This window comes from Streptomyces sp. HUAS TT11 (assembly GCF_051553595.1).
Lineage (GTDB): Bacteria > Actinomycetota > Actinomycetes > Streptomycetales > Streptomycetaceae > Streptomyces.
The window spans coordinates 7123030-7348478 of record NZ_CP196184.1; the positions used below are offsets into that span (position 1 = coordinate 7123030).

209 protein-coding genes, 8 tRNA genes and 3 pseudogenes (2 of these 220 only partly in view) are annotated in these 225449 nt (G+C 71.4%); 143 read left to right on the top strand and 77 right to left on the bottom strand.

Going from position 1 to position 225449, the window contains the following annotated elements; all coding sequences use genetic code 11:
* A protein-coding gene (locus ACSHXN_RS31820) for a MaoC family dehydratase (protein WP_355132545.1) crosses the window boundary here: on the bottom strand, positions 1-361 show its 5' portion. 101 nt of this gene lie to the left of the window's left edge; 361 of the gene's 462 nt are visible here — the first part of the coding sequence; its start codon is at positions 359-361; its stop codon lies off the left edge, out of view.
* Between the two features lie 110 nt (positions 362-471).
* Here ACSHXN_RS31820 and soxR point away from each other — a divergent pair, with 110 nt between their 5' ends.
* A complete protein-coding gene (gene soxR / locus ACSHXN_RS31825) occupies positions 472-978 on the top strand; it encodes a redox-sensitive transcriptional activator SoxR (protein WP_355132546.1) in 507 nt (168 codons plus the stop codon).
* Positions 979-1022: 44 nt separating this feature from the next.
* Here the strand turns inward: soxR and ACSHXN_RS31830 are convergent, their stop codons facing one another.
* Positions 1023-1751 carry a 3-keto-5-aminohexanoate cleavage protein gene (locus ACSHXN_RS31830; RefSeq protein WP_356291212.1) on the bottom strand — a complete coding sequence of 243 codons (729 nt, stop codon included), beginning with the start codon at positions 1749-1751 and terminating at the stop codon, positions 1023-1025.
* Positions 1752-1827: 76 nt separating this feature from the next.
* Positions 1828-2430 (bottom strand): hypothetical protein, encoded by a 603-nt coding sequence (locus ACSHXN_RS31835; protein ID WP_438304584.1) that lies wholly within the window; start codon positions 2428-2430, stop codon positions 1828-1830.
* 263 nt (positions 2431-2693) lie between these two features.
* Here ACSHXN_RS31835 and ACSHXN_RS31840 point away from each other — a divergent pair, with 263 nt between their 5' ends.
* The gene (locus ACSHXN_RS31840; RefSeq protein ID WP_355132548.1) at positions 2694-5483 is read left to right on the top strand and encodes a penicillin acylase family protein; all 2790 of its coding nucleotides are present in this window, start codon (positions 2694-2696) and stop codon (positions 5481-5483) included.
* An 18-nt stretch (positions 5484-5501) separates the two neighbouring features.
* On the opposite strand, the gene ACSHXN_RS31845 is transcribed toward ACSHXN_RS31840, so the two are convergent.
* Both ACSHXN_RS31845 and ACSHXN_RS31850 read right to left on the bottom strand, forming a co-directional pair.
* A complete protein-coding gene (locus tag ACSHXN_RS31845) occupies positions 5502-6866 on the bottom strand; it encodes a serine-threonine protein kinase (RefSeq protein WP_438304587.1) in 1365 nt (454 codons plus the stop codon).
* A 79-nt stretch (positions 6867-6945) separates the two neighbouring features.
* Positions 6946-8190, bottom strand: a complete 1245-nt coding sequence (locus ACSHXN_RS31850; protein WP_438304589.1) for an exo-beta-N-acetylmuramidase NamZ family protein — start codon at positions 8188-8190, stop codon at positions 6946-6948.
* Positions 8191-8377: 187 nt separating this feature from the next.
* On the opposite strand from ACSHXN_RS31850, the gene ACSHXN_RS31855 reads away from it, so the two are divergent.
* The 3 genes from ACSHXN_RS31855 to ACSHXN_RS31865 are packed head-to-tail and all read left to right on the top strand — an operon-like array spanning position 8378 to position 11417.
* A complete protein-coding gene (locus ACSHXN_RS31855) occupies positions 8378-9142 on the top strand; it encodes an SDR family oxidoreductase (protein WP_355132551.1) in 765 nt (254 codons plus the stop codon).
* Entirely contained in the window at positions 9139-10782 is a 1644-nt protein-coding gene (locus tag ACSHXN_RS31860) for a class I adenylate-forming enzyme family protein (protein ID WP_438304592.1), read from the top strand. Before ACSHXN_RS31855 ends, ACSHXN_RS31860 begins: the two co-directional genes overlap by 4 nt.
* 41 nt (positions 10783-10823) lie before the next feature.
* Positions 10824-11417 (top strand): TetR/AcrR family transcriptional regulator, encoded by a 594-nt coding sequence (locus ACSHXN_RS31865; RefSeq protein WP_220294685.1) that lies wholly within the window; start codon positions 10824-10826, stop codon positions 11415-11417.
* Positions 11418-11472: 55 nt separating this feature from the next.
* On the opposite strand, the gene ACSHXN_RS31870 is transcribed toward ACSHXN_RS31865, so the two are convergent.
* From ACSHXN_RS31870 to ACSHXN_RS31900, 7 genes are all read right to left on the bottom strand, one after another.
* Positions 11473-12687, bottom strand: a complete 1215-nt coding sequence (locus tag ACSHXN_RS31870) for an acyl-CoA dehydrogenase family protein (protein WP_438304596.1) — start codon at positions 12685-12687, stop codon at positions 11473-11475.
* A gap of 6 nt (positions 12688-12693) precedes the next feature.
* Positions 12694-13716: a phosphotransferase family protein gene (locus ACSHXN_RS31875; RefSeq protein WP_355801124.1), complete on the bottom strand. Its 1023-nt coding sequence runs from the start codon at positions 13714-13716 to the stop codon at positions 12694-12696.
* Positions 13717-13884: 168 nt separating this feature from the next.
* Positions 13885-14184, bottom strand: coding sequence for a hypothetical protein (locus ACSHXN_RS31880; protein WP_355132555.1), 300 nt, complete (start codon positions 14182-14184; stop codon positions 13885-13887).
* 111 nt (positions 14185-14295) lie between these two features.
* A complete protein-coding gene (locus tag ACSHXN_RS31885) occupies positions 14296-14619 on the bottom strand; it encodes a DUF202 domain-containing protein (protein WP_356110636.1) in 324 nt (107 codons plus the stop codon).
* Complete coding sequence (locus ACSHXN_RS31890) at positions 14616-15008, bottom strand: YidH family protein (RefSeq protein WP_355132557.1); 393 nt, start codon at positions 15006-15008, stop codon at positions 14616-14618. Before ACSHXN_RS31890 ends, ACSHXN_RS31885 begins: the two co-directional genes overlap by 4 nt.
* 61 nt (positions 15009-15069) lie before the next feature.
* A complete protein-coding gene (locus ACSHXN_RS31895; protein WP_355132558.1) occupies positions 15070-15588 on the bottom strand; it encodes an NUDIX hydrolase in 519 nt (172 codons plus the stop codon).
* Between the two features lie 72 nt (positions 15589-15660).
* The gene (locus ACSHXN_RS31900; RefSeq protein WP_355132559.1) at positions 15661-16554 is read right to left on the bottom strand and encodes a DMT family transporter; all 894 of its coding nucleotides are present in this window, start codon (positions 16552-16554) and stop codon (positions 15661-15663) included.
* 239 nt (positions 16555-16793) lie between these two features.
* On the opposite strand from ACSHXN_RS31900, the gene ACSHXN_RS31905 reads away from it, so the two are divergent.
* The 5 genes from ACSHXN_RS31905 to ACSHXN_RS31925 all read left to right on the top strand — a co-directional run bounded on the left by ACSHXN_RS31905 (position 16794) and on the right by ACSHXN_RS31925 (position 22714).
* A complete protein-coding gene (locus ACSHXN_RS31905) occupies positions 16794-18449 on the top strand; it encodes an FAD-binding dehydrogenase (protein WP_355132560.1) in 1656 nt (551 codons plus the stop codon).
* 209 nt (positions 18450-18658) lie between these two features.
* Positions 18659-19612, top strand: a complete 954-nt coding sequence (locus ACSHXN_RS31910) for a hypothetical protein (RefSeq protein ID WP_355801114.1) — start codon at positions 18659-18661, stop codon at positions 19610-19612.
* A 61-nt stretch (positions 19613-19673) separates the two neighbouring features.
* Positions 19674-21218: an APC family permease gene (locus ACSHXN_RS31915; protein ID WP_355132562.1), complete on the top strand. Its 1545-nt coding sequence runs from the start codon at positions 19674-19676 to the stop codon at positions 21216-21218.
* 115 nt (positions 21219-21333) lie between these two features.
* Positions 21334-22107, top strand: a complete 774-nt coding sequence (locus ACSHXN_RS31920; RefSeq protein WP_355132563.1) for a molybdopterin-dependent oxidoreductase — start codon at positions 21334-21336, stop codon at positions 22105-22107.
* Positions 22091-22714: a cytochrome b/b6 domain-containing protein gene (locus ACSHXN_RS31925; RefSeq protein WP_355801110.1), complete on the top strand. Its 624-nt coding sequence runs from the start codon at positions 22091-22093 to the stop codon at positions 22712-22714. The genes ACSHXN_RS31920 and ACSHXN_RS31925 overlap by 17 nt, the downstream gene beginning before the upstream one ends.
* A gap of 18 nt (positions 22715-22732) precedes the next feature.
* Here ACSHXN_RS31925 and ACSHXN_RS31930 read toward each other — a convergent pair whose 3' ends face one another.
* From ACSHXN_RS31930 to ACSHXN_RS31945, 4 genes are all read right to left on the bottom strand, one after another.
* Complete coding sequence (locus ACSHXN_RS31930; protein ID WP_438304601.1) at positions 22733-23758, bottom strand: L-idonate 5-dehydrogenase; 1026 nt, start codon at positions 23756-23758, stop codon at positions 22733-22735.
* Between the two features lie 14 nt (positions 23759-23772).
* Positions 23773-24534 carry an SDR family oxidoreductase gene (locus ACSHXN_RS31935; protein WP_438304603.1) on the bottom strand — a complete coding sequence of 254 codons (762 nt, stop codon included), beginning with the start codon at positions 24532-24534 and terminating at the stop codon, positions 23773-23775.
* A 10-nt stretch (positions 24535-24544) separates the two neighbouring features.
* A complete protein-coding gene (locus ACSHXN_RS31940) occupies positions 24545-25942 on the bottom strand; it encodes a GntP family permease (RefSeq protein WP_356110631.1) in 1398 nt (465 codons plus the stop codon).
* Between the two features lie 119 nt (positions 25943-26061).
* Positions 26062-26586 carry a gluconokinase gene (locus tag ACSHXN_RS31945; RefSeq protein WP_355132568.1) on the bottom strand — a complete coding sequence of 175 codons (525 nt, stop codon included), beginning with the start codon at positions 26584-26586 and terminating at the stop codon, positions 26062-26064.
* A gap of 127 nt (positions 26587-26713) precedes the next feature.
* On the opposite strand from ACSHXN_RS31945, the gene ACSHXN_RS31950 reads away from it, so the two are divergent.
* Positions 26714-27415, top strand: coding sequence for a FadR/GntR family transcriptional regulator (locus tag ACSHXN_RS31950; protein ID WP_059125724.1), 702 nt, complete (start codon positions 26714-26716; stop codon positions 27413-27415).
* A 47-nt stretch (positions 27416-27462) separates the two neighbouring features.
* Here the strand turns inward: ACSHXN_RS31950 and ACSHXN_RS31955 are convergent, their stop codons facing one another.
* Positions 27463-27837 (bottom strand): YchJ family protein, encoded by a 375-nt coding sequence (locus tag ACSHXN_RS31955; protein WP_359461179.1) that lies wholly within the window; start codon positions 27835-27837, stop codon positions 27463-27465.
* Between the two features lie 142 nt (positions 27838-27979).
* On the opposite strand from ACSHXN_RS31955, the gene ACSHXN_RS31960 reads away from it, so the two are divergent.
* Genes ACSHXN_RS31960 through ACSHXN_RS31970 form a run of 3 tightly spaced genes read left to right on the top strand, consistent with a single transcriptional unit; the run spans position 27980 to position 30799 of the window.
* Complete coding sequence (locus ACSHXN_RS31960) at positions 27980-28291, top strand: dsRBD fold-containing protein (protein WP_355132570.1); 312 nt, start codon at positions 27980-27982, stop codon at positions 28289-28291.
* 13 nt (positions 28292-28304) lie between these two features.
* Entirely contained in the window at positions 28305-29615 is a 1311-nt protein-coding gene (locus ACSHXN_RS31965; protein ID WP_355132571.1) for a phosphoribosyltransferase family protein, read from the top strand.
* Between the two features lie 53 nt (positions 29616-29668).
* Positions 29669-30799: a CapA family protein gene (locus tag ACSHXN_RS31970; RefSeq protein WP_355132572.1), complete on the top strand. Its 1131-nt coding sequence runs from the start codon at positions 29669-29671 to the stop codon at positions 30797-30799.
* 51 nt (positions 30800-30850) lie between these two features.
* On the opposite strand, the gene polX is transcribed toward ACSHXN_RS31970, so the two are convergent.
* Together polX and ACSHXN_RS31980 are read right to left on the bottom strand one after the other, a co-directional pair.
* Entirely contained in the window at positions 30851-32578 is a 1728-nt protein-coding gene (polX, locus tag ACSHXN_RS31975; RefSeq protein ID WP_438304608.1) for a DNA polymerase/3'-5' exonuclease PolX, read from the bottom strand.
* A gap of 114 nt (positions 32579-32692) precedes the next feature.
* Positions 32693-32777, bottom strand: a tRNA-Leu gene (locus tag ACSHXN_RS31980).
* Positions 32778-32963: 186 nt separating this feature from the next.
* Here ACSHXN_RS31980 and ACSHXN_RS31985 point away from each other — a divergent pair.
* From ACSHXN_RS31985 to ACSHXN_RS31995, 3 genes are all read left to right on the top strand, one after another.
* Positions 32964-34289, top strand: coding sequence for a M20/M25/M40 family metallo-hydrolase (locus tag ACSHXN_RS31985; RefSeq protein WP_355132574.1), 1326 nt, complete (start codon positions 32964-32966; stop codon positions 34287-34289).
* A 187-nt stretch (positions 34290-34476) separates the two neighbouring features.
* Complete coding sequence (gene chpH, locus ACSHXN_RS31990) at positions 34477-34710, top strand: chaplin ChpH (protein WP_059125718.1); 234 nt, start codon at positions 34477-34479, stop codon at positions 34708-34710.
* A gap of 169 nt (positions 34711-34879) precedes the next feature.
* A complete protein-coding gene (locus tag ACSHXN_RS31995; RefSeq protein WP_355801094.1) occupies positions 34880-35581 on the top strand; it encodes a chaplin in 702 nt (233 codons plus the stop codon).
* A gap of 232 nt (positions 35582-35813) precedes the next feature.
* On the opposite strand, the gene ACSHXN_RS32000 is transcribed toward ACSHXN_RS31995, so the two are convergent.
* Positions 35814-36002 carry a DUF5703 family protein gene (locus ACSHXN_RS32000; RefSeq protein ID WP_005485166.1) on the bottom strand — a complete coding sequence of 63 codons (189 nt, stop codon included), beginning with the start codon at positions 36000-36002 and terminating at the stop codon, positions 35814-35816.
* 47 nt (positions 36003-36049) lie between these two features.
* Here ACSHXN_RS32000 and ACSHXN_RS32005 point away from each other — a divergent pair, with 47 nt between their 5' ends.
* Positions 36050-36739 (top strand): hypothetical protein, encoded by a 690-nt coding sequence (locus ACSHXN_RS32005; protein WP_355132576.1) that lies wholly within the window; start codon positions 36050-36052, stop codon positions 36737-36739.
* 117 nt (positions 36740-36856) lie between these two features.
* Here ACSHXN_RS32005 and ACSHXN_RS32010 read toward each other — a convergent pair whose 3' ends face one another.
* Both ACSHXN_RS32010 and ACSHXN_RS32015 read right to left on the bottom strand, forming a co-directional pair.
* The gene (locus ACSHXN_RS32010; RefSeq protein ID WP_438306515.1) at positions 36857-39070 is read right to left on the bottom strand and encodes a helix-hairpin-helix domain-containing protein; all 2214 of its coding nucleotides are present in this window, start codon (positions 39068-39070) and stop codon (positions 36857-36859) included.
* The gene (locus tag ACSHXN_RS32015) at positions 39055-40038 is read right to left on the bottom strand and encodes an aldo/keto reductase (protein WP_355132578.1); all 984 of its coding nucleotides are present in this window, start codon (positions 40036-40038) and stop codon (positions 39055-39057) included. Before ACSHXN_RS32015 ends, ACSHXN_RS32010 begins: the two co-directional genes overlap by 16 nt.
* A 160-nt stretch (positions 40039-40198) precedes the next feature.
* On the opposite strand from ACSHXN_RS32015, the gene ACSHXN_RS32020 reads away from it, so the two are divergent.
* Entirely contained in the window at positions 40199-41254 is a 1056-nt protein-coding gene (locus tag ACSHXN_RS32020; RefSeq protein ID WP_355132579.1) for an LLM class F420-dependent oxidoreductase, read from the top strand.
* A 215-nt stretch (positions 41255-41469) separates the two neighbouring features.
* Complete coding sequence (locus ACSHXN_RS32025; RefSeq protein WP_355801085.1) at positions 41470-42258, top strand: ferritin-like domain-containing protein; 789 nt, start codon at positions 41470-41472, stop codon at positions 42256-42258.
* Between the two features lie 40 nt (positions 42259-42298).
* Here the strand turns inward: ACSHXN_RS32025 and corA are convergent, their stop codons facing one another.
* Positions 42299-43297, bottom strand: a complete 999-nt coding sequence (gene corA / locus ACSHXN_RS32030; protein WP_355132581.1) for a magnesium/cobalt transporter CorA — start codon at positions 43295-43297, stop codon at positions 42299-42301.
* Positions 43298-43470: 173 nt separating this feature from the next.
* On the opposite strand from corA, the gene ACSHXN_RS32035 reads away from it, so the two are divergent.
* The 4 genes from ACSHXN_RS32035 to mshC all read left to right on the top strand — a co-directional run bounded on the left by ACSHXN_RS32035 (position 43471) and on the right by mshC (position 47001).
* The gene (locus ACSHXN_RS32035; protein ID WP_356110621.1) at positions 43471-44157 is read left to right on the top strand and encodes a histidine phosphatase family protein; all 687 of its coding nucleotides are present in this window, start codon (positions 43471-43473) and stop codon (positions 44155-44157) included.
* 122 nt (positions 44158-44279) lie between these two features.
* Positions 44280-44870 (top strand): DUF3090 domain-containing protein, encoded by a 591-nt coding sequence (locus tag ACSHXN_RS32040; protein ID WP_355132583.1) that lies wholly within the window; start codon positions 44280-44282, stop codon positions 44868-44870.
* The gene (locus ACSHXN_RS32045) at positions 44834-45652 is read left to right on the top strand and encodes an SCO1664 family protein (RefSeq protein WP_355132584.1); all 819 of its coding nucleotides are present in this window, start codon (positions 44834-44836) and stop codon (positions 45650-45652) included. The genes ACSHXN_RS32040 and ACSHXN_RS32045 overlap by 37 nt, the downstream gene beginning before the upstream one ends.
* 119 nt (positions 45653-45771) lie before the next feature.
* A complete protein-coding gene (gene mshC / locus ACSHXN_RS32050) occupies positions 45772-47001 on the top strand; it encodes a cysteine--1-D-myo-inosityl 2-amino-2-deoxy-alpha-D-glucopyranoside ligase (protein WP_355132585.1) in 1230 nt (409 codons plus the stop codon).
* 588 nt (positions 47002-47589) lie between these two features.
* Here mshC and ACSHXN_RS32055 read toward each other — a convergent pair.
* The 8 genes from ACSHXN_RS32055 to ACSHXN_RS32090 form a co-directional block, all read right to left on the bottom strand.
* The gene (locus ACSHXN_RS32055) at positions 47590-48561 is read right to left on the bottom strand and encodes a PAC2 family protein (protein WP_355132586.1); all 972 of its coding nucleotides are present in this window, start codon (positions 48559-48561) and stop codon (positions 47590-47592) included.
* Between the two features lie 185 nt (positions 48562-48746).
* Positions 48747-49418 (bottom strand): FadR/GntR family transcriptional regulator, encoded by a 672-nt coding sequence (locus ACSHXN_RS32060; protein ID WP_355132587.1) that lies wholly within the window; start codon positions 49416-49418, stop codon positions 48747-48749.
* Positions 49419-49557: 139 nt separating this feature from the next.
* Complete coding sequence (locus tag ACSHXN_RS32065; protein ID WP_355132588.1) at positions 49558-50859, bottom strand: amidohydrolase; 1302 nt, start codon at positions 50857-50859, stop codon at positions 49558-49560.
* A complete protein-coding gene (locus tag ACSHXN_RS32070; protein WP_355132589.1) occupies positions 50856-51617 on the bottom strand; it encodes a nucleoside phosphorylase in 762 nt (253 codons plus the stop codon). Before ACSHXN_RS32070 ends, ACSHXN_RS32065 begins: the two co-directional genes overlap by 4 nt.
* A gap of 144 nt (positions 51618-51761) precedes the next feature.
* Positions 51762-53369 carry a glycerol-3-phosphate dehydrogenase/oxidase gene (locus ACSHXN_RS32075; RefSeq protein ID WP_356291148.1) on the bottom strand — a complete coding sequence of 536 codons (1608 nt, stop codon included), beginning with the start codon at positions 53367-53369 and terminating at the stop codon, positions 51762-51764.
* Positions 53370-53375: 6 nt separating this feature from the next.
* A complete protein-coding gene (gene glpK, locus ACSHXN_RS32080; protein WP_355132591.1) occupies positions 53376-54914 on the bottom strand; it encodes a glycerol kinase GlpK in 1539 nt (512 codons plus the stop codon).
* A gap of 88 nt (positions 54915-55002) precedes the next feature.
* Positions 55003-55791, bottom strand: a complete 789-nt coding sequence (locus ACSHXN_RS32085) for an MIP/aquaporin family protein (protein WP_355132592.1) — start codon at positions 55789-55791, stop codon at positions 55003-55005.
* Positions 55792-56178: 387 nt separating this feature from the next.
* The gene (locus tag ACSHXN_RS32090; protein ID WP_059125699.1) at positions 56179-56943 is read right to left on the bottom strand and encodes an IclR family transcriptional regulator; all 765 of its coding nucleotides are present in this window, start codon (positions 56941-56943) and stop codon (positions 56179-56181) included.
* Positions 56944-57213: 270 nt separating this feature from the next.
* On the opposite strand from ACSHXN_RS32090, the gene metH reads away from it, so the two are divergent.
* The 3 genes from metH to ACSHXN_RS32105 all read left to right on the top strand — a co-directional run bounded on the left by metH (position 57214) and on the right by ACSHXN_RS32105 (position 63908).
* Entirely contained in the window at positions 57214-60738 is a 3525-nt protein-coding gene (gene metH / locus ACSHXN_RS32095) for a methionine synthase (protein WP_355132593.1), read from the top strand.
* A 443-nt stretch (positions 60739-61181) separates the two neighbouring features.
* Complete coding sequence (locus ACSHXN_RS32100; RefSeq protein WP_355132594.1) at positions 61182-61883, top strand: HAD family hydrolase; 702 nt, start codon at positions 61182-61184, stop codon at positions 61881-61883.
* 420 nt (positions 61884-62303) lie between these two features.
* Positions 62304-63908 carry an ABC transporter substrate-binding protein gene (locus ACSHXN_RS32105; RefSeq protein WP_355132595.1) on the top strand — a complete coding sequence of 535 codons (1605 nt, stop codon included), beginning with the start codon at positions 62304-62306 and terminating at the stop codon, positions 63906-63908.
* A gap of 246 nt (positions 63909-64154) precedes the next feature.
* Here ACSHXN_RS32105 and ACSHXN_RS32110 read toward each other — a convergent pair whose 3' ends face one another.
* Together ACSHXN_RS32110 and ACSHXN_RS32115 are read right to left on the bottom strand one after the other, a co-directional pair.
* Entirely contained in the window at positions 64155-64826 is a 672-nt protein-coding gene (locus tag ACSHXN_RS32110) for a response regulator (RefSeq protein WP_220294710.1), read from the bottom strand.
* A 14-nt stretch (positions 64827-64840) separates the two neighbouring features.
* Positions 64841-65806 carry a RecB family exonuclease gene (locus ACSHXN_RS32115; RefSeq protein ID WP_355132596.1) on the bottom strand — a complete coding sequence of 322 codons (966 nt, stop codon included), beginning with the start codon at positions 65804-65806 and terminating at the stop codon, positions 64841-64843.
* A 258-nt stretch (positions 65807-66064) separates the two neighbouring features.
* Between ACSHXN_RS32115 and ACSHXN_RS32120 the strand changes: the two genes are divergently transcribed.
* The 3 genes from ACSHXN_RS32120 (at position 66065) to ACSHXN_RS32130 (ending at position 69569) form a co-directional block, all read left to right on the top strand.
* On the top strand, positions 66065-67786 hold the full coding sequence (locus tag ACSHXN_RS32120) for a site-2 protease family protein (protein ID WP_356291144.1): 1722 nt from the start codon (positions 66065-66067) through the stop codon (positions 67784-67786).
* Positions 67787-67876: 90 nt separating this feature from the next.
* Positions 67877-68779: a tRNA (adenine-N1)-methyltransferase gene (locus ACSHXN_RS32125; RefSeq protein WP_355132598.1), complete on the top strand. Its 903-nt coding sequence runs from the start codon at positions 67877-67879 to the stop codon at positions 68777-68779.
* Between the two features lie 214 nt (positions 68780-68993).
* The gene (locus ACSHXN_RS32130) at positions 68994-69569 is read left to right on the top strand and encodes a hypothetical protein (protein WP_355132599.1); all 576 of its coding nucleotides are present in this window, start codon (positions 68994-68996) and stop codon (positions 69567-69569) included.
* Positions 69570-69688: 119 nt separating this feature from the next.
* Here ACSHXN_RS32130 and ACSHXN_RS32135 read toward each other — a convergent pair whose 3' ends face one another.
* Positions 69689-69991: a ferredoxin gene (locus ACSHXN_RS32135; RefSeq protein ID WP_355132600.1), complete on the bottom strand. Its 303-nt coding sequence runs from the start codon at positions 69989-69991 to the stop codon at positions 69689-69691.
* 247 nt (positions 69992-70238) lie between these two features.
* Between ACSHXN_RS32135 and arc the strand changes: the two genes are divergently transcribed.
* The 6 genes from arc to prcA all read left to right on the top strand — a co-directional run bounded on the left by arc (position 70239) and on the right by prcA (position 76416).
* On the top strand, positions 70239-72005 hold the full coding sequence (gene arc, locus ACSHXN_RS32140) for a proteasome ATPase (protein ID WP_059125690.1): 1767 nt from the start codon (positions 70239-70241) through the stop codon (positions 72003-72005).
* 233 nt (positions 72006-72238) lie between these two features.
* Positions 72239-73750, top strand: coding sequence for a depupylase/deamidase Dop (gene dop / locus ACSHXN_RS32145; RefSeq protein ID WP_355132601.1), 1512 nt, complete (start codon positions 72239-72241; stop codon positions 73748-73750).
* Between the two features lie 183 nt (positions 73751-73933).
* Complete coding sequence (locus ACSHXN_RS32150; protein WP_058079921.1) at positions 73934-74152, top strand: ubiquitin-like protein Pup; 219 nt, start codon at positions 73934-73936, stop codon at positions 74150-74152.
* Between the two features lie 473 nt (positions 74153-74625).
* Entirely contained in the window at positions 74626-74802 is a 177-nt protein-coding gene (locus ACSHXN_RS32155; RefSeq protein ID WP_355132602.1) for an endonuclease domain-containing protein, read from the top strand.
* The gene (prcB, locus tag ACSHXN_RS32160; protein WP_355132604.1) at positions 74754-75599 is read left to right on the top strand and encodes a proteasome subunit beta; all 846 of its coding nucleotides are present in this window, start codon (positions 74754-74756) and stop codon (positions 75597-75599) included. The genes ACSHXN_RS32155 and prcB overlap by 49 nt, the downstream gene beginning before the upstream one ends.
* 61 nt (positions 75600-75660) lie before the next feature.
* Complete coding sequence (prcA, locus tag ACSHXN_RS32165; RefSeq protein ID WP_355132606.1) at positions 75661-76416, top strand: proteasome subunit alpha; 756 nt, start codon at positions 75661-75663, stop codon at positions 76414-76416.
* A gap of 89 nt (positions 76417-76505) precedes the next feature.
* Here prcA and ACSHXN_RS32170 read toward each other — a convergent pair whose 3' ends face one another.
* Complete coding sequence (locus tag ACSHXN_RS32170) at positions 76506-77519, bottom strand: LacI family DNA-binding transcriptional regulator (protein ID WP_355132608.1); 1014 nt, start codon at positions 77517-77519, stop codon at positions 76506-76508.
* A gap of 129 nt (positions 77520-77648) precedes the next feature.
* Between ACSHXN_RS32170 and ACSHXN_RS32175 the strand changes: the two genes are divergently transcribed.
* The 16 genes from ACSHXN_RS32175 (at position 77649) to ACSHXN_RS32250 (ending at position 94548) form a co-directional block, all read left to right on the top strand.
* Positions 77649-78908: an MFS transporter gene (locus ACSHXN_RS32175; RefSeq protein ID WP_356110609.1), complete on the top strand. Its 1260-nt coding sequence runs from the start codon at positions 77649-77651 to the stop codon at positions 78906-78908.
* 9 nt (positions 78909-78917) lie between these two features.
* Positions 78918-80279, top strand: a complete 1362-nt coding sequence (gene pafA / locus ACSHXN_RS32180) for a Pup--protein ligase (RefSeq protein ID WP_093722625.1) — start codon at positions 78918-78920, stop codon at positions 80277-80279.
* A 126-nt stretch (positions 80280-80405) separates the two neighbouring features.
* Positions 80406-81410: an FKBP-type peptidyl-prolyl cis-trans isomerase gene (locus ACSHXN_RS32185; protein ID WP_356291140.1), complete on the top strand. Its 1005-nt coding sequence runs from the start codon at positions 80406-80408 to the stop codon at positions 81408-81410.
* 70 nt (positions 81411-81480) lie between these two features.
* Complete coding sequence (locus tag ACSHXN_RS32190; protein WP_331267929.1) at positions 81481-81852, top strand: FKBP-type peptidyl-prolyl cis-trans isomerase; 372 nt, start codon at positions 81481-81483, stop codon at positions 81850-81852.
* A 389-nt stretch (positions 81853-82241) separates the two neighbouring features.
* Positions 82242-83219 (top strand): helix-turn-helix transcriptional regulator, encoded by a 978-nt coding sequence (locus ACSHXN_RS32195; protein WP_355132614.1) that lies wholly within the window; start codon positions 82242-82244, stop codon positions 83217-83219.
* Between the two features lie 17 nt (positions 83220-83236).
* On the top strand, positions 83237-84265 hold the full coding sequence (locus tag ACSHXN_RS32200; protein WP_355132616.1) for a helix-turn-helix transcriptional regulator: 1029 nt from the start codon (positions 83237-83239) through the stop codon (positions 84263-84265).
* An 80-nt stretch (positions 84266-84345) separates the two neighbouring features.
* Entirely contained in the window at positions 84346-84606 is a 261-nt protein-coding gene (locus tag ACSHXN_RS32205; protein WP_355801189.1) for a hypothetical protein, read from the top strand.
* A 10-nt stretch (positions 84607-84616) separates the two neighbouring features.
* Positions 84617-84811: a hypothetical protein gene (locus ACSHXN_RS32210; RefSeq protein ID WP_059125679.1), complete on the top strand. Its 195-nt coding sequence runs from the start codon at positions 84617-84619 to the stop codon at positions 84809-84811.
* 338 nt (positions 84812-85149) lie between these two features.
* Positions 85150-85428, top strand: a complete 279-nt coding sequence (gene tatA, locus ACSHXN_RS32215) for a Sec-independent protein translocase subunit TatA (RefSeq protein ID WP_355132618.1) — start codon at positions 85150-85152, stop codon at positions 85426-85428.
* A gap of 47 nt (positions 85429-85475) precedes the next feature.
* The gene (tatC, locus tag ACSHXN_RS32220; RefSeq protein WP_355132620.1) at positions 85476-86420 is read left to right on the top strand and encodes a twin-arginine translocase subunit TatC; all 945 of its coding nucleotides are present in this window, start codon (positions 85476-85478) and stop codon (positions 86418-86420) included.
* A gap of 108 nt (positions 86421-86528) precedes the next feature.
* The gene (locus tag ACSHXN_RS32225) at positions 86529-89381 is read left to right on the top strand and encodes a DEAD/DEAH box helicase (protein WP_355132622.1); all 2853 of its coding nucleotides are present in this window, start codon (positions 86529-86531) and stop codon (positions 89379-89381) included.
* 541 nt (positions 89382-89922) lie between these two features.
* Complete coding sequence (locus ACSHXN_RS32230) at positions 89923-91542, top strand: ATP-binding protein (protein ID WP_438304626.1); 1620 nt, start codon at positions 89923-89925, stop codon at positions 91540-91542.
* The gene (locus tag ACSHXN_RS32235; protein ID WP_355135543.1) at positions 91539-91946 is read left to right on the top strand and encodes a roadblock/LC7 domain-containing protein; all 408 of its coding nucleotides are present in this window, start codon (positions 91539-91541) and stop codon (positions 91944-91946) included. Before ACSHXN_RS32230 ends, ACSHXN_RS32235 begins: the two co-directional genes overlap by 4 nt.
* A complete protein-coding gene (locus ACSHXN_RS32240; RefSeq protein WP_355135541.1) occupies positions 91943-92362 on the top strand; it encodes a DUF742 domain-containing protein in 420 nt (139 codons plus the stop codon). The genes ACSHXN_RS32235 and ACSHXN_RS32240 overlap by 4 nt, the downstream gene beginning before the upstream one ends.
* Positions 92343-92963 carry a GTP-binding protein gene (locus tag ACSHXN_RS32245; RefSeq protein ID WP_356112954.1) on the top strand — a complete coding sequence of 207 codons (621 nt, stop codon included), beginning with the start codon at positions 92343-92345 and terminating at the stop codon, positions 92961-92963. The genes ACSHXN_RS32240 and ACSHXN_RS32245 overlap by 20 nt, the downstream gene beginning before the upstream one ends.
* Before the next feature lie 91 nt (positions 92964-93054).
* Complete coding sequence (locus ACSHXN_RS32250) at positions 93055-94548, top strand: cytochrome P450 (protein WP_355135537.1); 1494 nt, start codon at positions 93055-93057, stop codon at positions 94546-94548.
* Positions 94549-94565: 17 nt separating this feature from the next.
* On the opposite strand, the gene ACSHXN_RS32255 is transcribed toward ACSHXN_RS32250, so the two are convergent.
* Positions 94566-95552: an RluA family pseudouridine synthase gene (locus tag ACSHXN_RS32255; protein ID WP_356112952.1), complete on the bottom strand. Its 987-nt coding sequence runs from the start codon at positions 95550-95552 to the stop codon at positions 94566-94568.
* A gap of 136 nt (positions 95553-95688) precedes the next feature.
* Here ACSHXN_RS32255 and ACSHXN_RS32260 point away from each other — a divergent pair.
* From ACSHXN_RS32260 to ACSHXN_RS32275, 4 genes and pseudogenes are all read left to right on the top strand, one after another.
* A pseudogene (locus ACSHXN_RS32260) lies at positions 95689-96261 on the top strand (GNAT family N-acetyltransferase); the annotation flags it as partial.
* Positions 96262-96476: 215 nt separating this feature from the next.
* On the top strand, positions 96477-97127 hold the full coding sequence (locus ACSHXN_RS32265) for a PadR family transcriptional regulator (protein ID WP_356112950.1): 651 nt from the start codon (positions 96477-96479) through the stop codon (positions 97125-97127).
* 228 nt (positions 97128-97355) lie between these two features.
* Positions 97356-98369, top strand: coding sequence for an ATP-binding cassette domain-containing protein (locus ACSHXN_RS32270; RefSeq protein ID WP_438304629.1), 1014 nt, complete (start codon positions 97356-97358; stop codon positions 98367-98369).
* Entirely contained in the window at positions 98366-99142 is a 777-nt protein-coding gene (locus tag ACSHXN_RS32275) for an ABC transporter permease (protein ID WP_355135529.1), read from the top strand. Before ACSHXN_RS32270 ends, ACSHXN_RS32275 begins: the two co-directional genes overlap by 4 nt.
* A gap of 52 nt (positions 99143-99194) precedes the next feature.
* Here the strand turns inward: ACSHXN_RS32275 and ACSHXN_RS32280 are convergent, their stop codons facing one another.
* Together ACSHXN_RS32280 and ACSHXN_RS32285 are read right to left on the bottom strand one after the other, a co-directional pair.
* Positions 99195-100052 carry a siderophore-interacting protein gene (locus ACSHXN_RS32280; protein ID WP_355135527.1) on the bottom strand — a complete coding sequence of 286 codons (858 nt, stop codon included), beginning with the start codon at positions 100050-100052 and terminating at the stop codon, positions 99195-99197.
* A gap of 233 nt (positions 100053-100285) precedes the next feature.
* Entirely contained in the window at positions 100286-101230 is a 945-nt protein-coding gene (locus tag ACSHXN_RS32285; protein WP_355135553.1) for a 5'-3' exonuclease, read from the bottom strand.
* A 178-nt stretch (positions 101231-101408) separates the two neighbouring features.
* On the opposite strand from ACSHXN_RS32285, the gene ACSHXN_RS32290 reads away from it, so the two are divergent.
* The 4 genes from ACSHXN_RS32290 to ACSHXN_RS32305 all read left to right on the top strand — a co-directional run bounded on the left by ACSHXN_RS32290 (position 101409) and on the right by ACSHXN_RS32305 (position 107031).
* Positions 101409-102494, top strand: coding sequence for a quaternary amine ABC transporter ATP-binding protein (locus ACSHXN_RS32290; RefSeq protein WP_355135525.1), 1086 nt, complete (start codon positions 101409-101411; stop codon positions 102492-102494).
* Complete coding sequence (locus ACSHXN_RS32295) at positions 102487-105102, top strand: ABC transporter permease/substrate binding protein (protein ID WP_438304633.1); 2616 nt, start codon at positions 102487-102489, stop codon at positions 105100-105102. The genes ACSHXN_RS32290 and ACSHXN_RS32295 overlap by 8 nt, the downstream gene beginning before the upstream one ends.
* A 511-nt stretch (positions 105103-105613) precedes the next feature.
* On the top strand, positions 105614-106189 hold the full coding sequence (locus ACSHXN_RS32300) for a helix-turn-helix domain-containing protein (protein WP_355135521.1): 576 nt from the start codon (positions 105614-105616) through the stop codon (positions 106187-106189).
* Positions 106190-106302: 113 nt separating this feature from the next.
* A complete protein-coding gene (locus ACSHXN_RS32305) occupies positions 106303-107031 on the top strand; it encodes a helical backbone metal receptor (protein WP_438304636.1) in 729 nt (242 codons plus the stop codon).
* Here ACSHXN_RS32305 and ACSHXN_RS32310 read toward each other — a convergent pair.
* Entirely contained in the window at positions 107000-108118 is a 1119-nt protein-coding gene (locus tag ACSHXN_RS32310) for a TDT family transporter (RefSeq protein WP_438304638.1), read from the bottom strand. The genes ACSHXN_RS32305 and ACSHXN_RS32310 overlap by 32 nt on opposite strands.
* 70 nt (positions 108119-108188) lie before the next feature.
* Here ACSHXN_RS32310 and ACSHXN_RS32315 point away from each other — a divergent pair, with 70 nt between their 5' ends.
* Complete coding sequence (locus ACSHXN_RS32315; protein ID WP_355135515.1) at positions 108189-109106, top strand: LysR family transcriptional regulator; 918 nt, start codon at positions 108189-108191, stop codon at positions 109104-109106.
* Here the strand turns inward: ACSHXN_RS32315 and ACSHXN_RS32320 are convergent.
* Both ACSHXN_RS32320 and ACSHXN_RS32325 read right to left on the bottom strand, forming a co-directional pair.
* Entirely contained in the window at positions 109103-109852 is a 750-nt protein-coding gene (locus ACSHXN_RS32320) for a gamma-glutamyl-gamma-aminobutyrate hydrolase family protein (RefSeq protein WP_438304640.1), read from the bottom strand. The genes ACSHXN_RS32315 and ACSHXN_RS32320 overlap by 4 nt on opposite strands.
* A 20-nt stretch (positions 109853-109872) precedes the next feature.
* Positions 109873-110613, bottom strand: coding sequence for a FadR/GntR family transcriptional regulator (locus tag ACSHXN_RS32325; RefSeq protein ID WP_355135511.1), 741 nt, complete (start codon positions 110611-110613; stop codon positions 109873-109875).
* 75 nt (positions 110614-110688) lie between these two features.
* Between ACSHXN_RS32325 and ACSHXN_RS32330 the strand changes: the two genes are divergently transcribed.
* From ACSHXN_RS32330 to ACSHXN_RS32350, 5 genes are read left to right on the top strand one after another with little or no spacing between them, the layout of a single operon-like run.
* On the top strand, positions 110689-112059 hold the full coding sequence (locus tag ACSHXN_RS32330; RefSeq protein WP_355135509.1) for a glutamine synthetase family protein: 1371 nt from the start codon (positions 110689-110691) through the stop codon (positions 112057-112059).
* A gap of 11 nt (positions 112060-112070) precedes the next feature.
* Complete coding sequence (locus ACSHXN_RS32335; protein WP_356291126.1) at positions 112071-113450, top strand: aldehyde dehydrogenase family protein; 1380 nt, start codon at positions 112071-112073, stop codon at positions 113448-113450.
* Positions 113447-114238: a 3-oxoacyl-ACP reductase gene (locus ACSHXN_RS32340; protein WP_355135505.1), complete on the top strand. Its 792-nt coding sequence runs from the start codon at positions 113447-113449 to the stop codon at positions 114236-114238. Before ACSHXN_RS32335 ends, ACSHXN_RS32340 begins: the two co-directional genes overlap by 4 nt.
* A gap of 25 nt (positions 114239-114263) precedes the next feature.
* Positions 114264-115517, top strand: a complete 1254-nt coding sequence (locus ACSHXN_RS32345) for a haloacid dehalogenase-like hydrolase (protein ID WP_438304643.1) — start codon at positions 114264-114266, stop codon at positions 115515-115517.
* Between the two features lie 55 nt (positions 115518-115572).
* Positions 115573-116487: a DUF2510 domain-containing protein gene (locus ACSHXN_RS32350; RefSeq protein WP_438304645.1), complete on the top strand. Its 915-nt coding sequence runs from the start codon at positions 115573-115575 to the stop codon at positions 116485-116487.
* A gap of 13 nt (positions 116488-116500) precedes the next feature.
* On the opposite strand, the gene ACSHXN_RS32355 is transcribed toward ACSHXN_RS32350, so the two are convergent.
* Positions 116501-117703: an amino acid deaminase/aldolase gene (locus tag ACSHXN_RS32355; protein WP_355135499.1), complete on the bottom strand. Its 1203-nt coding sequence runs from the start codon at positions 117701-117703 to the stop codon at positions 116501-116503.
* 293 nt (positions 117704-117996) lie between these two features.
* Between ACSHXN_RS32355 and ACSHXN_RS32360 the strand changes: the two genes are divergently transcribed.
* Both ACSHXN_RS32360 and mycP read left to right on the top strand, forming a co-directional pair.
* A complete protein-coding gene (locus ACSHXN_RS32360; protein WP_355135497.1) occupies positions 117997-119547 on the top strand; it encodes a hypothetical protein in 1551 nt (516 codons plus the stop codon).
* Entirely contained in the window at positions 119544-120716 is a 1173-nt protein-coding gene (gene mycP / locus ACSHXN_RS32365) for a type VII secretion-associated serine protease mycosin (protein ID WP_438304648.1), read from the top strand. Before ACSHXN_RS32360 ends, mycP begins: the two co-directional genes overlap by 4 nt.
* Before the next feature lie 13 nt (positions 120717-120729).
* Here the strand turns inward: mycP and ACSHXN_RS32370 are convergent, their stop codons facing one another.
* The gene (locus ACSHXN_RS32370; protein WP_438304650.1) at positions 120730-121674 is read right to left on the bottom strand and encodes a serine hydrolase; all 945 of its coding nucleotides are present in this window, start codon (positions 121672-121674) and stop codon (positions 120730-120732) included.
* Between the two features lie 148 nt (positions 121675-121822).
* On the opposite strand from ACSHXN_RS32370, the gene ACSHXN_RS32375 reads away from it, so the two are divergent.
* Positions 121823-122569: an SseB family protein gene (locus ACSHXN_RS32375; protein WP_438304652.1), complete on the top strand. Its 747-nt coding sequence runs from the start codon at positions 121823-121825 to the stop codon at positions 122567-122569.
* A gap of 50 nt (positions 122570-122619) precedes the next feature.
* On the opposite strand, the gene ACSHXN_RS32380 is transcribed toward ACSHXN_RS32375, so the two are convergent.
* Positions 122620-123015, bottom strand: coding sequence for a DUF1844 domain-containing protein (locus ACSHXN_RS32380; RefSeq protein WP_059125649.1), 396 nt, complete (start codon positions 123013-123015; stop codon positions 122620-122622).
* A gap of 366 nt (positions 123016-123381) precedes the next feature.
* Here ACSHXN_RS32380 and infC point away from each other — a divergent pair, with 366 nt between their 5' ends.
* From infC to ACSHXN_RS32430, 10 genes are all read left to right on the top strand, one after another.
* Positions 123382-124092 carry a translation initiation factor IF-3 gene (gene infC, locus ACSHXN_RS32385; RefSeq protein WP_355135489.1) on the top strand — a complete coding sequence of 237 codons (711 nt, stop codon included), beginning with the start codon at positions 123382-123384 and terminating at the stop codon, positions 124090-124092.
* A gap of 108 nt (positions 124093-124200) precedes the next feature.
* Positions 124201-124395 (top strand): 50S ribosomal protein L35, encoded by a 195-nt coding sequence (rpmI, locus tag ACSHXN_RS32390; RefSeq protein WP_059125647.1) that lies wholly within the window; start codon positions 124201-124203, stop codon positions 124393-124395.
* 111 nt (positions 124396-124506) lie between these two features.
* Positions 124507-124890 (top strand): 50S ribosomal protein L20, encoded by a 384-nt coding sequence (gene rplT / locus ACSHXN_RS32395; protein WP_059125646.1) that lies wholly within the window; start codon positions 124507-124509, stop codon positions 124888-124890.
* A gap of 200 nt (positions 124891-125090) precedes the next feature.
* On the top strand, positions 125091-125948 hold the full coding sequence (locus ACSHXN_RS32400) for a TrmH family RNA methyltransferase (protein ID WP_355135486.1): 858 nt from the start codon (positions 125091-125093) through the stop codon (positions 125946-125948).
* A 78-nt stretch (positions 125949-126026) separates the two neighbouring features.
* The gene (locus ACSHXN_RS32405) at positions 126027-127160 is read left to right on the top strand and encodes a sensor histidine kinase (RefSeq protein WP_355135484.1); all 1134 of its coding nucleotides are present in this window, start codon (positions 126027-126029) and stop codon (positions 127158-127160) included.
* A gap of 289 nt (positions 127161-127449) precedes the next feature.
* Complete coding sequence (gene pheS, locus ACSHXN_RS32410; protein WP_355135482.1) at positions 127450-128574, top strand: phenylalanine--tRNA ligase subunit alpha; 1125 nt, start codon at positions 127450-127452, stop codon at positions 128572-128574.
* Positions 128574-131084 carry a phenylalanine--tRNA ligase subunit beta gene (gene pheT / locus ACSHXN_RS32415; protein WP_355135480.1) on the top strand — a complete coding sequence of 837 codons (2511 nt, stop codon included), beginning with the start codon at positions 128574-128576 and terminating at the stop codon, positions 131082-131084. The genes pheS and pheT overlap by 1 nt, the downstream gene beginning before the upstream one ends.
* Positions 131085-131338: 254 nt before the next feature.
* On the top strand, positions 131339-132397 hold the full coding sequence (locus ACSHXN_RS32420; protein ID WP_355135478.1) for a PP2C family protein-serine/threonine phosphatase: 1059 nt from the start codon (positions 131339-131341) through the stop codon (positions 132395-132397).
* Positions 132398-132693: 296 nt separating this feature from the next.
* On the top strand, positions 132694-134034 hold the full coding sequence (locus ACSHXN_RS32425) for a transcriptional regulator (RefSeq protein ID WP_355135476.1): 1341 nt from the start codon (positions 132694-132696) through the stop codon (positions 134032-134034).
* 151 nt (positions 134035-134185) lie between these two features.
* Complete coding sequence (locus ACSHXN_RS32430; RefSeq protein WP_355135474.1) at positions 134186-134716, top strand: NUDIX hydrolase; 531 nt, start codon at positions 134186-134188, stop codon at positions 134714-134716.
* A gap of 28 nt (positions 134717-134744) precedes the next feature.
* On the opposite strand, the gene ACSHXN_RS32435 is transcribed toward ACSHXN_RS32430, so the two are convergent.
* Positions 134745-135002: a hypothetical protein gene (locus ACSHXN_RS32435; protein ID WP_355135472.1), complete on the bottom strand. Its 258-nt coding sequence runs from the start codon at positions 135000-135002 to the stop codon at positions 134745-134747.
* A 217-nt stretch (positions 135003-135219) separates the two neighbouring features.
* Complete coding sequence (locus tag ACSHXN_RS32440) at positions 135220-136080, bottom strand: 3-hydroxybutyryl-CoA dehydrogenase (RefSeq protein WP_355800950.1); 861 nt, start codon at positions 136078-136080, stop codon at positions 135220-135222.
* 172 nt (positions 136081-136252) lie between these two features.
* On the opposite strand from ACSHXN_RS32440, the gene ACSHXN_RS32445 reads away from it, so the two are divergent.
* A complete protein-coding gene (locus ACSHXN_RS32445; protein ID WP_355135466.1) occupies positions 136253-137476 on the top strand; it encodes a glycoside hydrolase family 10 protein in 1224 nt (407 codons plus the stop codon).
* Between the two features lie 13 nt (positions 137477-137489).
* Here the strand turns inward: ACSHXN_RS32445 and ACSHXN_RS32450 are convergent, their stop codons facing one another.
* Complete coding sequence (locus ACSHXN_RS32450; RefSeq protein ID WP_329509897.1) at positions 137490-137696, bottom strand: DUF1918 domain-containing protein; 207 nt, start codon at positions 137694-137696, stop codon at positions 137490-137492.
* A gap of 98 nt (positions 137697-137794) precedes the next feature.
* A complete protein-coding gene (locus ACSHXN_RS32455) occupies positions 137795-138769 on the bottom strand; it encodes a DMT family transporter (protein ID WP_355135464.1) in 975 nt (324 codons plus the stop codon).
* Here ACSHXN_RS32455 and ACSHXN_RS32460 point away from each other — a divergent pair.
* The 3 genes from ACSHXN_RS32460 (at position 138768) to ACSHXN_RS32470 (ending at position 141434) form a co-directional block, all read left to right on the top strand.
* On the top strand, positions 138768-140234 hold the full coding sequence (locus ACSHXN_RS32460) for a PLP-dependent aminotransferase family protein (RefSeq protein ID WP_438304660.1): 1467 nt from the start codon (positions 138768-138770) through the stop codon (positions 140232-140234). The two genes, ACSHXN_RS32455 and ACSHXN_RS32460, sit on opposite strands and share 2 nt — an antisense overlap.
* An 81-nt stretch (positions 140235-140315) precedes the next feature.
* On the top strand, positions 140316-140801 hold the full coding sequence (locus ACSHXN_RS32465) for a GNAT family N-acetyltransferase (RefSeq protein WP_355135460.1): 486 nt from the start codon (positions 140316-140318) through the stop codon (positions 140799-140801).
* Between the two features lie 45 nt (positions 140802-140846).
* Positions 140847-141434, top strand: a complete 588-nt coding sequence (locus ACSHXN_RS32470) for a histidine phosphatase family protein (RefSeq protein ID WP_356112925.1) — start codon at positions 140847-140849, stop codon at positions 141432-141434.
* On the opposite strand, the gene ACSHXN_RS32475 is transcribed toward ACSHXN_RS32470, so the two are convergent.
* From ACSHXN_RS32475 to ACSHXN_RS32490, 4 genes are all read right to left on the bottom strand, one after another.
* On the bottom strand, positions 141417-141893 hold the full coding sequence (locus tag ACSHXN_RS32475) for a DUF6314 family protein (protein ID WP_355800958.1): 477 nt from the start codon (positions 141891-141893) through the stop codon (positions 141417-141419). The two genes, ACSHXN_RS32470 and ACSHXN_RS32475, sit on opposite strands and share 18 nt — an antisense overlap.
* A gap of 79 nt (positions 141894-141972) precedes the next feature.
* On the bottom strand, positions 141973-142416 hold the full coding sequence (locus ACSHXN_RS32480; RefSeq protein ID WP_355135454.1) for a carboxymuconolactone decarboxylase family protein: 444 nt from the start codon (positions 142414-142416) through the stop codon (positions 141973-141975).
* A complete protein-coding gene (locus ACSHXN_RS32485) occupies positions 142413-142835 on the bottom strand; it encodes a MerR family transcriptional regulator (RefSeq protein ID WP_355135452.1) in 423 nt (140 codons plus the stop codon). Before ACSHXN_RS32485 ends, ACSHXN_RS32480 begins: the two co-directional genes overlap by 4 nt.
* 51 nt (positions 142836-142886) lie before the next feature.
* On the bottom strand, positions 142887-144119 hold the full coding sequence (locus ACSHXN_RS32490) for a cysteine desulfurase (RefSeq protein ID WP_438304663.1): 1233 nt from the start codon (positions 144117-144119) through the stop codon (positions 142887-142889).
* 89 nt (positions 144120-144208) lie between these two features.
* Here ACSHXN_RS32490 and ACSHXN_RS32495 point away from each other — a divergent pair, with 89 nt between their 5' ends.
* From ACSHXN_RS32495 to ACSHXN_RS32525, 7 genes are all read left to right on the top strand, one after another.
* Positions 144209-144796 carry an ABATE domain-containing protein gene (locus tag ACSHXN_RS32495; protein ID WP_355135448.1) on the top strand — a complete coding sequence of 196 codons (588 nt, stop codon included), beginning with the start codon at positions 144209-144211 and terminating at the stop codon, positions 144794-144796.
* Between the two features lie 417 nt (positions 144797-145213).
* Positions 145214-147871, top strand: a complete 2658-nt coding sequence (locus tag ACSHXN_RS32500; RefSeq protein WP_438304665.1) for a YfhO family protein — start codon at positions 145214-145216, stop codon at positions 147869-147871.
* A 388-nt stretch (positions 147872-148259) separates the two neighbouring features.
* Entirely contained in the window at positions 148260-149288 is a 1029-nt protein-coding gene (gene argC / locus ACSHXN_RS32505) for an N-acetyl-gamma-glutamyl-phosphate reductase (protein WP_355135446.1), read from the top strand.
* On the top strand, positions 149285-150436 hold the full coding sequence (gene argJ / locus ACSHXN_RS32510) for a bifunctional glutamate N-acetyltransferase/amino-acid acetyltransferase ArgJ (RefSeq protein ID WP_438304667.1): 1152 nt from the start codon (positions 149285-149287) through the stop codon (positions 150434-150436). Before argC ends, argJ begins: the two co-directional genes overlap by 4 nt.
* Positions 150433-151347, top strand: coding sequence for an acetylglutamate kinase (argB, locus tag ACSHXN_RS32515; RefSeq protein WP_355135442.1), 915 nt, complete (start codon positions 150433-150435; stop codon positions 151345-151347). Before argJ ends, argB begins: the two co-directional genes overlap by 4 nt.
* Positions 151344-152552, top strand: a complete 1209-nt coding sequence (locus tag ACSHXN_RS32520; RefSeq protein WP_355135440.1) for an acetylornithine transaminase — start codon at positions 151344-151346, stop codon at positions 152550-152552. The genes argB and ACSHXN_RS32520 overlap by 4 nt, the downstream gene beginning before the upstream one ends.
* A 7-nt stretch (positions 152553-152559) precedes the next feature.
* A complete protein-coding gene (locus tag ACSHXN_RS32525; protein WP_059125623.1) occupies positions 152560-153096 on the top strand; it encodes an arginine repressor in 537 nt (178 codons plus the stop codon).
* A gap of 54 nt (positions 153097-153150) precedes the next feature.
* Here the strand turns inward: ACSHXN_RS32525 and ACSHXN_RS32530 are convergent, their stop codons facing one another.
* The 5 genes and pseudogenes from ACSHXN_RS32530 to ACSHXN_RS32550 all read right to left on the bottom strand — a co-directional run bounded on the left by ACSHXN_RS32530 (position 153151) and on the right by ACSHXN_RS32550 (position 157755).
* Positions 153151-153939: an FAD:protein FMN transferase gene (locus ACSHXN_RS32530; protein WP_356291113.1), complete on the bottom strand. Its 789-nt coding sequence runs from the start codon at positions 153937-153939 to the stop codon at positions 153151-153153.
* A 21-nt stretch (positions 153940-153960) separates the two neighbouring features.
* Positions 153961-154413, bottom strand: a pseudogene (locus tag ACSHXN_RS32535) (FMN-binding protein); the annotation flags it as partial.
* A 28-nt stretch (positions 154414-154441) separates the two neighbouring features.
* Positions 154442-155779, bottom strand: a complete 1338-nt coding sequence (locus ACSHXN_RS32540; RefSeq protein ID WP_355135549.1) for a ferredoxin reductase family protein — start codon at positions 155777-155779, stop codon at positions 154442-154444.
* Between the two features lie 124 nt (positions 155780-155903).
* On the bottom strand, positions 155904-156398 hold the full coding sequence (locus ACSHXN_RS32545; protein WP_356112918.1) for an FMN-binding protein: 495 nt from the start codon (positions 156396-156398) through the stop codon (positions 155904-155906).
* Between the two features lie 7 nt (positions 156399-156405).
* Positions 156406-157755: a ferredoxin reductase family protein gene (locus ACSHXN_RS32550; RefSeq protein WP_355135432.1), complete on the bottom strand. Its 1350-nt coding sequence runs from the start codon at positions 157753-157755 to the stop codon at positions 156406-156408.
* A gap of 203 nt (positions 157756-157958) precedes the next feature.
* On the opposite strand from ACSHXN_RS32550, the gene ACSHXN_RS32555 reads away from it, so the two are divergent.
* Both ACSHXN_RS32555 and ACSHXN_RS32560 read left to right on the top strand, forming a co-directional pair.
* On the top strand, positions 157959-158699 hold the full coding sequence (locus ACSHXN_RS32555) for a response regulator transcription factor (RefSeq protein ID WP_355135430.1): 741 nt from the start codon (positions 157959-157961) through the stop codon (positions 158697-158699).
* On the top strand, positions 158696-160258 hold the full coding sequence (locus ACSHXN_RS32560) for a HAMP domain-containing sensor histidine kinase (protein WP_356112915.1): 1563 nt from the start codon (positions 158696-158698) through the stop codon (positions 160256-160258). The genes ACSHXN_RS32555 and ACSHXN_RS32560 overlap by 4 nt, the downstream gene beginning before the upstream one ends.
* On the opposite strand, the gene ACSHXN_RS32565 is transcribed toward ACSHXN_RS32560, so the two are convergent.
* Positions 160255-160956 carry a L,D-transpeptidase family protein gene (locus ACSHXN_RS32565; protein WP_355135426.1) on the bottom strand — a complete coding sequence of 234 codons (702 nt, stop codon included), beginning with the start codon at positions 160954-160956 and terminating at the stop codon, positions 160255-160257. The genes ACSHXN_RS32560 and ACSHXN_RS32565 overlap by 4 nt on opposite strands.
* Positions 160957-160959: 3 nt before the next feature.
* On the bottom strand, positions 160960-161547 hold the full coding sequence (locus ACSHXN_RS32570; protein WP_355135424.1) for a pyridoxamine 5'-phosphate oxidase family protein: 588 nt from the start codon (positions 161545-161547) through the stop codon (positions 160960-160962).
* 378 nt (positions 161548-161925) lie between these two features.
* On the opposite strand from ACSHXN_RS32570, the gene ACSHXN_RS32575 reads away from it, so the two are divergent.
* The 5 genes from ACSHXN_RS32575 (at position 161926) to ACSHXN_RS32595 (ending at position 167917) form a co-directional block, all read left to right on the top strand.
* The gene (locus ACSHXN_RS32575) at positions 161926-163128 is read left to right on the top strand and encodes an argininosuccinate synthase (RefSeq protein WP_355135422.1); all 1203 of its coding nucleotides are present in this window, start codon (positions 161926-161928) and stop codon (positions 163126-163128) included.
* Positions 163129-163243: 115 nt separating this feature from the next.
* Positions 163244-164677: an argininosuccinate lyase gene (gene argH / locus ACSHXN_RS32580; protein ID WP_355135420.1), complete on the top strand. Its 1434-nt coding sequence runs from the start codon at positions 163244-163246 to the stop codon at positions 164675-164677.
* A 74-nt stretch (positions 164678-164751) separates the two neighbouring features.
* On the top strand, positions 164752-165723 hold the full coding sequence (locus ACSHXN_RS32585) for an aldo/keto reductase (RefSeq protein ID WP_355135419.1): 972 nt from the start codon (positions 164752-164754) through the stop codon (positions 165721-165723).
* 80 nt (positions 165724-165803) lie between these two features.
* Complete coding sequence (locus ACSHXN_RS32590) at positions 165804-166355, top strand: TetR/AcrR family transcriptional regulator (protein ID WP_355135418.1); 552 nt, start codon at positions 165804-165806, stop codon at positions 166353-166355.
* Positions 166352-167917, top strand: a complete 1566-nt coding sequence (locus ACSHXN_RS32595; RefSeq protein WP_355135417.1) for an MFS transporter — start codon at positions 166352-166354, stop codon at positions 167915-167917. The genes ACSHXN_RS32590 and ACSHXN_RS32595 overlap by 4 nt, the downstream gene beginning before the upstream one ends.
* Positions 167918-168011: 94 nt before the next feature.
* On the opposite strand, the gene ACSHXN_RS32600 is transcribed toward ACSHXN_RS32595, so the two are convergent.
* A complete protein-coding gene (locus ACSHXN_RS32600) occupies positions 168012-168701 on the bottom strand; it encodes a lysophospholipid acyltransferase family protein (RefSeq protein WP_220294761.1) in 690 nt (229 codons plus the stop codon).
* A gap of 323 nt (positions 168702-169024) precedes the next feature.
* Between ACSHXN_RS32600 and ACSHXN_RS32605 the strand changes: the two genes are divergently transcribed.
* From ACSHXN_RS32605 to ACSHXN_RS32615, 3 genes are all read left to right on the top strand, one after another.
* Entirely contained in the window at positions 169025-170185 is a 1161-nt protein-coding gene (locus ACSHXN_RS32605; RefSeq protein ID WP_438304678.1) for a glycerophosphodiester phosphodiesterase, read from the top strand.
* A 99-nt stretch (positions 170186-170284) separates the two neighbouring features.
* Positions 170285-170791 (top strand): RNA polymerase sigma factor, encoded by a 507-nt coding sequence (locus tag ACSHXN_RS32610; protein WP_355135415.1) that lies wholly within the window; start codon positions 170285-170287, stop codon positions 170789-170791.
* 45 nt (positions 170792-170836) lie between these two features.
* A complete protein-coding gene (locus ACSHXN_RS32615; RefSeq protein WP_438304681.1) occupies positions 170837-171340 on the top strand; it encodes a GNAT family N-acetyltransferase in 504 nt (167 codons plus the stop codon).
* Positions 171341-171409: 69 nt separating this feature from the next.
* On the opposite strand, the gene ACSHXN_RS32620 is transcribed toward ACSHXN_RS32615, so the two are convergent.
* Entirely contained in the window at positions 171410-171850 is a 441-nt protein-coding gene (locus ACSHXN_RS32620) for a hypothetical protein (protein WP_355135411.1), read from the bottom strand.
* 1 nt (position 171851) lies between these two features.
* The gene (locus ACSHXN_RS32625) at positions 171852-172211 is read right to left on the bottom strand and encodes a hypothetical protein (RefSeq protein WP_059125607.1); all 360 of its coding nucleotides are present in this window, start codon (positions 172209-172211) and stop codon (positions 171852-171854) included.
* Between the two features lie 70 nt (positions 172212-172281).
* Here ACSHXN_RS32625 and ACSHXN_RS32630 point away from each other — a divergent pair, with 70 nt between their 5' ends.
* The 10 genes from ACSHXN_RS32630 (at position 172282) to ACSHXN_RS32675 (ending at position 184884) form a co-directional block, all read left to right on the top strand.
* A complete protein-coding gene (locus ACSHXN_RS32630; RefSeq protein WP_438304683.1) occupies positions 172282-172932 on the top strand; it encodes an HAD-IA family hydrolase in 651 nt (216 codons plus the stop codon).
* 398 nt (positions 172933-173330) lie between these two features.
* Positions 173331-174371 (top strand): methionine ABC transporter ATP-binding protein, encoded by a 1041-nt coding sequence (locus ACSHXN_RS32635; protein ID WP_383354585.1) that lies wholly within the window; start codon positions 173331-173333, stop codon positions 174369-174371.
* A complete protein-coding gene (locus tag ACSHXN_RS32640; RefSeq protein ID WP_355135405.1) occupies positions 174368-175117 on the top strand; it encodes a methionine ABC transporter permease in 750 nt (249 codons plus the stop codon). Before ACSHXN_RS32635 ends, ACSHXN_RS32640 begins: the two co-directional genes overlap by 4 nt.
* 66 nt (positions 175118-175183) lie before the next feature.
* Positions 175184-176017: a MetQ/NlpA family ABC transporter substrate-binding protein gene (locus ACSHXN_RS32645; protein WP_355135403.1), complete on the top strand. Its 834-nt coding sequence runs from the start codon at positions 175184-175186 to the stop codon at positions 176015-176017.
* Positions 176018-176172: 155 nt separating this feature from the next.
* Positions 176173-176811, top strand: a complete 639-nt coding sequence (locus tag ACSHXN_RS32650) for a GNAT family N-acetyltransferase (RefSeq protein WP_355135401.1) — start codon at positions 176173-176175, stop codon at positions 176809-176811.
* A gap of 128 nt (positions 176812-176939) precedes the next feature.
* Positions 176940-178151: a precorrin-6y C5,15-methyltransferase (decarboxylating) subunit CbiE gene (cbiE, locus tag ACSHXN_RS32655; protein WP_355135399.1), complete on the top strand. Its 1212-nt coding sequence runs from the start codon at positions 176940-176942 to the stop codon at positions 178149-178151.
* A 345-nt stretch (positions 178152-178496) separates the two neighbouring features.
* Entirely contained in the window at positions 178497-182189 is a 3693-nt protein-coding gene (gene cobT / locus ACSHXN_RS32660) for a nicotinate-nucleotide--dimethylbenzimidazole phosphoribosyltransferase (protein ID WP_438304688.1), read from the top strand.
* 176 nt (positions 182190-182365) lie between these two features.
* Positions 182366-183598 (top strand): uroporphyrinogen-III C-methyltransferase, encoded by a 1233-nt coding sequence (gene cobA / locus ACSHXN_RS32665; RefSeq protein ID WP_355135395.1) that lies wholly within the window; start codon positions 182366-182368, stop codon positions 183596-183598.
* Positions 183599-183661: 63 nt separating this feature from the next.
* Positions 183662-184480 carry a TrmH family RNA methyltransferase gene (locus ACSHXN_RS32670; protein ID WP_355135393.1) on the top strand — a complete coding sequence of 273 codons (819 nt, stop codon included), beginning with the start codon at positions 183662-183664 and terminating at the stop codon, positions 184478-184480.
* A gap of 11 nt (positions 184481-184491) precedes the next feature.
* Complete coding sequence (locus ACSHXN_RS32675; protein ID WP_355135391.1) at positions 184492-184884, top strand: NUDIX hydrolase; 393 nt, start codon at positions 184492-184494, stop codon at positions 184882-184884.
* Positions 184885-184947: 63 nt separating this feature from the next.
* Here ACSHXN_RS32675 and ACSHXN_RS32680 read toward each other — a convergent pair whose 3' ends face one another.
* On the bottom strand, positions 184948-186255 hold the full coding sequence (locus ACSHXN_RS32680; RefSeq protein ID WP_355135547.1) for a serine/threonine-protein kinase: 1308 nt from the start codon (positions 186253-186255) through the stop codon (positions 184948-184950).
* Positions 186256-186451: 196 nt separating this feature from the next.
* On the opposite strand from ACSHXN_RS32680, the gene ACSHXN_RS32685 reads away from it, so the two are divergent.
* From ACSHXN_RS32685 to ACSHXN_RS32700, 4 genes are all read left to right on the top strand, one after another.
* A complete protein-coding gene (locus ACSHXN_RS32685; RefSeq protein WP_059125595.1) occupies positions 186452-186727 on the top strand; it encodes a hypothetical protein in 276 nt (91 codons plus the stop codon).
* Between the two features lie 199 nt (positions 186728-186926).
* Complete coding sequence (locus ACSHXN_RS32690) at positions 186927-187136, top strand: hypothetical protein (RefSeq protein ID WP_355135389.1); 210 nt, start codon at positions 186927-186929, stop codon at positions 187134-187136.
* Positions 187137-187310: 174 nt separating this feature from the next.
* Positions 187311-188228 carry a phosphotransferase family protein gene (locus ACSHXN_RS32695; RefSeq protein WP_438304692.1) on the top strand — a complete coding sequence of 306 codons (918 nt, stop codon included), beginning with the start codon at positions 187311-187313 and terminating at the stop codon, positions 188226-188228.
* 98 nt (positions 188229-188326) lie between these two features.
* The gene (locus tag ACSHXN_RS32700; protein WP_079050101.1) at positions 188327-188611 is read left to right on the top strand and encodes a zf-TFIIB domain-containing protein; all 285 of its coding nucleotides are present in this window, start codon (positions 188327-188329) and stop codon (positions 188609-188611) included.
* Between the two features lie 128 nt (positions 188612-188739).
* Here ACSHXN_RS32700 and ACSHXN_RS32705 read toward each other — a convergent pair.
* The 5 genes from ACSHXN_RS32705 to ACSHXN_RS32725 form a co-directional block, all read right to left on the bottom strand.
* Positions 188740-188811: transfer RNA gene (locus tag ACSHXN_RS32705), tRNA-Val, on the bottom strand.
* A gap of 42 nt (positions 188812-188853) precedes the next feature.
* Positions 188854-188925 (bottom strand) — tRNA-Val (locus ACSHXN_RS32710).
* Positions 188926-188944: 19 nt separating this feature from the next.
* A tRNA-Val gene (locus ACSHXN_RS32715) sits at positions 188945-189016 on the bottom strand.
* A gap of 1 nt (position 189017) precedes the next feature.
* Positions 189018-189091: transfer RNA gene (locus ACSHXN_RS32720), tRNA-Cys, on the bottom strand.
* A 39-nt stretch (positions 189092-189130) separates the two neighbouring features.
* Positions 189131-189203: transfer RNA gene (locus ACSHXN_RS32725), tRNA-Gly, on the bottom strand.
* Positions 189204-189379: 176 nt separating this feature from the next.
* Here ACSHXN_RS32725 and ACSHXN_RS32730 point away from each other — a divergent pair.
* Genes ACSHXN_RS32730 through ACSHXN_RS32740 form a run of 3 tightly spaced genes read left to right on the top strand, consistent with a single transcriptional unit; the run spans position 189380 to position 192127 of the window.
* Positions 189380-190432: a chorismate-binding protein gene (locus ACSHXN_RS32730; protein WP_355800999.1), complete on the top strand. Its 1053-nt coding sequence runs from the start codon at positions 189380-189382 to the stop codon at positions 190430-190432.
* Positions 190429-191250, top strand: a complete 822-nt coding sequence (locus ACSHXN_RS32735; RefSeq protein WP_355135383.1) for an aminotransferase class IV — start codon at positions 190429-190431, stop codon at positions 191248-191250. Before ACSHXN_RS32730 ends, ACSHXN_RS32735 begins: the two co-directional genes overlap by 4 nt.
* Positions 191251-191302: 52 nt before the next feature.
* Complete coding sequence (locus ACSHXN_RS32740) at positions 191303-192127, top strand: GNAT family N-acetyltransferase (protein WP_355135381.1); 825 nt, start codon at positions 191303-191305, stop codon at positions 192125-192127.
* Between the two features lie 3 nt (positions 192128-192130).
* Here ACSHXN_RS32740 and ACSHXN_RS32745 read toward each other — a convergent pair whose 3' ends face one another.
* Positions 192131-192652: a DsbA family protein gene (locus tag ACSHXN_RS32745; RefSeq protein ID WP_355135379.1), complete on the bottom strand. Its 522-nt coding sequence runs from the start codon at positions 192650-192652 to the stop codon at positions 192131-192133.
* A 233-nt stretch (positions 192653-192885) separates the two neighbouring features.
* Here ACSHXN_RS32745 and ACSHXN_RS32750 point away from each other — a divergent pair, with 233 nt between their 5' ends.
* Entirely contained in the window at positions 192886-193329 is a 444-nt protein-coding gene (locus tag ACSHXN_RS32750; protein WP_355135377.1) for a hypothetical protein, read from the top strand.
* 189 nt (positions 193330-193518) lie between these two features.
* Positions 193519-193671, top strand: a complete 153-nt coding sequence (locus ACSHXN_RS32755; protein ID WP_252423638.1) for a hypothetical protein — start codon at positions 193519-193521, stop codon at positions 193669-193671.
* 99 nt (positions 193672-193770) lie between these two features.
* Here ACSHXN_RS32755 and ACSHXN_RS32760 read toward each other — a convergent pair whose 3' ends face one another.
* Positions 193771-194328, bottom strand: coding sequence for a CGNR zinc finger domain-containing protein (locus ACSHXN_RS32760; protein ID WP_383354718.1), 558 nt, complete (start codon positions 194326-194328; stop codon positions 193771-193773).
* A gap of 307 nt (positions 194329-194635) precedes the next feature.
* Positions 194636-195049: an SsgA family sporulation/cell division regulator gene (locus ACSHXN_RS32765; protein ID WP_003959770.1), complete on the bottom strand. Its 414-nt coding sequence runs from the start codon at positions 195047-195049 to the stop codon at positions 194636-194638.
* Between the two features lie 191 nt (positions 195050-195240).
* On the opposite strand from ACSHXN_RS32765, the gene ACSHXN_RS32770 reads away from it, so the two are divergent.
* From ACSHXN_RS32770 to ACSHXN_RS32785, 4 genes are all read left to right on the top strand, one after another.
* Positions 195241-195675, top strand: coding sequence for a TIGR02611 family protein (locus tag ACSHXN_RS32770; RefSeq protein ID WP_355135373.1), 435 nt, complete (start codon positions 195241-195243; stop codon positions 195673-195675).
* Between the two features lie 65 nt (positions 195676-195740).
* Positions 195741-195812, top strand: a tRNA-Val gene (locus ACSHXN_RS32775).
* A 615-nt stretch (positions 195813-196427) separates the two neighbouring features.
* Positions 196428-196874, top strand: a complete 447-nt coding sequence (locus ACSHXN_RS32780; protein ID WP_356112890.1) for an SRPBCC family protein — start codon at positions 196428-196430, stop codon at positions 196872-196874.
* Between the two features lie 39 nt (positions 196875-196913).
* Positions 196914-196985: transfer RNA gene (locus ACSHXN_RS32785), tRNA-Val, on the top strand.
* A gap of 46 nt (positions 196986-197031) precedes the next feature.
* Here the strand turns inward: ACSHXN_RS32785 and ACSHXN_RS32790 are convergent.
* Complete coding sequence (locus ACSHXN_RS32790; protein WP_355135369.1) at positions 197032-197757, bottom strand: 3'-5' exonuclease; 726 nt, start codon at positions 197755-197757, stop codon at positions 197032-197034.
* A 169-nt stretch (positions 197758-197926) separates the two neighbouring features.
* Between ACSHXN_RS32790 and ACSHXN_RS32795 the strand changes: the two genes are divergently transcribed.
* From ACSHXN_RS32795 to thrS, 3 genes are all read left to right on the top strand, one after another.
* A complete protein-coding gene (locus ACSHXN_RS32795; RefSeq protein ID WP_059125583.1) occupies positions 197927-198496 on the top strand; it encodes a DUF4365 domain-containing protein in 570 nt (189 codons plus the stop codon).
* Entirely contained in the window at positions 198493-199710 is a 1218-nt protein-coding gene (locus ACSHXN_RS32800; protein WP_355135367.1) for a hypothetical protein, read from the top strand. Before ACSHXN_RS32795 ends, ACSHXN_RS32800 begins: the two co-directional genes overlap by 4 nt.
* A gap of 100 nt (positions 199711-199810) precedes the next feature.
* Entirely contained in the window at positions 199811-201787 is a 1977-nt protein-coding gene (gene thrS / locus ACSHXN_RS32805; protein WP_355135365.1) for a threonine--tRNA ligase, read from the top strand.
* 194 nt (positions 201788-201981) lie between these two features.
* Here thrS and ACSHXN_RS32810 read toward each other — a convergent pair.
* Positions 201982-202185: pseudogene (locus tag ACSHXN_RS32810) on the bottom strand (hypothetical protein); the annotation flags it as partial.
* Here ACSHXN_RS32810 and ACSHXN_RS32815 point away from each other — a divergent pair.
* Positions 202109-202417 (top strand): hypothetical protein, encoded by a 309-nt coding sequence (locus tag ACSHXN_RS32815; protein ID WP_438304700.1) that lies wholly within the window; start codon positions 202109-202111, stop codon positions 202415-202417. The pseudogene ACSHXN_RS32810 and the gene ACSHXN_RS32815 sit on opposite strands and share 77 nt — an antisense overlap.
* 128 nt (positions 202418-202545) lie before the next feature.
* The gene (locus ACSHXN_RS32820; RefSeq protein ID WP_220294785.1) at positions 202546-203124 is read left to right on the top strand and encodes an HIT family protein; all 579 of its coding nucleotides are present in this window, start codon (positions 202546-202548) and stop codon (positions 203122-203124) included.
* 66 nt (positions 203125-203190) lie between these two features.
* Here the strand turns inward: ACSHXN_RS32820 and ACSHXN_RS32825 are convergent, their stop codons facing one another.
* Positions 203191-204849, bottom strand: a complete 1659-nt coding sequence (locus ACSHXN_RS32825) for a hypothetical protein (RefSeq protein WP_355135363.1) — start codon at positions 204847-204849, stop codon at positions 203191-203193.
* Positions 204850-205134: 285 nt separating this feature from the next.
* On the bottom strand, positions 205135-207333 hold the full coding sequence (locus ACSHXN_RS32830; RefSeq protein ID WP_355135361.1) for an elongation factor G-like protein EF-G2: 2199 nt from the start codon (positions 207331-207333) through the stop codon (positions 205135-205137).
* A 303-nt stretch (positions 207334-207636) separates the two neighbouring features.
* On the opposite strand from ACSHXN_RS32830, the gene pgsA reads away from it, so the two are divergent.
* From pgsA to ACSHXN_RS32905, 15 genes are all read left to right on the top strand, one after another.
* Positions 207637-208323 (top strand): phosphatidylinositol phosphate synthase, encoded by a 687-nt coding sequence (gene pgsA / locus ACSHXN_RS32835; protein WP_059125577.1) that lies wholly within the window; start codon positions 207637-207639, stop codon positions 208321-208323.
* 37 nt (positions 208324-208360) lie between these two features.
* Positions 208361-209293: a phosphatidylinositol mannoside acyltransferase gene (locus tag ACSHXN_RS32840; protein ID WP_355135359.1), complete on the top strand. Its 933-nt coding sequence runs from the start codon at positions 208361-208363 to the stop codon at positions 209291-209293.
* Complete coding sequence (locus tag ACSHXN_RS32845) at positions 209290-210450, top strand: glycosyltransferase family 4 protein (RefSeq protein WP_355135357.1); 1161 nt, start codon at positions 209290-209292, stop codon at positions 210448-210450. Before ACSHXN_RS32840 ends, ACSHXN_RS32845 begins: the two co-directional genes overlap by 4 nt.
* A 1053-nt stretch (positions 210451-211503) precedes the next feature.
* A complete protein-coding gene (locus ACSHXN_RS32850) occupies positions 211504-212049 on the top strand; it encodes a hypothetical protein (protein WP_355135355.1) in 546 nt (181 codons plus the stop codon).
* A gap of 153 nt (positions 212050-212202) precedes the next feature.
* Complete coding sequence (pdxS, locus tag ACSHXN_RS32855) at positions 212203-213114, top strand: pyridoxal 5'-phosphate synthase lyase subunit PdxS (RefSeq protein WP_220294787.1); 912 nt, start codon at positions 212203-212205, stop codon at positions 213112-213114.
* Between the two features lie 37 nt (positions 213115-213151).
* A complete protein-coding gene (gene pdxT, locus ACSHXN_RS32860; RefSeq protein ID WP_438304705.1) occupies positions 213152-213760 on the top strand; it encodes a pyridoxal 5'-phosphate synthase glutaminase subunit PdxT in 609 nt (202 codons plus the stop codon).
* Positions 213761-213808: 48 nt separating this feature from the next.
* Positions 213809-214561 (top strand): YebC/PmpR family DNA-binding transcriptional regulator, encoded by a 753-nt coding sequence (locus tag ACSHXN_RS32865; protein WP_355135351.1) that lies wholly within the window; start codon positions 213809-213811, stop codon positions 214559-214561.
* 141 nt (positions 214562-214702) lie between these two features.
* On the top strand, positions 214703-215233 hold the full coding sequence (ruvC, locus tag ACSHXN_RS32870) for a crossover junction endodeoxyribonuclease RuvC (protein WP_438304707.1): 531 nt from the start codon (positions 214703-214705) through the stop codon (positions 215231-215233).
* Positions 215230-215835, top strand: a complete 606-nt coding sequence (ruvA, locus tag ACSHXN_RS32875) for a Holliday junction branch migration protein RuvA (RefSeq protein WP_356113482.1) — start codon at positions 215230-215232, stop codon at positions 215833-215835. The genes ruvC and ruvA overlap by 4 nt, the downstream gene beginning before the upstream one ends.
* A gap of 37 nt (positions 215836-215872) precedes the next feature.
* Positions 215873-216943: a Holliday junction branch migration DNA helicase RuvB gene (gene ruvB, locus ACSHXN_RS32880; RefSeq protein WP_355135345.1), complete on the top strand. Its 1071-nt coding sequence runs from the start codon at positions 215873-215875 to the stop codon at positions 216941-216943.
* Between the two features lie 173 nt (positions 216944-217116).
* Positions 217117-217605, top strand: a complete 489-nt coding sequence (gene yajC, locus ACSHXN_RS32885) for a preprotein translocase subunit YajC (protein ID WP_355135343.1) — start codon at positions 217117-217119, stop codon at positions 217603-217605.
* Positions 217606-217738: 133 nt separating this feature from the next.
* The gene (gene secD, locus ACSHXN_RS32890) at positions 217739-219505 is read left to right on the top strand and encodes a protein translocase subunit SecD (RefSeq protein WP_383354605.1); all 1767 of its coding nucleotides are present in this window, start codon (positions 217739-217741) and stop codon (positions 219503-219505) included.
* Between the two features lie 3 nt (positions 219506-219508).
* A complete protein-coding gene (gene secF / locus ACSHXN_RS32895) occupies positions 219509-220624 on the top strand; it encodes a protein translocase subunit SecF (protein ID WP_355135339.1) in 1116 nt (371 codons plus the stop codon).
* On the top strand, positions 220621-221160 hold the full coding sequence (locus ACSHXN_RS32900) for an adenine phosphoribosyltransferase (RefSeq protein ID WP_438304710.1): 540 nt from the start codon (positions 220621-220623) through the stop codon (positions 221158-221160). Before secF ends, ACSHXN_RS32900 begins: the two co-directional genes overlap by 4 nt.
* 204 nt (positions 221161-221364) lie before the next feature.
* Positions 221365-223884 carry a RelA/SpoT family protein gene (locus tag ACSHXN_RS32905; RefSeq protein ID WP_355135335.1) on the top strand — a complete coding sequence of 840 codons (2520 nt, stop codon included), beginning with the start codon at positions 221365-221367 and terminating at the stop codon, positions 223882-223884.
* A 90-nt stretch (positions 223885-223974) separates the two neighbouring features.
* Here the strand turns inward: ACSHXN_RS32905 and ACSHXN_RS32910 are convergent, their stop codons facing one another.
* Together ACSHXN_RS32910 and ACSHXN_RS32915 are read right to left on the bottom strand one after the other, a co-directional pair.
* A complete protein-coding gene (locus tag ACSHXN_RS32910; protein WP_355138181.1) occupies positions 223975-225204 on the bottom strand; it encodes a DUF349 domain-containing protein in 1230 nt (409 codons plus the stop codon).
* A 133-nt stretch (positions 225205-225337) separates the two neighbouring features.
* A protein-coding gene (locus tag ACSHXN_RS32915) for a peptidylprolyl isomerase (RefSeq protein WP_355138179.1) crosses the window boundary here: on the bottom strand, positions 225338-225449 show its end. The gene runs 710 nt beyond the window's last position; the window shows 112 of its 822 coding nt (coding positions 711-822); the start codon falls outside the window, past its right edge; it ends in the stop codon at positions 225338-225340.

The following is a 225449-nucleotide window of genomic DNA, read 5'->3' on the forward strand; positions in this document are numbered from 1 at the left end:
CGTCCTCCACACCGCTGATCGTCGCGGTGGCGCGCAGTCGCGACCCGACCGGGACGGGGGCGGGGAAGCGGACCTTGTTCGTCCCGTAGTTCACCCCCATCTTCACGCCCTCGACGCCGATCAGCTGGGGCCCGAAGAGGGGGAGCAGCGACAGGGTGAGATAGCCGTGCGCGATGGTCGTCCCGAAGGGGCCCGCGGCCGCCTTCTCGGGGTCGACATGGATCCACTGGTGGTCGCCCGTGGCGTCCGCGAACAGATCGATCCGCTTCTGGTCGACCTCCAGCCAGTCGGTGTAACCCAGTTGCTCGCCCACCGCCGCCTTCAGCTCGTCGGCGGACGTGAAGGTCCTCGGTTCTGCCATGTTCCCGGCCTCTCGCCTCACGAAGTCACTCTAAGCAACTGCTTAGCATGGTCGGCTCCCGTAGTCATGTCAACGGACCCGGCTGCGCGACCGTGGGTAGGGTCTGAGGGGTGCCCCAGATCCCCGAGAAGATCCACGAGCTGACCGTCGGCCAGCTGGCCGCGCGCAGCGGCGCCGCCGTCTCCGCCCTGCACTTCTACGAGTCCAAGGGCCTGATCAGCAGCCGCCGCACAGCGGGCAACCAGCGGCGCTATCAGCGCGACGCACTGCGCCGCGTCGCCTTCGTGCGCGCCGCCCAGCGCGTCGGCATCCCCCTGGCCACCATCCGCGACGCCCTCGCCGAACTGCCCGAGGAACGCACTCCCACCCGCGAGGACTGGGCCAGGCTCTCCCGGGCCTGGCGCTCGGAACTCGACGAGCGCATCAGCCAGCTGAGCCGGCTCCGCGACCACCTCACCGACTGCATCGGCTGCGGCTGCCTCTCCCTGGAGACGTGTGTCCTGTCCAACCCGGACGACGTCTTCGGCGAACGGCACTCCGGCTCGCGTCTGATGGTCGAACGCGGCACCGCCCGGCAGCGGCGCGGACAGGGGGAGGAGCCGGAGGCCTGCCGCTGACCGGCGGGCCTTCGGCCGGCGGGTGCAGGGCCGTACGCCACTTCTCAGGAGCGGCGCCGATACCGCCCGTACTGGGCCAGTCCCTGCGTGACCAACTCGGCGTTGGACCGCGCGGGTCGACCGTCCGGCAGGAGCAGTGTGTCCTCCAGGCCGATGCGGGTCGCGAGGCCGAGGCGGGCGGCGAGACGCAGCACCGGCCAGGCTCCGCCGTCCTCGCCGTGCAGCAGCACGGGGCGGCCGTGGGCCGGCCCGAGGCCCAGGAGGAGGGCGTGGGCGGTGTCCTCGGCGGTGTCCGGGGAGGGGTCCGTGACTTCCGCGAGCACCCGCAGCACGCTCGGACCCAGCCGGGACGCGGCGAAAAGCGCCGCGCCGTCGGTGCCGGACCACAGGCCCGCCTCCACCCCGACGCCTCGCTCGATCAGTGCCACCGCGACCTCCTCGGCGCCCGGCTCGTGCCAGTTGACCGAGGCGTGGTCGGGCAGCACCGTCCACGAGCGGATGCGCGCCACCCGCGCGTCCGGGTCGGGCTCGGTCCAAGCGCCGGTGGTCACGCCCACGGGGACGGCGACGCGTGCCCGTATCGCTTCGAGCGTCGCCGCGACCACCCTCGCCGACAACGTGTCCTGGCCGCAGGGCGTCCTGGGATGGACATGGACGTCCGAGGCCCCGGCCGCCACGGCGGCCGCCGCCGCTTCGGCCAGTGCCGCCGGCGACAAGGGGACGGCCGCGCCGTCACCCGCTGCCCGGGCTCCGTTCAGACAGACCTGCACCATGTCGTCGATGGTGCCGTATGCCGCTGACAGCGGGGGGTGCGGCATCGGCGCACCCCCGCGCCCCCACGCTCACGCGTCACGCCGACACGAGCAGTCGCGCGCGCCTGGACTCGGCCAGGGCTTCGGTCGTCAGCAGGGGCCTCGGTACGACGACACCGCAGTCCGTGCAGACCGGACCCGACGAAGGCTCGTGGGCCAGGTCGTACGTCCATACGAGTCGCGCACCGGCGCAGACCGGGCAGGCCGAGCCCGGCTCACGCTCCAGCGAGGCGATGAGCCGGCGCAGTACCTCGGCGAGTGGTTCACGGGGGTGGACCCGCGGATCGTCGCACCAGGCGACGCCGAAACCGCCCCAGGTCAGCCGGTGCCAGTCGTCCACACTGCCGGGCCTGCGCAGTCCGTCGTGCTTCTCCCTCCTGCGGCGTTCCGTGAACTCGGCCTCGTAGGCGAGCCAGACCGAGCGGGCCTCCTCCAGCTCCTCCAGTGCGGCCACGAGCCGCGCCGGGTCGGGAGAACGGTCCTCGGGGCCGAACCCGGCCCGGGAGCAGAGATGGTCCCAGGTCGCCCGATGCCCGTAGGGGGCGAACTTCTCAAGGCACTTGCGCAGTGAGTAGCGGCGTAGTGCCAGATCGCACCTCGGATCGCGAACCTGTCTCGCCAGACTCCTGAAACCGGCCATCGCCCTGCACCTCCGTCACACCTGCACCTGTACTCCGGTCACTTCGGCGTCGTTGTACGGACGTCGCCGAATAGACGTGTCGACAGGCGATTCGGCTCCATCCGATTTTTCCCGACCTCCAAAAACCACCTGACGACCAGTTGAAAAGTGACGCATGTTCACCTTCAATCGCGGGGGTACCGGCGGTAACGTCTGCCCACCCCCTCCCGCGCTCCCGGTTCCGCTCGAGCAGAGGGAGGACCCCATCGTCGGGAGGAGCTGCCATGCCACGGCGCACCCCACGCAACGTCCTCGACAGACTGAGAACTCCTCGCAGATTTCCGAAGTTCCTCAAGACCGCCGCGATATGCATTCTCGTGGGCGGTCTTTTCTCGCCGATCTCCCAGGCGGCCGCGGCCGACAGCGCGGCGGCGGCCGTCGCCGACCACTGCGGCGGTCAGTGCTCGGACATCCTCCCGCCGGGTGAGAACGGCAACGCGACGCTCGCCCAGATCCTGCTCAACCAGGCCTTCGGTATCCAGCCCAGTCACGCCGAGGACCAACTCGGCCCCTATGCGGGCCTGGCCACCGGCCGTTCCACGCTGACCGACGCGAAGATCAACTCGTTCTTCAACGACGCGTCGTTCGGCGTGCCCTCCGATCAGGTCGCCTCCAGCGAGAAGCCCGCGGGCCGCGGCGATGTGACGATCGTCCGGGACAAGAAGACGGGCGTGCCGCACATCACCGGTACCACTCGATACGGCACCGAGTTCGGTGCCGGTTATGCCGCCGCCGAGGACCGGCTGTGGCTGATGGACGTCTTCCGGCACGTCGGACGCGGACAGCTGACCTCGTTCGCGGGCGGCGCCGCCGCCAACCAGGGCCTGGAGCAGGAGTTCTGGCGCAACGCGCCCTACACCGAGGCAGACCTGCAGGCCCAGATCGACCACGCGGTGGCCTCCGCCGGCGACCGCGGCCGGCAGGCCCTCGCCGACGTGGGCGCCTACCTGGACGGGATCAACGCCTACATCGACGCCTCCGACAGCGGTCGCTACTTCCCCGGTGAGTACGTCCTGACCGGGCACAAGGACTCCATCACCAACGCCGGCACCATCGACCACTTCAAGGTCACCGACATGGTCGCGCTCGCCTCCGTCGTCGGCTCGCTCTTCGGCTCGGGAGGCGGGGGCGAGGTCAGCAACGCGATCTCCCTGCTGGCCGCCCAGTCCAAGTACGGAGTGGAGCAGGGCACCGAGGTCTGGGAGTCCTTCCGCGAGCGCAACGATCCCGAGGCCGTGCTCACCGTGCACAACGGTGAGAGCTTCCCCTACGCGTCGAAGCCCGACGACCCGCAGGGCGAGGCACTGCCCGACGCCGGTTCGGTGGCCGAGGAGCCGCTCGTCCACGACCGCACGGGCAGCGCCGCCACCTCCGGTGCCGCCCGAGCCTCGAAGACCGCGGCCGCCACCGCACTGACCTCCGCCAAACGCGGCATGTCCAACGCGCTCGTGGTCAGCGGCAAGTACACCGCGAGCGGTCACCCCGTCGCCGTGTTCGGGCCGCAGACCGGCTACTTCGCGCCCCAGCTGCTCATGCTCCAGGAGATCCAGGGCCCGGGCATCAGCGCCCGCGGCGCCTCCTTCGCGGGCCTGAGCATGTACGTCGAACTGGGCCGCGGCCAGGACTACTCGTGGAGCGCAACGACCTCGGGCCAGGACATCATCGACACCTACGCGGTCGAGCTGTGCCAGGACGACTACCACTACCTGTACCACGGCACCTGCACGGCCATGGACAAGGTCGAGCAGAAGAACGCGTGGTCACCGACCGTCGCCGACGGAACCGCGGCCGGCTCCTACACGATGCGGGTCTGGCGCACGAAGTACGGGCCGGTGCAGTACCGCGCCACGGTCGGCGGCAAGAAGGTCGCGTACACCACCCTGCGCTCGTCCTATCTGCACGAGGCCGACTCGATCATCGGCTTCCAGATGCTCAACGACCCCGACTACGTCAAGGGACCGGAGGACTTCCAGAGCGCGGCGCAGCACATCAACTTCACCTTCAACTGGTTCTACGCCGACTCCCGGCACACCGCGTACTACAACAGCGGTGACAACCCGGTGCGGGCGGCCGGCGTCGACGCCGAGTTCCCGGTGTGGGCGCAGCCGGCGTACGAGTGGCGGAACTGGGATCCGGCGACGAACACGGCCGCCTACACGCCGCCCGCCCAGCACCCCGAATCCATCGACCAGGACTACTACATCTCCTGGAACAACAAGCAGGCCAAGGACTACACGACCGCTCCCTGGGGCGACGGCTCGGTCCATCGCGGCAATCTGCTGGAGGACCGGGTGAAGAAGCTCGTCGCGGCGGGCGGCGTGACCCGGTCGTCCCTGGTCAAGGCGATGGCGGACGCCGCTCTGGCGGATCTGCGCGCCGAGGACGTGCTGCCCGATCTGCTGAAGGTCGTGAACAGTTCGACGGTGACCGACCCGACGACCGCGGCGGCGGTGGGCAAGCTGTCCGCATGGGTGTCCGCGGGCGCGAGGCGCACCGAGACCTCGGCCGGTTCGAAGAAGTACGCGGACGCCGACGCGATCCGCATCCTGGACGCCTGGTGGCCGCTGCTGGTGAAGGCCGAGTTCGAGCCGGGGCTCGGCAGCGACCTGTACACGGCCTTCACCGCCAACCTGCCGGTCGACGAGTCGCCGTCGGCCGCGCACGGCCCGACCGGATCGCACGCCGGAAGCTCCTTCCAGTACGGCTGGTGGAGTTATGTCGACAAGGACATCCGGGCGGTGCTCGGTGAGCCGGTCCAGGGCCCGTTGACGCAGAAGTACTGCGGCGGCGGCGACCTCGGGGCCTGCCGCGACGTCCTGACCGGCACGCTGAAGCAGGCCGCCGGGACGACCGCGTCACAGGTGTACCCCGGTGACGACCAGTGCTCGGCGGGTGACCAGTGGTGCGCCGACTCGATCGTCCAGCGCGCCCTCGGCGGCATCAAGCACGGCAGCATCAGCTGGCAGAACCGGCCGACGTACCAGCAAGTGGTGGAGTTCACGTCGCACCGGTAGGTGAACCAGGGCGGCGGGTCAGCTCACCCGGCCCGCCGCCAGCACCACCTGGGCCAGTTCCCGGTGGACGATGTCGCTGTGGGCGCCGGAGGGCGGGCCGCCGTGGCAGACGACGGCGGACACGTCGACGTTGACACAGCCGGAGGCCGGCAGCCTCCTCCCCAGCGCCTCGGCGAGCGTGAACCCCGGGGTACCGTCCACCGCCTGCACCCCGTCGTGCCCCATCGCCCCCCATTTCGCCCCCAGTACGCGGCCGATGCCGAACCCCTCGGCGGCCCCCGGGGCCCCGCGGGTCAGCGAGCGGTCGTCGCCGGCCATCCGCGACGCCAGCGGATACAGCGTGCCGAGCGCCGAGTCGAAGCGGGAGTGACAGCACACCAGGGGACCGTCGATGCGGTGCTGCCGCCCGCTGAGGGCGCCCTCGGTGTGCGGGGCGTCGGGCAGCCGCGCTGCGAAGGCGTAGTGGGAGAAGGCCCCTTGGAGGAGCGTCACGGATTTCACCGTGCGCACGCCCTCCGGCAGTCCGCGCAAGGCGAAGGAGACCAGCCGCCCGCCGAAGCTGTGCCCCACCAGATGCACGCGCACATCCGGCGCGGCCCGGGCCAGCCGTCCGAGCACCGGTCCGAGGCCGTGCTCCCCGACCGCGCCCGCGCGCCGTTTCATCGCGTAGTACGTGGCCTGCCGCAGCAGTTCGTGCGCCCCGTCCCACAGACCCTTCGGTGTGAACGAGAACGCCGCGGTCCCGGGAGCCTCCCCCTCGCCCGACTCCACCCGTTCCAGCGCCCGCGCGAAGTCCCGGCACACCTGCGCCGTGTCCAGGGTCAGCATCCCCGGCTCGGCATCGGACGCCTGCGCCACCAGCAGGTCCGCCGCGCACGACGCCTGAGGGCCCTGCGACCGCACCTCCACGAGCAGCCGTACCAGTCGCCCGAACTCCTCGAGCGCGGGGCCGTCGTCCGGGTGCTGCTCCAGCAGCCGCGCGAGCTGCTCCACCACGGTCGCGCGGCCGGGGAACACCTCCAGCAGGGCGCGCCTGCTGTTCTTGTCCAATCGGGGCCGCGGGGGAACCGGCACGGCGGCGGCCGCCGACGGCGGGAAGTCCGGGACCGGTTCGTCCGCGAACATCATCGACGGCCAGATCACGCCCACGTATCCGAGGCGTGCCTTCGGCGCGAGCGAGGGCACCGGCGCGAAGAAGCGGCCGTAGAGCCGCGTGGCGCCGGTGCGCTCGTTGTTCCAGCCGTGCGCGAAGACCAGCAGGTCCCGCACGTCGCCCCGGGACACGTCCGCGAGCAGCCGGTTCTGCTCCGGCTCGTCCCCGTCACCGTCCGCGTCGAAGGTCAGCTCCCAGTAGGGGCTCACGCCGATCACCGGTGCCGCCATGAAGGGCCCCCTCCCCGAGGTCGAGTGCGCTGTGGGCGCATCGTCCTGCCGGCGGGGGAGGTTGGCCAGAGGCCGCGCCTCAGCGGTACACGAGATACCCCTTGCGGACCCGCCGGAACGCGGCCAGCTCGTCCTGCCAGGCGGCCACCACCTCGTCGGCCGTCGCTCCCGCGTCGATCATCGTGCGCACCCGGGTGGATCCGGTCAGCGTGTCGATCCAGTTGTCGGGCCGCCAGGCGAAGCCGCTCCACACCTTCTTCGCGGTCACGAGCAGTGCGACGCCGGTGCGGACGGGGTCGTACGCGGTCCGGTCGTGGACATGGATCTGCAGCCCTCCCACGGTCTTCCCCTGGAACTTGGAGAAGGTGGGGGCGAAGTACGCCTCCCGGAAGTGCACACCGGGCAGATCCAGTCGCTCCGCCTCGGCCGCCCACTGCCCGTCGATCCCCTCGGCGCCGAGGAGTTCGAAGGGACGGGTGCTGCCGCGCCCCTCGGACAGGTTCGTGCCCTCGAAGAGGCAGGTCCCCGAGTAGACCAGCGCGGTGTCGGGGGTCGGCATGTTCGGGCTGGGCGGCACCCAGGGCAGGCCGGAGGCGTCGAAGAAGTCCGACCGCTTCCAGCCCGTCATCAGGACGGTCTCCAGTGCGACCGGGGTGGCGAGGAACTCCCCGTTGAACAGCCGCGCCAGCTCCGCCACCGTCATGCCGTGCGCCTGGGAGATCGGCTGCCGTCCCACGAACGTGGCGAACTCCTTGTGCAGGACCGGTCCCTGGGCGGACCGCCCGGTCACCGGGTTCGGCCGGTCCAGGACCACGAACCGCTTGCCCGCGAGCTGCGCCGCCTCCATGCAGTCGTACAGCGTCCAGATGTAGGTGTAGAAGCGGGCACCCGCGTCCTGGATGTCGAAGACGATCGTGTCCACGCCGGACGCGGTGAAGATGTCCGCCAGCGCCTTGCCGCTCTTGAGGTACGTGTCGTAGACGGGCAGTCCGGTCGCCGGGTCGTCGTAACGCCCCTCCGAGCCACCCGCCTGCGCGGTGCCGCGGAAACCGTGTTCGGGTCCGAAGACCGCCACCAGGTTCACCCGGGGGTCGGCGTGCATCACGTCGACGATGTGACGCACGTCTCTGGTCACCCCGGTGGGGTTGGTGACGATTCCGACCCGCCGGCCGTCCAGCAACGCGTAGCCGTCCGCCTCGAGGCGTTCGAAGCCGGTACGGGTCCGCCGCCCGCCCCCGGTGGCGGTCGCGGCGGACGCGGCGGGCGCGGGGAGCGCCACGGCCGCCGCGGTCGCGGCCAGCAGCCCTCGTCTGGACAGCCTCATGCGGTGACCTCCGTGATCGACGGAATTCCCATGGTCACACAAGCTAATGCGCCATCCGGGGCCGCGGAAGGAAACGGACCGGCCGGATCCGTGACCCGGGGCATAGCCTGCGCCTCTTCCCGCATTACATACCGACTGGTTAGTCTGGCGTTCGCAGAGCCGATTCGCGTCGTGTCGAAGGAGACCGATGGTGGAAGCCGTGCAGGATGCGGGAGTGGTCGTCACCGGAGCGGGAGGTGGCATCGGGGCGGCGCTGGCCCGCCGGTTCGCCGCCGAGGGTGCCCGCGTCGTCGTCAACGACCTGGACGCCGACCGGGCGAAGGCCGTCGCCGACGAGATCGGCGGCACCGCGGTCCCCGGCGACGCATCCGCGATCGTGGCCGCGGCACGGGACGCCCTCGGCGGCACGGTGGACGTCTACTGCGCCAACGCGGGCGCCGGCTCCGGCGGCACCGAGGCCGCCGACGAGGAGGTGTGGGCGCAGGCCTGGGACCTCAACGTCATGGCCCATGTCCGTGCCGCCCGCGCCCTGCTGCCCGACTGGCTGGAGCGGGGCGAGGGCCGGTTCGTCTCCACCGTCTCGGCCGCCGGACTGCTCACCATGATCGGCGCCGCGCCGTACAGCGTCACCAAGCACGGGGCGTACGCTTTCGCCGAGTGGCTCTCGCTGACCTACCGGCACCGCGGCGTCAAGGTCCACGCGATCTGTCCCCAGGGTGTCCGCACCGACATGCTGACCGCCTCAGGCAGCGCCGGTGAGCTGGTGCTCACCCCGACCGCGATCGACCCCGAGGACGTCGCCGACGCACTCTTCGAGGGCATCGAGAACAACCGGTTCCTGATCCTCCCGCACCCCGAGGTGGCCGGGTACTACCGGGCGCGCGCCGCCGAGCCGGACCGTTGGCTGGCGGGTATGAACCACATCCAGCAGAAGTGGGAGGCCGCCCGATGAGCACGTCCCGATACGCCGCCAAGCCCTGGCTCGACCTGCTCGACGAGGCCCAGCGAGCGCCTGTCCGCCCCGCCGACTCCCTGCTGCACGCGCTGCGCGGTGCCCCCGCCGACCGCACCGCCCTGTCCTACTTCGACGGGCGCATCACCTACGCCGAACTGGAAGCGCTCTCCGACTCCGTCGCCGGGCACCTCGCCGCCCGGGGCCTGGAGCGCGGCGACCGGGTCGCGATCCTGCTGCAGAACTCCCCGCACTTCGTGCTCGCCCTGCTCGGCGCCTGGAAGGCGGGCGCGATCGTCGTGCCCGTCAACCCGATGTACAAGTCGGGCGAGGTCACCCACGTCCTGAGGGACTCGGAGGCGGTCGCCCTGGTGTGCTCCGACCGCGCCTGGGAGTCGTATCTGCGCGAGACGGCCGTCGGCTCGTCCGTCCGGATCGTGCTCACCGCCTGCGAGCTGGATCTGCAGACCCGCTGCGACGCGCGTGTGCTGACCTTCGAACGGCTGGAGCCGGCCGCCGACGCCGACGACCTGGTCACCGTCGCCGGGCAGGGCGCGAAGGCCCCCGAAGGCCGCGCCCCGGGCCCGTCGGACATCGCGCTGATCAGCTACACCTCGGGCACCAGCGGCACCCCCAAGGGCGCCACCAACACGCACGGCAACATCATGTACAACGCCGAGCGGCAGCGGACGGGCCTGGGGCTGCCCGAGGCGCCGGTCTACTTCGCGCTGGCACCCCTGTTCCACATCACGGGCATGGTCTGCGAACTGGTCGCCTGTCTCACCAGCGGGGGCACGCTCGTCCTCGCCTACCGCTTCGAGCCGGGCGTCGTCCTGGACGCGTTCGCCGAGCACCGGCCCCACTACACCGTCGGTCCGTCGACCGCCTTCATGGCTCTGACCGCGCACCCGGCCGTGACGCCGGACCACTTCTCCTCGTTCCAGGTCATCTCCTCGGGCGGGGCCCCGCTGCCGCCGGCCCTGGTGGAGAAGTTCCGCGCCGGCTTCGGGCCGTACATCCGCAACGGCTACGGCCTCACCGAGTGCACCGCCCCCTGCGCCTCCGTGCCGCCCGGCCGGGAGGCACCCGTGGACCCGGTCTCCGGGACGCTCGCCGTGGGCGTGCCCGGTCCCGACACGGTCGTGCGCATCCTCGACGACCGGGGAGAGGAGTTGCCGTTCGGCGAGCAGGGCGAGATCGTCGTACGAGGGCCGCAGGTCGTGCCCGGCTACTGGCGACGCGGCGAGGCCACCGCCGAGACGTTCCCGGAGGGCGAGCTGCGCACCGGCGACATCGGATTCATGGACGAGCAGGGCTGGCTGTACGTCGTCGACCGCAAGAAGGACATGATCAACGCCTCCGGGTTCAAGGTGTGGCCGCGCGAGGTCGAGGACGTCCTGTACACGCATCCGGCGGTGCGCGAGGCGGCCGTCGTCGGGGTGCCGGACGGGTACCGCGGGGAGACCGTCAAGGCCTACATCAGCCTCAGGCCGGGCTCCGAGGCGGACCCGGATGCGCTCGCGGCCTACTGCAAGGAGAGACTGGCCGCTTACAAATATCCGCGTCAGGTGGAGATCCTGCCCGAGCTGCCGAAGACGGCGAGTGGGAAGATCCTCCGTCGGGAACTGCGTTCCCGCTAGCGAACGAGCCGGCGGACATCACGGAAAGGCAGGTGGCCGCAGTGCCCAGAACGACGGACGGGGACGGCACACCCGTCCCGCAGCGGCTCCTGGCCGCCGCCACCCGGCTTTTCGCCGGCCAGGGGTACGACCGCACGTCCGTGCAGGAGATCGTCGAGGCGGCCGGTGTCACCAAGGGGGCGCTGTACCACTACTTCGGGTCCAAGGACGATCTGCTGCACGAGGTGTACGCACGCGTGCTGCGCGTCCAGCAGGAGCGCCTGGACGCCTTCGCGGACGCCGACGAGCCGGTCGAGAAGCGCCTTCGGGACGCCGCCGCCGACGTCGTCGTCACCACGATCGAGAACCTCGACGACGCGATGATCTTCTTCCGGTCCATGCACCATCTGAGCCCGGAGAAGAACAAGCAGGTGCGCGCCGAGCGGCGGCGCTACCACGAGCGCTTCCGTGCGCTGATCGAGGAGGGCCAGAAGGAGGGCGTGTTCTCCGACGCGACGCCCGCCGACCTGGTCGTCGACTACCACTTCGGCTCGGTGCACCACCTGTCGACGTGGTACCGGCCGAACGGCCCGCTCAGCCCCCAGCAGGTCGCCGACCATCTGGCGGACCTGCTGCTGCGGGCGCTGCGGCCGTAGCCGACGGCGCACATGGCTGGGGGCGGACGCCGCGGCGTCCGCCCCCAGCCATGCCTCACAGGTACTTCTTCAGCTCCCGGCGCGCCAGCGACCGCTGATGCACCTCGTCCGGGCCGTCCGCGATCATCAGGGTGCGTGCGCCCGCGTACAGCTCGGCCAGCGGGAAGTCCTGGCTCACACCGCCCGCGCCGTGCAGCTGTATCGCTTTGTCGATGATACCGACGACGGTGCGCGGGGTGGCGATCTTGATGGCCTGGATCTCGGTGTGGGCGCCCCTGTTGCCGACCGTGTCCATCATCCAGGCCGTCTTCAGGACGAGCAGCCGCATCTGCTCGACGGCCACGCGCGCGTCCGCGATCCAGTTGTGCACCACGCCCTGCTGGGCCAGCGCCTTGCCGAACGCCGCGCGGGAGACGGCGCGCCTGCACATCAGCTCGATCGCCCGCTCGGCCATGCCGATCAGCCGCATGCAGTGGTGGATACGGCCCGGACCGAGGCGGGCCTGGGCGATGGCGAAGCCGCCGCCCTCCTCGCCGATCAGGTTCGAGGCCGGCACACGCGCGTGGTCGAAGACCACTTCGGCGTGCCCGCCGTGGTAGTGGTCCTCGTAGCCGAAGACCTGCATCGCCCGCTTGACCGTGACGCCCGGGGTGTCGCGCGGGACCAGCACCATGGACTGCTGACGGCGGATGTCGGGTCCGTCAGGGTTCGTCTTGCCCATCACGATGAAGATCCTGCAGTCCGGGTTCATCGCCCCGGAGATGTACCACTTGCGGCCCGTGATGACGTACTCGTTGCCGTCCCGCTCGATGTGCGTGGTGATGTTCGTGGCGTCCGAGGAGGCCACCTCGGGCTCGGTCATCGCGAACGCCGAGCGGATCTCACCGGCGAGGAGGGGCTCGAGCCACTGCTTCTTCTGCCGCTCGTCGGCGAACTGCGCGAGCACCTCCATGTTGCCCGTGTCGGGCGCCGCGCAGTTCAGCGCGGTGGGCGCCAGCTGCGGGGAGCGGCCGGTGATCTCGGCGAGCGGGGCGTACTGGAGGTTGGTGAGCCCGGCGCCGTACTCGGAGTCGGGCAGGAACAGGTTCCACAGCCCCCGCCTGCGGGCCTCCGCCTTGAGCTCCTCCACGATCGCGGGGGTGTCCCACGGCGAGGCCAGCCGCTCGCGCTGCTCGTGGGCGACGGCCTCCGCCGGGTAGACGTACTCGTCCATGAAGGCGAGCAGCCTGGCCCGCAGCTCCTCGGTGCGGGCGTCGAATGCGAAGTCCATGGCGGATCAGCCTTCCTGAAGAGTGGTCAGGCCGTGCTCGATGAAGACGGGCACCAGTCCGCCGATGCGGTCGAAGCCCGGCCCGACCGTCTGGCCGAGGGTGTAGCGGTAGTGGATGCCCTCGAGGATCACCGCGAGCTTGAACCAGGCGAACGCCGTGTACCAGGAGACGGCGGCGAGGTCCCGCCCCGAGAGCCGGGCGTACCGCTCGATCAGCTCCGCCGGCTCGGGATGACCGGCGGCCTCGGCGGTGGTGGAGACGGGGGAGTGGGGTGTGCCGAGGGGCACGCTGTACATCACCAGCAGGCCCACGTCGGTCAGCGGGTCGCCGAGCGTCGACATCTCCCAGTCCAGGACGGCGGTGATCCGGTCGTCGTCGCCGAGCAGCACGTTGTCCAGCCGGTAGTCGCCGTGGATCACCGTGGCCGCGGGGGAGACGGGCAGTTCACGGCCGAGTGCCGCGTGCAGCTCGTCGATGCCGGGCAGCTCGCGGTTGCGGGAGGCGTCCAGCTGCTTCCCCCAGCGCCGCAGCTGACGGTCCAGGAACCCTTCCGGGCGGCCGAAGTCCGCGAGGCCCACCCCGGCCGGGTCCACGGCGTGCAGCTCGACCAGTGTGTCCACCAGACCCAGGACCGCCTCCCGGGTGCGCTGCGGGCCGAGCGGCACCAGTTGCCCCGCGGTGCGGTACGGGGTGCCCTCGACGAAGTCCATCACGTAGAAGGGGGCGCCCAGTACCGACTCGTCCTCGCACAGCAGGACGGTGCGGGGCACCGGCACGGCGGTCGGGTGCAGCGCGCTGATCACCCGGTGCTCGCGCTTCATGTCGTGCGCCGTGGCCAGGACGTGCCCGAGCGGGGGGCGCCGTACGACCCACCGGGAGGTACCGTCCGAGACGGCATAGGTGAGGTTCGACCGCCCGCCCTCGATCAGCCGCCCCGTCAGCGGGCCGGTGACCAGGCCGGGCCGCTCGGCGTCGAGCAGGCCGCTCAGCCGGTCGAGATCGAGACCCGGCGGGTGGTCTGGACTCATCGTTGCTCCTCCAGTGCGCGGCAAACAGGACCTGAATCATGATGCCGACCGGTCGGTATGTCGTCCAGTGCGCGGAGCGAACGTGATCGGCGCCACGGTGTCATGGTGGCGCCGGAGGGTTCCCGCTGTCACGGCCGCCCGCCGCGGCCGGTATACGACGGGGCGGGGTCAGTGGTCGTCCCAGTGCCCCTCGTGCCCGGCGTGCCGGTGGCCGTCGTGCAGGTAGTCGACGTGGTCGCCGTGCTGGACCGCGCGATGGCCGCAGCCCTCGCCGTGCCGGTGCTCGTGGTCGCCGGCGTGGGTGACATGCCCGCCCGGCTCGCACTCGTCCCAGTGGCCGCCGTGCTCGCGGTGCAGATGGCCGTCGTGTGCGTAGTCGACGTGGTCACCGTGCGGCACGGCCTCGTGGCCGCAGGCCGGGCCGTGGCCGTGGTCGTGTCCGGAGTGTTCCCGGTGGAGGGTGCTCATGGTGCTCGCCTTCGCAGGGAGGGTGTTGTGCAGTGACGGCTCAGGCTAACCGGACAAAGCGGTGCAATTCCGGGACATTCGCGATGTTTGTGTCATGGTGCCCCGAGCGCGTCAGAACAGCAGTGCCAGCGCGCACACCGCGAGGGCGATCGTGCAGAGGGTCGCGCCGGCGGCGTGGCGCGCCGTGAGACGCGGCGGCCGCCCCGGGGCCGCCGTCGCCAGGGTGTGAATGCGCAGGTGGGCAAGGGCCAGGAAGCCCAGCCAGAGCAGACTGCTGACGGCGACGGCGGCGAGGCCGGCCCCTTTCCCGGTGTGCAGCGCCGCCTTCGCGGCGAGTACGGCGGCCACGGTGCCCGACAGGGTGGTGCGCCGCCAGGCGAGCCGGGTCCGCTCCGGCTGGAGGCCCGGGTCGCGGTCCCCGGCCGGGGTGCTCATCCTTCCCAGCCGACGAGGACGACCACGACCATCACCACGGCGACCACGGCGATCACGATGCTCAGCAGGGCCGGGAAACGGGACGTGGGAAGGTCCTCGCCGCGCCGCATCGCCCGCTCGCAGCGCACCCAGTGGTTGATGGCGCGCAGGGAGCACAGGACCCCCGCGGCCAGCAGCGCGAGGGCGAGCCCGACGCGCCAGGCCCAGCGCAGATCCGGCAGGAACTGGTCCACGGCGAAGCCCCCGCCGATGAGCGCCAGGGCGGTGCGCAGCCAGGCGAGAAAGGTGCGCTCGTTGGCCAGCGAGAATCGATAGTCGGGCGTACGGCCTTCCTCCCGGACCTCCTGAGGCGCGAACCACAGCCGGACGTTCCGTACGAATTCGCTCACGTGGAGGACCCTACCGGGCTGTGCGCGGACCTCGCGCAGGGCCCGGGGGCGGGACGGCGGATCAGTGCTCGGTGTGCCGGTGCGCCCTGAGCCGTTCGTAGGCGGCGAGCCCGTCCGGGACCCACTTCCATTCGGACAGGCGGCGCTCCACCTCGTCCTCGGGGAGGAAGGCGTGCCAGGCGACCTCCTCGACCTGCGGGCTGACGGGCAGGTCGCAGCGGACCCGGTAGACCGACGACCACCAGGACCGGCCGGCGCCGCCGTCGTACAGGAACCTCAGGACCGGTTCGGGCCGGGGCAGACCGCTGACGCCGAGTTCCTCCTCCGCCTCGCGCAGGGCGGCGTCGTCGTAGCTCTCTCCCGCGCCGACGACCCCGCCGACGAACATGTCGTACAGGGACGGGAACACCAGTTTGGTGGAGGTGCGGCGGTGCACGAAGAGGCGGCCCTCGGCGTCCCGGGCCTGGATGAACACGCACCGGTGACGCAGTCCCCGCGCATACGCCTCCCCGCGCGGCGACTGCCCGACGACCCGGTCGTTCTCGTCCACGATGTCGAGGAGTTCGTCAGCGGCACTCATGGGCCCATCCAAGCAGCACCGGCCCTGTGGGGCACCGCCGGCCGCGGGTCGCCGGACCTGCGCCCCGCCCGCTCACCGCGGCTGCAGGTCCTTCTCCCGCTCCGGCTCTCCCAGTCCCCGCGGCAGGGCCGGGTGAAGGCCGAGCAGCACGATGCCGAAGACGATCGCCCCGAGCCCGGCCGCCTCCCAGGCCAGTGCCCCCGTGTCCGTGTGCAGCCGGTCTCCGAGGAAGCCCACCCCGCACAGGATCCCGGCCAGCGGCTGAGCGGCGGTGAGCGCCGGCAGCGACATCCGCAGCGGCGCCGTCTCGAACGCGCTCTGCACCAGGATCAGCCCCGTCACCCCGAGCACCAGCACGCCGTACGGCTGCCAGCCCGTGATGAACTCGGTCCAGCCGCCCTCGGTGAGCCGCTGCCCGCTGACCCGGGTGAGCGCGTCCTGCACCCCGTAGAGCAGTCCGGCCGCGAGTCCCAGCAGTACGGGCCCGATGATCAGCCGCGACTTCTTCGCGTACGTCGTCAGGACGAGCGCGACGCCCACCACCACACCGATGATCAGCCAGTGCCGCAGGGGATCCGTGACCGCGTTGCCCGCCTTGGGCTGACCGGCCACGATGAACGCGGAGACACCGCCGGCCAGCAGCAGGAGGCCGGACCAGCCCTGGCGGCCGAGGGGCTGCTTGGTCTGCCGCCGGGACTCGGCGAGGGCGAACAGCAGGTTCGTGGCCACCAGCGGCTCGACCAGAGAGATCTCCCCGTGGGCCAGTGCGACGGCGCTGAGGATCATGCCGGCCACCATCAGACCGATGCCGCCGAGCCAGCGCGGCATCCTCATCAGGTCCAGCAGCAGCCGCGGCGAGAGGAAGTCGCTCAACGGTGCCTGCTGGGCGGCGCTCTGCTGCAGCACGAACCCGGTGCCCAGGCAGAACGCTGCGCTCACGGCGAGAGCCAGAACCAGTACCGACACGCTTTACCTCGATGATTCGGCGGAGTCACGGGAGGCGTATCACGCCGACTGTAGCGCTCGCCGCTGTGCCCTGCCCGCGCTTGGCCACTTCTCCTTGTCGGGCCCCGTCCGCGAAGCGGCCGGTCGGGGCGGCATCGAGTACCCGTCGTCACCCGGTTGACTCACTCACCCATCTGGCCAAGGATCTGGCCCGTCAGCAACAACGTACCGACCGGTAGTCACCGTGAGAGGACGGGCGCATGGCCTACGACGCTGATGTCATCGTGATCGGGGCAGGCCTCGCCGGGCTGGCGGCCACCGCGGAACTGGTGGACGCCGGCCGGAAGGTGATCCTCCTCGACCAGGAGCCGGAGCAGTCGATGGGCGGCCAGGCGTTCTGGTCGTTCGGCGGTCTCTTCTTCGTCGACTCCCCGGAGCAGCGCCGCCTGAGGATCAGGGACAGCCACGCCCTCGCCCTCCAGGACTGGATGGGCACGGCCGCCTTCGACCGCCCCGAGGACCACTGGCCACGCAAGTGGGCGGAGGCGTACGTCGACTTCGCGGCCGGTGAGAAGCGGGCCTGGCTGCACGGCCAGGGCATGCGCTTCTTCCCGGTCGTCGGCTGGGCCGAACGCGGCGGCTACGACGCCACCGGGCACGGCAACTCCGTGCCCCGCTTCCACATCACCTGGGGGACGGGCCCGGGTGTGATCGAACCGTTCGTGCGGCGGGTACGGGCGGGGGTCGCGCGCGGGCTGGTCGAACTGAAGTTCCGGCACCGTGTCACCGGCCTCGCGCGCAGCGCGGGTGCCGTCGACACCGTCACCGGCGAGGTTCTGGAGCCGTCGGACGTGGAGCGGGGCAAGGCCAGCACCCGCACCGTCACCGGCGCCTTCGAGTACCGCGCCCAGGCCGTGATCGTCACCAGTGGCGGCATCGGCGGCAACCACGAGCTGGTGCGTGCCAACTGGCCGGAGCGCCTTGGCACCCCGCCGGAGCGCATGGTCGCCGGCGTGCCCGCGCACGTCGACGGGAAGCTGCTCGGCATCGCGGAGAAGGCCGGTGCCCGGCTGATCAACCGCGACCGCATGTGGCACTACACCGAGGGACTGCACAACTGGAACCCCGTCTGGGACAACCACGGCATCCGCATCCTGCCGGGCCCCTCCTCCCTCTGGCTCGACGCCCGCGGCCGGCGTCTGCCGGTACCGCTCTTCCCCGGTTTCGACACCCTGGGCACGCTCGAGCACATCATGAGGACCGGGTACGACCACACATGGTTCGTGCTCGACCAGAAGATCATCGGCAAGGAGTTCGCGCTCTCCGGCTCCGAGCAGAACCCCGATCTCACCGGCAAGTCGGTCAGGGACGTGATCGGGCGGGCCCGCGCGGACGTGCCGGGGCCGGTCAAGGCGTTCATGGACAACGGCGCCGACTTCGTCGTCGAGAAGGACCTGGGGGCGCTGGTGCGCGGCATGAACGCGCTGGCCGGGGAACCGCTCATCGACGAGGGCGCACTGCGCCGCGAGATCGTCGCGCGCGACCGGGAGATCGTGAACCCCTTCACCAAGGACCTGCAGGTGACGGCGATACGCGGCGCCCGCAGGTTCATCGGCGACCGGCTGATCCGTACGGCCGCGCCGCACCGCATCCTCGACCCCAAGGCGGGCCCGTTGATCGCGGTGCGTCTGAACATCCTGACCCGCAAGACGCTCGGCGGCCTGGAGACCGATCTCTCCTCGCGGGTGCTGACCGAGGGCGGTGACGCGCTGGCGGGTGTGTACGCGGCCGGGGAGGCGGCCGGCTTCGGCGGTGGCGGGGTGCACGGTTACCGCTCCCTCGAGGGCACGTTCCTCGGCGGCTGCCTGTTCTCGGGCCGTACCGCCGGCCGTGCGGCGGCCAAGGCGGTCGGATAGCTCGGACGTCGGCCGCCTTCGCGGCGAGGCCGGAGGCGGCGCCCGGCGCGGTGCCGCCTCCGCCGGCCGCCCGGCCGTCAACCCGCTTGGCCTTTCGGTCAGTTGGTGTCCGGATCGGTGTCGATTCGCCCTTGACGCAAACCGTTGGCGCGGGGTTTACTGCGCGTGATTAAGCCTTGACGAGCCGCGTTCTGTGAGGAATTCCCGCGGTGCCACCCCCACCTCCACCGTCGTTCGGTCGCGGCCGGAAGCGCGCGGCCCATGCCTTCGACGCCGCGCTCGACGACACCGAGCTCGTCACCGCGCGGGCCTCCCTCGTACGGGGGCGTTGGGCCGCGGTCCGCTCCCTGCTCGCCGTCACCGGCGACGACTGGGACCGTCGCGGTCATCGCGTCACCGTGCTCGCGCAGGAGTCCACCGCCCTCGGCTGGGCGCGCGAGTGGCAACTCGCCGAACCGGACTCCTCCTGCGCGTCCGTCCTCGCCGCCCATGCCCTGGTGTACCGGGCGCTGGACGGCAGGGATCGCCCCGACGCGGCACGCGAGGCCTGTCTGGCGGCGGCCGCGCTGGCCCCCGAGGACCCCACGCCCTGGCTCGGCCGGCTGATCCTCGAGCGGTCGCTCGGCACCGAGGAGGAGGTGGTCCGCCTCTTCGACGAGGTCCGCGCGCGCTACCCCGACCACCATCACGCGCATCATCTGATGATCGCCCGGCTCGCCGAGCGCCGGGCCGACGCCGGCCAGGACCCGCTGCACGAGGTGTACGACTTCGCCAACTGGGCCGCCGAACAGGCCCCCGCCGACTCGCCGCTCGCCATCCTCCCGGTCGTCGCGCACGCCGAGCGGTACCGCGTGCTCGCCGCCGCCGGCATCGAGTCCGCCGATCCCGCCGCCTCGGGGCACTGGGTGGGGCGGCGGGCCCGGCAGGTGATGAAGGCCGCGTTCGACTGGTGGCTGGAGTGGGAGCGCGAGGACCACCCGCGTCGTCATGTCGACCTCAACTTCCTGGCGCACGCAAAGTACTGCGAGGGACGTGGCGCCGAGGCCGCGGCCCTCTTCCACCGCATCGGACCGTATGCGACCCCCGCGCCGTGGTCGTACCCGGACCGCGACCCCTACCCGGCCTTCCGTACCGCGTGCGCCTGGGCGCTCGGTGCGGTGTGACGGCCCCCCGCCGGAACGATCCGAAAGTCCCGCTCACCCGACCCGAAAGGACAACCGCGAGATGACGACCGGCAGTTCGAGCAGACCGGCCGCCGCCGACGGCGGCGCCATCAGCACCTTCAAGGGGCAGGAGCGCGCGCTGCGCGCCGACCGGCTCGGCACGGCGGGACTGCTGCTGTCCGTGCTGGCCGCGACCGCACCCCTCATGGTGGTCGCGGGTGTCATGCCCACCACATTCGGGGTGATGGGCATCGTCGGCCTGCCGCTGCTCTTCGTGATCCTCGGCGTGGTGCTGGCGCTGTTCTCCTTCGGGTACGCGGAGATGAGCCGTCACGTCCACAACGCGGGCGCCTTCTACGCCTACATCTCCCGCGGACTCGGCGGCACGGCGGGCGCGGCCGCGGCGGTGGTCGCGCTCGTCGCCTACAGCACCCTGCAGTTCGGGATCTACGGCATCTTCGGCTTCGAGGTCTCCGGCCTGTTCGGCACCTATCTGCATGTCCAGGTCGCCTGGTGGATACCGGCGCTGGCCGCCGTTCTCGTCGTCGGTGCGCTGGGCTGGCTGAAGATCGACGTCAACGCGCGTGTGCTCGGCGTGCTGCTGCTGATCGAGGTCGCACTCGTCGTCATCTTCGACGTGGCGGCGGTGGGCGACCCCGCCAAGGAAGGGCTGTCGCTGCATGCCTTCAACCCGGACACGCTCACCGGCGCCGGCGTGGGTACCGCGCTGTGCTTCTGCATCGCCGCCTTCACCGGCTTCGAACAGGCGCCTGTCTACGCCGAGGAGACCAGCCGCCCGCACGTCCTGGTGCCCCGAGTGATGTTCTTCGCGATCGGCTTCGTCTCCGTCTTCTTCGCCGTCAGCTCCTGGGCGCTGACGATCGCCGCGGGGCCCTCCGCGATCGTCCCGGCCGCACAGAAGCAGAGCGCGGGCCTGCTGTTCTGGCTGACCGAGTCCCTCCTCGGCCACTCCTTCACCGATGTGCTGCATGTGCTGTTCGTGACCGGCATGTTCGCCGCGCTGCTCAGCTTCCACAACGTCGTCGCCCGGTACGCCTTCGCGATGGGCCGCGAGGGACTGCTGCCGGCCGTCTTCGGGCGCACGACGGGCACAAGCGGGGCCCCGGGCACGGGGTCGCTGCTGCAGAGCGTGGTGTCCGCGGTGGCCGTGATCGCCTTCGCGGCGGCCGACGACAAGCCGACCGGCGATCCGACCGCGCCCGTGCTGCGCCTGTTCACCTGGTTCGGCAGCGTCGGCGCGCTCGGTGTCACCCTGCTGATGGTGGGAGCCTCCGCCTCGGTGATCGTCTTCTTCGCGCGCCGCGGGTCCGCGGGCGCACAGGCCTGGCGGCTCGTCACCTCCGCGGTGGCCGGTCTGGCGCTGCTGGTCATCGTCGGCTACACGGTCAAGGACTTCGACGTCCTGGTCGGCAGCGGCCCGGACTCCGTGCTCGCCTGGCTGCTGCCGTCGATCATCGGCGTGGCCCTGGTGGTCGGCCTCGTCCAGGGCCTGCTGATGCGCTCCCGCAGACCGCAGGCGCACGCCCGCATCGGCCTCGGCAACGAGGCGTTCCAGCTGGACAAGGCGGCGGAGTCGGCGACCTGACCCGGACCCGAGCGAGGACCCGGTTCATGAGAAGCGGGTAAGAAGAGATGACGGAATTCTGACGGGCACCCGGCACCCCTGGCCTGAAGGGGGTGCGGGGTGCTCGAATCGTTGTGTGAACTCTGAACGACCCGAAGAGAGGGACACCCCCGAGCCGGCGGAGCCGACGGCGCCGGACGACCGGGCGGACGGCAGTCCCGTCGGCCGCCGGGTCCTGCTGGGCACCCTGGGGCTCGGCGCGCTCGGCGTGGTCGCCGCGCCCACGCTCCAGCGCGGCCTCGAGGCCTTCCTCGGCGGCGTCTCCGGAAAGGACCCGACGGGCCTGACCGGGCTGCTGCCCAACGGCGGCGGCTTCCGCTACTACTCGGTGACGGCCTCCGTCCCCCGCAAGGACGACACGAACTACCGGCTCACTCTCGACGGCATGGTCGACCGTCCGGCGACGTACACGCTCGCCGACCTGCGCGCCCTGCCGCAGACCCGGCTTGTGCACGACGTCCAGTGCGTCACGGGCTGGCGGGTGCCGAAGACACCCTTCGAGGGGGTACGGCTGTCCACGCTGCTGGACGCCGCGGGCGTCGATCCGTCCGCCGGCGCGGTCCGCTTCACCTGCTTCGACGGGGCGTACACCGAGAGCCTCACCCTCGACCAGGCACGCCGGAGCGATGTCCTGGTCGCCCTGAAGATGCAGGACAAACCGGTCGGCCACAACCACGGCGGCCCGGTGCGCCTGTATGTCGCGCCCATGTACTTCTACAAATCGGCCAAATGGCTCTCCGGCATCACCGTGACCCGCGGAGTGCGCCCCGGCTACTGGGAGGAGCGCGGGTACGACGTGGACGCGTGGGTCGGCCGGTCGAACGGACGTGACGATGCACCCACCGGTTGAGGCCCCGGCCCGGTCCACGCGGGTGCGCCGCTTCAGCCGCGGCGAGAAATGGGTGCACCGCGCGGCGGCCGCGCTGATGGGCGTATGTGTGGCCACGGCGGCCTGTCTGTACATCCCTGCGCTCGCGGAGCTGGTGGGCCGCCGCGAACTGGTGGTGAGGATCCACGAGTGGGCGGGCCTGCTGCTCCCGGTCCCGGTCCTGGCGGGCCTCGTCTCCCGGTCCTTCCGCAAGGATCTCGGCCATCTCAACCGCTGGGGTCCGCACGACCGGATCTGGCTGCGCGCGGTGCTGCGCCGGGACCACCGCCGTGCATCGCGTCCCGCGGCCAAGTTCAACGCGGGGCAGAAGACGTACGCGGCCTGGATCGCGGGCGCGACACTGGTGATGCTCGGCACGGGCCTGCTCATGTGGTTCACCCGCCTCACCCCGCTGATGTGGCGCACCTCCGCGACCTTCGTCCACGACTGGCTCGCCCTGACGATCGGCGTGGTCCTCGCCGGGCACATCGGTATGGCCCTCGGCGACCCCGAGGCGCGCAGGGGGCTGAGAACGGGGGAGGTCAGCCGGGAGTGGGTGGAGCGGGAGCACCCCCTGTGGCGGCCGTGACCGGCATGGCTGCCGGGGTCAGGAGCCGAAGTCCAGCAGCACCTTGCAGGACCGGCTCCGGTCGGCCGCCAGGGCGAACGCCGACTCGGCCTCGGTGGCCGGCACCACCGCGCTGACCAGGGCGTCGAAGGCCGGTTCCGTCACCAGCAGTTCGAGCGCGCGGTCGAACTCCGTATCGAAGCGGAACGCCCCGCGCAGCTCGAGCTCCCGGCTCACCACCAGGTTCCCCGCGAACGGGCTCGGTCCGGACGGCAGCATGCCGAGCTGCACCACGACCCCGCCCCGCCGCACCAGCCGCAGACAGGTGCCGAGCCCGGCGGCGACCCCGGAGGCCTCGACGGCCACGTCGACTTCGGCGGGCCACCCGGGGTCGCCGGGGTCGTCCGCCCGTACGAGCGTTCCGGCGCCCGCAGCCGCGGCGAACCGCAGTGCCCGGGGCAGCAGGTCGGTGGCCGTGACCTCCGCCGCGCCCGCCGCCTTCGCGGCGGCCACCACCAGGCAGCCGATCGGTCCGGCTCCCGTGACCAGCACATGCCGTCCCGCCACCGGACCGGCCCGCCGTACCGCGTGCATCGCCACGGCCAGCGGTTCGGCGAGTGCCGCCCGGCGCAGTCCGAGGCCCGCCGGAACCTGTCTCAACTGGCCGGCGGGCACGGCCACCCGGGCCGCGAACCCGCCCTGGACGTGCGGGAAACGGGCCGCGCTGCCGAGATAGCGGGTGTCCCGGCACACGTTGCTGCGGCCGTCCGCGCACTCCGGGCACACTCCGCAGGGCGTGGCCGGATGCACCGCGATGGCGCTGCCGACGGCCGGGCCCGACGCCCCCGGGCCGTAGGAGACGACCGTGCCCACCACCTCGTGCCCGAGCAGCATCGGCTCCCTGAGCCGGAAGTCGCCGACCCCGCCGTGCCGCCAGTAGTGCAGGTCCGAACCGCACACACCGCCGAAGCGGACGGCCACCAGCGCCTGCCCCGGGCCGGGCTCCGGAACCGGCAGCTCGTCCACGCGGAGGTCGCCCCGACCGTGGATCACACAACCGAGCATCTCCCGGCCCTCCTTCACAGCACGCTCGTCATACCGCCGTCGACGTACAGCACCTGTCCGCCGATGAAGTCCGCCGCCGCAGAGGCGAGGAACAGCACACCGCCCACCAGGTCCTCCGTGCGCCCCCAGCGGCCGGCCGGGGTGCGCCGCCGCACCCAGGCGCTGAACTCCTCGTCCTCGACCAGCGGCCGGGTCAGCTCGGTCTCGATGTACCCGGGGCCGAGTCCGTTGACGTGCACGCCGTGCGGTCCCCAGTCCGCGCACATGCCCTTGGTGAGCATCTTCAGCGCGCCCTTGGTCGCCGCGTACGGTGCGATGCCGGGGCGGACCACCTCGCTCTGCAACGAGCAGATGTTGATGATCTTGCCGTGGCCGCGTCGTGTCATCCGCCGGGCGGCTTCACGGCCGACCAGGAACGCGCTGGTGAGATTGGTGTCCAGGATCCGGTGCCAGTCGGAGTCGGTGAACTCCAGCAGGGGCGCCCGCAGTTGCATGCCCGCATTGTTGACCAGGATGTCGAGCGGGCCCACCCGCTCCTCGACGTCCGCGACACCGGCGGCCACCGAGGCGCCGTCGGTGACGTCGAACACGGCCGTGTGGACGTCACCGGGCAGTGCCGCCGCCGCCTCGGCGAGGCGCCCGGCGTCCCGTCCGTTCAGGACGACCGTGCAGCCCGCCTCGGCGAGGCCGCGGGCCAGGGCGAGACCGATGCCGCGGCTGGAACCGGTCACCAGCGCCGTACGGCCGCCGATGTCGAAGAGGGGGTGAGCCGTCATCGCCCTGCTCCTAGATCACCAGGGACAACAGCAGGACCAGACCGCCCGCGACCACCGAGATGATCGTCTCCATCACGGACCAGGTCTTGATCGTCTGTCCCACGCTCAGCCCGAAGTACTCCTTGACCAGCCAGAATCCGGCGTCGTTGACGTGGCTGAAGAACAGCGAGCCGGCGCCGATCGCCAGCACGAGCAGGGCCGCGTGGGTGGTCGACATGTCGGCCGCCAGTGGTGCGACCAGACCGGCGGCCGAGACAGTCGCGACGGTCGCCGAACCGGTCGCGAGCCGGATGGCCACCGCGATCAGCCAGGCCAGCAGCAGCGCCGGGATCGACCAGTCCTTGGATATGTCGAGGATCATCTGACCCACGCCGCAGTCGATCAGCGTCTGCTTGAAGCCGCCGCCGGCACCGACGATGAGCAGGATGCCCGCGATGGGCATGAGCCCCTTCTCGACGGTCTGCGAGATCCGCTGTTTGCTGAACCCGGCCGGGCGGCCCAGTGTGAAGATGCCGACGACGACCGCGGCGAGCAGCGCGATCAGCGGAGATCCGATCACGTCGAAGACGCGCTGCACCGTCTTCGCCGGGTCGTCCACGACGATGTCGACCAGGGCCTTGGACAGCATCAGGACGACCGGCAGCAGCACGGTGGCCAGCGTGGGGCCGAAGCCGGGGCGCCGCTGAAGTTCCTCGGACGGACGCGGCTGGATCATGCGGTCCGGGACCGGGACGTCCACCCAGCGGGCGGCGACCTTCGAGAACAGCGGACCCGCGATGACCACCGTGGGGACGGCCACCAGGACACCGAGCGCCAGCGTCACGCCGAGGTTCGCCTTGACGGCGTCGATGGCGACCAGCGGGCCGGGGTGCGGGGGGATCAGGCCGTGCATCACGGACAGGCCCGCGAGCGCCGGGATGCCGATGCGCATCAGCGAGTAGTTGCCGCGCTTGGCCACCATCAGCACGACCGGGATCAGCAGCACGATGCCGACCTCGAAGAACAGCGGCAGACCGATCACCGAGGCGATCAGGACCATCGCCCAGGGCATCGCACGGCCCTTCGCCCTGGCGAGGATCGTGTCGACGATCTGGTCCGCCCCGCCGGAGTCGGCGAGCAGTTTGCCGAGGATCGCGCCCAGCGCGATCAGGACTCCCACGCCGGCGACGGTCGAGCCGAGCCCGGTGGTGAAACTGGTGATCGCCTTGTCGAGCGGCGCTCCGGCGACCGCGCCGAGCGCGAGCGAGCCGATGGTCAGGGCCAGGAAGGCGTGGAGTTTGAACGTGGTGATGAGCAGCACGATGACGGCGATGCCCGCCAGTACCGCGATGCCCAGCTGAGCGTGGCCCGCCGATGTGATCGGCTCGACGGTGTCCGCTGCCAGCATCTCGACGCTGAGTCTGGTCACGGGGGGTCCCTTGGGTGAGGAGAGAAGCTCTCGGTTTCGGGTGAGGGGGACCCTCGGCACGGCGACCCGGGGGAGAGGGCCGCGGCAGTGGGGCCGAGGGGTGCTGCGGGGAAGAGGAGCTACTGCGCGGCGGAGGACCGCTCCCGGTCGCGCAGAGCGGCGACGGCACGGTCGGTGATCTCCTCGGGGCTGCCCGAGACGTCCACCGCCACTCCCGGCTCGTCCGGCTCCAGCGGCTGGAGCGTGGCGAACTGGGAGTCCAGCAGTGCTGTGGGCATGAAGTGCCCCTGCCGGTGCGCCATCCGGTCCTCGATGAGCGAGCGGTCGCCCGTGAGGTGCACGAAGACGATGCCGGGAGCCGCGGCCCGGAGCCGGTCGCGGTACGCCCGCTTCAGCGCCGAGCTGCTGACCACGCCGCCGAGCCCCGCCCGTCCGTGGGCCCAGGCCCCGATGGCGTCAAGCCAGGGCCAGCGGTCCTCGTCGTCGAGCGGGACCCCGGCCGACATCTTGGCGATGTTGGCCGGGGGGTGGAAGTCGTCGCCCTCGGCGTACGGAACGCCGAGCCGGGAGGCGAGCAGGGGACCGATCGTGGTCTTGCCCGTGCCCGCGACACCCATGACCACGACGACGTGGGGGGTACTCATCGCTTCCTCGCTGTCTTCGTCGACTGCTGTCGACGTCACTGAAACCGATTAGGTACGACGAATTCAAGAGTCTGTGACATTTAAGTCTGACTTTTTCTTGTCGTGACCTGCCTCGTACTCTGAGTGCATGAGCACACCGGGCCGGGGGCTGCACGGCCGAGTACTGGACACCCTCGGGCCCGCGATCACCGCGGGCGAGTACCCGCCGGGCAGTGTTCTGCGCACCGATGAACTCGCCCAGCACTTCGAGGTGTCGCGTTCCGTGATGCGCGAGGCCGTGCGTGTCCTCGAGTCGATGCACCTGGTGGAGTCACGGCGCCGGGTCGGCGTCACCGTCCGCCCGGAGTCCGAGTGGAACGTCTACGACCCCCAGGTCATCCGGTGGCGGCTGACCGGCGCCGACCGCCCCCGGCAGCTGCGCTCGCTGACCGTGCTGCGCTCGGCGATCGAGCCGGTCGCCGCGGGACTGGCCGCCCGGTACGCCACGGCCGAGCAGTGCGCCGAGCTCACCCGGTGCGCCCTGGGCATGGTCGCCACCTCACGCGGCCATCAGCTGGAGGGCTATCTGGTGCACGACGTGGCCTTCCACCGGGTGGTCCTCGAGGCGTCGGGCAACGAGATGTTCGCGCGCCTCGGCGACGTCGTCGCCGAGGTCCTGTCGGGCCGGACCCACCACGACGTCATGTTCGAGGACCCCGATCCGGCCGCGGTCACTTTGCATGTGCAGCTGGCGGAGGCGGTGCGGGAGGGCGACCCGGTGCGTGCGGAGCAGCTGACCCGCGAGATCACGGTCGGCGCGCTCCACGAACTGGACATCCTCGCTCCGTAGCCGGAGCTCCGGCCACGGAGCGTCCGCATGGCCGCTTCCGCGCTCCGTCAGTCGAGGAAATCCCCGTCGACGTACACCCAGGCGCCGTCGAGCCGTTCGAACCGGCTGCGCTCCTGCAGGCTGCCGCCCCGGTAGGAGGCGCGGAAGGTCACGGTGCCCGTGGTGTGGAAGGCGGACCCGGCGCTCGTCTCCAGGACCTCCAGACCCGTCCAGCGCGTCCCCGGGTCGAGGTCGAGGCGCTCGGGCCGGGTGCCCGGATGCCAGGTCCGCAGCAGATAGCCCGCGTCGCCCTTCACGAACGCGCTGTACCGCGACCGCATGAGCGCCTCGGCGGTCGGCGCGGCCGCGGCGCCCGCGTGGAAACGGCCGCAGCACCCCTCGTACGGTCCGGGCAGCCCGCACGGGCAGGAACGCGTGGTCATGACCGCCATTCTGCCCGCTCCGGCGCGGTGCCCCGCGGGCGCCATGCGTCACGCCGCCATCGGGGTCACAGTGGAGGTAAGCCGCTCGCCCCGGTGTCCTGCTGCCTCGTACGGGTACGAGCAGGCGTGAGGAGGACGGAAGATGACTCGAGCCACAGGCAACCGGCCTCCGTCCGCCAAGGAGTGGAGGCTCAACCTGTACCTGTCCGAACGCGACCCCGCCACCAGGGCCCGGGTCGTCCTGGACACCGGTGACAACGTCATGGAGAGCTGTGCCGAGGCCCACCGCAACCCGTACGACACGGCGGTGCCCGAGATCGGCGACGAACTCGCCGCCGGACGGGCGCTGATCTCGATGGGCCGGCAACTGCTGCGTGCCGCCGCGGGGGACATCACGGAGGCCGGGGCCCCGGAGGAGGCCCCGCCCACTCCACTGTGGTCTCCCGAGGAGTGAGGAGGCGGTCATCGTGGTCTTCACGGATCGTCTCGAGGCCGGTCGGCAGCTGGGCGAACGCCTGCGGCACCTCAGGGGGGAGGACGTCGTGGTGCTGGGGCTGCCCAGGGGAGGCGTGCCGGTCGCGGCGGAGGTCGCCCGCGTGCTCGACGGCCCGCTGGACGTGTGCCTGGTCCGCAAGCTCGGTGTGCCCTTCCAGCCGGAGCTGGGGATGGGGGCGATCGGTGAGGACGGCGTACGCGTGATCAACGACGCGGTGGTCCGCGAGGCGCGCGTCACACCGTTCGAACTGGCCCAGGTCGAGGAGCACGAACGCGAGGTGCTGGAGCGGCGCGGCCTGCGCTACCGGGGCGGACGCCCACCCGTCGGCGTCGAGGGGCGGACCGCAGTGATCGTCGACGACGGCGTGGCCACCGGATCGACCGCCCGGGCCGCCTGCCGGATCGCCCGCGCCCGAAGAGCGGCACGGATCGTGCTCGCGGTGCCCGTGGCACCGCAGGACTGGACCGCGCGACTCGGTGGGGAGGCCGACGAACTGGTCGCCCTGGACACGCCGGTGGACTTTTTCGCGGTCGGCCAGTTCTACATCGACTTCGGCCAGGTCGGCGACGAGGAGGTGGCGGCCTGCCTGGAGCGGATGGCGGCCCGGCCCCGTGGTCTCGCGGCCGGGCCCACGGACCGGGAGGTCGAGGCGGCGGCCGGTACCGTCCGGCTGCGCGGCCGGATGACCGTGCCCGAGGGCGCGAACGGGATGGTGCTGTTCGCGCACGGCAGCGGCAGCAGCCGGCACAGCCCGCGCAACCAGTTCGTCGCCACGGGGCTGAACCGGGCCGGGCTCGGCACACTGCTGTTCGACCTGCTCACCGAGGAGGAGGAGCGGGACCGGGCGAACGTGTTCGACACGGGCCTGCTGGCGGAACGGCTGACCGACACCACCGACTGGCTGCGCGGACAGCCGGAGACCGAGGGGCTCGCCCTCGGCTACTTCGGCGCCAGCACCGGCGCGGCCGCCGCCCTGTGGGCCTCCGCCGAGCCGCGGGCGGGCATCGCGGCCGTCGTCTCCCGCGGTGGCCGGCCCGACCTCGCGGGGCCGCGGCTTCCCGCCGTCGGCGCACCCACGCTGCTCATCGTCGGCAGCGCCGATCTGACGGTGCTCGACCTCAACCGGCAGGCGCAGACCCGGCTGCGCTGCGAGAACCACCTCGCGATCGTGCCCGGGGCCACGCACCTGTTCGAGGAGCCCGGCGCGCTGGAGGCGGTGACCGAGCTGGCCCGCGACTGGTTCACGGACCACATGGCCCCCGCCCACGCCCGGCGTCCTTGAGCGACGGCGCCGGTCGCTCGCGCCGCGCCCCCCGGCCGACTTAGCTTGGGAGGGTGCCCGGTGACGCCGTCACCGTGTTCCTCGGCGGTGACGTGATGCTCGGCCGGGGCGTCGACCAGATCCTTCCGCACCCCGGAGATCCGGCGCTGCGGGAGTCGTACGTGCGCGACGCCCGGGCCTATGTCGGCCTGGCCGAGGACGCGAACGGGCTCATTCCCCGGCCGGTCCCCTTCCGATGGCCCTGGGGCGTGGCGCTGCCCGAACTGGACGCGGCCGCCCCCGACGTGCGGGTGATCAACCTGGAGACCTCCGTCACCCGGGACGGGGACTTCGCGCCCGGCAAGGGCGTCCACTACCGGATGAGCCCGGGCAACCTGCCGTGCCTGGCCGCCGCGCGCCCGGACGTCTGCGCCCTCGCCAACAATCACGTCCTCGACTTCGGCCGGCGTGGACTCGAGGAGACGCTCGACTGTCTCGCGGGAGCCGCACTGCGGACCGCGGGGGCGGGCCGGGACACCGTCGCGGCGGGGCGCCCGGCGGTCGTCCCCCTGCCGGCGGGCGGCCGGGTGCTGGTGTTCTCCCTGGGGATGGCGACCAGCGGGATCCCGGAGGACTGGGCCGCCACCGACGACCGTTCCGGCGTCGCCTTCGTCGAGGAGCCGTCGGCGGCGGCCGCGGCCGCGTTCGCCCGCCGGCTGCGGCAGTCGAAGCGCCCGGGCGACATCGCGGTGGTCTCCGTCCACTGGGGTGCCAACTGGGGCTACGGCGTCGACCGCGCCGAGACCGCCTTCGCCCATGCGCTCGTCGACGCGGGCGTCGACATCGTGCACGGGCACTCCTCGCACCATCCGCGTCCGCTGGAGACGTACCGGGGCCGGCTCGTCCTGTACGGCTGCGGAGACCTGGTCGACGACTACGAAGGCATCGGCGGCAACGAGCGCTACCGCGACGACCTGCGACTGCTGTACCTGGTGTCGGTGGAGCGGGACTCGGGCCGGCTCACCGGAGTGCGCATGGTGCCTCTCCAGGCGCGCAGGATGCGGCTGGAGCACGCCACGACCGAGGACACGCGGTGGCTGTGCGACGTACTCGACCGGCACGGAAGGGAGTTCGGCTCCCGCATCGACGCCGGGCCCGACGGCACGCTCGCGCTCCGCCCCCTGCGCGCGGCGTGGCCCGTGTGACCGGCGACCGCGGCAGGGCCCGCGTCCGGCCGTGGTGGTACCGCGGGCCGTTCACGCGGACGCGCCCTTGCGCAGGAACCTGCGCAGGCTGCGCAGCGGCCAGGTGTTGATCACATCGTCGGGGGTGAGCCCGCCGCGTTGCGCGGTACCGATGCCGTAGCGCAGGTGGGAGAGGTGGAGAACGGAGTGGGCGTCGGTGTTCACGGCGAACTTCGCGCCGTGCTCCTTGGCACGCAGGATGTCCTCGTCGCACAGGTCGAGCCGGTCGGGCTGGGCGTTGATCTCCAGCGCGGTCCCCGTGCGGGCGCAGACCGCGAACACCTCGTCCCAGTCGGCGTCGACCCCCTTCCGTTTGCCGATCAGCCGCGTGGTCGGGTGGCCGAGGATGTTGACATGGGGGTTCTCGCAGGCCCGTACGAGCCGCGCGGTCATCGCCCTGCGGCCCAGATCGAAGTGCGAGTGCAGGGAGGCCACGCAGAGGTCGAAGCCCGCGAGGAACTCCTCCGGCCAGTCCACGTCGCCGTCGGGACCGATGTTGAGCTCGGTACCGTGCAGCAGCCGCATTCTGCGCAGGGAGCCGTCCAGCGCCCGTATCCGCTCGCGCTGGGCGAGGATCTTCGCGTCGGTCATGCGCTGCATGTACAGGTTGGGTGCGTGGTCCGTGACCGCGTAGTACGCGTAGCCGCGTTCGGCTGCGGCCGCCACCATCTCCTCCAGCGGCGCGAGACCGTCGGTGAGGTCCGTGTGGGTGTGCAGATCGCCGCGGATGCCGCGTTCGGTCACGACGTCCGGCAACTCGCCGCGCAGCGCGGCCTCGATCTCCCCCCGGTCCTCCCGCAGCGTGGGCGGTATCCAGGGCAGCCCGAGCCTGGCGTACACCTCCTCCTCGGACCGGGAGGCGAGCGACTCCCCGCTCTCCACGTCGAACAGGCCGTACTCCGAGAGCTTGAGCCCCTGGCGGACGGCGAGGGTGCGGGTGCGGATGTTGTGGGCCTTGGACCCGGTGAAGTACTGAAGTCCGGCGCCCCACGAGTCGGGTGGCAGGACCCGCAGATCCACCTGGACGCCCTTGGCGGTGCGGATCGACGTCTTCTTCCTGCCGTGCGCGATCACCTCCGCGGTGGACGGGAGCGCGGTCAGCGCGTCCATGAACGGCCCCGACCGCTGCGCGGCCACCAGGACGTCGATGTCGCCGACGGTCTCCTTCATCCGGCGCAGGGACCCCGCGTAGGCGCAGCGCCTGCAGCCGGTCGTCCCGGAGAGCGCGGCGACGATCTCCTCGGCGGTCTCGAGCGCGAGGTGCAACGGGATGCGCCCGGCTGCCTGTTGCATCAGTGCGATGCCGTGCTGGATGTTCTCCTGCGTCTTCTCGCCGAAGCCCTTCAGATCGTGCAGTGCGTCCGCCTCGATGGCCGCGGCAAGTTCGCCCACCGACGAGATGTGCAGGTCCTCGTAGAGCCGCAGCGCCTTCTTCGGGCCCAGGGTGGGGATGGTGATGAGCTCCCGCACGCCGGCGGGGATCTTCGCCCGGCGTTCCTCGACCGCCGAGACCCTGCCGGTGCGCAGGTACTCCAGCACCTTCTCGGCGATGGACCTGCCCACGTTCGGTATGTCCCGCAGCCCGTCGGCGTCCAGACGCGAGACGTCGGCGGGATGGCCGCCGATCGCGCGCGCCGCCTTCTCGTAGGCGCGCACCTTGAACGCGTCGCCTCCCGTGATCGCGACGAGGTCCGCGTACTCCTGGAGGAGCGCCTCGACCTCTTCGTTGGGCCGGGCCACACCTCCGAGTCTAGGAAGGGGCGTGCTCGGCGGGCCAGCGGAGGCCGCATCCACGCACAGGGCAAAACACACAGGGTGCCGACCGGAAACGGTCGGCACCCTGTGTGATGAGAGTGTCCGAGGGGGGACTTGAACCCCCACGCCCGATAAAGGGCACTAGCACCTCAAGCTAGCGCGTCTGCCATTCCGCCACCCGGACAAGGTGTCTGTCGTGCGGGCTTCCCCCGCAGCGACGAAGGAAACATTACCAGGCTTTCGGGGGCGTTCGATCACACCCGGTTCCGGCGTGAACGGCACGTGACGGAGCCGGCACGGTCTTGGGGCGGAGCGGGGGTCGGAGAGAGGATGTGGGGTACCACCAGCAGTGACACCGGGAGGAAGCAGCGTGACCGACAAGGACACGGCCAGGAGCGTCACCGGCGAGGACGAGGTCGTGGACCTCTGCCGCGAGCTGATCCGGATCGACACCAGCAACTACGGCGACCACTCGGGACCCGGCGAGCGCGCGGCCGCCGAGTACGTCGCCGAGAAGCTTGCGGAGGTCGGGCTCGAACCGCAGATCTTCGAGTCCCACCAGGGGCGTGCCTCCACGGTCGCCCGCATCGAGGGCGAGGATCCCTCGCGCCCCGCCCTGTTGATCCACGGCCACACCGACGTCGTACCGGCCAACGCGGACGACTGGACGCACCACCCGTTCTCCGGCGAGATCGCCGACGGGTGCGTGTGGGGCCGGGGCGCGGTCGACATGAAGGACATGGACGCCATGACGCTGGCGGTCGTCCGCGACCGGCTGCGCAGCGGTCGCAGGCCTCCGCGGGACATCGTCCTCGCCTTCCTCGCGGACGAGGAGGCGGGCGGGACCTACGGCGCCCGGTACCTCGTCGACAAGCACCCGCATCTCTTCGACGGCGTGACCGAGGCGATCAGCGAGGTGGGCGGGTTCTCGTTCACCGTGAACGAGCAGCGGAGGCTCTATCTGATCCAGACGGCCGAGAAGGGCATGCACTGGATGAAGCTGACCGTGGCCGGCACGGCGGGGCACGGTTCCATGATCCACCGGGACAACGCGATCACCGAGCTGTCCGAGGCGGTCGCGCGGCTCGGGCGGCACGAGTTCCCGGTGCGGGTCACCAAGACCACCCGGGCCTTCCTCGACGAACTCGGCGACGCGCTCGGCATCGAGCTCGACGCGGACGACATGGAGGCGACCCTCGCCAGGCTCGGAGGTATCGCCAAGCTCATCGGCGCGACCCTGCGCAACACGGCCAACCCCACACAGCTGGGCGCCGGTTACAAGGTCAACGTCATTCCGGGCGAGGCCACCGCCCATGTCGACGGCCGTTTCCTGCCCGGGTTCGAGGACGAGTTCCTCGCGGACCTCGACACCATCCTCGGGCCCACGGTCAGGCGTGAGGACGTGCACTCCGACAAGGCCGTCGAGACGACCTTCGACGGGGCGCTCGTCGAGGCGATGCAGTCGGCCCTGCTCGCCGAGGACCCCGCCGCGAAGGCCATTCCGTACATGCTCTCGGGCGGCACGGACGCCAAGTCCTTCGACGAGCTCGGCATCCGCGGCTTCGGGTTCGCGCCGCTGAAGCTGCCGCCGGAGCTCGACTTCGCGGGCATGTTCCACGGCGTCGACGAGCGGGTCCCGGTGGACGCGCTCAAGTTCGGCGTGCGGGTCCTCGACCGATTCCTCGACTCCGCCTGATGCCCGACCGGCTTCCTCGGCCCCGTCCCGGTTTGCACGCCGAAACGCGGCCCCAGTATTCGCCAGCACGTACGGAGATCGACCAGGACGAGTGAATGCGACCATAAGCTCGTAGCTCCATTACTCCCTCCTCGTTACAGGTGATGTGGTCCGAGGCTTGGATCGCTTTTGCCAACAAGGAGGAAGAATGATCAAGAAGGTCGTCGCTGCTGCGGCTGCCACCGGTGGTCTGGTTCTCGCGGGTGCGGGTCTGGCCGTCGCCGATTCGGGTGCCCAGGGTGCCGCCTTGAACTCCCCGGGTGTCGTGTCCGGCAATGTCGTCCAGGTCCCGGTGCACGTCCCGGTGAACGTCTGCGGCAACACGATCTCGGTGATCGGGCTGCTGAACCCCGCCTTCGGCAACACGTGCATCAACAACTGACGTTGTGCCCCATCCCATGAGGGGCCTCACCCCGTGAGGGGCTGAGTGAGTCGGCCCCGGAGTGCGTGCCATGCGCTCCGGGGCCCGACCGGTTGCCCTCGCGGCCGTGCCCTCAGCGCGCGGCCGCGTTCCAGAAGGTCCACGCAAGGTCGAAGACAGGGAATCAGCAATGCGACAGGTCACCCGTAAGGGCCTGATGACGGTTGCGGCGGCGACCGGCGTCCTCGCCGTCACCGGCGGCTATGCGCACGCGGACTCGGGTGCGCACGGATCGGCCACCAACTCGCCCGGCGTGCTGTCGGGCAACTCGGTGCAAGTACCCGTACACATCCCGGTGAACGTCTGCGGCAACACCGTGAACGTGATCGGGCTGCTCAACCCGGCGGCGGGCAACATGTGCGCCAACGCCGGCGGCAGCCGTACCGGCGGCTCCCACGCCGGCGGGCACACCAGCGGCTCGCCCGGTGTCGGCTCCGGCAACCATGTGCAGGTCCCGGTGGACATCCCGGTGAACGCCTGCGGCAACAGCGTGAACGTGGTCGGTGTCGGCAACCCGGCCACCGGTAACCACTGCGGCAACATCCCGGGCGGCGGTCACTCCACCAACCCGCCCGGCGGCGGTGGCGGCACCACGCCTCCCGGTGGCGGCGGTGGCGGGACCACGCCTCCCGGCGGCGGCAGTGTCACGCCTCCCGGCGGCGGCGGCTCGACCCAGGTCAACCAGCCCGGTACGCAGTCCCTCACCCCTGCCGGCAGCTCGCAGCTCGCCGAGACCGGTAGCGACCTCCCGGTCGGCGTCATGGTGCCGGCGAGTGCGGCTGCGCTGCTCGGTGGCGTGCTGCTCTACCGCCGGGCGCGCACGAGCAGGTGAGCCATGGGCCCGCGGTCACGGCCACCGCGCGACGCGTCACCCTTCGGGGCTCGCCTCGCGCGGTGGCGGACGCGGGGCCCGTCGGCCGATCGACACCCTCGATGAGCACACCCGGGTGTACGGAGCACCACACCGCACCCTATGGACCGCAGTGCCACATCCTTCCCCGGTGGCCTGGAGAACGGATCGGGCCCCGCTCCGGCGGGGCCCGATCCGATTCAGCCTCCTTCGCTCACCACGTCGCGCGCACCTGGCGGATGATCCGCCGGCGCAGCCGCACCCTGCGGCTGCCGTCACGCAGCAGGCTCAGGCGGTCCAACTCCCAGTGTCCGTACTCGGCATGATCCGTGAGAAGGCGTGTGGCGTCCTTGCGGGACACCCCGCGCGGTACGTACACGTCGACAAATTCGTATTCCGGCATCGCATCTATTGTGCGGGCTGGGGCCCGGTACGGATAGCGTCTGCTCTATGTCTGATGCTGCGCAGCCCACAGCTGCCGAGGTACGCGCCGCCGTAGAGGCGGTCAAGACCGCGCTCGACCGCCACCTGGCGGCGATCGAGCGCAGGACGGGTGACGACGACCCGGCCGTCTACGAGGCGTTCAACGAGCTGGCCGCGGCGGCCGAGGAGTACGACGAACTGTTGTACGACCGGTATGACGAGGTCACACCCTTCGAGATTCCCGGTGTGGAGGACGCGCTCCCTCCGTACACCGGCCCCGAGGAACCGAACGCGCTCAGTGTGCTGATCCGCCGCGACTACGCCGTGGCGGAGCCTGAGCGGCTGCTGGCGCAGGCACGGCGTGTGGAGGCCGCGGACGAGGAGGGTGTGCGGGGATCGTCGGCCGGCACCGTCCACGGCGCGGTCGGTGTCCTCTTCGGAGAGTTCGAACCGGACGAGATCGCCTCCCGGCACAAGGAGTTCGGGCTGGAGGAGGGCGACTCCACGCTGTGGGTGACGGCCGCGGACGAACCCGCGGAACCGGGTGACTGGCTGGAGGCGCCCTTCGAGCAGGTCGATCCGCAGGGTGTGGTGTGCCGCTTCGACGTCAGCACGGTCTTCGACGACGAACCGGACGACGATCTCGAGGACGACTTCGGGCCCGTATCGGAGCTGGAGGACGACGAGGACCTGGAACCGCTGGAGGTCGACCGCTAGCCCGCGCGGGCCGGGCGGGGAGCTTCCGGGCACTGCGCCGCCCGGCCGGGGGAGGTGCCCAGCGGCATCTCCCCCCATCGCTTCAAGACCCCGCAGGCCGGGAGCCGGGCGCTCGGATCAGCCCGCCGTCGGGAGCTGGCCCCGCAGCAGCAGGGGCAGGCGGGTGGTCCGCGGCTTGGCCGGGGTCTCGGCCACGGCGCGCGGCAGCGCCTGCTCCACTCCATGGACGACGGACAGATGGCGGTCCGCCCTGCCGAAGGCCGTGTACACCCAGGGTCTGCTCAGCGCCTGGGCGGCATCACCGGGGAGCACCACGACCACCGCGGGCCACCGCTGCCCCACCGCCTGGTGCGCGGTGATCGCCCAGCCGTGCCGCACGGCCTGATCCACCCGCTCCTTCGGTACGACGACGGGTTCGCCGGAGCACTCCAGATGCAGCCCCGCCGCGTCCGCTGTCACCACATGCCCCTGGACCGTACGGCCCGGGGCGGGGGAGTAGGCGATCCGATCGCCGGCGTCGAAGCCCCCGAAACGGCCGGGGCCCGGGTTGAGCCGCTCCTTGAGCGCCGCGTTCAGCACACGGGTCCCCGCCGCTCCGCCATGGCCGGGCGTGATCACCTGTGTCTCCTGCGAGGGGATCCCGATCGCACGCGGCACGGAGTCCACGACCAGCTGCACGGTGCGGTGCACCGCCTCCCGGGCGTCCCGCACCGGCACGATCACGACCTCCTTGCCGGGCGCGTCGACCTGCGGGAGCTCGCCGATGCCGACCGAGGAGACGAGCTCTCCGATCGGGCCGGGGTCGGGGGTCCGCGAGGCGATCTGCGGGCACGCACGGGCGGTGAGCAGATCGGCGAACACCCGCCCTGGTCCGGCCGACCACAGCACTCCCGGGTCGCCGCTCAGCACCAGGCGGGCGCCGTCCGGCAGCGACTCGGTGAGCAGGGCGGCCGACTCGACGTCCAGCTGAGGGGCGTCCAGCACGATGAGCAGGTCGAGGTCCAGCGCGCCGTCGGCGTCCCGGCCGGGGCCCTCGGCGCCGGACAGGAGCCCCGCGACCGTGGTGAACGCCGGGTGCGCCGTGGCGGTGTCCGGCAGGTCGAGCCGGTCCCGCAGCGCGGCGAACGCGTTGCGCGCCGCCGGGCTGTGCGTGGCCGCCCAGGCGCGCACGCCGAGGTCACGCGCCGCATACAGCAGCGTGGCCGGCTCGATGCGCGAGGCCTCCCCGCCGGTGTGGAGCACAAGGCCGTGGCCCGCGGCCGCGCGGATCAGCTCCCCGGCGGCGCCGCTCACCGAGCGGGCCGCCCGCTCCCAGGCGTCGGCCGAACCGTTCTCCTTCGGCACGGAGTTGATCAACCGGGCCAGTCCGTCGGCGAGGCTCTCCTCGGCGAGCGCGTACCTCTCCAGGCCGATCAGGACGCGGACCGGGCGCTCCTCCGCCTCGTCCTCGCCCTCCCCGGCCGGCCCCTCGACGGGTGCGGCGCCCGGCCCTGTCGTCTCCAGGGCGTCCTGGAAGACCAGGACCTCGCCCTCGGCGATGCTGCTCTGCACGGCCGCATCCGGGTCCGGCACCGACCGCTGGGTGAGCGCGGTCTCGAGAGCCGGTACCTCCAGTGCGGTGTGTCCGGCGAGGGCGGCCTGCTCCAGCAGCCAGACGGTCATCGCGCGGGCCCGTCGGTCGTCGTCCGGACGGCACTCCGCGCCGAGCAGGGCCCGGGCGAAGCCGTCGGCCTGCTCCGGCCTGACCTCCGCGACCCGCAGCAACTGCCAGGGATCCGCCTGCAGGCGGGCGTCCGCCGTCTCGCCGAGGACCGAGGCGACCTGGGGCGCGAGCGTGTCGGGCGCTCCCGCCCCGGTCAGCAGGGCACGCACGGCCGCGACGAGTTCCGTGCCCGGGGCCGTGGGCGACTGCGGGGGCGTGACGGGCCGTGCGGGCCGCTCGGGCTCGGGGGCGGCGCGGCGCGGAGTGGGGGCCGGCTCCCGGAACGCGCTCGAGACCGGCTTCTCGCCGCTCTCCACGGCCCGTACCGCCGCCAGCAGGTCGGCGGCCTTCCCGCTGAGCTTCGTGCCGGCCTCGACCGGCCCCTGCTTCTCGGCCTTCCGCCGCTCGATCCGCTCCCGCTCGATGCGCTGGGCGGCCAGCTCGGCCTCCGCCTCGGTCCGCTCGGGCGCGGCGGCGCCCTCGCCGGCGGACGCCGCGGCCGCGCCGTCCTGGTCCTCGCCCCCGGGAGCCGTCCCCGCCTCGGTCCGGCCCGTGTCCTGCCCGGTCCCGTCCTCCGGCTGGGGGGACGTCTCCCTGGTCTCCGGGTCCGTGGTCACAGCGTGCTCCAGTCGTGATCGGGATAGCGGTGCACCGGGGCCGACACGTCGTCCAGCGCCCGGCAGATCTCGTCAGGAAGACTAAGTGCCTCCACTGACAGTGCCGCCGAGAGCTGCTGTGCGTTGCGCGCGCCGACGATCGGCGCGACCACGCCCGGCCGGTCGCGGACCCATGCCAGCGCCACCTGGAGCGGCGTGGCGGACAGCCCGTCGGCGGCCGTCTGCACCGCGTCCACGATGCTGCTCGCCGTGTCGTCGAGATAGGGCTCCACGAAGGGGGCCATGTGCGCGGAGGCCCCGCGCGAGTCCGCCGGTGTCGACTGCCGGTACTTGCCGGTCAGCACGCCGCGGCCCAGGGGAGAGGAGGGCAGCAGCCCGACTCCCAGGTCCAGTGCGGCGGGCAGCACCTCGCGCTCCACACCGCGCTGCAGCAGCGAGTACTCCATCTGCGTACTGGCGAGGCGGGTCCGTATGCCCGGGGCGGCGAGCTGCCATGTCGCCGCCTTGGCGAGCTGCCAGCCGCAGAAGTTGGACACGCCCGCGTATCTGGCCCGGCCGCCGGCGACGGCGAGGTCGAGCGCGTGCAGGGTCTCCTCCATCGGGGTGGAGGGGTCGAAGGCGTGGATGTGCCACACGTCGACGTAGTCCGTGCCGAGACGGGCGAGCGAGGCGTCCAGCGCGGCGAGCAGATGGCCGCGCGAGCCGTCGAACCGGCGGTCGGGGTCGGGCACGCTCCCGGCCTTCGTCGAGATGACCAGGTCCCGGCGCGGCACGAGGCCGTCCATCAGCTGCCCGAGCAGATACTCGGCCTCCCCGTCCCCGTACACGTCGGCCGTGTCGACGAGGGTCCCGCCCGCCTCCCAGAACACCTTCAACTGCTCCGCGGCGTCGTGCTCGTCCGTGTCACGCCCCCAGGTCAGGGTGCCGAGTCCGATCCGGGACACGCGAAGGCCGGTACGGCCGAGATGCCTCTGCTCCATGAACGCCGAGATTACGGCCTGAGCTCGGCCCGTGGGGGGCCTGTGGACAACCGAGTTCCCGTGCCGACCGGCGAGTGAGGCGTCGCTCTCCCTGCCGGGGAGGACGCCGCGCTATGGTCTGCCCACAACGGACGTTACTGATCGGTAAGGGGAATCGGCCATGCAGCTCGGGATCAACCTCGGCTACTGGGGTGCCGGAATGGACGGCGACAATCTCGCCGTGGCCCAGGAGGCCGACCGGCTCGGCTATGCGGTGTGCTGGGCCGCCGAGGCCTATGGCTCCGACGCGGCCACGGTGCTCACCTGGGTCGCCGCCCAGACCGAGCGCATCGACGTCGGTTCGGCCATCTTCCAGATCCCGGCCCGCCAGCCCGCGATGACCGCGATGACCGCCGCCACGCTCGACTCGCTCTCCGGCGGCCGCTTCCGCCTCGGTCTCGGGGTCTCGGGGCCCCAGGTCTCCGAGGGGTGGTACGGCGTCAAGTTCGACAAGCCGCTGTCCCGCACCCGCGAGTACGTGGAGATCGTGCGGAAGGCGATGACACGCGAGCGGCTGTCGTACGAGGGCGAGCACTGGACCCTCCCGCTGCCCGGGGGGCCCGGTAAGCCGATCAAGCTCACGGTGCACCCGCAGCGCGAGCACATCCCCCTCTACATCGCCGCGATCGGTCCCAAGAACCTGGAGCAGACCGGCGAGATCGCCGACGGCGCGCTGCTCATCTTCCCCTCGGCGGACCACCTCGAGGAGACGGCGATCACCTACCTGCGCGCGGGGCGGGAGAAGGCGGGCAAGACCCTCGAGGGCTTCGACGTCTGCCCCACGCTTCCCCTCGCGGTCGGCGACGACAAGGACGTGACGGCCCTGGCCGACACCTTCCGGCCCTACACCGCGCTGTACGTCGGCGGCATGGGCAGCCGCAAGCAGAACTTCTACAACCAGCTCGCCCGGCGCATGGGCTACGAGCAGGCGGCCGCGGAGATCCAGGACAAGTACCTGTCGGGCGACAAGCAGGGCGCAGCGGCCGCCGTACCGCACGAGCTGATCGACCGGACCACCCTGCTGGGCTCGGTGGACCGGATCGCCGACCGGATGAAGGTCTACGCCGAGGTCGGCGTCACCACCCTCACCCTGGCGCCCGCGGGCTTCACCCTCGACGAGCGGATCGCCTCCCTGCGCGCCGGGTCCGAGGCCCTGGAGCGGGCCGGGCTCGCCTGACGGGGGCGAATGGTCTCCACGGCCGTGGTGGGGGCTCGGGGGTCCACCCCGCCACGGCCGTCACGGGGAACAACGCGCCGGGCCCCGAGCGGTTACGGCATCGACGGGACGGGTGCGCTCCTCCGTTCGGCGCAGCCGCCCCGCACAGCTGTTGCACCACCTCCACGACGGCATTTGACTCTCTCTTTGCGGAGTCCTGCAGAGAGGTGCCCACGATGCTTTCGGCGAAGAGTCTGTTCAAGGAGATCCTCGACAACGACGAATCCTTCCGCCTGTTCTGCTCGATCGCGGCCAGCGGGGAGTCGCAGGGCGGCTGGGAGAACGGCCGGATCGCCGCACTCGTGCCGGAGAGCGAGCGGGCGCTCGTCCCCAGGATCGTGCGGCACGGCGCGGACGAGGACAAGCACGGACGCATCTTCAACGCGCTGATGAGGAAGCGCGGCCTGGACCCCGTTCCGGTACCGCCCGAGACCGACTACACGATGCTCCTCGAGAAGCGGGGCATCGGTCTCGCGCACGAGAAGCTCAAGGCCGACCGCCCGCTGTCGGTGCAGGACGTCATCACCTATCTGGCACACAGCAGGGTCACCGAACAGCGCGCCGCGGAGCAGATGGGGATGCTGCGCACGTACTTCACGGACCATCCCGAGATCGGCCGGGCCGTGCGCATGATCTCCCAGGACGAGGACAACCACCTGGCGTACTCCAACGAGGAGCTGCTGCGCTTCGCGGCCGCCGGACACAGCCGGTTCATCCGGCGGACGCTGCGCGCGTGCGCGTTCGCGGAGATCCGCGTCCACCGGGACGTCAGTCTCGCCGTCATGGCCCACATGGGGCGCATCCTCGGCTGGCCCGCGGCCAGGTCGGCGATGCTCGCGGCCGGTATCCGCGCCGTGTACCTCTACGAGCGCCTCGCCGGATGGCGGCGGATGGTGACCCTGAGGATGCCGGAGCGGCGCGACGCGCTCGGCGGTCCCGTCACGCAGGCGCACGAGTTCGCCTGAGCCGCCGGTCGCCGCGTGTGCGGCACGGAGGGAGGCGTCCTCACAGCCAGCCGCGCCGCTTGAACGTCCGGTAGAGCATCACTTCGACGGCCGCCATCGCCAGGATCAGCGCCGGGTACGACCAGAGCCAGTGCAGCTCGGGCATATGGTCGAAGTTCATTCCGTAGATCCCCGCGATCATCGTGGGGACCGCGGCCATCGCCGCCCACGCCGAGATCTTCCGCACATCGTCGTTCTGCCGCACGCTCGCCTGCGCCAGATGTGCCGAGAGGATGTCGGACACCAGCCGGTCCAGGGCCTCCACGGACTCGTTCACCCGGGCCAGATGGTCGGAGACGTCGCGGAAGAAGGGCCGCGACTTCTCCTGCACGAAGGGCACCGTCGTCCCGTATGTGCCCTGGCCCGCCAGCCGGGACAGGGGCGGGGCCAGCGGGACGGTGGCCCGCCGGAACTCGAGGACCTGCCGCTTGAAGGTGTAGATCCGCGATGCCGCGTGGTGGGAGCCGCCACCGGACGGTGAGAAGACCTCCGCCTCCAGTTCCTCCAGGTCGGTCTGCAGTTCGGTCGCCACGTCGAGGTAGTGGTCGACGATCGAGTCCGCGATCGAGTAGAGCACCCCCGTCGGGCCGTGCCGCAGCATCTCCGGCTGCTCCTCGAGATGGCGCCGGAGGCGGGCGAGCGGCATGTGCTCGCCGTGGCGCACGGTCACCACGAAGGAGTCGCCGAGGAAGAGCATCAGCTCGCCGGTGGAGACGGTGTCGCTGCGGGGCTCGTAGGACACCGGTTTGAGCACCACGAACAGCGAGTCGTCGTACACCTCCAGCTTGGGGCGCTGGTGCGCCTTCAGCGCGTCCTCGACCGCCAGCGGATGCAGCCCGAACTCCTGGGTGACCAGCTCGAACTCGTTCTCCGTCGGCTCGTGCAGGCCGATCCACAGGAACGTGTCGGAAGCGGCACGCGCCTGGCTCAGCGCGTCGGAGAGGTCCTCGGGGCTCTCTGCACGGCGCCCGTCCCGGTAGATGGCGCAGTCGATGATCACGGAGCGTATTCTCCTGTCGGCCGGGCACCGGCGCATGCCGAGCACTCCTCGAGGGCTCCTGCCGCCGGGCGTCGTCGCGGGCCGGGCGGACCCCACCGGGCCCGCCTTCCCCCGGCCGCCGCCGCTCCCACCACCGGCCCGGCTTTCGCAGGCGTCCCTTTAGGCTGGACGTCATGCCCACGTTGATCCTCGTCCGGCACGGACGCTCCACCGCCAACACCGCGGGACTCCTCGCCGGCTGGACGCCCGGCGTCGCCCTCGACGAGCGCGGCGCAGAACAGGCCGCAGCCCTGCCCGGGCGACTCGCCGCACTGCCGCTCGCGGCGGTGGTCACCAGCCCTCTGCAACGCTGCCGGGAGACCGTGCAGCCGCTGCTCGACGCCCGTCCGGGGCTGCCCGTGCACGCCGACGACCGGATCGGCGAGTGCCACTACGGCGACTGGTCCGGACGCAAGCTCGCCGAGCTGAAGGACGAGCCGCTGATGGAGGTCGTCCAGGCTCATCCGTCGGCGGCCGCCTTCCCGGGCGGTGAGTCGATGCGGGCCATGCAGACCCGCGCCGCGGAGGCGGTGCGCGAGTGGAACGAGCGCGTCGAGCGCGACCACGGTCCCGACGCCGTGTACGTCATGTGCTCGCACGGTGACATCATCAAGTCGCTCGTCGCGGACGCACTCGGCCTTCATCTCGACCTCTTCCAGCGGATCTCCGTCGAACCGTGTTCCATCACCGCGATCCGTTACACCCGGTTGAGGCCATTTCTCGTTCGTCTCGGGGACACCGGCGATTTCACCTCTCTCGTGCCGCGTGAGGAACCCTCCGGTTCGGATGCCGCGGTCGGGGGCGGCGCGGGCGCTCCGTGATCGTCGGCCGCAGTAGGGTGAAGCGGGCGCACCAGCGCAGTAGTTGTCAGCAGCAGTAGTCAGCAACCGAAGCGGACCGGCGCGGTCAGCCGGCCCCGATCCCGATCCAATGGAGACAGGACGTGTCCCGTCAGGTGTTCCTCTACGACCCCCCGGACCGCTTCGTGGCCGGTACGGTCGGGTTGCCCGGGCGCCGTACCTTCTTCCTGCAGGCCACGTCCGGACCCCGGGTGACCAGCGTGGCCCTGGAGAAGACCCAGGTCGCGGCGCTCGCCGAGCGCATGGACGAGCTGCTCGACGAAGTCGTGCGCCGCAGCGGCGGCAGCGCTTCCGTACCCGCCGTGGCCCCCACGGAGATCTCGGACACGGCTCCGCTCGACACCCCCATCGACGAGGAGTTCCGCGTCGGCACCATGGCCCTGGCCTGGGACGGCGAGGAACAGCGCATGGTCGTCGAGGCCCAGGCCCTCGTCGAGCTCGACGCCGATTCCGAGGAGGACCTGGCCGAGGCCGAGGAGCGGCTGCTCCAGGACGAGGAGAACGGGCCGCCGATGCTCCGGGTCCGGCTCACCGGCACCCAGGCCAGGGCCTTCGCCAAACGCGCCCTCGACGTCGTCAACGCCGGTCGCCCGCCGTGCCCGCTGTGCAGTCTCCCGCTCGACCCGGAAGGACACGTATGTCCGCGCCAGAACGGATACCGCCGCGGAGCGTGACCACGGCAGAGCTGCTCGCCGAGGGCGAGCTCGCCGTGGTCGGACGCATCCGTGACGCCTCCAACGCGGCGCTGTACTGCACGGTCTCCCACGACGGGCGGGAAGCTGCCTGCATCTACAAGCCCGTCGCAGGGGAGCGGCCCCTGTGGGACTTCCCGGACGGCACACTGGCGCAGCGCGAGGTCGCGGCCTACGCGGTGTCCGAGGCGACCGGCTGGGGGCTCGTCCCGCCCACGGTGCTGCGCGAGGGGCCCTACGGCCAGGGCATGTGCCAGCTGTGGATCGAGGGGCAGCCGGACACCGAGCTGCTCGCCCTGGTGGAGGGCGAGGAGGCGGAGGAGGGCTGGAAGGCCATCGGCCCGGCCGACGTCGGTGAGGGCAGGACCGCCCTGCTCGTGCACGCCGACGACGAGCGGCTGCGGCGCCTGGCCGTCCTGGACGCCGTCATCAACAACGCCGACCGCAAGGGCGGGCATCTGCTGCCCGACGGCGAGGGGCGCCTGTACGGAATCGACCACGGGGTCACCTTCAACGCCGAGAACAAGCTGCGCACGCTGCTGTGGGGCTGGGCGGGCGAGCCGCTGACCGGGGAGGCCACCGAGGTCCTCAAGGGCCTCAAGGAGTCCCTCGAGGAGGGTGCCGCGCTGGCCCTGCGGCTGGCCGAGCTGCTGACTCCGGCGGAGGTGCAGGCCACGCGTGCGCGGGTGGAGGCGCTGCTGGAGTCGGGAAGACATCCGGAACCCACCGGGGAGTGGCCCGCGATTCCCTGGCCGCCGGTGTGAGAAGCGGCCGGGGCGTCCGCCCGGCGCGCACACGGGAAGACGACGCGCAAGACCGCCTTCCCGGCCATCCGGCCCGGTCCGGTTCGTAGGGGGAAGTTCCGGCCGGTTACGCTCAAGGCATGTATGCCTGGCCCGCTTCCGAGGTCCCCGCCCTGCCTGGTCAGGGCCGCGACCTGAGGATCCACGACACCGCGACCGGTGGTCCCGTCACCCTCGACCCCGGTCCCGTCGCCCGTATCTACGTCTGCGGCATCACGCCCTATGACGCGACCCACATGGGTCATGCGGCGACCTACAACGCGTTCGACCTCGTCCAGCGCGTGTGGCTCGACACCAAGCGGCAGGTTCACTACGTCCAGAACGTGACCGACGTCGATGACCCGCTGCTGGAGCGGGCGGAGCGCGACGGCGTCGACTGGGTCGCTCTCGCCGAGAAGGAGACGGCGCTCTTCCGCGAGGACATGACCGCCCTGCGGATGCTGCCGCCCCGCCACTACATCGGGGCGGTGGAGGCGATACCCGGCATCGTGCCGCTCGTCGAACGACTCCGCGACGCCGGTGCCGCGTACGAACTCGAGGGCGACATCTACTTCTCCGTGGAGTCCGACCCGCACTTCGGCGAGGTGTCCAACCTGGACGCCGCCGCCATGCGCCTGCTGTCCGCCGAACGCGGCGGCGACCCGGACCGCCCGGGCAAGAAGAACCCGCTCGATCCGATGCTCTGGATGGCCGCCCGCCCGGGTGAACCCAGCTGGGACGGGGGCTCACTGGGCAACGGCCGCCCCGGCTGGCACATCGAGTGCGTCGCCATCGCCCTGGACCACCTGGGCATGGGCTTCGACGTGCAGGGCGGCGGCTCCGACCTCGCCTTCCCGCACCACGAGATGGGCGCCTCGCACGCGCAGGTGCTCACCGGCGAGTACCCGATGGCCAAGGCGTACGTCCACGCCGGGATGGTCGCGCTGGACGGCGAGAAGATGTCGAAGTCCAAGGGCAACCTGGTCTTCGTGTCCCAGCTGCGGCGCGACGGCGTCGACCCGGCGGCGATCCGGCTCGCGCTGCTCGCCCACCACTACCGCTCCGACTGGGAGTGGACCGACCAGGTCCTGCGGGACGCCGAGGCACGGCTCGAGCGCTGGCGCTCCGCCGTCTCGCGGCCCGACGGGCCGCCCGCCGAGGCGCTCGTCGAGGAGATCCGCGAAGCCCTCGCAAGCGACCTGGACGCCCCGGCCGCACTGGCCGCGGTCGACCGCTGGGCGGCGCTCCAGCAGCAGAGCGGCGGCACGGACATCGGTGCGCCCGGTGTGGTCTCGCGCGCCGTGGACGCGCTGCTCGGCGTGGCGCTCTGAGCCGTCCTCCGGGTCCGTGCGAGCGGCGCCGGGCGGGGTGATGCCCCGCCCGGCGCCGCTCGGCGCGTCTGTGCGGGCGGTCCGGCCCTTGATCACTACGACGCGGCGCCCGCCCGGCGTTGTCCGTGACGTCGTGAAACCGCCGAAGCCCCGCTGTACGTGCGGCTGCTGGCCCCGGTCGCCCTGCCGGACCTGCCCCGGGCATCGAAGGCGGGGTCCGCGTCAGGAGAAGGACGGTGCCGACGGCCGCAGCCACGACGGGAGTTCGGCAGCCTCGCGGCGGCCGGTGCACACGCCCTCCTCGCGAGGCGTCGGGGGCGGACCGAGCGGGCAGACCGTGCTCGCCCTTCTCCGGCCCGCGCCGACGGGGGCAGCGCCGACCGGGGAAGCAGGGACAGCCGGCGCCGCAACCGGCCCCGCACTCGACCTCCGACGACGGTGCAATGCCACGGGGACCGGCCACTGGCGCCTGCACGCGCTGCACGACGCCCCGGACACCCCGTGCGCCGTGATCGCCGCGGGCACACGCCTTCGCTCCGTGCTGCGAGCGACGAGAGGGGGCGGTGCGCCGCTGCGCACCGCCCCCTTCTAGTCCTCCGAGGAGTCCTCGTCCTCGCCGCCGGACCGCGGAGGCTTCGGCGGACGCTGGCGCCCGCCGGGGTTGTCCAGGCGGAACGGACCGGTGTCGCCTTCCGCCGTGGCGTGCCCGCCGGGCGGCCCCACGTCCCGTCGGCGCAGATACCGCTCGAACTCGCGGGCGATGGCCTCGCCGGACGCCTCAGGAAGCTCGGCGGTGTCCCGGGCCTCCTCCAGCGTCTGCACGTACTCGGCGACTTCGCTGTCCTCGGCGGCGAGCTGGTCCACGCCCAGTTGCCAGGCGCGCGCGTCCTCCGGCAGCTCGCCGAGCGGGATGCGCAGGTCCAGCAGGTCCTCCAGGCGGTTGAGCAGGGCCAGCGTGGCCTTCGGGTTCGGCGGCTGCGAGACGTAGTGCGGCACCGCCGCCCACAGGGACACGGCCGGGACGCCCGCGTGCGTGCAGGCCTCCTGGAGCACGCCGACGATGCCGGTGGGGCCCTCGTACTTGGTCTCCTCCAGGTCCATCCGGCGGGCCAGGTCCGCGTCGGACGTGGTTCCGCTGATCGGGACCGGACGCGTGTGCGGGGTGTCCCCGAGCAGGGCGCCCAGGATCACCACCAGTTCCACGCCCAGCTCGTGGGCGAAGCCCAGCAGCTCGTTGCAGAACGAGCGCCAGCGCATCGACGGTTCTATACCGCGGACCAGTACCAGGTCGCGGGGCTTCTCGCCGCCCACACGGACGACGGAGAGCCGGGTCGTGGGCCAGGTGATCTTGCGGACCCCGGCCTCCATGAACACAGTGGGGCGGTTCACCTGGAAGTCGTAGTAGTCCTCGGCGTCCAGCGCCGCGAACACATCGCCCTTCCACTCCCTGTCCAGATGCGCGACCGCGGTGGAGGCGGCGTCGCCGGCATCGTTCCAGCCCTCGAACGCGGCCACCATGACCGGGTCGATCAGCTCGGGAACCCCCTCGAGCTCGATCACCCAGTGCCTCCTTCCAACGTGCCCTCGCGTACGTCCCAACCTTACGGCGTGCGGCGGGGACGCCCGCAGCCCCCTTGCACGGGGGAGTGAACGGATCACTGCCCACTACGGCGTCGTCGAACACCCATGATCGTCGGCGGATGCCCCCCGGCGACCGGCCCGTCCCCGGTCCGGGCCGCGGACGCTCACAGCGTCGAGCGCAGCCACTGTTCGACGGACGCGATGTGCACGGTCGCCCAGGAGCGGGCCGCCTCCGCGTCGCGGTCACGCAGGGCGCCGAGGATCGCCCGGTGCTCGTGCAGAGTGCGGCTGACCGCGTCCTCCTGGGTCAGACCGCGCCAGATCCGGGCCCTGGTGGTGGGTCCGGAGAGCCCGTCCAGCAGGGAGCACAGCACCGAGTTGCCGGAGGTCTGCACGATGCCCCGGTGGAACTCCAGGTCGCCGGCGACCAGCTCCTCCACCGACGGCTCAGGGCCCAGCTTGTCCAACTGGGCCGTCAACGCGTCCAGTTGCTGCTCGCTGATACGGGCCGCCGCCAGGGCGGTCGCGGCCGGCTCCAGGATGCGGCGCACCGCGAGGAACTCCAGCACGGTGTCGTCGCGGTGGAAGTCCACGACGAAGCTCAGGGCCTCCAGCAGGAGCTGGGGGTCGAGGCTCGTCACGTAGGTGCCGTCGCCCTGCCGCACGTCCAGGATCCGGATCAGCGACAGGGCGCGTACGGCCTCGCGCAGGGAGTTGCGGGAGAGACCGAGCTCGGCGGCGAGCTCGCTCTCCTTCGGCAGGCGGTCACCCGGCCGCAGGGCGCCGGAGACGATCATCCCCTTGATCTTTTCGATCGCCTCATCGGTGACTGCCATGGCGGCCCTCCCTGTACGCTCAGACATCCGATGTCTCGGCCATTATGGGGGCTCACTGGGCTGAACGGGGCACGGAATCCCGATGTCGCCGAGGGGGACCGCACCGCGAGTCACCCGGCGCCGGTGCGTCGGGCCGGGCTCAGGCCAGCGCCTCGAACTCCGCCAGCGCCGCCGCCTCGTCGAGCGTCGTCAGCACCCGGTTCCGCATGAGGATCCGGCCGTCGACGACCGTGTCCCGTACGTCCGCGGACTGCGCCGCGTATGCGAGCGCCGACCACAGGTCGTGCCGTGGCCGCAGATGCGGTCCGCCGAGGTCGAGCACGATCAGATCGGCCCGCTTGCCCGTCTCCAGCGACCCCAGCAGGTCGCCGAGACCCAGCGCACGGGCGCCGCCGGCGGTCGCCATCCGCACCGCCTGCTCGGCCCCGACCGCGGTCGGGTCCCCGGCCGCCTTGTGCACCAGGGCCGCCTGCCGGACCGCGCCGAGCACGTCCAGCGTGTTCGAGCTCACCGCCCCGTCCGTACCGAGCCCCACGGTCACCCCCGCGTCCAGCAGCCGCGGCACCGGCGCGATCCCGCAGCCCAGCTTGAGGTTGGACACCGGGCAGTGCGCCACCGAGGTGCCCGTGCGGCCCAGCGCCGCGATCTCCGCACCGGTCAGGTCGACCGCGTGGGCGAGCAGCAGATCGGGGCCGAGCAGACCGAGCGAGTCGAGCAGTTCCACCGGGCGCTTGCCGTAGCGCTGCTCGACGGTTTCGACCTCGGCCGCGTTCTCCGCGGCGTGGATGTGCAGCAGCGCCCCGAACTCACGGGCCAGCGCGGCGATCTCGACGAGCTGCTCGGGCCCGAGGGTGTACGCCGAGTGGGCGAAGAGCACGGGCCGCGTCCCCGGCCGGTCCGCCGTCCGCGCGGCCAGGTCACGGCGCGCCCACTCCAGGCGCTCCCCGTACGGCCGGCCGTCGGGGGAGCCGGGGACGTCCATGAACGTCGGCCCGGTCAGCAGCCGCCAGCCCGCGTCCCGCGCCACCTGCTCCGCCGCCTCGTGGAACCAGTACATGTCGAGCGCCGAGGTCACCCCGGCGCGCACGCTCTCGGCGATCGCCGCGCGCACCGCCACCGCGATGTTCCTCGGCGACAGCAGCTCCGCCTCCCAGCGCAGCACACGCTCCAGGAAGCCCTGGAGGGTGACGTCGTCGGCACGGCCCCGCAGCAGCGTCATCGCCAGATGGGTGTGTGCGTTGACCAGGCCCGGCAGGACCACACACCCGGTGGAGTCGACGTCCTCGTCCGCGCTGTAGCGCTCCCGCAGCCGTTCGGCCGGGCCCACGTCGAGGATCGCGCCGTCGCGCACGGCGACGGCGCCCTCCGGTACGACGGTTCCCATGGCATCGACGGTCAGGACGTCACCGCCGTGCACCAGCAGATCGATGCGCTCGCTCATCCCGCGTTCTCCTCCCCGAGCAGCCGCAGCGCCTCCAGTGCCACGACCGCCCCGCGTTCCACACCCTGCGCGACCACATCCCGGTGCGGGTCGTAGCCGCCCGTGGAGAAAGCCGCCCTCTCGTCGGTCAGTTCGTCGGCGTTGACGCCGTCCACGACCAGCACGCCGCCCGCGACCAGCCCGCGCAGGGAGGCGGTGACCAGCAGCGCGGACAGCTCCATCTCGATCGCCGCGAGCCCGGCCCGTTCGTAGGCGTCCAGGGGGATCAGCCCCGGCTGGAAGGCCGCCCGGGTCCACACGATCCCGCGATGGTGCGGCGCACGTGCCTCCCGGGCCGCGCGCTGCAGCGCGAGGACCGCCTCGGGCGCCGAGACCGCCGGGTACTCGGCGGGCAGCAGCTGGCCGGTCACGCCGTCGTCGCGCACGGCCGCCTCCGCGATCACCAGATCCCCGTCGGCGATCCCCGCCTTCATCGCGCCCGCCGTGCCAAGCCGGACGAGCGTGCGGATCCCGGCGTCCGCCAGTTCCTGGAAGAGCAGGATCGCGCCCGGCGCGCCCACCCCGTGGGAGGCCACCGTCACCGGCAGTCCCCTCCAGCTCCCCGCGAACACCCGGTACTCACGGTGGTGGGAGACCTCCGTGGCGTCCTCGAGCAGCGCGGCGACCGTCGCCGCGCGCGCCGGGTCGCCCACGAGAACGGCGTACGGCGGCAGTCCGGTGCGGGGGATGCGGGTGACGGGCGACAGGGTCTGCGTCATGAGGCGACTCCAGCGGGTCGGCGCGTGCGGGGGGAGCGGTGCGCGGCGGGCGCGCAACGCGCACCCGGACACCGTACGCAAGCGGGACGCAAGGACATGAGCGAGGGGCGGCCCTTCGGGGGGCCGCCCCTCGGGTCAGGACGCCTATCGCTTGTCGAGCAGGTTCTGGACCTGCCCGCGCACCTCGTCCGTGGCCAGGCCGCGGATCGTCAGAGTGGTGCGTCGGCGCAGCACGTCGTCCACCGTCTCCGCCCACTCGTGGTCGCGGGCGTAGACGACCTGCGCCCAGATCTCGGGGGCGTCCGGGTGCACGCGCTCGCCCAGCTCCGGGTGCTCGTTGGCCAGCCGGGCGATGTCGAAGGCGAGCGAACCGTAGTGGGTCGCCAGGTGCTTGGCGGTGTCGGGCGCCATGCGCGGACCGGGCGCCGGACCGTCGACCACCAGCCGGTGGGCGACCGCGCGCGGGTTGGCGATGCCCGGCAGCGGCAGGCGCTTCGGCAGTGTGGAGATCGGCTCGAAGTCGTCGCCGAGGGGACGGCCCGGCAGCGCCTCCAGCTTCTTCATGACCGTGCGGCCGATGTGCCGGAACGTGGTCCACTTGCCGCCCGCGACGGACAGCATGCCGCCCCTGCCCTCGGTGACGACGGTCTCGCGCTTGGCCTTGGCGGTGTCGCCGGGGCCGCCGGGAAGCACCCGGAGACCGGCGAAGGAGTAGGTGATCAGATCGCGTCGGAGCTGCTGGTCGCGGACCGAGAAGGCCGCCTCGTCGAGGATCTGCGCGATGTCCTTCTCGCCCACGGAGACCTCGGCCGGATCGCCCTCGTACTGCTCGTCGGTGGTGCCGAGCAGCAGCATGTCCTCCCAGGGGAGGGCGAAGGTGATGCGGTACTTGTCGATGGGCGTCGCCAGTGCCGCCTTCCAGGGGGAGGTGCGCTTGAGCACCAGGTGCACCCCCTTGGACAGGCGTATGGAGGGCGCCGCCTTCGGGTCCTCCATCCTGCGCAGGTGGTCGACCCAGGGGCCGGTCGCGTTGAGCACCAGCCGCGCGTCGACCCCGAACTCGTCGCCGGACTGGCCGTCCTTCAACTCGGCGCCGGTGACCCGGCCCTTGGTGAAGCGCAGTCCGGTGACCACGGCGTGGTTGAGGACGACGGCACCCGCCTCGACGGCCGCGCGGACCGTCATCAGCGCCATGCGCGCGTCGTTCATCTGGTCGTCGCCGTAGACGGCGACGGCCTTGAGGTTCTCGGTGCGCAGCTCCGGCACGTCCTGCTGCGCCCTGGCCGGTGACAGCAGGTGGCCGACGCCGTCACCGAACGCCGACAGCGCGGAGTAGGCGAAGACGCCCGCCCCGAGCTTCGCCGCGCCGTGCGGCCCGCCCTTGTACACGGGGAGGTAGAACGTGAGCGGATTCGCCAGGTGGGGGGCCACCTGACGGGAGACCGCGCGGCGCTCGAAGTGGTTCTCCGCCACGAGCTTCACCGCGCCGGTCTGCAGATAGCGCAGTCCGCCGTGGAGAAGCTTGGAGGAGGCGGAGGAGGTGGCGCCGGCGAAGTCGCCGGCGTCCACCAGCGCCACCCGCAGGCCCGACTGCGCGGCATGCCAGGCCGTGGAGATGCCCAGGATTCCGCCGCCGATCACCAGGAGGTCGAATGTCGCCCTGGACAATTGTTCCCTGGTCTCGGCGCGGCTCGGGTTGGAGCCGAAGGCCGGGTGCGTCCCGAGAGCCGGGACACTCTGCAGGGTGGTCATGGCTGTCTACTCCTCGTGTTCGATCCAGCCCATGGTCCGCTCGACGGCCTTGAGCCAGCTCTTGTACTCACGGTCGCGGGTCTCCGCGTCCATGTGGGGCGTCCACTCGGCGGCGCGGCGCCAGTTGGCGCGCAGGTCGTCGGTGCTGTTCCAGAAGCCGACGGCGAGACCGGCGGCGTAGGCGGCGCCGAGGCAGGTGGTCTCGGCGACCATCGGGCGCACCACCGGCGCGTCCAGGACGTCCGCGAGCGTCTGCATCAGCAGGTTGTTGGACGTCATGCCGCCGTCGACCTTGAGGGTCGACAGCTCCACGCCCGAGTCCTTGGTCATGGCGTCCGCGATCTCGCGGGTCTGCCAGGCGGTCGCCTCCAGGACGGCACGCGCGAGGTGCGCCTTGGTGACGTAGCGGGTCAGACCGGCGATCACACCACGGGCGTCGGAGCGCCAGTACGGGGCGAACAGGCCGGAGAAGGCCGGCACGAAGTAGGCGCCGCCGTTGTCCTCGACCGAGAGCGCAAGGGTCTCGATCTCGGCGGCGGTCTTGATCAGGCCCATCTGGTCGCGCATCCACTGCACCAGGGAGCCGGTGACCGCGATCGAGCCCTCCAGGGCGTAGACCGGCTTCTGGTCGCCGATCTGGTAGCCGACCGTGGTCAGCAGGCCCGAGTAGGAGTTGATGAGCTTGTCACCGGTGTTCATCACCATGAAGGTGCCGGTGCCGTAGGTGGACTTGGTCTCGCCCTCGGAGAAGCAGGTCTGGCCGAACAGGGCCGCCTGCTGGTCGCCGAGCGCGGAGGCGACCGGGATGCCGCCGAGCAGCTCGCCGAGGCGCCCGCCGGTGATCTCGCCGTACACCTCGGCGGACGAGCGGATCTCGGGCAGTATCGTCAGCGGGACGCCGATGGACTCGGCGATCTTCTCGTCCCACTGCATGGTGTGCAGGTTCATCAGCAGCGTGCGGGAGGCGTTGGTCACGTCGGTGACGTGGCGGCCGCCGTCGGCACCGCCCGTCAGGTTCCAGATGACCCAGGTGTCCATCGTGCCGAAGAGGATGTCGCCCGCCGCGGCGCGCTCGCGCAGGCCCTCGACGTTGTCGAGCAGCCAGCGGGCCTTGGGACCGGCGAAGTAGGAGGCCAGCGGCAGACCGGTCTCGCGGCGGAAGCGGTCCTGGCCGACGTTGCGGCCGAGTTCCTTGCAGAGCGCGTCCGTGCGGGTGTCCTGCCAGACGATGGCGTTGTGGACGGGCTCACCGGTGTTCTTGTCCCACAGCACGGTGGTCTCGCGCTGGTTGGTGATGCCGATGGCCTTGATGTCGTCCCGGGTGATGCCGGCCTTCTCGATGGCTCCGGCGACGACCTCCTGGACGTTGGTCCAGATCTCGGTGGCGTTGTGCTCGACCCAGCCCGGCTTGGGGAAGATCTGCTCGTGCTCCTTCTGGTCGACGGAGACGATGCGGCCGTCCCGGTCGAAGACGATGCAGCGTGAGGACGTGGTGCCCTGGTCGATGGCGGCGATGAAGGGGCCGGCGGTGTGTGCGTCGGTCACGGTGTGCTCCTGGGAATTCCGTGGATAAGAGGGGCTGTCTTTACGGCGCGCGGTGCTGAGAGGCGATGCCCGGAGAGGATCAGTTCTCTCAGGCGAAGGCGACGTTGTATATGCCTGCGGCGATCGCGCCGCCGACCAGCGGGCCGACGACCGGGATCCAGGCGTAGCCCCAGTCGGAGCCGCCCTTGTTGGGCAGGGGAAGGAGAGCGTGGACGATGCGCGGACCCAGGTCGCGGGCCGGGTTGATCGCGTAGCCGGTCGGGCCGCCGAGCGAGAGGCCGATGGCGACGACCACCAGCGCGGTGATCAAGGCACCCAGGTTGCCGAGACCGTTGCCCTTGTCGTTGAGGCCCTGCGTGAGCACGGCGAGGACCAGCACGACGGTGCCGATGATCTCCGTGGCGAGGTTCATCACCGCGTTGCGGATCTCGGGACCGGTGGAGAAGACGCCGAGCACCGGACCGGCCTGGGCCTCCTGGGCCTCGACGGCCTTGGTGTCCTGAGCGCCCGGGCCCCCGACGATCTCTCTGTCGGTGAGGTGGGCATGGAACTGGCCGTAGTAGACGACCCAGACCAGGGCCGCACCGATCATCGCGCCGAGCAGCTGTCCGCCCCAGTAGACCGGGACGTTGCCCCAGTCGCCGTCCTTGATGGCGAGGGCGAGTGTCACCGCCGGGTTGAGGTGGGCACCGGAGAGAGGTGCCGAGGTGTAGACCGCCGTCAGAACGGCGAAGCCCCACCCGAAAGCGATGGCGAGCCAACCGGCGTTACGGGCCTTGGAGGCCTTCAGCGTCACTGCGGCGCAGACGCCGCCGCCGAGCAGGATGAGTATGGCGGTACCGATGGTCTCGCCGATGAAGATGTCGGAGCTGGACACCCGCGACTCCTTTGTCCTTCGTCCAGGGGAAGGCGAACCCCGGGTCCCTCCGGTGGTCCGCGCCCTCGGGGGTGAGGGCGATGCCGGCCCTTGGCGTTGTCACACTCTAGCGCTTATTGCCGGTAGGTGTTCGACAATGCCGACCGTTGGACGGGAGTCTCGCTTCAGGTTCGGCGACGCGTCAAGGGTTCGGTAATCGAAAACGGGATCGTTATTGATCGTCGGGGGTTATCGATCTTGTGCGGGTGCGGACCGGGTACGCGCGCGCACCACCCGTGGCCGCACGGGTACCGGCGAGGGGCCGGTCGGCGCCGGGGTGCCGTGAGGTGGGCGGGCATGCCGAACGGCCGGTACGGCGTCGCCGTACCGGCCGCGCATGCGTGCGGGTCAGAACCGTCCGGCGCCCAGGTCCCGGGAGACCGCGCGGGCGCAGTCCCGGACCGCCGCGACCAGCTCGGGACGCAGCTCCCCGTCCCGGCACACGCGCTCCACGGCGCCCGTGATGCCCACCGCGCCCACCGGCATCCGCCGCCGGTCGTGGATGGGCGCCGCGACCGAGGCGACCCCGGTCCACGTCTCCTCGACGTCGGCCGCGTATCCGCGCGCCCGGGTCAGATCGAGCAGGTGCTCGAAGTCCTCCGGTTCGCAGACGGTGCGGTCGGTGAAGGGCTTGCGGTCCGCCTCCAGCACCTCGCTGTGGGCGACCGGGTCGTACGCCGAGAGGACCTTGCCGAGGGCGGTGGAGTGCAGCGGCTGCATCGCCCCGATCTCCAGCACCTGCCGGCTGTCGTCGGGCCGGAAGACATGGTGCACGATCAGCACGCCCTGCTGGTGCAGCACACCCAGATAGACGCTCTCCCCGCTCGAGCGGGCCAGGTCGTCCGTCCACACCAGGGCGCGCGCCCGCAGCTCGTGGACGTCCAGGTAGGTCGTGCCGAGACGGAGCAGCTCGGCGCCCAGCTGGTAGCGGCCCGAGGCCGTGTCCTGCTCGACGAAGCCCTCCTGCTGGAGCGTGCGGAGTATGCCGTGGGCCGTGCCCTTGGCCAGGCCCAGTGACGAGGCGATGTCCGACAGGCCGAGCCGTCGCTCGCCGCCCGCGAGGAGCCGCAGCATCGCGGCCGCCCGTTCGAGCGACTGGATGTTCCGTGCCATCGCCGTCCTGCCCTCCGTCCGATCAACCGCCGGCCGTCATTCGTGTGCTGCCGTTCGGCAATGCCGAACACTACCGGTCGATGCCGACCTCCCGCTAATGGCAGGACGCCATCGGTTGGGGCGGAATCTCCGCAAGGATCATGTCGAGCCACGCCCGTCCGCCCCCTGGACGCCTCTGACCGTACGGCCTGCCGCGGGCTACCCTGGCCGCGTGCGCCTTCCGCGGGAAGCGCAAAGCCGACAGCCGTCGCACTCCAGGGAGCATCTTCCATGGCCTCGTCGCCGAACCCGTCCCCTACGTCCGTCTCCACCGACAGCCGAACCCGATCCGCAGCGCTCCGGGAAGCCCTCGCCACCCGCGTCGTGGTGGCCGACGGCGCGATGGGCACGATGCTCCAGGCCCAGGACCCCACGCTCGAGGACTTCCAGGACCTCGAGGGCTGCAACGAGATCCTGAACGTCACCCGCCCCGACATCGTCCGCTCCGTCCACGAGGCGTACTTCGCGGTGGGCGTCGACTGCGTCGAGACCAACACCTTCGGGGCCAACCACGCGGCCATGGCCGAGTACGACATCGCCGAGCGCGTGTACGAGCTGTCCGAGGCGGGCGCCCGGGTCGCCCGCGAGGTCGCCGACGAGTTCACCGGCCGCGACGGCCGGCAGCGCTGGGTCCTCGGCTCCATGGGGCCGGGCACGAAGCTGCCCACCCTGGGCCACGCCCCGTACACCACCCTGCGCGACGCCTACCAGCGCAACGCCGAGGGACTGGTCACCGGCGGCGCCGACGCGCTGCTCGTCGAGACCACCCAGGACCTGCTCCAGACCAAGGCCGCCGTCCTCGGCTCCCGCCGGGCACTGGACGCCCTCGGCCTCGACCTGCCGCTGATCGTGTCCGTGACCGTCGAGACCACCGGCACCATGCTGCTCGGCTCGGAGATCGGCGCGGCCCTCACCGCGCTGGAGCCGCTCGGCATCGACATGATCGGCCTGAACTGCGCCACGGGACCGGCCGAGATGAGCGAGCACCTGCGCTACCTCGCCCGGCACTCCCGCATCCCGCTGTCCTGCATGCCCAACGCCGGTCTGCCCGTGCTGGGCAAGGACGGCGCCCAGTACCCGCTCAGCGCCCCCGAACTGGCCGACGCGCAGGAGACCTTCGTCCGTGAGTACGGCCTGTCGCTGGTCGGCGGCTGCTGCGGCACCACCCCCGAGCACCTGCGCCAGGTGGTGGAGCGCGTCCGGGGCCTCGCCCCCGCCGAGCGCCACCCCCGCCCCGAACCGGGTGCCGCCTCCCTCTACCAGACCGTGCCGTTCCGTCAGGACACCTCGTACCTGGCCATCGGTGAGCGCACCAACGCCAACGGCTCCAAGAAGTTCCGCGAGGCCATGCTGGACGGCCGCTGGGACGACTGCGTGGAGATGGCCCGGGAGCAGATCCGCGAGGGCGCCCACATGCTCGACCTCTGCGTCGACTACGTGGGCCGTGACGGCGTCGCCGACATGGAGGAGCTGGCGGGCCGCTTCGCGACCGCCTCCACCCTGCCGATCGTCCTCGACTCCACCGAAGTGGACGTCATCGAGGCCGGACTGGAGAAGCTCGGCGGCCGCGCCGTGATCAACTCGGTCAACTACGAGGACGGCGACGGCCCGGAGTCGCGCTTCGCGAAGGTCACCCGGCTCGCCGGGGAGCACGGCGCGGCGCTCATCGCCCTGACCATCGACGAGGAGGGCCAGGCCCGTACCCCCGAGAAGAAGGTCGAGATCGCCGAGCGGCTGATCGCCGACCTGACCGGGAACTGGGGCATCCGTGAGGAGGACATCCTCGTCGACACCCTGACCTTCACCATCTGTACCGGCCAGGAGGAGTCCCGCAAGGACGGCATCGCGACCATCGAGGCCATCCGCGAGCTGAAGAGGCTCCACCCGGACGTGCAGACCACGCTCGGTCTGTCGAACATCTCCTTCGGCCTCAACCCGGCCGCGCGCATCCTGCTCAACTCCGTCTTCCTCGACGAATGCGTCAAGGCGGGGCTCGACTCGGCCATCGTGCACGCCTCGAAGATCCTGCCCATCGCGCGCTTCGACGAGGAGCAGGTGACCACCGCCCTCGACCTGATCTACGACCGGCGCGCGGACGGCTACGACCCGCTGCAGAAGCTGATGGCGCTGTTCGAGGGCGCCACCGCCAAGTCGCTGAAGGCCGGCAAGGCCGAGGAGCTGGCCGCGCTGCCCCTGGAGGAGCGCCTCAAGCGGCGGATCATCGACGGCGAGAAGAACGGCATGGAGGCCGACCTCGAAGCGGCCCTGACCTCCCGTTCCGCCCTCGACATCGTCAACGACACACTGCTGGACGGCATGAAGGTCGTCGGCGAGCTGTTCGGCTCCGGCCAGATGCAGCTCCCGTTCGTGCTCCAGTCCGCCGAGGTGATGAAGACCGCGGTCGCCTACCTCGAACCACACATGGAGAAGACCGACGAGGCCGGCAAGGGCACCATCGTGCTGGCCACCGTGCGCGGCGACGTCCACGACATCGGCAAGAACCTCGTCGACATCATCCTGTCCAACAACGGCTACAACGTGGTCAACCTCGGCATCAAGCAGCCGGTCTCCGCGATCCTGGAGGCCGCCGAGGAGCACAGGGCCGACGTCATCGGCATGTCGGGGCTCCTGGTCAAGTCCACGGTGATCATGAAGGAGAACCTGGAGGAGCTCAACCAGCGAGGGCTCGCCACCGACTACCCCGTCATCCTCGGCGGCGCGGCGCTGACCCGGGCGTATGTCGAACAGGACCTGTACGAGCTGTACGAGGGCGAGGTGCGCTACGCCCGCGACGCGTTCGAGGGCCTGCGCCTGATGGACGCGCTGATCGGGGTCAAGCGCGGGGTGCCCGGTGCGAAGCTGCCCGAGCTGCGGCAGCGCCGGGTGCGGGCCGCGACCGTCGAGATCGAGGAGCGGCCCGAGGAGGGCCACGTCCGCTCCGATGTCGCCACGGACAACCCCGTGCCCACGCCGCCCTTCTGGGGCACCCGCGTCGTGAAGGGCATCGCGCTCAAGGAGTACGCGGCCTGGCTGGACGAGGGTGCGCTGTTCAAGGGCCAGTGGGGTCTGAAGCAGGCGCGTACGGGGGAGGGGCCGACATACGAGGAGCTCGTCGAGACCGAGGGCCGGCCGCGGCTGCGCGGGCTGCTCGACCGGCTCCAGACGGACAACCTCCTCGAAGCGGCCGTCGTCCACGGCTACTTCCCCTGTGTGTCCAAGGACGACGACCTGATCATCCTCGACGAACAGGGCAACGAGCGCACCCGGTTCAGCTTCCCGCGCCAGCGGCGCGGGAGGCGGCTGTGTCTGTCCGACTTCTTCCGTCCCGAGGAGTCAGGTGAGAAGGACGTCGTCGGATTCCAGGTCGTGACCGTGGGCTCCCGGATCGGCGAGGAGACCGCGCGGCTCTTCGAGTCGAACTCCTACCGCGACTACCTCGAACTGCACGGCCTGTCCGTGCAGTTGGCGGAGGCGCTGGCCGAGTACTGGCATGCGCGGGTGCGTTCGGAGCTCGGTTTCGCGGGCGAGGACCCGGCCGACATGGAGGACATGTTCGCCCTCAAGTACCGGGGTGCGCGCTTCTCGCTCGGCTACGGCGCCTGCCCCGACCTCGAGGACCGTGCCAAGATCGCCCAGCTGCTCGAGCCCGAGCGGATCGGCGTCCACCTGTCCGAGGAGTTCCAGCTCCACCCGGAGCAGTCCACGGACGCCATCGTGATCCACCACCCGGAGGCCAAGTACTTCAACGCGCGGTAATGCGCCCGCGCCCCGCACGGCGCCTGTGGCGGCCGGTGAACCCGGCGCGGCAGTCCACCGGCCCACGGCCGTCCGGACCGATCTCGGGTGTGCGCCCGCACAGCGGACGTCGTCGGCGGCGGTCCCGGAACGGGCGGTGCAGTGCGAACGGGGCCGGGGAGCCGCGGCGCGCACCGCCCGTCCAGGGAGCCTTGCGCCCACCACGGACGGCCCTCGTCCCGTCCGGCCGGGGCGGAGCACGGACCGTGTGTCCACGCCCTGTCCCGGACCGCGTAGGCGCGCCCGCGCGAACCTGCGGTTCGCCCATATGTGCGATTGCGGGGCGTGGCGCTGTCGTGCCGAAAAGGCGCTTCGCTCACGGGCGACGTACACTGGTCGGTCCACCGCAGGCCGGTTCCCTCCGTGGGAACCGGCCTGGTCGTCCCTTCAAGGAGGTACGCCGGATGACCACCACGGTTCCCGCCCTCGGCACCCGTACGGGCGAAGACTCAGCGCTGCAGGCCGTACTTCTCGACATGGACGGCACCCTGGTGGACACCGAAGGATTCTGGTGGGACGTCGAGGTCGAGGTCTTCGCCGCCCTCGGACACACGCTCGACGATTCATGGCGCCATGTCGTCGTCGGCGGCCCCATGACGCGCAGCGCGGGCTTCCTGATCGAGGCCACCGGTGCCGACATCACCCTCGACGAGCTCTCCGTGCTGCTCAACGACGGGTTCGAGACGCGTATCGACGGCAGGCTGCCCCTGATGCCGGGTGCCGCCCGGCTGCTGGCCGAACTGGCGGCGCATGAGATTCCGACCGCACTCGTCTCCGCGTCCCACCGGCGCATCATCGACCGCATCCTGGCCTCCGTCGGCCCGCAGTACTTCGCACTGACCGTCGCGGGCGACGAGGTCGAGCGCACCAAGCCGTTCCCCGACCCGTATCTGGTGGCGGCGAAGGGGCTGGATGCGGACCCGGCTCGGTGCGCGGTGATCGAGGACACGGCGACCGGTGTCGCCGCCGCGGAGGCGGCCGGCTGCCGCGTGGTCGCCGTCCCGTCGGTGGCCCCCATCGCCCCCGCCGCGGGCCGCACCGTCGTGACCTCGCTCGAAGAGGTCGACCTGTCATTCCTCCGCGGTTTGATGACGGAAATGCGCTGAGCGTTCACCCAGCGTGCTCTCGAATGGACGGATTACCTCCGGGTGTCCAGCCGTATGAATTAATTCGGCGACGCGCGGCCGAATTCCGGTGTCCGTCCCCTCGGTTGAGGGTGTGACGTTTGCCACGTTCCAGGGGGTCGACAATGGGCCCGGGGTGTGCTGTTCCACCCCTTTCGGGCGGCCGGGGCGTGCCCTTGTGTCCCGATTGATGAAACGCTGCACGAATCCTTCCCCGTCGGGTTCTCCGATGCGTCCCCGATCGGTTCCGCAGCGTGATGAGCACTCAACTCCGGTAGCTGTCAGCCTTCGTGCGGGTGCGCACTAATCTCATCGCGAGAACATCGCCACAACTCCCGTGATCCGCCGCACCACCCTTGCTTGCCGGGTACACGGACTTGACAGCTCTGGAGAAACTCGAGCATGAACCGTAAGACTTTGGTGCTGCCGGCCGTCGTTGGTCTGCTCACCCCCGTTCTCGCCGCCTGCGGCGGGTCCGACAGCGGGGGCAGCAGCGGTGACGCCATCGTCGTCGGTACCACCGACCGGTTCACCGCCTCCAGCGACGCCCCCGCGCCCCTCGACCCGGCGTACGCGTACGACGTGGGCTCCTGGAACGTCCTGCGGCAGACCGTGCAGACACTGATGGTCCAGCCCCGCGGTGACGGCGACCCCCAGCCCGAGGCCGCCGAGAGCTGCGGTTTCACCGACAGCGGCAACGAGCGCTACGCGTGCAAGCTCCGCAAGGACCTGAAGTTCGCCAGCGGCGACCCGGTGACCGCTGCCGATGTGAAGTTCTCCATCGACCGTGCCCTCGCCATCAAGGCCGACAGCGGCGTCTTCGCCCTGCTGTCCACCGTCGACACCGTCGAGACGCAGGGCAAGGACGAGGTCGTCTTCCACCTGAAGACCGCGGACGCCACCTTCCCGTTCAAGCTGTCGACGCCGGTCGCGGGCATCGTGAACCCCAAGGACTACGACAAGGGCAAGCTGCGCGACGGCTTCTCGGTCGACGGTTCCGGGCCGTACACGCTGCAGGCCGAGGTCAAGAACAACGAGATGGTGAAGGCCACCTTCACCAAGAACCCGAACTACCAGGGTCTGCTCACCCCGAAGAACGACAAGGTCGTGCTGCAGTCCTTCCAGGACGCCGGCGGCATGGGTTCCGCCCTCGAGAAGGGCGACATCGACGTCATGACCCGCACCATGGCGCCGGACCAGATCCGCAAGCTGCAGGACGACACGGACGGCAACATCAACCTGGTCGAGATGCCGGGTCTGGAGATCCGCTACCTGGGCTTCAACACCGGTGCCGACTCGGTGAAGAGCGTGGCCGTGCGCCAGGCCATGGCCGAGGTCATCGACCGCGGTGAGCTGGTGTCCAAGGTGTACGGCACCGAGGCGCAGCCCCTGTACTCGCTCGTACCGGCCACCATCACCGGCCATTCCAACTCGTTCCTCAACAAGTACGGCGACCCGAGCGTGGCCAAGGCCCGCGCGACGCTGGACAAGGCGAACATCAGCACCCCGGTGAAGCTGACGCTGCACTACACGACCGACCACTACGGTCCGGCCACCGCCAAGGAGTTCGACGTCCTCAGGCAGCAGCTCAACGCGAGCGGTCTGTTCGACATCAGCGTCGAGGGCACCACCTGGGACAAGTTCCGCCCGGCCGAGATCAAGGGCCAGTACGACGTCTACGGCATGGGTTGGTTCCCCGACTTCCCGGACGCGGACAACTACCTCGCGCCGTTCCTCGACAAGGACAACACCCTCGGCTCGCCGTACAACAACAGCGAGATCCGCAACACCCTGATCCCCGCGTCCCGGCGTGAGGCCGACCGCCTCACCGCGTCGAAGAGCCTCACCGACATCCAGGACATCGTCGCCAAGGAGGTGCCGATCCTCCCGCTGTGGCAGGGCAAGCAGTACGTCGCCACCCGTGACGACATCACGGGCAGCGAGTACGCGATGAACTCCTCCTCCACATTGCAGCTGTGGGAGCTCGGCCGCGGCGTGGGCGGCTGACCTCATGCCTCGAAGGCCCCCCGGGGATCACCCCGGGGGGCCTTCTTGTGCGTCCACATGATTTCGGACGTCCGGCCCGGCCCGAGGACCGGGCCTCGACGGTGTTCCGGTTCCGGGAGAGCGGCAGGGCCGGGCGGGCGGTACCGACACGGGAGGGCGCCCCCCGCCACAAGGAAGGGGACGCCCTCCGCGCCGCCGAGAGGCCCGGCCGGCACCGCCTTGCGACGGGCCCGTGGGCCGCCGCCGCTACTGAGCGCCCGGGCGTACCAGCCCGCTCTCATAGGCGTACACCGCGGCCTGCACCCGGTCCCGCAGCCCCAGCTTGGTGAGCACATGGCCGACGTGCGTCTTGACCGTCGTCTCGCTGACGAACAGGTCAGCGGCGATCTCGGCGTTGGACAACCCGCGCGCCACCAGCTTCAGCACCTCCACCTCGCGCTCGGTGAGGGTGTGCAGTGTGTCCGGGACGGGCTCGTCCCCGGACGGCAGATGACCTGCGTACTTGTCCAGCAGCCGACGCGTGATGCTCGGAGCGAGCATCGCCTCGCCCGCCGCGACCACCCGGATCGCCTGCACCAGCTCATGGGCGGGAGCGTCCTTGAGGAGGAATCCGCTGGCACCGGCGCGCAGCGCCTCCACCACGTACTCGTCGAGATCGAAGGTGGTCAGTACCAGCACCTTCGCCGGGCCGTCCCGCCCGGGTCCGGTGATCTGCCGGGTCGCCTCCACCCCGTCCATCCGCGGCATGCGGATGTCCATGAGCACCACATCGGGCTGCAGGGCACGCACCTGGTCGAGCGCCTGGAGGCCGTCTCCGGCCTCGCCGACGACCGCGATGTCCTGCTCGGCCTCCAGAATCATCCGGAAGCCCGTGCGCAGCAGCGGCTGGTCGTCGACCAGTAGGACGCGGATGGCCACGTGAGTCTCCTTCGCTAGTCCGGGCCCATTCTGCCCTGCTCGGCGTCGGCCGATCCGGGCACCCCGACCGGCGCCGTGGGCGTCTGGCCCGAGTCGCCCCGTGGATCCTGCGACGGGGGCCCGCCGGCCGCCCGCACCGGCAGCGGATAGAGCGGGGGAGTGCCACCGAACTCGGGGCACAGGGCCTGGTGGTCGCACCAGCCGCACAACTTGGTGGGCCTCGGCCGCCAGTCACCCGACTCCGTGGCCTTGCGGATCGCCTCCCAGAGCGCCAGCAGCTTCCGCTCGACGCGCTCCAGATCCGCGAGCACGGGGTCGTACGTCAGCACATCGCCGCTGCCCAGATAGACGAGCTGCAGCCGGCGCGGGACGAGCCCCTTCAGCCGCCACACCACCAGGGCGTAGAACTTCATCTGGAACAGCGCGCCCTCGGCGTACTCGGGCCGGGGTGCCTTGCCCGTCTTGTAGTCGACGATGCGCACCTCACCGGTGGGCGCCACGTCCACACGGTCGATGATCCCCCGCAGCTTCAGCCCGGAATCGAGCTCCGCCTCGACGAACAGCTCCCGCTCGGCGGGCTCCAGCCGGGTCGGGTCCTCCAGCGCGAACCAGCGCTCGACGAGCTGCTCCGCCTCACCGAGCCAGCGTGCCAGCCGCTCCCCGTCCGGATCGTCGGCGAACAGCTCCAGCACCTCCGGCCGGTTCTCCCGCAGCCGGTCCCACTGGCCGGGCACCAGCGACTTGGCGCGAGGAGCGGTCCGCTCTGCGGCCGGTACGTCGAAGAGTCTTTCCAGCACCGCATGCACCAGCGTGCCCCGGGTCGCGGCCTCACTCGGCTTCTCGGGCAGCCTGTCGATCACCCGGAACCGGTAGAGCAGCGGGCACTGCATGAAATCACTGGCACGCGAGGGCGACAGCGACCCCGGGGGCACTGCGGCCTCGGCGGACGGCTCGGCGGCGCCGTCGGTGCTGGTTTCCATGACGACAGACCATACGGCCCGCCACCGACAGTGACACAGCCGTGCCCGGTGGCCCGGACCGTACCGGCGTCCCCCGGCCGCGCGGCGCCTCGCGGACCGGCCGGGCGCCTTCCTGTGACGGGGGTGTACCCACGCGACGACGGGGGCAACAGAGGGGGTGCCGGGGCAGAACACGAAGCGACAGCCGCATACCATCGACCACAGGCCCTCCCACCCGGCACGACCGGGGCCGGGAAACGCTTCGATCGAGGGGACATCGTGGACGAGAGCGGCGGGAGCGGACACCCGCGCCCCGGCAACGAAGGGGCGAACGACCGCGAGGCGGCCCCCACGGCGCGCACCGCCGACCCCGCACACCCCGAACACGAGCGGGACGGCATCCACCGCCAGGCCCCGGAGGGCCCGCGCGAACAGACCGCCGCGGCGTCCTCGCCCCAGGGGCCGCCGCAGGAACCGTCAGGTCCCCGGGGGGAGAACGAGCACCGCCCCCCGACCGGTCCGGCCGACCACATCCCGCCGGACCCGGACGGGCCCGCGGTACTCCACCGGTCCCCGGACCACTCCGACGGGCCAAGCGCACCCGGGCCGCACGACGACCACCAGGGCAGTCCGCCCGCCGGCGACCACCCGGCCCCGGACGCCCCCGCCCGTCCCCCCGGCCAGGGACACCCCGCCGAGGGCGGCCGGACTTCCCCGCCCGAAGGCCCCGCGCACCCCCGCGACCCCGCCGACACCCCGCCGACCGGACATCCCGCCGTGCACGGTCCGGGCCGCAGCCTCGCCCACTCGGCACCCGACGGACCGGGACGGCCTCCGCAGCGGCCCAAGGAACCGGGCGGCGGCATCCTGATGGGCCGGCCCTTCGGCGTCCCCGTCTACGTCGCCCCCAGCTGGTTCCTCGTCGCCGCCCTGATCACCTGGGTGTTCGGCGGCCAGCTCGACCGCGTACTGCCCCAACTCGGCGCCGCCCGCTACCTGGTCTCGCTGTTCTTCGCCGTCGCCTTCTACGCCTCAGTCCTCGTCCACGAACTGGCCCACACCGTGGCCGCGCTGCGCTTCAAACTGCCGGTGCGACGGATCCAGCTCCAGTTCTTCGGAGGTGTCTCCGAGATCGAGAAGGAGGCCGAGACCCCGGGCCGGGAGTTCGTCCTCGCCTTCGTCGGACCCCTGTTCTCCCTCGTCCTGGCCGGCGTCTTCTACCTGGCCATGCAGCCCGTCCGGCCCGGCACCGTGCCCGGCGTCCTGCTGGCCGGCCTCATGATCTCCAACCTCATCGTGGCCGTCTTCAACCTGCTGCCCGGCCTGCCCCTCGACGGCGGCCGCATGCTGCGCGCCGTCGTCTGGAAGATCACCGGCAGGCCCATGAGCGGCACCGTCGCGGCCGCCTGGGTCGGCCGCGCACTCGCCATCGCCGTGCTCGTCGGCCTGCCGCTGCTCACCCAGTCCGGCGCCCTCGGCTCGACGGCCGAGGACAACGTCGGCATGGACACCGTCACCGACGCCCTGCTCGCCGCCATCCTCGCCGCGATCATCTGGACCGGCGCCGGAAACAGCCTCCGCATGGCGCGGCTGCGCGAACACCTCCCCGAACTGCGCGCCCGCTCACTCACCCGCCGCGCGGTACCCGTCCAGGGCGACACCCCTCTGTCCGAGGCCCTGCGCCGCGCGAACGAGGTCGGTGCCCGCGCCCTGGTCGTCGTCGACGCCCACGGCCGTCCCCTCTCCCTCGTACGGGAGGCGGCCATCGTCGGCGTACCCGAGCACCGCCGCCCCTGGGTCCCGGTCAGCGGCCTCGCCCAGGAACTGAACGACGGCATGCGCGTCTCCGCGGAACTCGCCGGCGAGGCCCTCCTGGACGTCCTGCGCGCCACCCCCGCCACCGAATACCTGGTCGTCGAGGAGACCGGCGAGATCTACGGCGTCCTGTCCGCCGCCGACGTCGAGCGCGCCTTCGTCAAAGCCATGGCCCGGCCCAGCTGACGCCCTCTGCCTTTGCCGCCCCTGGCTGCCGGGCCCAGGGCCCGCCCGCACATGGTCGGCGGCCTCCCCGGTGACCGGTAGGCTGGTCACATGTCCGAACCGACCGGTGCCGCCCGCCGTCGCGGGCCCTTCAAGGTCGGGGACCAGGTACAGCTGACCGACCCCAAGGGCCGCCACTACACGTTCACGCTCGAAGCGGGGAAGAACTTCCACACCCACAAGGGTTCCTTCCCGCACGACGAACTGATCGGTGCTCCCGAGGGCAGCGTTGTCCGCACCACCGGGAACGTCGCCTATCTCGCGCTGCGCCCCCTGCTCCCCGACTACGTCCTGTCCATGCCCCGCGGGGCGGCAGTCGTCTATCCCAAGGACGCGGGGCAGATCCTCGCCTTCGCCGACATCTTCCCCGGCGCACGCGTCGTGGAGGCGGGCGTCGGCTCCGGCTCCCTCAGCAGCTTCCTGCTGCGCGCCATCGGCGACCAGGGAATGCTGCACAGCTACGAGCGCCGCGCCGACTTCGCCGAGATCGCCCAGCAGAACGTGGAACGCTACTTCGGCGGCCCGCACCCCGCCTGGCAGCTCACCGTCGGCGACCTCCAGGACAATCTCGGCGACACCGACGTCGACCGCGTCATCCTCGACATGCTCGCCCCTTGGGAGTGTCTGGAAGCCGTCTCCAAGGCGCTCGTCCCCGGCGGCATCCTGTGCTGCTACGTGGCGACCACCACCCAGCTCGCCCGGACCGTCGAGTCCATCCGCGAGATCGGCTGCTTCAACGAGCCGACCTCATGGGAGACGATGATCCGCAACTGGCACATCGAAGGCCTGGCCGTGCGCCCGGACCACCGGATGATCGGCCACACCGGCTTCCTCCTCACCGCCCGCCGGCTCGCCGACGGCGTCGAGCCGCCCATGCGCCGCCGCCGGCCCGCCAAGGGCGCCTACGGCGAGGACTACGCAGGCCCCAACGCCGACGGAGGCGCCGGTCACTGACCCGGACCCCGCCGCAGCCAACGGACGAGCGCCGCGGCCCAGTTCCCGCACACATCGGGGACCGGGCCGCGGCGTTCGTCCGTTGAGGCCCCGCAGTACACCGGGAGTTGACGCGACGCCAGAAGTACCGCCCCCGCCGTTCCGCCTCGATGTGACGTGTGGCACGATGCGGTCCACCCCCACCGGCACAGCTCTCACAGGAGAAACTGCTCGCGTGCAGCACCCCGCCGTTCCGGAACTCGCTCACACCACCCCCCGGCCCATCCACTGGGTCGCCACGGCCACCGCCGTCTCCGGCGTGATCGCCCTGTCCTCCATGCTGCACCCCGGCTCCGCGACGGCGGCCCAGCCCCCGGGAGGGACCAAGGCGGCACAGGCCACCGCGGCAGCCCCCGACCCCGCCAAGGCCGACATCCCGCTCGACTGCGGCCCGGTCAAGCTCGTCATCGTGAAGAAGGCCATCGGCGACCTCGACGGCGACGACCGCCCCGAAACCGTCGTGGTGGCCCACTGCGACGCGAGCATGGGGACCCCGCCCGACGGCGTCTACGTCCTCACCCAGGCCGCGGGCGCCACGGAACCCCGGGTGGTCGCCACCCTGGTCGACCCCAAGGACCGATCGACCGTCACCGACTTCGCCGTCCGTGACGCGGCGGTCACGGCGACCCTCCTCGGCTACTCCTCGCCCGACGTACCGAGTTGCTGCCCGGATGTGAAGACCCCCGCCCATTGGCAGTGGAAGGGCGGCGCGTTCATCCGGTCCACGCCCTCCGGCGCACGGAGCGTGTGACGTCGCACACTTCACCGCCGGCGCAGACCGCCGTGTGAGCGCCCGGCGGCGCGCAGGCGTCGGTACGGCGAACCCGATGTGAGAAACGAGACAGCTGATGACGCGGAGTGGTCCTGCGGTCACTCCGCGTCAGGGCCGTAGATCTCCACGCTGTCCGAAATTCGACGTACATGGATGCAGTCGCCCGGGCACTCCCGCGCCGAGTCCACCACATCCGTGAGAAGCGGCAGCGGTACGGGCGTTGTGGCCCCCTTGGCCTGCAAAAGCTCGTCGTCCGGGCCCTTCACGTAGGCCAGGCCGTCGATGTCCAGCTCGAAGACCTCCGGAGCGTACTGGGCGCAGATACCGTCACCGGTACACAGATCCTGGTCGATCCAGACCTCCAGCGCCTCGCCGTCGACTGCGGCCTGCTGCACGGTCATCTCCCCTGCCGTTTCCTGCGCAGAGCCGGCCGCGGGAATCCGGCAGGCTCTGACGGGTGTTGAACACCGTGAGCCTACCTTCGGCGGCTTCCCAATCATGTTCGGTGGGTATTCCCCTGGCGTGAGGGAGAGCGCAAGGGTGAAGATCGGACACACCTCGACAGTCTTTGTGATCTAGGGGTTTCAATCGACACCCACCCAGGTAGGGTCTGGAAGCGTCCAGCTCCCCTTGGAGGAGGTGAGGACCGTGGCAGCCCACGACGACGACATGAACCGCGGCATCCGCCCGGGACGAGGGTCCGACGACCCGGCCGGGCAGATCGCCTACCTTGAGCAGGAGATCGCCGTCCTGCGACGCAAGCTCGCCGACTCTCCGCGACACACGAGGATTCTCGAAGAGCGGATCGTCGAACTGCAGACCAACCTGGCCGGCGTGTCCGCACAGAACGAGCGACTCGCCAACACGCTCCGTGAGGCCCGCGACCAGATCGTGGCCCTCAAGGAGGAGGTCGACCGGCTCGCACAGCCACCGGCCGGCTTCGGTGTGTTCCTGCAGGCGATCGAGGACGGCACGGCCGACATCTTCACCGGCGGCCGCAAGCTCCGCGTGAACGTCAGCCCCAGCGTGGAGCTCGACGAGCTCCGCCGCGGCCAGGAAGTGATGCTCAACGAAGCGCTCAACGTGGTCGAGGCCATGGAATTCGAGCGGGTCGGGGACATCGTCACGCTCAAGGAAGTCCTCGAGGACGGCGAGCGCGCCCTGGTGCTCGGGCACACCGACGAGGAACGAGTGGTACGGCTCGCCGAGCCGCTGCTGGACGTCACCATCCGCCCCGGCGACGCCCTTCTGCTCGAACCGCGCTCGGGCTACGTCTACGAGGTCGTGCCCAAGAGCGAGGTCGAGGAACTCGTCCTCGAAGAGGTACCCGACATCGGCTACGAGCAGATCGGCGGCCTCGCCGGCCAGATCGAAGCCATCCGCGACGCGGTCGAGCTCCCGTACCTCTACCCCGACCTGTTCAAGGAGCACGAACTGCGGCCGCCCAAGGGCGTCCTGCTGTACGGGCCCCCCGGATGCGGAAAGACGCTCATCGCCAAGGCCGTCGCGAACTCGCTGGCCAAGAAGGTCGCCGAAGTCACCGGCCAGGCCGCGGGCAAGAGCTTCTTCCTCAACATCAAGGGCCCCGAGCTGCTGAACAAGTACGTGGGCGAGACCGAACGGCAGATCCGCCTCGTCTTCCAGCGCGCCCGTGAGAAGGCCAGCGAGGGCACCCCCGTCATCGTCTTCTTCGACGAGATGGAATCCCTCTTCCGCACCCGCGGCTCCGGTGTCAGCTCGGACGTGGAGAACACCATCGTCCCCCAGCTGCTCGCCGAGATCGACGGTGTGGAAGGCCTGCAGAACGTGGTGGTCATCGGCGCCTCCAACCGCGAGGACATGATCGACCCCGCCATCCTGCGGCCCGGCCGCCTCGATGTGAAGATCAAGATCGAGCGTCCGGACGCCGAAGCGGCCAAGGACATCTTCGGGAAGTACCTGACCGAGAGGCTTCCGCTGCACGGCGAGGACGTCGGCGAGCACGGAGGCGACAAGTCGGCCACCGTCCACGGCATGATCCAGACCGCCGTGGAGCAGATGTACGCCGAATCGGACGAGAACCGCTTCCTCGAGGTGACCTACGCCAACGGCGACAAGGAAGTCCTCTACTTCAAGGACTTCAATTCCGGCGCCATGATCGAGAACATCGTCGGCCGCGCCAAGAAGATGGCGATCAAGGACTTCCTGGAACACAACCAGAAGGGCCTGCGGGTCTCCCATCTCCTCCAGGCGTGTGTGGACGAGTTCAAGGAGAACGAGGACCTTCCCAACACCACCAACCCGGACGACTGGGCCCGGATCTCCGGAAAGAAGGGCGAACGGATCGTCTACATCCGTACCCTCATCACCGGAAAGCAGGGCGCGGACACCGGACGCTCCATCGACACGGTGGCGAACACCGGCCAGTACCTGTAAAAGGCCGGGGCGGCTGCGGGTGCCCTCACCGGGTGCCCGCAGCCGACTGCTTTTCCGGCACGGCTGGAGCAAGGCAATGACGCAAATGATCTCCCCACCAGCGCAAAGGCGTTCTAGGCTCTTCGTACCGCCGCGTCGCGCCGTGCGGGGACGGGCACCGCACGCGCACCGGAGCACCAGCGGTATCTGAGCGCCGCCCCCGACCGAGGGCGCCGCCGGGCAAGGAGGGCCGCATGACCGTACGGCGAGTAATGGGCATCGAGACGGAGTACGGCATCTCCGTCCCCGGGCACCCCAACGCCAATGCCATGCTCACCTCGTCCCAGATCGTCAACGCCTACGCGGCGGCGATGCACCGGGCCCGCCGGGCCCGCTGGGACTTCGAGGAGGAGAACCCGCTGCGGGACGCGCGAGGCTTCGACCTCGCGCGCGAGGCCGCCGACGCCAGCCAGCTCACCGACGAGGACATCGGCCTCGCCAACGTGATCCTCACCAACGGCGCACGGCTCTACGTCGACCACGCACACCCCGAGTACAGCGCCCCCGAGGTGACCAACCCCCGGGACGCCGTCCTCTGGGACAAGGCCGGCGAGCGGATCATGGCCGAGGCGGCCGAACGGGCCGCGCAGCTCCCCGGAGCCCAGCCGATCCACCTCTACAAGAACAACACCGACAACAAGGGCGCCTCTTACGGCACGCACGAGAACTACCTGATGAAGCGGGAGACCCCCTTCTCGGACATCGTGCGCCACCTCACCCCGTTCTTCGTCTCCCGCCAGGTCTTCGCCGGCGCGGGCCGCGTCGGCATCGGCCAGGACGGACACGAACACGGGTTCCAGCTCAGTCAGCGCGCCGACTACTTCGAGGTCGAAGTGGGCCTCGAGACGACGCTCAAGCGCCCCATCATCAACACCCGCGACGAACCCCACGCCGACGCGGAGAAATACCGCCGTCTGCACGTGATCATCGGCGACGCGAACCTCTCCGAGATCTCGACCTACCTCAAGCTCGGTACCACCGCGCTGGTCCTGTCGATGATCGAGGACGGCTTCATCGCCGTGGACCTGGCGGTCGACCAGCCGGTACGCACCCTGCACCAGGTCTCCCACGACCCCACGCTCAAGCACCTCGTCACTCTCCGCAGCGGCCGGACACTCACCGCCGTCCAGCTCCAGATGGAGTACTACGAGCTGTCGCGCAAATACGTGGAGGAGCGGTTCGGCGGCGACGTGGACGAGCAGACCCGGGACGTCCTCACCCGTTGGGAGGACACCCTGAACCGGCTGGAGAGGGACCCCATGAGCCTCGCCGGCGAACTCGACTGGGTCGCCAAACGGGAGCTCATGGAGGGCTACCGGCGCCGCGACAGCCTCGACTGGGACGCCGCCCGGCTCCACCTGGTCGACCTCCAGTACGCGGACGTACGTGCCGAGAAGGGCCTCTACAACCGTCTGGTGGCCCGGGGACGCATGAAGCGCCTCCTGGACGAGGACGACGTCGAGCGGGCCCGTACGAAGCCCCCGGAGGACACCCGGGCCTACTTCCGCGGCCGGTGCCTCGAGCAGTACGCGGACGACGTCGCCGCGGCGTCCTGGGACTCGGTGATCTTCGACCTGCCGGGCAGGGACTCGCTCCAGCGGGTGCCGACCCTGGAACCGCTTCGCGGAACGCGTAATCACGTCAAGGAGCTCCTTGACCGCTGCCGCACGGCCGAGGACCTGGTCAGGGTCCTGTCCGGGAACTGAACGGGTACCCCCGGACGGTACCGGTCGGACGGGGTGGAGAACTCCACGGAAGGGAATCATCGAGGTGGCCCCCGTACGTTGGAGTAACTGCGGGGCCGATGTCAGACCGGGCTTGTAGGGTCTGATCATCACCGATCGGCAGGAATGCCGACCATGTCGGGCGAACTGAGCGGGGTGAGGGTTATGGCGACCAAGGACACCGGCGGCGGACAGCAGAAGGCCACGCGCTCCACGGAGGAGGTGGAGGAGCAGGCGCAGGACGCGCAGGGCTCCGAGGACCTCAAGGAGCGACACGAGAAGCTGAGCGACGACGTGGACTCGGTTCTGGACGAGATCGACGACGTGCTCGAGGAGAATGCCGAGGACTTCGTGCGCTCCTTCGTGCAAAAGGGTGGACAGTAAAGGGTGTAGGGCTACTTTTCCTTCGGATCGAAGGTTGCGGGGGTGGAAGTGGCTGGAGGGCCGTCCACGGGGCGATGCACGGGTTGCGAGCGGGTGCCGACCCTCTCCGCCTTCGCTCGGGACCGGAATCGGCGCGATGGTCTTCAGGTGCGATGCCGGGAGTGTGCGGCGCAGTACAGCGCCGCGCGCTACCGGCGCCACCGGAAGACCGTCGGCAAGCCTCCGCGCGGGACGGTGGAGGTTCCGGCCGGGCACGGGCCCGGCCGGTCCTGCGGGGAGATCGGGCCTCACGGCGGGCATCGGCACGCGATCGCATCCGATCGCCCCTCCACGCGCCGCAAGGCGTGCCGGGCGGTCCGGGGGCGCGCAGATCGTCCGAAGCGCCACCTCGGATCGACCGGGTCCGAACGTGACGGGACGGCCGCCTCTCGAGCGGGGCTCCGGGTGATCGGCCCGAAAGCCCGGCTGTCCGTGTGGATCACTGCCGCGAGACGGGTAAGGTCCGTGGCGTACTGTGCTTCAACTGCAATTCGGCCATCGGCAAGTTGGGAGACGATCCCGACGCAGTTCGTCGGGCTGCCGCCTATCTGGAAGGAACTCCGTGGAAGCCAACCCTCGTAGTACCGGGCGTCTACCAGCTGCCTTCCTGACGCCCGGGTCGTCGTCCTTCATGGACTTCCTCTCGGAGCACCAGCCCGAGATGCTGCCCGGCAAGCGGCAGCTGCCCCCCACCCAGGGGGTGATCGAGGCCCCGCACGGCACGACGATCGTGGCCGTCTCGTTCCCCGGCGGTGTGGTGCTCGCCGGTGACCGCAGGGCGACCATGGGCAATGTGATCGCGCAGCGGGACATCGAGAAGGTGTTCCCGGCGGACGAGTACTCGGCAGTGGGCATCGCCGGTACGGCGGGTCTCGCCGTGGAGATGGTGAAGCTGTTCCAGCTGGAGCTGGAGCACTTCGAGAAGGTCGAGGGTGCCCAGCTCTCCCTGGAGGGCAAGGCGAACCGCCTGTCGACCATGATCCGTTCCAACCTCGGCATGGCCATGCAGGGCCTGGCCGTGGTGCCGCTCTTCGCCGGTTACGACGTGGACCGGGAGAAGGGCCGCATCTTCTCGTACGACGTGACGGGCGGCCGCTCGCAGGAGCACGGGTTCGCGGCGACGGGCTCCGGCTCGATCTTCGCGCGCGGCGCCATGAAGAAGCTTTTCCGTGATGATCTGACCGAGGAGCAGGCGACCACCCTGGTGGTCCAGGCTCTGTACGACGCGGCAGACGACGACTCGGCGACCGGTGGTCCCGATGTCGCCCGCCGGATCTATCCGGTCGTCACTGTGATCACCGAGGACGGTTTCCGCCGGCTCACCGAGGACGAGGCGGGTGAGATCGCCCGGGCGGTGCTGCAGCGTCGTCTGGAGCAGCCGGACGGCCCGAAGGCCGCTCTGCTCTGACACCGGCCCCGGTGGTTTCCAAGGTGATCGAGTGACTTCGACAGAAAGGGACGGATAACCGGTGTCGACGCCGTTCTATGTCTCCCCCCAGCAGGCCATGGCCGACCGGGCGGAGTACGCCCGGAAGGGCATCGCGCGCGGCCGCAGTCTGGTCGTGATGCAGTACGCCGACGGCATCGTGTTCGTCGGCGAGAACCCGTCCCGGGCGTTGCACAAGTTCAGCGAGATCTACGACCGGATCGGTTTTGCGGCCGCCGGCAAGTACAACGAGTACGAGAATCTGCGCATCGGTGGTGTCCGGTATGCGGACCTGCGGGGTTACACCTATGACCGTGACGATGTGACGGCCCGTGGTCTTGCCAACGTCTACGCGCAGACGCTGGGCACGATCTTCTCGAGTGCGGCGGAGAAGCCGTACGAGGTGGAGTTGGTGGTCGCCGAGGTGGGGGAGACCCCGGAGGGCGACCAGATCTACCGTCTGCCGCACGACGGGTCGATCGTGGACGAGCACGGCTCGGTCGCGGTGGGCGGCAACGCGGAGCAGATCAGCAGTTTCCTGGATCAGCGTCACCGTGACGGCATGACGCTCGCGGAGGCGCTGAAGCTGGCCGTTCAGGCGCTGTCGCGGGACACCAACGGCAGTGAGCGGGAGATTCCCGCGGAGCGCCTGGAGGTCGCGCTTCTGGACCGTACACGTCCGCAGAAGCGGAAGTTCCGGCGGATCGTGGGCCGTCAGCTGGCGCGGCTGCTGGAGGCGAACGGTGCGTCCACGGCCGCGGAGGCCGAGGACGCCGAGGACGCCGAGGACGAGGAGTGATCGCCTGCGCCGCTCCGTGAGGAGCCGGCGCCCGGTTCGAACGCCGTGTGCCCCGCCCCGGAAAGGGGCGGGGCACACGGCGTTCGTGGTCAGGGGCCTGGTCGCGCCGTGGAGCCGCGGACGACGAGTTCGACGGGGATGGCGTCCTGAGCGGGTGTGCGGCCCTCCAGGACGGCGAGGAGTGCCTGCATGCCGCGTTCACCGAAGAGCTCGGCGTCGAGGCGGACGGTGGTCAGTTCGGGGTCGATGGCGGTGGCGAGCGCGAGGTCGTCGATTCCGGTGATGGAGAGGTCCTCGGGAACGCGCAGGCCGAGGCGCCGGGCGGCCTTGTAGGCGCCGGCGGCCAGGAGGTCGTCGTCGCAGACGACGGCGGTGGGGCGGGGACCCGGGGCGGCCAGGGCGGATGCCGCGGCCGTGAGGGCGTCTTCGATGGAGATGGGCGCCCGGGTGCTGCCGAGGCTTGTGCCGGGTGCCCGGGCGAGGTGTGCGGCGAGGGAACGGGCGCGGGTCTCGAAGGTCCAGGACGGGATGCCGGCGGCGAGGTGGAGGAAGCGCCTGTGGCCGAGTGCGAGCAGATGTTCGGCCACCTGGCGCAGGCCGTCGGCGATGTCGAGGTTGACGGTTGCGGCGCCGAGGCTTTCCCGGGGATCGCTGTCGAGCATGACGAGCGGGAGTTGGTCGCCCCGGATGGCGCTGAGGGCTTCGGGGGCCATGGAGGAGGCGATGACACCGTCGAGGGCGGCCTGCGCGGAGTGGAAGGGGTCCTTGGCGGGGCCGACGCCCTCGGGTGAGGGGTAGAGGACCACACCGAATCCGTGCTCCGCGGCGACGCGGGCGGCGCCGGTGTACACGCCGGCGAAGAATTCGGTGGTGAGCGCCGGGACGACGAGCAGGACCGTGCGCGTCCGGCCGAGACGGAGGTTGCGGGCGGCGAGATTGGGGCGGTAACCGAGTTCGCGCGCCGCTTCGCGGACTCGTTCGGCGGTCGTCTCGGAGACACGCCCGCGCCATTTGCCGCCGAGGACGAGGGAGACGGCGGCCTGGGAGACTCCGGCGACCTGGGCGACATCGCGGCTGGTGGGGCGCGTGCTACCTGGTGCCACCGTGGGCCTGCTCTTTCGTCTGGACTCCTGGACAGCGCACATGGTACGTATGGCGGACGACGTTATACGTACAACTTCCCCAGTGGCCGGCTGACCGGCGACGGCGAGGCGGACAAGAAGGGACGGGGCATGGCCGCGGGATACCTGGAGATCCTCAGGGCGAGGCACGCCGCGCGTCTGCTCACCGGAACACTGGTGGGCCGGCTCCCGAACGCGACCGCGGCGATCGCGGTGGTGCTGTTCGTGCGGGCCGAGGGCGGCACCTACAGCTTCGCCGGCGCGCTCGCCGCGGTGTACGGGGTGGCGAACGCCGTGGGTCAGCCCCTGTTGGGCCGACTGGTCGATCTGCACGGTCAGCCGCGTGTGCAGCTGCCGGCCGCGATCGTCTCGGGCCTCGCGATGGCCGGGTTCGCCCTGGCGGGCGTCGCGTCACCCGTACTGGCGTATACAGCCATGATCGTCGCGGGGCTGTTCACACCGCCCCTGGAGGGCGGCCTGCGGGCGCTGTGGCCGGTGGTGCTGCGCCGTGACGCTCAGGTGCCCACGGCGTACGCGCTGGACGCCGTCGCCCAGGAGGTGATGTTCACCGTGGGCCCGCTGCTGGTGACCGCGTGCGTGGCGCTGTGGTCCGCCCGGGTGGCGCTGGTCGTGATCAACGTCATCGGGGTGCTGGGGGCACTCTCCGTGGTCGTGTCGCCGCCCTCGCGGGCCTGGCGCTCGGGGCCGCGTGAGGCGCACTGGCTCGGCGCCCTGCGCTCGCGGGGGCTGCTGGCGCTGCTCGGCGCGTTCCTGTTCGTGGGCATCGCGCTGGGCTCCATCACGGTGGCGGCGGTGTCGTACGCGGACGGTCACGGCGGTGACGGGGTGTACGGCTGGCTGATGGCCGCCCTGGGCCTGGGCGCCCTGGTCGGTGGGACGGTGTACGGGGTGCGGCAGTGGCCCGGTGCGCCGGAGCGGCGACTGCGTGTGCTCGTGGGGCTTCTGGCGGTGTGTTATCTGCCTCTGATGCTGATGCCGGGAACGGTCGCCATGGTGCTGCTCACGGTGCTCGCCGGGGTCTTCCTGGCACCCTGCATCGCGTGCGCGTTCATCATCGTCGACCGGCACGCACCGGGCGGCACGGTCACCGAGGCGTTCTCCTGGCTTGTCACGACGTTCACGGTGGGGGCGTCGGTCGGGACGGGCCTCGCGGGACCGGTCGTGCAGGCGGGTGGTGCCCTGTGGGGGTTCGCGGTGCCGGGTGCCGCGGGGGCCGTGTCCTTGCTGGTCCTCCTGGCGACGGGACGGGTCCTCGCAGCTCCTGCCGGGAGTGCGGTGGTTGCGGCTTCACCGGAAAATGATCCAAACCGTGCCGTCGAACCCCGTTTCAGCTCAGGGGATCGGGCGTAATGTTCACTCATGGACCGCCGCATTTTCGGGCTGGAGAACGAGTACGGCGTCACGTGCACGTTCAGGGGACAGCGCCGTCTGTCGCCTGACGAGGTGGCGCGGTACCTCTTCCGCCGTGTCGTGTCATGGGGCCGTAGCAGCAATGTCTTTCTGCGGAACGGCGCCCGCCTGTACCTCGACGTGGGCTCACATCCGGAATACGCGACACCCGAATGTGACAACGTGACCGAACTGGTCACCCACGACAAGGCCGGCGAGCGCATTCTCGAGGGATTGCTGGTCGATGCCGAACGTCGTCTGCACGAGGAGGGAATCGCGGGCGACGTCTACCTCTTCAAGAACAACACCGACTCGGCCGGGAACTCCTACGGCTGTCACGAGAACTACCTGGTGGCGCGGCACGGAGAGTTCTCGCGGCTCGCCGACATCCTCATCCCGTTCCTGGTCACACGGCAGCTTCTGTGCGGGGCCGGGAAGGTGCTGCAGACCCCGCGCGGGGCCGTGTACTGCGTGAGCCAGCGTGCCGAGCACATCTGGGAGGGCGTCAGCTCGGCGACCACGCGCTCCCGGCCGATCATCAACACACGGGACGAGCCGCACGCGGACGCCGAGCGCTACCGCCGTCTGCATGTGATCGTCGGCGACTCGAACATGTCCGAGACGACCATGCTGCTCAAGGTCGGGGCCACGGATCTGGTGCTGCGCATGATCGAGGCGGGCACGGTGATGCGTGACCTCACCCTGGAGAACCCGATCCGGGCGATCCGCGAGGTCAGCCACGACATCACGGGCCGTCGCAAGGTACGTCTGGCGAGCGGCCGCGAGGCCTCCGCCCTTGAGGTGCAGCGCGAGTACTACGAGAAGGCCGTGGACTTCTGCGAGCGCCGTGGGATCCGCACGGGCACGGTGGAGCAGGTCCTGGAGCTGTGGGGCCGCACGCTGGACGCGATCGAGTCCGAGGACCTGGACCGGATCGGTACCGAAATCGACTGGGTGATGAAGTACAAGCTCATCGAGCGGTACCGCGCCAAGCACAACATGACGATGTCGCATCCGCGGGTCGCCCAGATAGACCTCGCCTACCACGACATCCACCGCCGTCGTGGCCTGTACTACCTGCTGGAGAAGAAGGGCCAAGCCGCTCGGATCTGCAACGACTTGAAGATCTTCGAAGGGAAGTCGGTTCCGCCGCAGACCACTCGGGCCCGGCTGCGCGGTGACTTCATCCGCAGGGCTCAGGAACAGCGACGTGATTTCACGGTGGACTGGGTGCATCTCAAGCTCAACGACCAGGCACAGCGCACCGTGTTGTGCAAGGACCCGTTCCGTTCTGTGGACGACCGGGTGGAGAAGCTGATCGCCGGGATGTGAACGCGGGGTCACACCCGTCTCCGTAACGCAACGCGGGCGCCGTACGTTTGCCGTACGGCGCCCTCGTCACACCGTAGAGTTGCGCGCACGCCATCAATCAAGATCGACCGATTACGAGGCCCCATCGTGCGCCGACGCTCACTCCTCCTCGCCGCTCTGCCCGCAGGACTGGTCACGCTCGCCGGATGCGGCGACGGAAAGTCCGGCTCGGGCCAGGCGAGTGCCAGCCCGTCCCCCACGGCCACGGCCCCGTCGGCCGCTCCATCGCCCAAGATCGTCGACGGTCCGCTGCCGGCCATCACGGCGGGCACCAAGTTCGGCGAGAAGCCGACGGTGGCCAAGGGGCCGGGCGCGCCCTCGAAGGACCTCGCGGTGCGGACGGCGATTCCGGGCACGGGTCAGACGGTCGCGGAGAACGACTACGTCCAGGTGCACTACCTGGGCCAGATCTGGGACACGGCGAAGGTCTTCGACAACTCCTACGACCGCAAGACGCCGCTGGTGATCCAGCTCGCCCAGGGCGGCATCATCGACGGCTGGCGCTATGCCCTGCAGGGCAAGAAGGTGGGCAGCCGGGTCGAGATGTCCGTGCCCCCGACCTGGGGCTACGGCCCGCAGGGCAACACCCAGGCGGGCATCAAGGGCACCGACACCCTGGTGTTCGTGGTGGACCTCCAGAACACGTTCAGCGGCAAGAGCTCGGCGAAGGGCAAGGACGTCGCGCAGAACGACGCCAACCTGCCGAAGGTGGGCACCAACACCGACGGCAAGGCGCCGTCCATCGACGTGCCCAAGGTGAAGGCGCCGACGGACCTGGTGTCGAACTACGTGATCGAGGGCGACGGCGAGGCGGTCGCCGCGGACAGCAGCGTGCTCGTCCAGTACAAGGGCGTGCTGTGGGAGGACGGCAAGGAGTTCGACTCGACGTACGCCCGCGGTCAGCTCGCCTCGTTCTCGCTGCAGCAGGTCGTCAAGGGCTGGGCACAGGGACTGACGGGCAAGAAGGTGGGCAGCCGTGTGCTCGTCGTGATCCCGCCCAAGCTGGGGTACGGCGACAACCCGCCCGCGGGCAGCAGCATCAAGAAGGACTCCACGCTGGTGTTCTCGGTCGACATCCTGGCGAAGATGTAACGCCCGCGGGGATATGAGAGTGTCGGAGGTGCCGCAATGGCCTCAACACCAATGAGCAGGAGTTTTTGACGTGAGCATCGAGAAGCCCGAGATCGACTTCCCGGGCGGCGAGCCCCCGGCGGACCTCGAGATCAAGGACATCTGGGAGGGTGACGGCCCGGAGGCCAAGGCGGGCGACACCGTCTCCGTCCACTACGTGGGCGTGGCCTTCTCCAGCGGTGAGGAGTTCGACGCGTCCTGGAACCGCGGCACGCCGCTGAAGTTCCAGCTCGGCGTGGGTCAGGTCATCCAGGGCTGGGACAAGGGCGTGCAGGGCATGAAGGTCGGCGGGCGCCGCCAGCTGACCATTCCTCCGCACCTCGCCTACGGCGACCGCGGCGCGGGCGGCCGGATCAAGCCCGGCGAGACGCTGATCTTCGTCTGCGACCTGGTCGCGGTCTGATCCGGACCCGCTGAGCGGGTCCGGATCACCGGCGGCGCCGCCGGACGCCCGGGATGCCCGCTGCGCCCGGCGCGCCGCGGCCCGCTATACGCTGGTCCGGGCGCTGCGGCGCACTCCCGCCCGGGGGCGAGGACGGACGGCACAGCGCCGAACCGGGTGCGGACTCGGACCCGGCACCGCAGGTGTGCCGGGCGTGTCGTCGCCGCCGGTACCGGCCTGCGCCCCGCCGCCGACGCGGGACGGGCCTGGATCGGGGCGATACCGGATCCGACCGGAAACGATCACCTGGGGCCCATGCCTGTACAGGCATGGGCCCTCCGCTTTTGCCTGGACACCCACGAGAGGTACGGTCGTCGGTCGTAGGCATCATGGGGAGGCGAAGGGCGTCGATGGCCATTGCCAAGGCAGAGCGACTGATGAACCTGGCGCTGTGTCTGCTCGGGACGCGGCGACCGCTCAGCAAGCGGGAGCTGCGCGAATCCATCGAGGCCTACGTCGAGTCCTTCGGGCCGGAGAAGGCGTCGGCGAGCTCCGACGACTCCTTCAATCGCATGTTCGAGCGCGACAAGGACGATCTGCGCGAGCTCGGCCTGGTCATCGAGACCGTCGAGAACCTGGACGGCGAGGTCGGCTATCTCGCCCGCCGCGACAGCAACCGTCTTCCGCCCATCACACTCGACGCGGAGGAGGCCGCCGCGCTGGGCCTGGCCGCAAAGGTGTGGCAGCAGGCGCGGCTCGCCGGGGCCGCGAGCGGTGCGCTGCAGAAGCTGCGCGCCGCCGGCCTGCCCGAGGACGTGGACCCGTACGAGGCGCACGGGGCGCTGGAGCCGCGCATCCCCGTGCACGAGGCCGCCTTCGAGCCGTTGATGCTCGCCTGCCGCGACCGCCGCCCGGTCGTCTTCGACTACCGCAAGGCCACCGCGGCGCGTCCGGAGACGCGTCATGTCGAGCCCTGGGCGCTGGAGTGCTGGCGCGGCCACTGGTACATGGCCGGATGGGACCGCGACCGTGGTGCCGAGCGCGTCTTCCGGCTCTCCCGGATCACGGGCAAGGTACGCAGCCGCGGTGGCGCCTTCACCGCCGAGGTACCGGACGTCGTCACCGTCCGTGAGACCGTCGCCAGCTGGGCGGGGGAGACCGCCGACCGTTCGGCCCTGATCCGGCTGCGCACGGGCGCGGGGTACCCCCTTCGGGCGAAGGCCACCGCCGTGCGGGAACTCGGCGACGGGTGGGACGAGTTGGAGATTCCGTACGGGCACGGCCTCGACGCCTGGCTGGTGGAGTTCGGCCCCGATGTCGTGGTCCTGGAGCCGGCGGAGCTGAGGGCCGACGTGGTGGACCGACTGCGCGCCGTGGCCAAGGGCTGAGGGGGAGGGGCACTAACGTGGCAGGCAAAGCGGCCAGACCGGTGAACGCCATCGACCAGACCCGGCGGATGCTGTCGCTGGTGACCTATCTGCGGGAGCGTCCCGGCGCCCGCATCGAGGACGTCGCCCGGGCCTTCGGGATCACCGAGGACGAGCTCGTCTCGGACCTCGACGTGCTGCCGATGTGCGGGACCAGCTTCCGCGGCGGCGATCTGCTCGACATCGACACCGACGGCGAGCGCATCTGGTGGCACAACCCGGCCGCCCTCGGGGCGGACGCCGCCGAGCCCCTGCGGCTGGCGGCCGACGAGGCGACCGCGCTGCTGGTCGCCGCGCGGGCCGTCGCCACCCTGCCCGGCCTGCGGGAGAGCGACCGCCAGGCTCTGCTGCGCGCCACCGCCAAGGTGGAGACCGCCGCCGGGGAGGCCGCGGGTGCCAGCTCCCGGCTCTCGGTCACCTTCGAGTCCGAGGGCGGCGTCTTCGCCGACGTCGACCGGGCCATCTCGGAGCGGCGCCGACTGTGGATCCGCTACTACTCGCCGGCCCGTGACGAGGTCACCGAGCGCGAGATCGACCCGATCCGCCTCGTCAGCGTGGGGCACACCTATGTGGAGGCGTGGTGCCGCCGATCGGAGGCGCGCCGCACCTTCCGGCTCGACCGGGTCGCCGAGATCAGGATCCTCGACGAGCCGTCGGCACCGCCGGAGGTCGAGCTGCGTGACCTCTCAGAGGGGCTCGTCCAGCCCGCCGCCGAGGACCCCGAGGTGGTCGTCGAGGTCGGCCCGGCGGGTCGCTGGGTGGCCGAGTACTACCCGCACGACCGCGCGGACGAGCTTGCGGACGGCGGGCTGCGTATCACCTTGCGGACCCCGGACCCGGCGTCGCTGCGACGGCTGGCGCTGCGGCTCGGGCGCGACGGCCGGATCGTGTCGCCGCAGGACCTCGCCGACAACGCCCGCCGGGCGGCGGCCGAGGCGCTCGCGGCGTACGACGGGCCGGACGCAGTTCAGGACGGGCTGTACGACAGGCAGGAGCAGGGGCTGTGAGCACGTCGGCGACGACCGGTGGTGCGTCGGAGCAGTCGAACGCGTCGGCCGGTGTGCCGCAGGCGCCCGGTGAGCCGGAGATGTCGGTGCGCACGGCGTTCGCCGGCATGCGGCGGGTGGCCGACGTGGTGTTCAGGGCCGGCTGCCCGGACTGCCGGGGCCGCTTCGAACTGGGGGCGGGCGCGCTGCGGCTGGCCATCGGCGCCAGCAGCAAGACCACCTTCTACTCCTTCACCTGCCCCGAGTGCGGCGCCTCCGTCCGCAAGCCGGCGGGGGAGCGTGTCGTCGAACTGCTCACCGGGGGCGGGGTGCGGACCCTGCGGCTGCACTCGACCCTCTAGGCTCGGCGTCATGTTCTGGCCGATGCTGGCGATCGCCCTCGGATTCCTCGGGCTCGCCGTTCTGAGTGTGTTCGCCGTCCGCGTCTTCGTGGAGGCGGAGCGTCTCGGACGGCAGGTCTCGGAGTCCGCACGCCGGATCAACCGCGCCGCGGAGGACCTGGAGACGGCTGCCGTCGGTGCCGCTCGGGCCGCCGACCGGATATGAAACAGGTGTGAGTCGTGCACGGGCCCCGGCGCGGTCCGGGCACCGTACGGACGGGCATCCAGGGCGCTCGGGCCGCTCACCGGCTGCTCCGTGATGCGAACGGAGCAGCCCCGTGGCGGCGCAATGAGTCACTACGGCCTGTCTACTTACCACCCGGGACAGGTACCCTCTGATCGCGGGCCCGAGAATGAGGCGCGGTCCGCAGACCGGGAGTACGCCCAGGGATTGCTCCGCGTTCACCCCTGAGCGTTACGATCGCTGCACGGTGGTCGGACGCATGTCCGACTGATCGGACAGCAACCCCACCCCATGCCGCCTCGGTGAGAAGGTAAAGACTTATGTTCGGACGGCTCGGAGCTCCCGAGATCATTCTCATCCTCGTCGTCATCATCCTGCTGTTCGGCGCGAAGAAGCTTCCGGACATGGCCCGGTCCCTCGGCAAGTCCGCGCGCATTCTGAAGAGCGAGGCCAAGGCGATGAAGGACGACGGCAAGCCGTCTGCGCCCGCCGACCCGCCGAACGACGAGGCTTCCGCGCAGCGCACCATCCAGGCCGCTCCCGGCGATGTGACCAGCTCCCGCCCGGTCACCGAGCCGACGGACACGACCAAGCGCTGACGCAGGGCCGGATGCCTCCGGCCCGCCGCATGAGATGAGGACGTGGGTTGCTCAAGCCTGCCCGCAAGGAGAAGGACCCCGAGGGGCGGATGCCCCTTGCGGACCACCTTCGTGAGCTCCGCAACCGGCTCGCGAAGGCGATGCTGGCCATCATCCTGGTCACGGTCGTCGCCGCCTTCTTCTACAACGACATCATCAACTACCTCACCAAGCCGATCCTCGACTCGGTCGGCTGCGGCAAGACCTTCGAGGAACTGGCGAGGTCGACCGAACACGCACAGCCCTGTGCGCGGATCACGATCAACGGCCTGCTCGCGCCCTTCACGCTCGCCCTCCAGGTCTCGCTGACGGCGGGCATCGTGTTCGCCTCGCCGGTCTGGCTGTACCAGCTGTGGGCGTTCGTGGCGCCCGGGCTGCACCGGCACGAGCGGAAGTACGCCTACGGGTTCGTGGGGACCGGCGTCCCGCTGTTCCTCGGCGGTGCCTACTTCGCGTACAGGGTGCTCCCCACCACCGCCAAGGTGCTCATCGACTTCACCCCGGGCGGGGTCGACAACCTGCTGCCGCTCGACGACCTGCTCCAGCTCGTCACGCGCATGGTGGTCGTCTTCGGTCTGTCCTTCGAGCTGCCGCTGCTGCTGATCATGCTCAACATGACCGGGATGATCACCGGTAAGCGCATGCTCGGCTGGTGGCGCGCCATGATCCTGGGCATCACGGTCTTCGCGGCCGTCGCCACCCCGAGCACCGACCCGCTGTCGATGCTCGCGCTGGCCGGTCCGATCTGGGTGCTGTACTTCGCCGCGGTCGCCTTCTCGCTGCTCAACGACCGGCGCAGGCGGCTGCGCGACTCCTCGGGACCGGATGACGACGAGGCCTCCGACCTGGACCTGACCCCCGAGGACATCGGCGAGACCGAGTCGGTGTCGGCCGGCGGCGCGCCCACGGAGCCGGGTACGGACCGGGTCAACGGCTACGACGACGTCACCTGATCCGACCGGCGCCCCGGGCGCCTTGACGGACCGTCCCACGGGCCCCACCGAGCACAACGGTGGGGCCCGTCGCCGTCGGCGTCCCGGCCCGGGGCCTTGATCCGGATAATGATCGTCCTGTTGTCAGCGGCGCCCGGTACGCTCGAAAGTACGATGACAGAGGACCTCTCACCGGCCGAGCGGTACGCCGCAGCCCGCCAGCGGGCTGCCGAGCAGGCCACCGCCCTCGCCTCCTTCCGCGAGATGTACGACTTCGGTCTCGACCCCTTCCAGATCGAGTCCTGTCAGGCACTCGAGGCCGGCAAGGGCGTACTGGTGGCCGCACCCACCGGCTCCGGCAAGACGATCGTCGGCGAGTTCGCCGTCCACCTCGCCCTGAAGCAGGGCAAGAAGTGCTTCTACACGACACCCATCAAGGCGTTGTCGAACCAGAAGTACTCCGATCTGAGCCGCCGCTACGGCGCGGCCAAGGTCGGCCTCCTGACCGGCGACAACAGCGTCAACTCCGACGCCCCGATCGTCGTCATGACCACCGAGGTCCTGCGGAACATGCTCTACGCGGGCTCGCAGACCCTCCTCGGCCTCGGTTATGTGGTCATGGACGAGGTGCACTACCTCTCCGACCGCTTCCGCGGCGCCGTCTGGGAGGAAGTGATCATCCATCTGCCCGCGTCGGTGACCCTGGTGTCCCTGTCGGCGACCGTCTCCAACGCCGAGGAGTTCGGCGACTGGCTCGACACGGTCCGCGGCGACACCGAGGTGATCGTCTCCGAACACCGGCCCGTACCCCTGTTCCAGCATGTGCTGGCCGGCCGCCGGATGTACGACCTGTTCGAGGAGGGGGAGGGCCACAAGAAGGCCGTCAACCCCGATCTGGCGCGCCTCGCCCGCACGGAGGCCACCCGCCCGTCCTACACGGACCGCAGACGCGGCCGTGCCATGCGCGAGGCCGACCGTGAGCGGGAGCGCAGACAGCGCGCCCGGGTGTGGACTCCGGGCAGACCCGAGGTCATCGAGCGCCTCGACTCCGAGGGCCTGCTGCCCGCGATCACCTTCATCTTCAGCCGGGCCGCCTGCCAGGCAGCCGTCGAGCAGTGCCTGTACGCGGGACTGCGGCTCAACAACGAGGAGGAGCGTGAGCAGGTGCGCGCCCTCGTCGAGGAGCGCACCGCCTCGATCCCGCCCGAGGACCTGCACGTCCTTGGCTACTACGAATGGCTGGAGGGCCTGGAACGCGGCATCGCCGCCCACCACGCGGGCATGCTGCCGACGTTCAAGGAAGTCGTCGAGGAACTCTTCGTCCGCGGCCTGGTGAAGGCCGTGTTCGCCACCGAGACCCTGGCGCTGGGCATCAACATGCCGGCGCGCTCGGTGGTGCTGGAGAAACTCGTCAAGTGGAACGGCGAGCAGCACGCCGACATCACCCCCGGTGAGTACACCCAGTTGACCGGCCGCGCGGGTCGGCGCGGCATCGACGTCGAGGGCCACGCGGTGGTCCTGTGGCAGCGCGGTATGAATCCGGAGCACCTCGCGGGCCTCGCGGGCACGCGCACCTACCCGCTGCGATCCAGCTTCAAGCCGTCGTACAACATGGCCGTGAACCTGGTCGAGCAGTTCGGCCGGCACCGCTCGCGCGAACTCCTCGAGACGTCCTTCGCGCAGTTCCAGGCCGACAAGTCGGTCGTGGGCATCTCCCGTCAGGTCCAGCGCAACGAGGAAGGCCTCGCGGGCTACCAGGAGTCGATGACGTGCCACCTCGGCGACTTCGAGGAGTACGCCCGGCTGCGCCGCGAACTCAAGGACCGCGAGACGGAACTGGCGCGGCAGGGCGCGGTGGAGCGGCGCGCGGAGGCCGCCGTCGCCCTGGAGAAGCTCAAGCCCGGTGACGTCATCCACGTCCCCACCGGCAAGTACGCCGGTCTCGCCCTGGTCCTCGACCCCGGTCTGCCCGCCGGCCGCTCCAACGGCCACCGTGGCTTCGAACAGCACGACGGCCCGCGCCCCTTGGTCCTGACCGTCGAACGGCAGGTCAAACGGCTGGCGTCCATGGACTTCCCGGTGCCCGTCGAGCCGCTGGAGCGGATGCGCATCCCCAAGTCGTTCAACCCGCGCTCGCCGCAGTCCCGTCGCGACCTGGCCTCCGCCCTGCGCAGCAAGGCCGGGCACATCCCGTCCGAGCGGCACCGCAAGAGGCGGGCCGCGGCCGCCGACGACCGCGAGATCGCCCGGCTGCGCACGGCCCTGCGTGCTCACCCCTGCCACGGCTGCAACGACCGTGAGGACCACGCCCGTTGGGCCGAGCGGTACCACCGGCTGCTGCGCGACACCTCCCAGCTCGAGCGCCGCATCGAAGGCCGTACCAACACCATCGCCCGCACCTTCGACCGTATCGTCGCGCTGCTGACCGAGATGGACTACCTGCGCGGCGACGAGGTGACGGAACACGGAAAGCGCCTGGCGCGGCTCTACGGCGAACTGGACCTGCTGGCGAGCGAATGCCTGCGGGAGGGCGTCTGGGAGGGGCTCACCCCGGCCGAACTGGCCGCGTGCGTTTCGGCGCTGGTGTACGAGTCCCGGATGGCCGACGACGCGATGGCGCCGAAGGTGCCGTCGGGCAGGGCGAAGGCCGCGCTCGGCGAGATGGTGCGCATCTGGGGCCGGCTCGACGCTCTGGAGGAGGAGTTCCGGATCACCCAGACCGAGGGTGTCGGGCAGCGCGAGCCGGACCTGGGCTTCGCCTGGGCCGCGTACATGTGGGCCGGCGGCAAGGGCCTCGACGAGGTCCTGCGCGAGGCCGAGATGCCGGCCGGCGACTTCGTCCGCTGGTGCAAGCAGGTCATCGACGTCCTCGGCCAGATCGCGGCGGCCGCCCCCGCCGAGAGCTCGACCCTTGCCAAGAACGCGCGCAAGGCGGTGGACGGGCTGCTGCGGGGCGTCGTGGCGTACTCCTCGGTGGGGTGACGGTCGCACACGCCTGAGTACCCGCAGCGGCGGTACGGTCGGCCCGGCAGCTCCCGTGAGCTCCGGGCCGACCGTACCGCCGCTGCGGCGTCTCACCCTCGGTCACCGAGGGGCCCGGGCTCGGCCCTGCCGGTGCAGAGTCCCGGGCACCGCGTCCACGCGTCGTCCGGCCGGTCGGGCGCATGTTCCGGCAGGTGGCCGACGGTTTCTCAAGTCGCCTTCACGGCAGGGGATCGCACCCGCCGGGGCGGCTTGTTCCGTACGCCAGTACGTCATGACGTGGTGTGTTCGAACGGCTCCGCAGTGTGCAAATCAGGCGAGCGTACTCCTGGCTCGCGGGCATTTCAGGTGCTTGCCGAATATGACACGGCGATGATCCGCCCGGATTAGGCTCGCCCGCAGCGCACCGGGTTGAGATGTATTCGTGCGCTTGTTCCTAAACGTTATGAAGAGTTCGTGTTTGTCCGGATCTGATCCGGTGACCATCCCGCCTCTCCTCCCCAGCGTCCGCGAACCAGCCGAATCGTCTCAGAGGGCATACATGGTGAGTGTTCAATCGCCTCCCGGTGGCCGCGAACTTCTCTACGCGCGCGAGCTGTCGGTTCCTGCCGTACTGACGGCGGCGATGACCGGGGCCGCCGCCGCGGTGGTACCGGACCAGTTCCGGATCGCCGTCGGCTGGTGCGGAGCCGTCGCCACCGTCCTGGTGACCGCCGTCGCGGCAGTGGCGGCACGCCGTGGCCGTACCCTCCGCGCCCTGCGCGCCGACTTCGCCCAGCGCAATGCGTACCTGGAGCAGCGCATCGCCTCCCAGGACGAGGACACCGAGTACTTCCGCACCGAGGTGCTGCCCCGGACCCTCAGCACCCTGCGCAGCGGCGTCTCCCCCGCGGAGGTCATCCGCACGGTCGTCGACCCCCATCCCCGGTTCCGCGGACTGTCCCGCCCGCAGCGGCAGTTGCTGCGTACCCTGCTCCAGATCGTCGACCGGGAGATCGCGATGCGGGACTCCTCGCAGCGCGCCTTCGTCAACATCGCCCGCCGTGTCCAGGCCATCGTCCACCAGCAGGCCAAGGAACTCAGGGAGATGGAGGAGGACCACGGCCGCAACCCCGAGGTCTTCGACGACCTGCTGCGCATCGACCACGGCACCGCCCTGATCGGCCGCCTCGCCGACTCCATCGCCGTCATCGGTGGCGGCCGCCCCGGCCGTCAATGGCCGCAGCCCGTCCCGCTGTACAGCGTGCTGCGCGGTGCGATGTCCCGCATCCTGGAGTACCGCCGCATCGAGCTGCACTCCATCGCCAAGGTCAACATCAAGGGCATCTCGGTCGAGCCGATCATCCACGCCGCCGCCGAACTGCTCGACAACGCCACGCGCTACTCGCCGCCGCAGACCAAGGTGCACGTCACCGCCACCGAGGTGCAGACCGGCATCGCCGTCGAGATCGAGGACGGCGGGATCAGCCTCAGCGAGGAGAACCGTGCCAAGGTCGAGAGGTTGCTCGCCGAGGCCCAGGCCGGAGTGGACGTCCAGGAACTGGGCGAGGCACCGCGCCTCGGCCTCGCCGTCGTCGGACGTCTGTCGTCGATGTTCAGCATGCATGTCTCGCTGCGGCAGTCCGCGTACGGCGGAGTCCGCGCCATCCTCGTCGTCCCCAACGACATGCTGACCACCGACCCCGCCCCCGGGTTCGCCCACGGCATCGGCGCCACCTCCGTGCCGACCCTGGCCAACGAGGGGGTGAAGGGCCCCGAGCGCAAGTCCAAGAAGCGGCGGCCCACCACCGGCCCCCGGATCCCGCAGCATCCGGCGATGGAGGACGACGTCCCCGTCGTGACCGAGTGGACGCCGGGCGGTCTGCCGCAGCGCCGCAGCCGCGTCAAGATCCCGTTGAGCCGGCGGACGGCGGAGGCAGCCGCGGTCGAGGCGGCGGCCGCCGCCGCGGAGGCCTCGACGCACTCCCCGTGGACGCCCGGGCCCGAGCCGGAGAAGGAGGAGCCCGCCCCCGGCCTGTGGGTCGAGGCCTTCATGAACGGGCTCAAGGCCGACCCGGACCCGAACGCCTTCTCCGCCGGCCCTCCGGCCGACGCCCCGTACGCATCCACCGACGACGAGCCGGCCCCGGCCCGGGCCGACGACGAGAGGGACCTCAAGTGATCCAGCAGCGAGGAAACTTCGACTGGTTGCTGAAGGAACTCGCCGACGGCGTACCGGGCGTGCACCAGGTCGTGGTGCTCTCCGCCGACGGTCTGCGCATCGCCCGCTACGGCGGTGAACCCGACGCGGCAGACCGTGTCGCCGCGGCCTGTGCCGGACTGCAGAGCCTCGCGGGCGCGGTCGCGGCCGAGATCCCGGACAGCGACGGCCGGATGCGCATGGTCGTCATCGAGATCGACGGCGGCTACTTCTACATGATGGCGGCCGGTCCCAACGCCTACCTCGCGGTGCTGGCGGACACGGTCGCCGAGGCCGGGCTGATGAGCAACCGCATGCGGGACCTCGTGGTGCGCATCGGCTCCCATCTCACCAGCCCGCCGCGGCGCAACGGGCAGGCCGTATGACGCCTCCGCGACGCCGTCGCCGCAACCCCGAGCCGCAGCCGCCGCCGGAGCCCGCCCCGGCGGGCCCCGGCGGAGAGGAGGCTGAGCAGCGGCAACCCGAGCGGTTGTACATCCTCACCGGCGCGACCGACGGGGACGAACGGGCCGCCATCGATCTGGTCACCCTGATCGTGGCGTGCGCCGACCCGCAGCCCACCGCCACGCCGGAGCAGTCGGCGCTGCTCCGGCTGTGCCGGTCGCCCCTGTCCGTGGCCGAGATCTCGGCCTACCTCAGCCTGCCGTTCAGCGTTGTGACCCTCCTGCTCACCGACCTGCTGGCGGCCGAACTGGTCCAGGCACGCGTCCCTGTCGCCCGGAAGGCGACATCCGACCGTTCCCTTCTCGAAGCGGTGATGCATGGACTGGAAAAGCTCTGACCCCGTCCCCGGTCCACGGGCCGAGGACCGCCTGCCCCACACGGCACAGGCAGCGGTCAAGATCGTGATCGTGGGCGGCTTCGGGGTCGGCAAGACGACCATGGTCGGTGCCGTCAGCGAGATCAGACCGCTGACGACCGAGGAGACCATGACGCAGGCGGGCATCGGGGTCGACGACAACTTCGGTTCCGACAGCAAGACGGCCACCACCGTGGCGATGGACTTCGGCCGGATCAGCATCACCGAGCAACTCGTGCTGTACCTGTTCGGCACCCCGGGCCAGGAACGCTTCTGGTTCCTGTGGAACGGCCTGTTCGCGGGGGCCCTCGGCGCGGTGGTGCTGCTCGACACCCGCCGTCTGGAGGTCAGCTTCGACGTCATCGGCCGGCTCGAGGAGCGCGGCGTGCCCTTCGTGGTCGCCGTCAACTCCTTCCCGGACGCGCCCCGTCACCCGCTGAAGGAGCTGCGCGCCGCGCTCGACCTGTCCGACGAGATCCCGATCGTGGAATGCGACGCGCGGCGCCGGGCCTCCAGCCGCGACGTCCTGACGACGCTGATGCACTTCCTGCACTCGCTGGCGACGGCCCGCGCACCCGTCTGATCGCGGCGCCCGTCGCCCGCACCCCGCTGCACCCGTCCGCACATCCCGTCCCCCCCGACACCGGATCCACCTCAGCTTCGGAGTGACCATCGTGACGCCTGAACCCCACTCCCTGACCGGCAGGGACCTCACCGGTACGGACGACTCGACCCCCACACCTCCGCCGGGCTGCCCGGCCCACGGCCGCGGCCCCGGTGGCGCGCACCGGCTGTACGGTCCGGAGTCGGAGGACCTGGGGGCCCTGTACGAGAAGATGCGTGCCGAACACGGCGCCGTGGCGCCCGCGCTGCTCCACGACGACGTCCCGATCTGGGTGGTGCTCGGTCACAGCGAGAATCTGCACATGGTGCGGTCACCCGCGCAGTTCACTCGGGACAGCCGTGTGTGGGCGCCGCTGAGGTCGGGCGAGGTCAAGCCGGACCACCCGCTGAGCCCGCACTTCGCCTGGCAGCCCATCTGCTCGCACGTCGAGGGCGAGGAGCACCTCAGGCTGCGCGGCGCCGTCACCGGCGCCGTCTCGACCATCGACCACCGGGGCCTGCGCCGCTACATCAACCGCGCCACGCAGATGCTGGTCAACCGCTTCTGCGAGACGGGCCGGGCCGATCTGGTGGGCCAGTTCGCCGACCACCTGCCGATGGCGGTGATGTGCGAGGTCCTCGGTATGGCGGACGAGTACAACGACCGGATCGTGCACGCCGCCCGCGACATGCTCAAGGGCACCGAGACCGCGATCGCCAGCAACCAGTACATCGTGGACGCGCTGACCCGGCTCACCGCCCGCCGCCGTGCCCGGCCCGAGGACGACTTCACCAGCCACCTCGTCAACCACCCGGCCGCGCTCACCGACGGCGAGATCCGGGAGCATCTGCGGGTCGTCCTGATCGCCGCCTACGAGGCCACGGCGAACCTCCTCGCCAACGTGCTGCGCGTGATCCTCACCGATCCGCGCTTCAGGGCCCAGCTCAACGGCGGGCAGATGACGGTGCCCGAGGCCGTGGAGCAGTCCCTGTGGGACGAGCCGCCCTTCAGCAGCATTCTCGGCTACTACGCCAAGCAGGACACCGAGCTGGGCGGCCGGCGCATCCGCAAGGGCGACGGACTCCTGCTGGGCATCGCGCCCGGCAACGTCGACCCCCGGGTGCGGCCCGACCTCTCGGCCAACATGCAGGGCAACCGCTCCCACCTCGCCTTCGGCGGCGGGCCGCACGAATGCCCGGGCCAGGACGTCGGCCGTGCCATCGCCGACACCGGGATCGACGCGCTGCTGATGCGTCTGCCGGACATCCGGCTCGACTGCGGGGAGGACGCACTGCAGTGGACCGGGTCCATCGCGTCGCGGCATCTGGTGGAGCTGCCGGTGCGGTTCGAGCCGAGGCCGCCGCAGGACACGACCCAGCGGCCGTCCCCGCACGCGATGCCGCATCAGCGCCCCGGATGGCTGGTCACGACGCCCGGGTCCGCGGTCACCGCTCCGGTCCCGGAGGCCGCTCCACCGGTCCCGTCGGTGCCCTCCGCTCCGCCGGCGCCGCCGGAACGTCCCGGCGTGTGGCAGCGCCTGGTGCGGTGGTGGCGGGGCGAGTGAGCCGCGGACGGGCGTCGTCACGGCCCGTCGGGCGCCGGCCCCCGCGCAGGGGCGGACGGCGTCCAACGGGCCCATGACTCGTACGCCGGCCAGGCCTCGAGCACCCTCCCGCTGACGAAGCGATGCGCATGCCCCGTGACCGGATCGGTGAACTCCAGTACCCGCGCGAGCAGTTGGAGCGGGCGCCGGAACTCGCCGACCGGCTCGGGGTCGGCCACCACCGGATAGAGCGGATCGCCCAGAATGGGCAGCCCCAACGCGTTCATGTGGACACGCAGCTGATGGGTCTGCCCGGTGTGCGGCAGCAGGCGGTAGCGTCCGCGTCCGGCGCGGTGCTCCAGCAGCTCGATCCGGCTCACCGCGTTGGGCTCGCCCACCACCTCGCGGGCCGTCAGCACCCCGCGCTCCTTGACGATCCGGCTGCGCACGGTGCGCGGCAGGGGCACCCCGGGGGCGTAGGGCGCCACGGCCTCGTACTCCTTGGTGACCCTCCGGTCGCGGAACAGCGTCTGGTACCTGCCGCGTTCCTCGGGCCGCACGGTGAACAGGACGAGCCCCGCGGTGAGCCGGTCCAGCCGGTGCGCCGCGGACAGCGCGGGGACGCCGAGGTCGCGCCGCAGCCGGGCCAGGGCGGTCTCGGTGACATGGCTGCCGCGCGGGGTGGTGGCGAGGAAGTGCGGCTTGTCGGCGACCACGATGTGCTCGTCCCGGTACACCACCTCCACCGGGAAGGGCACCCGCACCTCGTCGGGCAGCGCGCGGTGGAACCACACATACATGCCCGGTACGTACGCCGCGTCATGTGTGACGGCCCGTCCGTCCGCCCCGACGATCAGCCCCGCGTCGAGCATGCCGTCGATCACCCCGTCCCCCGCGGCCAGCCGCGCCACGAGATGATCCCGCACGGTGGCCCACCCCCCGTCGAAGGGCAGCCGTACCCGCACGGGATCGATCCCGTCGCGCTGCGGCAGGGGAGAGGGCGGGGCCGGGGTCTTGCGTCGCATCACCGCCCAGCCTACGAGGGGCCGCGGGCACGGGCGGAACGGGATCGCGCGCCGATGCCCGCGGCCGGCCCGGTACCACGCTCGGACGACCGGAATCCGCCGGGTGCGGTGGCGGGCGGTTGGCAGGATGTCGGGCATGCCCTACCTGATCAGCGGCGTTCTGCCGCCCGGAGCCCTCGCCCGCACCGCACAGCCCACCATCACCGGTGACGGACTGGTCCTGCGTCCCTGGACGGCCGCCGACGCACCCGCCGTGTACGAGGCGTTCCAGGACCCGGCCTTGCAGCAATGGCACATCCGTGACGCCGGCTCCGAGGACGAGGTGCGCGGCTGGATAGCCGAGTGGGTGAGGTCGTGGAGGGGAGAGCGGCAGGCCCAGTGGGCGGTGGTGGACCCCGGCACCGGTGCACTGCTGGGCCGCATGGCGCTGCGCAACATGCTGCTCGGTGACGGCACGGCCGAGGTGGCGTACTGGACGGTCGCCGCCGCCCGGGGCCGGGGTGTCGCACCGCGCGGGGTGACCGCGCTCGCGCGTTGGGCCTTCGGCGTCGGCTTCCACCGCCTCGAGTTGACGCACTCCGTGCGCAACGAGGCGTCCTGCCGCGTCGCCACGAAGACGGGCTTCGCCCTGGAGGGCACCAAGCGCAGCGCCCTGCTCCACCCGGACGGCTGGCACGACATGCACCTGCACGCGCGGGTCGAGGGCGATCCGGCCCAGGGCCGGCGTCCGCCGGGCAGCCGTTCGGCGGGGGATCCGGAAGCCGCCCGCGTCCGGTGTGCGCCGCCCGCACGCCGCTGTGGTCCGGCGCGGGACGGCGCATCGTAGGGATACGCGATACATCGTGTATCTTGACCGGCACTTCACGGTCGCGATATGTTCGGTGGCGGATATTCGGTGGAGAAGTGCGATCGAGGTGACACCCCATGGCGACGAAGCGCCGCAAGCTCGGCAATCCACTGGCACTCGCGGTCATGGTGCTGCTCACCGAGAGGCCGATGCATCCGTACGAGATCGCCCAGACGCTGCGCCGTCGCGGCAAGGACACCAGTCTGAAGATCAACTACGGCTCGCTCTACACCGTCGTCCAGAACCTGGAGAAGCACGGCTTCGTCGAGGTCGCCGAGGTGCAGCGCCAGGGCAACCGTCCTGAGCGCACGCTCTACGGCATCACGGACGCCGGGCGGGACGAGGCCACCGAGTGGCTGTCGGACCTGCTCGCCGTCCCCGTGCAGGAGTACCCGATCTTCGAGTCGGCGCTGTCACTGATGGCCGTGCTCCACCCCGACGAGGTGGCCCGGCTGCTCGAGGATCGGCTGGACACCCTGGTGGTCCGGGCCGCCGGCGTGCGCGGCGGGCTGGAGAAGCTGTACGAGACGCTTCCGCGGCTCTTCCTCGTCGAGACCGAGTACAAGCTCCACATGATCGAGGCGGAAGCCGCGTGGGTGCGCGGCTTCCTCGCGGAGATCAGGTCGGGCGCGCTGCCCGGAGTCAAGGAGTGGCGGGCTTTCCACGACACGGGGGAGTTCCCCGAGGAGTACCCGAAGCCGGAAGGCGGCGATTCCGGCAGACCGTAGTCACTGAGCAAGTAAAAAACCCCGGCAGGGCTGTTGCAGCAGTCCCGCCAGGGTCTCGAACCCCGAGCTGAATCCGCCGTGAGGCACATCCAGGCGATCGAGGTGCGGCACACCCAGGATAGCCCGGCACTCCTCACGTGGATCAGCAGTCATCCCTCATCAGGAGGGCGGCCCGTCCGCGGCACCGCGGACCGGTCGTCGTCCGCCGACCACAGGAGAGCTGTCGTCATGACCACCCGAGCGCCCGCAGTCGAGGCGCGTCAGCTGATCAAGACCTACCCCGGTGATGTCACGGCCTTGAACGGCATGGACATCACCGTCGAGCCGGGCACCGTCCTCGGGCTCCTCGGCCCGAACGGCGCCGGGAAGTCCACCACCGTCAAGATCCTCACCACCCTGGCCCGCCCCGACTCGGGCTCGGCCGCAGTCGCCGGCCATGATGTGCTGCGCCACCCCGACCGGGTGCGGCGGGCCATCGGTGTGGTCGCCCAGAACTCCGGCGCCGACCCGGTGGCCACCGGTCGTGAGAACCTCCAGCTCCAGGGCCGTCTCCACGGCTTGACGGGCCGCGCACTGAACGAGCGCGTCGCCGTGCTCCTCGAACGCTTCTCACTCACCGACGCCGCCGGGCGTCAGGTCAAGGGCTACTCCGGCGGCATGCGCCGGCGTCTCGACGTCGCGCTCGGACTGGTGCACCGGCCCGAGGTGCTCTTCCTGGACGAGCCCACCACCGGCCTCGACCCGGAGGCCCGCACCGCCATGTGGGACGAGATCGGCCGGCTGGCCGGCGAAGAGGGACTGACCGTCCTGCTCACCACGCACCACCTCGAAGAGGCCGACCGGCTCGCCGAGCGGGTGGCGATCGTCGACCGGGGCCGGATCGTGGTGGAGGGCACCCCGGACTCGCTCAAGGGCGAACTCCGCGGTGACGCCGTCCATGTGGAACTGCGGGAACCTCTCGGCGAGGCCGGCAGCACCCTGCTCAGGGGCGCCCTCGCCGGACTGCCGGGCATCAACGAGACGCGCCTCGACGCGAGCCGCGTCAGCGTCCGCGCCGACGACGGGGCCGCGGCGATGCCCGCGCTGCTGGGGGCACTCGAGCGCGCAGGTGTCGGGGTCGCCGCAGCGACCGTCGCCCGCCCCTCGCTGGACGACGTCTATCTCCGCTACGCCGGGCGCCGTTACTGCGATGTCGAAGCCGAGGCGGCGGGCCGCCTCGCCCTCGCGGGAGGTGCGCGATGAGCACGGCGGTGGCCCAGACCTGGTACATGACGCAACGTCAGCTCATGGTGTTCGCGCGGCAGCCCGCATACGCGATCATCACCCTGATCCAGCCGGTGATCTGGCTGTTCCTGTTCGGCAGCCTGTTCAGGAAGGTCGTGGAACTGGGCGGTTTCGGCACGGCCTCCTATCTGGACTACCTCGTGCCGGGTGTGGTCGTGATGAGCGCGCTCAGCTCCAACATGTGGGCGGGCATGGGCACTTTGGAGGAGATCCAGCGCGGAACCCTCGACCGGTTCCTGACGACCCCGGTCAGCCGGGCCGCGCTGATGAACGGCAACGTCGTCCACAACGGCCTGGTGACCGCCCTGCAGTCGGTGATCATCGTCCTGCTCGGGCTGCTCGGTGGCGCCCACTGCCCGGGCGGCGTCGGCGGGGTCGCGATCCTCGTGCTCGCCGCCGTGCTGCTCGGCACGATCTTCGGGGCGCTGTCCAACGCGCTGGGCATGCTGGTGCAGGAGCGGGAGTCCATCATCGGGATCAACACCTTCCTGCTGCTCCCGCTCACGTTCCTGTCCACGGCCTTCATGGCGCCGTCCCAGATGCCTTCGTGGATGCGGCACATCGCCGACTTCAATCCGCTCGACTGGGCGATGGTGGCGGGGCGTTCGGCGATGTCGGAGCAGCCGGACTGGGGTGCCGTGGCCGGCCGGGGCGGAGCGCTGCTCGGGCTCTCGGCGGTCGCGGTGTGGCTGTCGATCCGGACCTTCCGGTCGTACCAGCGCTCTGTGTGAGCACCGCACGACACAGCGGCGGCACCGGCACGGTGCCGCCGCTCGCGGTCGGTCATGCGGCGGAGGCGCCCTCCTGCCGGGCGCGCTCCTGCTCCGCCTCGATGCGGGCGTTCCACTCCCGCTTCGACGCCTGCCAGCCGTCCTCGTTGTGGCCGAGGCGCCAGTAACCGGAGATGGACATCTGCTCGCGGGGGATCTCCAGTTCCACCCGCAGGAGCCGGCGCAGCTCCTTCACGAAACTGGCCTCACCGTGCACAAACGCGTGCACCCGGCCCTCCGGGAACCGCAGCGCGCGGACCGCCTCCACAAGGGCGGCGCCGACGGGCCGGTCGCCGCGGTGCAGCCAGACCACGTCCACCTCGGAGTCGATCTTCTGCTCCTCCTGCGGGCCCGTGACCTCGATGAAGGCGTGCGCCGCGGCTCCGCGGGGCAGCGCCTCCAGGGCGGCGGAGATGGCGGGCAGGGCGCTCTCGTCCCCCGCGAGCAGATGCCAGTCGGCGCCCGCGTCCGGGGCGTAGGCACCGCCGGGGCCCATGAAGCGCACGGTCTCGCCCGGCTGGACGCGCACCGCCCAGGGGCCGGCGAGACCCTCGTCGCCGTGGATCACGAAGTCCAGCGTCAGCTCGCGGTGTTCGGGGTCCCACGCCCGCACGGTGTACGTCCGTGTCACGGGCCACTGGTCGCGGGGGAAGTCCTCGCGGATGCGCTGCATGTCGAAGGGTTCGGGATAGGTGACGCCCTCGGCAGGGAAGAGCAGTTTCACATAGTGGTCCGTGCAGTCGCCCACCGTGAAATCGGCGAGGCCCCCGCCACCGAGCACCACGCGCTGCATGTGCGGGGTCAGCCTCTCCGTGCGGATGACCTGCGCGGAGTGGGCCTTGCGGGCCCTGGCTGCCGGGCGCTCTGCCATGACGGCCTCCCAGTTCACGTGCTTAGGTTTACCTAACCTAGCATCTCCGGGCCGTTAACACCTCTCCCATGAAGCCTTGATGACCACATCTCGTCGGAACCCTCACGTCCGGAGCCCGGCGCGCCAAGTGCACCGGACGGCCTGTCCCGGCGGGGCAGGCCGCTGAGTCACCCGGCGGTGTGCGAGGAGGCTTCGGAACGGCTCTGCCGGGCCCGCTGCACCGCGGGGCGGGGTCACGCCCCGAGCGTGGTGAGCAGGCGCTGCAGTGAGCCGCCGAGGCCCCAGCGGGTCGCCAGCCCGTCGAGTGCCGCAGGGTCGCGCGGGGTGCGCGGGAGGCCGGGGTGCACATCGGGGAGCGGCACATCGGCCGCGACCCGTACGACCTCGGGCGCGAGCGCGACGTACGGCCGCGCCTCGTCGAGCCGATTGCGCTGTGCCGGGGTGAGCTTCGACGTGGTGTCGTCCACCGCGGCCATGATCCCGGCCAGGTCGCCGAACTCGGCCAGCAGCTTCGCGGCCGTCTTCTCGCCGATGCCAGGCACCCCCGGCAGCCCGTCGCTCGGGTCGCCGCGCAGCAGCGCCAGATCCGCGTAACCGGGCCCGTCCACCCCGTACTTGCCGCGGAGGAACGCCTCGTCGGTCAGCTGGAGCGTGCCCACGCCCTTGAGCGGATACAGCACGCGCACACCGCGGGCGTCGTCGACCAGCTGGTAGAGATCGCGGTCGCCGGTGACGATGTCGACGGGGCCGTCCGCCCGGGCGGTGAACGTGCCGATCACGTCGTCCGCCTCGTACCCCGCGACGCCCACGCGCGCGATGCCCAGCGCGTCCAGGACGTCCTCGATGACGGGGACCTGGGGCGAGAGGGTGTCCGGCACCTCCTCCTCGTCCGGACCGCCCTCGTGCTCCTCCGCCACCCGGTGCGCCTTGTACGAGGGGATCAGCTCGACCCGCCACTGCGGGCGCCAGTCGGCGTCCATGCAGGCCACCAGGTCGTCCGGACGGTGGTCGCGGACCAGGCGGTCGATGAATTCCAGCAGTCCGCGCACCGCGTTCACAGGCGTGCCGTCCGGGGCCTTCACGGATTCCGGGACGCCGAAGTAGGCCCGGAAGTAGAGCGAGGCGGTGTCGAGGAGCATCAGGCGTCGGGTCACCTTCCGCATCATGCCGTACGCCACCGACAGTGACCCTCGCGCGGCGGACATCAGGGCCGGGATGACACCTGTGAACGCCGTGTGAAGAGGATCACTCATGTGTTTGCCGGATAAAAGCCGGGGCAGGCGCGGCCTCGGAGCGATGCCCGTTGCACATTCAATCGTTTGCAGCGGCTCGGAGTTCACGAGACGAGAGGTTTCTGTGTCATCCAGGCTTGAAGCCGAGCACCTGTACAAGGTGTTCGGCAGACGACCGGACGAGGCGGTGGAGCGGCTCCGGCAGGGAGCGGACCGCGAAGAGTTGCGTGCCGACGGCACGACGGCCGCCGTGATCGACGCCTCCTTCACCGTGGACCCGGGTCAGATCTTCGTGGTCATGGGGCTGTCCGGCTCCGGCAAGTCCACGCTGCTGCGCATGCTCAACGGGCTGCTGGAGCCCACCGCGGGCCAGGTGCTCTTCGACGGCCAGGACCTCACCGCGCTCGGTCCCCGCGAGCTGCGCGAGGTCCGCTCGCGGAAGATCAGCATGGTCTTCCAGCACTTTGCGCTCTTCCCGCACCGCAGCGTTCGCGAGAACGCCGCCTACGGCCTGGAAGTGCAGGGCGTGCCCCGCGCCGAGCGCGCCGCGCGTGCCGACGAGGCGCTCGCCCTGTGTGGCCTGGCCGGCTGGGAGAAGTCCTGGCCCGACGAGCTGTCCGGTGGCATGCAGCAGCGCGTCGGCCTGGCCCGCGCGCTCGCCACGGACGCCGACCTGCTGCTGATGGACGAGTCGTTCAGCGCGCTCGACCCGCTGATCCGCCGCGATATGCAGGACCAGCTCCTGGAGCTGCAGAAGACCCTGAAGAAGACCATCGTCTTCATCACCCACGACCTCAACGAGGCCATGCGCCTCGGCGACCGCATCGCCGTCATGCGGGACGGCCGCATCGTGCAGATCGGCACCGCGGAGGACATCCTGGTGCGCCCGGCGGACGACTACGTCGCCTCCTTCACCAAGGACGTCGACCGTTCCCGGGTGCTCACCGCGGGCGCCGTCATGGACACCTCGGTCCGCGGCGACGAGGCCGACTGCGACTGTGAGACCGCGACGCCCGACACCCCGTTCGTGGAGCTGTGCGCCATCAGCGCGCGCCTCACGCACCCGGTCGCGGTGCTCGACCCGCGCGAGGGGCTCGTGGGCGTCGTGCCGCGGCAGCGTCTGGTGGGCTTCCTCGGGGACCGGGAGGACGAGCCCACGCCCTGTGCCTCCCGGCACGACCAGGGCGGGAAGGTGATCACGCGTGCCTAGGATCCCGTTCGGCGACTGGGTCAACTCCGTGGTCGACTGGCTGCTGAACCACATGGCGTGGCTGTTCGACTTCTGCAAGACCGTCTTCCAGGGCGCCTTCGAGGGCATCAACGCCGTCCTCCAGGCTCCCGAGCCGCTTCTGCTCGCGGCGATCTTCGCCGTGATCGCCCTGTGGTTGCGGGGCACCTCCGCCGGTCTCCTCACCTTCGTGGGATTCGCCTTCATCGACTCCCTGGAGCTGTGGGAGGACGCGATGGTGACCCTGTCGCTCGTCCTCGTGGCGACCCTCATCGCGCTCGTGGTGTCCGTGCCCGTGGGTATCTGGGCGGCCCGCTCCAGGCGGGTCGGCGGGCTGGTGCGGCCGGTGCTCGACTTCATGCAGACACTGCCGGCGATGATCTACCTCATCCCGGCGATCCTGTTCTTCGGCACCGGTGCCCCCGCGGGCATCGTGGCGACCCTGATCTTCGCCCTCGCGCCCGGCGTCCGCATGACCGAGCTGGGCATCCGCCAGGTCGACAAGGAGCTGGTGGAGGCCGCCGACGCCTTCGGCACCACCCCGCGCAGCACGCTGCTGCGCGTGCAGCTGCCGCTGGCCCTGCCCACCGTCATGGCCGGCGTCAACCAGGTGATCATGCTGGGCCTGTCCATGGCGGCGATCGCCGGCATGGTCGGCACCGGCGGCCTCGGCGGCGACGTCAACGAGGCGATCGGCCAGCTCAACGTGGGTCTCGGCTCCGAGGCCGGGGTCGCCATCGTCATCCTGGCGATCTACCTGGACCGGATGACCAGCGCGCTCGGCACCCAGGTCTCCCCGCTGGGCCGGCGTGCCGCGGCCCGGCTGCGGGCCGCACGGGGGCTGCAGATCTGGAACTACCGTCCCCGGCCCGCCGTGGCCGTGATCGGCGTGGTCGTCCTGGCGCTCGTCGCCGGAGGCATGGGCATCTTCGGCGGCGGGGACAAGGCCGCCGACGCGTCCGACGCGCAGAACGTCGGCCAGGGCAAGAAGGTCAGCATCGGGTACATACCGTGGGACGAGGGAGTCGCCTCCACGTTCCTGTGGAAGGAGATCCTCGAGCAGCGCGGGTTCCAGGTCGACGTCAAACAGTTCGACGCCGGACCGCTCTACACCTCCCTCGCCCAGGGCGACATCGACTTCGAGACCGACTCCTGGCTGCCGACCACGCACGAGCAGTACTGGAAGAAGTACGGCAGCCGGCTCGACGACGTGGGCTCCTGGTACAGCCCGACCTCGCTCGAGCTGACCGTGCCCTCGTACATGAAGGGCATCGACTCGCTGGAGGACCTCAAGGGCAAGGCCGCCACGTTCGGCGGCAAGATCACCGGTATCGAGTCGAGCGCCGGCGAGATGAGCCTGCTCAAGAGCACCGTCCTCAAGCAGTACGGCCTCGACAAGGAGTACAAGGTCGTCGACAGCTCCACGCCCGCGATGCTCGCGGGGCTCAAGCGCGCCTACGCCAAGAAGGAGCCCGTCGTCGTCACGCTGTGGTCGCCGCACTGGGCGTACGACGACTACGACCTGAAGAAGCTCAAGGACCCGAAGGGCGCCTGGGGCAAGGGCGACGCCGTGCACACCCTCTCCCGCAAGGGCTTCGCGCAGGACAACCCGGTCGTCGGCAACTGGCTGAAGAACTTCAGGATGGACGAGAAGCAGCTCACCAGCCTGGAGGCGGAGATCAACCGGTCCGGCCAGGGCAGGCAGCAGGACGCGGTGCGCGCCTGGCTGAAGAAGAACCCCGGCATCGTCGACAAGCTCGCCCCCGTCCAGAAGTCCGCCACCGGCACCCCGGCCGAGGCGAAGCGCGCGCTGGACGTCGCCTGGTTCCCCTGGGACGAGGACGTGGCCGTCACCTACCTGTGGAAGAACGTCCTCGAGCGGCGCGGCTACCGGCTGAACCTCAAGCAGATGGACGTCGGTCCCGTCTACACGGGCCTGGCATCGGGCGACCTCGACCTCAACTTCGACGCGTGGCTGCCGCACGCCCAGAAGAACTACTGGGACAAGAGCAAGGACGACCTCAGAGACCTCGGCACCTGGTACCGGCCGACCTCGCTGGAGATCGCCGTGCCCTCCTACGTGAAGGACGTCAAGTCCCTCGAGGACCTCAAGGGCAAGGCGAAGACCTTCGGCGGCAGGATCATCGGCATCGAGCCGGGCACCGGCGAGATGAACCTGCTCAAGACGAAGGTGCTGCCCGGCTACGGCCTCGACAAGGAGTACAAGGTCGTCGACGGCTCCACGCCCGCGATGCTCGCCGAGCTCAAGCGCGCCTACGCCAAGAAGGAGCCGGTCGCGGTGGTCCTCTGGTCCCCGCACTGGGCCTACAGCGAGTACAAGCTGACCAAGCTCCAGGACGGCAAGAAGCTGTTCGGCGAGGGCAACACCATCCGGACCATCTCCGGCCGGTCGTTCCCGGACCAGTACCCGCAGCTCACGAAGTGGATCAAGAACTTCAGAATGAGCGAGGCCGAGCTGGGCAGCCTGGAGAGCGAGGTCAAGCGCGGTGGCCAGGGCCATGAGGAGGACGCGGTGGCCGCCTGGCTGAAGCAGCACCCGGACATGGTGGAGCGGATGACGCCGCAGTAGTCCCAGCGGACCGTTTCGTACTGCCGTACGGGAAGGATCCGGACAACCCCGGCGGGTCCACGACCGCACGGACCGCTCAGCCCTGCGACGAGGGGCGCCGAACACCGTTTCGGCGCCCCTCGGTCCTGTTGTGCTGCTCCCGGGGCCGGCGGTCCCGCCGGGGTTGTCCGGATCCGTCGGCCTTGGCGCCGTCCACGGCCTTCGGCGTCGCACCGCCCGCCCTGGTGGTGCAACGGGTCGCGAAGCCTGCTCCACCCGTGTGGTCAGGGGTTTCACCCCCGTACGGGGGAGGCGCGCGCCGGTCGGCGGGACGGCTCGTCCGGTGGCGCGAACCGCTGCCTTCACCACTCTTGTATGTGACAGCGATGTGACGGGCGCATGAAACGGTTTGCCGAACATGCGTAGGGTGCAGACAACTCAACAGAAGCAATGACCGGTGAACCGTCGGACGGCGGCGACACGCCCGCCGGGCAGGGCAGCGGACCGACGAGCGAGGGAGGGAGCCGGAGCGATGGGCGACCGCAAAGAACAGCCCCTTCGGGTGGGCGCCGCCGTTCGGCGACGGCGCCGGACGCTGGAGCTCACCCTTGCCGTCGTGGCCGAGCGCAGCGGTCTGTCGGTCCCGTTCCTCAGCCAGGTCGAGAACGAGCGGGCGCGGCCGAGCCGGCCCTCCCTGGAGCGCATCGCCGACGCCCTGGGCACCACCGCCGTCGAACTGCTCGCGGCCGCCGACCCGGCGTGCAGTGTGGACGTGCTGCGTGCCGACGACGACGAGGTCGCGCCCGGAGCGGCCCGCATGCGCCCCCTGGTGCGCGGCCACCACCAGCTGCACGCGATGGAGTTCATCGGCGATCACGACGAGGGCCGGGAGTTCCAGCACCGCAACGACGAGTTGATGTACGTCGTCGACGGCGCCGTCGAGGTCGAGGCGGAGGGCCGGGCGCACCGGCTCGGGCGCGGGGACACGCTCTACCTGAGCGGCGGGGTGCGTCACCGCTGGCGGGCGACGGAGCCGGAGACCCGTGTGGTCGTGGTCGCGGTCGCGGACCACATCGAGGCCATCGAGGACGCCTCCAGGCGGCGCTGACACGGCCCGGAGGACCCTGACACGCGTCGGCAGGCCCCGACGACGGGCCCGTGCGGCGGGCCGGCCCGTTCCGCAGGCGCGCGGGGGCGCGCCCCGCTGGAATACTCACCGTCATGCCCGACGTACGTGTCGTCTCCCTCGTGCCGTCGCTGACCGAGGCCGTGGCCGCCTCCGTGCCGCGCGCCCTGGTGGGCGCCACGGACTGGTGCACCCGTCCGGCCGGTCTCGACGTCACCCGGATCGGGGGAACCAAGAACCCGGACGTCGAGCGGATCGTCCGGCTGGCCCCCGATCTGGTGGTCGCCAACGAGGAGGAGAACCGGGAGCCGGACCTGGACGCCCTGCGCGCGGCGGGCCTCGAGGTCCTGGTCACCGAGGTGCGCACCGTCCCGCAGGCCTTCGACGAGCTGGAGCGGGTCGTCACCGCCTGCGGGGCGACCGTCCCGCCGCGCTGGCTTGCACAGGCCAGGGCGGCCTGGTCGGGGCTCCCGGAGCCGACGACGCGGAGCACCGCCGTCGTTCCGGTGTGGCGGCGGCCCTGGATGGTGCTGGGCCGGGACACCTTCGCCGGGGACGTCCTGGCCCGGCTGGGCGTGGACAATCTGTACGGGACCCACCCCGAGCGCTATCCGCGCATCCCCCTGCCGGAACTGCGGGACGCGGCGCCCGATCTCGTGGTTCTGCCCGACGAGCCGTACCGTTTCACGGCGGACGACGGCCCCGAGGCCTTCGAGGGAGCCCGTTGCGTGCTCGTCAGCGGGCGCCATCTCACCTGGTACGGGCCGTCGCTGGCCCGGGCGCCGCGGGTCGTCAGCGAGGCGCTGCGAGCAGCCGTCCGCTGACGACTCCCCGGCCCGTGCACAGGGCGATGACCGCCCAGGCGGCCACGAGCAGCAGGTACAGGCCGATCGCGAGCCCGTCCAGGGCCATGAGGCCGGTGCGCCGGGCGAGCGCCTCCGCGCCCGTGACGCAGGTGCCGACCGGGAAGGTGAACGCCCACCAGGTCATCCCGAAACCCATGCCGCGGCGGCGGGCCCGCACCACCAGCGCGGCGGAGAGCCCCAGCCACAGCAGGGCGAAGCCCAGCACCGGGACACCGTAGAGCAGGGCGAACACGCCGAATCCCCGGTCGTACGGTGCCGGGACGACGCCCGTCGCCGCGTTCGCGGCCGCGGCGGCTGCCGTCGCCGACTGGCCCAGCGGGCCGAGCACCAGGAACAGGGCCGGGGTCTGGAGGAGCGGGGGCGGGCCCGCGGTGATGAGCCGGGAGAGGATCGACGGCAGCAGCGCCAGGGTGGCCAGCAGACTCAGCCCGAACATCGCGAAGCAGGCGAGCAGCAGCGTCTCCCGGGCCTGACCGGCCGGAAGATGCGGGACCAGCAGCGGGCCCTGGGCCGCCGAGACCATGGGCGCGACCACGGCCAGCAGCCAGACCGGGGAGGCCTGGCCCGGCTCCATGCGGTGCCGGGCGACCATCAGGTACGGCACGGCGACGGCGACGACAAGACCGACCGCCGTACCGGCGGTGAAGAGCACGGTGTCCACGGCGAGGGCCGGGCCCGCCCCGATCCAGTCCCGGCCGACGACCAGGGTGGCGCCGCCCACGGCCAGCAGGGCCATGGCCAGACAACCGTAGAAGGGCGCCATGGCGGGGTCGAGCAGATGGGCGCGCGCCTGGTCGCGGTGATGGGTCCAGTGCAGCGCGCGGGCGCCGAGAAGGGCGAGCAGCAGGGCGGACGACAGCGCCCAGACGGCCGCGCAGACCGTGCGCAGCCCGGCCTCCTGTGCGAAGCCGGGCAGTCCCGCGCCCGCCGTCGCCACGATCGCCGTTCCCATCACGGCGGCGTACCAGTTCGGGCCGAGGTGCCGGACGGCGGTGGCGCGCCGACGTGGTGCGGGCAGGGCGAGGGACGGGGCTGCGAAGACCATGTCCCCACGGTGGCGCCGAAACGGGCCCCTGACCAGGGGCTGCTTCTCTATGGGGGCATAAGGTGAGTTTATGAGTGAGGACGTTGGGCGTTCCGTCGCCGGACTCGCGCACCGGGTGCCGGAGCTGGGGGCGCTCGAGCTGCTGCTCGCGGTGGCCCGGCTGGGCAGCCTGGGGCGGGCGGCGCGGGAGCTGGGCATCACCCAGCCCGCGGCGAGCAGCCGGATCCGGTCGATGGAGCGGCAACTGGGCGTGGCGCTGGTGGACCGTTCCCCGGCGGGCTCACGGCTGACCGACGCCGGAGCGCTCGTCACCGACTGGGCGCGGCGGATCGTGGAGGCGGCCGAGGCGTTCGACGCGGGCGCGCAGGCGCTGCGGGGCCGGCGGGACTCGCGGCTGCGGGTGGCGGCGAGCATGACGATCGCGGAGTACCTGCTGCCGGGCTGGCTGATCGCACTGCGTGGCCGGCGGCCGGACACGGCGGTGTCGCTGCTGGCCGGGAACTCGGCGGCGGTCGCGGCGCGGCTGCTCGCGGACGAGGCCGACCTGGGTTTCGTGGAGGGCCTGTCCGTGCCGGCGGGTCTGGACGAGACGGTGGTCGGGCACGACCGGCTGATCGTGGTGACGGCGCCCGGGCATCCGTGGGCGCGCCGCCGGCGCCCGCTGTCGGCCGCGGAGCTGGCCTCGACACCGCTCATCCTGCGTGAGGAGGGCTCGGGCACCCGCCAGGTGCTGGACGCGGCGCTCGGTGGTCTGGCCCGCCCCCTCCTCGAGCTGTCCTCGACGACGGCGGTCAAGGCCTCCGCGGTCAGCGGGGCCGGTCCCGCGGTCCTGAGCGAGCTGGCCGTGGGCGAGGAACTCGCGGCCCGCCGGCTGGTGGGCGTCCCGGTCGTGGACGTGCGGCTGGACCGGGACCTGCGCGCGGTGTGGCGCACCGGCCACCGGCCGGCGGGTCCCGGCCGCGACCTGCTGGCTCTGACCCGCGGCTAGTGGTCCGAGTCGGAGAATCCCTGACTCGGATCACCGGCCGCGGCCCGTACCAGCGCCCGCATCACCCGCAGGTCGTCGTCCATCTCCGGGTGCCACTGGACGCCCAGCACCCAGTCGGCGCCGGGCAGTTCCACCGCCTCCACCGTGCCGTCCGCCGCGTACGCCGAGGCCATCAGGCCGTCTCCCGGCCGGTCCACCGCCTGATGGTGGTGCGTCGGCACCGAAACCGGCTCCGGCGCCACCTGCGCGTACCGGGTTCCCGGCACCGGATCCACCTTGTGCCGGCCGAACACCCCGACCTGTGTGACATGCCCGTCGATGTGCTGGACGAGCGTGCCGCCGAGGGCGACGTTCAGCAGCTGCATCCCCCGGCAGATGCCGAGCAGCGGTGTGCCGGAGGCCAGGGCCGCCTCGATCAGGGCCAGTTCCCATGCGTCCCGCTCGGCCGCGGGAGGGCCGGTCCGCGCCGAGCGCTGCGCGCCGTAGCGTGCCGGGTCGACGTCCGGGCCGCCCGCGATCACCAGACCGTCCAGCCGGGCCACCGTCGCCACCGCGTGCGCAGGACCGTCCGGCGGGAGCATCGCGGCGAGTCCGCCGGCCCGCTGCACCAGCCGTGGATAGCCCACGGGCAGCAGCGCCGCCTCCAGCTCCCACACGCCCCAGCGCGTGCCGGCCTCCACATACGTACTCACGCCGATCAGCGGTCGTGCCGCCACGCGGGCCTCCCGGGGTTCAATGGAACACATTCATACCTTTGTGCGCCGGGCTATGCCAAGAAGCCCCGCAGCAGCGCCGCAGTGCCCGCGCAGTGCTCGCGCATCATCTCCCGCGCCCCGTCCGCGTCCCCGTCGAGGACCGCCTCCACCAGCGCCTCGTGCTGCCGCTGGGAGTGCTCGAGATTGCGCACCAGCAGGGGGATGCAGTCCAGCAGGTCGTTCACCGTCGCCCGCACGGCCGCGTACTGCGCGGTCAGCGACGGTGAGCCGCCCAGCCCGGCCAGGGTCAGGTGCAGCAGCGTGTCCAGCCGCCGGTACTCGAGGAGCGGGGCGTCCTGGGTGCGCGCGAGCGCCTCCCGCAGGCGGCCGGCCTGCTCCGCCGTGAGGCCGTGCGTCGCGCACAGTCCCGCCGCCCCCACCTCGAGTACCTCGCGGAACCGCAGCACGTCCTCGATGTCGACCTTCTCGGTGCGCCGGCGCAGTTCGTCCTGACCTCCCGTGTCGAGGCGGGGCAGCACGAACGTGCCGCCGTACCGTCCCCGCCGCGACTCCACAAGACCCTGGTCCTGGAGCACCTTCAGCACCTCGCGCAGTGTCACCCTGCTGATGCCCAGCCGCTCCGCCAGCTCCCGCTCCGCGGGCAGTCGTTCACCGGCGGGCACCAGCCCGAGCCGGACGACCTGGAGGATCTGCTCCAGGGCCTCCTCGAAGCCGTTGCCGGCCCGCACGGGCCGCAGCACCGGCGTCAGCCGGTCCTGCACGGAGCCGCCCCCGGGTTCCGCCTGCGACATCAGGCCGTGCCCCCTTCCCAAGAAATGGTTCCCGGAAATACCTTATGGCTCTCGGCGGACCGAAGGAGACCTCCCGTGGCACACCGCACACCCCCGCTCGGCGTCGAGGAGCTGCACGCCCTCGTCGCGGGCGGCGAGATCGACACCGTCGTGCTGGCCTTCCCCGACATGCAGGGGCGGCTCCAGGGCAAGCGGTTCGCCGCACGGTTCTTCCTCGACGAGGTCCTGGAGCACGGCACGGAGGGCTGCAACTACCTCCTCGCCGTCGACACCGAGATGAACACGGTCGACGGCTACGAGATGTCCTCCTGGGACCGCGGCTACGGCGACTTCGCCCTCCGGCCGGACCTGGACACCCTGCGCCGGGTGCCCTGGAACGAGGGCACGGCCATGGTCATCGCCGATCTCGCCTGGAACGACGGCTCCCCCGTGGTGGCCGCCCCCCGTCAGATCCTGCGCCGCCAGACGGAGCGCCTCGCCGCCCTCGGACTCACCGCCCAGGTCGGCACGGAGCTCGAGTTCATCGTCTTCAAGGACACCTACGAGCAGGCCTGGGACGCGAACTACCGGGGCCTGACCCCGGCCAACCAGTACAACATCGACTACTCGGTGCTCGGCACCGGACGGATCGAGCCCCTGCTGCGCCGCGTCCGCAACGAGATGGCGGGCGCGGGCCTGACGGTGGAGTCCGCCAAGGGCGAGTGCAATCCGGGCCAGCACGAGATCGCGTTCCGGTACGACGAGGCCCTGGTCACCTGCGACCAGCATGCGATCTACAAGACGGGTGCGAAGGAGATCGCGGCCCAGGAGGGCGTCTCGATCACCTTCATGGCCAAGTACAACGAGCGCGAGGGCAACTCCTGCCACATCCATCTCTCGCTCGCCGACGCGGACGGCCGCAACGTCATGGCCGGTTCGCCCGGTGCTCCCGGCGGGATGTCGCAGACCATGCGGCACTTCCTCGCGGGGCAGCTCGCCGCGCTCCGGGACTTCTCGCTCCTCTACGCGCCGGGCATCAACTCCTACAAGCGGTTCCAGGCCGGATCCTTCGCCCCGACCGCCGTCGCCTGGGGGTACGACAACCGCACCTGTGCCCTGCGGGTCGTCGGCCACGGCCGCTCCCTGCGTTTCGAGAACCGCCTGCCCGGCGGTGACGTCAACCCGCACCTCGCGGTCGCCGGGATGATCGCGGCCGGGCTGTACGGCGTCGAGCAGGAGTTGGAGCTCCCCGAGCCGTGCCCGGGCAACGCGTACACGGCCGAGCACGAGCACGTGCCCACCACGCTGCGCGAGGCAGCCGAGCTCTGGGAGAACAGCCCCGTCGCCAAGGCCGCCTTCGGCGACGAGGTGGTCGCGCACTACCGCAACATGGCCCGCGTCGAACTGGCAGCCTTCGACGCCGCGGTGACCGACTGGGAGCTGCGCCGCTCCTTCGAACGCATGTGAAAGGTCCTTTCGTGCCGAACGAGCTCGATCTGCAGGTACTCAATCCGGCCACCGAGGAGGTCGTCGCCACCGTCCCCGCCGCCACCGCGGCCGACGTGGACGCGGCCGTCGGGCGGGCCGCGCGGGCGCAGTCGCGGTGGGCCGCGCTCCCTCCCGGCGACCGTGCCCGGCTGCTGCGCCGGTTCGCCGCGGCGGTCGACGACCACCTCGAGGAGCTGGCCCGGCTGGAGGTCCGCGAGGCCGGGCACACGGTCGGCAACGCCCGCTGGGAGGCGGGCAACGTCCGCGACCTGCTCGACTACGCGGCCGGGGGAGTGGAGCGCCTGACTGGCCGTCAGATCCCGGTGCCCGGCGGCCTCGACATCACGATCCTCGAGCCGCTGGGCGTGGTCGGCGTGATCGCCCCCTGGAACTTCCCGATGCCGATCGCCGCGTGGGGCACGGCACCGGCGCTCGCGGCGGGCAACGCGGTGATCCTCAAACCCGCCGAGACGACCCCGCTCACCGCCCTGCGCCTGGCCGAACTCGCCCTGGCGGCCGGTCTGCCCGAGGACCTGTTCCAGGTGCTGCCGGGCCACGGCCCCGTCGCGGGCAACGCGCTCGTCGAGCACCCGGGTGTGTCGAAGATCGTTTTCACCGGGTCCACGGCCGTGGGCACACAGGTGCTGGCGAAGGGCTCCGCCCTCCTCAAGCGCGTCACCCTGGAACTCGGCGGCAAGAGCCCCAACATCGTGTTCGCGGACGCCGACCTGGAGGCCGCCGCGGCCGCCGCGCCGATGTCGTTCCTCGACAACTCCGGCCAGGACTGCTGCGCCCGCACCCGCATCCTCGTCCAGCGCTCGGCGTACGACCGCTTCCTCGACCTCCTCGCCCCCGCGGTCGAGTCGGTCCGGGTCGGCGATCCGTCCGACGAGAGCACCCAGATGGGCCCGCTGATCTCCAGGGCGCAGCTGGACCGGGTGCGTTCGTACGTGGCAGCCGATGCGCCCGGCATCCGTGGCAAGGCCCCCGAGGGCCCCGGCTTCTGGTTCCCGCCCACCGTTCTCACCGGGGTCGGCCCGCAGGCCCCGGTGGCCCTCGAGGAGGTGTTCGGACCGGTCGCCGTGGTGCTGCCCTTCGAGGACGAGGCCGACGCGATCCGCCTGGCCAACGACACCGTGTACGGCCTCTCCGGCTCCATCTGGACGCGGGACGTCGGCCGCGCGCTGCGTGTCTCCCAGGCCGTCCGTGCGGGCAACCTGTCCGTCAACTCCCACTCCAGCGTCCGCTACTGGACCCCCTTCGGCGGCTTCAAGCAGTCGGGGATCGGCCGCGAACTCGGCCCGGACGCCCTGACCGCCTTCACCGAGACCAAGAACGTCTTCATCAGCACGGAGGGCCCCGCACAGTGACCGCTCAGACATCGGACACCATCTGCCGCCGACTGGTCGGCCGTACCGCCGTCATCACCGGTGCCGGCAGCGGCATCGGTCTCGCCACCGCGCGACGGCTCGCCTCCGAGGGGGCCCGTGTGGTGTGCGGGGACATCGACGAGACCCGCGGCAAGGCGGCCGCCGAGGAGGTCGGCGGGCTGTTCGTGAAGGTCGACGTCACCGATCCCGAGCAGGTCGAGGCGCTCTTCAGGGCGGCCCACGACACCTACGGCAGCGTCGACATCGCCTTCAACAACGCGGGGATCTCGCCGCCGGACGACGACTCCATCCTGGACACCGGCCTCGAGGCGTGGAAGCGGGTCCAGGAGGTGAACCTGACGTCCGTCTACCTGTGCTGCAAGGCCGCCATCCCCTACATGCGGCGTCAGGGCAGGGGCTCCATCATCAACACGGCGTCGTTCGTCGCCCGGATGGGGGCGGCCACCTCGCAGATCTCCTACACGGCGTCCAAGGGCGGGGTGCTCGCCATGTCCCGGGAACTCGGCGTGCAGTTCGCCCGTGAGGGCATCCGGGTCAACGCCCTGTGCCCCGGGCCGGTCAACACCCCGCTTCTTCAGGAGCTGTTCGCCAAGGACCCGGAGCGCGCCGCGCGCCGCCTGGTGCACATCCCGGTCGGCCGGTTCGCGCAGGCCGAGGAGATCGCCGCGGCGGTCGCGTTCCTCGCCAGCGACGACTCCTCCTTCGTGAACGCCACCGATTTCCTTGTGGACGGCGGCATCTCGGGCGCGTACGTCACGCCCCTTTAAGGGCAAAGGGTATGGTCCACGCCATATGAGACACCTCTATGCGTGGACCCTCGTCGCGGCCGCCGTCCTGGCGGCGGCCGCGACGCCTTCGCCGGCCGCCGCCACCGCCCCTCCCACGAAGTGCCCCCGCCTGAAGGAGAGTTGGTACGGCGACAACCGGGAGCGCCTGCAGCGGCTGATCGACGAGCGGGGCACGTGCTCCGAGTCCGCCCCCGGCCCGGTGGCCGTCTTCGACTGGGACAACACGGTGACCAAGAACGACGTCACCGACGCCACCCTCTACTGGGCCCTCGGGCACGACAAGATCCTGCGCCCGGCCCGCTGGAAGCACACCAGCCAGTGGCTCACCGACGAGGCCGACCGGGCCCTCACCGAGGCGTGCGGGACCGGCACCCCCGTGGGGGCGCCGCTGCCGACCTCCAGCGAACCCCGCTGCACCGACGAGATCCTCGAGATCTACGAGAACGGCAGGACCATGAGCGGCGGCGCCGCCTTCGCCGGCCGCTGGAACCACCGGCGCACGGTCCCGCAGTACGCATGGGTCCCGCAGCTCTTCGCGGGCCACACCCTCGCCGACGTCTCCGCGTACGCCCGCAGCGCCCGCGCCCGGGACCTCGCGGCACCCGTCGGCGCGACCCGGGTCCTCGGCACGCACACGGTTCCGGCGTACGTCCGCTACTACGCCCAGCAGCGCGACCTGATCCGCACGCTGCACCAGGCCGGGTTCGACGTGTACATCGTCTCCGCCGGCTTCGAACCCGTCACCGAGGTGTGGTCGCGCGGTGTCGGCGTCGACCCGGCGCACACCGTCGCGATCCGCCCGGTCCTCGACCGCCGCGGCCGGATCACCACCCTGACCCGGGGCTGCGGCGGGGTGCCCGCGAGCCGCGGCGAGGTCATCCCGTACATCGAAGGCAAGCGCTGCTGGATCAACCAGGAGATCTACGGCGTCCGGGGCGCGGCCGCGTGGCACCGGCAGCGCGTGGAACACCGGCCGGTGCTCGCGGCGGGCGACGCCGACACCGACGTCACGTTCGTCGGCGACGCCACCGGCGTCCATCTGGTGATCAACCGGAACAAGGACGAACTGATGTGCAGGGCGTACGACGACGCCGACGGTCGCTGGCTGATCAACCCCATGTTCATCGAGCCGCTGCCGCGCAGGCCCGCCCCCTATCCGTGCTCGACGACCGCCTACAACAGGCCGGACGGCGGCCGCGGTCCGGTCCTGAGGCGCGACGGCTCGGTCGTCCCGGACCAGCAGGACACGGTGTTCTGAGCGAGTTGCCGCCGGCCCCGTGTCGCGGTTCCCGGCACGGCCTACAGTGGCCGGGATGAGCAGTGCGCCCCCGCCCGGCTGGTATCGGGATCCGTCGTACCCGCTCACCGAACGCTGGTGGGACGGGGCCACCTGGACCGACCACCGGCGGCAACCCGATGCGCTTGTGCCGCAGGCGCCGCCGCCGGAGCCGCCCGACGGCCGGGAGCCCCGGCGTGCCGGGGTGATCGCGCTCCTGACGGCCGGGGCCGTCCTCGTCGCCGCCGTCGTCACCGGCGTCGTCGTCCTCGGACACCACGGTGACGGGGCGGCCCAGGCCGAGCCGTCCGCCACGGCCTCGGCTCCGGCACCGGCGAGCGACGTGTCACCGCCGGCTGCGGCGCCCTCGGCAACCGGCGACCCGACCGTCGTCCTCGACGATCTCAACGGCATCACCTTCCCCGTGCCGAAGGGGTGGGTGAGAGCCGAGAACGTCGCCGAGGACGACGTCGTGCTGACCACACCGGGCGTGTACGACTGCCCCGGCGACCCCGGCTTCTGCCACCGCGGCCGGGTCCTGTCGCGCACCGCCACGTCCGCGCCCGGAGCGTCCCCGGAGTCGATCGCCGAGGGCGACATCGCCGACGCCGCGCACGAGGAGTACGACCGCGACCTGATCGGCAACCGGCCCTACGGCGGTGTCACCTCCCACCGGCTGCTGGCGTCCGGCCAGGTCGCGGTCGCGGGCCGGGTCGGGTACTTCGTACGCTGGCGCGTCAACACCGCGAAGGGGCCCGGCGGTTGTGTCGAGTCCCTGGCGTTCCCCTCCAGCGCGGGCTCACAGACACCGGTCGTCGTCCGCTTCGCCTTCGACGCGGTCCCGGACGGTCCGCCGCTGCCCGACATGGACAGGATCACCGAGGGGATCAGACCGGTCGGCGACGCGGCGGCGAGCGGAGGAGTGGGCGGCAGCATCGGCCCCGGGCACTGACGCCCGGCCCGCCTCAGAGGAAGGTGTGCCCCTCACCGCGGTAGGTCGGCACCGTCGCCGTGACCCTGTCGCCCTCCACCAGGTGGAGCTCGGCGAACCGTTCGCACAGCTCCCCGGCCTTGGCGTGCCGGAACCACACCTTGTCGCCGATGAGCAGGTCGTCGGCGGGTGCGCCGAGCAGCGGCGTCTGCACCTCGCCCGGACCCTCCTGCGGGTCGTACCGCAGGCCTTCCGGCAGATACGGGACGGGCAGCCGGTCGGGGCCCGCGACACCCGACGCGGGATAGCCGCCGCCGAGCACCGTCACCACCCCGACCCCCGGCCTGCGCACGACCGGCTGGGCGAACAGCGCGGCCGGACGCCCGCGGAACGAGGTGTAGTTGTCGAACAGCCGCGGCACGTACAGCCCCGAGCCCGCCGCGATCTCCGTCACCGCGTCCTCGGCGGCCGTGTACTGGACGCTGCCCGTGCCGCCGCCGTTGACGAACTCCAGGTCCGGCACCACGGAACGGACGGCGCGCACCGCCTCCGCCCGCCGCCCGGCGAGCTCCCTGCGCGCCGCTGCCTGCATCAGCCGGACGGCCCGCGACCGCACCGGCCGCCCCGCCACCGCGTCGCCGACGCCGGCTATGTGGCCCTCGTACGCCATGATCCCCACCAGCCGGAAACCGGGCGTGCGCGCCACCGCACGGGCCGTCTCGGCCATCCGGTCGGGGGAGTGGAGGGGCGAGCGCCGCGCCCCGACGCGTATGCGCCCGCCGAGCAGCTTCAGCGAGGTGTCCAGCTCCAGGCAGACGCGCACCTCCTCGGTGCCGCCCCGGCGGGCGCCGTCGATGAGGCGCAACTGCGCCGGGTCGTCGATCATCACCGTCACCGCGGCGGCGAGCTTCGGATCGCCGGCCAACTCGGCGAAGCCCTGCCGGTCGGACGACGGATAGGCGAGCAGGACGTCGTCGAAACCGGACCGGGCCAGCCACAAGGACTCGGCCAGGGTGAAGGACATGACGCCCGCGAAGCCCTCCCGGGCCAGCACGCGTTCGAGCAGAGCACGGCAGCGGACGGACTTGCTGGCGACGCGGACCGGCTTGCCGCCGGCCCTGCGCAGGATGTCCTCGGCGTTCTCGTCGAACGCGTCCAGATCCACGATCGCGACGGGCGCGTCGAGGTCGGCGGTGGCCCGGTCGTACCGGGCCCTGTCTGCGGCGCGGGCAGTCATGAACGCAGCCTGCCAGATGCGATTACCGCAGGGTAGGGGGACGATCCGGGCAGATGCCCCGGTGCTGCGGACTGGTTCCCGTTCGAGGGCGTTCAACCCGTAGAGTGACGCGCACGCGGGGAACGCGTCGTGCCCGCCCGGGAGCGCACGGCCGGGATGGGTGCCCGTCCGCGCGGGTATGCCTGCCCGGGACGGGGTGGCGGTCCCGCACCCCGCAGGACCGGCCGCTCCCGGTGGGCGGTCGAACCCCCGGGGACTCCGGGGCGGGCCGGCCACGAGGAAACGGGGGGTGCATGAGCACGGAAGCGCACCGCGCCTCCCTTCCTCCGCGCCCCACGACCCCGCCCCACCCGCCGACCTCGCCGGACGAGGCGCCCGCACGGCCGGACCGTACGCCTCCCGCCCCGCAGGAGCCGCCCCGGTCGGCGTGGCACGAGGGCACCCCCGGATCCGTACCGCCCCGGCCCGAACACCCGCCCGTGGGACACCGTGCCGACGCGCCCCGGGTGCCGTCCGCCGGTGCGGTCCCGTTCCCGCCGCCACCGCTTCCCGAGCAGGCCGACAGGACGGGAAACCGCGGCCGGCCGGACGCCCCCCCGGGCGGCGCCGGGCAGGCACCGGCCGGTGGGGGAGCGGTGTCCTCCGCCGCTGCCGACGGGCGCCCGAGCCGGCCCGCCGTGAATCCCTACCGGCACGGTGCCGAGGGCGCGCCCCCGAGTGCGTCCTCGGCCGCCGACACCGGCTCGTCGGAGGCGGGGGGTGCGCCACCGCGCCGCACAGCGGAATCCCCCCGGTTCCCGAACCTGCGCCTCGACCGCGGCACCCAGCCGTACGGTCCGCCCCCGCCCACGGCGTCCTCGCGCTTCCCCGACGAGCCTCCGTCCGCCGGTGCCGCGCCGCGCGGCGCGGACGCGCAGGCGGTGCCCCCGCCGCGCGCCGCCCTGCCCACGGAGGGCATCGTGGAGACGACGGCGCGCCTCAGGGTCCGGCGGGACGAGACCGGTCCCGCCGCGCCGCGCCCGTTCGTCACCACCCTTGCCCAGCCGGACACATCCGCGGCCGGCACCCGGCGCCGTCCTGTCCTCGGCAGCCGGGTGCACCCCCGGGTCGCCGCCGCGGCCGCCTGCCTGGTCCTCGGCCTCGGGCTCATCGGCGGTGCCGTGACCGGGAGCTGGCTCACCGGGGACGGCTCGGGGGAGGGAGCTCGGGACGCCTTCGCCGTCGCCGGGAGCCTGTGGCACAACATCCCGGTCGACCAGCTGTTCCCGCCCACCGTCCAGGGTCCGGGCGCGGGCCCCGGCGGTGCCGACCGCACCTGGACCAGGGTCGCCGTCGCCCCGGACGGCACCTGCAAGGCCGCCTTCGACCCCCTGCTGCGCAAGGCCCTCGCCCCCGTCGGCTGTCTGCGGCTGCTGCGCGCCACCTACACGGACACGACCGGCAGCCATGTCACCACGGTCGGCCTGCTGTTCACCCGGGCCGACGCCACCGCCATGGCCGCGCTCAACAGCCGCTTCCGGAAGGAAGGCCTGGACCGGCGCACCGATCTGATGCCCCGCCCCTACGCCGTGAAGGGCACCGTCGCCGAGAGGTTCGGCGACGCCCAGCGCGCCTCCTGGACGATCTCGGTCCGCACCGACGCCCCCGTCGTCGTCTACTCCGTCTCCGGCTTCGCCGACGGCCGCACCGTCACCGAGCCGCAGCCCTCCGCGCCGGCCACGGCGACCGGCGCCACCACGGCCCCCGCCCAGGCGGGCCTCGGCTTCGAGTCGGCCGGACTCGCCGACCGCGTCGGGGCCGCCCTCCGAAAGACCGTCACCTCGGCCACGGAGAAGCCGTCATGAGTGTCCGTGGCGCCGGAGCCCGGTTCCTCACCCTGCTCCTCGCCGGCTCCTTCGTGGTGCTGCCCTCCACCGTGGCGTACGCCGACGGGATACGCGCCCAGGAGTGGGCCCTCGACGCCCTGCACGCCCAGCAGGCCTGGCAGACCACCAAGGGCAAGGGGATCACCGTCGCCGTCCTCGACACCGGTGTCGACTCCTCCCATCCCGACCTGGCCGGCAACGTCCTGACGGGCAAGGACCTGGTCGGCTTCGGCGCCGAGCGCGGCGATCGCTCCTGGGCCCGGCACGGTACCGCCATGGCCGGCATCATCGCCGGTCACGGCCATGGCGCCGGGGACGCCGACGGCGTCGTCGGCATCGCCCCCGAAGCCAGGATCCTCCCCGTCCGGGTCATCCTCGAGGACGGCGACCCCGGCCGCACCAAGGCCCGCAACACGCGCGGCAACGCCCTTGCCGAGGGCATTCGGTGGGCCGCCGACCACGGCGCGGACGTCATCAACCTCTCCCTAGGCGACGACTCCAAGTCCGCGCACCCCGAGGCGTCCGAGGACGAGGCGGTGCAGTACGCGCTGAAGAAGGGCGCCGTCGTCGTCGCCTCGGCCGGCAACGGCGGCGAGAAGGGCGACCACATCTCCTACCCGGCGGCCTATCCGGGCGTCATCGCGGCGACCGCCGTGGACCGCTACGGCACCCGCGCCTCGTTCTCCACCCGCCGCTGGTACGCCACCGTCAGCGCGCCCGGGGTCGACGTCGTCATCGCCGACCCCGACCGCAAGTACTACGAGGGCTGGGGTACCAGTGCGGCGTCCGCGTTCGTCTCGGGCGCCGTGGCACTGATCGAGGCCGCCCATCCGGGCCTGTCCCCGGCCCAGGTCAAGCAGTTGCTGGAGAGGACGGCACGCAACGCCCCCAAGGGCGGGCGCGACGACTCCCGCGGCTTCGGCTTCATCGACCCCGCGGCGGCCATCAAGGCGGCGGCGCATCTGAAACCCGAGGGCCTGCACGCGGCGGCGTACGGCGGCAAGTACTTCGGCCCGGGTCCCGACACGTCCGGGGACCGGTCGAACTCCCCGGGCTGGGCCGGCCCGCTGGCGGGAGGCCTGGGAGCGGCGCTGCTGGTCACGTCCGTGGTGCTGTGGCGCAACCGGACCCGGCCGTGGGGCCGTTGACGGGGCGCCTTCGTCAGGCGAACGCCGAAACCGCCGCCCGAGCCGCCGCCTCCACCAGCGAAATCCCCTTCTCCTTGGTGGAGTTGCCGTTCGACAGCGTCGCCACCAGATAGATGCGGCCGTCGGCCGTGATCCGCCCGATGCTGTTGACGTCCCACAGTCCGGTCGTGCTGCGCGCCAGCCAGCCGTTCTTCAGCGCCCACCCGGCATCGTCCGCGGCCGCCGACACACCCCAGCTCTGGTCCGCCGCGATGTCGCCCATCAGCCCCTGCAGATACGTCCGGGAGGCGTCGGTCAGCTCGGAGCCGTCCCCGAACACCTGCTGGAGCAGGATGAGCTGATCGTCCGCGGTCGTCTGCGTCAGGCCCCACAGCGGGCCGTCACCGCCCGTGGTGTCCGTCAGGCCGAAGCGCTTGTTGGCGCGGGCGAGCCCGTCCGCTCGTCCGATCGCGGTCCACAGCGCGGAGGCGGAGTCGTTGTCGCTGTCCTCGATCATCGCGGTGGCGTACGCCTTCTCCTGCGCGGTCAGCCGCCGGTCCGCGTCCTGCGCCCGGAGCAGCAGCGCCGCCAGGATGTCGACCTTCACGATGCTCGCCGTGTCGAAGGCGCCGTCGCCGTAGCGGGCACTGTCACCGGAGTCCAGGTCGAGCACCGCCACGGCCACGTCGGCGCCGTGCTCGACGGCCACCGCCCTCATGGCCTTCTCCAGCAGCGCGTCCCGGTCGTCCGAGGGTTCCGCCGCAGGTTCCACCGATGCCTCCCGGCTCGCCGAGGCCGACGCCGAGGGCGTCACCGACGACTGCGACGATACGGCGCCGCCGTCGGCGTGCGCCCGCACATACACCGTGCCCGCCGCGGTGCCGCCGACGACGACGGCCGACGCCAGCACCGCGGAGAGGACCTGGCGGCTTCGGGAGGACCGGGCGCGACGGCGACGGGCGACTCTGTGGGACTCCATGCCCGCGATGCTCGAAAGCGGTCCTGTGCGCACCGTGGGACGGGCATGAGAGCCGTGTCAGTAATCGCTGAGAAATCCGTGAAGCGGCCGGCCGCCGGGGTCCGGGGTCGGCACCGGCTCGGCGGAGACCCCCCGATAGGGTCGGTCCGTGGCGAACAAGAACATTCCCGACTCCGGCTTCTCCGACGACGACGGCTCCGCCGACCCCCGGCTGAGCGCGGCGCTCGCCGCGTGGGCCGAGGACCGCACCGCCGTGGGGCCCGTGCTGGAGGCCCTGAAGAGCGCGCGGCTCCTCGTTCCCGTGGTCGCCCTCCTCGGTGAGGTGGAAGAGGTCGCCCACGAGGGCCACGGGGGCGTACTGCGCCGCGAGAAGACGAGCGAGATGGCCGTGCCCACGCTGAAGGCCGGCGGCCGGACCGCCCTGCCCGCCTTCACGTCCACCGAGTCGCTGGCCCGCTGGGACCCGCAGGCCCGCCCCGTCGCGGTCCCCGTGCACCAGGCGCTGCAGGCCGCCGTGCACGAGAAGGCCGACACGATCGTGCTCGACATGTCGGGTCCGGTGCCCTTCGAACTGTCCGGCCCGACGCTGCTGGCGCTCGCCGAGGGCCGTACGACGACGGATCCGCTCACCGATCCCGCCGTGACCGGCGCCGTACGGGCTGCCGTGGCGGGTGAGCCCGGCGTGCTGCGCGCCTACCTCGGCCCCGGACAGGCGGACGGCATCCTGGCGCTCGTCCTGGCACCCGGCGCGGTGCCGGCCGAGGCCGCCGGCGCCGTGGCGCGGCGGATGGCGGCCGACGAGACACTGAGGGCCCGCCTGGTGCACGGCCTCGACCTGGCGGTACTGCCGGCCGAGGCGGCGCCTTCGGGCGAGCCCTTGTTCGTCCGCGGCTGAACGGGGCGCGGTCCCCGCGCCGGCCGTGGACCGGACCGCTGTACTTCGGACTAGCCGTAGACCGGACCGGTGTACTTCTCGCCCGGGCCCTGGCCCGGCTCGTCGGGGACGACCGACGCCTCGCGGAACGCGAGCTGGAGCGACTTCAGGCCGTCGCGCAGCGGGGCCGCGTGGAAGGAACTGATCTCCGTCGCGCTGGCGTCGAGCAGACCGGCCAGGGCGTGCACCAGCTTGCGGGCCTCGTCGAGGTCCTTGTACTTGTCGCCCTCCTCGGTCAGACCGAGCTTCACGGCGGCGGCGCTCATCAGATTGACGGCGACCGTCACGAGCACCTCGACGGCGGGGACCTCCGCGATGTCACGGGTCATGTCGTCGAAGTCGGGACTCCCGGCGGCGGCCGGGGATTCTGCGGAAGCCGGGGATCCCTCGGGGGAGGTGTCACTCATGCCCCACACGATAGGCCCAGGCCGGGTGACCGCCGTCCTCGGGAGGGGGCCGGGCGCGGACCGTGGACGGGGGCGCCGGATGCCCGGTGCACGCCGGTTCGCACCACTCACGGGGAGCTGCTAACCTTGTGTGACGACCGGCCGGACATGGCAGTGCCCGGCCCACAAGTGGAGGCTCCGATCTCCCACCTGACCGTCCTCCGGGGCGGCGGGTCACCGGTCAGGCGGCCACCACCGTTCCGTACGGACGGTGGAGTCGCCCGAATGCGCGCCCCGCGGTTCACCCGCGGCGGTGCTCCGGATGCTTTGGAGCCCCGCCTGTGTACCGTTCGGGGCATTTTTCTTGTGCCGCGACGGTTGGGTCCCATGTCAACCAGACATACGCGGCTGTCCGCCAGACGGTCGTGGTGGTGCTACCGAGGAGGATCCATCAGCACCGAGCCCCGCATCAACGACCGGATTCGCGTTCCCGAGGTGCGACTTGTCGGTCCCAGCGGCGAGCAGGTGGGCATCGTGCCGCTTGCCAAGGCCCTGGAGCTTGCGCAGGAGTACGACCTGGACCTGGTCGAGGTCGCGGCGAACGCCCGTCCGCCCGTCTGCAAGCTCATGGACTACGGGAAGTTCAAGTACGAGTCGGCCATGAAGGCCCGTGAGGCGCGCAAGAACCAGGCGCACACGGTCATCAAGGAGATGAAGCTCCGGCCGAAGATCGACCCGCACGACTATGACACCAAGAAGGGTCACGTCGTCCGGTTCCTCAAGCAGGGCGACAAGGTCAAGATCACGATCATGTTCCGCGGTCGCGAGCAGTCCCGGCCCGAACTGGGCTACCGGCTGCTGCAGCGTCTCGCGGAGGACGTCCAGGACCTCGGCTTCGTCGAGTCGAACCCGAAGCAGGACGGCCGGAACATGATCATGGTTCTCGGTCCGCACAAGAAGAAGACCGAGGCCATGGCCGAGGCTCGTCAGGCGCAGGAGGCCCGCAAGGCCGAGGCGAAGGCCCACCCGGGCCGCTCGCAGAACGCCGCCGAGGCCGAGATCAGCGAGGCCCCGGCCGAGGCTTCCGCCGAGGCGTGACCCCCGGGACGTCAGTCCCAGGACCAACCGATACAAGAGCGACGCTCCGACGTGCCCGGTTTCGTCGACCGGGCACCGGAGCGCCACCGACGAGGAGAGAACGGCGCTATGCCGAAGAACAAGTCGCACAGCGGTGCCAGCAAGCGCTTCAAGATCACCGGCTCCGGCAAGGTGCTCCGTGAGCGCGCCGGCAAGCGCCACCTGCTCGAGCACAAGTCGTCCCGTCTGACGCGTCGCCTCACCGGCAACGCCGAGATGGCCCCGGCCGACGCCAAGAAGATCAAGAAGCTTCTCGGCAAGTGACGTGACGGCGCCTGATCGTCCGATCTGAGCGCGCCGTTCGTCAGGACCGGGACCCAATCGAACCCGGGCCGCGTGAGTACCACCGCGGCCCCGCTACAAGGAGTCAAACAAGTGGCACGCGTCAAGCGGGCAGTCAACGCCCACAAGAAGCGCCGGGCGATCCTCGAGCAGGCCTCCGGCTACCGCGGTCAGCGCTCGCGCCTGTACCGCAAGGCCAAGGAGCAGGTCACCCACTCGCTGGTCTACAACTACAACGACCGCAAGAAGCGCAAGGGCGACTTCCGTCAGCTGTGGATCCAGCGCATCAACGCCGCTGCCCGCGCCAACGGCATCACGTACAACCGCTTCATCCAGGGTCTGAAGGCCGCCAACGTCGAGGTCGACCGCAAGATCCTCGCCGAGCTGGCCGTCAACGACGCCCGCGCCTTTGCCGCGCTCGTCGAGGTCGCCCAGAAGGCGCTGCCGGCGGACGTGAACGCGCCCAAGGCGGCGTAACCACACGACGGCGCTGCGTCGGCCGCGCCGACGTGATCGTACGGACCCGCAGGCTGTGCAGCCTGCGGGTCCGACTGCGTTCCGCGACGCAGGAGAGGCGTCCCCCGCACCGCCTGCACGGCACGAGGCACCGGACCCGCCGCCGGGCGGGCGTCGCGTCGCGGCGGACAACAAACCCCGACCCATCGAAGGTGGACCGCATGCCCCCGGCCGTCGAGCTGATCTCCCCCCGCTCTCCCCGCGTCAGTGCCGCCCGGCGGCTCGGCAGGCGGAGCTTCCGGGGCAAGGAGCAGCTGTTCCTCGCGGAGGGGCCGCAGGCCGTGCGGGAGGCCGCCGGGCACCGGGCCGACGGCAGGGCCACCCTCGTCGAACTCTTCACCACCCCCGAGGCCGCGGAGCGGTATCCCGACATCGTCGGGGCGGCACGCGACGCCGGAGCCCGGGTGCACCTGGCGGCCGAAGAGGTCATCGCCGACGTCTCCACCACCGTCACGCCCCAGGGCCTCGTGGGGGTCTGCCGGTTCCTCGACACCGGCTTCGACACGATCCTGAGCGCGCGCCCGCGGCTCGTCGCGGTGCTCGCCCATGTCCGGGACCCCGGGAACGCCGGGACCGTCCTGCGCTGCGCGGACGCCGCCGGGGCCGATGCCGTCGTCCTCACCGACGCCTCGGTCGACCTCTACAACCCGAAGGCCGTCCGGGCCTCCGTCGGCTCCCTGTTCCATCTGCCCGTGGCCGTCGGCGTCCCCGTCGAGCACGCCGTGAGCGGGCTGAAGAAGGCCGGCGTGCGGATCCTGGCCGCCGACGGGGCGGGGGACCGCGACCTCGACGACGAACTGGACGAGGGCACCATGGGCGGGCCCACCGCCTGGGTGTTCGGCAACGAGGCCTGGGGGCTTCCGGAGGAGACCCGGACGCTGGCCGATGCCGTCGTGCGCGTGCCGATCCACGGAAAGGCCGAGAGTCTGAACCTTGCGACCGCCGCCGCCGTATGTCTCTACGCGTCCGCTCGTGCACAGCGCGCCGCCGGAGGGTGCCGTTCCGTCACCCCCGGCTAGTAGGGTGGCGGGCTCGGGGGCCCCTCCGCCAGCTCTCGGGGAGGAACCCCCACACCGGATGAGAGGTGGGGTACGGGGATGATCGGCACGAGCAGAGCACCGGGAGCACGTGACGCGGACCGTACGCCCGCGTCCCTGCGCGGTGATCTCGCCGAGCTCGGCATCGACCCGGACGACCTCCCCGACGGCCTCGTGATCGCCGACGAGCACGGCCGAGTGATCTGCTTCAACGCCGCGGCCGCCCGGATCACCGCCACGCCCGCCGCCGAGGCGCTCGGCCGGCGCCTCGACCAGGCGCTGCCCCTGGAAGATCTGGAGGGGCGGCGCTGGTGGCAGCTGACCGATCCCTACGGCGGCCTCGCCATCCGGGTACGGCAGCCCGAGCGCAATCTGCTGCTGCCGGGAGGCAGGGAGGTGCTCGTCTCCGCGCGCTATGTACGGGACCGTCCCACCGGTCCGGTACGCCACGTCGTGGTCTGTCTGCGCGACACCGAGGCCCGGCGCCGTACCGAGCGCAGCCATGCCGAGCTGATCGCCACGGTGGCCCATGAGCTGCGTTCGCCGCTCACGTCCGTCAAGGGGTTCACAGCGACCCTGCTCGCCAAGTGGGAACGCTTCACCGACGACCAGAAGCGGCTGATGCTGGAGACCGTCGACGCCGACGCGAACCGGGTGACGCGGCTGATCGCCGAGCTGCTGGACATCTCACGCATCGACTCCGGGCGGCTGGAGGTGCGGCGCCAGCCCGTCGACATAGGGGCGGCGGTGGGACGGCACATCCAGGCCTATGTCGCCGCGGGCCAGCCCGCCGACCGCTTCCTGCTGCGCCTGGAGCATCCGCTGCCCGCCCTGTGGGCCGACCCCGACAAGATCGACCAGGTGCTGAGCAACCTCCTGGAAAATGCCGTGCGCCACGGCGAGGGAACCGTCACCATCGAGATCACGCCTTCGGCGTCCCCGCGCGAAGGGGAGGACGCCGACACGTCGGTCACGGTGGGCGACGAGGGGCCCGGCATCCCGGAGGAGTCCATGAACCGCGTCTTCACCCGCTTCTGGCGGGGCAGCAAGCGTGGCGGCACGGGCCTCGGGCTGTACATCGTCAAGGGGATCGTCGAGGCCCACGGCGGCAGCATCACGGTCGGCCGCGCCCGCGGCGGCGGGGCGGAGTTCCGATTTACGTTGCCCGTGGGCACACCGGCGTATCTGCTGTAGAAGCGCCGGCGCCCACGGGCTCCTCCGCATTCCCCGGGAGCCCCGGAACCCGCTGTCGTACCCGCGCACCGGGCGCCGCTTCGATCCACCCTCAAGCGGACGGTGCGCGTGCGACGACGGGCCCCGGGCCGGGCCGTCTCATGAACGTGCGGTCCGGTAGCCGCTCCCACCCCGTTAGACTCGGCCTTTGGCACCTTTGTGTCCCGAAGTCGGCGACGATGCGTCATCGGACCAGTGTCAGGACCAGTGACGGGGACCTTCAGCCAGCCAATCGGAAGCACGGGAAGAGATGTCGGCACCGAATAAGTCGTACGACCCTGTCGAGGTCGAGGCCTTGAAACCGGAAGAGATCGAGCGCATGCGGGACGGGGCGCTCGCCGCCTTCGCCGCTGCGGACTCCCTCGACGCGCTCCACGAGGCCAAGGTCGCCCACACGGGCCCGGCCTCGCCGCTGGCCCTCGCCAACCGCGAGATCGGCGCCCTGCCCCCGCACGCCAAGGCCGACGCCGGAAAGCGGGTCGGCATGGCCCGCGGCGCGGTGAACAAGGCCCTCGCCGCGCGCCAGACGGAGCTGGAGGCCGAGCGGGACGCCCGTGTGCTGGTCGAGGAGGCGGTGGACGTCACACTGCCCCACGACCGCGTGCCGGCCGGGGCCCGCCACCCGCTGACCACGTTCATGGAGCGGGTCGCGGACGTCTTCGTGTCCATGGGCTACGAGATCGCCGAGGGCCCCGAGGTCGAGGCGGAGTGGTTCAACTTCGACGCCCTGAACTTCACGCCCGACCACCCGGCGCGGCAGATGCAGGACACCTTCTTCGTCGAGGGCCCCAAGGGCGACGGGGGAGAGTCGGGTGTCGTGCTGCGCACGCACACCTCTCCCGTACAGGCCCGCTCCCTGCTCGACCGCGAGCCGCCCGTCTACATCGTGTGCCCCGGCCGGGTGTACCGCACGGACGAGCTGGACGCCACGCACACCCCGGTCTTCCACCAGATCGAGCTGCTGGCCGTCGACGAGGGCCTGACCATGGCCGACCTCAAGGGCACGATGGACCACATGGTCCAGTCGCTCTTCGGTGCGGACATGAAGACCCGGCTGCGCCCGAACTACTTCCCCTTCACCGAGCCGTCCGCCGAGATGGACATGCTCTGCTATGTCTGCAAGGGCGAGTCCGTCGGCAACCCGGACCGGCCCTGCCGCACGTGCTCCAGCGAGGGCTGGATCGAGCTCGGCGGCTGCGGCATGGTCAACCCGAGGGTGCTGGTCGCCTGCGGCGTGGACCCGGAGAAGTACAGCGGATTCGCCTTCGGGTTCGGCATCGAGCGGATGCTGATGTTCCGCCACAACGTCGAAGACATGCGAGACATGGTCGAGGGTGACGTCCGGTTCACCCGGCCGTTCGGGATGGAGATCTGATGCGGGTCCCGCTTTCTTGGCTGCGGGAGTACGTCGACCTGCCGGCGACTCAGACCGGACGCGACGTCCAGGCCAAGCTCATTTCGGTCGGTCTCGAGGTCGAGACCGTCGAGCAGCTCGGCGCCGACCTCAAGGGACCTCTGGCGGTCGGCCAGGTGCTGTCCATCGAGGAGCTGGAGGGCTTCAAGAAGCCGATCCGGTTCTGCACGGTCGACGTCGGCCAGGCCAACGGCACGGGTGAACCGCAGGAGATCGTCTGCGGTGCCCGCAACTTCTCCGTCGGCGACAAGGTCGTCGTGGTCCTGCCGGGCGCCGTGCTGCCCGGCGGCTTCTCGATCGCCGCGCGCAAGACGTACGGCAGGGTCTCGCACGGCATGATCTGCTCCGGCGACGAGCTGGGCATGGGCGATGACGGCAGCAAGGGCATCATCGTCCTGCCGCGGGAGACCGAGGTCGGCATCGACGCCGTCGAGCTGCTCGAGCTGGTCGACGAGGTGCTCGACATCGCGGTCACCCCCGACCGCGGCTACGCGCTCTCCCTGCGCGGCATCGCCCGCGAGACCGCCGTCGCCTACGGTCTGCCGCTGCGCGACCCGGCGCTGATCGACGTCCCGGCACCGAACGCGTTCGGCCACCCGGTGAAGATCTCCGAGCCGATGGGCTGCGATCGCTTCACCGCCCGCACGGTGACCGGCATCGAGCCCGAGGCGCGGTCCCCGCTCTGGCTGCAGCGCCGGCTGCAGAAGGCGGGCATGCGCCCCGTCTCGCTGGCCGTGGACATCACCAACTACGTGATGCTGGAGCTGGGCCAGCCCCTGCACGCCTACGACCGCTCCCTGATCCAGGGCGCGATCGGTGTGCGCCGGGCCGAGCCGGGCGAGAAGCTCACCACCCTCGACGGTGTCACGCGCACGCTGGACGCCGAGGACCTGGTGATCACGGACGACCGCGGCCCGATCGGCCTCGCCGGCGTCATGGGCGGCGCCAACACGGAGATCGCCGACCATGCCCACGAGAACGGCGGCACCACCGATGTGGTGATCGAGGCGGCCCACTTCGCCGCGATCTCGATCGCGCGTACGGCCCGCCGCCACAAGCTGGCCTCGGAGGCGTCCCGCCGCTTCGAACGGGGCGTCGACCCGCTGGCCGCGTCCGCCGCCGCACAGCGCACGGTCGACCTGCTGGTCCTGCTCGGCGGCGGCACCGCGGACGCCGGTGTCACCGAGGTCATCGCGCCCTCGGCGCCGCACACCATCACCATCCCGGCGAACCACCCGGACAAGGTGGCGGGTGTCGAGTACGGCCGTGAGACCGTCGTGCGCCGGCTCCAGCAGGTCGGCTGCGACGTCTACGGGCAGGACGAGCTGATCGTCACCGTCCCGTCCTGGCGGCCCGACCTCACGGACCCGAACGACCTCGCCGAGGAGGTCATCCGGCTGGAGGGCTACGAGAACCTGCCCTCCACGCTGCCCAAGCCCCCGGCGGGGCGCGGTCTGACCGACCGGCAGCGGCTGCACCGCCGGATCGGGCGGGCGCTGGCCGGCGCGGGCTTTGTCGAGGCGCCGAACTACCCGTTCATCGGCGAGCAGATCTTCGACCAGATCGGCCTCACCGCCGACGACCCGAACCGCCGGGTCGTCAAGCTGGTCAACCCGCTCTCCGACGAGGAGCCCGCCCTTCGTACGACGCTGCTGCCGGGCCTGCTGGGCGCGCTGCGCCGCAACGACGGCCGGGGCTCCCACGACCTGGCGCTCTTCGAGACCGGTCTGGTCTTCCACCCGCGCGAGGAGCAGCGCATCGCCACGCGTCTGCCCGTCGACCGCCGGCCCACCGACGAGGAGATCGCATCGCTCACGGCGGCGCTGCCCGAGCAGCCCCGGCATGCCGCGGTGGTCCTCGCGGGTGCCCGCGAGCAGGTCGGCTGGTGGGGCAAGGGACGCCCGGCCGACTGGGCCGACGCGATCGAGGCGGCGCGCAGCATCGCCCGGGAGGCGGGTGCGGACCTCGTCGTCCGCAAGGGCCAGTACGGCCCCTGGCACCCCGGACGCTGTGCCGAACTGGCCGTGGTGGTGGACGGGAACGAGCAGGTCATCGGCTACGCCGGCGAGTTGCACCCCGGTGTCCTGAAGACCCTGGGCCTGCCCGAGCGCACCTGCGCGATGGAGCTCGACCTGGACGTGCTGGAGCGGGCGGGCACCGGGCCCGTGAAGGGTCCCCGGATCTCGAGCTTCCCGGTCGCCACCCAGGATGTCGCGCTGGTCGTGGACACGGCCGTCCCGCACGCGGAGGTCGAGGCCGCGCTGCGTGAGGGCGCCGGTCGACTGCTCGAGTCCATCCGGCTGTTCGACGTCTATGAGAGCGAGCAGCTCGGCGAGGGCAAGAAGTCGCTCGCGTACGCGCTGCGCTTCCGGGCGCCCGACCGCACCCTGACCGTCGACGAGGCCTCCGCCGCCCGCGACACGGCGGTCGCGCTCGCCGCCGAGCGCACGGGAGCCACGTTGCGGAGCTAGTCGCCCGCGCCGACGGAGCGGGGAACCGCGGTCGTCGTCCGGCCACGGTCATGCGTGGCCGGTCGCGCGGTTCCCCGCTTCGTCGTGAGGTGCGAGCCTCCGTACCGCTGCCGATCACCTCACTCGTTCGGGTGGCTGATCCATGGGATCCGGGCTGTTCCGGGTGGGCTGCCGACAGAATCGGACGGGCTCGGGGGTGCGAGGAGGGACCCCGTGGGCCGCTTCCGTGCACCCAGGACTCTCGGGGGGCCGGCATGACCCGTATCAAGGCGTGGCCCCTTCGTGGGTCAGGGCTCAGCGTCACCGCGGCGTGGCCGCTCACCCGGCAGAGCGGTGGCCGTGCACGGTCCGCGGGCGGCGCGCTGGCCGTCGCCATGAGCACCGGACTGCTTCTGTACGTCAGGCGCGCTCTTCTCCGGGAGCTCCGGCAGGCCCGGAAGGTCGCGGGAGCCGCCCAGAGCGTGGTGCTACGGCCGCTCCCGCCGCGTATCGCCGGGCTGGAGATCGCCGCCGCCCGGCTCTCCGCCGAGTGCGGGGCCACCGTCGGGGGCGACCTGTACGAGGTGATCGCCACCGAACACGGCGTCCGGATCGTGATGGGCGACGTGCGCGGACACGGTCTCGCCGCCCTCGCCACCGTCGCCGCCGTCCTCGGCAGTTTCCGGGAGGCCGTGCACGACGAGCCCGAACTGTCGGGCGTGCTGCGCCGGTTGGACCGGTCACTGGCCCGCCATCTGCGCGAGCGGGCGCGGGCCGAACACCCCTCGGCAGGCCCCGCGCCCGACACCCCGGTGGCCGAGGAGTTCGTGACCCTGCTGCTCCTGGAGATTCACCATGACGGCGACGTGCGCGGGCTGAACTGCGGGCATCCCTGGCCGTATCTGCTCGAGCCCGGGCGGCTCGCGGCTCTGTCCGGCGACGATCCGCTGCCTCCGCTCGGACCGTTCCCCCTTCCCGCGGACCTGCCCCCGACCGACTGCGGCCGGCTGGCGCCGGGACAGGCGTTGTTCCTGTACACCGACGGCGCGGAAGACGCACGGGACGGCCGTGGCCGATTCTTTCCCCTGCCCGCCCTGCTCGGCGAGGCCGTCCGCGCCCGGCCTCCGCACCCTCGGGCGCTGCTGCGGAACGTCTTCACCGGTCTGCTCCGCCATACCGGCGGCCGGCTCCGGGACGACGTCGCCCTGCTGGTACTGCGCAACGACCGCCTGCCCCGGGCCGCCGCCGCTGAGCCGCCGGACCGTGACGCGTGCGGGTCCGCCGCACGGGCTCGTCCGCTGCCGAGGAACCCGCGCCCGACCCGGCACTCCTGACCTCTGACGGCGCTCCGGCTGTCCCCGCCTTTCCGCCGGAGCGCGTTCACCCGGCCGCACCGTCCGCCCCGCTACGGAGTGTCGGGCAGGCAGCCGGGCGGACGGCGCGGATTCGGACCGCCGCACTGTACGAGGGGGAGCCGGCGGCCCGGCCGGCCTCTTACGAGGGTTTTCAGTCAAGCGGGCGGAAACTCTCCGCAACAGCGCGCGCACAGCCCGGATTCGCGCACTCTGTTCACACCCCGTGTGAAGGCGATCGCACTACGCTGTCGAGACCGAGTCACCGGGGGGCACGGATGCAGCCCAACACTCTGCTCGACGCGATCCTCGACGAGGCGGGGATATCCCACGCGGGACTCGCCGCGCACGTCAACCAGGCGGGTCGGGCGCGCGGTCTCGCGCTCAGATACGAACACACCGCCGTGGCACGGTGGTTGAAGGGCCAGCGTCCCCGCGGTCAGGTGCCCGACCTGATCTGCGAGGTGCTCGCCGCCCGCCTGCACCGTCCGGTGACCCTGGACGACATCGGTCTCGGGGTGCCCGGTGAACCGGCCGCCGCACACGGCTCCGGCCTGTCCGGTTTTGTGGAACGGGCCACGGCGCTGTGGCGGTCGGACGAGCAGCAGCGGCCCCACATCCTGGGCGCCGCCGCCGTCACGGGCACCCCGGCGGTGATGCCCGTGTGGGAGTGGGAGAACCCGCCGGAGGACGTGGACGTCTCGCGCGGCGGCCGGCACCGGGTCACCCCGGCGGACGTCGATATGCTGCGCGCCGCCCGTGCCCACTACGAGCAGATGTACCGCAAGGCCGGGGGAGTGGCGACCCGCAGCCGTATCGTCGGCTTCCTCAACGCCGAGACGGCGCCGCTGCTCCGCGGCAGCTACACCGACGCCATGGGGCGCCAACTGCACCGTGCGACCGGGGGCCTTGTGGCCATCGCCGGCATCTGCGCCTACGACTCGGACGCGCACGGACTCGCCCAGCGCTACTTCCACCAGGCCCTGCGTCTGGCGAAGGCGAGCGGGGACCGTGGGCTCGGCGCGTATGTGATAGCGCTGCTGGTCAACCAGTCGCTGTTCATGAAGGAGTACCGGCAGGCCGTCGCCTTCGCCGAGGCCGCGCTGCGTGCCGCCGGCAGGCAGATCACCCCGGCGCTCGCCTCCGACCTGTACGCGATGCAGGCCAAGGCGTACGCGCATCTCGGCGACGCCACGAGCGCGCTGTCCTGTATCCGGCGGGCCGAGTCGGCGGCCGAGCGCATCCGGCGCGGTCACGAGCCGGACGAGACCGGTTACGTCCAGCCCGGTCTTGTCAACGTCCAGGTCGCGGAGGCGCTGCTCAGCCTCGGGGACCTCGCGGCGGCGGGGGAGCACGCCGCCGCAGCCGTCGACACACCGGCGCACGACCGGGGCAGGGTGCACCGGCTCGCGATGCTCAGCCAGATCGAACTGCGTCAGGGCAACGCCGACAAGGCGGTGGCCACCGCGGTCGAGATGGCCGAGCGGGCCCGGGGGATGGAGTCCATGCGCCTGCGCGACAGACTCCGGGCGGTGCGTGAGCACCTCGTACGCAGCGGCTGCGCCGGGACGGCCGAGGCGGCCGAACTGATCGACGGGGCGCTGCGCGTACCGCTGTAGACATCGCCCGACGCACTGCCGGAGAGTCCTGCTTTCCCGCAGGTGCGGCCGACTGCGCCCGCGGCTGCGCCGGGTGTGCGTCACTGTGAGCCTGCTGAGTCGACGCTCCTGCTGCGATATTGCCACTTACTCGACGGAAGGTGGCAGAACCGTGCAGTGGACGAAGCAGAACGAACAAACTGTCTATGAAAACCGCTGGTTCAGCGTCAATCTCGCTGATGTCGAGCTGCCGGACGGCAGGCATCTCGACCACTTCCTGATACGGCTGCGGCCCGTCGCCGTGGCCACGGTCGTCAACGAGGCCAACGAGGTGCTGCTGCTGTGGCGGCACCGCTTCATCACCGACAGCTGGGGGTGGGAGCTGGCGGCCGGCGTCGTCGAGGACGGCGAGGACATCGCCGACGCGGCGGCCCGCGAGCTCGAGGAGGAGACCGGCTGGCGACCGGGACCCCTGCACCATCTCATGAGCGTGGAGCCCTCCAACGGCCTCACCGACGCCCGGCACCACATCTACTGGGCCGACGAGGGCGAGTACGTCGGGCACCCCGTGGACGACTTCGAGTCGGACCGTCGGGAATGGGTTCCCCTCAAACTCGTCCCCGACATGGTCGCCCGCGGAGAGGTCCCGGCCGCGAACATGGCGGCCGCGCTCCTCCTCCTGCACCACCTCAGGCTCGGGTAGGACGTATGGCCCTCGTCGTCCCGCGGACCTAGTGGGCCCACACCTGCCAGATCGTCACGACGAGGGCGCCCACGGCCGTCAGTGCGGCCACCGCGGGCAGAGGCCAGCGCGTGTGCTCCAGCGCGACGACTCTCGTGCTCAGGTCGTCCAGGTCCTTCGCGGTCTCCTCGGCGCGATGACTGAGCAGGGCCAGCCCTCCCTCGACCCGGGCGTGTGCCACATCGAGGCGGCGGCGTAACTCTGCGACTTCTCCTTGGACCACGGGATGCTCGGGGTCGGCGGTCACGAGTCCGCTCCTTTCCGTAGTCGTCACATCCCTTGCATGTGCATGGAGAGTCAACTCGCCTGGTGGGCGCGGCGGGAGAGTGTGCGCGCGGCATATGCGGGTCCGGTGCGCACACGGCGTGTGAATGACGCGGGCCCGGCACCGGGAACGGTGCCGGGCCCGCACGGGACCGTGGGCGACGGTCCGTGGCCGAGGGGCCGCGACCGTCAGGAACGGATCAGGAGTAGGAGTAGAAGCCGGAGCCGCTCTTGCGGCCCAGCCGGCCAGCCTCGACCATGCGCTGCAGCAGCGGGGGAGCGGCGTACAGCGGCTCCTTGTACTCCTCGTACATCGAGTTGGCGATCGAGACGATGGTGTCCAGGCCGATCAGATCGGAGAGCTTCAGCGGGCCCATCGGGTGGGCGCAGCCCATCTCCATGCCGTTGTCGATGTCCTCGCGGCCCGCGATGCCCGACTCGAACATGCGGACGGCGGACAGCAGATAGGGCACGAGCAGCGCGTTGACCACGAAGCCGGAGCGGTCCTGGGCGCGGATCGCGTGCTTGCCGAGGATCTTCTCGGCGAACAACTGGGCCCGGCCGATGGTGCCTTCGGACGTGGTGAGCGCCGGGATCAGCTCGACGAGCTTCTGCACAGGCGCCGGGTTGAAGAAGTGGATGCCGATCACATGGTCGGGACGCGAGGTGGCGACCGCGAGCTTCACCAGCGGGATCGAGGACGTGTTGGAGGCGAGGATGGCGTCCGGGCGGGTCACCACCTGGTCGAGCACCTGGAAGATCTCCGTCTTCACCTGCTCGTTCTCGACGACCGCCTCGATCACCAGGTCGCGGTCCGCGAACTCGCCGAGGTCGGTGGTGAAGGTCAGGCGCGCCTGCGCCGCGTCCCGCTCCTCCTCGGAGATCTTGCCGCGCTCGGCCGCCTTGGACAGGGAAGTGAACAGACGGGTCCGGCCGAACTCCAGGGCTTCGCCGGTGGTCTCGGCGACCTTCACGTCCAGTCCCGAGCGGGCGCAGACCTCGGCGATCCCCGCTCCCATCTGGCCGCAGCCCACCACTCCGACGCGTTCGATGTCGGTCACATCGTCCCTTTCGCTGATCTACGGCTGTGGCAGGTCCGTTCGGGTCCCGGTCGCCTGCTCCATTCGTGCAGGTTACTCCCAAGTATCGATGATCGATCGCCGGGGTGGGTGCATGCTGTGCCGCGGAGACGATCCGTGAGGGCGCGGATCCGCAGCGTACGAGGATGTGCACATGGGGCGGTTGTCACGCCGGGCGTTCACGGGGGCGGCGCTGTCCCTGTCGGTCCTGACCACCGGGGCGGCGGCCGCCCCACGGTACCCGCGGTCGAGCGTCGAGATGCGGGGAATGTGGCTGGCGACCGTGTTCAACCGGGACTGGCCGGCGCGCCCCGGGCTGTCGGCGTCCGTGCAGCGAGCCCAGTTGCGCGAGCGCCTGGACGCGGCGGTACGGCGCGGGCTGAACACCGTCTTCTTCCAGGTCCGCCCCACGGCCGATGCGATGTGGCCCTCACCGTACGAGCCCTGGTCCCAGTACCTCACCGGGACCCAGGGCAAGGATCCCGGCTGGGACCCGCTGGGCACGGCGATCCAGGAGGCGCACGCCCGCGGGCTCGAGCTGCACGCCTGGTTCAACCCCTATCGGGTCGCCACCCACACCGACCGGTCCCGGCTCGCCGCGTCGCACCCCGCCCGCAGGCACCCCGAGTGGACCGTGGCGTACGGCGGACAGCTCTACTACAACCCCGGGCTGCCCGCGGTCCGCGCCTTCGTCGAGGAAGCGATCCTCGACGCCGTGCGCCGCTATCCGGTCGACGGCGTCCACTTCGACGACTACTTCTACCCTTATCCGGTCGCGGGCCAGACGTTCGGGGACGCCGCGGCGTTCGCGGCGTACGGCGGCGGCTTCACGAGCCGGGCCGCCTGGCGACGCCACAACGTCGACCTCCTGGTGCGGGAGACCGCGGCCCGCGTCCGGCAGATCCGGCCGGCCGCCCGTTTCGGGGTCAGTCCCTTCGGAGTGTGGCGCAACGCCGCGACCGACTCCCGTGGTTCGGCGACCCGGGCAGGTGTGCAGACGTACGACGACCTGTACGCGGACACCAGGACGTGGGTGCGGTCCGGCTGGCTCGACTACATCTGCCCCCAGCTGTACTGGAACATCGGCTACAGCCTCGCCGACTACGCGGAACTCGTGCGCTGGTGGGCAGGGGTGGCCGCGGGCACGTCCGTGGGACTGTACGTGGGTGAGGCGCTGTACAAGGCCGGTGACCCGGCCCAGCCCGCCGCCTGGCGGAGCCCGGCGGAACTCTCCCGGCACCTCACCCTGGCCAAGCGGTACCCGCAGGTGGGCGGGCACGTCTTCTTCGCCGCCAAGGAAGTGGCGGAGGATCCGATCGGAGCGATGTCGAGGGTGACGGCCGACCACTACCGGCAGCCGGCGAAGCCACCACGATGACTCCCCGCCCTCGTCATTGACCGATCGGCTGTTCCATCTCCCTGTGGCGGATCTCGGTGTCGGGGCCGGGCGAGCACACACCTTCGTGCCCGTCCTGGAAGCGGACGCGGTACGGCGGGTTGCCGTTCGTCCCCATCACCTCGACGATCTCGCCGATCTTGTCGTGCTGCCCGACGATCCTGCCGTGCTGCACAAGCTTGTCGCCCACAGTTGCGCGCATCTGATGGGCCTCCTCGTCACGTGCGGGAGTATCGGTCCGTGGCCGTGGGTTCCACGGCCCGGTTGCGCCGGCCGGCCCTGTCCGTGCACCCCGCCCGGTCAGCCCCGCGCCCTCTGGGTGACCGCGATACAGACCAGCACCGCGGCGGCCGTGAGCGGCGCGGCCGGAGTGAGATGCTCGCCGAGGAGCAGTACCGACCACACCAGTGTGAGCAGCGGCTGCGCCAGCTGCAACTGGCTGGCCTTCGGTATACCGATCGCGGCCATGCCCCGGTACCAGACGACCAGCCCCAGGAACTGCGAACCCGCCGCCACCCACAGCAGCCCTGCCAGGCCGTGCACGGTGGGATGGACCGGTTCGTACGTCAGGGCGAGAAGCGCACCCGGCAGCGTGAGCGGCAGGCACAGCACCAGCGCCCAGCCGATGACCTGCCAGCCGGGCATGACCCGGGCCAGCCGGCCGCCCTCGGTGTAACCGGCGGCGCAGACGAGGAGCGCGCCGAAGAGGTAGGCGTCCGCCCCCGTCAGGGTGCCGCCACTCTGCTGCACGGTGAAGCCGATGACCGCGGCGGCGCCGGCCAGCGCCGCGAGCCAGAACGTCCGGGACGGCCGGTTGCCGACGCGCAGCGCGGAGAAGAGGGCCGTGGTCAGGGGGAGCAGTCCCACGACCACGGCGGCGTGCGCGGTGGTCGAGGTCTCGAGGGCGAGGGTGGTCAGCAGCGGGAAGCCGAGCACGACACCGGCCGCGACCACGGCGAGCCCCGCCCGGTGCGGCCGGGCGGGGAAGGGGACGCGCAGCGCGAGCAGACATCCGCCGGCGATGACCGCGGCCAGCACGCTGCGCAGACCGATGAGCGTCCACGGCCCGAAGTCCTCGAGCCCCCAGGCGGTGGCGGGGAAGGTGAGCGAGAAGGCGAGGACCCCGAGCCCCGCCTGGAGCATCCCGGCCCGCGGGCGGGCAGAGCGATCGCCCGGTCCGATGCGGGGCGGGGTGCCGACGGTGGGGGGTGCGATGCCGGGGCCCGACTCGGCCGCTATCGATGTGTACGCAGTAGCGCTATCCTCTGCTCTCATGCAAGAGCGTAGCAGCGTAGGTGAGCTGGCGGAACATCTGCGAACCGAGGTGAACCGCTACTCTCCGGGTGAGAAGCTGCCGTCGAGCCGTGCGCTCATCGAGCGGTTCCGGGTGAGTCCGGTGACCGTGTCACGGGCGCTTGCCCAGCTGACCGCGGAGGGGATCGTGGTGACGCGGCCCGGGGCGGGCGCGTTCCGCGCCGAGCCCCGCGCTGTCGCCCGGGCGGTCGGGGACACCTCCTGGCAGGAGGTCGCCCTCAGCGCGGACTCGTCCGCCGAACTCGTGCCGCGCAGCGTCGACGCCTCCGGGGTGCTGACCTCGCTGGCCGCCCCGCCCGCCGGTGTCGTCGAGTTCAACGGCGGCTATCTGCATCCCGTGCTCCAGCCCGAACGCGCCATGGGCGCGGCTCTGTCGCGGGCCGGGCGCCGGCCGGGCGCCTGGGCCCGGCCGCCCATGGAGGGGATCGCGGAGCTGCGCGAGTGGTTCGCGCGGAGCATCGGCGGTGCGGTCACCACGGCGGACGTGCTGATCTCGGCGGGCGGCCAGTCCGCGCTCACCACCGCGCTGCGCGCGCTGGCGCCGCCGGGCGCGCCGGTCCTGGTCGAATCCCCCACCTACCCCGGAATGCTCGCGATCGCACGCGCGGCCGGGCTCCGGCCGGTACCCGTCCCGGTCGACGCGGACGGGGTGAAGCCGGCCCTGCTGGCGGACGCGTTCCGGGCGAGCGGCGCCCGGGTCTTCGTCTGCCAGCCGCTGTTCCAGAACCCGACCGGTGCCGTTCTCGCGCCCGAACGCCGCCGCGAGGTGCTGCGCATCGCGCGGAACGCCGGCGCGTTCGTGATCGAGGACGACTTCGTGCGCCGCCTGGTGCACGAGGACGCGGGGCCCCTGCCGCCCCCGCTCGCCGCAGAGGATCCCGAGGGCGTCGTCGTGCATGTCAGCTCGCTCACCAAGGCGACCTCGCCGAGCTTCCGGGTCGGTGCCCTCGCCGCCCGCGGCCCGGTCCTCGAACGGCTGCGCGCCATCCAGATCGTCGACACGTTCTTCGTGCCGCGACCGCTGCAGGAGGCGGCACTCGAACTCGTCGGCTCGCCCGCCTGGCCGCGGCATCTGCGGGCCGTCTCCGCGGAGTTGAGAAGCCGCCGGGACGCGATGACCGCCGCGCTGGGCCTGCGTCTGCCCGAACTGGCGCTGCCGCACGTCCCGTCGGGCGGCTACCACCTCTGGGTGCGACTGCCCGACGGCACCGACGAGCCCGCCCTCGTCGCGGGCGCCCTGCGTGCGGGGGTGGCGGTCACCCCGGGGCGCCCCTACTTCAGTGCCGAACCTCCGGCGGCCCACCTCCGGTTGAGCTTCGCGGCGGTGGCGGGCGCCGGGGAGATCGCGGAGGGGGTGCGGCGTCTGCGGAGCGCCTGCGACGAGGCACTTCCGGACCGCGCCGGGGGAACGAGCCCACCGGAATGACGCGCCGCGCGCCGTCCCGGGCTTGCTGCGTGCCCCGGAAAACCGTTCGACAGCCCCCCCGTGGCCTGCGATTCTCGCGCCATGACCGACGCGCCGCGCCTTCCCGACGGGTACGAGTTCTCCGCCGATCCCGCCCGCCTCGACGTCGACCGCACCCATCACTGGCTGTCGACCGACGCGTACTGGGCGCTCGACCGGCCCCGTGAGCAGCACGAGCGCGCCGTCGCGAAATCCCTCAACTTCGGGGTGTACGAGGCTGCTTCCGGAGCCCAGGTGGCCTATGCGCGCGTGGTGACCGACGAGGCGCTGTTCGCCTGGCTCTGCGATGTGTACGTCGACCGGCAGGCCCGCGGCAAGGGCATCGGCACCGCCCTGGTCGGCGCGGTGCGCGAGCACCTCGCACCGTTCGGGCTGCGCCGCGTCCTGCTCGCCACGGAGGACGCGCACGGCGTCTACGCCCAGCACGGATTCGAGCCGCTCGACAGGCCGGACCAGTGGATGGTGCTCTGGCTCGACCGGTCGGGCCGGGGTGCGCGTCAAGGTCTCGACACCTTTGGTCACTCCTGAGTAACGTCCCTTGACCTGCCCACCAGGGCGGCACACGATCGCCGCATGCATCTTCGGGTCACGTTCGTCGCCGCGGCGCGCAGCTCCTCGCTGCTCGCGGAGCGCTTCGAGGACGACCGGCCGCTGGACCAGGCCGGCTGGGACGAGGTGCAGCGTGCCGCGGAAGACCTGGTGCCGCTGGCGGCTGCCGAGCTGCGCTACTGCTCGCCGACCCCGCGGAGCCGGGCGACCGGGGACGCGCTCGGATACGCCCCCCTGGTGCAGCCGGCGCTGCGGGACTGCAACATGGGCCGCTGGAGCGGACTGACGCTGGGCGAGGCCATGGCCCGGGAACCGGCGGCGGTGGACGCCTGGCTCGCCGATCCCCGCTCCGCGCCGCACGGCGGAGAGCCCCTGATGTCCTTCATCTCCCGGGTGGGCGGCTGGCTCGAGACCCGTCCGGTCGAGGACGGCAGCCGTATCGTCGCCGTGACGGAGCCGTCGGTGGTGCGGGCGGCGCTCGTCTACGCGTTGCGGGCACAGCCGTCGGCGTACTGGAACATCGATGTGCGCCCCCTGTCGACGGTCACGCTCGCCGGCCGCAACGGACGCTGGAACCTCCGGCTGGAGGCCCCGTCACAGGGACGGGGCTGACTCCAGCCGCTCGCGCGTGTAGTCGGTGGTCAGGACGAGGGCCTTCGCGGGCCCGCCGACCCGCCAGACCGTCCGCCAGTGGTCCTCGTCGTGGACCGTGAACTCGCCGCGGTAGAGGTCCGCGGCGCAAGGGTGCTCGGTGAGATGGCGGCCGCTCGTGAGGTCGAGGTCGTGGAACGGGCGGCCGTCGGCGAACCGCACCTGAGAGGCACCCGCGGACGGCCCGGGCAGGAACCGCAGCGTCCGCTCGGCCGGACGCGGGGTGCCCTGCCACACGAACGTGCCCGACTCGTGGTGCAGCAGCCCGTCCCCGCCGTCCTCCAGGGGCGAGAACAGGGTCGTCCCGCCGAACCGGCCCTCCTCGCCGCTCGCGAGGTCCCGCACGATGCGCTCCACGCGCCAGCGCCCGGCGAGATGGGCCAGCAGGTCCCGCACGGGCCAGAACTCACGATCCACCATGCGTTCGACCCTACGTCCCGCGCCGCCGTGCCCGGCACGGTGCCGGGCTTCCCGTGGATCACGCCGGCCTTCCGGTGGATCAGGCGGCGGGAGAGGAGGCCGGCTCCTGCGGGGACCGCCCTCCGAGCGGCAGCAGCCCGCGCTCGGCGAAGACCTGCTTCGCGGCGAAGGTCGCGTTCAGTGCCCTGGGCATGCCGCAGTAGACCGCCGAGTGGAGCAGGGCCTCCACGATCTGCTCAGGCGTGAGACCCACGTTGAGTGCCGCGTTGACGTGCACGTCCAGCTGGGCCTCGCAGCCGCCGAGCGCCGTCAGCATGCCCAGCGTCACCAGCTGGCGGTCGCGCGGGGCGAGCTCCGGCCGGTCGTAGACGTCCCCGAAGGCCCAGGCGACGATCTGGTGGCCGAGCTCCGGGCTGACGTCGGCGAGCGCGTCCACGACCCGCTCTCCGGCCCGGCCGTCGACCCGCTTCAGGACCTCCAGCCCATGGGCGAAACGCTCTTCACGGGAGGTGCTCGTGTTCATGCCGGTTCATCCGTCCCCGGCTGCCCTTCGAGCAGCCGCTCATAGTGGTCGATCTTGTCGTCCAGCGCGGCCGCGTTGCGGCGCAGGGCGCGGATCCGCCGCGCCACCGCGGCGCGGTGCTCCCGGAGCATCGCCAGCCGGTCGGCGACCGTGGCGTCGCCCCGGGATCGCAGCGCGGCGAAGCGCTGCATCTCGGCGATCGGCATGCCCGTCTCGCGCAGCCTCAGCAGGAACTCCAGCCAGGCCAGATCGGCGGCCGCGTAACGCCGCTGGTTGCCGCCGGTCCGGCCGACCCGCTCGATCAGACCGGCCTTCTCGTAGTAGCGCAGCGTGTCGTGTGTGAGGCCGGTGCGCTCGGCGACCTGGGCGATGGTGAGGGTCGGCTCCCCGCCGGGGGTGACAGGTTCCGCGCTGGTCATGGACAAGACCGTAGGACCTGGAGCGCGCTCCAGGTCAAGTGCTCCCGTCCGTCATCCCCCGAAGTAGGCCTGGGCTGCGCGGACACCCTCGACCAGGGCGTCCACCTCGTCCGGTGTGTTGTACACGTAGAAGGTCGCCCGGGTTGTTGCCGGGATGCCGTAGCGGCGCACGACCGGGCGGGCGCAGTGGTGACCCACGCGGACCGCGACACCCCGTTCGTCCAGGACCTGGCCGACGTCGTGCGGGTGGATGCGGTCGACCGTGAAGGACACGGCCGATCCGCGGTCGGAGAGGTCCCGCGGGCCGACGATGTGTACGCCCGGGAGCTCGCCGAGCAGGTCCAGGGCACGGGCGGTGAGCCGGTCCTCGTGCGCGGCCACCGCGTCCATGCCCAGCGCCCGGAGGTAGTCCACCGCTGCCGCGAGGCCGACCGCCTGAGCGGTCATCGGCACACCCGCCTCGAAGCGCTGGGGCGGCGGCAGGAAGGTGGTGCGGTCCATCTCGACGATCTCGATCATCGACCCGCCGGTCAGGAAGGGCGGGAGGGCGGCGAGGAGCTCGCGCCTGCCCCACAGCACGCCGACGCCGCTCGGGCCCAGCATCTTGTGCCCGGAGAAGGCCAGGAAGTCGGCGCCCAGTTCGCCCACGTCGACCGGCCGGTGGGGCACCGACTGGGCACCGTCGACGACAACGAGCGCACCGAACGCGTGGGCCCGGTCGGCGAGCGCCCGTACGGGGTTGATGGTGCCGAGGACGTTGGACTGGTGCGCGAGGGCGAGCACCTTGGTGCGCTCGTCCAGGAGTTCGTCGACCCGGGTGAGGTCGAGGCGGCCGTCGTCGGTGAGGCCGAACCAGTCCAGCGTCGCCCCGGTGCGCTCGGCGAGCTGCTGCCAGGGCACCAGGTTGGCGTGGTGCTCCATCTCCGTCACCACGATCCGGTCGCCGGGTCCGAGCCTGCGGTCGTTGCCCAGGGCGTAGGCGACGAGATTGATGCCCTCGGTGGTGTTCTTGGTGAAGACCACCTCGTCGTCGTCGGCGCCGATGAACCGGGCGACGGTCTGCCGGGCGTTCTCGTACGCGTCCGTCGCCTCCCCCGCCAGCCGGTGTGCGCCGCGGTGCACGGCGGCGTTGTGCCGGAGGTAGAAGTCCCGCTCGGCGTCGAGGACCTGGAGCGGCTTCTGCGTGGTGGCGCCGGAGTCCAGGTAGACGAGGGGGGCACCGCCCTCGACCGTCCGTTCCAGGATCGGGAAGTCCTTGCGCAGGGCGTCCACGTCGAAGGCCACGGCCTCTCACCTCTCACGGTATCTGCTGCGATTCTCCGTGATGAACGCTAGGTCTTCTCACGGAGAATCGCAAGCATTAGCATGAGAGCGTGGATCACGACCACCCTGTCTACCTGCACCAGCTCCCGGTTCCCGGGGAGGAGCGCTATGCCTCCCTGGCCCTGGTCAACACGCGTTTCACCGTCAGTCACGGCCCTGTCGACCTGCTCGACGGCAGGGAGGCCGCGCATCTGTGGCTCGTCCGGCACGGGCTGCTGCCGGACAGGGTCGCGTTGAACGGCAGGCAGTCCGGGCGGCTGCTGGGCCTGCGCGAGGCGCTGCGCGCGCTGTTCCAGGCCCACGAGTCCCACCGGATCCCCTCGGCGCAGGACCTCGCGAACCTGAACGCCGCACTGGCGGCGGCGCCCGCCACCCCCCGGCTGGCCTGGACGGCCGACGGCCCGCACCGCTGCGACGAGCCGGACGCCGGCAACCCGGCCGCCGCCGCACTGTCCGTGCTGGCGGAGGACGCCACCGAACTGCTCACCGGCCCCGAGGCCGACCAGCTCACCGAGTGCGCCGCGCAGGGCTGTGCCCGCTGGTTCCTGCGCTCGCACGGAGCTCGGCGCTGGTGCACGACGAAGTGCGGCAACCGGGTGCGGGCGGCCCGGGCCTACGCGGCACGCAAGGCGCGCTGAACGATCCCCGGCGGTCGGGTTTCATTTACCCGCAATTCATGTGCGGATCGGCTTTCCTTTTCCTTCCGGTGAAGGTGTGCATCGGCTTGGGGCGGGCGCTTTCGGAATTGATCCCACCACTTTCCGGAAGCGGCACAACCTTTCGGAATCAACGCCCGTCTCAGCTGGCGAAATGAGACGCGCCGGGGGAGGCACGCCCCCGGACGGGGACGCCGTGCGTCCCACGGTTATCAGGGGGGCTCGCCAAGAAATGCATCGCTCGACCCTGCCCACGGCCGCCGTACCGGCGTCGCCCCCGGCGCCGCGTGGCACGCCTCACGGGACCTCGCCGCGACGTCCGGACAGGAACTGGATGTGAAACCGACAACCCGGCCGGAGCCGAGGACCGGGACCGTACGCCGTGACAAGGCGCCGTCCGTGCCCGCGCAACGCCGGCCCATCGAGCCCCGCGCGACGACCGGACGCCCTTCACGGCTCCGGCTGCCGATCGGACCGAGGCAGTCCGCCGCCCTGCTGGCCGCGGCCCTCACCGTCACGGTGTTCTGCGCCGCCGGCGCCGTCGCCCGCAGCTTCCCCTTCGGTCCCCGCACCCGCAGTATCAACGACATGGGCAACCAGTACGTGCCCTACCACGCCCATCTGTGGGACCTGCTGCACGGAAGGGCCGACGGCGGACTCCTCGTCAACTGGCAGTCGGGGTTCGGCGCCAGCTTCCTGCCTGACCTCGGCACCTATCTGACCAGCCCCTTCGCCCTGCTGGTCGCCGTGTTCCCACGGGACGGGATCGACCTCGCGGTGTACGTGATCACCGTGCTCAAAACGGCGACGGCCGGCGCCGTCATGGCCTGGCTGCTGCTCCGTCTGCGGCCCGGCCGCTGGTGGGCCGCGGGACTGCTGGGCGCCTCCTACGCGCTGTGCGGCTGGAGCGTGGCGGACGCCTCGTACAACCCGATGTGGCTCGACGGCCTCATCGGCCTGCCCCTGTTGTGCCTGGTCGGGGAGTGGGCACTGAACGGGCGCCGCCGGCTCCCCGGGGTGCTCCTGGTCGCCCTCGTGTGGATCGCCAACTTCTACACGGGATACATGGCCACCATCGGCGCCGCCCTGGTGCTGCTGGTCCGGCTGCTCCTCGCCGGCCTCACCCGCCGGCAGGCGCTGGCCGCCGCGGGCCGGGCCGCGCTCACCTTCGCCCTCGGCATGGGCCTGGCCGCCCCGCTGGTGGCGGTGGTGTACTTCGGCACCAAGCACGCCTCGCCGGGCAGGTTCACCGGGTTCGAGCCCGTGGCGGGCCAGGACCTGCTGGCCCGGCTGCTGCCGACGACGTACAGCTTCGGTACACCGGCCGTGTACGTGGGCATCACGGCGCTGGTGCTGGCCCTCGCCCTGCCGTTCCACCGGGCGGTGCCCCGGCGGGTGCGCGCCGGATGGACGGTGCCGGTGATCGCGGTGACGCTGTCGATGCAGTGGACGCCCACCCATCTGTTCTGGCACGCCTTCACCACCCCGCAGGGCAGTCCGTACCGCGAGGCCTTCGTCGTGTGCGCGCTGCTCGTCGTCGCCGCCTGGTACGCCCTCTCGTACGGGCCGCCCGACCGGCGCGCGCTGATCGCCGCGAGCGTGCTGCTGGCACTGATCACCGCACTCGCGAGCCGCAGCGGCCTGGTCCGTTCCTTCGCGTGGCCGGTGCTCGGGCTCGCCGCCGCGGGCACGCTTGCCGGACTGGCCCTCTACGCCGGGACGCAACGCGGGCGACTCGCCGCGGGCGGGCACCGCGCCCTGCTCGTCGGCTGCGCCGTGGCGCTGCTCGTCGGCACGCAACTCGGGGAGACCACGGCCACCACCGCCGCGGCCACCCGGATGCGGCTCTCGCGCATGGACGACTACGCCCCCTGGGGGGCGCGCCAGCAGCAGCAGTCGGAGGCGATCGAGAAGGCCGACGGCTGGCCCCGGTACCGCACGGACCCGGGCCGGGAGCAGACGGTCGGCAACGACCCGATGCTGCTGGGCGGCCAGGGGGCCCAGTACTACAGCAGCCACACCTCCGACGTCCTCAGCACTCTGATCACCGAGCTCGGGGGCGGCTGGACCTCGCGGGGGCGAAATCTGCAGAGCATCGACAACGCCGTCACGGACGTGATCTTCTCCGTCGGGGCGCGGGTGCACTCCCCGCCCGACCCGTATCAGAACTGGTTCCCGCAGGACGGGAGCCACGTATACGTGACCCGCCAGGATGTACCGCCCCTGGTCACGGTGCGGCCGTCGGTGCCCGCCGGCACACGCACGGGCACGTCCTCGTTCGGACCGTCGCCCTACCGCAACCAGGAACTGCTGCTGGGCGCCCGGGTCTACGCGGTGCCCCGCATCACGGTGCGCGACGCCGCCGGACAGCCGCTGGACCGGGATGCCGCCGGGCGGCGGGGCCGGCGCGTCGAGGCGGTCCCCGCCGGGAGCACCGTGCCGGGGCCGACGATCACGGCCGACTGCCGGGCCGGCAGCGAGGTCTACCTGTGGGCTCCGGACTTCTCGGGAACCGCGCGGCTGGGCGGCACCCGGGCCCCCGCACCGACCGGGCGGTTCCGGTCCGACCACGGAGTCACCAAGATCGCCGCCATGGAGCGCCTCGGGCGGGTGCCGGCGTCCGGGCACCTCCGGATCGAGCTGTCCCCCGATCGGACGAGCCTCGTACCGGACGGTGCGGTCGGATGCCTTGACACCACGGCACTGGACGGGGTCGTCCAGCGGCTCAAGGACACCGGCGCCGGCCGGCTGACCGTCTCCGACGGCACCGTCCGGGCCGAACTGCCGGCCGGCAGCACCGGGACGGCGGTCCTCGCGGCCCCCCGGATCGCCGGGTGGCGCTGTGCAACGGGCGACGGTCCCGCGACCCCCGCGGGGGAGTACCACGGGTTGATCGCCGTCCCCCTCGACGGTTCCTCGACCAGCCTCACGTGTACGTTCCACCCGCCGGGTCTGCGGCTGGGCTCGGCCGTCGGCGGCGCCACGCTGCTGACCCTGATCGTGCTCACGGCTCTCCCCGCCGTCCGCCGGCGACGTACGGCGGTCACCATGAATTGACGCGTTGCTTCCTTGCGCGCGCCGTGAATGCATGCCGGTTCCGGGGCGATTTCCCGACTTCTCGGCGGTAGGGGCCATCGATCTCGTTCCACGTCCATGGCTTTGTTCGGTGTTCCCCGTTTGTTGACCTGTTTCTCGGCAGGCCTCCGTCCTGCGTTGGGGCCGGATCTGTTTTCCTGAACGCGGGGTCCATCCGGGGGAGCGGCCGCAGTGGCGGGAATTGAACGCCACTGTCCCCGACCACGGCCGCACCCCCGGTACCCCCGCGTCTTCCGCAGGCTTGTGACGCCGTCGTCCGCCCTCCCCGTGGCGCGACACCGGACCCCGTGACCGGTATTGCATAAACGTGCAGCGAAACGTATAGTCATGCCATCCAGGAGGAGGGTTCATGACGGTACGTGCGGCGGTGGCCGGAGCGAGCGGCTACGCGGGCGGGGAGTTGCTGCGTCTGCTTCTGGCGCATCCCGGGATCGAGATCGGCACCCTGACCGGCAACTCCAACGCCGGGCAGAGGCTCGGCGCGCTCCAGCCGCATCTGCTGCCCCTGGCCGATCGCATGCTGGAGGAGACCACCCCCGAGGCGCTCGCCGGACACGACGTCGTCTTCCTCGCGCTGCCCCACGGGCAGTCGGCGGCCGTCGCCGAGCGACTCGGTCCGGACGTGCTCGTGATCGACATGGGCGCCGACTTCCGGCTGAATGACGCGGCCGACTGGGAGAGGTTCTACGGCACCCCGCACGCCGGAACCTGGCCCTACGGCCTCCCCGAACTGCCGGGTGCCCGCGCTGCGCTGGAGGGGTCCAAGCGCATCGCGGTACCCGGTTGCTATCCGACCGCCGTCTCGCTCGCGCTCTTCCCCGCCTATGCGGCGGGCCTCGCCGAGAACGAGGCCGTGATCGTCGCCGCCTCCGGCACCTCGGGGGCCGGCAAGGCGCCCAAGCCGCATCTACTCGGCAGTGAGGTCATGGGGTCGATGTCGCCGTACGGCGTCGGCGGCGTGCACCGGCACACCCCCGAGATCGTCCAGAACCTCGGCGCGGCCGCGGGCGGGGCCGTGACGGTCTCCTTCACGCCGACGCTCGCCCCGATGCCGCGCGGCATCCTCGCCACCTGCACCGCCAAGGCGAAGCCGGGTGTCACGGCGGAGTCGGTCCGCGCCGCCTACGACAAGGCGTTCGCCGACGAGCCCTTCGTCCACCTCCTGCCGCAGGGGCGGTGGCCCGCCACCGCGTCCGTCCACGGTTCCAACGCCGTTCAACTGCAGGTCGCATACGACGCCGCCGTGCACCGCATCATCGCGATCAGCGCCATGGACAACCTGACCAAGGGCACCGCGGGCGGTGCCGTCCAGAGCATGAACATCGCCCTCGGACTCGACGAGACCACCGGGCTTTCCACGATCGGAGTCGCACCGTGAGCGTCACCGCCGCCCAGGGGTTCACCGCCTCGGGCATCGCCGCAGGCATCAAGGCGAGCGGCAACCCGGACCTGGCCCTCGTGGTCAACAACGGTCCCCGCCGTGCCGCCGCGGGCGTCTTCACCTCCAACCGCGTCAAGGCCGCGCCGGTGCTGTGGTCGGAGCAGGTGATCAAGGCCGGCCAGGTCTCCGCGGTCGTGCTCAACTCCGGCGGCGCCAACGCCTGCACGGGGCCCAAAGGCTTCCAGGACGCGCACGCCACGGCCGAGAAGGTCGCGGACGTCCTCGGCCGCGGAGCCATCGAGGTCGCCGTCTGCTCCACCGGACTCATCGGCGTCCCGCTTCCGATGGACGTGCTCCTGCCGGGGGTCGAGAAGGCCGCGGCCCAGCTGTCCGAGCACGGCGGCGAGAAGGCCGCCATCGCCATCAAGACCACCGACACCGTCCACAAGACCTCCGTGGTGACCGGGGACGGCTGGACCGTGGGCGGCATGGCCAAGGGGGCGGGCATGCTCGCACCGGGCCTGGCGACCATGCTCGTCGTGCTCACCACGGACGCCGACGTCGAGTCGCAGACGCTGGACGAGGCCCTGCGGGCCGCCACCGCGGTGACCTTCGACCGCGTCGACTCCGACGGCTGCATGTCCACCAACGACACCGTGCTGCTGCTCGCCTCCGGTTCCGCCGGCATCGCCCCGGAGTACGGGGACTTCGCCGAGGCCGTGCGGGAGGTCTGCGCCGACCTCGGCCGGCAGCTCATCGGTGACGCCGAGGGCGCCAGCAAGGACATCAAGGTCGAGGTGGTGGGCGCCGCCTCCGAGGACGACGCCGTCGAGGTGGGCCGCTCCATCGCCCGCAACAACCTCCTCAAGTGCGCGATCCACGGCGAGGACCCCAACTGGGGCCGCGTCCTGTCGGCGATCGGCACCACGAAGGCCGTCTTCGAGCCGGATCGGCTCAACGTGGCCATCAACGGCGTCTGGGTCTGCAGGAACGGCTCCGTGGGTGAGGACCGCGAACTCGTCGACATGCGTTACCGCGAGGTGCACATCGTCGCCGACCTCGCCGCGGGCGCCGAGACCGCCACCATCTGGACCAACGACCTCACCGCCGACTACGTCCACGAGAACAGCGCCTACTCCTCATGAGCAACGGAACGACGCGTAAGCACACCGCGCTGCCCAAGGCCCAGATCCTCATCGAGGCGCTGCCCTGGCTGACCCGGCACCACGGCAAGACGATCGTCATCAAGTTCGGCGGAAACGCCATGGTGAACGACGAGCTGAAGGACGCCTTCGCCCAGGACGTCGTGTTCCTGCGGCACGCCGGCCTCAAGCCCGTCGTCGTGCACGGCGGCGGCCCGCAGATCAGCGCGGCCCTCGACCGGCACGGCATCGTCAGCGAGTTCAAGGCGGGTCTGCGCGTCACCACCGAGGAGGCCATGGACGTCGTGCGCATGGTGCTGGCCGGGCAGGTGCAGCGCGAGCTGGTCGGGCTGCTCAACCAGCACGGCCCGCTCGCCGTCGGCCTGACCGGCGAGGACGCGCACACCATCACCGCCACCAAGCACCATCCCCGGATCGACGGCGAACTGGTCGACATCGGGCGGGTGGGCGAGATCACCGCGATCGACACGGGCGCGATCGAGGCGCTGCTCGCCGACGGCCGCATCCCGGTCGTCTCGTCGATCGCCCGGAGTCAGGACGACGGACATGTCTACAACGTCAATGCTGATACGGCGGCTTCGGCACTCGCTGCGGCACTGGGCGCCGAAACCCTCATGGTCCTCACGGACGTCGAGGGTCTCTACGAGGACTGGCCCCACAGCGACGAGGTGATCAGCCGCCTCACGGCCGCCCAGCTGGAGAAGCTGCTGCCCGACCTGTCCTCCGGCATGGTGCCCAAGATGGAGGGCTGCCTGCACGCCGTGCGCAACGGCGTCAACACCGCCCGCGTCATCGACGGCCGGGTCCAGCACTCGATCCTGCTGGAGATCTTCACCGACGAGGGCATCGGCACGATGGTGCTGCCCGACAAGCACGAGGGGGACGACGCATGACGGGAACGACGGCCAACGAGGAGTTCACCCGGCGCTGGCAGGGCGCGCTCATGAACAACTACGGCACGCCGCGGCTCCCCCTCGTCCGGGGCGAGGGCGCAAGGCTGTGGGACGCCGAGGGCACGGAGTACCTCGACTTCGTCGGCGGCATCGCGGTCAATGCGCTCGGCCACGCCCACCCCGCGGTCGTCGAGGCCGTCAGCACGCAGATCGCCTCGCTCGGCCACGTCTCGAACCTGTTCATCGCCGAACCGCCCGTCGTCCTCGCCGAGCGTCTGCTCCAGCTCTTCGGCCGGGACGGCAAGGTGTTCTTCTGCAACTCCGGCGCCGAGGCCAACGAGGGTGCCTTCAAGATCGGCCGGCTGACCGGGCGCACCCATATGGTCGCCACCGAGGGCGGCTTCCACGGGCGCACCATGGGCGCCCTCGCACTCACCGGCCAGCCCGGCAAGCAGGAGCCCTTCCTGCCGCTGCCCGGCGAGGTCACCCACGTCCCCTACGGTGACGCCCAGGCCCTGGCCGCCGCGGTCACCGAGGACACCGCTCTGGTGATCATCGAGCCGATCCAGGGCGAGAACGGGGTGGTCGTCCCGCCCGCCGGGTATCTGAAGGCGGCCCGGGCGATCACCGCCGCCACCGGGGCGCTGCTCGTCCTGGACGAGGTGCAGACGGGCGTCGGCCGTACCGGGCACTGGTTCGAGTACCAGGCCCACGAGGGTGTCCTGCCCGATGTGGTCACCCTCGCCAAGGGCCTCGGCGGCGGGCTCCCGCTCGGCGCCACCGTGGCCTTCGGCCGGGCCGCCGGACTGCTACGGCCCGGACAGCACGGCACGACCTTCGGCGGCAATCCCGTCGCGTGCGCGGCCGGACTCGCCGTTCTCGACACCATCGAGGCCGAGGGACTGCTGGAGAACGTGAAGCGGCAGGGCGAGCGGCTGCGGGACGGGATCGAGTCGCTCGGGCACCCGCTCGTCGGGCATGTCCGGGGCTCGGGCCTGCTCCTGGGTATCGTGCTCACCGAGCCGCTGGCGCAGCAGACGCAGCAGGCGGCTCAGGACGCCGGTCTCCTGGTGAACGCGCCCGCCCCGAACGTCGTACGGCTGATGCCGCCGCTGAACATCGGCGACGACGAGGTGGAGGTGTTCCTCCGGGCGCTCCCCGGCGTCCTCGACGCAGGCAACGGGGACGGACGATCCGGGGAATGAGACGACGATGAGCCAGGCGCAGGACCACGACGCGGCGGGGCCATCCGTGCCTCAGACCCGCACCGCACGCCACCGCCGGATCGTGGACATCCTCAACCGGCAACCGGTGCGCTCCCAGAGCCAGTTGGCGAAGCTCCTCGCCGACGACGGGCTGAACGTCACCCAGGCGACGCTCTCCCGGGACCTGGACGAGCTGAACGCGGTGAAGATCCGCAACACCGACGGCGACCTCATCTACGCGGTTCCCAGCGAGGGCGGCTTCCGCACCCCGCGCGCCCCGCTCGGTGAGTCGGCCAAGGAGGAGCGGATGAGGCGCCTGTCCCAGGAACTGCTGATCTCCGCGGAAGCCTCCGCCAACCTCGTGGTCCTGCGTACGCCGCCCGGCGCGGCCCAGTTCCTCGCCTCGGCCATCGACCAGGCGGAACTGCACGACATCCTCGGCACGATCGCGGGCGACGACACGGTGCTGCTGATCAGCCGGGAGCCGAGCGGCGGCCAGGCACTGGCGGACCATCTGCTGCGGCTGGCGCAGAACCACCACTGAGCGGGAGAGGGGGGCACACCGGGCGGTGTGCCCCCCTTGCGCTGCCTGCCCGGGTCAGCCCAGGCGCGCCGCCAGCCCACCCGTGCACCGCACCTCGTCGCCCGCCGTGATCAGCAGGGCCTCCGCGTCCGGCAGGGACTCCAGCCAGTCCAGCGCCTGGCGCGAACCCATCGCGAAGGCCGCCGTCGCCCAGGCGTCCGCCCAGGTCAGCCGGGGACCCACCACGGTCACCGCCACGAGGTCGGTGACGGCCGACCTGCCGGTGCGCGGATCCACGATATGGGCGCCGCGCTCCGCTGTCCCCGAGGTGGCCACGGCCAGTTCGGCGGCGCCGGCCGCGGAGACCACCGCCGCGAGCCCGCCGGGGCGCAGCGGATCCGCGATCCCGACCCGCCAGGGCCGGTGCGGCCCGGGCACCCCGTACATCTGCACATCACCGCCGCCGTTGACACTCACCCCGTCGGCCCCGCTCGCCGCCAGGTGCCGCGCCGCGCGTTCGACGGCCCAGCCCTTCACGATCCCGGTCGGGTCGATCCGTCCCTCGTACCGCGTGCTGAACCAGCCGCCGCTGAGCCGCTCCGCCTCGGCGCCCGACGCGAGCACCTCGGCGACCTCCGGATCGCACTGCTCGACGGTCATCTCGCCCCGGGCCAGCCGCGAGACCTGGCTGTGCTCCCGGTAGGTGCTGAACACCTCGTCCACACGGTGCAGCCCGGCGATCGCCTCCTCCAGCGCGGTGCGCACGGCCCCCGGCTCACCACCGCGCACATCGAAGGAGACGACGGTGCCCATCACCTCTTCCGCATGGCGCAGCGCGGTCGGCACCCCCGCGGGGTCGGTCATCTGGTCGACCACTCAGCCACCGGCCTTGTCCAGGGCCGACTGCAGCGACTGCTTGTACCCGCCGCTGGTGTAGGTCGCCCCGGAGACCGCGTCGATGTCCGCGCTCTGCGCTGCGACGGCGGCCCGGTTCAGCCGGGGTACGGCCAGCGCGGTCTTCTGGTCGCTGAGCCCGCCCTTCGGCGCCTGTACGGCCTCGGCCGCGGTGATCCTGCCGCCGCTCAGCGTCAGGCGGACCTGGACGTTGCCGTACTGCGTCGTGGCCACGTCACCGGTGACGGTCCGTGCGCCCGTCGGCTGACCGCTGCCGCCCTGCGGCGACTCCTGGGCCGCCGCGCTCCGTTGCGCGGCGACACCGCCCGCGGCCTGGGCCGATGCCGGGTCGGACGCCGGCTTCAGTGCCAGCAGCAGCACGATGCCCGAGACCGTCGCGGCGCCGGCGAGCACGGCACGCCGGACGGGGTGACTCTTCCTCATCGCTCCCAAAGCTCCTGACTCCCGTCGCTCACATCTCGAACGACTCGTGATGGATACGGCGGGCAGGGACCCCCGCGCCGCGCAGTGCCTCGTACACCTGCTGTGCGAAGCCGGGCGGACCGCACATGAAGACGTCGTGCCGGTCGATGTCGGGCAGCTTGCGGCGCAGGGTGTCCGCGGAGATGTCGGGGCGTTCCCCCTCCGGGCTGTTGACCGCGTACATCAGCCGGGCCCCGCGTTCCTCGGCGATCTGGGCCAGCTCGTCCCACAGGGCCAGGTCCTGGGTGCTGTTGGCCCGGTACAGCAGTGTCAGGTCGCCCGCGGCGCCGGGCAGCGTCTCGAACAGCGCCCGCATCGGGGTGATGCCCACACCGCCCGCCACCAGCAGCACCTTGCCGCGGCTGCGCCGGTCGGCGGTGAGCGCCCCGTAGGGGCCTTCCGCCCACACCCGGGTGCCGGGTCGCAGATCGCGCAGCGCGGAGCTGTGGTCGCCGATCGCCTTGACCGTGATACGCAGCATGTTGGGGCGCGGAGCCGCCGACAGCGAGTAGGGATGTGAGCTGAAGCGCATGCCGGGAGCGAGGAAGCGCCAGCGGAAGAACTGCCCGGCGGCCGCCCCCATACGGTGCAGCTTCCGGCCGCTCATCAGGACCGAGACGATGCCGGGCGTCTCCTCGACGACGGCCTCGACCCGCAGCCGGTGGCGCATGTTGAGCCGGATCGGCGTGATGATCCGGTACCAGATCACCAGCGCGGTCACCGACCCGTAGAGCACGTACCAGGCCGTCCTCGCCCACGCCTGCGCAACGAACTCGTTGCCGGTCGACAGCTGATGCCAGAACGACAGGTAGGTGGCGGCGTAGGTGAGCAGATGGACGTGGTACCAGAGGTCGTAGGAGAGCCTGCGGCGGATCGGCCCGATCGAGATCAGGCCGATGAGCAGCAGCAGACCCGTGCCGATCGCCGCCTTGCCCACGTCCGGCAGTTGCTGCACCGAGTCGACGGTCTGCTGGACGATCCCGCCGAGCCCGGTGCCGGCCTGAAGGGCGTAGCCCCACATCGTCAGGAACAGATGGGCGAGGACGAGGCAGATGGTGTACCGGCCGGTCATCGCGTGCCAGCGGGCGACCCGGTCGGAGCCGACCCGGCGCTCCAGCGCGGGCACGCGTGCCATCTGCAGCACGACCAGCGCCATCAGATATCCGGCCAGCAGGCCGGTGATGCGCCCCGCGTTGAGGATCCGGCCGGAGTTGTCGGCGATGGACGGGGTGTTCGTCCACCACATCCAGATGACGCCCGCCGCCCCCGCCCACAGGGCGATCAGCAGCGGGACGGCAGGGGAGCGGCGTGGGCGGATGGCGCGCATCGTCTGGCGCCGCGCGGCGCGGCCACCGGCGATCGTGGACACGGTCTCCTCCGTGGTCCTCCGTGGGACGGGTGAGGCCAACGGCCCCCTTGGCCCAGAGGTACGTGAGGGAACGTCCATGCGTTCAACCGCCCAGCGAGTCCAACGCCGACTGGAGCGACTGCTGGTAACCCTGGCTCGTGTACGTGGCCCCGGAGACGACGTCGATGTCCGCGCTCTGCGCCGTCAGCGCCTCCCGGCGCAGCTGCGGGACGGCATAGCCGTTGATCTCCTGGTCCCTCGGACTCTCCTGCGGGTACGTCACGGCCGTCACATCGGTGAGCTTGCCGTTCTTCACCGTGATCCGGACCTGGACGGGGCCGTAACGGGTCGGTGCGGAATCGCCGGTGACGGTCCTCGTGCCCGCCGCGGTGGACCTGCCGGACCGGTCCGGACCCGAACCACCGGAACCGGCCGATCCGGCCGGCACGCTCGCGCCGCCGGACGGGGCGGGAGCGGCCGTGACGATGTGGGGCGCGGTGTGCGGCTTCATCGACAGCAGCAGCACCGCCCCCGAGACGGTGGCGGCGCTCGCGAGCACGATCCGCCGCAGTGGGCTTCTCCTCTTCAGCGTGTGCATGCTGGCCTCACAGCTCGAACGACTCGTGGTGGATACGGCGGTCGGGGACGCCGGCGGCGCACAGCGCCTCGTACATGTCCCCGGCGAATCCGGGCGGCCCGCACAGATAGACGTCGTGATCGGCCAGGCCCGGCACTGCGGCGAGGAGGGCGCCCGGCGTCAGCCGCGGGCGCGCGCCGTCCTCCCCGTTGAGGGCGTACAGCACCCGTGCACCGCGCCACCGGCCTATGGCCTCCAGCTCGGCGCCCAGGGCCAGGTCCTGTACCGAGCGCGCCCGGTACAGCAGGGTCACCTCGCCCGGGAGTGTTTCGAACAGGGCGCGCAGCGGGGTGACTCCGACGCCTCCCGCGATCAGCAGCGACTTGCCGGCGGAGCCCCGTTCCGCGGTCAGCGATCCGTACGGGCCCTCCGCCCACACCCGGGTGCCGGGCCGCAGCTGGGCCACCGACGCGCTGTGGTCGCCCAGCGCCTTGACGGTGATGCGCAGCCGGGTCCGGCGCGGCGGCGCCGACAGGGAGTACGGCGTCGACGTCCAGCGCAGGCCCTGGGCGAGGAAGCGCCACCGGAAGAACTGCCCGGGCCGGGCGCCCAGCTCGTCCAGACGCCGCCCCCGCATGACGACGGACCACACGCCCGGCGCTTCCCGGTGCACCGCCTCCACCCGCAGCCGGTGGCGCAGGTTCAGTCGCACCGGCGTGAGGACCCGGAACCACCCGACCAGGGCCGCCACGCTCAGATAGAGCGCATACCAGGCGGCCCGGGCCGGCGCGTTCCCGACGAACTCCCCGCCCAGCGCCAGCTGGTGACCGAAGGCGAGGAAGACCGCCCCGTACGTCAGCAGATGCACGTAGTACCAGAACTCGTGGCCGACCCGGCGGCGCACGGTGCGCACGGAGGTGATGCCCACGGCACACAGCACGAGCGTGCCGAAGGTGGCCTTGAGCATCTCCGGGTAGTGCAGCACCACGGTGACCGTCTCGTGCACGATCGAGGCCCGGTCCTGGGCGGCGTACCCGGCCAGGACCAGCACGACGTGCGCGACCAGCAGGCAGACCGTGTACCGCCCGGCCATCGCGTGCCAGCGCGTCACCCGGTCCGATCCGATGCGCCGCTCCAGAAGCGGGACGCGGGCCATCAGCCCGACCAGGACCGCGCAGGAGTAGCCGCACAGCAGCCCGGCGATCCGCCCGGCCCCGAGGAGCCAGCCGGCCGTTCCCACCACGGAGCCGGTGTCCTGCCACCACAAGGCGACCACGGCGGCAGCCCCGGCCCACAGGAGGGTCAGCACCGGGGCCGCCGGGGATCGCCTGGCGACCGGCGGCGCGAGCGGCGCCTGCTGCTGGTACACCGTGGTCATGATCGGTTCCTTTCCGGCATCGAGGACGCAACTGTGCAGGCGGAACCTCTGAGACGGCTCTGAGGACGCTGAGCCCGCCCTGAAGAAACCGGGGAACGGCACCGGAAAGGGAGGTCGCGGCGGGTGTGACCGGGCACTCATAGCGAACTCAGAGGGCTCGGCACCCCCGGCCGCTCCCGGGACGAGGGATGCTGGAAGGCGCCATGACCACACTCCGCACCGGCCGCCCCGCCCTCGCCCGCCCGGACGGCACACCCCTGCGCGTCCTCGTCGTCGACGACGATCCGGACCTCGCCGAGGTGCTGTCCGGTGCCCTGCGCTACGAGGGCTGGCAGGTGCGTGCGGCCGGTGACGGGGCCACGGCCGTCACAGCGGCCCGGGAGCTCATGCCCGACGCCGTCGTGCTGGACGTGATGCTCCCCGACACCGACGGGTTCGGTGTGCTGCGTTCGCTGCACACCGTGAAACCCGACGTGTGCGTGCTCTTCCTGACCGCGCGGGACGCCGTCGAGGACCGCATCGCCGGCATCACGGCGGGCGGCGACGACTATGTGACCAAGCCCTTCAGCCTGGAGGAGGTCGTCGCCCGGCTGCGCGGGCTGCTGCGGCGTGCCGGGATGGCCCGGCAGCTGGAGGAGGGGCCCCGGCTGTGCGTCGGCGACCTCGTGATGGACGAGGAGGCCCGTGAGGTGACCCGGGCCGGCGAACTGATCGAACTGTCCCCCACCGAGTTCGAACTGCTGCGCTTCCTGATGCGCAACCCGCGGCGTGTGCTGAGCAAGGCGCAGATCCTCGACCGGGTGTGGTCCTACGACTTCGGAGGCCAGGCCCATGTGGTGGAGCTGTACATCTCGTATCTGCGCAAGAAGGTGGACGCGGGCCGTGACCCCATGATCCATACGGTGCGCGGGGCCGGGTACGTGCTCAAGCCGGTGACCTGGTGAGCCGCGTGTTCCGGGCCGTGGTGCGCCGTCTGCCGACGCCGCGCACCCTGCGGGCCAGGCTGACCACCGGGCTCGTCGTGCTGCTGGCACTCAGCTGTGCCGCGGTCGGGGTGGCGGCGGTGGTCGAGCTCAACGGATTTCTCACCGGCCGGCTCGACCAGCAGCTGCGGGACCTCGGCCCGCGTTTCCCCGCGAGCCTGGAGCACGGCCCCGACAGACCCTCGGACCACGACGGCGACGAGTACGGGGACACCCGTAAGCAGTCGGCGGGCACCTTCGGCGCCCGGCTGGTCGGGGCGTCGGTCACCAACGCGGCCGTCGTCCGCCCCGGCAGCGACACCGCCGGCCTGACGGCCCCGCTGGACACACAGGACAGGCGCTCCCTCGCCGCGGTCCCCGCGGACGGCGCGGGGCACAGTGTGCGGCTGTCGTCACTCGGCGGATACCGCCTGATGGCGGTCAAGGGCATGGACGGCGACGTCCTCGTCACCGGGGTCCCCCTGGAACCGGTGGAGTCCGCGGTGCACCGACTGGAGTGGGTCGCCGCCGCCGTCTTCGGCGCGGCCCTCGCGGCCACCGGTGTCGCGGGAGCCGTCTGGGTGCGCTGGTCGCTGCGGCCGCTGAGCCGGGTCGCCGCGACCGCCACCCGGGTCAGCGAGCTCCCGCTCGCCAGCGGCGAGGTCGCGCTGCCGCCGCGGGTACCCGAGAACGAGCCGCGCAGTGAGGTGGGGCGGGTCGCCACCGCCGTCAACCGCATGCTCGGCCATGTCGAGGACGCGCTGACCAAGCGCCACGCCAGTGAGGAGCGGCTGCGCGTCTTCGCCGCCGACGCCAGCCACGAACTGCGCACACCGGTCGCCTCGGTCCGCGGCCATGCGGAACTGGCACTGCTGCACCCGGGTCCGGTACCGGCGGAGGTGGCCCGGGCCCTGGAACGGATCGCCGCCGAGTCGGCGCGCATGGGCGAGATGGTGGACGACCTGCTGCTGCTGGCCCGGCTGGACGCGGGCCGGCCCCTGGAGCGGCGTCCGGTCGACCTGACCCGCCTGGTGCTGGACGCGGTGAGCGACGCACGCGCGGCCGGTCCCGGCCACCGCTGGACGATGGAACTGGCCGAGGAGCCGCTGATCGTGCAGGGCGACGCGCATCGCCTGCATCAGGTGCTCGCCAATCTGCTGGCCAACGCGCGTCTGCACACGCCCGAGGGCACTCATGTGACCGTCTCCCTCGTGACCGACACGACGACGGCCGTCCTCGGGGTGCACGACGACGGACCCGGCGTCCCCGACGCCATCAGGCCGGGCGTCTTCGAACGGTTCACCCGGGCCGACCACCGCCGTCGCCCGGACAACCACGGCGGCGGCGCGGGGCTCGGCCTGTCGATCGTGGCGGCGGTGACGCAGGCGCACGGTGGGAGCGTGGAGCTGACCGGCGGCGCAGGATCGACGACGTTCACCGTGCGGCTGCCCGCGGGCCGGGGTCTGTCGTTCGGACCGGGCCGGCGGGGAGAGACCGCGCCTTTCGGGCGACGCCGGCATGATCCGAACGACGGGCCCTAGTAGCGCGTGATGCCCGTCGCTCCGCTCGAGGTCCCGATGGCGATGTGCGGACCGTGGGCCGGATCGGCCCACTGAAGGATCCGGCGCATCGCGTCCTGCGGCACCGACACACAGCCCGCCGTGGCGCCCTTGCCGTTGACGTGCAGGAAGATGCCGGCGCCGCGCCCGCGCACCGGCTTGTCGTAGTTGAAGCCGATCACCAAGGCGTGGTCGTACTGGGGGTCGAAGGTGATCAGGTGCTCCGACTCGGAGGCGCGGCAGTCGGCCGGGAGGGGCTCCGTCCAGCGGTTGTAGGAGGCGGACGCGTCGTCCTGGCACCACCACGAGCCCTGGTGGACCGGGCGGTACAGCGCTTTCGTGCCCGCGGGCGCGGCCTTGATGCCGAACGCGTAGGGCAGTCCGTACAGGCCCGCGGGCGTCGTGTTCGTGCCCTGCTGCCGGATGCCGCCTTCGACGAGCCCGTTCGCACCGAAGCGCGCCGCCGCCGAACCGGCCTTCGTCCACCGCCCGTCGCGGCGGTCCCACCAGGTGACCGTGCCCGACGTCGCGTCGGCCGTGGGCGCCTCCGCAGTGATCAACTGCGTGCCGCCGCCGGTGTCCGCCATCCGTTCCGGCAGCGGAGCCTCCTCGACGCCGCCGGGTGCGGCGGCGAGCAGCAGGACAGCGGTGGAGGCGAGGGTGACGACACCGGGGCGCATGGTTCAGAACGTAGACGGCGGCAGCGGCAACGGAAGGCCCGGCAGGCCGTCCAGGCTGGATTCGATGTGGTCTTTCCTTCGAAAGTAGTCGTTCAGGGAGGTGTCGTCCTCGCGCGCGAACCGCCTGCCGTGCAGTTCGCGGTCGTCCTCGTAGGCCATGAAGGGCACCGCGTAGCCACAGGTGTCCCGGATGAGCCGGGCCGTCACGACGACGATCGCCCGCAGTCCGTGCGGGGCCGGGTCGATGTCCGGGAAATGGGTGAGGAGTTCCTCGAAACGGGGGTCGTCGCGGAAGACCGGCTCACCGCTGCCGTGCACCCGCACGATGTTCGGCGGTCCCTGGAAGGCGCACCACATGAGGGTGATCCTGCCGTTCTCCCGCAGGTGCGCGATGGTCTCGGCATTGCTTCCGGCGAAGTCCAGATAGGCGACGGTCCGCTCGTCGACGACGGCGAACGAACCCTTGAGGCCCTTGGGGGAGAGATTGACCGTGCCGTCCCCCGACAGCGGGGCGGTGGCGGTGAAGAAGAGGGGCTGCGCTTCGATGAACGTACGCAGTCTGCCGTCGATGCGTTCGTAGGTCTTTCCCATGGCCTCGATGATGAGGGCAATTCCTTCGACTGTCTAAGGAATCGCGCCGTCCGGTCGTGTCCTGCGCCCGTCGTACGTCCGTGGCCGCCCCGGCGGCGCGCGGGGCGGCCACGGAGCCTGCCACGACATGCGGTGAGCGTGCCGGCCGCCGCAGGGCCGCTGTTCCGGACGGGGCGGGAGTGGCCGCCCGATGGACCGGCGCCGTGTTCGGCGACAGATACGAGGCGGCGGATTCGGGCGTTCACGGGCCCGGAGAGTTGGTCCGGGCGCGGCGCCGTGACCTGCCCTGCCACGCCGGGGCGACCTCCCGGATTGACGAACCATGCAACCTCCTGCATACTCATGCATACCAGCGAATGCACTGTGAGGGAGAAACCCGTGACCGAGCGCGTCGTACTCGCCTACTCCGGCGGTCTGGACACCTCCGTCGCCATCGGCTGGATCGCCGAGGAGACGGGCGCCGAGGTCATCGCCGTTGCGGTCGACGTCGGCCAGGGCGGCGAGGACCTGGACGTCATCCGCAAGCGCGCGCTCGCCTGCGGTGCCGTCGAGGCCGAGGTCGCCGACGCCAAGGACGAGTTCGCCGACGAGTACTGCCTCCCGGCGATCAAGGCCAACGCCCTCTACATGGACCGCTACCCGCTGGTCTCCGCGCTGTCCCGGCCGACGATCGTCAAGCACCTCGTCGCCGCGGCCAAGAAGCACGGCGCCACCACGGTCGCGCACGGCTGCACCGGCAAGGGCAACGACCAGGTCCGCTTCGAGGCGGGCATCGTCGCCCTCGCGCCCGACCTCAAGTGCATCGCCCCGGTCCGCGACTACGCGATGACCCGGGACAAGGCGATCGCCTTCTGCGAGGACAAGCAGCTCCCGATCGCCACCACCAAGAAGTCCCCGTACTCCATCGACCAGAACGTCTTCGGGCGCGCGGTCGAGACGGGCTTCCTGGAGGACATCTGGAACGCCCCGATCGAGGACATCTACGAGTACACCTCCAACCCGGCCGAGGCCCGCGAGGCCGACGAGGTGATCATCACCTTCAAGGAAGGTGTCCCGGTCGCCATCGACGGCAAGCCCGTCTCCGTCCTGCAGGCCGTTCAGCAGCTCAACGAGCGCGCCGGCGCCCAGGGCATCGGCCGGATCGACATGGTCGAGGACCGCCTGGTCGGCATCAAGTCCCGCGAGGTGTACGAGGCTCCGGGGGCGATCGCCCTGATCACCGCCCACCAGGAGCTGGAGAACGTCACCGTCGAGCGTGAACTGGCCCGCTACAAGCGCCAGGTCGAGCAGCGCTGGGGCGAACTGGTCTACGACGGCCAGTGGTTCTCCCCGCTCAAGCGCGCCCTGGACGGCTTCATCAACGAGGCCAACCAGCATGTCTCGGGCGACGTCCGCCTGACCCTGCACGGCGGCCGCGCGGTGGTCACCGGCCGGCGCTCGCAGGAGTCGCTGTACGACTTCAACCTCGCGACGTACGACACCGGTGACACCTTCGACCAGTCCGCGGCCAGGGGCTTCATCGACATCTACAGCCTGTCGTCGAAGATCGCCGCACGGCGTGACATCGCGGGCGGAGCCTGACACCGGTCCGGGGTGACCGCCGGGCCACCCCCGCACGCACTAGCCTGACATCCGCCTCCCCGCTTGCCGAGAGTGGGGAGGCGGTCGCACATCGCCACCTTCGAGGAGCAACGCAGTGAGCAGCAACAGCGGTGACGTCCGGCTCTGGGGCGGCCGTTTCGCCGACGGTCCCGCCGAGGCCCTGGCGAAGCTGTCCGCGTCCGTCCACTTCGACTGGCGCCTCGCGCCGTACGACATCGCCGGTTCCCGTGCCCACGCCCGCGTCCTGCGCAAGGCGGGGCTCCTGACGGACGACGAACTGACGCGCATGCTCGACGGACTCGACCGGCTCGAGGCCGACGTGACCTCGGGCGAGTTCACCGGCACCGTCGCCGACGAGGACGTCCACACCGCTCTGGAGCGCGGCCTCCTGGAGCGTCTCGGCCCGGATCTCGGTGGCAAGCTCCGCGCGGGCCGCTCCCGCAACGACCAGGTCGCCACCCTCTTCCGGATGTACTTGCGCGACCACGCCCGCATCATCGGCGGGCTGATCGCCGAGCTCCAGGACGCCCTGGTCGGTCTCGCCGAGGCGCACCCCGACGCGGCGATGCCGGGCCGTACGCACCTGCAGCACGCCCAGCCCGTGCTCTTCGCGCACCACGTTCTCGCGCATGTACAGGCCCTGTCCCGGGACGCCGAGCGCCTGCGCCAGTGGGACGAGCGCACGGCCGTGTCCCCGTACGGCTCGGGCGCGCTCGCCGGCTCCTCCCTGGGCCTCGACCCGGAGGCGGTCGCCGAGCACCTCGGCTTCGAGCACGGCAGCTCGGCCAACTCCATCGACGGCACGGCCGCCCGCGACTTCGCCGCGGAGTTCGCCTTCGTCACCGCGATGATCGGGGTGAACCTCTCCCGCATCGCCGAGGAGGTCATCATCTGGAACACGAAGGAGTTCTCCTTCGTCACCCTGCACGACGCCTTCTCCACCGGCTCCTCGATCATGCCGCAGAAGAAGAACCCGGACATCGCGGAGCTGGCGCGCGGCAAGAGCGGCCGCCTCATCGGCAATCTGACCGGCCTCATGGCGACGTTGAAGGCGCTCCCCCTCGCCTACAACCGCGACCTCCAGGAGGACAAGGAGCCGGTCTTCGACTCCATCGACCAGCTGGAGGTCCTGCTCCCGGCCTTCACCGGCATGATGGCGACGCTGACCGTCCACCGTGAGCGGATGGCGGAGCTCGCGCCCGCCGGTTTCTCGCTGGCCACCGACATCGCCGAGTGGCTGGTCAAGCAGGGTGTGCCGTTCCGGGTCGCGCACGAGGTCGCCGGAGAATGCGTGAAGGCGGCCGAGGCCGAGGGCAAGGAGCTGGACGAGCTCACGGACGAGCAGTTCGCGAAGATCTCCGCGCATCTGACCCCCGAGGTGCGGACCGTCCTCAGCGTCCCCGGCGCCCTCGCCTCCCGCAACGGCCGCGGGGGCACGGCCCCCGAGGCGGTCGCGGTCCAGCTGGCCGAGGTGAAGACGGACCTGGCGGCCCAGCACGCGTGGGCCGCCGCGAAGCGCAGGAAGTAGCCGGTCGCCCGCGCAGAGGGCGTCGCGGGTTAGGTTGGTCCGAGCCGCACGGAGCCGACCGAACGGAGCCCGCGATGCCCTTCGCACGCCTCGCCTCAGCGACGACTCCCACCTGCCACATCGGCCTCGGCCTGGCCGCCGTCGGCCGCCCGGGCTACATCAACCTCGGCCGCGAGCAGGACCTGCCGTCCGTACGCAGCGTCGACGCGCTGCGCGGGCGCACCCATGAACTGCTGGACGCCGCCTACGCCCAGGGCGTCCGCTACTTCGACGCCGCCCGCTCCTACGGCCGCGCGGAGGAGTTCCTCGCCGACTGGCTGCAGGCCCGGCCCGCCGTCGACGACATCGTCGTCGGCAGCAAGTGGGGCTACACCTACACCGCCGACTGGAGCACCGACGCCGAGCAGCACGAGGTGAAGGACCACGGTGTCGCCACCTTCGAGCGGCAGCACGCCGAGACCGCGGCCCTGCTCGGCGACCGGCTCGATCTCTACCAGATCCACTCGCTGACCCTCGACAGCCCGGCTCTCACCGACAAGGAACTGCATGCCAGGCTCGCCGAGGCCGCGGCCGGGGGTGTCACGATCGGCTTCTCCACCAGCGGCCCGGCGCAGGCCGACACGATCCGCGCCGCGCTCGCCGTGACCGTCGACGGCGAACCCCTCTTCCGTACCGTCCAGTCCACGTACAACCTGCTGGAGACCTCGGCCGCCCCCGCGCTCGCCGAGGCCCACGACGCCGGGCTCACGGTGCTCGTCAAGGAGGGCATGGCCAACGGGCGGCTGGCCGGCGACCGAGCGCCGCAGGCGCTGAGGGCGGTGGCCGCGGAGGCATCACTCGGCTGCGACGCGATCGCCCTGGCCGTCGTCCTGCGCCGCCCCTGGGCCGGTGTGGTCCTCTCCGGAGCGGCCACGGTCGACCAGCTCGGCTCCAATCTGCACGCCACCGTCGCCGACCTCGACGAGGAACAGCTCGCACGCCTGGAGACCCTCGCCGAGGATCCGGGCGCCTACTGGGAGCGGCGCGGGCAGCTGCCCTGGCACTGAGATCCGCCCAAGCGGGCAGTCGGTGAGACGCATATGCTTCTCGTGAGACATTGACGTCTCATCTGGGTTATCGTCGTCTCATGGCTGTCGACCGAGACCATGTGCTGCGCAGTGCGGCCGCCCTGCTCACCCGCAAGTCCACCGCGACCATGGACGAGGTCGCCAGGGCGGCCGGGATCAGCCGGGCCACGCTGCACCGCCACTTCGCCGGACGCGACACACTCGTACGGGCGCTGGAGGCGCTCGGCATCGAGGAGTGCGAGGCCGCTCTGGACGCCGCCCGGCTCGACACCGGCCCGGCCCGGGAGGCCCTGCGCCGGTTCGTGACCGAGATCGAGTCCGCGGCGGGGCTCCTCGCCTTCCTCTACACCGAGAACCAGCTGTTCGAGGGCGAGGCGCAGAACGAGGGCTGGTCCCGGATCGACGCCCGGATCGCCGCACTGTTCCGGCGCGGCCAGACGAGCGGTGAGTTCCGCATCGACCTCACCCCCGCGTGGCTCACCGAGGCCCTGTACGGCCTGATGGCCTCCGGCGCCTGGGCCGTGGCCGAGGGACGACTCGCCCCCAAGGACTTCACCTACATGATCGTCGAGCTGTTGCTCGGCGGCGCACTACGGAGAGAGGAACCATGACCAGCACCCTGCGGCACGAGGGTGCCCCCCGCAGCGGGGGAGAGGCCGCCGGCCCGGGACGGATCGCATCGCCGGCCGAGGGCCGTCCGGGGCGGTGGCTCGCGCTCGCGGTCCTCGTCCTCGCCGTCCTGCTGGTCGCCGTCGACGCGACCGTCCTCGGCCTGGCCACCCCCTACATCAGCGAGGACCTGAAGCCCTCGGGCACCCAGCTCCTGTGGATCGGTGACGTCTACTCCTTCGTCATCGCCGGTCTGCTCGTCTCCATGGGCAGTCTGGGCGACCGCATCGGACGCAAGCGGATCCTGCTCGGGGGCGCCACCGCCTTCGGGCTGGTCTCCGTGCTCAACGCCTACGCCGCGACGCCGGGCATGATGATCCTGGCCCGTGCGCTGCTGGGCGTCGCGGGAGCGACCCTGATGCCCGCCACGCTCGCCCTGATCCGCAACCTCTTCCACGATCCGCGCGAGCGCAGCCTCGCCGTGGGCGTCTGGGGCGCCACCGCCTCGGCAGGCACGGCGATCGGCCCGATCGTGGGCGGTTTCCTGCTCGAGCACTTCTGGTGGGGCTCCGTCTTCCTGATCAACGTGCCCGTGATGGTCGTCCTCGTCCTCGTCGGCATCAGGACCCTGCCCGAGTCCCGCAATCCGCGCCCTGGCCCGTGGGACCTGGCGAGCGTCGTGATGTCGCTCGTCGGCATGATCGGCGTCGTGTACGCCGTGAAGGAGGCGGCGGCCGAGGGGTTCACCTGGCCCGGAGCGGCCGCGGGCGTGCTCGGTGCCCTCGCACTGCACGGGTTCGTGCGCCGCCAGCTGACCCTGCCGGTGCCGCTGCTGGACATGCGGCTGTTCCGCCGCCGCGGGTTCAGCGGCGCCGTGCTCGCCGACCTGCTGACCGTTCTCGGGATGTCCGGGCTGGTCTTCTTCCTCTCCCAGTTCCTGCAACTGGTACAGGGCCGGCACCCGTTCGAGGCGGGTCTCGCCGAACTCCCGGCCGCCGTCGGGGCGGTCGCGGCCGGCCTGGTCGCGGGCACGGCGGCCAGGCGCTTCTCGGTGCGGGCCGTCGTCGCCGGCGGGCTCGCCGCGGTGGGGCTGGCGCTCGCCGCCCTCACCGTGATCGACCGGAGCACCGGGTACCCGCTCATCGGCGCCGCGCTGCTCGTGGTGGGGGTCGGCGCGGGCCTGTCGTTCACCGTGACCGCGGACGTCATCCTCTCCAGCGTGCCCAAGGACCAGGCGGGCGCGGCCTCCGCGGTCTCGGAAACCGCGTACGAGCTCGGCGCGGCCCTGGGCATCGCCCTGCTCGGCTCGATCGTGACGGGCGTCTACCGCGGGTTCACCGGGCCTTCGGGCACACCGGCCGCGGCGCACGAGTCGCTGGGCGGTGCGGTCGAGGTGGCGTCGCGGATGCCGTCGGACACCGGCCGGGAGCTCCTCGCGTCCGCCCGGGAGGCGTTCGTGGACGGCCTGGCGCTGGCCACGGGGGTCGGTGCCGCGGTGCTGCTGGCCACGGCGGTCGCGGCGTGGTTCCTGCTGCGCGGACAGCGGCTGGAGGGCTCCTCATGACCTCGGCCCCGCGCCCCGGCGGGGGCGCGGGGCGGGCATGGTGGGCGGCCGCCGGACGGGTGCCCGGCGGCGGCAGGCCGCCGCGCTGTCCGCGCTACGCGGCCTTCGCCTTCGTGGCGTACATGTCGACGTACTCCTGCCCGGACAGCCGCATGACCTCGGTCATCACGGAGTCGGTCACCGCCCGCAGCACATAGCGGTCCCGGTCCATCCCCTCGTAGCGGGAGAACTCCAGCGGCTCGCCGAAGCGCACGGTCACCTTGCTGGGCCGGGGCATGCCTGCGCCCCCGGGCTGGATCTTGTCGGTGCCGATCATGGCGAAGGGGACCACGGGCGCGCCCGTCATCAGCGTCAGCCGGGCGATGCCGGTGCGTCCCCGGTACAGGCGGCCGTCGGGGGACCGCGTGCCCTCCGGGTAGATGCCGAAGACCCTGCCCTCCTCCAGGATCCTGCGGCCGGTCATCAGCGCCGCGACACCGCCCTTGCCGCCGTCGCGGTCGACCGGGATCATGCCGACGCCGGTGAAGAACCAGGCCATCAGCCGGCCCTTGAAGCCCTTGCCGGTGACGTACTCGTCCTTGCCGATGAAGAAGACCTGACGGTCGCAGACCAGCGGCAGGATCATCGAGTCGATGAACGTCACGTGGTTGCCGGCCAGGATGACCGGACCGTCACCCGGGATGCGCTCCGCGCCCTCCACCTGTGGGCGGAACATCAGGCGCATGATCGGTCCGAGCACTGCCTTGATGAGCGCGAAGCGGGACAACGGGCCCTCCGGTGTCAAGGGATTCGGTTGGAGTCTGTGCAGGTGAGGACGATACTCGCGATGCCCGCCAGGCAGCACATCGGGTCACGCGGAGGATACGCGTCGTCGACGACTGTTTACCTGCGGCGGCGTCGTGTTGCACGTTCGTCATCCGCCGTACGGGTGTGACGAACCTCGCGTCGGCGCATGACGGGACGTCATGTCGAGTGCCCCCCGAGGCGTTTCCCATGCCTCCGGCAGGACGGCACCCGTCCGCCGCGCGTTTGTGCGGACGTCGCCCGGCCGTCACGGACGCACACCTACGATCGAGCCGCTTCGACGGATGCGCCGGGAGGGTACTGATGGGGACGCAGGAGTCGTTCGAGCAGGGACGAGGCACGGGACGGCGGGCGCTGCTGGGCGCCGCGGTGCTCGGGGCGGGCGGGGCGGTCCTCGGGCTGCCGGGTGCCGCGAGTGCCGACAGCCGCCACGACGGCGGACTGAAGGGCCTGCCCGTGCCCACGATCATCGGTCACCGCGGGGCCAGCGGTTACCGGCCGGAGCACACCTTCGGCTCCTACCAGCTGGCCCTCGACATGGGCGCGGACATCGTGGAGGCCGGTGACCTGGTGCCGACCAAGGACGGGCACCTCGTGTGCCGGCACGAGCCGGAGATCGGCGGCACCACCGACGTCGCCGACCACCCCGAGTTCGCCAGCCGCAGGACCACCAAGGTCCTGGACGGCGTCCCCACCACCGGGTGGTTCACCGAGGACTTCACGCTCGCGGAGCTGAAGACCCTGCGCGCGATCGAGCGCATCCCCGCCACCCGCCAGCGCAACACGCTCTACAACGGCCGCTGGGAGATCCCCACCTTCGAGGAGGTGCTCCGCTGGCAGGACGAGCAGACCCGCAAGCGCGGCAAGCAGGTGTGGATCTACCCCGAGACCAAGCACCCCACCTACTTCCGCAAGCTGGGCCTCGGTCTCGAGGAGCGGCTCGCGACGATCCTGCGCCGGCACCGCAAGGACGGCAGGAACGCTCCGGTCATCGTCCAGTCCTTCGAGCCGACCAGCATCCAGCGACTGAACAAGCTCGTCGACAACCCGCTCGTCGTGCTCCTGTCCGCCGCGAACACCCGTCCCTGGGACTTCGTCGACGCGGGCGACCCGCGTACCGTCGCCGACCTCGTCACGCGCAAGGGCCTCAAGGAGATCGCGTCGTACGCCCGGGGCATCGGCCCGACGCTCGATTTGGTCATCCCGAAGGACGCGAACGGCAACCTCGCCAAGCCGTCCACGCTCGTCGCCGACGCGCACGCCGCAGGCCTGATCCTGCACCCGTACACGATGCGCAACGAGAACACCTTCCTGCCCGCGAACTTCGCCCGGGGCACGGACCCGACGGCCTACGGTGACGCCTTCGGGGCCTTCAAGGCGTACTTCGCGACCGGCATCGACGGCGTCTTCACCGACAACGCCGACACCGGGCTGCTCGCTCGCGAGGACTTCCTGCGCCGCTGAGCGGCGGTAACACGTCAACACGTGATCCACGCACCCCGGTTGGGGTGACAATCGGCCGCCCCGGCAACCCGTTGCCGGGGCGGCCGCGTCACGCCGCACATGACCCTCGAGATGCTCACGGCCCTGCGGCCCCTGCTCGCCGCCGAGGCCGTTGCCGAGGCCCACGCGTGCGGGATGGAGCCGGGCGACCTGGAACAGGCCGTGTGGCTGCGGCTGCTGGAGCGGCTTGCGGCGGACGGACCGCCCGCGGACCCACCGGGCTGGCTGCGCCGGGCCGTTCGGTCCGAGGCGCGCCGCGGGCGCCGAACGGCCCGTCTCGAACTGCCGTACCGTACCGAGCCCGCCGACGAACGCCACCCCGGTCCGGAACAACAGGCGATCATGGCGGCGGGCCGCCGGGCGCTGCACGCGGCGGTACGCCGGCTTCCCGGCCGGTGCCCCCGACTCGTGGCGGCGTTGCTGTCCGCACAGGACCCGACCTATCGGGAAATCGCGGGGGAGTTGGGTATCTCACAGGGCAGTCTCGGCCCGGAACGCTCCAAATGCCTCGGATGTCTGCGGCGATTGCTTGCGGCGGAGGTTGCGGCCGCCGAACCGCGGGGATAGGAGTGAGGAACATATGGCGATCAGGTGAGCGGGAGGCGTGCGCACATGGGCATGAGCGTGACCATCTCTGTGGCGACCGAGCGGGACGCCGAGCAGATCTTCAGGTTGCAGTACCTGTGCTTCCAGAGCGAGGCCGCGCTCTACGGCAACTACCGCATCGACCCGCTCGTCCAGAGCCTCGACTCGGTCCGTGCGGAGGTCGTCTCGGACTGCGTCTTCGTGGCGCGGCTGGGCGACGAGGTGGTCGGCTCGGTCCGCGGCAGTGTGACGGAGGACGGCGCGGCCTCCATCGGCAAGCTCTGTGTGCACCCGCGGCTCCAGGGCCACGGCATCGGAGCCCGGCTGCTGCGCGTGGCGGAGGAGGCGCTGGCGGAGGAGCGGGGCGCGAAGAAGTTCCGCCTGAGCGCCGGCCACCGCAGCGAGGTCAGCCTCCGCCTGTACCGCCGCGTCGGCTACGAGAGGGTCGGTACGGCCCAGGGCGACGACGGCGTCCCGATGATCGTCCTGGAGAAGCAGGTGGGGGCGGGCTCGTACGCCACGACGGCCTAGGGGTCCGGCCACACGCGTCGGATCGGGCACCGGACACCGCGGGCCCGGCGGGGAATCGTCGGACGGGCCCTAGCCGCGCGCGGCAGCCGGTGCCCGCTCCGTACGCGCCTTGCGGAGCCAGTACATCGCCGACAGCGGCAGCAGCACGGGGATGAAGACGTACCCCATGCCGTAGTCCGACCACACGGTCGCGTCGGGGAAGGCCGACGGTTCGACCAACGTCCAGGTGCCGACCGTCAGCACCCCCACCAGTTCCGCGGCGCAGCACACGAACGCCGCCCTGCGGGCCCTCTCGCCGCCGCGGACCAGCGAGTAGGTGATGAAGCCGTAGACGACGCCGGCGACCGCGGACAGCGAGTACGCCAGCGGGGCCTCGTCGAACTGCGTGGAGATCTGCACGACGGAGCGCGACACCGCGCCGACGACCATCACGCCGTACAGCCAGACCAGCAGCATGCCCGGTCCCGCGATGAGCCGGGTCTTCGCCGGCTTCTCCTGCGTGGCCGCCATCTCAGCCTCCCCAGATGTCATAGAGCCGCACCTCGAGCACGGCGAGGACCACACCGCCGGCCGCCACCGTCACCGAACCCCACCGCGACCGCTCGGTGAGGGACATGAACCCCGCCGCGGGGATGCAGGCGAACGCCCCGAGCAGGTACGCGACGAAGATCGTCGTGCCCTGCTCCGGCTTCTCGCCGCGCGCCAACTGCACGATGCCGACGATCAGCTGGATCACGGCCAGCAGTGTCACCACGGCCATGCCGATGAAGTGCCAGTCCTTCGTGGGCTGGTCGCGGTGAGCCGCCCAGCCGCACCAGGCGGCGAGCAGCAGCGCGGCGACGCCGGTCGCCAGCGTCAGGGCATCAAGCATGCCGCGACCCTATTACGGTCCAAAAGACCCGATGCGCTCGCCCCCGCCCTGCCTGCGTAGGGTCGAGGCCATGAAGATCCATGCTGACGCGCTGCTGTTCGACAACGACGGGACGCTCGTCTCGTCCCTCGAGTCGGTCACGCGGTGCTGGACGCGGTGGGCGCAGGAGTACGGGATCGCCGCGGAGGCCTTCGGGAGCATCGCGCTCCATGGCCGTACGGCCGCGGAGATAGCCGCCGACCTGCTGCCCGCCGACGTCGTCCCCGAGGCCGTCGCACGCATCGAGCTGCTGGAGGTCGAGGACGTGCCGAACGGGGGAGCGCATCTGCTGCCGGGCACCCGGGAGTTCCTGGACACGCTGCCGGCCGACCGCTGGGCCGTGGTCACCTCCGCCACGCGCCGCCTCGCCGAGGCCCGGCTCGAGGCCGTCGGCATCCGGCCCAAGACCCTGGTCACCGCGGAGGACGTCACCCGCGGCAAGCCGGATCCCGAGCCCTACCTCCTCGCCGCCCGCGAGCTGGGCGTGGAGCCGTCCCGTTGTGTGGTCTTCGAGGACGCCCCGGCGGGACTGGCGGCGGGTCGCGCCGCCGGGATGACCACCGTGGCGTTGGCCACAACGCACCGTTCCCACGAGCTGGACGCCGATCTGGTCGTGAAGGACCTCTCGGCCTTGTCCGCACTGGTCACCGACCACGCGGTGGAGATCTCCGTACGCGGCTGACGTCGTCCACGGCTGTCCGCTATTCGGACGGCCGTGGCATCTCCGCGCCGTCCGTCTGATTTACTTGGGCCCATGACCACGACGAGCTGCCGCACCCTTGCGACCGAGGCGACCATGACGCCCGGTGCTCGTTGTATGTGTCGAATGTGCGCCTGCTAGAGGGCCCCCGCACGACCCAGAGTCTCGCGCCCCGAAGCGAGCCCCCAGTGGCATGTCCGTACGCCTGTGTCGTACGTGACCCGGCCGCCCCCACCGCCTGAAGGGCCTGGGGGACCACGCCCCGCGCACACGTTCTCCCCGGTTTCCATCGCCTTCGCGAGAACCGTGCCGTGTCCCCACGCATGCACCCGTGCCGGCGCACATCCACGCCCTGCACTCGACAGTGACGGAAATCCCCAGTGATCACCACATCGGGCCTGACCAAGGTCTACCGCTCGCGCGGCCGCGAGGTGACCGCCCTCGACGGCGTCGACCTGCACGTACACGAAGGCGAGGTGTACGGCGTCATCGGCCAGTCCGGCGCCGGGAAGTCCTCGCTCATCCGCTGCGTCAACCTCCTGGAACGCCCCACCTCCGGCACGGTCACCGTGGCCGGGCAGGACCTCACCGCGCTCGCCGGCCGCGGACCGCGAGCCGGCCGGGAACTGCGGCAGGCGCGCAGCCGTATCGGCATGGTCTTCCAGCACTTCAACCTGCTGTCCTCGCGCACCGTTCAGGACAACGTCGAGCTGCCGCTCGAAATCCTCGGCCAGTCCGGGAAGGAACGTTCCCGCAAGGCCCTGGAACTGCTCGACCTCGTCGGCCTCGCCGACAAGGCGGGCGTCTACCCGGCCCAGCTCTCCGGGGGCCAGAAGCAGCGTGTGGGGATCGCCCGCGCCCTCGCGGGCGACCCCAAGGTGCTGCTCTCCGACGAGGCGACCAGCGCCCTCGACCCGGAGACCACCCGGTCCATCCTCCAGCTGCTCCGCGACCTCAACCGGCAGCTCGGCCTGACCGTTCTGCTCATCACCCACGAGATGGACGTCGTCAAGACCATCTGCGACTCGGCCGCCCTCATGGACAGGGGCCGCATCGTCGAGTCCGGGACGGTCAGCGAACTGCTCGCCACCCCGGGCTCCGAACTGGCCGCCGCGCTCTTCCCGGTCGGCGGCGACGCGTCCGGCGACGACCGCACCGTCGTCGACGTCACCTTCCACGGCGACGCGGCCACCCAGCCGGTCGTCTCCCAGCTCGCGCGCACCTACAACATCGACATATCGATCCTCGGCGCCGCGATGGACACCGTCGGCGGCAAGCAGGTCGGCCGGATGCGCATCGAACTGCCCGGCCGCTACGAGGAGAACGTGGTGCCGATCGGCTTCCTGCGTGAGCAGGGTCTGCAGATCGACGTGCTCGACCGGCCGGCAGAGACCGCGCTGGTGAAGGAAGGTGCCGAGTGACCTGGTCCGAGATGCAGCCGCTGTTGTCCGAGGCCTCCGGCGACACCCTGTACATGGTCGGCTGGTCCACGGTCATCGCGGTCGTCGGCGGTCTCCCGCTCGGCGTCCTGCTCGTGTTGACCGACCGGGGCGGACTCCTCCAGAACCTCGCCGCCAACAAGGTGATCGGGCAGGTGGTGAACATCGCCCGCTCGATGCCCTTCATCATCCTCATGGTCGCCCTGATGAGCTTCACCCGGACGATCACGGGGACCACGATCGGCCGCGAGGCCGCGATCGTGCCGCTCGCCATCGGTGCCATCCCGTTCTTCGCCCGCCTGGTCGAGACGGCCGTCCGTGAAGTGGACGGCGGACTCGTCGAGGCCGTGCAGGCGATGGGCGGCAACACCTGGACCGTGGTGCGCAAAGTCCTCGTACCCGAGGCGCTGCCCTCGCTGATCTCGTCCGCCACCACCACGGTGGTCGCCCTCATCGGCTATTCGGCGATGGCCGGCACGGTCGGCGCGGGCGGTCTCGGCGACATCGCCATCCGCTACGGCTATCAGCGCTTCGAGACGCAGCTGATGTGGATCACCGTGGCGATCCTCGCCGTCGTCATCTCGCTCATCCAGTTCGCGGGCGACTACGCGGCCCGCGCGCTCCACCGCCGTGGCGGCCACTCGTCCGTCGCGCCCCGGCTGCGGCTGCTGAAGGACAGGAAGCCCGCCACCGAGGCCGTCGCCGCCGATGTGAGCAAGGCCGCCTGAACCACCTCCATCTCCCCGCTCGCACCGACGACGGGGTCGCACCACCCATAAGGAAAGGCACTTTTCGTGCGTAACACCGCCAAGATCACCACAGCCGTCCTCGCCGCCGGGACCCTCGCCTTCGGGCTCACCGCCTGCGGCTCCGGCGACAGCTCCTCCGCCTCCTCCGACTACAGCGGGCCGCTGGTCGTCGCCGCCAGCCCCACCCCGCACGCCGAGATCCTCGACTTCGTCAAGGCGAACCTGGCGAAGAAGGCGGGCCTCGACCTGGAGGTCAAGGAGTTCACCGACTACGTCACGCCGAACACGGCCACCGAGGACGGCTCCGTCGGTGCCAACTACTTCCAGAACCAGCCGTACCTCGACGACTTCAACAAGAAGAACGGCACCCACATCGTGCCGGTCGTCACGGTCCATCTGGAGCCGCTCGGCCTGTACTCCCACAAGGTCGGCAAGGTCGGCGAGCTGAAGAGCGGTGCGACCGTCGCCGTTCCGAACGACACGGTCAACGAGGCGCGGGCGCTCAAGCTGCTCGACGCCAACGGGCTGATCAAGCTCAAGAGCGGCGTGGGCAGCGAGGCGACCCCCCGGGACATCACCGCGAACCCGAAGAACCTGAAGTTCAAGGAGCTGGAGGCGGCCCAGACCCCGCGCTCCCTGGACGACGTGGACGCCGCGGTGATCAACGGCAACTACGCCATCTCCTCGGGTCTCAAGCCCGCGAAGGACGCCCTCGTCCTGGAGTCCTCCCGGAACAACCCGTACGGCAACTTCCTCGCGGTCAAGAAGGGCAACGAGAAGGACCCGCGCGTGAAGAAGCTCGCCGAGCTCCTCACCTCGCCCGAGGTGAAGAAGTTCATCGAGGACAAGTACCAGGGCTCGGTCGTCCCGTCCTTCTGATCCGACCCGCACGGCCGGCACCGGGAACCCGCGGCGCCACGCACGGGGTCCGTTCCGCACGGAGCGGACCCCGTGGTGCGGTTCGGTGCTTCCATGTTGCATGCTGGGCAGCTCAGCAGGCGATGACGGTTTTTCGAAGGTTACGGAGCGGCGCAATGACGAGCACCTTCCCCAACGTCTCCATCAGTACGGAGCGGTTGGTCCTGCGCCCTCTCGACGAGGACGACCTCCAGCCGCTGACCGAGATGATGAACGACGAGCTGGTCGGCGCCTGGACCGACGTGCCCCAGCCGTTCACCGAGCAGGGCGCTCGCACCTGGATCACCGAGTACGCGCCGGCGCAGCGGAAGGCGGGCCGCGGCCTCGACTTCGCGGTCACCGAGTTCATCACCCAGCGTCTGGTCGGCATCGTCCAGCTGACCAGGACGAACTGGCACATCCGGTCCACCGAGCTGTCGTACATCGTCGCCCCGTGGGCGCGCGGCGAGGGCTACGCCTCCGAGGCCGCGCTCGCCACCGCCCAATGGCTCTTCGGGAACCAGGGGTTCGAGCGGATCGAACTGCGCACGGCCGCCGACAACACCGCCTCCCAGCAGGTCGCCCAGAAGATCGGCTGCATCAGCGAGGGAGTCCTGCGCAACGCCTGCATAGCGCACGTCCGCACCGAGGACGGCACCTGGACGGACGTACGGACGGATTTCATCGTGTGGAGCCTGCTGCCCGAGGATCTCGACGGGGTCAGCGAGGAACTGGCCGACACGGGTGGTTTCACATCGTTCTCGGACTGGAACTGACCTCGAGGGACCTTTCCCACCGGCCGGACCCGTGACGGGCACACCCGGCCGCACCGGGTAGTCTCACGGAGCCCGCCGTGCGGGCTGTCCCTGACGACCCGCGTAGAACCTCCTGGAGACTGACGACGATGGCCGACCGCGTCACGGTGATCGGCTGGGACGGCTCGCCGCTGACGGCTGCGGCGCGCTCCGCCCTGGGAGCCGCCACGCTCGTGGCCGGCGCGGCGCACCACCTCGCACTGCCCGAGGTGCCTGCGACGGCCGAACGCATCCGGCTGGGCAGCCTCGCCCTCGCCGCCCGCCGTATCGCAGCCCACCGAGGCACCGCCGTCGTCCTGGCCGACGGGGACCCCGGCTTCTTCGGCGTCGTACGCACCCTGCGCGCTCCCGAGTTCGGCCTCGAGGTCGAAGTCGTGCCGGCCGTCTCCGCGGTGGCCGCCGCCTTCGCACGCGCCGGTATGCCGTGGGACGACGCACAGGTGGTCGTCGCGCACCCCCGCACCCTGCGACGCGCGGTGAACGTGTGCAGGGCCCACACGAAAGTCGCGGTCCTCACCTCACCGGGCGCCGGGCCGGCCGAGCTGGGCCTGCTGCTCGAAGGCGTCCACCGCACCTTCGTCATCTGCGAGGAACTCGGCACCGACCGCGAGCAGGTCACGGTCGTGACCTCGGACAAGGCGGCCGACCACTCCTGGCGCGACCCCAATGTCGTCATCGTCATCGGCGCACCCGTGACCGCGGCCGACGGGGGCGGCTGGATCGCCGGCCGCGACCCCGGCGCCGAGCCGCGCGGCTGGGCGCTGCCCGCCGAGGCGTACGGCGGTGGGCTCGGCGAAGGCGAAACGGATCTGCTGCGTGCCGCCCAACTGGCCCGGCTGGGCCCACGGGTGGGCGACCTGGTGTGGGACATCGGCAGCGGCAGCGGGGCGTTCGCCGTGGAGGCCGCCCGCTGCGGAGCCGCCGTCATCGCCGTCGACCTCGACCCGGACGCCTGCGCCCGCACGACGGCCGCGGCCCGCAGCTTCGGGGTACAGCTCCAGGTCGTCCGGGGCGCGGCCCCGCACATCCTGGAGAACCTGCCCGAACCGGACGTCGTACGTGTCGGGGGCGGGGGAGCCGCGGTCGTCTCGGCCGTCGCCGACCGCCGCCCGCAAGGCATCGTCGCGCACGCCGCGACCCGCGACGAGGCCGAGCTCGTCGGCAGGGACCTGTCGGAGCACGGCTATGAGGTGGAGTGCGCCCTGCTGCAGTCCGTCGAACTCGACACGCGGGCCTGGACGGAGAAGGAACGGAGCGTTGCGTTCCTGCTCAGCGGGCGATTGCCCGAACGCGCCCCGTGATCCTGTTGTCCTACCGGCGCGGTAGGCTGGCCGATCGTTGTACCGCACTTGGGTGATCCGGCGCATCGTCAGCCAATGTCCGGAAACCGCATCCATTTTGGGGCATGTGTGGTACGGCAGGACCGGAGGGCGCGCAACGTGGCGCAGTCCACAGCGGGCCGTCGTGGATCAGGCTGACGCGACGGACGGGTGACCGGAAGAATGCCGTTCAATGGCTTTGTCGTCATTGTTGGCGGGTCGTTCGTGCCGCTGGGCGCGGACGCTCGTTCTTCATTGCGGGCGGTCGGCGAGTCCTTCCGGGCGAGCTGGTCGTAGGAGCACTAAACCGATGGGCGAGGGATACGCATGACCGACACCGGCCAGGTCCCGGGCGAGGGACTGCCGGAGAACGCAGGCATGGTGGAACAGCCAGGCGTCCTCGCGCCGGGCGCGTACACCTACCTCGACCACTCCGACACTCCCGCCGAAGAGGACGACCTGCTCCTGATGCCCGGCCAGCAGGGCGCCTGGGGCAACGAGATGCCCCAGCAGGCCCCGGCGTCGGCGCCGTTCCCGCACGAGCCCGGCCCGCACGAGACGGCAGGCCGGGACAGCGGCTCGATCGACCTCGGCGCGGTCCGCGCGTCGGCTGCCACGCCGGCGCCGCAGTCCACGCCGCAGCGCCGTCCGCTGCACCTCGGGCCGCCCACCCCGGACGCCTCCTCGAGCCTGGTGCGATCGCTCGCCGACCGTGGACCGGCGGGTGTTCCCCTGCGCGCCTCCGGGCCGCCGACGACCGGCCCCGAGTACCTGGACGTGTCCCAGCTCGAGAACTCCCCGCAGGGCGCCGCGCCGTGGGGCTCCTCGACACAGACCCAGACCGTGCCGCCGGCCGTTCCCGAGGGGACGGCCGAAGAAACGGTCGTTCCCTCGGCGGTCCCCGAGCCGGCCCCCGCACCGGTCGCCCCCGATGCGGTGCCCGGGGTCGCCCAGGGCACCGGCACGCTCCACGGACCGGGGAACCCGGCCGGCTCCCGGGCGTTCGAGGCGCCCGCGGCACCCGTCGGAGCCGAGGCGCAGTACCCCGCGGACGCGCCGCACGACCCCTGGGGAGCGCCGGCGGCCGCGCCGTCCGTCCATCAGGTTCCGGACACCCCGCCCATCGTCCCTGTGCCCGTGACGGGGCACGCCGCTGACGGCACGCCCGCTCATGGCACGCCCACGTACGGCACACCCGCTCATGGCACGCCCACGCACGGCACACCCGCTCATGGCACGCCCACGCACGGCACACCCGCTCATGGCACGCCCGTTCATGGCACGCCCGTTCATGGCACGCCCACGTACGGCACGCCGGCCCACGGCACCCCGCACATCGCCGACCCGGCGCCGGACGGACCGATCGCCCCGGGAGCCGCCCGGGAACCGGTCCCCACGGCGGACTTCGCGCCGGACGCGCACCCTGCCGCCGCCGCACCCGTCGTGCCCTCGGTGGAACCCGTGCAGCCCACGGGCGGCACCGCGCATGACGGCACACCCGCGACCGGGACCGGGACCGGCCCGCTCCTGACGCCCGCCGGCGCGCACACCCCCGCGTCCGGCGTCATGGTGCCGCCCGCGCACGTCCAGGCCGCCCGGCACACCCCGGTCCAGGGCCTCGGCACGGAACCACCGACGTCCGAGCCGCGGCCGGTCCCCGCGGCGGAAGAGGCGCCGGTGCTCCCGGACGCCGGGGGGCAGTTCGCGCCGCCCGAGCCGCACGGCGCCGAGGAGCCGCGGCCCGCGTTCGCCGGGTCCCTCCGGGCCGTGCCCGTCGGCGCGTCCGTCGAGACCGTGGCGCCCGGTGCCATCGCCGTCCAGGCGTACGGCCAGGCGTCGTCCGGCGAACAGGCGCACGGTGAGCGGACAACCGCCGGGCAGCACACGAGCGGCGAGCAGGTCGGCGAGCCCGGCGCCGCGGCGGAGTTCGGGGCGGACGACTCACTGGGCCAGTTCGTCCCCGTCGACGGCATCGTGCCGACCACGCCGCACCTGGCCCCCACCCCGCCGCACGGACTGAGCGTTCCTCCGCTGCCGGAGCAGGAGCAGCCGGCCGCCGAAGATCCGGCTCCGGCCGCTGCCCAGCAGGAGGAGCAGGCCGCCGGCCCGGAGCCGGAGGAACAGATCCTCGTCGTCCCCGCTCCCCGCGAGGGCGAGTCGGCCGTCCCGGAGCCGCCGGTCGCGGAATCGGAGCCGGTAGCAGCACAACAGGCGGAGGACCTGGACACCAGGGCCGCCGAGCAGGAAGAGAGCACGGCCGCAGTGGAAGACGTACAGGAGTCCACCGGCCCGGCAGCGCCCGGATACGACGACGCCGAGCGTGAGGCCGTGCTGCGCGTGATGCGCGAGCGCCGTGACATCCGCAACGGCTTCCGCAGCGACCCCATCCCGCACGAGGTGCTGCTGCGCGTACTGGAGGCCGCCCACACGGCGCCCTCGGTGGGGCACTCCCAGCCGTGGGACTTCGTCGTCATCCGCTCGGCCGAAACCCGCCGCACCATGCACGAACTGGCCCAGCGTCAGCGCGAGGCCTACGCCAAGTCGCTGCCCAAGGGCCGGGCGAAGCAGTTCAAGGAACTGAAGATCGAGGCCATCCTCGACACCCCGGTGAACATCGTCGTCACCGCCGACCCGACGCGGGGCGGCCGCCACACGCTCGGCCGGCACACCCAGCCGCAGATGGCCCCCTACTCCTCCGCGCTCGCCGTCGAGAACCTGTGGCTCGCCGCCCGTGCCGAGGGACTCGGTGTCGGCTGGGTCAGCTTCTTCGACGAGCGCGAGATGGTCCGTGCCCTCGGTCTGCCCGAGCACCTGGAGATCGTCGCCTATCTGTGCGTGGGATACGTCGACGAGTTCCCCGAGGAGCCCGAGCTGATGCAGGCGGGCTGGTCCAAGCGCCGCCCCCTGTCCTGGGTCGTGCACGAGGAGACGTACGGCCGCCGGGCACTGCCCGGGGAGGAGCCGCACGACCTGCTCGCCGAGACCGTGGCGGGCATCCGTCCGCTGGACGCCAAGGCCCTCGGCGAGGCCTGGGAGCGGCAGAAGCGCATGACCAAGCCCGCGGGCGCGCTCGGCATGCTGGAGATCATCTCCGCGCAGCTGTCCGGCCTGTCCCGGCAGTGCCCGCCGCCGATCCCGGAGCCCGCGGCCGTCGCGATCTTCGCCGGCGACCACGGGGTGCACGCCCAGGGCGTCACCCCCTGGCCGCAGGAGGTCACCGGTCAGATGGTGGCCAACTTCCTCGGCGGCGGCGCGGTCTGCAACGCCTTCGCCAACCAGGTGGGCGCCGAGGTCTGCATCGTCGACGTGGGCGTGGCCTCCGACCTGCCGGCGACCCCGGGCCTCCTGCCGCGCAAGGTCCGCGCGGGCACGGCGGACATGACGACCGGCCCCGCGCTCACCCGCGAGGAGGTCAAGCAGGCGATCGAGGTCGGCATCGATACGGCCCGCGATCTCGTGGCGGCCGGCAACAAGGCGCTGCTGACCGGTGAGATGGGCATCGCGAACACGACGGCCTCGGCCGCTCTGATCGCGGTCTTCACGGACACCGACCCCGCCGAGGTGACCGGCCGCGGGACGGGCATCAACGACGAGACGCTGGCCCGCAAGACCGAGGTCGTGCGCCGCGCCATCGAACTCCACCAGCCCGACCCGGCCGACCCGATCGGCGTGCTCGCCGCGTTCGGCGGTCTGGAACACGCGGCGATGGTCGGCCTGCTGCTCGGCGGCGCGTCCCTGCGCACACCGGTGATCCTCGACGGTGTCAGCGCGGGCGCCGCCGCCCTGGTGGCCCGCGCGATCGCGCCCGAGGTCCTCGCGGCGTGCATCGCGGGACACCGCAGCGCGGAGCCCGGTCATGTGGCCGCCCTGAACAAGCTGGGACTGCGTCCTCTCGTCGACCTGGACCTGCGTCTGGGCGAGGGGACGGGAGCGCTCCTCGCGCTGCCGCTCGTGCAGAGCTCGGCGCGGGCGATGCACGAGGTGGCGACGTTCGACTCGGCGGGAGTGACCGAGAAGTAGGCGGGTGGGGAACCCGGGCGCCGGGCCCGGGTTCCCCGCGATCCGTCCCGGTCCTGTCCACCGTGCGCACCCACCTGCGCCACCCGGCCCGGACGAACGTAAAATTCCCACGTCAGGGCCGCTCCAAAGGCGTAGGGGCCGTCTTCCGCACCGCCTGGACGAGGAGCCGTACCGCCATGGCCGAACACCCCCCTTACCCCGTAGGGCTCCGTCTCTCCGGTCGTCGTGTGGTCGTTCTCGGCGGCGGCCAGGTCGCCCAGCGCCGCCTTCCGGCCCTGATCGCGGCGGGCGCCGACGTACTGCTCGTGTCGCCGGAGGCGACGCCCTCGGTCGAGGCCATGGCGGACGCGGGCGAGGTCACCTGGCTGAAGCGCCCGTTCCGGCCCGGCGATCTGGAGGGGGCCTGGTACGCCCTGATCGCCGCCAGTGACCCCGAGGCCAACGCCGCCGCCTCCGCCGAGGCCGAGCGTCGCCGTGTGTGGTGTGTGCGCTCCGACGACGCCGATGCGGCCACCGCCTGGACCCCGGCGACCGGTCACAGCGAAGGTGTCACCGTCGCCGTCCTCACCACCGTCGCGAAGGGCCGCGACCCCCGGCACACCGCGGCCGTCCGCGACGCCGTCGTCGAGGGCCTGCGCGACGGCACGCTCGTCGCGCCGCACCACCGCACCCGCACCCCCGGTGTCGCGCTGGTCGGGGGCGGCCCCGGCGACCCGGACCTCATCACGGTCCGCGGCCGCCGCCTGCTCGCCGAGGCCGACGTGGTCATCGCGGACCGCCTCGGTCCCCGTGATCTCCTCGCCGAACTCCCGCCGCACGTCGAGGTGATCGACGCGGCGAAGATCCCGTACGGCCGTGCCATGGCCCAGGAGGCCATCAACGACGCCCTGATCGAGCACGCCCGGCAGGGGAAGTCGGTCGTGCGGCTCAAGGGCGGCGACCCCTTCGTCTTCGGCCGCGGCATGGAGGAGGTGCAGGCGCTCGCCGAGGCCGGCATCCCCTGCACGGTGGTTCCCGGCATCTCCAGTTCGATCTCGGTGCCGGGCGCGGCCGGTATCCCGGTCACCCACCGGGGTGTCGCACACGAGTTCACGGTGGTCAGCGGCCATGTCGCTCCGGACGACGAGCGCTCCCTGGTCGACTGGCCCGCTCTTGCCCGGCTCACCGGCACGCTGGTGATCCTCATGGGCGTCGACAAGATCGGGAAGATCGCCGAGACGCTCGTCGCCCACGGCAAGGCCGCCGACACCCCGGTCGCCCTGGTCCAGGAAGGCACGACGGTGGCCCAGCGCCGCGTCGACGCCACCCTCGCGACGGTCGCCGGCACCGTGCGGGCCGAGGGCGTGAAGCCGCCGGCCGTCATCGTCATCGGCGAGGTCGTGAAGGCCGCTCCGCGGCCTGTCGAGTAACCCGGGGTAACCCGGCCCGTTCCAGCCGTTGGCACCACTCCCAGGACAAGGCAGTATCACCCTGTGGCCGATCTCATCACCGTTGAGGACCCCGACGACCCGCGCCTGCGCGACTACACGGGTCTGACCGATGTGGAGTTGCGCCGCAAGCGCGAACCCGCCGAGGGCCTGTTCATCGCCGAGGGCGAGAAGGTCATCAGACGCGCCAAGGACGCCGGCTACGAGATGCGCTCCATGCTGCTCTCCGCCAAGTGGGTCGACGTCATGCGGGACGTCATCGACGAGCTCCCGGCCCCGGTGTACGCAGTCAGCCCGGAACTGGCCGAGCAGGTCACCGGCTACCACGTCCACCGTGGCGCGCTCGCCTCGATGCAGCGCAGACCGCTGCCGACGGCGGACGAGCTGCTGTCCACCGCCCGTCGCGTGGTGATCATGGAATCGGTGAACGACCACACCAACATTGGCGCCATCTTCCGCTCCGCCGCGGCCCTCGGGATGGACGCGGTCCTGCTGTCGCCCGACTGCGCCGACCCGCTCTACCGCCGCAGTGTGAAGGTCTCCATGGGCGCGGTCTTCTCGGTGCCGTACGCGCGCCTCGACTCCTGGCCCAAGGGCCTGGACTCGGTGCGCGAGGCCGGATTCGCGCTGCTCGCCCTCACACCCGACGAGAAGGCCAAGACCCTCGACGAGACCGCGCCGCACAAGATGGAGCGGGTCGCGCTGATGCTCGGCGCGGAGGGCGACGGTCTGTCCACGCAGGCGCTGGTCGCCGCGGACGAATGGGTGCGCATCCCCATGGCGCACGGGGTCGACTCCCTCAATGTGGGAGCGGCGGCGGCCGTCGCCTTCTACGCGGTGGCCACCGGTCGCCCCCGGCCCTGAGGAGGAGTCCGATGGCGCTGCGGGAGGCGATCGTCGCCGTGCTGCGGCGCGGCGACCGGGTGCCTGTCGTCAAGCGCGGACCCGAGGCGCGTCGCTCCGGCTGCCGGGCGCCGCTCAGCGGCAGGCTCGAGCCCGGCGAGACCCAGGAGGAGGCCCTGGTCAGGGAGGTCCGCGAGGAGGCCGGTCCGGCCCTCGCACCGCTGGCCAAGGTCTGGGAGTCCGAGACCGACGACGGCGTCTTCCGCCTCCACCGGTGGACCGCGGCGGTGGGCGCGGGCGAGGTGGTCGCGGACCCGGGGGCGGCGGCCGAGGCCCGCTGGGTCACCGCGGAGAAGTACCTGGCGATGGATCCGGCCTTCGACGGCGACCGTGCGTTGTTCGAACGGATCCTTCCGGGGCGGTGACCGTCGCCGCGGGTTCGGGCGCGGTCGCCGGGACGACCGCGGGCGCCTCGCGCTGATCGCCCGTCAGCCCGCCGCGCTCGGCCCGCCCGCGTGCCGGTGGGTCGTCGGATCCCCCGCGGGCGGGGCGTACATCCGCTCCCGCCCCACCTCCTGGCGTGTGCTCCCGCGGTCCAGGCCCCGTGTCGGGCCCTGACAGCCCTGGGCCGCCGCGATGCCGAGCGCCACCAGCAGCGTCACCACCACGAAGACGAAGAGCCGCTGGCGCAGCAGCCGCGGGTTGGCCGGCCGCCGTCCGGTTCCGGTGGTCCGCGGCGCGGGACGCCCGGCCCCGCTGCGCGGTGCCGGACGGCTGCCGGAGCGGGGCGCGGTGCGCTGGACCGGGGTCGCGCGCGACCCCGGCCGTGAACCGTTGCTGCGGGGCGGGGGGGTGCCCTGCCCCGGCGGACGCCGTACGGTGCGCTGGTCGGCGTACTGCTCCGCCAGCCGCCCGGTGGGCCGGTCCGGTCCTCCGGGCTGCGCGGTCGGCCGCGCCTCCACCAGGCCCTGGGCCTCCCGGGTCGCGATCTCCTTGAGCCGGAGCGAGAGTTGGAGGGTGCTCGGCCGCTCCTCGGGGTCCTTCGCGAGACAGGCGCGGACGAGCGGGGCCAGGGCGTCGGGTACGCCGTGCAGCTGCGGGTCCTCGTGCACGACCCGGTAGAGCATGACCTCGGAACTGCCGTGCCCGAAGGGCGAGTCGCCGGTCGCCGCGTACGCCAGGGTGGCGCCCAGCGAGAACACGTCCGTGGCCGGGGTGACGGCCGCACCGCGCACCTGCTCGGGGGCGAGGAATCCGGGCGATCCGACGGCCGTGCCGACATGCGTGAGCGTCGAGGCGCCGGTCGCCCAGGCGATCCCGAAGTCGATGATCCGCGGCCCCTTCGGGGACAGCAGGATGTTGGACGGCTTCAGGTCGCGGTGGACGACCCCGGCCTCGTGCACCGCGACGAGGCCCTCGGACAGTGCGGCGCCGACCGCGGCCACGTCGGCGGCCGACAGGGCCCCCTCCTCGGCGACCTTGTCGTGCAGGGAGGGGCCGGGCACGTACTGAGTGGCGAACCACGGGCGGTCCGCCTCCAGGTCGGCGGCCACCAGCCGCGCCGTGCATCCGCCCCGGATCCGCCGTGCCGCCGAGACCTCGCGCGCGAACCGCGACCGGAACTCCTGATCCTCCGCCAGGTCCGGCCGGATCACCTTCAGCGCCACCCGCTGGCCCCGTTTGTCGGAACCGAGGTAGACGACGCCCATCCCGCCCGCGCCGAGCCGCCGGTGGAGCCTGAACGAGCCGACGACACGCGGGTCCTCACGCCTCAGGCGCATCATCGCCATGTCCATCCCCGCTGCCCGGTCCGTCTGACGAGCCACAGCTTACGTTTCCGCGGCCGGGTGCGCGCAGAGGCCGCGCCCTCTCGCCCCGATCGATTGTCACTGCCGGGTGCGAGACTTGAGGGGTGGTCAGGGGAGGCGCGGGCAGGTCGGCCTTGTGCCGGCTGTGATCCCAACCTCCTGCGGCGAAAGGGGGATTGAGCCCGTGAAGGGTGATCGTGTGGAGATAGTCGTGGACGCCGGGGACACGACGCGCACCTACGAGGTCGTGGCGAGCAGGGCGGGTCGCCGGGTGGAGACGGCGGTGCGCAGGGGAGTGGTGGAAGTGAGCGAAGTCACCCGGAACGGCTCCGTCGTGCGCACCGCCCGCTTCATGGCGAACCGGGTGCTGGCGCTCGTGGAGCAGCCGGTCCCACGGGAGGACGCATCGGAGCACGGGGGACGTTCGGGGCGTCCCCTCGGGGAAGACCCCGAGACCTAGGACCCCGTCTCCACCCAGGGGAGTACACCGCAGGTCATCGGTCATCCTCCGGGAGGCCAGGCAATCGGTACGAGGGCATGACGCCCCCCGTCGGCCCGGCACCTAGATTTGAGGTCAAGCGGCGGGTGCAGCACTCGTCCCCCGAGGTCAGACACCCGCCGCTGCCAAGGACAACAACACAACGGTCAGGAGAGGGACCATGGCCCAGACGGCACCGCGGACGCTGATCCGCATGCAGGGACGCAAGGTATACGGCGCCGCGTTCGGCACCGGCCGTCCGAGCCGCCGCCACCCGCTGGTGGCGACAGCGATGGTCCTTCCCCTGGCGGCCCTGCTCGTGTACGCCTTCGGCGGCTGGGATGCAGTGGTCACACAAGCGTCGTCCGTGGGCGTGATGCTGGGGCGCTGAGCGGCGCCCCAGGCCCGGAAGAGCGGTCCGGGCGGGGACATCAACCCATAAGACCCCGTGGGGACGGGGGTGCGGCGGACGGCACAAACGCCCGCGCAGCTGGGGAGCTGCGCGGGCGTTGTCCTGTTCGCCGCGTACGCTCCCTGCACAGCCGTACGCACACTCCGAGGGCCCATGAACGCACTCCTGCCCGCACTCACCGCACGAGCCCGTGCCGCGGTGCACTCGGACCCCGATGCGGAGTGCAGGTGCACGACCTCCGACGCGGTCCTCGCCGAGCGCAGCGACACCGCCGCCGTCGTCCGCCACGGCGCCACCGTCGCCAAGGCCCACGCACCGGGCACCGACCCCGCAGAGCTCTCGCTCCGCCTTGCCGCGGCCACCCGCCTCAGCGGCACCCTGCTCGCCCCCCTCGACGCCACGCCGGTCACCCTCCACGGCCGCCTCGTGACCTTCTGGCCCTACGGCACCCCGGTCGACCCCGACCGCCCTGAGGCCGCCCCCTGGGAGGCGGCCGCCCGCCTCCTCGCCCGGCTGCACCGGGCCCCCGTCCCCGCCGGCCTGCCGCCCATGCGGGGGCCGGCCAAGGCCGCCCGCGCGATCCGGCGCATGGACGCGGCCGGCCCGCACCCCGCCGCCGAGCCCGTGCTCAAGGCCTGGGCGGCCCTCCCGGCCTGGGCCCGCGACGAGGCCGCCCCGCCGCCCCCGCGTGCCCTGTGCCACGGCGACCTCCACCTCGGCCAACTCGTGCGCCACCCCGCGGGCGCCGGCTCCTGGCTCCTCATCGACGTCGACGACCTCGGCGCGGGCGACCCCGCCTGGGACCTGGCCCGGCCGGCCGCCTGGTACGCCTGTGGGCTGCTTCCGCCCGAGGAGTGGACCCGGTTCCTCACGGCCTACCGGCAGGAGGGCGGACCGGCCGTCCCGTCCGACGGTGATTTCTGGCCCGCGCTCGACGTCCCCGCCCGCGCCCTCACCGTGCAGACGGCGGCACTGGCCGTCGCCAAGTCCGTCACGGCCGGCCGTCCCTTGGACGAGGTGGAGCAGGCCGTCGTCCATGCGTGTGTTCGAATGAGCACCGAAGCGCCGTAGTTGGCGCGAGGGCGAAGGACGTAGGCTGCAACCGGCCAGCACGGAAGTGAGTCCCTACCTGGCGAAGCACCACCGACCGGCGAGGAGTTGAGCCGACCATGCAGTGTCCGAAGTGTCATGCGCCGATGCACACGTACAACCGCAACGGCGTCCAGATCGAGCAGTGCAGCGGTTGCCGCGGCATCTTCCTGGACTACGGGGAGCTCGAGGCGCTGACCCGCCTGGAGTCCCAGTGGACGCAGCCCGCTCCGCCGCCTCCGCCCGCCCCGCAGGCCTACCCTGCCGCTCCCGCCTGGGGGGCACCGCACGGCGGCCACGGGGGGCACGGGCACTACGGCCACCAGCGGCACAAGAGCTTCGGCCACATGCTGTTCTCCAGCTGAGGCAGGCAGAAGCCCCCGCCCGCAGGGCCGGGGGCTTCGTCGTCCCGCAACGCGCGGCGGGGACAAGGCAAAACGACGAGGGCGGCCCCGCCGTGCTCGTCGCTCGGCACAGGCCACCCTCGATCCGGTGGACGATACTGGGATTGAACCAGTGACCTCTTCCGTGTCAGGGAAGCGCTCTCCCGCTGAGCTAATCGTCCTCGGGCCATGACCGCTCGGCAGAGACGGCCGTGGTTGTTGCGTGCGCGATACTGGGATTGAACCAGTGACCTCTTCCGTGTCAGGGAAGCGCTCTCCCGCTGAGCTAATCGCGCGGGGATCCTCGCGGACCAGTGGACGATACTGGGATTGAACCAGTGACCTCTTCCGTGTCAGGGAAGCGCTCTCCCGCTGAGCTAATCGTCCTTGGAGGTGGAGACGGGATTTGAACCCGTGTAGACGGCTTTGCAGGCCGTTGCCTCGCCTCTCGGCCACTCCACCAGGAGTGCAGGGGGTCGGGAAGATCCCCTGATTCCTTCGAGCGGACGACGAGGCTCGAACTCGCGACCTCAACCTTGGCAAGGTTGCGCTCTACCAACTGAGCTACGTCCGCCTGTCGTTTCGGTACGCTCGCGCGTCCCGGCGACGAGTTGAACTCTAGCGGATTCCGGAGCCAGTACAAAAACGCGTTTGTGCAGCGTGCTGCCCTGCACCCGGTCAAGGTCATGGTCAGGGCCCCACGGGGACATGTCCGGGCCACCGGCGCGACACCGCCATAGACTCGACTGTGTGCTCCACCTCCCTCCTCTCGCACGTTTCGGTGACCGCGTGGCCACGGGTCTCCTCGATGTCACCGACGATCCCGCCGCCCTCGACTCCACCGGCTTCTGGGCGGTCTGCGCGGACTACGAGGGGCGTCTGACCTGCGCCCGCTTCCAGGACGTACGGCAGGAGCCCGTGCCCGCACCGGTGCCGGGCCGATGGCGGGGCCCGGCGACCGGTGACTGGACGTCGTCGCTCGACCGCGACGCGTACACGGCGGGGGTGCGCAAGATCCGTGAGTACATCGCGACCGGCGAGGTCTACCAGGTGAACCTCTGCCGGGTGCTCTCCGCCCCGGTGACGGCCGACGCCGACGTGGACGCGCTGACCGCCGTACTGGCGCGCGGCAATCCGGCGCCCTACGCAGGAACGATCCGCCTTCCCGGGTGCGGTGTGGAGGTCGCCACCGCCTCTCCCGAGCTCTTCCTGCGCCGCGACGGCCGGAGCGTGGAGTCCGGTCCGATCAAGGGCACCGGGCGCACCGAGGATGACCTGCTGGAGAAGGACTACGCCGAGAACGTGATGATCGTGGACCTGGTCCGCAACGACCTCGGCCGTGTCTGCACCTCCGGCAGCGTGTCCGTGCCCGACCTGTGTGCCGTCGAGAAGCATCCCGGTCTGGTGCACCTCGTCTCCACGGTCCGCGGTGAGCTGCGCGCGGACGCGGGCTGGCCGGAGCTGCTCGATGCCACCTTCCCGGCCGGCTCGATCACCGGCGCACCCAAGTCCAGCGCCCTGCGGATCATCGACGCCCTGGAGACCGCGCCCCGCGGCCCCTACTGCGGCGGTGTCGGCTGGGTCGACGCGGACCGGGGGGCGGGGGAGCTGGCGGTCGGCATCCGCACGTTCTGGATCGACCGGACCCCGGGCGACGCCGCCGTGCTGCGGTTCGGTGCGGGCGCGGGCATCACCTGGGGTTCCGACCCGGAGGGGGAGTGGCAGGAGACCGAACTGAAGGCCGCCCGACTGCTCGCGGTAGCGTCGGGGGCGTACGAGGCGAGTGGAGGGACCCTCACGTGAAGATCTGGCTGGACGGCGGGCTGCAGGACCTCGGGTCCGCCCGCGTCTCCGTCCTCGATCACGGACTGACCGTCGGCGACGGCATCTTCGAGACCGTCAAGGCGGTCGACGGGCGGCCGTTCGCACTGACCCGTCACCTCGACCGGCTCACTCGCTCGGCGCGTGGTCTCGGGCTGCCCGACCCCGACCTCGACGAGGTCCGGCGGGCCTGCGCCGCCGTGCTGGAGGCCGAGCCGGTACCGCTCGGCCGGCTGCGCATCACGTACACCGGCGGCTACGGTCCGCTCGGATCCGACCGCGGCGACCAGGGCCCGACGCTCGTGGTCGCCGTCGGCGCGACGACCCGGCGCCCCGACGCCACGGCGGTGATCACAGTGCCGTGGACCCGCAACGAACGCGGCGCGCTGGCCGGACTGAAGACCACGTCGTACGCCGAGAACGTCGTCGCCCTGGCCCGCGCCTCCCAACAGGGCGCCACCGAGGCGCTGTTCGCCAACACGGTCGGGCAGCTCTGCGAAGGCACCGGGTCGAACGTCTTCGTGGTCCTCGACGGCGAGATCCACACCCCGCCGATCGCCTCCGGCTGTCTCGCGGGCATCACCCGCGCGCTCACCGTCGATTGGACGGGCGCCGAGGAGACCGATCTGCCGCTGGACGTTTTGGAGCGCGCGGACGAGGTCTTCCTCACCTCCACGCTGCGGGACGTGCAGTCGGTGCTCCGGGTCGACGGTCGTGAACTGCCGGGTGCGCCGGGTCCGGTGACCGCCAAGGCGATGCGGATCTTCGACGAGCGGGCGGGGCACGACCTCGACCCCTGAGCCGGGCGAAATTCGGCTGCCCCGCGGGGCGGCACCGGGTAGAACACCTGTGATGACCACGACCCTGCGGCCGACCGAGCCGCTTCGCCAGGACCCCGACGGAAAGCGTTCACGGCACTACCAGGTGTGTGTGAACGGCCGGCCGATCGGCGGGATACACCTGTCCACGCACCCCGAGTACGGGCCCACCGTGGCCTGCCTCGCGGACCTGCGCATCGAGGAGCCGGATCGCGGGAGGGGCAGGGGCACCGTGGCCGTGCTGGCCGCCGAGGAGGTGGCGCGCGGCTGGGGCTGCAAGCGCATCGAGGCCTCCGCGCCGGGCGACGCCGAGGCGGCCCGCCGGCTGGCGACGACACTCGGGTACGTCCTGCGCAGCCGGAACATGGACAAGCGGCTGGAGGCGGCCGTGCCCCCGCTGCCCGCCGGCCTCGCCGCCCGTCCCATGACCGAGGCCGAGTACGGTCCGTGGCGGGCACAGGCGCGGGAAGGTTTCGCGCACAGCCTCATCGAGCGGGGAGCGTCCACCGCGGAGGCGTACGCCAAGGCCGAGCAGAGCGACGTCCGATTCCTGCCGGACGGCCTCGCCAGCGAGAACACGGTGATCAGCGTCCTGGAGCGCGACGGGGACCCGGTCGGCGTCCTGTGGCTCGGGCTGTGGCCGGACAGCGCGTTCGTCCTGGACGTGGAGGTCCACGCCGCGCACCGGGGCCGCGGTCACGGACGCACGCTGATGCGGCTCGCCGAGGCGCAGGCGGCCGGGGGCGGCAAGGACCGCATCGCCCTGCACGTCTTCGCGGGCAATGCCCCGGCCGAACGCCTCTACACCTCGCTGGGGTACGAGACCACCTCGTACAACTTCTACAAGGACCTGGCCTGAGGCTCAGGCCCCCTCGGCCAGGAGCCGGTCCGCGATCTCCTCGATGCGCTCGCGCAGGCCTTCCTGGCTCTTGCCGCCGTCGAGACGCAGTCCGTCGATCACATAGGTGGGGGTGCCGGTCACACCGATCGCCTTGCCCTCGGCCTGGTCGGCGTCGACGATCAGGATGTGCCGGCCGTCGATGAGGGCGGTGTCGAACTCCTCCGCGTCCAGGCCGAGTTCGGCGGCCACCTCGACGAGGAGCGCCTCGCCCCGGTGGCTCAGCTCGTCGACCCGGGCCAGCACGGCCTCCACGTACGGCCAGCCCTGCCCCTGCGCCAGTGCCTCCTCGGCGGCCTGCGCCGCGGCGAAGGCGTGCTGGTGCTTCTCCAGCGGGAAGTGCCGCAGCCGCAGCTCCAGCCGGTCGCCGTAGCGGTCGCGCAGCGCTCGCAGGTCTTCGAGCGAGGTGCGGCAGTCGGGGCACTGGAGTTCGCACCAGACGTCCAGGACGGGGGCGGCGGCGCGGGCGGGGGAGGAATCGCTCATGGCCGACAGTCTCCCAGGACCGCGGACGCCTCCCCAACCGGACCTGACCGGCGGGGGAGGGCGTCGGCCGTGCCTGTGGTGCGCTCGGTGCGGACGGGGTTGCCCCCTGAGGAGGAGCCGACCCGGAGATCTCCCTGAGGTCCGCTCGGACCGTGGCCCGTGGGGCGTGCGGCGGTGCAGGATGGAAGGGACGAACCGACCCTGCCCGACCGATCACCGCCCTGGAGGTCCGGATGATTGCCGAGACAGTCTGTTCCGCCGTCTCCGCGGCCGGCCTGGGGATCGCCGCGGTCACGGCCTGGCGCAAGCGCTTCCTGGCCGCGGCCCGTATCGCGGCCTACGCGCTGGTGCCGGTCGGCCTGGTGATGACGGGTGTCGTGGGCTGGCTGGCCGACACGGCGTTCAGCCTGACGGCATGGGCGGGCTTCTGTGTGCTCGCCCTCGCCTGGCTGCTGTTCGCGACCACACGCGCCGTGGAGCGCCGACGCGGCGGCACCCGCAAGGAGCGCAGAGCGGCCCGGGCCGCCGAGCGCGAGCCGGTGGCCCCGGCGGCCTCCGCACCGGCGCTCGGCGCCTCCGGCCTTCCGGCGACCCGCCCCAAGGCCGCCCCCCGCGCGGGCGACTCCACGGACGACTTCAGCGACATCGAGGCCATCCTCAAGAAGCACGGCATCTGAGGAGGCGCGCCACCCGGGTGCGAGCGCCGTTGTGAAACGACACAACGATCGCGCGACGCCGTCGGATGATCATCGTCGCACACGCCGGGATCAGCTTCGTTCCGTAGATCACGGATATGGGAGAACTCCCCGTCATTCCGAGCGTGTTGATCGCGTAGCGGGTGCAGGCTGCGTCATCATCGCCGCGAGATGCTGGACAGAACCCAGAGCGACACCGCTGCTCCTCCCGAGGAGCGCCGGGGTTGTCTCTTCGCGCTTTCCCAGCCACCGCTGATGATCTTCCTTGCGGTGATCGGCTGCCTGCTGCTCATGGCATCACTGCACGATCTGCTGATGCTCTGAGCCGTATGCGGAGCCCCTGGCGCCACCCGCCGAGGGCTCCGTCAGCCCCCGCCCGGCGCGAGGGGGAAGGCACGGCGCGAACGTCCGGCAACGGCCCGCTCAGCCCGCGGCCTCCTTGCGGCGCGCCCGGTAGGCGGCGACATGCAGGCGGTTTCCACAGGTGCGGCTGTCGCAGTAGCGCCTCGATCGGTTACGCGAGAGGTCGACGAAGGCGCGCCGGCAGTCGGGCGCCTCGCAGCGGCGCAGCCGCTCCTGCTCCCCGGCGACCACGAAGAACGCCAGGGCCATACCGCAGTCCGCGGCGATGTGATCGGCGACGGACGCGCCGGGCGCGAAGTAGTGCACGTGCCAGTCGTAGCCGTCGTGGTCGGTGAGCCGCGGCGTCGTTCCCGCCGCCGCGACCAGCTCGTTGATCAGCCCGGCCGCGGTCCTGGCGTCCTGGGCGGCGAAGACGGCGGCGAACCGCCCGCGGATCTTCCGCACGGCCGAGAGATCGAACTCCGACAGGACGCCGACATCGCTCAGATCGTGGTTGCGCGCGAAATCGTCGAGGGTGGTGACGTCCGGGAGTGTGTCCGCCTCGTCGCCCTCGGGCGCGGTGTTCACCAGATCCACCACGAGGTCGAGCGCGCACCGGGTGTCGTGGGTGATCAGCACGTGTCGCTCCCTGGCCTCGAGGTCGGGCGGACGCCCGCCGATGCTGGCCGAGCCTAGCGGCTCCGCGCCGCCGTGGACGGGGCGCAGGCCGGGCGGGAGGCCGCCGCCGCGCGGACGGGACGGCTCCGGGCCGCGCACGGGGCCACTTCCTCCACGATCCGGGACGGTGTCGTCACCGTGCGTGTGCACCTCGAGCGCCGTCGCCACAAACGTTCGCGGCGACGGCGCCCTGGGTGTGCCGTATGCGGTTGTCCTGGCCCGAGCCGTCTCCCCGAGTGGACGGCGTCGGGCGGTTCGAGGTGTCGCTTCAGCTCTCGGCCAGGATGTGGGAGAGCTCCGTGTCGAGATCGAAATGACGATGCTCCGTGCCGGGTGGCACGGCCGCGTCGGTACGCTTCAGGAACGACTCGAGGGCTCGCGCCGGGGCCTCGAGCAGGGCCTCACCCTCCGGGGAGCTCAGGGCGATGCATACGACGCCCTGACCGTGGCTGCGGGACGGCCAGACGCGGACGTCGCCCGTCCCTGTGGGCCGGTGCAGCCCCTCTGCGAGGAGGTCGCGGGCGAACACCCACTCGACCGTTTCCTCGGCTCCGGTGTGGAAAGTGGCGTGCACGGCGTAGGGATCGGCCGTGTCATACCGCAGTCCCGCGGGTACAGGCAGTGAGGACTCGCTCGACACAACGAGGCGCAGGTGCAGCTCGCAGCTGACCGTGGTGTTCATAAGCGCCAGGGCCTTTCGCTCAGTGTGCGCTCGGGGATTCGCACGTCGGCGAAATCGACATGCCACCTACGGTGCCGTTGTAAACCCCTCTGAGTGTTTTGCCTGTCTATGCGTAGCTCATCCGGCCGAGATGGTGTTTGCGTGGTACGCCCATTCTGGTGAGCGGTTTCTCTCCGGTAAGCTTTGTTCGTATGAATACGCGGAGTGACGGGCCGGGTAAGATCGCCGTGGCCGCGAACGAGACGAAGGCGGAGCGGGAGCTGGGTTCCCGTGCGCCGGAATTCATCAAGGCGCGGAAGGCGCTGCACCTGAGCTGGCAGGTGGGCGTCTTCGTGGCCGGTCTCGCCGTCGTGGCCGTGGGTGTGGTCCTGCTTCCGCTGCCCGGTCCGGGCTGGCTGGTGATCTTCGCCGGCCTGGCCCTCTGGGCGACCGAGTTCGTCTGGGCGCAGTTGGTGCTGCGCTGGACGAAGCGCAAGGTCACCGAGGCCGCACAGCGCGCGCTCGACCCCAAGGTGCGCCGCCGCAACATCCTCCTGACCACCGCCGGCGTGACGATCATGGCCGTGCTCGCCGGTGTCTACGTCTGGCGGTTCGGTGCGGCCATGCCCTGGAACATCGCGGAGTAGCGGCCGCCGGCGTCGGCGCATGGTCCAAGACGCACCTGACATGCGGTAATGTTCTCCGTGCGCCCGGGCGATTAGCTCAGCGGGAGAGCGCTTCGTTCACACCGAAGAGGTCACTGGTTCGAACCCAGTATCGCCCACAAGATCGAGGGCGGCGTGTACTCGCGGACACCGTGGGTCACGCCGCCCTCGTCGTGTGTCCGCTTCGGCCGGAGACGGGCCTCCGGTTCGGAACGATTCACAAAACGGCCGGGCGGTGGAACCGATCGGTCACGTTCCGTGACTTCCGGTGATCGTCCGAGGGTCCGGGAAAAGGGCCGGACGGCTCGTCGTGCACTTCGAAAAGAACTGTCCGTGGACCAAGAAGATCGAGGTGCGGACAGGCTCGGAGAATGCGCCGCGGACAGAAATGCTTCCCGCTATTCCGGAACGCCGCGGCATTTCTGCGGAAGTACGACAAAAGGGGTGTTCCGCTCCGATTCAAGTCCCGTCAGACACCTGGAATGTGAAGCCGGGCCAGCTCCCCGAGAACGACGGGGACTTCGGGCCGAGGGATCCGGCGGAGTGACGTCGAACGGCTGCGACCGCCGAGCAGGACGCCGCGACGTGCCCGTTGGCGGCGGAGCGCGGCGCTCCCGGGGGAGCGCCGCCGCACGGGCGGCGGCGCTCGCAGCCGCATTCTGGGCCCGCACCTCTGCGTACGGCATGAGTACGCGTACTCAATCGCGGCGCGGGTCGCGGGGCAGACTCTGCCCATGGACTGGACGCACTACCGCTTCCGCACCCTGTGGTCCCTGCCCGTCCCGCCCGCCGCCGTGTACGCGGCGCTGGAGCGGGCCGAGGAGTACCCGACGTGGTGGCGCCAGGTGCGGGAAGTGACCCGGCTCGACGACACGACCGGTGTGGTCCGGATCCGCTCGTTCCTGCCGTACGAACTGCGCTTCACGGTGCGCGAGGCGCGGCGCGACCCGTCGGCCGGGGTCCTGGAGGCGGTGCTGTCCGGCGACCTCGACGGCTGGGCGCGCTGGACGGTCACCGCGACCCCGTCGGGCTCCCTCGCCCGCTACGACCAGGTGGTCGACGTGAACAAGCCTCTGCTCAGCCGGCTCGCCGTGCCGGGGCGGCCCGTCTTCCGCGCCAACCACTGGCTGATGATGCGGGCCGGACGGCGGGGACTTCTCGCCCGTCTCCAAGCGGTTTGAAGGAACCCGGCCGGGACCTGTATTGTTCAGTGCGTTCCCGGGCGATTAGCTCAGTGGGAGAGCGCTTCGTTCACACCGAAGAGGTCACTGGTTCGAACCCAGTATCGCCCACCCGGAGAAGACCGGTCCGTCACGACGGACCGGTTTTTTCGTTTGCTCAGGCTGCCGCGGGCAGTTCCGGCCGCAGCGGCCACGCGGGATCCACCGACTCCTCCGTACCGCTGCGCGCGAACCACGCCTGCAGCCCGCGTGCCTGCGCCGCGTGCCACCCCGTCTGCAGGGCGTGCAGTTCGGCCGGCGTCAGCCGGTCGAGGCGGGCGGCGAAACGGCGCCCCACGGCCCGTACGACATCCATCGCGGCCACCGCGTCCGCCGCCGCGTCGTGCGCGCCGTCCAGGACGACTCCGTAGTGCGCGCACAGGTCGGTGAGCGTGCGACGGCCCTTGCGGTAGCGGTCCAGATGCTTGTCGAGGACCCGAGGGTCCAGCACCCGCAGCGGCGCCGAGGCGAACCAGCCGTCGAGCGAGGACGCGCGATGACGGCGCAACTCCCGGTCCAGCAGCGTCAGATCGAACGGCGCGTTCATCACCACCAGCGGCCGGCCGCGGGCGGCGTGCTCGCCCAACTCCTTGGCTATCTCCCCCATCACCGGCGACGGCCAGCGGCCCTCGCGCTGCAGATGCTCCTCCGTCAGCCCGTGCACCGCCGTCGCCTCCGCGGGCACCGGCACACCCGGGTTCACCAGCCAACGGCTCACCCGCGGCCGGGTGCCCGGGGCGTCCTGGACGACGACGGCGGCCGACACGATCCGGTCGGTCTCGACGTCCACGCCCGTGGTCTCCGTGTCGAATGCGGCCAGAGGCCCTTCGTACCAGCACGTCATGCCTACACAACTCCTCGTTCACCTTTGGCAGCTGACGCACCGTCTTCTGCCCGTTTGGTGATACCCGGGCTGTTTGCGTCGTACGCCGGAAGGACACAACAGGAGTACGGGTCTTTGCAGTTCACGGGCCCGTCACGGGGACTCTCTCAGCCGGGAAGGCTTTTTGGTCATGGCGATAGCGCAGCCCGAACGGGGCGGGCTGCTGCCCGAGCGGACGGCACCCCATCACCGCGGCACACTCGCCACCACCGCCTGCATGGAGACCTTGCAGGTGGGCTATCTGCACGCCGTCGCCGCCGCGGCCGGCTGCTCCCTGTCGCAGCCCTTTCCGGACAACGGCATCGACTGGCACGTCAGTCACAGCGCGCCCGGGCACACGGTCGACGACGAGGTCACCATCAAGGTGCAGCTGAAGTGCACGTACCAGATCCCGCCCAACCCACCGGGCCGGTTCTTCTCCTTCACGCTCGACAACGACCACCTGGCGAAGCTCGCCCGCACACCGGTGTCCGTGCACAAGATCCTGGTCGTGATGATCGTTCCGCGGTCCCAGGAGCAATGGCTGCGGGCCGGCCACGACCGGCTCGACCTGCGGCACTGCTGTTACTGGGTCAATCTGGCCGGACACCCGATCACGGGCCGGCGCCGCACCACCGTACGCGTCCCCACCGCACGCATATTCGACGACCGAGCCCTGTGCGAGATCATGACCCGGGTCGGAACGGGAGGCAGACCGTGACACACCGTCCCCTCGACGAGCCGGCCCGAGCCGTGCGGCCGCACCCGGCCGAGCCGCTGTGGAACCAGCCGCCCGCGCCCGACCAGGTCGATCCCACCGTGCTCAGCGCCCTGCTGGACCGTCATGGGTGGCAGCGCCGGGGCGGGGCCGCCGGGCGCTACGGCCGGTGGACCCCGCCGGGCCCCGGCGGCGGCCGTACGAGTCTGCTGGTGCCCGAGAGCCGGGCCTTCCCCGACAGCGACGACCTGATAGGCGAGGCACTCGTCGCGCTCTCCCGCAGCGGCTCGCCCGCGGCCCGGGACGTGCTGCTCGGGCTCGCCGTGCCGAGCGACGAGATCCACTGGTGGCGGGACGTCCCCGCCGGCCCCGCGGGCGCGGCGCCCTGGGCCGTCGAGGACCAGCTGCGCTCGGCCGCCCGCCAGATGCTGATGGCGGGCGCGCTGGCCGCACGCGCGCGTGCGGGCTACTACGGTGCCCGCCACCGCAGGCCCGCCGCGGCGTCCTTGGAACACGTGCTGGTCGGCGCGGCCGCCGGGGGCCGCCGGCTCACCGCCTTCACGCCCGTCTCGACCGGCAGGCCGCTCGCCGTACGCCTGCACCAGGCCCTGAACGCCGCCAGGGAGGCCATCGACTACAAGCGGGCCACCGGCGGCATGGACGCCTTCGACGCCGCCGTGGAGGCGGGCGTGAGCCATGAGCTGACCGAGGCGCTGGTCGCCCTCGTGCGCGGCTCGGAGGGCGCCCGGATCGCCGTCGAGTGGGCGCCCGCGGCCGGCGTCCCCGAGGGCTGCGCGGCGCCCGGCGAACCGGTCGAGTTCTCACCGGGCGACCTTCCCGTGCTGCGCGAGGCCTCGGCCCGCTACCAGCGGGAGGAGCCGTCCATGCCGGTGCGGATCACCGGGGCCGTCGTGCGGCTGCGCCGGTCGGGCCCGCGCGGCGAGGGCACGGTGCGGCTGCGGGTGATCGCAGGGGCGGAGGTCCCCCACGTACGGATGACGCTGGACGAGGAGTCCTACCGCATCGCGGGCCACGCCCACCTCGTCGGGCTGCCGGTGCGGGTGCACGGGCGGCTGGAGAGCCGGGGCGGTTTCCGTCGCCTGGTGGCCGCGTCCGGTGTGGCCCCGGTACAGGTCGACGAGGCGGAGCGGGACCGGCTGATGAAGTCCCTGCAGGAGAACCTGGACTTCTTCGAGGAGGCCTGCGGCGGGGACTGACGGCGACCGTTTCGCGGAGGGCGGCGCCGGGTCGGTACGATCCCCCTCATGCGCGCGCTCCAGGTATGGCGCCGCATCCGCCAGCAGTCAGGAGAGACCGGTGTCAGACGTCCGTGTGATCATCCAACGCGATTCCGAGCGGGAAGAGCGCACGGTGACGACGGGCACCACGGCCGCGGACCTCTTCGCCGGCGAGCGCTCGATCATCGCGGCGCGGGTCGGCGGTGAGCTGAAGGACCTCGGCCACCGGGTCCAGGACGGTGAGACCGTCGAGGGCGTCGAGATCTCCTCCGAGGACGGCCTGAACATCCTGCGGCACTCCACCGCGCATGTCATGGCCCAGGCCGTGCAGGAACTCTTCCCCGAGGCCAAGCTGGGCATCGGTCCGCCGGTCAAGGACGGCTTCTACTACGACTTCGACGTCGAGAAGCCGTTCACGCCCGAGGACCTCAAGGCCGTCGAGAAGAAGATGCAGGAGATCCAGAAGCGCGGCCAGCGCTTCTCCCGCCGCGTCGTCACCGACGAGGCCGCCCGCGAGGAGCTGGCGGACGAGCCGTACAAGCTGGAGCTGATCGGCCTCAAGGGCTCGGCGTCCAGCGAGGACGGCGCGGACGTCGAGGTCGGCGCCGGTGAGCTGACGATCTACGACAACCTGGACGCCAAGACCGGCGAGCTGTGCTGGAAGGACCTCTGCCGCGGTCCCCACCTGCCCTCCACCCGGAACATCCCGGCGTTCAAGCTGATGCGCAACGCGGCCGCCTACTGGCGCGGCAGCGAGAAGAACCCCATGCTGCAGCGCATCTACGGCACGGCCTGGCCGTCCAAGGACGAGCTGAAGGCGTACCTGGACTTCCTCGCCGAGGCGGAGAAGCGCGACCACCGCAAGCTGGGCTCCGAACTCGACCTGTTCTCCATCCCCGAGCAGATCGGCTCGGGCCTCGCGGTCTTCCACCCCAAGGGCGGCATCGTGCGCCGCGTGATGGAGGACTACTCGCGCCGCCGCCACGAGGAGGAGGGCTACGAGTTCGTCTACACCCCGCACGCGACGAAGGGGAAGCTCTTCGAGACCTCGGGCCACCTCGACTGGTACGCCGACGGCATGTACCCGCCCATGCAGCTCGACGAGGGCGTGGACTACTACCTCAAGCCCATGAACTGCCCGATGCACAACCTGATCTTCGACGCGCGCGGTCGCTCGTACCGTGAACTGCCGCTGCGCCTCTTCGAGTTCGGGACCGTGTACCGGTACGAGAAGTCGGGCGTCGTGCACGGCCTGACCCGGGCCCGCGGCTTCACCCAGGACGACGCGCACATCTACTGCACGCGCGAGCAGATGGCCGGGGAGCTCGACAAGACGCTCACCTTCGTGCTGAACCTCCTGCGCGACTACGGCCTCACGGACTTCTACCTGGAGCTGTCCACCAAGGACCCGGAGAAGTTCGTCGGCTCGGACGAGGCCTGGGAGGAGGCCACCGAGACGCTGCGCCAGGTCGCCGAGAAGCAGGGCCTCCCGCTGGTCCCGGACCCGGGCGGGGCGGCCTTCTACGGTCCGAAGATCTCCGTCCAGGCGAAGGACGCGATCGGCCGCACCTGGCAGATGTCGACGGTCCAGCTGGACTTCAACCTGCCGGAGCGCTTCGACCTCGAGTACACCGGCCCGGACGGTGCGAAGCAGCGCCCGGTGATGATCCACCGCGCCCTGTTCGGGTCGATCGAGCGGTTCTTCGCGGTGCTGCTCGAGCACTACGCGGGCGCGTTCCCGGCGTGGCTGGCCCCGGTGCAGGCGGTCGGCATCCCGATCGGCGACGCGCACGTGGAGTACCTGGAGCGATTCGCCGCCGCGGCACGGAAGAAGGGGTTGCGCGTCGAGGTGGACTCCTCCTCGGACCGCATGCAGAAGAAGATCCGCAACGCCCAGAAGCAGAAGGTGCCCTTCATGGTCATCGCGGGCGACGAGGACATGGCGGCCGGTTCGGTCTCGTTCCGTTTCCGGGACGGCTCGCAGGAGAACGGCATCCCGTTCGACGAGGCCATCGCGAAGATCGTGAACGTGGTCGAGGAACGGGCGCAGGTCTGACACGTAGGTGACGGAGGGCCCCCGGGGGGTTCAGCTCCCCGGGGGCCCTCCGCCGTTCTCCCGGTGCGAGGACTCCCGCATCGGCCACGAGGAGAAGGAGCCCGCCCCCGCGCCCGGGAGCGCGGCCCGCAGCCCGTCGGGCCGGCTGCGACCAGCCGCCCCGGCGGCGTCACGGGGACGGCGTCGCCGTGGCCCGCGGTGGACAGTGTGGACACGGCACACCACAGCGAGTCGCCGAAGGTGTGGATCGTCGAGCGCGGGGCGTCCCGCTCCAGGTCGTAGACCGGTGCGAGCGGCGACGAGACCGAGCAGGGTGGCCGCGTGCCCGCGTACGGCATCACCCGCCCCTGGAGGGACGACCGGGGAGGATGGCCCCTGGCGCTTCTGCACGGCGTCATGGACCGGCATGACGCGGACCGGCCGCAGCAGGGGGAGCAGTACGACCACCGAGTCCGGCCGGTGCCGGTGGACGAAGCGGTGGCCCAGCGGGCTCCGCCGCCGGCGCACCGCGTAGCCGACGACGAACAGGGCCCAGCCGGCGCAGGTCACCGCCGGACTCGGATCACGCAGCGGACCGGGCAGCCCGCGCCCGAGGACCCGTACCGCGAACGAGGCGGGACACAGCAGTGAGGCGGCCCCGAGCGGGTCCCCGTCCGTCGCTCCCGGCGGGCCGTACGGCTGTCGCCGTCCATCGGGCCGGCTTGGCACCGGACGGTCTCGCCGAGCCCCGCCGACACGCCGCGAACGGGCGAAGCCATATGCTGCACTGCATGACCAGTGAGCCGGAGCAGCAGATCGGAGTAGGGACGCAGGACGCGTTCCAGCGCCTGTGGACGCCCCACCGGATGGCCTACATCCAGGGCGAGAACAAGCCGACCGGTCCGGGGGCCGGCGACGGCTGCCCGTTCTGCGCGATTCCGGCCAAGTCCGACGAGGACGGGCTGATCGTCAAACGCGGTGAGCAGGTGTACGCGGTGCTCAATCTGTACCCGTACAACGGCGGCCATCTGATGGTCGTGCCCTACCGCCACGTCGCCGACTACACGGACCTCACCCGGCCGGAGACCGTGGAACTCGCCGAGCTGACCAAGCAGGCCATGACCGCGCTGCGCACGGCCTCGGGGGCCCACGGCTTCAACATCGGCATGAACCAGGGCACGGTCGCCGGCGCGGGCATCGCCGCCCATCTGCACCAGCACATCGTCCCGCGCTGGGGCGGCGACACGAACTTCATGCCGGTCATCGGTCACACGAAGGTGCTGCCGCAGCTGCTCGCGGACACCCGCAAGATGCTGGCGGAGGCGTGGCCCGCGCAGAGCGGCCCGTCCGGGGAGTGAGAGCGAGGCCGGCACCGGGGACCGGTCGCCGGCCCCCGGGGCGTCCGCCCCGGCCGGCGCCCGGTGCTACGCGTCGTAGACGTCGGCCTTCCGCGGTGACACGTCCTGCACCTGCGTGCTGAGGAACGCCGACCGCGTGCCGAACTTCTCCGTGTCCACGCCGTTCTCCTCCAGCACCCGGATCGCCGCCGCGTGCACCACCCGCAGCACGGGCGTGGCCGCGCGCAGCGCGTCGTCCGCCATGAAGCGGTGCCGCCACGGCTGGTCCGCCCAGGCGTGCCGCAGCCCGAACGGCTCGGGCAGGGTCAGCGAGCCGCCGAGCCAGTTCAGCAGGGGCGGGTACCAGGTGAACGGGGCGCGCACCGAGAGGCGCACCACCTCGTCCGTGTCCACCAGCGGAAGCTTCACCTCCCGCGTCTCCCAGAACCTGACCTGCTTCTGCACCTTCTTGGTCGGTGCCGAGGGCTTGGTCGTGAACAGCGCGTTCACCGGGCCGAGAGCATGCCCGGTCACCTCGATGCGCAGCGTCTCGTGCAGGACCGTCACCGTGATGAGCATGGTGATGATCAACTGACCGTCCCAGAGCGTCCACTGGACTCCCAGGTAGTGCCGCTCACCCCCACCGAACTGCTGCTTGTTGCAGATCTCCTGTATGGCGTGGGTCTTGATCTGGTAGGCGTCCACGTCCGTTCCCTTGGGACGCGAGACCTCCTTGGCCTTCTCCCCGATGGGGCTGACGATCCAGTGCCGGATCGACGGGGTGGGGAAGCCGCCGGTGTTGAGCGGGCCGCGCACCAGCATCTTCAACTGGTCATGGATGGCCCTGATCACGTCCCAGCTGCGGAAGGGGTGGATCTCCTTGTCCTTGTCCCGCGGCACCAGGTCCTCGGCCAACTGCCAGCTGCCCCAGCGGGTGCCCATGCCCAGGATGCCCTTGGGCCCGGCATAGAAGACGGAGTTGGACTGCTGCTCGGCGCTGAGCCGGGCGAGCGCCTGGCGCAGCCGCTCGGCCGAGGTCTCGCCGGGGCTTCCGGGCACCGCCTCGGGGATCTTGGCGCCGAGGCCGCCACCGGCGAGCAGGCTCTCCCAGCGCTCGCGCAGGTCCTTCGCGGTCCGCTCGCAGATCTGCTTGGCCCACAGCCAGCCGACGACCGGCATGACGACCGAGGCGCGCGCATACCACGCCCAGAAACCCGTGAAGGGCATACGGATCAGGAAGATCACCGCAAGGGCGCCCACGCCGAACAGCAGCGCCGTACCGAGCGCGGAGGCGCGCTTGTCGTCGCGCTTGGCCACCGAGGCGCGGATCTGGAACACCAGCAGCCACACCAGCATCCCCGGCAGAAACAGCACTCCGCAGAGCACCGTCACCGCCGAGAGCCAGTTGTCCCGCTCCCGGCGGATCCGGTGGGCGGCCAGGCAGTGTTCCACGATCACCTGGGGCTCGGTACCGAAGGACTGGATGAGCGGCTTGCGATTGGCCCCCAGCATGCGGTCCCGCACCGCGAGCGAGAAGGCCTCACCGAGGTTGGGCCGGAAGATCTTCGCCCAGGGACGGCCGGTGCTGACGGTCGACTCGTGCCATTCGTTGTTGGCGTCGAGGATCGTCTCGACCTTCGCGTCCCGGTAGGCCGCCGACGCCAGGGCATAGGTCGCCGCCGTCTGGCCCGCCGAGCCCGAGAGGGGCACCTGCGCCCCGGGGCTGAAATCGAACCCGTCCGTCACTGCCGCCCCCTCGCCGCCGAACCCGCTCCTGCGGCCTTCCCGACTTCCTTGCTCCGCACACCTGTTGAACAGGCCATCGCGCCGATCGTATCCCTGCGTGATCAGGTGATCAGCGTATCCGCACACAGCGGCGTTCGTCGGCGGACGGCCCACAAGTCCGGCCGTGCGGGCCTGCGTTCGCCGTCGGTGCGCCCGCCCGGTGCGGGGAGACCGTCCGGTCCCCGGCACCGGCGCCCCCCGGCTCGGTTGTGCCCGCGCACGTGAACCGGGGGGAGCGGGGTCCGACTACGAGGCCTCCTGCGCCTGTTGACGAACCTTCGCCGCGAGCTGCGGCGGCATCGGCTCGTGCCGCGCGTAGGAGCGGCTGAAGCGGGCGGTGCCGTGCGAGAGGGAGCGCAGATCGACCGCATAGCGGCCGATCTCGATCTCCGGTACCTCGGCCCGCACCAGGGTGCGGCCGCCGCTCGTCTGCTCGGTGCCGAGCACCCGGCCCCGGCGCCCGGAGAGGTCGCTCATCACGGCGCCCACGTAGTCGTCACCGACGAGCACGCTCACCTCGGCCACCGGTTCGAGGAGGTGGATCGTGGTGCCGGCCGCCGCCTCGCGCAGAGCGAGCGCGCCGGCCGTCTGGAAGGCGGCGTCGGAGGAGTCCACCGAGTGCGCCTTGCCGTCCAGGAGCGTGATCCGGATGTCGACGATCGGATGGCCGACGGCCACACCCCTGGCGGCCTGGGCGCGCACGCCCTTCTCGACGGAGGGGATGAACTGCCGCGGGACGGCTCCGCCGACCACCTTGTCCACGAACTCGATGCCCGAGCCGCCGGGCAGCGGTTCGACCTCGATCTCGCAGATCGCGTACTGGCCGTGCCCGCCGGACTGCTTCACATGGCGGCCGCGCCCGGCGGACCTGCCCGCGAACGTCTCGCGGAGGGAGACCTTGTACGGGACCACGTCGACCTGGACGCCGTAACGGCTGCGCAGCCGCTCCAGAGCCACGTCCGCGTGGGCCTCGCCCAGGCACCAGAGCACGACCTGGTGGGTGTCCTGATTCTGTTCGAGGCGCATGGTCGGGTCCTCGGCGACCAGCCGTGCCAGTCCCTGGCTGAGCTTGTCCTCGTCGGCCTTGCTGTGCGCCTGGATGGCCAGCGGCAGCAGCGGATCCGGCATCTCCCAGGGCTGCATGAGCAGCGGGTCGTCCTTGGCGGAGAGTGTGTCCCCGGTCTCGGCCCGGTTCAGTTTCGCCACGGACGCCAGGTCGCCCGCGATGCAGCGGCTCAGCGAGCGCTGCTGTTTGCCGAACGGCGCGGACAGCGCCCCGATGCGCTCGTCGACGTCGTGGTCCTCGTGCCCGCGGTCGGTCAGCCCGTGCCCGGACACGTGCACCGTGTCGTCGGGGTGCAGGGTGCCCGAGAACACCCGCACCAGCGAGACGCGGCCCACGTACGGGTCCGAGGACGTCTTGACGACCTCCGCCACGAGCGGTCCGTCCGGGTCGCACAGCGCGAGTTCGCGCGGCTTGCCGTCGGGCGTGGTGACCGCGAGCGCCGCCCGCTCCAGCGGGGTCGGGAAGCCGCCCTTGACCAGCTCCAGCAGTTCGACCGTGCCCAGTCCCTGGCGCCCGCCGTCGGCGGCCGGTGCCGCGGCCAGGACCGGGAAGAACGTCCCTCGTGCGACGGCTCGCTCCAGATCCTCGATCAGGGTGCCGAGTTCGATCTCCTCGCCGCTCAGATAGCGGTCCATGAGGGTCTCGTCCTCGCTCTCCGCGATGATCCCCTCGATGAGCCGGTTGCGGGCCTCGTCGATGAGCGGCTGCTGGTCGGGCCCCGGCTCGGACTCCTTGCGCTCGCCCGAGGAGTAGTCGAACAGCTTCTGTGTGAGCAGCCCGGTCAGCCCGGTCACGGGCGTGTGCCCGTCCGATCCGTGTGTGCCGTGCAACGGCAGGTACAGCGGGAGTACGGCGTCGGGGTCGTCCCCTCCGAACGCGTCGGCGCAGACCCGGGTCATCTCGTCGAAGTCCGCCCGGGAGCCGTCCAGGTGCGTGATCACGAGGGCGCGCGGCATGCCGACGGCGGCGCACTCGTCCCACACCATGCGGGTCGAGCCGTCCACCCCGTCCGAGGCGGAGACCACGAAAAGGGCCGCGTCCGCGGCGCGCAGACCGGCCCGGAGCTCCCCGACGAAGTCGGCGTATCCCGGAGTGTCCAAAAGATTGATCTTGACCCCGTCCCAGTCGACGGGGACCAGGGAGAGCTGCACCGAGCGGTGCTGCCGGTGCTCGATCTCGTCGTAGTCCGAGACGGTGCCGCCGTCCTCCACGCGGCCCGCCCGGTTCACGGCTCCCGCTGTGAGGGCGAGAGCCTCGACCAGAGTCGTCTTGCCCGATCCGCTGTGGCCGACCAGCACCACATTCCGTACGGACGCGGGGTGGTCGGCCGCCGTAGCCCTGCCGGCGGCTCCGGTGTGTGCATTCGCCTTGTCGCCCATGGTCCTGCCTCCCGTGCACGGTGAGGTCACTGGGGGCGCGGACATGCGGATCCGCGTGCGATGGCGGCTCCGTGACGCCCGCGGTGAATTCGAGCTTTGCACTCGCGTCACGGTGCGTCCATACGAAGGACGCGATCCCGCCCTTCGGCCGTGCCCTGCGCGGGCGGCCCGTTCGTGATTGCGATGCCACGGGCACGTGACAGAGTGTGTGGGTGCCCGGCCGTCGCTCGCTCCCGTGCGTGGCTACGATGGGCCAGCCGGCGGCCACCAGGACCGCGCGGCTCACCGACCGTCGGGAAGGCCATGCTGAACAAGTACGCGCGTGCATTCTTCACGCGTGTCCTCACACCGTTCGCCGCGTTTCTGATCCGCCGGGGCGTCAGCCCCGACACGGTCACACTGATCGGTACCGCAGGTGTGATCGCGGGCGCGTTGGTCTTCTACCCCCGGGGCGAGTTCTTCTGGGGCACGGTCGTCATCACGCTGTTCGTGTTCTCGGACCTCGTCGACGGCAACATGGCCCGCCAGCTGGGCCGCTCCAGCCGCTGGGGCGCCTTCCTGGACTCCACGCTGGACCGGGTCGCGGACGGTGCGATCTTCGGCGGTTTCGCCCTGTGGTACGCGGGCAAGGGCGACAACGACCTCCTGTGCGCGGTCTCGCTCTTCTGCCTGGCCAGCGGTCAGGTGGTGTCGTACACCAAGGCCCGGGGCGAGTCGATCGGCCTGCCCGTGGCGGTCAACGGACTCGTGGAGCGCGCGGAGCGCCTGGTCATCTCGCTGGTGGCGGCCGGCTTCGCCGGGCTGCACAAGTTCGGCGTGCCCGGTATCCAGGTGCTGCTGCCGATCGCGCTGTGGATCGTCGCCGTCGGCAGCCTGGTCACGCTGATCCAGCGTGTCGTCACGGTGCGCCGGGAATCGGCGGAGGCGGACGCCGCCGCGGCGGCGGAAAAGGGCGAGAACGCCGGGCACGGGAGCGGGGCGGCGAAGTGATCCGCTGGCGGAACGTGCAGAAGAGCGAGGCGCCGACGTGACCAGCTTCCAGGAGCGGCTGACGGACGGGCTGTACGGCCTCGGCTGGAGCACCGTCAAGACGCTGCCCGAGCCCGTCGCCGTCCGGCTGGGCCGCAGTGTCGCGGACCTCGCCTGGAAGCGGCGCGGCACGAGTGTGCAGCGCCTCGAGGGCAACTACGCGCGCGTGGTGCCCGACGCGAGTCCGGAACGGCTCGCCGAGCTGAGCCGGGCGGGCATGCGTTCCTACCTGCGCTACTGGATGGAGTCCTTCCGGCTCCCCGCGTGGAGCGCCGAGCGCGTCAGGAACGGCTTCGACCCGAAGGACCTGCACTTCCTGACCGACGGACTGGCCGAGGGACGGGGCGTCATCCTGGCGCTGCCGCATCTCGCCAACTGGGACCTGGCCGGCGCCTGGGTGACCACCAAGCTGGGGATACCGTTCACGACGGTGGCCGAACGGCTCAAGCCCGAGACGCTCTACGACCGTTTCGTCGCCTACCGCGAGGGTCTCGGCATGGAGGTGCTTCCGCACAGCGGCGGCTCCGCCTTCGGCACCCTGGCCCGGCGGCTGCGCGACGGGGGCCTGGTCTGCCTGGTCGCCGACCGGGACCTGTCCGCCTCCGGGACCGAGGTGTCCTTCTTCGGCGAGACGGCCCGCATGCCCGCGGGACCGGCGCTGCTCGCCCAGCAGACCGGTGCGTTGTTGCTGCCCGTGACCCTCTGGTACGACGAGTCGCCCGTCATGCAGGGCCGCCTGCATCCCCCCGTCGAGGTACCCGGGTCAGGTACCCGGGCCGAGAAGACGTCTGTCATGACACAGGCGCTGGCCGACGCCTTCGCCACGGGGATCGCCGAGCATCCGGAGGACTGGCACATGCTGCAGCGCTTGTGGCTCGCTGACCTGGACCCGGCCAGGGCCCCCGCGCGGCCCGAGAAAGGGACCCCGTGAGGATCGGCATCGTCTGCCCGTACTCCTGGGACGTGCCGGGTGGCGTCCAGTTCCACATCCGTGATCTGGCCGAGTACTTCATCCGCCTCGGGCACGAGGTCTCGGTGCTCGCCCCGGCGGACGACGACACCCCCCTGCCGCCGTACGTCGTCTCTGCGGGCCGCGCGGTACCGGTGCCGTACAACGGCTCGGTGGCGCGGCTGAACTTCGGCTTCCTGAGCGCCGCCCGGGTGCGGCGCTGGCTGCACGAGGGCCGGTTCGACGTGATCCACATCCATGAGCCGGCCTCGCCGTCGCTGGGCCTGCTGGCCTGCTGGGCGGCGCAGGGCCCCATCGTGGCCACCTTCCACACGTCGAACCCGCGCTCCCGGGCGATGGTCGCCGCCTACGCGATTCTCCAGGCCGCCCTGGAGAAGATCAGCGCCCGGATCGCGGTGAGCGAGTACGCCCGGCGCACGCTCGTGGAGCACCTGGGCGGTGACGCGGTGGTCATCCCGAACGGTGTGGACGTCGACTTCTTCGCCAAGGCCAAGCCCAAGCCGGAGTGGCAGGGCGACACGATCGGCTTCATGGGGCGCATCGACGAGCCGCGCAAGGGACTGCCCGTTCTCATGCGGGCCCTGCCGAAGATCTTCGCCGCCCGCCCGCAGACCCGGCTCCTGGTCGCCGGACGGGGCGACGAGGAGGCAGCGGTCGAGACGCTTCCCGTGGACCTGCGCTCCCGTGTGGAGTTCCTCGGGATGATCAGCGACGAGGAGAAGGCCCGCTTCCTGCGCAGCGTCGACCTGTACGTGGCGCCCAACACCGGCGGTGAGAGCTTCGGGATCATCCTGGTCGAGGCGATGTCCGCACAGGCGGCCGTGCTCGCCTCCGACCTCGATGCCTTCGCCCAGGTCCTCGACCGGGGCGCGGCCGGCGAACTGTTCGCCAACGAGGACGCCGACGCACTCGCCGACGCCGCGGTGCGGCTGCTGGAGAACCCGCAGCGGCGCGAGGAACTGCGCCGGCGGGGCAGCGCCCATGTACGGCGCTTCGACTGGTCGACGGTGGGCGCGGAGATCCTGTCGGTCTACGAGACGGTGACCGAGGGCGCGGCCGCCGTGGCCGCGGACGAGCGGACGAGCCTGCGGGCACGACTGGGGCTGGCGCGGGACTGAGCCCGGGCGCCGTCCCCGGGCCTGGAGACGGGCGCGGGCACGGCGGCGGCGGAGCGTTCGGCACGGCGGGCTCGGAGCGGCTGTGAGCCGGTCGGCGGGGGTCCGGTCGGTCCGCGAGCCGGCTGCGGAAGACGCGGGACCGGGTGCGGGCTCTGTGGACGGTGTGCGGGTGCCGGGGCCGACTTTCCGTGGAGGCAGGCTCGTGCCGTGCGGTGCGGCCCAGGCGGCCGGGCGTTCGGCGCCGTCGGCCGCGAGGGGCGGCTGAGTGCGCCGGTCGCCGGGGACCCGGCCCGTCCGCGAGCCGGCTGCGGAGGGTGCGGGCGCTGGGGCCGTGGACGGGTGGCGCGGGACTGGGTACGGGCTCTGTGGACGGTGTGCGGGGGTGGAAGCGATCCCCGGCGGGGACGTGTGCCCGTGCGGGACGTGCGGCCGGGCGTTCGGCGCCGTGGGCCCTGAGGGGCTGCGTGTGCGGGCGACGGTGATCCATTCCGTCTACGGGACGGTGTCGGAGGGCCGGCCGGCAGGGGATGGCGACCGATGCCAGGAGCGATACCCCGCGTAGAGGCGGGGCGGACGGACTGGGCGCCGGGGGAGCCGGTGGTCTGCGAGACGGTGACGGAGGGCGCGACCTTGCAGCCCCCGGTTGGTTGCCGGGACAGCGAACCGGGCTTCGCGGACCGTGTGCGGGTGCCGTGGCCGATCCCCGCGTGGAGGCGCGCGGCCGGGCGTTCGGCGCCGTTGGCCGCGAGGGCGGCTGTGCGAGCCGGTCGGCGGGGACCCGGCCCGTACGCGAGCCGACTGCGGAAGGTGCGGGCGCCGTGGACGTCTGCGGGCACGGCTGAGGCCGGGCGCCGTGTACGGGCGCCGGGGCGATCCCCGGCGCCCGGAACATCCGCCCCGAGGCGCGCCGCTGCCGTCGCTGCCGGGCCGAACCGTCGGGTGGCCACGGCACCCCGCCGCTGCTGTCGCACGCCGCCCGAGGGGCGGGGGACCGTCTCCGTGGCCGGGCGGGACGCGGGGGCGTGCGCAGGCGGCCCGGTAGCCTTGCGGTCCGTGAGCCCAACCCTCATCTGGATCCTCGTCGTCCTCGTCGCGATCGGCCTCTACCTCAGCTGGACCGCCGGGCGCCTCGACCGGCTGCACGCCCGGATCGACGCGGCGCGTGCCGCGCTCGACGCGCAGTTGCTGCGGCGGGCGTCGATCACCCAGGAGCTGGCGACCTCCGGCGTACTCGATCCGGCCGCCTCGATCGTGCTGTACGAGGCGGCGCACGCCGCCCGCCAGGCGGAGGAGGATCAGCGCGAGGTCGCCGAGAGCGAGCTGAGCCAGGCGCTGCGGGCGGTCTTCGAGGAGGCCCCGCAGGTCCAGGCGGTGCAGGAGGCGCCGGGCGGCGAGGAGGCGGCCCGTGAGCTGACCGAGGCCGTGCGCAAGGTGCCGATGGCCCGGCGCTTCCACAACGACGCGGTGCGCGCCGCGCGGGCTCTGCGGCGCCACCGCAAGGTGCGCTGGTTCCGTCTCGCCGGCCACGCGCCCTTCCCGATGGCGTTCGAAATGGACGACGAGCCACCGGCCGCGCTCATGGGACGTTCGACCGTGTGACCCGCCCGCGAGACGGGGTGAAACCCGCCGGTCGCACCCCCTGTCGGGGCAAAACGATCCACCGGCTCACCATTGGCCCTTGCCGTGGCCCGTTCACCTCGCGTTTCCTCTCGTCGAGCAGAATTTCCTCTTTCGCAGAGTGAGGTCCCACCCGTGTCCAGCACGCTCTCCACCCCCCAGAACCCCGAGACCGGCACCGCCCGCGTCAAGCGCGGCATGGCCGAGCAGCTCAAGGGCGGCGTGATCATGGACGTCGTCACGCCGGAGCAGGCGAAGATCGCCGAGGACGCGGGCGCCGTCGCCGTCATGGCTCTGGAGCGGGTCCCGGCCGACATCCGCAAGGACGGCGGGGTGGCCCGTATGTCCGACCCGGACATGATCGAGGGCATCATCGAAGCCGTCTCGATCCCGGTCATGGCCAAGTCCCGGATCGGCCACTTCGTCGAGGCCCAGGTCCTGCAGTCCCTCGGCGTCGACTACATCGACGAGTCCGAGGTGCTGACCCCGGCCGACGAGGTCAACCACTCCGACAAGTGGGCCTTCACCACGCCGTTCGTCTGCGGCGCCACCAACCTGGGCGAGGCCCTGCGGCGTATCGCCGAGGGCGCGGCCATGATCCGCTCCAAGGGCGAGGCCGGTACCGGCAACGTCGTGGAGGCCGTGCGCCACCTGCGCCAGATCAAGAACGAGATCGCCCGCCTGCGCGGCTACGACAACCACGAGCTGTACGCCGCCGCCAAGGAGCTGCGGGCCCCGTACGAGCTGGTCAAGGAGGTCGCCGAGCTGGGCAAGCTCCCGGTCGTGCTGTTCTCCGCCGGTGGTGTCGCCACCCCCGCCGACGCCGCGCTGATGCGGCAGCTCGGTGCCGAGGGCGTCTTCGTCGGCTCCGGCATCTTCAAGTCCGGCGACCCGGCCAAGCGCGCCGCCGCCATCGTGAAGGCGACCACCTTCTACGACGACCCGAAGATCATCGCCGATGCCTCCCGCAACCTCGGCGAGGCGATGGTCGGCATCAACTGCGACGTTCTCCCCGAGAGCGAGCGCTACGCCAACCGCGGCTGGTAGACCGGACCGGCACCACATCGCAGAGGACACCACGTACATGACCGACGCACCCGTGATAGGCGTCCTGGCCCTTCAGGGCGACGTACGGGAGCACCTCATCGCCCTGGCCGCGGCGGACGCCGTGGCCAGGCCGGTGCGGCGTCCCGAAGAGCTCGCCGAGGTCGACGGCCTCGTCCTCCCCGGCGGCGAGTCCACCACCATCTCCAAGCTGGCCGTCCTCTTCGGAGTGATGGAACCCCTCCGCGCACGCGTGCGGGACGGGATGCCCGTGTACGGCACCTGCGCGGGCATGATCATGCTCGCGGACAAGATCCTCGACCCGCAGTCGGGCCAGGAGACCGTCGGCGGCATCGACATGATCGTGCGCCGCAACGCGTTCGGACGTCAGAACGAGTCGTTCGAGGCGGCGGTCGACGTCGACGGTGTCGAGGGAGATCCTGTAGAGGGCGTCTTCATCCGCGCCCCCTGGGTCGAGTCCGTCGGTGCGGGGGCCGAGGTGCTCGCGGAGTACGGCGGGCACATCGTCGCCGTCCGTCAGGGCAACGCGCTCGCCACGTCGTTCCACCCGGAACTGACCGGCGACCATCGCGTACACGCCCTGTTCGTCGACATGGTGCGAGCCGAACGGACGGCGGAGTCCTTGTAGGATCTCTGGCGTTCACGCAGAGATGGGTTACGCGAAGGAGACAGGCAGATGTCCGGCCACTCTAAATGGGCCACGACGAAGCACAAGAAGGCCGTGATCGACGCCAAGCGCGGCAAGCTCTTCGCGAAGCTGATCAAGAACATCGAGGTCGCGGCCCGCACGGGTGGGTCGGACCCGGACGGCAACCCGACCCTCTACGACGCCATCCAGAAGGCGAAGAAGCAGTCGGTCCCGAACAAGAACATCGACTCCGCGGTCAAGCGCGGCGCCGGCCTCGAGGCGGGCGGTGCCGACTACGAGACCATCATGTACGAGGGTTACGGCCCGAACGGTGTCGCGGTGCTCATCGAGTGCCTCACCGACAACCGCAACCGCGCTGCCTCCGACGTGCGCGTCGCCATGACCCGCAACGGCGGCTCCATGGCCGACCCGGGCTCCGTCTCGTACATGTTCACGCGCAAGGGTGTCGTGATCGTCCCCAAGGGCGAGCTGACCGAGGACGACGTGCTGGGTGCCGTGCTCGACGCGGGCGCCGAGGAGGTCAACGACCTCGGCGAGTCCTTCGAGGTGATCAGCGAGGCGACCGACCTGATCGCGGTCCGCACCGCCCTCCAGCAGGGCGGGATCGACTACGACTCCGCCGAGGCCAACTTCGTGCCCTCGGTACAGGTCGAGCTGGACGAGGACGGCGCCGTGAAGATCTTCAGGCTGATCGACGCGCTCGAGGACAGCGACGACGTGCAGAACGTCTTCGCCAACTTCGACGTCAGCGACGAGATCATGGAGAAGGTCGAGGCGTAACACCGCCCCGAACCGACCGGGCCGACGGGACACCACCCGTCGGCCCGTCGCTTTGCCGATCGTTGTCGGTGGCACCCGATAGCCTGCACGAACCGGGGAAACCGCTCGTCGGCGGCCCGGGGAGATCGAAGGGAGGGGCGCGTGCGCGTACTTGGGGTGGACCCCGGACTGACCCGATGCGGTGTCGGGGTCGTCGAGGGTGTTCCCGGGCGGCCGTTGACCATGCTCGGCGTGGGCGTCGTCCGTACCCCCGCGGACGCGGACCTCGGGCACCGCCTCGTCGCCGTGGAGCAGGGCATCGAGCAGTGGCTGGACGAGCACCGGCCCGAATTCGTCGCCGTGGAGCGGGTGTTCAGCCAGCACAACGTACGGACGGTGATGGGCACGGCGCAGGCCAGTGCCGTCGCCATGCTCTGCGCCGCCCGGCGTGGCATCCCCGTCGCCCTGCACACCCCCAGCGAGGTCAAGGCCGCCGTCACCGGCGCAGGCCGTGCCGACAAGGCGCAGGTCGGTGCCATGGTCACCCGGCTGCTCCGGCTCGACGCCCCGCCCAAACCGGCCGACGCCGCCGACGCCCTGGCCCTCGCCATCTGCCACATCTGGCGCGCCCCCGCACAGAACCGACTCCAGCAGGCCGTCGCCCTGCACGCATCGAAAGGCCGCCCCACATGATCGCCTTCGTCAGCGGCCCGGTCGCCGCCGTCGCCCCGGACTCCGCGGTGGTCGAGGTGGGCGGCGTGGGCATCGCCGTCCAGTGCACGCCGAACACCCTCTCCGGGCTCAGGGTCGGCCGGCAGGCCAAGCTCGCCACCTCCCTGGTCGTGCGGGAGGACTCGCTGACCCTGTACGGCTTCACCGACGACGACGAGCGCCAGGTCTTCGAGCTGCTGCAGACCGCGAGCGGTGTCGGCCCGCGCCTGGCGCAGTCGATGCTGGCGGTGCACAGCCCGGACGCCCTGCGCCGTGCCGTGGCGACCGCCGACGAGAAGGCGCTCACCGCGGTCCCCGGCATCGGCAAGAAGGGCGCCCAGAAGCTGCTCCTGGAGCTGAAGGACCGCCTGGGAGAGCCGCTCGGCGCTCCCGCGGTCGGCAGGCCGGTGACCTCCGGCTGGCGCGACCAGCTGCACGCGGCCCTGATCGGCCTCGGGTATGCCACCCGCGAGGCGGAGGAGGCCGTTGCCGCGGTCGCCCCGCAGGCGGAGGCCGTCGAGGGCGCGCCGCAGGTCGGCGTCCTCCTCAAGGCGGCCCTGCAGACCCTGAACCGAGCCCGCTGACCCGTCGGCCCGCCCACCACACCCCGAGGCACACCACATGAACTGGGACGACACGTCCGACACCCCCGCCGCCGAGCGGCTCGTCGGCGCGTCCGCCGACCGTGAGGACCAGGCCGTCGAGGCCGCGCTGCGCCCCAAGGACCTGGACGAGTTCATCGGTCAGGAGAAGGTGCGCGAGCAGCTCGACCTCGTGCTGCGCGCCGCCCGCGCACGGGGCGCCACCGCCGACCACGTGCTCCTGTCCGGCGCCCCCGGCCTCGGCAAGACGACGCTGTCGATGATCATCGCGGCGGAGATGGGCGCGCCCATCCGCATCACCAGCGGCCCCGCCATCCAGCACGCCGGCGACCTCGCGGCGATCCTCTCCTCCCTGCAGGAGGGCGAGGTCCTCTTCCTCGACGAGATCCACCGCATGTCCCGGCCCGCCGAGGAGATGCTCTACATGGCGATGGAGGACTTCCGCGTCGACGTGATCGTCGGCAAGGGGCCCGGCGCCACCGCCATCCCTCTCGAGCTGCCGCCGTTCACCCTGGTCGGCGCCACCACCCGGGCCGGGCTGCTGCCGCCCCCGCTGCGCGACCGCTTCGGCTTCACCGCGCACATGGAGTTCTACGAGCCCCTGGAGCTGGAGCGGGTCATCCACCGCTCGGCGAGCCTCCTCGACGTCGAGATCAACACCGACGGGGCGGCGGAGATCGCCGGGCGGTCGCGTGGCACCCCCCGTATCGCCAACCGCCTGCTGCGCCGTGTCCGGGACTATGCGCAGGTCAAGGCCGACGGCGTGATCACCCGCGAGATCGCGGGCGCGGCGCTCGGCGTCTACGAGGTGGACGCCCGCGGCCTCGACCGGCTCGACCGCGCGGTCCTCCAGGCGCTGCTCAAGCTGTTCGGCGGCGGCCCCGTGGGCCTGTCCACGCTGGCGGTCGCGGTGGGGGAGGAACGTGAGACCGTGGAAGAGGTCGCCGAACCGTTTCTGGTCCGGGAGGGCCTGCTCGCCCGCACCCCGCGAGGACGTGTGGCGACCCCGGCGGCCTGGGCCCATCTCGGCCTCACCGCGCCCCGCGGATCCACCGGGGGAAACGGACAACAGGACCTGTTCGGGGCGTGACGGCGCGGTACTCGCACCACCAGGAACCCCGGTGCCATGCTGAGCGTTGTTCCATGAGTGCGGACTCGCTTAGACTCCGCCGATGCCGCCTCTAAGGGGCGGTGCCGCCCACCCCCATCCACCAGGCCGCCGATTCAGCCGATTCAGCGGTCGTGCGAAGGAAACTCCGTCCCGTGAATACCTTGACCCTCCTCCCGTTCATCGTGCTCATCGCGGCGATGTTCCTCATGACCCGTTCGGCCAAGCGCAAGCAGCAGCAGGCCGCAAACATGCGCAACGACATGCAGCCCGGCAGTGGTGTCCGCACGATCGGGGGCATGTACGCGACGGTCAAGGAGGTCAACGAGGACACGGTCCTTCTTGACGCGGGCCCGGGCGTGGAACTGCTCTTCGCGAAGAACGCGATCGGCGCCGTCCTCACCGACGACGAGTACAACCGCATCGTGCACGGCGTCGAGCACGACCTGAAGGCCGACGGCACTGTGGTGCCGGACGACGCCTCCTCCCTCACCGAGACCGACGAGCCCGCCGACGCCTCCGACGACAAGCCCGTGGACCTCGGCAAGAAGGACGCGGCCGAGGAGGCCGCCGACAAGCCGGCCGAGGCGAAGGCCGAAGCAGCAGAGCTCAAGAAGACCGACGGCGAGGCCGACGCGAAGTAGCCGTGTCCCGGGACCGGAGCGCCGACGCGCCCCGGTCCCGGGTTGTGCGGTTTTCGCGCGGAATCCCGACAAAATGTCATGGCCCCCCGCACGCTGACCCCGCGCGCGGCGGCCTGAGAGGGAGTACGAGAAGGTGGCAGCACCGAAGAAGGGCCGGAGCGCGAGCGCCCAGAGCAAGCCGGGTCGCTCGCTGGCCCTCATCCTGATCGCCATCGTGGCGCTCACCGGGGGAATGTTCGCCTCCGGACACACCACTCCGCGTCTCGGCATCGACCTCGCCGGTGGCACGAGCATCACGCTCGCGGCGAAGAGCGGCCAGGAATCCGCGATCAACAAGACCAACATGGACACCGCGGTCGACATCATGAACCGCCGTGTCAACGGTCTGGGTGTCTCGGAGGCCGAGGTCCAGACGCAGGGTGATCGCAACATCATCGTGAACATCCCCCGGGGCACGAACTCCAAGCAGGCCCAGGAGCAGGTCGGCACCACGGCCAAGCTGTACTTCCGCCCCGTCCTGGCCACCGAGGTCAGCGGCGCCGCGGCCTCCCCGGGCGCGACGCCGAGCGCCTCCGGCAGCCCTTCCGCGAAGTCCGGCAGCAAGGCGACCTCGTCCGGCTCCCCGACCCCGTCCGGGTCCGCCACGCCGTCGGCGACCGCCACCTCGCAGGGCCGCCCGGTGACGGACGCCCTGAAGGCCACCTCGTCGCCGACGCCGTCCGGCTCCCCCACGGCCTCCTCGAGCGCCGGCGCCGCCGCCTCCCCGTCGCCCAGCGGCGGCTCCGACGCGACCGCCGCGCTCCAGGCCCAGTACGCCGCGCTGGACTGCGCAGACCCGGCCGTGCGTGCCAAGGCCGGTGTGGGCGCCAAGCCCACCGAGCCCACGGTCGCCTGCGGCCAGAACTCGCAGAAGCAGTGGCAGAAGTACGTCCTCGGCCCGGCCGAGGTCGCCGGTACGGACGTGAAGAAGGCCCAGGCGGTCTACGACACCCAGGGCGCCGGTGGCTGGAAGGTCACCATGGACTTCACGTCCGCGGGTTCCAAGAAGTTCGCGAGCATCACCGGGAAGCTGGCGCAGAACCAGTCGCCGCAGAACCAGTTCGCCATCGTCCTCGACGGTGAGGTCGTCTCCGACCCCTACGTCCAGCAGGCGCTGACCGGCGGCAACGCCGAGATCACCGGCAGTTTCGACCAGACCGAGGCCAAGGACCTGGCCAACGTCCTGTCCTACGGTGCCCTCCCGCTCTCCTTCGAGGCGCAGAGCGTCACGACCGTCACCGCCGCGCTCGGCGGTGAGCAGCTGCACGCCGGTCTGATCGCCGGTGCCATCGGCCTCGCGCTGGTCGTGATCTATCTGGTGGTCTACTACCGCGGTCTGTCGATGATCGCGATCGCCTCGCTGCTGGTCTCGGCCGTCCTCACCTACGTGATCATGTCGCTGCTCGGCCCGACCATCGGCTTCGCGCTGAACCTGCCGGCGGTCTGTGGTGCCATCGTCGCCATCGGTATCACCGCGGACTCGTTCATCGTGTTCTTCGAACGCATCCGGGACGAGATCCGAGAGGGCCGCTCGCTGCGGCCCGCCGTCGAGCGGGCCTGGCCGCGTGCCCGGCGCACCATCCTGGTCTCCGACTTCGTGTCGTTCCTCGCCGCGGCGGTGCTGTTCATCGTCACCGTCGGCAAGGTCCAGGGCTTCGCCTTCACGCTCGGTCTCACCACGGTTCTCGACGTGGTCGTCGTCTTCCTGTTCACCAAGCCGCTGATGACGATCCTCGCGCGCCGCAAGTTCTTCGCGAGCGGCCACACCTGGTCCGGCCTCGACCCCAAGCGTCTCGGCGCCAAGCCGCCCCTGCGGCGTACCCGTCGTCCCTCCGCCCCCGTCGACCCGAAGGAGGCGTGAGAGATGTCCAAGCTCGGCAACCTCGGCGCCAGGCTCCACCGAGGCGAGGTCGGTTATGACTTCGTCGGCAACCGCAAGATCTGGTACGGCGTCTCCATCCTGATCACCATCACGGCCATCCTCGGCCTGACGGTGCGCGGGCTGAACATGGGCATCGAGTTTCAGGGCGGTGCCGTCTTCACCACCCCGAAGACCAGCGTCTCGGTCGCACAGGCCGAGACGTACGCGGAGGACTCCGCGGGTCACCAGGCGGTCGTGCAGAAGCTCGGCACGGGCGGTCTGCGCATCCAGATCTCCGGTATCGACACCAACCAGGCCAACCACGTCAAGGATCAGCTCGCCAAGGACCTGAGCGTCGACTCCGAGAAGATCAACGCGGATCTGGTCGGCCCCAGCTGGGGCGAGCAGATCGCCAGCAAGGCCTGGCAGGGCCTGGCGATCTTCATGGTCCTCGTCGTGATCTACCTGGCGATCGCCTTCGAGTGGCGCATGGCCGTCGCGGCTCTCGTCGCGCTGATCCACGACATCACCATCACGACCGGTATCTACGCCCTCGTCGGCTTCGAGGTCACGCCCGGTACGGTGATCGGTCTGCTCACGATCCTCGGTTACTCGCTCTACGACACGGTCGTCGTCTTCGACAGCCTCAAGGAGCAGACGAAGGACCTCACCAAGCAGACCCGCTGGACCTACAGCGACGTCGCCAACCGCTCCATCAACAGCACGCTGGTGCGTTCCATCAACACCACCGTGGTGGCGCTGCTGCCGGTCGCCGGTCTGCTGTTCATCGGTGGCGGCTTCCTCGGCGCGGGCACGCTGAACGACATCTCCCTGTCGCTCTTCGTCGGTCTTGCGGCCGGTGCGTACTCGTCGATCTTCATCGCCACGCCGCTCGTCGCCGACCTCAAGGAGCTCGAGCCGCAGATGAAGGCCCTCAAGAAGCGCGTCCTCGCCAAGCGGGCCCAGGCCGCCGCGGCGGAGGAGCCCCTCGGCGATCCGGAGACCGGAGCCCCGGACGACCTCGAGCCCGAGGACGCCGCGCACGCCGTGGTGGGTCAGCGCCACCAGCCCGCGTCGCGTACCCGTGGGCGCGGCCGACCCTCCGGAAAGCGCCGATGACCGACATACGCTCCCTGCTCCTCAGCCGCATCCGGGACGTCCCGGACCACCCGGAGCCGGGCGTGACGTTCAAGGACATCACTCCGCTGCTCGCGGACCCGGCGGCGTTCTCCGCACTCACCGAGGCGCTGGCGGAGCTGACCGTGCGGTACGGGGCGACGAAGATCGTCGGTCTGGAGGCCCGGGGCTTCATCCTCGGCGCCCCGGTCGCCGTCCGCGCGGGTGTCGGCTTCGTTCCCGTGCGCAAGGTGGGCAAGCTCCCCGGTGCCACCCTCAGGCAGGCGTACGACCTGGAGTACGGCTCCGCCGAGATCGAGGTGCACGCCGAGGATCTGTCCGCCGAGGACCGGGTGATGGTCGTCGACGACGTCCTCGCCACCGGCGGTACCGCCGAGGCCTCGCTCCGGCTCGTCCGCCGGGCGGGCGCGGAGGTCGCCGGTGTGTCCGTGCTGATGGAGCTGGGCTTCCTGGGCGGGCGTGCCCGCCTGGCGCCGGCCTTGGACGGGGCACCGCTGGAGGCGCTGCTTCAGGTCTGAGACCCACTGCGGCAACCCGAGCGCAAGGGTGCGGAAGGCCGCAGGACACCGTGAGGCGGGCCCGGAGGAATCCGGCGCCCGCCTCGTGCGTTTGTACGAGCGAAGGTCGTCCCCACACACTGGAGGCGAGCCCGGAGCCCAGGATCGCTACCATGGGGTCTCCGGGGCCTGCCCGGGGGACCCGGAACGCGCAGAGGAGCCCTGTTGCCAGACGAGGCCCAGCCACTGACCGCCGCCAAGCCCGAGCCGACGTCGAAGGCCGCGGCGAAGCCCGCACGGAGTCCGAAGGACGCCCCGCACGGGCCGGTCGAGCACGCCCAGTCGGCGCCCGTCGGCCAGGCGGCCGAGCAGTCGCGCCCCAAGCCGGCTCCCACCGAGCGCTCCGCGGCGGTCCGCCCCACTCCGGCTCCGCCCGCCCGCTCCGGCTCCTCGAACCGTGTGCGGGCCCGCCTCGCCCGGCTCGGCGTACAGCGTGCCAACCCGTACAACCCGGTCCTCGAGCCGCTGCTGCGGATAGTGCGCAGCAACGACCCCAAGATCGAGAATTCGACGCTGCGCCAGATCGAGCGCGCCTACCAGGTCGCCGAGCGCTGGCACCGCGGCCAGAAGCGCAAGAGCGGCGACCCGTACATCACGCACCCGCTCGCGGTGACGACGATCCTCGCCGAGCTGGGCATGGACCCGGCGACCCTGATGGCGGGACTGCTGCACGACACCGTCGAGGACACCGAGTACGGTCTCGAGCAGCTCCGCCGTGACTTCGGGGACACCGTCGCGCTCCTGGTCGACGGCGTCACCAAGCTGGACAAGGTGAAGTTCGGCGAGGCGGCGCAGGCCGAGACCGTGCGCAAGATGGTCGTCGCCATGGCCAAGGACCCGCGCGTCCTGGTGATCAAGCTCGCCGACCGCCTGCACAACATGCGCACCATGCGCTACCTCAAGCGCGAGAAGCAGGAGAAGAAGGCGCGCGAGACGCTGGAGATCTACGCGCCGCTCGCCCACCGGCTGGGCATGAACACCATCAAGTGGGAACTGGAGGACCTCGCCTTCGCGATCCTCTACCCCAAGATGTACGACGAGATCGTGCGCCTGGTCGCCGAGCGCGCCCCCAAGCGCGACGAGTACCTCGCCATAGTGACCGACGAGGTCCAGGCCGATCTGCGTGCGGCCCGCATCAAGGCGACCGTCACCGGCCGGCCGAAGCACTACTACAGCGTCTACCAGAAGATGATCGTCCGCGGCCGTGACTTCGCGGAGATCTACGACCTGGTCGGCATCCGCGTGCTCGTCGACACGGTCCGCGACTGCTACGCGGCACTCGGCACGGTCCACGCCCGCTGGAACCCGGTTCCGGGGCGGTTCAAGGACTACATCGCGATGCCCAAGTTCAACATGTACCAGTCGCTGCACACGACGGTCATCGGGCCCAACGGCAAGCCCGTCGAACTGCAGATCCGTACGTTCGACATGCACCGCCGCGCCGAGTACGGCATCGCCGCGCACTGGAAGTACAAGCAGGAGGCCGTCGCGGGTGCCTCCAAGATCCGTACCGACGCGCCTCGTTCGAACGCCAAGGACAAGGACGCCGTCAACGACATGGCGTGGCTGCGCCAGTTGCTGGACTGGCAGAAGGAGACCGAGGACCCGAGCGAGTTCCTGGAGTCCCTGCGCTTCGACCTGTCGCGCAACGAGGTCTTCGTCTTCACGCCGAAGGGCGACGTCATAGCGCTTCCGGCCGGTGCCACCCCGGTGGACTTCGCGTACGCGGTCCACACGGAGGTCGGCCACCGGACCATAGGGGCCAGGGTCAACGGCCGTCTCGTACCCCTCGAATCCACCCTGGACAACGGCGACCTGGTGGAGGTCTTCACCTCCAAGGCACCGGGTGCGGGCCCGTCCCGCGACTGGCTCGGCTTCGTCAAGTCGCCGCGTGCCCGCAACAAGATCCGGGCGTGGTTCTCCAAGGAGCGGCGCGAGGAGGCGATCGAGCAGGGCAAGGACGCGATCGCACGGGCGATGCGCAAGCAGAACCTGCCGATCCAGCGCATCCTGACCGGCGACTCCCTCGTGACCCTCGCGCACGAGATGCGCTACCCGGACATCTCGTCCCTGTACGCGGCGATCGGCGAGGGCCATGTGGCCGCTCAGAACGTCGTGCAGAAGCTGGTGCAGGCGCTCGGCGGCGAGGAGGCCGCCACCGAGGAGATCGACGAGGCCGTTCCGCCGGCCCGGGGCCGCGGCCGCAAGCGGCGCCGCAACCAGGACCCGGGCGTCGTGGTCAAGGGCGTCGAGGACGTGTGGGTCAAGCTGGCCCGCTGCTGTACGCCCGTCCCCGGTGATCCGATCATCGGCTTCGTCACCCGGGGCAGCGGGGTATCGGTCCACCGCACCGACTGCGTCAACGTGGAGTCGCTGTCGCGGGAGCCCGAGCGCATCCTCGAGGTGGAGTGGGCCCCGACCCAGTCCTCGGTCTTCCTCGTGGCGATCCAGGTAGAGGCACTCGACCGCTCGCGACTGCTCTCGGACGTGACCCGGGTCCTGTCCGACCAGCACGTCAACATCCTCTCGGCCGCGGTCCAGACGTCCCGCGACCGCGTCGCCACCTCCCGTTTCACCTTCGAGATGGGCGACCCCAAGCATCTGGGGCACGTCCTGAAGGCGGTCCGGGGCGTGGAGGGCGTGTACGACGTCTACCGCGTCACGTCGGCACGCAGGCCGTCGTAGTCGTCCCGCGGCCCGGCACACGACCGGCGCACGAAAGGGGCTCCCGTACACGAGGTACGGGAGCCCCTTTCGTGCGAGCCCGCAGAACGGTCAGCCGCCGAACTCCTGCAGCCCCTTCAGAGCCTGGTCCAGCAGCGCCTGACGGCCCTCCAGCTCCCTCTCCAGCTTCTCGGCCTTCGAGCTGTTGCCCGCGGTGCGCGCCTGCTCGATCTGGCCCCTCAGCTTGTCGACGGCCGCCTGAAGCTGCCCCGTGAGCCCCTCGGCGCGCGCCAGCGCCTCCGGGTTCGTACGGCGCCACTCGTTCTCCTCGGCGTCCTGAAGCGCCCGGTCGACCGCGTGCATCCGGCCCTCGACGCGCGGGCGCGCGTCGCGCGGCACATGGCCGATGGCCTCCCAGCGCTCGTTGATCGAGCGGAAGGCGATCCTGGCGGCCTTCAGGTCCGTGATCGGCAGCAGCTTCTCCGCCTCCTCGGCCAACTCCTCCTTGAGCTTGAGGTTCTCGGTCTGCTCGGCGTCACGCTCCGCGAAGACCGAGCCGCGGGCCGCGAAGAACACGTCCTGCGCGCCGCGGAAGCGGTTCCACAGGTCGTCCTCGTGCTCGCGCTGGGCGCGGCCCGCGGCCTTCCACTCGGCCATCAGATCGCGGTAGCGCGCCGCCGTGGGACCCCAGTCCGTCGAGCCCGACAGCGCCTCGGCCTCCGAGACCAGCCGCTCCTTCGTCTTGCGGGCGTCCTCGCGCTGCGCGTCCAGCTGCGCGAAATGCGCCTTGCGACGCTTGGAGAACGCCGAGCGGGCGTGCGAGAAGCGGTGCCACAGCTCGTCGTCCGACTTCCGGTCCAGCCGCGGCAGACCCTTCCAGGTGTCCACCAGCGCCCGCAGCCGCTCGCCGGCCGCCCGCCACTGGTCGGACTGGGCCAGCTCCTCCGCCTCGACGACCAGTGCCTCCTTGGAGTGCCGTGCCTCGTCCGACTGCTTGGCGCGCTGTACCTTGCGCTCCTCGCGGCGCGCGTCGACCGTCTCCACGAGCTTGTCCAGGCGTGCCCGCAGCGCGTCCAGATCGCCGACCGCGTGGTGCGCCTCGACCTGCTCCCGAAGGTGGTCGATCGCGATCTGGGCGTCCTTCGCCGACAGGTCGGTGGTCTGGACTCGCTTCTCGAGGAGGCCGATCTCGACCACCAGGCCCTCGTACTTGCGCTCGAAGTAGGCCAGCGCCTCATCGGGGGAGCCGGCCTGCCAGGAGCCGACGACCTTCTCGCCGTCGGCCGTTCGCACGTACACGGTCCCCGTCTCGTCGACGCGGCCCCACGGGTCGCTGCTCACAGCGCCTCCTCCACATGATGCCTGCGGGTGCCTCAGCGCCCCCGGCATCGTCCACAGTTTCGTCACCGCCAACATAGGCGACCGGCGGGGCGGCTGTCCGCATCCCGCGCGACCGAAATTTCGCAGTTGACGGTCAGGATTTCGTCACCGACGCCTTGTTGATCACGACGGTCGCGTTCGGTGCTCCGTCACCCGCGCCCGTGTTCTCACCGGCGGCGGCGATCTTCTTGAGGACGCTCATGCCG

Excerpts from the sequence above, each read along its gene's own strand:
- ACSHXN_RS32270 (WP_438304629.1), top strand. The coding sequence starts at position 97,356 with ATGACCACCCGAGCGCCCGCAGTCGAGGCGCGTCAGCTGATCAAGACC.
- ACSHXN_RS32545 (WP_356112918.1), bottom strand. The coding sequence starts at position 156,398 with ATGCACACGCTGAAGAGGAGAAGCCCACTGCGGCGGATCGTGCTCGCG.
- ACSHXN_RS32755 (WP_252423638.1), top strand. The coding sequence starts at position 193,519 with ATGCTGGACAGAACCCAGAGCGACACCGCTGCTCCTCCCGAGGAGCGC.
- ACSHXN_RS32015 (WP_355132578.1), bottom strand. The coding sequence starts at position 40,038 with ATGGAGCAGAGGCATCTCGGCCGTACCGGCCTTCGCGTGTCCCGGATC.
- ACSHXN_RS32780 (WP_356112890.1), top strand. The coding sequence starts at position 196,428 with ATGGACTGGACGCACTACCGCTTCCGCACCCTGTGGTCCCTGCCCGTC.
- ACSHXN_RS32305 (WP_438304636.1), top strand. The coding sequence starts at position 106,303 with ATGCCCGACGTACGTGTCGTCTCCCTCGTGCCGTCGCTGACCGAGGCC.
- ACSHXN_RS32065 (WP_355132588.1), bottom strand. The coding sequence starts at position 50,859 with ATGAGCGAGCGCATCGATCTGCTGGTGCACGGCGGTGACGTCCTGACC.
- ACSHXN_RS32820 (WP_220294785.1), top strand. The coding sequence starts at position 202,546 with ATGCTGCACTGCATGACCAGTGAGCCGGAGCAGCAGATCGGAGTAGGG.
- ACSHXN_RS32770 (WP_355135373.1), top strand. The coding sequence starts at position 195,241 with ATGAATACGCGGAGTGACGGGCCGGGTAAGATCGCCGTGGCCGCGAAC.
- ACSHXN_RS32255 (WP_356112952.1), bottom strand. The coding sequence starts at position 95,552 with ATGCGACGCAAGACCCCGGCCCCGCCCTCTCCCCTGCCGCAGCGCGAC.
- ACSHXN_RS32475 (WP_355800958.1), bottom strand. The coding sequence starts at position 141,893 with ATGGTGGATCGTGAGTTCTGGCCCGTGCGGGACCTGCTGGCCCATCTC.
- ACSHXN_RS32765 (WP_003959770.1), bottom strand. The coding sequence starts at position 195,049 with ATGAACACCACGGTCAGCTGCGAGCTGCACCTGCGCCTCGTTGTGTCG.
- ACSHXN_RS32900 (WP_438304710.1), top strand. The coding sequence starts at position 220,621 with ATGACCGACATACGCTCCCTGCTCCTCAGCCGCATCCGGGACGTCCCG.
- ACSHXN_RS31930 (WP_438304601.1), bottom strand. The coding sequence starts at position 23,758 with ATGCTCGGTTGTGTGATCCACGGTCGGGGCGACCTCCGCGTGGACGAG.
- ACSHXN_RS32465 (WP_355135460.1), top strand. The coding sequence starts at position 140,316 with ATGACCGACGCGCCGCGCCTTCCCGACGGGTACGAGTTCTCCGCCGAT.
- ACSHXN_RS32310 (WP_438304638.1), bottom strand. The coding sequence starts at position 108,118 with ATGGTCTTCGCAGCCCCGTCCCTCGCCCTGCCCGCACCACGTCGGCGC.
- ACSHXN_RS31945 (WP_355132568.1), bottom strand. The coding sequence starts at position 26,586 with ATGAGTACCCCCCACGTCGTCGTGGTCATGGGTGTCGCGGGCACGGGC.
- chpH (WP_059125718.1), top strand. The coding sequence starts at position 34,477 with ATGATCAAGAAGGTCGTCGCTGCTGCGGCTGCCACCGGTGGTCTGGTT.
- ACSHXN_RS32565 (WP_355135426.1), bottom strand. The coding sequence starts at position 160,956 with ATGCGCCCCGGTGTCGTCACCCTCGCCTCCACCGCTGTCCTGCTGCTC.
- ACSHXN_RS32400 (WP_355135486.1), top strand. The coding sequence starts at position 125,091 with ATGCCCCCGGCCGTCGAGCTGATCTCCCCCCGCTCTCCCCGCGTCAGT.
- ACSHXN_RS31880 (WP_355132555.1), bottom strand. The coding sequence starts at position 14,184 with ATGAGCACCCTCCACCGGGAACACTCCGGACACGACCACGGCCACGGC.
- pafA (WP_093722625.1), top strand. The coding sequence starts at position 78,918 with ATGGACCGCCGCATTTTCGGGCTGGAGAACGAGTACGGCGTCACGTGC.
- ACSHXN_RS32350 (WP_438304645.1), top strand. The coding sequence starts at position 115,573 with ATGAGCAGTGCGCCCCCGCCCGGCTGGTATCGGGATCCGTCGTACCCG.
- ACSHXN_RS31860 (WP_438304592.1), top strand. The coding sequence starts at position 9,139 with ATGAGCACGTCCCGATACGCCGCCAAGCCCTGGCTCGACCTGCTCGAC.
- ACSHXN_RS32450 (WP_329509897.1), bottom strand. The coding sequence starts at position 137,696 with ATGCGCGCAACTGTGGGCGACAAGCTTGTGCAGCACGGCAGGATCGTC.
- ACSHXN_RS31960 (WP_355132570.1), top strand. The coding sequence starts at position 27,980 with ATGACTCGAGCCACAGGCAACCGGCCTCCGTCCGCCAAGGAGTGGAGG.
- ACSHXN_RS32620 (WP_355135411.1), bottom strand. The coding sequence starts at position 171,850 with ATGGCGGCCACGCAGGAGAAGCCGGCGAAGACCCGGCTCATCGCGGGA.
- ACSHXN_RS32300 (WP_355135521.1), top strand. The coding sequence starts at position 105,614 with ATGGGCGACCGCAAAGAACAGCCCCTTCGGGTGGGCGCCGCCGTTCGG.
- tatA (WP_355132618.1), top strand. The coding sequence starts at position 85,150 with ATGTTCGGACGGCTCGGAGCTCCCGAGATCATTCTCATCCTCGTCGTC.
- ACSHXN_RS32005 (WP_355132576.1), top strand. The coding sequence starts at position 36,050 with ATGTCTGATGCTGCGCAGCCCACAGCTGCCGAGGTACGCGCCGCCGTA.
- secF (WP_355135339.1), top strand. The coding sequence starts at position 219,509 with ATGTCCAAGCTCGGCAACCTCGGCGCCAGGCTCCACCGAGGCGAGGTC.
- ACSHXN_RS32150 (WP_058079921.1), top strand. The coding sequence starts at position 73,934 with ATGGCGACCAAGGACACCGGCGGCGGACAGCAGAAGGCCACGCGCTCC.
- pdxT (WP_438304705.1), top strand. The coding sequence starts at position 213,152 with ATGACCGACGCACCCGTGATAGGCGTCCTGGCCCTTCAGGGCGACGTA.
- pgsA (WP_059125577.1), top strand. The coding sequence starts at position 207,637 with ATGCTGAACAAGTACGCGCGTGCATTCTTCACGCGTGTCCTCACACCG.
- ACSHXN_RS31925 (WP_355801110.1), top strand. The coding sequence starts at position 22,091 with ATGCACCCACCGGTTGAGGCCCCGGCCCGGTCCACGCGGGTGCGCCGC.
- ACSHXN_RS32380 (WP_059125649.1), bottom strand. The coding sequence starts at position 123,015 with ATGAGTGACACCTCCCCCGAGGGATCCCCGGCTTCCGCAGAATCCCCG.
- ACSHXN_RS32100 (WP_355132594.1), top strand. The coding sequence starts at position 61,182 with ATGACCACCACGGTTCCCGCCCTCGGCACCCGTACGGGCGAAGACTCA.
- ACSHXN_RS31845 (WP_438304587.1), bottom strand. The coding sequence starts at position 6,866 with ATGGCGGCACCGGTGATCGGCGTGAGCCCCTACTGGGAGCTGACCTTC.
- ACSHXN_RS32740 (WP_355135381.1), top strand. The coding sequence starts at position 191,303 with ATGACCACGACCCTGCGGCCGACCGAGCCGCTTCGCCAGGACCCCGAC.
- ACSHXN_RS32135 (WP_355132600.1), bottom strand. The coding sequence starts at position 69,991 with ATGACCGTGCAGCAGGCCGCAGTCGACGGCGAGGCGCTGGAGGTCTGG.
- ACSHXN_RS32035 (WP_356110621.1), top strand. The coding sequence starts at position 43,471 with ATGCCCACGTTGATCCTCGTCCGGCACGGACGCTCCACCGCCAACACC.
- ACSHXN_RS31870 (WP_438304596.1), bottom strand. The coding sequence starts at position 12,687 with ATGGACTTCGCATTCGACGCCCGCACCGAGGAGCTGCGGGCCAGGCTG.
- ACSHXN_RS32090 (WP_059125699.1), bottom strand. The coding sequence starts at position 56,943 with ATGGCACGGAACATCCAGTCGCTCGAACGGGCGGCCGCGATGCTGCGG.
- ACSHXN_RS32225 (WP_355132622.1), top strand. The coding sequence starts at position 86,529 with ATGATCGTCCTGTTGTCAGCGGCGCCCGGTACGCTCGAAAGTACGATG.
- ACSHXN_RS31850 (WP_438304589.1), bottom strand. The coding sequence starts at position 8,190 with ATGAGGCTGTCCAGACGAGGGCTGCTGGCCGCGACCGCGGCGGCCGTG.
- ACSHXN_RS32470 (WP_356112925.1), top strand. The coding sequence starts at position 140,847 with ATGCATCTTCGGGTCACGTTCGTCGCCGCGGCGCGCAGCTCCTCGCTG.
- ACSHXN_RS32830 (WP_355135361.1), bottom strand. The coding sequence starts at position 207,333 with ATGGGCGACAAGGCGAATGCACACACCGGAGCCGCCGGCAGGGCTACG.
- dop (WP_355132601.1), top strand. The coding sequence starts at position 72,239 with ATGACCGTACGGCGAGTAATGGGCATCGAGACGGAGTACGGCATCTCC.
- ACSHXN_RS32240 (WP_355135541.1), top strand. The coding sequence starts at position 91,943 with ATGACGCCTCCGCGACGCCGTCGCCGCAACCCCGAGCCGCAGCCGCCG.
- ACSHXN_RS32590 (WP_355135418.1), top strand. The coding sequence starts at position 165,804 with ATGGCTGTCGACCGAGACCATGTGCTGCGCAGTGCGGCCGCCCTGCTC.
- ACSHXN_RS32455 (WP_355135464.1), bottom strand. The coding sequence starts at position 138,769 with ATGAGAGCAGAGGATAGCGCTACTGCGTACACATCGATAGCGGCCGAG.
- ACSHXN_RS32075 (WP_356291148.1), bottom strand. The coding sequence starts at position 53,369 with ATGACCACCCTGCAGAGTGTCCCGGCTCTCGGGACGCACCCGGCCTTC.
- ACSHXN_RS32460 (WP_438304660.1), top strand. The coding sequence starts at position 138,768 with ATGCAAGAGCGTAGCAGCGTAGGTGAGCTGGCGGAACATCTGCGAACC.
- ACSHXN_RS32680 (WP_355135547.1), bottom strand. The coding sequence starts at position 186,255 with ATGGACATGGCGATGATGCGCCTGAGGCGTGAGGACCCGCGTGTCGTC.
- ACSHXN_RS32650 (WP_355135401.1), top strand. The coding sequence starts at position 176,173 with ATGACGAGCACCTTCCCCAACGTCTCCATCAGTACGGAGCGGTTGGTC.
- ACSHXN_RS32615 (WP_438304681.1), top strand. The coding sequence starts at position 170,837 with ATGGGCATGAGCGTGACCATCTCTGTGGCGACCGAGCGGGACGCCGAG.
- argB (WP_355135442.1), top strand. The coding sequence starts at position 150,433 with ATGAGCAACGGAACGACGCGTAAGCACACCGCGCTGCCCAAGGCCCAG.
- ACSHXN_RS32630 (WP_438304683.1), top strand. The coding sequence starts at position 172,282 with ATGAAGATCCATGCTGACGCGCTGCTGTTCGACAACGACGGGACGCTC.
- ACSHXN_RS32360 (WP_355135497.1), top strand. The coding sequence starts at position 117,997 with ATGAGCACGGAAGCGCACCGCGCCTCCCTTCCTCCGCGCCCCACGACC.
- ACSHXN_RS32230 (WP_438304626.1), top strand. The coding sequence starts at position 89,923 with ATGGTGAGTGTTCAATCGCCTCCCGGTGGCCGCGAACTTCTCTACGCG.
- ACSHXN_RS32675 (WP_355135391.1), top strand. The coding sequence starts at position 184,492 with ATGGCGCTGCGGGAGGCGATCGTCGCCGTGCTGCGGCGCGGCGACCGG.
- ACSHXN_RS32070 (WP_355132589.1), bottom strand. The coding sequence starts at position 51,617 with ATGACGCAGACCCTGTCGCCCGTCACCCGCATCCCCCGCACCGGACTG.
- ACSHXN_RS31955 (WP_359461179.1), bottom strand. The coding sequence starts at position 27,837 with ATGACCACGCGTTCCTGCCCGTGCGGGCTGCCCGGACCGTACGAGGGG.
- ruvB (WP_355135345.1), top strand. The coding sequence starts at position 215,873 with ATGAACTGGGACGACACGTCCGACACCCCCGCCGCCGAGCGGCTCGTC.
- pheS (WP_355135482.1), top strand. The coding sequence starts at position 127,450 with ATGTCGGCACCGAATAAGTCGTACGACCCTGTCGAGGTCGAGGCCTTG.
- mycP (WP_438304648.1), top strand. The coding sequence starts at position 119,544 with ATGAGTGTCCGTGGCGCCGGAGCCCGGTTCCTCACCCTGCTCCTCGCC.
- argC (WP_355135446.1), top strand. The coding sequence starts at position 148,260 with ATGACGGTACGTGCGGCGGTGGCCGGAGCGAGCGGCTACGCGGGCGGG.
- ACSHXN_RS32265 (WP_356112950.1), top strand. The coding sequence starts at position 96,477 with ATGGCGACGAAGCGCCGCAAGCTCGGCAATCCACTGGCACTCGCGGTC.
- ACSHXN_RS32700 (WP_079050101.1), top strand. The coding sequence starts at position 188,327 with ATGCAGTGTCCGAAGTGTCATGCGCCGATGCACACGTACAACCGCAAC.
- ACSHXN_RS31855 (WP_355132551.1), top strand. The coding sequence starts at position 8,378 with ATGGTGGAAGCCGTGCAGGATGCGGGAGTGGTCGTCACCGGAGCGGGA.
- ACSHXN_RS32175 (WP_356110609.1), top strand. The coding sequence starts at position 77,649 with ATGGCCGCGGGATACCTGGAGATCCTCAGGGCGAGGCACGCCGCGCGT.
- ACSHXN_RS32320 (WP_438304640.1), bottom strand. The coding sequence starts at position 109,852 with ATGTGTTCCATTGAACCCCGGGAGGCCCGCGTGGCGGCACGACCGCTG.
- ACSHXN_RS32275 (WP_355135529.1), top strand. The coding sequence starts at position 98,366 with ATGAGCACGGCGGTGGCCCAGACCTGGTACATGACGCAACGTCAGCTC.
- ACSHXN_RS32025 (WP_355801085.1), top strand. The coding sequence starts at position 41,470 with ATGCTTTCGGCGAAGAGTCTGTTCAAGGAGATCCTCGACAACGACGAA.
- ACSHXN_RS31995 (WP_355801094.1), top strand. The coding sequence starts at position 34,880 with ATGCGACAGGTCACCCGTAAGGGCCTGATGACGGTTGCGGCGGCGACC.
- ACSHXN_RS32425 (WP_355135476.1), top strand. The coding sequence starts at position 132,694 with ATGCAGCCCAACACTCTGCTCGACGCGATCCTCGACGAGGCGGGGATA.
- ACSHXN_RS32595 (WP_355135417.1), top strand. The coding sequence starts at position 166,352 with ATGACCAGCACCCTGCGGCACGAGGGTGCCCCCCGCAGCGGGGGAGAG.
- ACSHXN_RS32605 (WP_438304678.1), top strand. The coding sequence starts at position 169,025 with ATGGGGACGCAGGAGTCGTTCGAGCAGGGACGAGGCACGGGACGGCGG.
- ruvA (WP_356113482.1), top strand. The coding sequence starts at position 215,230 with ATGATCGCCTTCGTCAGCGGCCCGGTCGCCGCCGTCGCCCCGGACTCC.
- mshC (WP_355132585.1), top strand. The coding sequence starts at position 45,772 with ATGTATGCCTGGCCCGCTTCCGAGGTCCCCGCCCTGCCTGGTCAGGGC.
- ACSHXN_RS32570 (WP_355135424.1), bottom strand. The coding sequence starts at position 161,547 with ATGGGAAAGACCTACGAACGCATCGACGGCAGACTGCGTACGTTCATC.
- ACSHXN_RS32445 (WP_355135466.1), top strand. The coding sequence starts at position 136,253 with ATGGGGCGGTTGTCACGCCGGGCGTTCACGGGGGCGGCGCTGTCCCTG.
- ACSHXN_RS32625 (WP_059125607.1), bottom strand. The coding sequence starts at position 172,211 with ATGCTTGATGCCCTGACGCTGGCGACCGGCGTCGCCGCGCTGCTGCTC.
- ACSHXN_RS32585 (WP_355135419.1), top strand. The coding sequence starts at position 164,752 with ATGCCCTTCGCACGCCTCGCCTCAGCGACGACTCCCACCTGCCACATC.
- ACSHXN_RS31830 (WP_356291212.1), bottom strand. The coding sequence starts at position 1,751 with ATGGTGCAGGTCTGTCTGAACGGAGCCCGGGCAGCGGGTGACGGCGCG.
- ACSHXN_RS32480 (WP_355135454.1), bottom strand. The coding sequence starts at position 142,416 with ATGAACACGAGCACCTCCCGTGAAGAGCGTTTCGCCCATGGGCTGGAG.
- ACSHXN_RS32370 (WP_438304650.1), bottom strand. The coding sequence starts at position 121,674 with ATGGAGTCCCACAGAGTCGCCCGTCGCCGTCGCGCCCGGTCCTCCCGA.
- ACSHXN_RS31950 (WP_059125724.1), top strand. The coding sequence starts at position 26,714 with ATGAGCACACCGGGCCGGGGGCTGCACGGCCGAGTACTGGACACCCTC.
- ACSHXN_RS32745 (WP_355135379.1), bottom strand. The coding sequence starts at position 192,652 with ATGAGCGATTCCTCCCCCGCCCGCGCCGCCGCCCCCGTCCTGGACGTC.
- ACSHXN_RS32345 (WP_438304643.1), top strand. The coding sequence starts at position 114,264 with ATGAGACACCTCTATGCGTGGACCCTCGTCGCGGCCGCCGTCCTGGCG.
- pheT (WP_355135480.1), top strand. The coding sequence starts at position 128,574 with ATGCGGGTCCCGCTTTCTTGGCTGCGGGAGTACGTCGACCTGCCGGCG.
- ACSHXN_RS32795 (WP_059125583.1), top strand. The coding sequence starts at position 197,927 with ATGGCGATAGCGCAGCCCGAACGGGGCGGGCTGCTGCCCGAGCGGACG.
- rpmI (WP_059125647.1), top strand. The coding sequence starts at position 124,201 with ATGCCGAAGAACAAGTCGCACAGCGGTGCCAGCAAGCGCTTCAAGATC.
- ACSHXN_RS32280 (WP_355135527.1), bottom strand. The coding sequence starts at position 100,052 with ATGGCAGAGCGCCCGGCAGCCAGGGCCCGCAAGGCCCACTCCGCGCAG.
- metH (WP_355132593.1), top strand. The coding sequence starts at position 57,214 with ATGGCCTCGTCGCCGAACCCGTCCCCTACGTCCGTCTCCACCGACAGC.
- ACSHXN_RS31915 (WP_355132562.1), top strand. The coding sequence starts at position 19,674 with ATGACGACCGGCAGTTCGAGCAGACCGGCCGCCGCCGACGGCGGCGCC.
- ACSHXN_RS32865 (WP_355135351.1), top strand. The coding sequence starts at position 213,809 with ATGTCCGGCCACTCTAAATGGGCCACGACGAAGCACAAGAAGGCCGTG.
- ACSHXN_RS32750 (WP_355135377.1), top strand. The coding sequence starts at position 192,886 with ATGATTGCCGAGACAGTCTGTTCCGCCGTCTCCGCGGCCGGCCTGGGG.
- ACSHXN_RS31905 (WP_355132560.1), top strand. The coding sequence starts at position 16,794 with ATGGCCTACGACGCTGATGTCATCGTGATCGGGGCAGGCCTCGCCGGG.
- ACSHXN_RS32060 (WP_355132587.1), bottom strand. The coding sequence starts at position 49,418 with ATGGCAGTCACCGATGAGGCGATCGAAAAGATCAAGGGGATGATCGTC.
- ACSHXN_RS32550 (WP_355135432.1), bottom strand. The coding sequence starts at position 157,755 with ATGACCACGGTGTACCAGCAGCAGGCGCCGCTCGCGCCGCCGGTCGCC.
- cobT (WP_438304688.1), top strand. The coding sequence starts at position 178,497 with ATGACCGACACCGGCCAGGTCCCGGGCGAGGGACTGCCGGAGAACGCA.
- ACSHXN_RS32020 (WP_355132579.1), top strand. The coding sequence starts at position 40,199 with ATGCAGCTCGGGATCAACCTCGGCTACTGGGGTGCCGGAATGGACGGC.
- ACSHXN_RS32125 (WP_355132598.1), top strand. The coding sequence starts at position 67,877 with ATGTCCGAACCGACCGGTGCCGCCCGCCGTCGCGGGCCCTTCAAGGTC.
- cbiE (WP_355135399.1), top strand. The coding sequence starts at position 176,940 with ATGGCCGACCGCGTCACGGTGATCGGCTGGGACGGCTCGCCGCTGACG.
- ACSHXN_RS31935 (WP_438304603.1), bottom strand. The coding sequence starts at position 24,534 with ATGACGGCTCACCCCCTCTTCGACATCGGCGGCCGTACGGCGCTGGTG.
- ACSHXN_RS32210 (WP_059125679.1), top strand. The coding sequence starts at position 84,617 with ATGTTCTGGCCGATGCTGGCGATCGCCCTCGGATTCCTCGGGCTCGCC.
- ACSHXN_RS31875 (WP_355801124.1), bottom strand. The coding sequence starts at position 13,716 with ATGAGTCCAGACCACCCGCCGGGTCTCGATCTCGACCGGCTGAGCGGC.
- ACSHXN_RS32555 (WP_355135430.1), top strand. The coding sequence starts at position 157,959 with ATGACCACACTCCGCACCGGCCGCCCCGCCCTCGCCCGCCCGGACGGC.
- ACSHXN_RS32115 (WP_355132596.1), bottom strand. The coding sequence starts at position 65,806 with ATGGAAACCAGCACCGACGGCGCCGCCGAGCCGTCCGCCGAGGCCGCA.
- ACSHXN_RS32205 (WP_355801189.1), top strand. The coding sequence starts at position 84,346 with ATGTCGGTGCGCACGGCGTTCGCCGGCATGCGGCGGGTGGCCGACGTG.
- ACSHXN_RS32690 (WP_355135389.1), top strand. The coding sequence starts at position 186,927 with ATGGCCCAGACGGCACCGCGGACGCTGATCCGCATGCAGGGACGCAAG.
- ACSHXN_RS31895 (WP_355132558.1), bottom strand. The coding sequence starts at position 15,588 with ATGAGTGCCGCTGACGAACTCCTCGACATCGTGGACGAGAACGACCGG.
- ACSHXN_RS32520 (WP_355135440.1), top strand. The coding sequence starts at position 151,344 with ATGACGGGAACGACGGCCAACGAGGAGTTCACCCGGCGCTGGCAGGGC.
- ACSHXN_RS32405 (WP_355135484.1), top strand. The coding sequence starts at position 126,027 with ATGATCGGCACGAGCAGAGCACCGGGAGCACGTGACGCGGACCGTACG.
- ACSHXN_RS32105 (WP_355132595.1), top strand. The coding sequence starts at position 62,304 with ATGAACCGTAAGACTTTGGTGCTGCCGGCCGTCGTTGGTCTGCTCACC.
- ACSHXN_RS32485 (WP_355135452.1), bottom strand. The coding sequence starts at position 142,835 with ATGACCAGCGCGGAACCTGTCACCCCCGGCGGGGAGCCGACCCTCACC.
- ACSHXN_RS31835 (WP_438304584.1), bottom strand. The coding sequence starts at position 2,430 with ATGGCCGGTTTCAGGAGTCTGGCGAGACAGGTTCGCGATCCGAGGTGC.
- infC (WP_355135489.1), top strand. The coding sequence starts at position 123,382 with ATGTCAACCAGACATACGCGGCTGTCCGCCAGACGGTCGTGGTGGTGC.
- ACSHXN_RS32610 (WP_355135415.1), top strand. The coding sequence starts at position 170,285 with ATGACCCTCGAGATGCTCACGGCCCTGCGGCCCCTGCTCGCCGCCGAG.
- ACSHXN_RS32790 (WP_355135369.1), bottom strand. The coding sequence starts at position 197,757 with ATGACGTGCTGGTACGAAGGGCCTCTGGCCGCATTCGACACGGAGACC.
- ACSHXN_RS32695 (WP_438304692.1), top strand. The coding sequence starts at position 187,311 with ATGAACGCACTCCTGCCCGCACTCACCGCACGAGCCCGTGCCGCGGTG.
- ACSHXN_RS31840 (WP_355132548.1), top strand. The coding sequence starts at position 2,694 with ATGCCACGGCGCACCCCACGCAACGTCCTCGACAGACTGAGAACTCCT.
- ACSHXN_RS32245 (WP_356112954.1), top strand. The coding sequence starts at position 92,343 with ATGGACTGGAAAAGCTCTGACCCCGTCCCCGGTCCACGGGCCGAGGAC.
- ACSHXN_RS32000 (WP_005485166.1), bottom strand. The coding sequence starts at position 36,002 with ATGCCGGAATACGAATTTGTCGACGTGTACGTACCGCGCGGGGTGTCC.
- ACSHXN_RS32420 (WP_355135478.1), top strand. The coding sequence starts at position 131,339 with ATGACCCGTATCAAGGCGTGGCCCCTTCGTGGGTCAGGGCTCAGCGTC.
- ACSHXN_RS32195 (WP_355132614.1), top strand. The coding sequence starts at position 82,242 with ATGGCCATTGCCAAGGCAGAGCGACTGATGAACCTGGCGCTGTGTCTG.
- ACSHXN_RS31885 (WP_356110636.1), bottom strand. The coding sequence starts at position 14,619 with ATGAGCACCCCGGCCGGGGACCGCGACCCGGGCCTCCAGCCGGAGCGG.
- ACSHXN_RS32355 (WP_355135499.1), bottom strand. The coding sequence starts at position 117,703 with ATGACTGCCCGCGCCGCAGACAGGGCCCGGTACGACCGGGCCACCGCC.
- ACSHXN_RS32530 (WP_356291113.1), bottom strand. The coding sequence starts at position 153,939 with ATGACCGACCCCGCGGGGGTGCCGACCGCGCTGCGCCATGCGGAAGAG.
- ACSHXN_RS32045 (WP_355132584.1), top strand. The coding sequence starts at position 44,834 with ATGTCCGCGCCAGAACGGATACCGCCGCGGAGCGTGACCACGGCAGAG.
- cobA (WP_355135395.1), top strand. The coding sequence starts at position 182,366 with ATGGCCGAACACCCCCCTTACCCCGTAGGGCTCCGTCTCTCCGGTCGT.
- ACSHXN_RS32525 (WP_059125623.1), top strand. The coding sequence starts at position 152,560 with ATGAGCCAGGCGCAGGACCACGACGCGGCGGGGCCATCCGTGCCTCAG.
- ACSHXN_RS32325 (WP_355135511.1), bottom strand. The coding sequence starts at position 110,613 with ATGTCGCAGGCGGAACCCGGGGGCGGCTCCGTGCAGGACCGGCTGACG.
- ACSHXN_RS32540 (WP_355135549.1), bottom strand. The coding sequence starts at position 155,779 with ATGCGCGCCATCCGCCCACGCCGCTCCCCTGCCGTCCCGCTGCTGATC.
- ACSHXN_RS32315 (WP_355135515.1), top strand. The coding sequence starts at position 108,189 with ATGAGTGAGGACGTTGGGCGTTCCGTCGCCGGACTCGCGCACCGGGTG.